Annotated in this window: 206 protein-coding genes, 4 tRNA genes, 3 rRNA genes and 2 pseudogenes (2 of these 215 cut by a window edge); 94 read left to right on the top strand and 121 right to left on the bottom strand. The window is 52.4% G+C overall.

The features are described 5' to 3' along the window. From IB214_RS19085 to prpB, 3 genes are all read right to left on the bottom strand, one after another. Positions 1 to 1,267, bottom strand: the 5' portion of a protein-coding gene (locus IB214_RS19085) for a bifunctional 2-methylcitrate dehydratase/aconitate hydratase (RefSeq protein ID WP_115259319.1). 185 nt of this gene lie to the left of the window's left edge; 1,267 of the gene's 1,452 nt are visible here — the first part of the coding sequence; it begins with the start codon at positions 1,265 to 1,267; the stop codon falls past the left edge of the window. Between the two features lie 39 nt (positions 1,268 to 1,306). Then, positions 1,307 to 2,476 (bottom strand): 2-methylcitrate synthase, encoded by a 1,170-nt coding sequence (gene prpC / locus IB214_RS19090; RefSeq protein WP_115259321.1) that lies wholly within the window; start codon positions 2,474 to 2,476, stop codon positions 1,307 to 1,309. A 118-nt stretch (positions 2,477 to 2,594) separates the two neighbouring features. Further along, positions 2,595 to 3,479: a methylisocitrate lyase gene (gene prpB, locus IB214_RS19095; RefSeq protein WP_115259323.1), complete on the bottom strand. Its 885-nt coding sequence runs from the start codon at positions 3,477 to 3,479 to the stop codon at positions 2,595 to 2,597. A gap of 251 nt (positions 3,480 to 3,730) precedes the next feature. Here prpB and prpR point away from each other — a divergent pair, with 251 nt between their 5' ends. Further along, positions 3,731 to 5,326: a propionate catabolism operon regulatory protein PrpR gene (gene prpR / locus IB214_RS19100; protein ID WP_117342075.1), complete on the top strand. Its 1,596-nt coding sequence runs from the start codon at positions 3,731 to 3,733 to the stop codon at positions 5,324 to 5,326. A gap of 48 nt (positions 5,327 to 5,374) precedes the next feature. On the opposite strand, the gene yahO is transcribed toward prpR, so the two are convergent. Further along, positions 5,375 to 5,650, bottom strand: coding sequence for a DUF1471 family periplasmic protein YahO (yahO, locus tag IB214_RS19105; protein ID WP_115259327.1), 276 nt, complete (start codon positions 5,648 to 5,650; stop codon positions 5,375 to 5,377). Positions 5,651 to 6,013: 363 nt separating this feature from the next. Between yahO and IB214_RS19110 the strand changes: the two genes are divergently transcribed. The 4 genes from IB214_RS19110 to IB214_RS19125 all read left to right on the top strand — a co-directional run bounded on the left by IB214_RS19110 (position 6,014) and on the right by IB214_RS19125 (position 10,138). Next, positions 6,014 to 6,646 (top strand): LysE family transporter, encoded by a 633-nt coding sequence (locus IB214_RS19110; protein ID WP_117342074.1) that lies wholly within the window; start codon positions 6,014 to 6,016, stop codon positions 6,644 to 6,646. Between the two features lie 91 nt (positions 6,647 to 6,737). After that, a complete protein-coding gene (locus IB214_RS19115) occupies positions 6,738 to 8,126 on the top strand; it encodes a diguanylate cyclase (protein WP_117342073.1) in 1,389 nt (462 codons plus the stop codon). Positions 8,127 to 8,343: 217 nt separating this feature from the next. Beyond that, a complete protein-coding gene (locus tag IB214_RS19120) occupies positions 8,344 to 9,435 on the top strand; it encodes a 4Fe-4S binding protein (protein WP_117342269.1) in 1,092 nt (363 codons plus the stop codon). A 193-nt stretch (positions 9,436 to 9,628) separates the two neighbouring features. Beyond that, entirely contained in the window at positions 9,629 to 10,138 is a 510-nt protein-coding gene (locus IB214_RS19125; protein WP_115259990.1) for a hypothetical protein, read from the top strand. 127 nt (positions 10,139 to 10,265) lie between these two features. Here the strand turns inward: IB214_RS19125 and foxA are convergent, their stop codons facing one another. The 3 genes from foxA to IB214_RS19140 form a co-directional block, all read right to left on the bottom strand. Then, positions 10,266 to 12,374, bottom strand: a complete 2,109-nt coding sequence (foxA, locus tag IB214_RS19130) for a ferrioxamine B receptor FoxA (RefSeq protein ID WP_117342072.1) — start codon at positions 12,372 to 12,374, stop codon at positions 10,266 to 10,268. A 121-nt stretch (positions 12,375 to 12,495) separates the two neighbouring features. After that, the gene (locus IB214_RS19135) at positions 12,496 to 13,479 is read right to left on the bottom strand and encodes an AraC family transcriptional regulator (protein WP_115259335.1); all 984 of its coding nucleotides are present in this window, start codon (positions 13,477 to 13,479) and stop codon (positions 12,496 to 12,498) included. 200 nt (positions 13,480 to 13,679) lie between these two features. Continuing rightward, positions 13,680 to 14,243 (bottom strand): DJ-1/PfpI family protein, encoded by a 564-nt coding sequence (locus IB214_RS19140; RefSeq protein WP_161959007.1) that lies wholly within the window; start codon positions 14,241 to 14,243, stop codon positions 13,680 to 13,682. A gap of 921 nt (positions 14,244 to 15,164) precedes the next feature. On the opposite strand from IB214_RS19140, the gene IB214_RS19145 reads away from it, so the two are divergent. The 12 genes from IB214_RS19145 (at position 15,165) to IB214_RS19200 (ending at position 32,088) form a co-directional block, all read left to right on the top strand. Then, positions 15,165 to 15,902: a glycine zipper domain-containing protein gene (locus IB214_RS19145; protein WP_117342071.1), complete on the top strand. Its 738-nt coding sequence runs from the start codon at positions 15,165 to 15,167 to the stop codon at positions 15,900 to 15,902. 89 nt (positions 15,903 to 15,991) lie between these two features. Then, positions 15,992 to 16,474 (top strand): hypothetical protein, encoded by a 483-nt coding sequence (locus IB214_RS19150; protein WP_117342070.1) that lies wholly within the window; start codon positions 15,992 to 15,994, stop codon positions 16,472 to 16,474. Between the two features lie 128 nt (positions 16,475 to 16,602). Further along, a complete protein-coding gene (locus IB214_RS19155) occupies positions 16,603 to 17,733 on the top strand; it encodes a tellurite resistance domain protein (protein WP_117342069.1) in 1,131 nt (376 codons plus the stop codon). A gap of 50 nt (positions 17,734 to 17,783) precedes the next feature. After that, positions 17,784 to 19,256, top strand: a complete 1,473-nt coding sequence (locus IB214_RS19160; protein WP_117342068.1) for an SrfA family protein — start codon at positions 17,784 to 17,786, stop codon at positions 19,254 to 19,256. Positions 19,257 to 19,273: 17 nt separating this feature from the next. Next, the gene (locus tag IB214_RS19165; protein ID WP_117342067.1) at positions 19,274 to 22,342 is read left to right on the top strand and encodes a virulence factor SrfB; all 3,069 of its coding nucleotides are present in this window, start codon (positions 19,274 to 19,276) and stop codon (positions 22,340 to 22,342) included. Further along, positions 22,342 to 25,056: a virulence factor SrfC family protein gene (locus IB214_RS19170; protein ID WP_117342066.1), complete on the top strand. Its 2,715-nt coding sequence runs from the start codon at positions 22,342 to 22,344 to the stop codon at positions 25,054 to 25,056. The genes IB214_RS19165 and IB214_RS19170 overlap by 1 nt, the downstream gene beginning before the upstream one ends. Continuing rightward, positions 25,050 to 26,057 carry a hypothetical protein gene (locus IB214_RS19175; protein ID WP_223240361.1) on the top strand — a complete coding sequence of 336 codons (1,008 nt, stop codon included), beginning with the start codon at positions 25,050 to 25,052 and terminating at the stop codon, positions 26,055 to 26,057. Before IB214_RS19170 ends, IB214_RS19175 begins: the two co-directional genes overlap by 7 nt. Beyond that, positions 26,054 to 28,015, top strand: coding sequence for a vWA domain-containing protein (locus IB214_RS19180; RefSeq protein ID WP_117342065.1), 1,962 nt, complete (start codon positions 26,054 to 26,056; stop codon positions 28,013 to 28,015). The genes IB214_RS19175 and IB214_RS19180 overlap by 4 nt, the downstream gene beginning before the upstream one ends. Further along, the gene (locus tag IB214_RS19185) at positions 28,015 to 28,740 is read left to right on the top strand and encodes an ABC transporter ATP-binding protein (RefSeq protein ID WP_117342064.1); all 726 of its coding nucleotides are present in this window, start codon (positions 28,015 to 28,017) and stop codon (positions 28,738 to 28,740) included. Before IB214_RS19180 ends, IB214_RS19185 begins: the two co-directional genes overlap by 1 nt. Before the next feature lie 28 nt (positions 28,741 to 28,768). After that, on the top strand, positions 28,769 to 29,944 hold the full coding sequence (locus IB214_RS19190; protein ID WP_181490542.1) for an ABC transporter permease: 1,176 nt from the start codon (positions 28,769 to 28,771) through the stop codon (positions 29,942 to 29,944). 28 nt (positions 29,945 to 29,972) lie between these two features. Then, positions 29,973 to 31,541: an SUMF1/EgtB/PvdO family nonheme iron enzyme gene (locus IB214_RS19195; RefSeq protein WP_117342062.1), complete on the top strand. Its 1,569-nt coding sequence runs from the start codon at positions 29,973 to 29,975 to the stop codon at positions 31,539 to 31,541. A 37-nt stretch (positions 31,542 to 31,578) separates the two neighbouring features. Then, a complete protein-coding gene (locus tag IB214_RS19200) occupies positions 31,579 to 32,088 on the top strand; it encodes a hypothetical protein (RefSeq protein WP_223240360.1) in 510 nt (169 codons plus the stop codon). A 134-nt stretch (positions 32,089 to 32,222) separates the two neighbouring features. Here the strand turns inward: IB214_RS19200 and IB214_RS19205 are convergent, their stop codons facing one another. Together IB214_RS19205 and IB214_RS19210 are read right to left on the bottom strand one after the other, a co-directional pair. Next, positions 32,223 to 33,611 carry an APC family permease gene (locus tag IB214_RS19205; RefSeq protein ID WP_117342060.1) on the bottom strand — a complete coding sequence of 463 codons (1,389 nt, stop codon included), beginning with the start codon at positions 33,609 to 33,611 and terminating at the stop codon, positions 32,223 to 32,225. Between the two features lie 390 nt (positions 33,612 to 34,001). Further along, complete coding sequence (locus IB214_RS19210) at positions 34,002 to 35,420, bottom strand: glutamine synthetase family protein (RefSeq protein ID WP_117342059.1); 1,419 nt, start codon at positions 35,418 to 35,420, stop codon at positions 34,002 to 34,004. A 211-nt stretch (positions 35,421 to 35,631) separates the two neighbouring features. Between IB214_RS19210 and puuD the strand changes: the two genes are divergently transcribed. The 5 genes from puuD (at position 35,632) to IB214_RS19235 (ending at position 40,626) form a co-directional block, all read left to right on the top strand. After that, positions 35,632 to 36,396 carry a gamma-glutamyl-gamma-aminobutyrate hydrolase gene (gene puuD / locus IB214_RS19215; RefSeq protein ID WP_117342058.1) on the top strand — a complete coding sequence of 255 codons (765 nt, stop codon included), beginning with the start codon at positions 35,632 to 35,634 and terminating at the stop codon, positions 36,394 to 36,396. 25 nt (positions 36,397 to 36,421) lie between these two features. Beyond that, a complete protein-coding gene (puuR, locus tag IB214_RS19220) occupies positions 36,422 to 36,979 on the top strand; it encodes an HTH-type transcriptional regulator PuuR (RefSeq protein WP_117342057.1) in 558 nt (185 codons plus the stop codon). A gap of 139 nt (positions 36,980 to 37,118) precedes the next feature. Further along, entirely contained in the window at positions 37,119 to 38,606 is a 1,488-nt protein-coding gene (gene puuC / locus IB214_RS19225; RefSeq protein ID WP_117342056.1) for an aldehyde dehydrogenase PuuC, read from the top strand. A gap of 2 nt (positions 38,607 to 38,608) precedes the next feature. After that, positions 38,609 to 39,889, top strand: coding sequence for an FAD-binding oxidoreductase (locus tag IB214_RS19230; RefSeq protein WP_117342055.1), 1,281 nt, complete (start codon positions 38,609 to 38,611; stop codon positions 39,887 to 39,889). A 200-nt stretch (positions 39,890 to 40,089) separates the two neighbouring features. Continuing rightward, complete coding sequence (locus IB214_RS19235) at positions 40,090 to 40,626, top strand: tetratricopeptide repeat protein (RefSeq protein ID WP_117342054.1); 537 nt, start codon at positions 40,090 to 40,092, stop codon at positions 40,624 to 40,626. Positions 40,627 to 40,837: 211 nt separating this feature from the next. Here the strand turns inward: IB214_RS19235 and IB214_RS19240 are convergent. From IB214_RS19240 to proB, 3 genes are all read right to left on the bottom strand, one after another. Next, positions 40,838 to 40,913, bottom strand: a tRNA-Thr gene (locus IB214_RS19240). A gap of 114 nt (positions 40,914 to 41,027) precedes the next feature. Next, positions 41,028 to 42,281, bottom strand: coding sequence for a glutamate-5-semialdehyde dehydrogenase (gene proA / locus IB214_RS19245; protein WP_096758187.1), 1,254 nt, complete (start codon positions 42,279 to 42,281; stop codon positions 41,028 to 41,030). Positions 42,282 to 42,292: 11 nt separating this feature from the next. Then, positions 42,293 to 43,396, bottom strand: a complete 1,104-nt coding sequence (gene proB, locus IB214_RS19250) for a glutamate 5-kinase (protein ID WP_096758188.1) — start codon at positions 43,394 to 43,396, stop codon at positions 42,293 to 42,295. Positions 43,397 to 43,684: 288 nt separating this feature from the next. On the opposite strand from proB, the gene phoE reads away from it, so the two are divergent. Next, positions 43,685 to 44,740, top strand: a complete 1,056-nt coding sequence (gene phoE / locus IB214_RS19255; RefSeq protein WP_117342053.1) for a phosphoporin PhoE — start codon at positions 43,685 to 43,687, stop codon at positions 44,738 to 44,740. A gap of 56 nt (positions 44,741 to 44,796) precedes the next feature. On the opposite strand, the gene crl is transcribed toward phoE, so the two are convergent. The 3 genes from crl to gpt all read right to left on the bottom strand — a co-directional run bounded on the left by crl (position 44,797) and on the right by gpt (position 47,058). Beyond that, on the bottom strand, positions 44,797 to 45,198 hold the full coding sequence (crl, locus tag IB214_RS19260; RefSeq protein ID WP_117342052.1) for a sigma factor-binding protein Crl: 402 nt from the start codon (positions 45,196 to 45,198) through the stop codon (positions 44,797 to 44,799). 57 nt (positions 45,199 to 45,255) lie between these two features. After that, positions 45,256 to 46,500, bottom strand: coding sequence for an esterase FrsA (gene frsA, locus IB214_RS19265; protein WP_115259348.1), 1,245 nt, complete (start codon positions 46,498 to 46,500; stop codon positions 45,256 to 45,258). Positions 46,501 to 46,599: 99 nt separating this feature from the next. After that, complete coding sequence (gene gpt / locus IB214_RS19270; protein ID WP_115259349.1) at positions 46,600 to 47,058, bottom strand: xanthine phosphoribosyltransferase; 459 nt, start codon at positions 47,056 to 47,058, stop codon at positions 46,600 to 46,602. 262 nt (positions 47,059 to 47,320) lie between these two features. Between gpt and pepD the strand changes: the two genes are divergently transcribed. Beyond that, positions 47,321 to 48,778 (top strand): cytosol nonspecific dipeptidase, encoded by a 1,458-nt coding sequence (gene pepD, locus IB214_RS19275; protein WP_117342051.1) that lies wholly within the window; start codon positions 47,321 to 47,323, stop codon positions 48,776 to 48,778. 103 nt (positions 48,779 to 48,881) lie between these two features. Here the strand turns inward: pepD and dinB are convergent, their stop codons facing one another. The 11 genes from dinB to lafA form a co-directional block, all read right to left on the bottom strand. Beyond that, a complete protein-coding gene (dinB, locus tag IB214_RS19280; RefSeq protein WP_117342050.1) occupies positions 48,882 to 49,937 on the bottom strand; it encodes a DNA polymerase IV in 1,056 nt (351 codons plus the stop codon). 64 nt (positions 49,938 to 50,001) lie between these two features. Next, positions 50,002 to 50,649: a DNA primase gene (locus IB214_RS19285; RefSeq protein ID WP_117342049.1), complete on the bottom strand. Its 648-nt coding sequence runs from the start codon at positions 50,647 to 50,649 to the stop codon at positions 50,002 to 50,004. A 57-nt stretch (positions 50,650 to 50,706) separates the two neighbouring features. Continuing rightward, a complete protein-coding gene (gene lafU, locus IB214_RS19290; protein WP_117342048.1) occupies positions 50,707 to 51,705 on the bottom strand; it encodes a putative lateral flagellar export/assembly protein LafU in 999 nt (332 codons plus the stop codon). Between the two features lie 2 nt (positions 51,706 to 51,707). Further along, positions 51,708 to 52,571, bottom strand: coding sequence for a flagellar motor stator protein MotA (motA, locus tag IB214_RS19295; RefSeq protein WP_117342047.1), 864 nt, complete (start codon positions 52,569 to 52,571; stop codon positions 51,708 to 51,710). 29 nt (positions 52,572 to 52,600) lie between these two features. Further along, the gene (locus IB214_RS19300) at positions 52,601 to 53,317 is read right to left on the bottom strand and encodes a FliA/WhiG family RNA polymerase sigma factor (RefSeq protein WP_117342046.1); all 717 of its coding nucleotides are present in this window, start codon (positions 53,315 to 53,317) and stop codon (positions 52,601 to 52,603) included. 20 nt (positions 53,318 to 53,337) lie between these two features. Then, positions 53,338 to 53,802 carry a flagellar basal body-associated FliL family protein gene (locus IB214_RS19305; protein WP_117342045.1) on the bottom strand — a complete coding sequence of 155 codons (465 nt, stop codon included), beginning with the start codon at positions 53,800 to 53,802 and terminating at the stop codon, positions 53,338 to 53,340. Between the two features lie 7 nt (positions 53,803 to 53,809). After that, positions 53,810 to 54,991: a flagellar hook-length control protein FliK gene (locus IB214_RS19310; RefSeq protein WP_117342044.1), complete on the bottom strand. Its 1,182-nt coding sequence runs from the start codon at positions 54,989 to 54,991 to the stop codon at positions 53,810 to 53,812. Continuing rightward, on the bottom strand, positions 54,988 to 55,305 hold the full coding sequence (locus IB214_RS19315) for a flagellar protein FliT (RefSeq protein ID WP_117342043.1): 318 nt from the start codon (positions 55,303 to 55,305) through the stop codon (positions 54,988 to 54,990). The genes IB214_RS19310 and IB214_RS19315 overlap by 4 nt, the downstream gene beginning before the upstream one ends. A 4-nt stretch (positions 55,306 to 55,309) precedes the next feature. Beyond that, complete coding sequence (gene fliS, locus IB214_RS19320) at positions 55,310 to 55,702, bottom strand: flagellar export chaperone FliS (protein ID WP_117342042.1); 393 nt, start codon at positions 55,700 to 55,702, stop codon at positions 55,310 to 55,312. A gap of 33 nt (positions 55,703 to 55,735) precedes the next feature. Beyond that, a complete protein-coding gene (fliD, locus tag IB214_RS19325; protein ID WP_117342041.1) occupies positions 55,736 to 57,070 on the bottom strand; it encodes a flagellar filament capping protein FliD in 1,335 nt (444 codons plus the stop codon). Positions 57,071 to 57,275: 205 nt separating this feature from the next. Beyond that, complete coding sequence (gene lafA / locus IB214_RS19330) at positions 57,276 to 58,190, bottom strand: lateral flagellin LafA (protein WP_117342040.1); 915 nt, start codon at positions 58,188 to 58,190, stop codon at positions 57,276 to 57,278. Positions 58,191 to 58,755: 565 nt separating this feature from the next. Between lafA and IB214_RS19335 the strand changes: the two genes are divergently transcribed. Beyond that, the gene (locus IB214_RS19335) at positions 58,756 to 59,706 is read left to right on the top strand and encodes a winged helix-turn-helix domain-containing protein (RefSeq protein ID WP_117342039.1); all 951 of its coding nucleotides are present in this window, start codon (positions 58,756 to 58,758) and stop codon (positions 59,704 to 59,706) included. Then, positions 59,684 to 60,163 carry a hypothetical protein gene (locus tag IB214_RS19340; RefSeq protein ID WP_117342038.1) on the top strand — a complete coding sequence of 160 codons (480 nt, stop codon included), beginning with the start codon at positions 59,684 to 59,686 and terminating at the stop codon, positions 60,161 to 60,163. Before IB214_RS19335 ends, IB214_RS19340 begins: the two co-directional genes overlap by 23 nt. On the opposite strand, the gene IB214_RS19345 is transcribed toward IB214_RS19340, so the two are convergent. From IB214_RS19345 to IB214_RS19400, 12 genes are all read right to left on the bottom strand, one after another. Then, complete coding sequence (locus tag IB214_RS19345) at positions 60,160 to 61,161, bottom strand: flagellar hook-associated protein (RefSeq protein ID WP_117342037.1); 1,002 nt, start codon at positions 61,159 to 61,161, stop codon at positions 60,160 to 60,162. The genes IB214_RS19340 and IB214_RS19345 overlap by 4 nt on opposite strands. A gap of 89 nt (positions 61,162 to 61,250) precedes the next feature. Next, entirely contained in the window at positions 61,251 to 62,180 is a 930-nt protein-coding gene (gene flgL / locus IB214_RS19350; RefSeq protein WP_117342036.1) for a flagellar hook-associated protein FlgL, read from the bottom strand. A 14-nt stretch (positions 62,181 to 62,194) separates the two neighbouring features. Continuing rightward, positions 62,195 to 63,571, bottom strand: coding sequence for a flagellar hook-associated protein FlgK (gene flgK / locus IB214_RS19355; protein WP_117342035.1), 1,377 nt, complete (start codon positions 63,569 to 63,571; stop codon positions 62,195 to 62,197). A gap of 97 nt (positions 63,572 to 63,668) precedes the next feature. Next, positions 63,669 to 63,971, bottom strand: a complete 303-nt coding sequence (locus IB214_RS19360; protein ID WP_117342267.1) for a rod-binding protein — start codon at positions 63,969 to 63,971, stop codon at positions 63,669 to 63,671. Positions 63,972 to 63,979: 8 nt separating this feature from the next. Then, on the bottom strand, positions 63,980 to 65,101 hold the full coding sequence (locus IB214_RS19365) for a flagellar basal body P-ring protein FlgI (protein ID WP_135953035.1): 1,122 nt from the start codon (positions 65,099 to 65,101) through the stop codon (positions 63,980 to 63,982). Positions 65,102 to 65,115: 14 nt separating this feature from the next. Continuing rightward, positions 65,116 to 65,781 carry a flagellar basal body L-ring protein FlgH gene (flgH, locus tag IB214_RS19370; RefSeq protein ID WP_117342266.1) on the bottom strand — a complete coding sequence of 222 codons (666 nt, stop codon included), beginning with the start codon at positions 65,779 to 65,781 and terminating at the stop codon, positions 65,116 to 65,118. 66 nt (positions 65,782 to 65,847) lie between these two features. Then, positions 65,848 to 66,633 carry a flagellar basal-body rod protein FlgG gene (flgG, locus tag IB214_RS19375; protein ID WP_117342033.1) on the bottom strand — a complete coding sequence of 262 codons (786 nt, stop codon included), beginning with the start codon at positions 66,631 to 66,633 and terminating at the stop codon, positions 65,848 to 65,850. Between the two features lie 30 nt (positions 66,634 to 66,663). Next, the gene (locus IB214_RS19380; protein WP_117342032.1) at positions 66,664 to 67,401 is read right to left on the bottom strand and encodes a flagellar basal body rod protein FlgF; all 738 of its coding nucleotides are present in this window, start codon (positions 67,399 to 67,401) and stop codon (positions 66,664 to 66,666) included. An 11-nt stretch (positions 67,402 to 67,412) separates the two neighbouring features. Beyond that, on the bottom strand, positions 67,413 to 68,615 hold the full coding sequence (flgE, locus tag IB214_RS19385; RefSeq protein ID WP_117342031.1) for a flagellar hook protein FlgE: 1,203 nt from the start codon (positions 68,613 to 68,615) through the stop codon (positions 67,413 to 67,415). Positions 68,616 to 68,637: 22 nt separating this feature from the next. Beyond that, a complete protein-coding gene (locus tag IB214_RS19390) occupies positions 68,638 to 69,510 on the bottom strand; it encodes a flagellar hook capping FlgD N-terminal domain-containing protein (protein ID WP_117342030.1) in 873 nt (290 codons plus the stop codon). Beyond that, complete coding sequence (flgC, locus tag IB214_RS19395) at positions 69,510 to 69,941, bottom strand: flagellar basal body rod protein FlgC (protein ID WP_117342029.1); 432 nt, start codon at positions 69,939 to 69,941, stop codon at positions 69,510 to 69,512. Before flgC ends, IB214_RS19390 begins: the two co-directional genes overlap by 1 nt. A gap of 2 nt (positions 69,942 to 69,943) precedes the next feature. Continuing rightward, a complete protein-coding gene (locus tag IB214_RS19400; RefSeq protein WP_117342265.1) occupies positions 69,944 to 70,291 on the bottom strand; it encodes a flagellar basal body protein in 348 nt (115 codons plus the stop codon). 82 nt (positions 70,292 to 70,373) lie between these two features. On the opposite strand from IB214_RS19400, the gene flgA reads away from it, so the two are divergent. From flgA to IB214_RS19450, 10 genes are all read left to right on the top strand, one after another. Next, positions 70,374 to 71,144 (top strand): flagellar basal body P-ring formation chaperone FlgA, encoded by a 771-nt coding sequence (gene flgA / locus IB214_RS19405; RefSeq protein WP_117342028.1) that lies wholly within the window; start codon positions 70,374 to 70,376, stop codon positions 71,142 to 71,144. An 82-nt stretch (positions 71,145 to 71,226) separates the two neighbouring features. Beyond that, entirely contained in the window at positions 71,227 to 71,517 is a 291-nt protein-coding gene (gene flgM / locus IB214_RS19410; protein WP_117342027.1) for a flagellar biosynthesis anti-sigma factor FlgM, read from the top strand. Positions 71,518 to 71,529: 12 nt separating this feature from the next. Further along, positions 71,530 to 71,958 (top strand): flagellar protein FlgN, encoded by a 429-nt coding sequence (locus IB214_RS19415; protein ID WP_117342026.1) that lies wholly within the window; start codon positions 71,530 to 71,532, stop codon positions 71,956 to 71,958. 137 nt (positions 71,959 to 72,095) lie between these two features. After that, positions 72,096 to 73,040 (top strand): lysine-N-methylase, encoded by a 945-nt coding sequence (locus IB214_RS19420; RefSeq protein ID WP_117342025.1) that lies wholly within the window; start codon positions 72,096 to 72,098, stop codon positions 73,038 to 73,040. 47 nt (positions 73,041 to 73,087) lie between these two features. Then, a complete protein-coding gene (locus IB214_RS19425; protein ID WP_117342024.1) occupies positions 73,088 to 75,649 on the top strand; it encodes a glycosyltransferase family 2 protein in 2,562 nt (853 codons plus the stop codon). A gap of 29 nt (positions 75,650 to 75,678) precedes the next feature. Next, the gene (locus tag IB214_RS19430) at positions 75,679 to 76,749 is read left to right on the top strand and encodes a glycosyltransferase family 2 protein (protein WP_117342023.1); all 1,071 of its coding nucleotides are present in this window, start codon (positions 75,679 to 75,681) and stop codon (positions 76,747 to 76,749) included. A gap of 2 nt (positions 76,750 to 76,751) precedes the next feature. Further along, positions 76,752 to 77,864, top strand: coding sequence for a DegT/DnrJ/EryC1/StrS family aminotransferase (locus IB214_RS19435; RefSeq protein WP_117342022.1), 1,113 nt, complete (start codon positions 76,752 to 76,754; stop codon positions 77,862 to 77,864). Then, positions 77,861 to 79,129 (top strand): ATP-grasp domain-containing protein, encoded by a 1,269-nt coding sequence (locus tag IB214_RS19440; RefSeq protein WP_117342021.1) that lies wholly within the window; start codon positions 77,861 to 77,863, stop codon positions 79,127 to 79,129. Before IB214_RS19435 ends, IB214_RS19440 begins: the two co-directional genes overlap by 4 nt. A gap of 3 nt (positions 79,130 to 79,132) precedes the next feature. Next, positions 79,133 to 80,326: a sulfatase-like hydrolase/transferase gene (locus IB214_RS19445; RefSeq protein ID WP_117342020.1), complete on the top strand. Its 1,194-nt coding sequence runs from the start codon at positions 79,133 to 79,135 to the stop codon at positions 80,324 to 80,326. A gap of 39 nt (positions 80,327 to 80,365) precedes the next feature. Continuing rightward, a complete protein-coding gene (locus tag IB214_RS19450; RefSeq protein ID WP_117342019.1) occupies positions 80,366 to 81,097 on the top strand; it encodes a class I SAM-dependent methyltransferase in 732 nt (243 codons plus the stop codon). A 50-nt stretch (positions 81,098 to 81,147) separates the two neighbouring features. Here the strand turns inward: IB214_RS19450 and IB214_RS19455 are convergent, their stop codons facing one another. From IB214_RS19455 to IB214_RS19490, 8 genes are read right to left on the bottom strand one after another with little or no spacing between them, the layout of a single operon-like run. Further along, complete coding sequence (locus tag IB214_RS19455; RefSeq protein WP_117342018.1) at positions 81,148 to 81,543, bottom strand: adenylyltransferase/cytidyltransferase family protein; 396 nt, start codon at positions 81,541 to 81,543, stop codon at positions 81,148 to 81,150. After that, the gene (fliJ, locus tag IB214_RS19460; protein WP_117342017.1) at positions 81,540 to 81,983 is read right to left on the bottom strand and encodes a flagellar export protein FliJ; all 444 of its coding nucleotides are present in this window, start codon (positions 81,981 to 81,983) and stop codon (positions 81,540 to 81,542) included. The genes IB214_RS19455 and fliJ overlap by 4 nt, the downstream gene beginning before the upstream one ends. Before the next feature lie 2 nt (positions 81,984 to 81,985). Beyond that, the gene (gene fliI, locus IB214_RS19465) at positions 81,986 to 83,329 is read right to left on the bottom strand and encodes a flagellar protein export ATPase FliI (protein WP_117342016.1); all 1,344 of its coding nucleotides are present in this window, start codon (positions 83,327 to 83,329) and stop codon (positions 81,986 to 81,988) included. Next, the gene (gene fliH / locus IB214_RS19470; protein WP_117342015.1) at positions 83,322 to 84,032 is read right to left on the bottom strand and encodes a flagellar assembly protein FliH; all 711 of its coding nucleotides are present in this window, start codon (positions 84,030 to 84,032) and stop codon (positions 83,322 to 83,324) included. Before fliH ends, fliI begins: the two co-directional genes overlap by 8 nt. A 3-nt stretch (positions 84,033 to 84,035) precedes the next feature. Next, positions 84,036 to 85,052 (bottom strand): flagellar motor switch protein FliG, encoded by a 1,017-nt coding sequence (locus IB214_RS19475; protein ID WP_117342014.1) that lies wholly within the window; start codon positions 85,050 to 85,052, stop codon positions 84,036 to 84,038. After that, a complete protein-coding gene (gene fliF, locus IB214_RS19480) occupies positions 85,030 to 86,700 on the bottom strand; it encodes a flagellar basal-body MS-ring/collar protein FliF (RefSeq protein ID WP_117342013.1) in 1,671 nt (556 codons plus the stop codon). The genes IB214_RS19475 and fliF overlap by 23 nt, the downstream gene beginning before the upstream one ends. Positions 86,701 to 86,704: 4 nt before the next feature. Beyond that, complete coding sequence (locus IB214_RS19485) at positions 86,705 to 87,067, bottom strand: flagellar hook-basal body complex protein FliE (RefSeq protein ID WP_117342012.1); 363 nt, start codon at positions 87,065 to 87,067, stop codon at positions 86,705 to 86,707. A 47-nt stretch (positions 87,068 to 87,114) separates the two neighbouring features. After that, a complete protein-coding gene (locus tag IB214_RS19490) occupies positions 87,115 to 88,101 on the bottom strand; it encodes a sigma-54 dependent transcriptional regulator (protein ID WP_117342011.1) in 987 nt (328 codons plus the stop codon). A 597-nt stretch (positions 88,102 to 88,698) separates the two neighbouring features. On the opposite strand from IB214_RS19490, the gene IB214_RS19495 reads away from it, so the two are divergent. The 7 genes from IB214_RS19495 to flhA are packed head-to-tail and all read left to right on the top strand — an operon-like array spanning position 88,699 to position 94,946. After that, the gene (locus IB214_RS19495) at positions 88,699 to 89,562 is read left to right on the top strand and encodes a FliM/FliN family flagellar motor switch protein (RefSeq protein WP_117342010.1); all 864 of its coding nucleotides are present in this window, start codon (positions 88,699 to 88,701) and stop codon (positions 89,560 to 89,562) included. Continuing rightward, positions 89,555 to 89,926 (top strand): FliM/FliN family flagellar motor switch protein, encoded by a 372-nt coding sequence (locus IB214_RS19500; RefSeq protein ID WP_117342009.1) that lies wholly within the window; start codon positions 89,555 to 89,557, stop codon positions 89,924 to 89,926. The genes IB214_RS19495 and IB214_RS19500 overlap by 8 nt, the downstream gene beginning before the upstream one ends. Then, positions 89,923 to 90,681 carry a flagellar type III secretion system pore protein FliP gene (fliP, locus tag IB214_RS19505; RefSeq protein ID WP_117342008.1) on the top strand — a complete coding sequence of 253 codons (759 nt, stop codon included), beginning with the start codon at positions 89,923 to 89,925 and terminating at the stop codon, positions 90,679 to 90,681. The genes IB214_RS19500 and fliP overlap by 4 nt, the downstream gene beginning before the upstream one ends. 2 nt (positions 90,682 to 90,683) lie before the next feature. Next, positions 90,684 to 90,956, top strand: a complete 273-nt coding sequence (locus tag IB214_RS19510; RefSeq protein WP_117342007.1) for a flagellar biosynthetic protein FliQ — start codon at positions 90,684 to 90,686, stop codon at positions 90,954 to 90,956. Between the two features lies 1 nt (position 90,957). Next, the gene (gene fliR / locus IB214_RS19515; RefSeq protein ID WP_117342006.1) at positions 90,958 to 91,740 is read left to right on the top strand and encodes a flagellar biosynthetic protein FliR; all 783 of its coding nucleotides are present in this window, start codon (positions 90,958 to 90,960) and stop codon (positions 91,738 to 91,740) included. After that, positions 91,730 to 92,869 carry a flagellar biosynthesis protein FlhB gene (flhB, locus tag IB214_RS19520; RefSeq protein ID WP_117342005.1) on the top strand — a complete coding sequence of 380 codons (1,140 nt, stop codon included), beginning with the start codon at positions 91,730 to 91,732 and terminating at the stop codon, positions 92,867 to 92,869. The genes fliR and flhB overlap by 11 nt, the downstream gene beginning before the upstream one ends. Continuing rightward, positions 92,853 to 94,946: a flagellar biosynthesis protein FlhA gene (flhA, locus tag IB214_RS19525; protein ID WP_117342004.1), complete on the top strand. Its 2,094-nt coding sequence runs from the start codon at positions 92,853 to 92,855 to the stop codon at positions 94,944 to 94,946. Before flhB ends, flhA begins: the two co-directional genes overlap by 17 nt. A 37-nt stretch (positions 94,947 to 94,983) precedes the next feature. On the opposite strand, the gene IB214_RS19530 is transcribed toward flhA, so the two are convergent. Continuing rightward, entirely contained in the window at positions 94,984 to 95,745 is a 762-nt protein-coding gene (locus IB214_RS19530) for a C40 family peptidase (protein ID WP_096758196.1), read from the bottom strand. Positions 95,746 to 96,093: 348 nt separating this feature from the next. Here IB214_RS19530 and dpaA point away from each other — a divergent pair, with 348 nt between their 5' ends. Then, a complete protein-coding gene (gene dpaA / locus IB214_RS19535) occupies positions 96,094 to 96,834 on the top strand; it encodes a peptidoglycan meso-diaminopimelic acid protein amidase (RefSeq protein ID WP_117342003.1) in 741 nt (246 codons plus the stop codon). Here dpaA and IB214_RS19540 read toward each other — a convergent pair. Then, on the bottom strand, positions 96,805 to 97,572 hold the full coding sequence (locus tag IB214_RS19540; RefSeq protein ID WP_115259356.1) for a class II glutamine amidotransferase: 768 nt from the start codon (positions 97,570 to 97,572) through the stop codon (positions 96,805 to 96,807). The genes dpaA and IB214_RS19540 overlap by 30 nt on opposite strands. Before the next feature lie 111 nt (positions 97,573 to 97,683). Continuing rightward, positions 97,684 to 98,262, bottom strand: a complete 579-nt coding sequence (gene lpcA, locus IB214_RS19545; protein WP_096758199.1) for a D-sedoheptulose 7-phosphate isomerase — start codon at positions 98,260 to 98,262, stop codon at positions 97,684 to 97,686. Between the two features lie 239 nt (positions 98,263 to 98,501). Between lpcA and fadE the strand changes: the two genes are divergently transcribed. The 3 genes from fadE to IB214_RS19560 all read left to right on the top strand — a co-directional run bounded on the left by fadE (position 98,502) and on the right by IB214_RS19560 (position 102,389). After that, the gene (fadE, locus tag IB214_RS19550) at positions 98,502 to 100,946 is read left to right on the top strand and encodes an acyl-CoA dehydrogenase FadE (protein WP_117342002.1); all 2,445 of its coding nucleotides are present in this window, start codon (positions 98,502 to 98,504) and stop codon (positions 100,944 to 100,946) included. 109 nt (positions 100,947 to 101,055) lie between these two features. Then, a complete protein-coding gene (locus IB214_RS19555; RefSeq protein WP_115259360.1) occupies positions 101,056 to 101,823 on the top strand; it encodes an amidohydrolase in 768 nt (255 codons plus the stop codon). 155 nt (positions 101,824 to 101,978) lie between these two features. Further along, positions 101,979 to 102,389 carry a hypothetical protein gene (locus IB214_RS19560; protein ID WP_096758202.1) on the top strand — a complete coding sequence of 137 codons (411 nt, stop codon included), beginning with the start codon at positions 101,979 to 101,981 and terminating at the stop codon, positions 102,387 to 102,389. 26 nt (positions 102,390 to 102,415) lie between these two features. Here the strand turns inward: IB214_RS19560 and IB214_RS19565 are convergent, their stop codons facing one another. The 9 genes from IB214_RS19565 to IB214_RS19605 all read right to left on the bottom strand — a co-directional run bounded on the left by IB214_RS19565 (position 102,416) and on the right by IB214_RS19605 (position 111,515). After that, a complete protein-coding gene (locus IB214_RS19565; protein ID WP_223240359.1) occupies positions 102,416 to 103,129 on the bottom strand; it encodes an EAL domain-containing protein in 714 nt (237 codons plus the stop codon). A gap of 1 nt (position 103,130) precedes the next feature. Beyond that, on the bottom strand, positions 103,131 to 104,798 hold the full coding sequence (locus IB214_RS19570; protein WP_117342000.1) for an O-antigen ligase family protein: 1,668 nt from the start codon (positions 104,796 to 104,798) through the stop codon (positions 103,131 to 103,133). 1 nt (position 104,799) lies between these two features. Beyond that, positions 104,800 to 105,342, bottom strand: coding sequence for a fimbrial protein (locus IB214_RS19575; protein WP_117341999.1), 543 nt, complete (start codon positions 105,340 to 105,342; stop codon positions 104,800 to 104,802). A gap of 9 nt (positions 105,343 to 105,351) precedes the next feature. After that, positions 105,352 to 106,416, bottom strand: coding sequence for a fimbrial protein (locus tag IB214_RS19580; RefSeq protein WP_117341998.1), 1,065 nt, complete (start codon positions 106,414 to 106,416; stop codon positions 105,352 to 105,354). Further along, a complete protein-coding gene (locus IB214_RS19585; RefSeq protein WP_117341997.1) occupies positions 106,413 to 107,018 on the bottom strand; it encodes a fimbrial protein in 606 nt (201 codons plus the stop codon). Before IB214_RS19585 ends, IB214_RS19580 begins: the two co-directional genes overlap by 4 nt. A gap of 13 nt (positions 107,019 to 107,031) precedes the next feature. Continuing rightward, positions 107,032 to 107,808: a molecular chaperone gene (locus IB214_RS19590; RefSeq protein ID WP_117341996.1), complete on the bottom strand. Its 777-nt coding sequence runs from the start codon at positions 107,806 to 107,808 to the stop codon at positions 107,032 to 107,034. A gap of 26 nt (positions 107,809 to 107,834) precedes the next feature. Continuing rightward, the gene (locus IB214_RS19595) at positions 107,835 to 110,306 is read right to left on the bottom strand and encodes a fimbria/pilus outer membrane usher protein (RefSeq protein WP_117341995.1); all 2,472 of its coding nucleotides are present in this window, start codon (positions 110,304 to 110,306) and stop codon (positions 107,835 to 107,837) included. 42 nt (positions 110,307 to 110,348) lie between these two features. After that, entirely contained in the window at positions 110,349 to 110,897 is a 549-nt protein-coding gene (locus tag IB214_RS19600) for a fimbrial protein (protein ID WP_117341994.1), read from the bottom strand. Positions 110,898 to 110,966: 69 nt separating this feature from the next. Next, positions 110,967 to 111,515 (bottom strand): fimbrial protein, encoded by a 549-nt coding sequence (locus IB214_RS19605; RefSeq protein ID WP_117341993.1) that lies wholly within the window; start codon positions 111,513 to 111,515, stop codon positions 110,967 to 110,969. Positions 111,516 to 112,164: 649 nt separating this feature from the next. On the opposite strand from IB214_RS19605, the gene IB214_RS19610 reads away from it, so the two are divergent. Together IB214_RS19610 and IB214_RS19615 are read left to right on the top strand one after the other, a co-directional pair. Continuing rightward, positions 112,165 to 112,953, top strand: a complete 789-nt coding sequence (locus IB214_RS19610; RefSeq protein WP_117341992.1) for a winged helix-turn-helix domain-containing protein — start codon at positions 112,165 to 112,167, stop codon at positions 112,951 to 112,953. A 1-nt stretch (position 112,954) separates the two neighbouring features. Beyond that, on the top strand, positions 112,955 to 113,473 hold the full coding sequence (locus IB214_RS19615) for a hypothetical protein (RefSeq protein WP_117341991.1): 519 nt from the start codon (positions 112,955 to 112,957) through the stop codon (positions 113,471 to 113,473). 155 nt (positions 113,474 to 113,628) lie between these two features. Here the strand turns inward: IB214_RS19615 and IB214_RS19620 are convergent. Together IB214_RS19620 and dnaQ are read right to left on the bottom strand one after the other, a co-directional pair. Continuing rightward, a tRNA-Asp gene (locus IB214_RS19620) sits at positions 113,629 to 113,705 on the bottom strand. Between the two features lie 133 nt (positions 113,706 to 113,838). Continuing rightward, positions 113,839 to 114,567 carry a DNA polymerase III subunit epsilon gene (dnaQ, locus tag IB214_RS19625; RefSeq protein WP_181883346.1) on the bottom strand — a complete coding sequence of 243 codons (729 nt, stop codon included), beginning with the start codon at positions 114,565 to 114,567 and terminating at the stop codon, positions 113,839 to 113,841. Between dnaQ and rnhA the strand changes: the two are divergent. Continuing rightward, positions 114,521 to 115,097, top strand: a pseudogene (gene rnhA, locus IB214_RS19630) (ribonuclease HI). The gene dnaQ and the pseudogene rnhA sit on opposite strands and share 47 nt — an antisense overlap. Here the strand turns inward: rnhA and IB214_RS19635 are convergent. Continuing rightward, positions 115,094 to 115,816 (bottom strand): class I SAM-dependent methyltransferase, encoded by a 723-nt coding sequence (locus tag IB214_RS19635; protein WP_115259365.1) that lies wholly within the window; start codon positions 115,814 to 115,816, stop codon positions 115,094 to 115,096. The pseudogene rnhA and the gene IB214_RS19635 sit on opposite strands and share 4 nt — an antisense overlap. Before the next feature lie 33 nt (positions 115,817 to 115,849). Between IB214_RS19635 and gloB the strand changes: the two genes are divergently transcribed. Together gloB and mltD are read left to right on the top strand one after the other, a co-directional pair. Further along, positions 115,850 to 116,605: a hydroxyacylglutathione hydrolase gene (gene gloB / locus IB214_RS19640; RefSeq protein ID WP_117341990.1), complete on the top strand. Its 756-nt coding sequence runs from the start codon at positions 115,850 to 115,852 to the stop codon at positions 116,603 to 116,605. 71 nt (positions 116,606 to 116,676) lie between these two features. Continuing rightward, positions 116,677 to 118,035, top strand: coding sequence for a murein transglycosylase D (gene mltD / locus IB214_RS19645; RefSeq protein WP_096758207.1), 1,359 nt, complete (start codon positions 116,677 to 116,679; stop codon positions 118,033 to 118,035). 49 nt (positions 118,036 to 118,084) lie between these two features. Here the strand turns inward: mltD and IB214_RS19650 are convergent, their stop codons facing one another. From IB214_RS19650 to IB214_RS19660, 3 genes are all read right to left on the bottom strand, one after another. Continuing rightward, positions 118,085 to 118,855, bottom strand: coding sequence for a class I SAM-dependent methyltransferase (locus IB214_RS19650; RefSeq protein WP_115259369.1), 771 nt, complete (start codon positions 118,853 to 118,855; stop codon positions 118,085 to 118,087). Positions 118,856 to 118,933: 78 nt separating this feature from the next. Continuing rightward, positions 118,934 to 119,734 carry an endonuclease/exonuclease/phosphatase family protein gene (locus IB214_RS19655; RefSeq protein ID WP_115259371.1) on the bottom strand — a complete coding sequence of 267 codons (801 nt, stop codon included), beginning with the start codon at positions 119,732 to 119,734 and terminating at the stop codon, positions 118,934 to 118,936. Between the two features lie 131 nt (positions 119,735 to 119,865). After that, positions 119,866 to 121,041, bottom strand: a complete 1,176-nt coding sequence (locus IB214_RS19660) for an MFS transporter (RefSeq protein WP_115259373.1) — start codon at positions 121,039 to 121,041, stop codon at positions 119,866 to 119,868. A gap of 105 nt (positions 121,042 to 121,146) precedes the next feature. Here IB214_RS19660 and yafC point away from each other — a divergent pair, with 105 nt between their 5' ends. Beyond that, entirely contained in the window at positions 121,147 to 122,061 is a 915-nt protein-coding gene (gene yafC, locus IB214_RS19665; protein WP_096758211.1) for a DNA-binding transcriptional regulator YafC, read from the top strand. Between the two features lie 29 nt (positions 122,062 to 122,090). Here yafC and dkgB read toward each other — a convergent pair whose 3' ends face one another. From dkgB to gmhB, 7 genes are all read right to left on the bottom strand, one after another. Next, positions 122,091 to 122,894 carry a 2,5-didehydrogluconate reductase DkgB gene (gene dkgB, locus IB214_RS19670; protein WP_117341989.1) on the bottom strand — a complete coding sequence of 268 codons (804 nt, stop codon included), beginning with the start codon at positions 122,892 to 122,894 and terminating at the stop codon, positions 122,091 to 122,093. Positions 122,895 to 123,057: 163 nt separating this feature from the next. Beyond that, positions 123,058 to 123,134: transfer RNA gene (locus IB214_RS19675), tRNA-Asp, on the bottom strand. A gap of 55 nt (positions 123,135 to 123,189) precedes the next feature. After that, a 5S ribosomal RNA gene (gene rrf, locus IB214_RS19680) occupies positions 123,190 to 123,305 on the bottom strand. Positions 123,306 to 123,400: 95 nt separating this feature from the next. After that, a 23S ribosomal RNA gene (locus IB214_RS19685) occupies positions 123,401 to 126,310 on the bottom strand. A 217-nt stretch (positions 126,311 to 126,527) separates the two neighbouring features. Beyond that, positions 126,528 to 126,602, bottom strand: a tRNA-Glu gene (locus IB214_RS19690). Positions 126,603 to 126,690: 88 nt separating this feature from the next. Further along, positions 126,691 to 128,232, bottom strand: a 16S ribosomal RNA gene (locus tag IB214_RS19695). Together the 16S, 23S and 5S rRNA genes with 2 tRNA genes alongside form the textbook arrangement of a ribosomal RNA operon. Positions 128,233 to 128,598: 366 nt before the next feature. Continuing rightward, positions 128,599 to 129,165 carry a D-glycero-beta-D-manno-heptose 1,7-bisphosphate 7-phosphatase gene (gene gmhB, locus IB214_RS19700; RefSeq protein WP_115259377.1) on the bottom strand — a complete coding sequence of 189 codons (567 nt, stop codon included), beginning with the start codon at positions 129,163 to 129,165 and terminating at the stop codon, positions 128,599 to 128,601. 189 nt (positions 129,166 to 129,354) lie between these two features. Here gmhB and metN point away from each other — a divergent pair, with 189 nt between their 5' ends. From metN to proS, 6 genes are all read left to right on the top strand, one after another. Then, positions 129,355 to 130,386, top strand: a complete 1,032-nt coding sequence (metN, locus tag IB214_RS19705; protein ID WP_096758214.1) for a methionine ABC transporter ATP-binding protein MetN — start codon at positions 129,355 to 129,357, stop codon at positions 130,384 to 130,386. Further along, a complete protein-coding gene (locus IB214_RS19710) occupies positions 130,379 to 131,032 on the top strand; it encodes a methionine ABC transporter permease MetI (protein WP_003018471.1) in 654 nt (217 codons plus the stop codon). Before metN ends, IB214_RS19710 begins: the two co-directional genes overlap by 8 nt. 45 nt (positions 131,033 to 131,077) lie before the next feature. Beyond that, on the top strand, positions 131,078 to 131,893 hold the full coding sequence (gene metQ, locus IB214_RS19715) for a methionine ABC transporter substrate-binding lipoprotein MetQ (protein WP_096758215.1): 816 nt from the start codon (positions 131,078 to 131,080) through the stop codon (positions 131,891 to 131,893). 116 nt (positions 131,894 to 132,009) lie between these two features. Next, on the top strand, positions 132,010 to 132,414 hold the full coding sequence (rcsF, locus tag IB214_RS19720) for an Rcs stress response system protein RcsF (protein ID WP_096758216.1): 405 nt from the start codon (positions 132,010 to 132,012) through the stop codon (positions 132,412 to 132,414). Continuing rightward, positions 132,411 to 133,118: a tRNA (N6-threonylcarbamoyladenosine(37)-N6)-methyltransferase TrmO gene (gene tsaA, locus IB214_RS19725; protein ID WP_117342277.1), complete on the top strand. Its 708-nt coding sequence runs from the start codon at positions 132,411 to 132,413 to the stop codon at positions 133,116 to 133,118. The genes rcsF and tsaA overlap by 4 nt, the downstream gene beginning before the upstream one ends. A gap of 110 nt (positions 133,119 to 133,228) precedes the next feature. After that, positions 133,229 to 134,947, top strand: a complete 1,719-nt coding sequence (gene proS, locus IB214_RS19730; protein WP_117342278.1) for a proline--tRNA ligase — start codon at positions 133,229 to 133,231, stop codon at positions 134,945 to 134,947. 42 nt (positions 134,948 to 134,989) lie between these two features. On the opposite strand, the gene nlpE is transcribed toward proS, so the two are convergent. From nlpE to IB214_RS19745, 3 genes are read right to left on the bottom strand one after another with little or no spacing between them, the layout of a single operon-like run. Next, positions 134,990 to 135,688 carry an envelope stress response activation lipoprotein NlpE gene (gene nlpE, locus IB214_RS19735; RefSeq protein ID WP_117342279.1) on the bottom strand — a complete coding sequence of 233 codons (699 nt, stop codon included), beginning with the start codon at positions 135,686 to 135,688 and terminating at the stop codon, positions 134,990 to 134,992. Between the two features lie 31 nt (positions 135,689 to 135,719). Then, the gene (gene arfB / locus IB214_RS19740; RefSeq protein WP_096758220.1) at positions 135,720 to 136,142 is read right to left on the bottom strand and encodes an alternative ribosome rescue aminoacyl-tRNA hydrolase ArfB; all 423 of its coding nucleotides are present in this window, start codon (positions 136,140 to 136,142) and stop codon (positions 135,720 to 135,722) included. Next, a complete protein-coding gene (locus IB214_RS19745) occupies positions 136,142 to 136,684 on the bottom strand; it encodes a YaeQ family protein (RefSeq protein ID WP_117342280.1) in 543 nt (180 codons plus the stop codon). Before IB214_RS19745 ends, arfB begins: the two co-directional genes overlap by 1 nt. A 188-nt stretch (positions 136,685 to 136,872) precedes the next feature. Here IB214_RS19745 and IB214_RS19750 point away from each other — a divergent pair, with 188 nt between their 5' ends. Further along, on the top strand, positions 136,873 to 137,073 hold the full coding sequence (locus tag IB214_RS19750) for a YaeP family protein (RefSeq protein WP_096758222.1): 201 nt from the start codon (positions 136,873 to 136,875) through the stop codon (positions 137,071 to 137,073). Continuing rightward, on the top strand, positions 137,060 to 137,320 hold the full coding sequence (gene rof, locus IB214_RS19755) for a Rho-binding antiterminator (RefSeq protein WP_096758223.1): 261 nt from the start codon (positions 137,060 to 137,062) through the stop codon (positions 137,318 to 137,320). Before IB214_RS19750 ends, rof begins: the two co-directional genes overlap by 14 nt. An 83-nt stretch (positions 137,321 to 137,403) precedes the next feature. On the opposite strand, the gene tilS is transcribed toward rof, so the two are convergent. The 20 genes from tilS to rpsB all read right to left on the bottom strand — a co-directional run bounded on the left by tilS (position 137,404) and on the right by rpsB (position 160,881). Continuing rightward, positions 137,404 to 138,696, bottom strand: a complete 1,293-nt coding sequence (tilS, locus tag IB214_RS19760; protein ID WP_117342281.1) for a tRNA lysidine(34) synthetase TilS — start codon at positions 138,694 to 138,696, stop codon at positions 137,404 to 137,406. Between the two features lie 61 nt (positions 138,697 to 138,757). Further along, the gene (locus IB214_RS19765) at positions 138,758 to 139,147 is read right to left on the bottom strand and encodes a VOC family protein (RefSeq protein WP_096758225.1); all 390 of its coding nucleotides are present in this window, start codon (positions 139,145 to 139,147) and stop codon (positions 138,758 to 138,760) included. A 53-nt stretch (positions 139,148 to 139,200) separates the two neighbouring features. After that, positions 139,201 to 141,351, bottom strand: coding sequence for a lysine decarboxylase LdcC (gene ldcC, locus IB214_RS19770; protein ID WP_117342282.1), 2,151 nt, complete (start codon positions 141,349 to 141,351; stop codon positions 139,201 to 139,203). Positions 141,352 to 141,450: 99 nt separating this feature from the next. Then, complete coding sequence (accA, locus tag IB214_RS19775) at positions 141,451 to 142,410, bottom strand: acetyl-CoA carboxylase carboxyl transferase subunit alpha (RefSeq protein ID WP_096758227.1); 960 nt, start codon at positions 142,408 to 142,410, stop codon at positions 141,451 to 141,453. Between the two features lie 12 nt (positions 142,411 to 142,422). Further along, entirely contained in the window at positions 142,423 to 145,905 is a 3,483-nt protein-coding gene (gene dnaE, locus IB214_RS19780; protein ID WP_096758228.1) for a DNA polymerase III subunit alpha, read from the bottom strand. Between the two features lie 36 nt (positions 145,906 to 145,941). Next, entirely contained in the window at positions 145,942 to 146,538 is a 597-nt protein-coding gene (gene rnhB, locus IB214_RS19785) for a ribonuclease HII (RefSeq protein ID WP_115259391.1), read from the bottom strand. Further along, positions 146,535 to 147,683: a lipid-A-disaccharide synthase gene (lpxB, locus tag IB214_RS19790; protein ID WP_096758230.1), complete on the bottom strand. Its 1,149-nt coding sequence runs from the start codon at positions 147,681 to 147,683 to the stop codon at positions 146,535 to 146,537. The genes rnhB and lpxB overlap by 4 nt, the downstream gene beginning before the upstream one ends. Then, the gene (gene lpxA / locus IB214_RS19795; protein ID WP_096758231.1) at positions 147,683 to 148,471 is read right to left on the bottom strand and encodes an acyl-ACP--UDP-N-acetylglucosamine O-acyltransferase; all 789 of its coding nucleotides are present in this window, start codon (positions 148,469 to 148,471) and stop codon (positions 147,683 to 147,685) included. Before lpxA ends, lpxB begins: the two co-directional genes overlap by 1 nt. Before the next feature lie 3 nt (positions 148,472 to 148,474). Next, on the bottom strand, positions 148,475 to 148,930 hold the full coding sequence (gene fabZ, locus IB214_RS19800; protein WP_000210739.1) for a 3-hydroxyacyl-ACP dehydratase FabZ: 456 nt from the start codon (positions 148,928 to 148,930) through the stop codon (positions 148,475 to 148,477). 103 nt (positions 148,931 to 149,033) lie between these two features. Further along, entirely contained in the window at positions 149,034 to 150,059 is a 1,026-nt protein-coding gene (gene lpxD, locus IB214_RS19805) for a UDP-3-O-(3-hydroxymyristoyl)glucosamine N-acyltransferase (protein ID WP_115259393.1), read from the bottom strand. A 3-nt stretch (positions 150,060 to 150,062) separates the two neighbouring features. Further along, on the bottom strand, positions 150,063 to 150,548 hold the full coding sequence (gene skp / locus IB214_RS19810) for a molecular chaperone Skp (protein ID WP_115259395.1): 486 nt from the start codon (positions 150,546 to 150,548) through the stop codon (positions 150,063 to 150,065). A gap of 122 nt (positions 150,549 to 150,670) precedes the next feature. Continuing rightward, on the bottom strand, positions 150,671 to 153,085 hold the full coding sequence (bamA, locus tag IB214_RS19815) for an outer membrane protein assembly factor BamA (protein WP_117342283.1): 2,415 nt from the start codon (positions 153,083 to 153,085) through the stop codon (positions 150,671 to 150,673). Positions 153,086 to 153,114: 29 nt separating this feature from the next. Next, positions 153,115 to 154,467 (bottom strand): sigma E protease regulator RseP, encoded by a 1,353-nt coding sequence (gene rseP / locus IB214_RS19820; protein ID WP_096758235.1) that lies wholly within the window; start codon positions 154,465 to 154,467, stop codon positions 153,115 to 153,117. 11 nt (positions 154,468 to 154,478) lie between these two features. Further along, entirely contained in the window at positions 154,479 to 155,336 is an 858-nt protein-coding gene (cdsA, locus tag IB214_RS19825; protein WP_115259400.1) for a phosphatidate cytidylyltransferase, read from the bottom strand. Between the two features lie 12 nt (positions 155,337 to 155,348). Further along, positions 155,349 to 156,107 carry a (2E,6E)-farnesyl-diphosphate-specific ditrans,polycis-undecaprenyl-diphosphate synthase gene (gene ispU, locus IB214_RS19830; RefSeq protein WP_115259402.1) on the bottom strand — a complete coding sequence of 253 codons (759 nt, stop codon included), beginning with the start codon at positions 156,105 to 156,107 and terminating at the stop codon, positions 155,349 to 155,351. A 188-nt stretch (positions 156,108 to 156,295) separates the two neighbouring features. After that, a complete protein-coding gene (gene ispC, locus IB214_RS19835) occupies positions 156,296 to 157,492 on the bottom strand; it encodes a 1-deoxy-D-xylulose-5-phosphate reductoisomerase (RefSeq protein WP_117342284.1) in 1,197 nt (398 codons plus the stop codon). A gap of 108 nt (positions 157,493 to 157,600) precedes the next feature. Next, on the bottom strand, positions 157,601 to 158,158 hold the full coding sequence (gene frr / locus IB214_RS19840) for a ribosome recycling factor (protein WP_115259405.1): 558 nt from the start codon (positions 158,156 to 158,158) through the stop codon (positions 157,601 to 157,603). Positions 158,159 to 158,297: 139 nt separating this feature from the next. Beyond that, on the bottom strand, positions 158,298 to 159,023 hold the full coding sequence (gene pyrH / locus IB214_RS19845) for a UMP kinase (protein WP_096758240.1): 726 nt from the start codon (positions 159,021 to 159,023) through the stop codon (positions 158,298 to 158,300). 146 nt (positions 159,024 to 159,169) lie between these two features. Next, positions 159,170 to 160,021: a translation elongation factor Ts gene (gene tsf, locus IB214_RS19850; protein WP_096758241.1), complete on the bottom strand. Its 852-nt coding sequence runs from the start codon at positions 160,019 to 160,021 to the stop codon at positions 159,170 to 159,172. 134 nt (positions 160,022 to 160,155) lie between these two features. Continuing rightward, positions 160,156 to 160,881 (bottom strand): 30S ribosomal protein S2, encoded by a 726-nt coding sequence (rpsB, locus tag IB214_RS19855; RefSeq protein ID WP_016151758.1) that lies wholly within the window; start codon positions 160,879 to 160,881, stop codon positions 160,156 to 160,158. Between the two features lie 324 nt (positions 160,882 to 161,205). Between rpsB and map the strand changes: the two genes are divergently transcribed. From map to IB214_RS19875, 4 genes are all read left to right on the top strand, one after another. Beyond that, on the top strand, positions 161,206 to 162,000 hold the full coding sequence (map, locus tag IB214_RS19860; RefSeq protein ID WP_096758242.1) for a type I methionyl aminopeptidase: 795 nt from the start codon (positions 161,206 to 161,208) through the stop codon (positions 161,998 to 162,000). Between the two features lie 103 nt (positions 162,001 to 162,103). After that, complete coding sequence (glnD, locus tag IB214_RS19865; protein WP_117342285.1) at positions 162,104 to 164,776, top strand: bifunctional uridylyltransferase/uridylyl-removing protein GlnD; 2,673 nt, start codon at positions 162,104 to 162,106, stop codon at positions 164,774 to 164,776. 31 nt (positions 164,777 to 164,807) lie between these two features. Continuing rightward, complete coding sequence (gene dapD, locus IB214_RS19870; protein ID WP_115259408.1) at positions 164,808 to 165,632, top strand: 2,3,4,5-tetrahydropyridine-2,6-dicarboxylate N-succinyltransferase; 825 nt, start codon at positions 164,808 to 164,810, stop codon at positions 165,630 to 165,632. 109 nt (positions 165,633 to 165,741) lie between these two features. Then, on the top strand, positions 165,742 to 166,128 hold the full coding sequence (locus tag IB214_RS19875) for a DUF3461 family protein (protein WP_096758245.1): 387 nt from the start codon (positions 165,742 to 165,744) through the stop codon (positions 166,126 to 166,128). Positions 166,129 to 166,215: 87 nt separating this feature from the next. Here IB214_RS19875 and cdaR read toward each other — a convergent pair whose 3' ends face one another. The 3 genes from cdaR to dgt form a co-directional block, all read right to left on the bottom strand. Beyond that, positions 166,216 to 167,373 carry a DNA-binding transcriptional regulator CdaR gene (cdaR, locus tag IB214_RS19880; protein ID WP_117342286.1) on the bottom strand — a complete coding sequence of 386 codons (1,158 nt, stop codon included), beginning with the start codon at positions 167,371 to 167,373 and terminating at the stop codon, positions 166,216 to 166,218. A 150-nt stretch (positions 167,374 to 167,523) separates the two neighbouring features. After that, positions 167,524 to 168,957, bottom strand: coding sequence for a serine endoprotease DegP (gene degP / locus IB214_RS19885; RefSeq protein ID WP_115259410.1), 1,434 nt, complete (start codon positions 168,955 to 168,957; stop codon positions 167,524 to 167,526). Between the two features lie 129 nt (positions 168,958 to 169,086). After that, complete coding sequence (gene dgt / locus IB214_RS19890) at positions 169,087 to 170,604, bottom strand: dGTPase (protein WP_115259411.1); 1,518 nt, start codon at positions 170,602 to 170,604, stop codon at positions 169,087 to 169,089. A gap of 83 nt (positions 170,605 to 170,687) precedes the next feature. Between dgt and mtnN the strand changes: the two genes are divergently transcribed. From mtnN to IB214_RS19905, 3 genes are read left to right on the top strand one after another with little or no spacing between them, the layout of a single operon-like run. Next, positions 170,688 to 171,386, top strand: coding sequence for a 5'-methylthioadenosine/S-adenosylhomocysteine nucleosidase (gene mtnN, locus IB214_RS19895; protein WP_115259412.1), 699 nt, complete (start codon positions 170,688 to 170,690; stop codon positions 171,384 to 171,386). After that, positions 171,379 to 172,179, top strand: a complete 801-nt coding sequence (gene btuF, locus IB214_RS19900) for a vitamin B12 ABC transporter substrate-binding protein BtuF (RefSeq protein ID WP_117342287.1) — start codon at positions 171,379 to 171,381, stop codon at positions 172,177 to 172,179. Before mtnN ends, btuF begins: the two co-directional genes overlap by 8 nt. Positions 172,180 to 172,217: 38 nt before the next feature. Continuing rightward, the gene (locus IB214_RS19905) at positions 172,218 to 172,841 is read left to right on the top strand and encodes a TRIC cation channel family protein (protein WP_117342288.1); all 624 of its coding nucleotides are present in this window, start codon (positions 172,218 to 172,220) and stop codon (positions 172,839 to 172,841) included. A gap of 119 nt (positions 172,842 to 172,960) precedes the next feature. Here IB214_RS19905 and erpA read toward each other — a convergent pair whose 3' ends face one another. From erpA to clcA, 3 genes and pseudogenes are all read right to left on the bottom strand, one after another. Further along, positions 172,961 to 173,305, bottom strand: a complete 345-nt coding sequence (gene erpA / locus IB214_RS19910) for an iron-sulfur cluster insertion protein ErpA (protein WP_003018581.1) — start codon at positions 173,303 to 173,305, stop codon at positions 172,961 to 172,963. Continuing rightward, a pseudogene (yadW, locus tag IB214_RS19915) lies at positions 173,298 to 173,363 on the bottom strand (small protein YadW). Before yadW ends, erpA begins: the two are co-directional and overlap by 8 nt. Positions 173,364 to 173,386: 23 nt before the next feature. Continuing rightward, positions 173,387 to 174,808, bottom strand: a complete 1,422-nt coding sequence (gene clcA, locus IB214_RS19920) for a H(+)/Cl(-) exchange transporter ClcA (protein ID WP_115259415.1) — start codon at positions 174,806 to 174,808, stop codon at positions 173,387 to 173,389. 168 nt (positions 174,809 to 174,976) lie between these two features. Between clcA and hemL the strand changes: the two genes are divergently transcribed. Then, positions 174,977 to 176,257, top strand: a complete 1,281-nt coding sequence (gene hemL / locus IB214_RS19925; protein WP_096758253.1) for a glutamate-1-semialdehyde 2,1-aminomutase — start codon at positions 174,977 to 174,979, stop codon at positions 176,255 to 176,257. Between the two features lie 136 nt (positions 176,258 to 176,393). Here hemL and fhuB read toward each other — a convergent pair whose 3' ends face one another. From fhuB to hrpB, 6 genes are all read right to left on the bottom strand, one after another. Continuing rightward, entirely contained in the window at positions 176,394 to 178,433 is a 2,040-nt protein-coding gene (fhuB, locus tag IB214_RS19930; RefSeq protein WP_117342289.1) for a Fe(3+)-hydroxamate ABC transporter permease FhuB, read from the bottom strand. 14 nt (positions 178,434 to 178,447) lie between these two features. Beyond that, a complete protein-coding gene (gene fhuD, locus IB214_RS19935; RefSeq protein WP_117342290.1) occupies positions 178,448 to 179,338 on the bottom strand; it encodes a Fe(3+)-hydroxamate ABC transporter substrate-binding protein FhuD in 891 nt (296 codons plus the stop codon). Further along, positions 179,338 to 180,135: a Fe3+-hydroxamate ABC transporter ATP-binding protein FhuC gene (gene fhuC / locus IB214_RS19940; RefSeq protein ID WP_096758256.1), complete on the bottom strand. Its 798-nt coding sequence runs from the start codon at positions 180,133 to 180,135 to the stop codon at positions 179,338 to 179,340. Before fhuC ends, fhuD begins: the two co-directional genes overlap by 1 nt. A 47-nt stretch (positions 180,136 to 180,182) precedes the next feature. Next, on the bottom strand, positions 180,183 to 182,396 hold the full coding sequence (gene fhuA, locus IB214_RS19945; protein ID WP_115259418.1) for a ferrichrome porin FhuA: 2,214 nt from the start codon (positions 182,394 to 182,396) through the stop codon (positions 180,183 to 180,185). A gap of 232 nt (positions 182,397 to 182,628) precedes the next feature. Next, entirely contained in the window at positions 182,629 to 185,166 is a 2,538-nt protein-coding gene (mrcB, locus tag IB214_RS19950; RefSeq protein ID WP_115259419.1) for a bifunctional glycosyl transferase/transpeptidase, read from the bottom strand. 125 nt (positions 185,167 to 185,291) lie between these two features. Beyond that, the gene (hrpB, locus tag IB214_RS19955; protein ID WP_117342291.1) at positions 185,292 to 187,721 is read right to left on the bottom strand and encodes an ATP-dependent helicase HrpB; all 2,430 of its coding nucleotides are present in this window, start codon (positions 187,719 to 187,721) and stop codon (positions 185,292 to 185,294) included. 73 nt (positions 187,722 to 187,794) lie between these two features. On the opposite strand from hrpB, the gene thpR reads away from it, so the two are divergent. From thpR to IB214_RS20035, 16 genes are all read left to right on the top strand, one after another. Then, positions 187,795 to 188,328, top strand: coding sequence for an RNA 2',3'-cyclic phosphodiesterase (gene thpR / locus IB214_RS19960; RefSeq protein WP_117342292.1), 534 nt, complete (start codon positions 187,795 to 187,797; stop codon positions 188,326 to 188,328). A gap of 12 nt (positions 188,329 to 188,340) precedes the next feature. Continuing rightward, positions 188,341 to 189,045: a DNA/RNA nuclease SfsA gene (gene sfsA / locus IB214_RS19965; protein ID WP_117342293.1), complete on the top strand. Its 705-nt coding sequence runs from the start codon at positions 188,341 to 188,343 to the stop codon at positions 189,043 to 189,045. Positions 189,046 to 189,223: 178 nt separating this feature from the next. Then, positions 189,224 to 189,679 carry an RNA polymerase-binding protein DksA gene (dksA, locus tag IB214_RS19970; protein WP_003829221.1) on the top strand — a complete coding sequence of 152 codons (456 nt, stop codon included), beginning with the start codon at positions 189,224 to 189,226 and terminating at the stop codon, positions 189,677 to 189,679. A gap of 72 nt (positions 189,680 to 189,751) precedes the next feature. Beyond that, on the top strand, positions 189,752 to 190,648 hold the full coding sequence (gluQRS, locus tag IB214_RS19975; RefSeq protein WP_117342439.1) for a tRNA glutamyl-Q(34) synthetase GluQRS: 897 nt from the start codon (positions 189,752 to 189,754) through the stop codon (positions 190,646 to 190,648). Positions 190,649 to 190,719: 71 nt separating this feature from the next. Continuing rightward, positions 190,720 to 192,117 (top strand): polynucleotide adenylyltransferase PcnB, encoded by a 1,398-nt coding sequence (pcnB, locus tag IB214_RS19980; protein WP_207119307.1) that lies wholly within the window; start codon positions 190,720 to 190,722, stop codon positions 192,115 to 192,117. A gap of 110 nt (positions 192,118 to 192,227) precedes the next feature. Beyond that, on the top strand, positions 192,228 to 192,719 hold the full coding sequence (gene folK, locus IB214_RS19985) for a 2-amino-4-hydroxy-6-hydroxymethyldihydropteridine diphosphokinase (RefSeq protein WP_117342295.1): 492 nt from the start codon (positions 192,228 to 192,230) through the stop codon (positions 192,717 to 192,719). A 120-nt stretch (positions 192,720 to 192,839) separates the two neighbouring features. Further along, complete coding sequence (gene panB / locus IB214_RS19990; protein WP_117342296.1) at positions 192,840 to 193,631, top strand: 3-methyl-2-oxobutanoate hydroxymethyltransferase; 792 nt, start codon at positions 192,840 to 192,842, stop codon at positions 193,629 to 193,631. A gap of 11 nt (positions 193,632 to 193,642) precedes the next feature. Then, positions 193,643 to 194,497, top strand: a complete 855-nt coding sequence (panC, locus tag IB214_RS19995; protein ID WP_115259425.1) for a pantoate--beta-alanine ligase — start codon at positions 193,643 to 193,645, stop codon at positions 194,495 to 194,497. Positions 194,498 to 194,592: 95 nt separating this feature from the next. After that, positions 194,593 to 194,973, top strand: a complete 381-nt coding sequence (gene panD / locus IB214_RS20000; protein ID WP_023178331.1) for an aspartate 1-decarboxylase — start codon at positions 194,593 to 194,595, stop codon at positions 194,971 to 194,973. A 291-nt stretch (positions 194,974 to 195,264) separates the two neighbouring features. Then, positions 195,265 to 195,849, top strand: coding sequence for a fimbrial protein (locus IB214_RS20005; RefSeq protein ID WP_117342297.1), 585 nt, complete (start codon positions 195,265 to 195,267; stop codon positions 195,847 to 195,849). Positions 195,850 to 195,908: 59 nt separating this feature from the next. After that, positions 195,909 to 196,631 (top strand): fimbrial chaperone, encoded by a 723-nt coding sequence (locus IB214_RS20010; RefSeq protein WP_117342298.1) that lies wholly within the window; start codon positions 195,909 to 195,911, stop codon positions 196,629 to 196,631. A gap of 45 nt (positions 196,632 to 196,676) precedes the next feature. Next, entirely contained in the window at positions 196,677 to 199,232 is a 2,556-nt protein-coding gene (locus IB214_RS20015) for an outer membrane usher protein (RefSeq protein ID WP_115259428.1), read from the top strand. Between the two features lie 22 nt (positions 199,233 to 199,254). Further along, positions 199,255 to 199,836, top strand: coding sequence for a fimbrial protein (locus IB214_RS20020; RefSeq protein ID WP_117342299.1), 582 nt, complete (start codon positions 199,255 to 199,257; stop codon positions 199,834 to 199,836). A 22-nt stretch (positions 199,837 to 199,858) separates the two neighbouring features. Continuing rightward, positions 199,859 to 200,416 (top strand): fimbrial protein, encoded by a 558-nt coding sequence (locus IB214_RS20025; RefSeq protein WP_117342300.1) that lies wholly within the window; start codon positions 199,859 to 199,861, stop codon positions 200,414 to 200,416. A gap of 21 nt (positions 200,417 to 200,437) precedes the next feature. Beyond that, positions 200,438 to 201,055, top strand: coding sequence for a fimbrial-like protein (locus IB214_RS20030; protein WP_223240162.1), 618 nt, complete (start codon positions 200,438 to 200,440; stop codon positions 201,053 to 201,055). Between the two features lie 14 nt (positions 201,056 to 201,069). Further along, entirely contained in the window at positions 201,070 to 202,155 is a 1,086-nt protein-coding gene (locus tag IB214_RS20035; protein WP_117342302.1) for a fimbrial protein, read from the top strand. Here the strand turns inward: IB214_RS20035 and IB214_RS20040 are convergent, their stop codons facing one another. The 4 genes from IB214_RS20040 to IB214_RS20055 all read right to left on the bottom strand — a co-directional run bounded on the left by IB214_RS20040 (position 202,156) and on the right by IB214_RS20055 (position 205,684). After that, positions 202,156 to 203,385 (bottom strand): polysaccharide deacetylase family protein, encoded by a 1,230-nt coding sequence (locus tag IB214_RS20040; protein ID WP_117342303.1) that lies wholly within the window; start codon positions 203,383 to 203,385, stop codon positions 202,156 to 202,158. Between the two features lie 61 nt (positions 203,386 to 203,446). After that, positions 203,447 to 203,887 carry a PTS sugar transporter subunit IIA gene (locus IB214_RS20045; protein WP_117342304.1) on the bottom strand — a complete coding sequence of 147 codons (441 nt, stop codon included), beginning with the start codon at positions 203,885 to 203,887 and terminating at the stop codon, positions 203,447 to 203,449. 103 nt (positions 203,888 to 203,990) lie between these two features. Then, entirely contained in the window at positions 203,991 to 204,761 is a 771-nt protein-coding gene (locus IB214_RS20050; protein ID WP_096758268.1) for an ABC transporter permease, read from the bottom strand. After that, entirely contained in the window at positions 204,758 to 205,684 is a 927-nt protein-coding gene (locus IB214_RS20055) for an ABC transporter ATP-binding protein (RefSeq protein ID WP_096758269.1), read from the bottom strand. The genes IB214_RS20050 and IB214_RS20055 overlap by 4 nt, the downstream gene beginning before the upstream one ends. A 101-nt stretch (positions 205,685 to 205,785) precedes the next feature. Here IB214_RS20055 and can point away from each other — a divergent pair, with 101 nt between their 5' ends. Then, the gene (gene can / locus IB214_RS20060) at positions 205,786 to 206,448 is read left to right on the top strand and encodes a carbonate dehydratase (protein WP_096758270.1); all 663 of its coding nucleotides are present in this window, start codon (positions 205,786 to 205,788) and stop codon (positions 206,446 to 206,448) included. Between the two features lie 72 nt (positions 206,449 to 206,520). Here can and hpt read toward each other — a convergent pair whose 3' ends face one another. The 3 genes from hpt to cueO all read right to left on the bottom strand — a co-directional run bounded on the left by hpt (position 206,521) and on the right by cueO (position 209,565). After that, positions 206,521 to 207,057 (bottom strand): hypoxanthine phosphoribosyltransferase, encoded by a 537-nt coding sequence (gene hpt, locus IB214_RS20065; RefSeq protein ID WP_003018658.1) that lies wholly within the window; start codon positions 207,055 to 207,057, stop codon positions 206,521 to 206,523. 247 nt (positions 207,058 to 207,304) lie between these two features. Then, positions 207,305 to 207,829: a hypothetical protein gene (locus IB214_RS20070; RefSeq protein WP_096758271.1), complete on the bottom strand. Its 525-nt coding sequence runs from the start codon at positions 207,827 to 207,829 to the stop codon at positions 207,305 to 207,307. Positions 207,830 to 207,954: 125 nt separating this feature from the next. Then, the gene (gene cueO, locus IB214_RS20075) at positions 207,955 to 209,565 is read right to left on the bottom strand and encodes a multicopper oxidase CueO (RefSeq protein WP_117342305.1); all 1,611 of its coding nucleotides are present in this window, start codon (positions 209,563 to 209,565) and stop codon (positions 207,955 to 207,957) included. Between the two features lie 153 nt (positions 209,566 to 209,718). On the opposite strand from cueO, the gene IB214_RS20080 reads away from it, so the two are divergent. Next, a complete protein-coding gene (locus IB214_RS20080; protein WP_096758273.1) occupies positions 209,719 to 210,066 on the top strand; it encodes a YacC family pilotin-like protein in 348 nt (115 codons plus the stop codon). Between the two features lie 59 nt (positions 210,067 to 210,125). Here the strand turns inward: IB214_RS20080 and yacL are convergent, their stop codons facing one another. Together yacL and acnB are read right to left on the bottom strand one after the other, a co-directional pair. Then, a complete protein-coding gene (gene yacL / locus IB214_RS20085) occupies positions 210,126 to 210,488 on the bottom strand; it encodes a protein YacL (protein WP_096758276.1) in 363 nt (120 codons plus the stop codon). A gap of 174 nt (positions 210,489 to 210,662) precedes the next feature. Continuing rightward, positions 210,663 to 213,260 (bottom strand): bifunctional aconitate hydratase 2/2-methylisocitrate dehydratase, encoded by a 2,598-nt coding sequence (gene acnB / locus IB214_RS20090; protein WP_096758277.1) that lies wholly within the window; start codon positions 213,258 to 213,260, stop codon positions 210,663 to 210,665. A 433-nt stretch (positions 213,261 to 213,693) separates the two neighbouring features. Between acnB and IB214_RS20095 the strand changes: the two genes are divergently transcribed. Together IB214_RS20095 and IB214_RS20100 are read left to right on the top strand one after the other, a co-directional pair. Continuing rightward, a complete protein-coding gene (locus tag IB214_RS20095) occupies positions 213,694 to 215,298 on the top strand; it encodes a DUF3300 domain-containing protein (RefSeq protein ID WP_115259439.1) in 1,605 nt (534 codons plus the stop codon). A 10-nt stretch (positions 215,299 to 215,308) separates the two neighbouring features. Further along, entirely contained in the window at positions 215,309 to 216,103 is a 795-nt protein-coding gene (locus tag IB214_RS20100; RefSeq protein WP_096758279.1) for a DUF2950 family protein, read from the top strand. A gap of 120 nt (positions 216,104 to 216,223) precedes the next feature. Here IB214_RS20100 and lpdA read toward each other — a convergent pair whose 3' ends face one another. From lpdA to pdhR, 4 genes are all read right to left on the bottom strand, one after another. Continuing rightward, positions 216,224 to 217,648: a dihydrolipoyl dehydrogenase gene (gene lpdA / locus IB214_RS20105; protein ID WP_096758280.1), complete on the bottom strand. Its 1,425-nt coding sequence runs from the start codon at positions 217,646 to 217,648 to the stop codon at positions 216,224 to 216,226. A gap of 175 nt (positions 217,649 to 217,823) precedes the next feature. Next, positions 217,824 to 219,713 carry a pyruvate dehydrogenase complex dihydrolipoyllysine-residue acetyltransferase gene (gene aceF, locus IB214_RS20110; protein ID WP_117342306.1) on the bottom strand — a complete coding sequence of 630 codons (1,890 nt, stop codon included), beginning with the start codon at positions 219,711 to 219,713 and terminating at the stop codon, positions 217,824 to 217,826. Between the two features lie 14 nt (positions 219,714 to 219,727). Beyond that, complete coding sequence (gene aceE, locus IB214_RS20115) at positions 219,728 to 222,391, bottom strand: pyruvate dehydrogenase (acetyl-transferring), homodimeric type (protein ID WP_096758282.1); 2,664 nt, start codon at positions 222,389 to 222,391, stop codon at positions 219,728 to 219,730. A gap of 163 nt (positions 222,392 to 222,554) precedes the next feature. Then, positions 222,555 to 223,319, bottom strand: a complete 765-nt coding sequence (gene pdhR, locus IB214_RS20120) for a pyruvate dehydrogenase complex transcriptional repressor PdhR (protein ID WP_096758283.1) — start codon at positions 223,317 to 223,319, stop codon at positions 222,555 to 222,557. 564 nt (positions 223,320 to 223,883) lie between these two features. On the opposite strand from pdhR, the gene aroP reads away from it, so the two are divergent. The 3 genes from aroP (at position 223,884) to IB214_RS20135 (ending at position 227,769) form a co-directional block, all read left to right on the top strand. Then, on the top strand, positions 223,884 to 225,257 hold the full coding sequence (aroP, locus tag IB214_RS20125) for an aromatic amino acid transporter AroP (protein WP_115259442.1): 1,374 nt from the start codon (positions 223,884 to 223,886) through the stop codon (positions 225,255 to 225,257). A 155-nt stretch (positions 225,258 to 225,412) separates the two neighbouring features. Then, a complete protein-coding gene (locus IB214_RS20130) occupies positions 225,413 to 226,819 on the top strand; it encodes an MFS transporter (protein WP_117342307.1) in 1,407 nt (468 codons plus the stop codon). Beyond that, positions 226,819 to 227,769: a family 43 glycosylhydrolase gene (locus IB214_RS20135; protein ID WP_115259444.1), complete on the top strand. Its 951-nt coding sequence runs from the start codon at positions 226,819 to 226,821 to the stop codon at positions 227,767 to 227,769. The genes IB214_RS20130 and IB214_RS20135 overlap by 1 nt, the downstream gene beginning before the upstream one ends. Positions 227,770 to 227,850: 81 nt before the next feature. Here IB214_RS20135 and ampE read toward each other — a convergent pair whose 3' ends face one another. Together ampE and ampD are read right to left on the bottom strand one after the other, a co-directional pair. Then, the gene (ampE, locus tag IB214_RS20140) at positions 227,851 to 228,705 is read right to left on the bottom strand and encodes a beta-lactamase regulator AmpE (protein WP_096758287.1); all 855 of its coding nucleotides are present in this window, start codon (positions 228,703 to 228,705) and stop codon (positions 227,851 to 227,853) included. Next, the gene (gene ampD / locus IB214_RS20145; RefSeq protein ID WP_096758288.1) at positions 228,702 to 229,265 is read right to left on the bottom strand and encodes a 1,6-anhydro-N-acetylmuramyl-L-alanine amidase AmpD; all 564 of its coding nucleotides are present in this window, start codon (positions 229,263 to 229,265) and stop codon (positions 228,702 to 228,704) included. The genes ampE and ampD overlap by 4 nt, the downstream gene beginning before the upstream one ends. 87 nt (positions 229,266 to 229,352) lie before the next feature. Here ampD and nadC point away from each other — a divergent pair, with 87 nt between their 5' ends. Both nadC and ppdD read left to right on the top strand, forming a co-directional pair. Beyond that, the gene (gene nadC / locus IB214_RS20150; protein ID WP_115259996.1) at positions 229,353 to 230,246 is read left to right on the top strand and encodes a carboxylating nicotinate-nucleotide diphosphorylase; all 894 of its coding nucleotides are present in this window, start codon (positions 229,353 to 229,355) and stop codon (positions 230,244 to 230,246) included. A 231-nt stretch (positions 230,247 to 230,477) separates the two neighbouring features. Beyond that, on the top strand, positions 230,478 to 230,686 hold the beginning of the coding sequence (gene ppdD / locus IB214_RS20155) for a prepilin peptidase-dependent pilin (RefSeq protein WP_115259446.1). 229 nt of this gene lie beyond the right edge of the window; 209 of the gene's 438 nt are visible here — the first part of the coding sequence; it begins with the start codon at positions 230,478 to 230,480; its stop codon lies off the right edge, out of view.

Raw genomic sequence — 230,686 nt, forward strand, 5'->3', positions numbered from 1 at the left:
CCACCACCTCTTCGTCAAAACGGGAGCCGTCGGTAAACTCCAGGGTGATAGCGTTGGCGATGGCGCGTTTTTCCGGGTTGTGATAATCGGCGGTAAAGGCCGGATCTTCGAAGCAGTTAATCTTCTCTCGCAGCGCGTCGATGCGTTTATCCTGCGCCACACCGTCTTCATAATCAGCCGCCGTCAGGCGTCCGAACAGCAGCGGGACCGCCACCATGTACTGGATGCAGTGGTCGCGATCCGCCGGGTTATCCAGCGGGCCTTTTTTGTCGATGATGCGAATGCAGGCTTCGTGTGTACGAATCGTCACTTTTTCGATATCGGCGGCCGTCTTACCAGCAGCCAGCAGTTTTTCATGCAGCGTCATGGCGGCTTCTACCGCGGTCTGGGAGTGGAACTCAGCCGGGAAGGAGATTTTAAACAGCACGTTTTCCATCACGTAAGAGCCGTACGGACGCTGGAAGCGGAACGCTTCTCCTTTGAAGGAGACATCATAGAAGCCCCAGGTTTTCGCCGTCAGCGCAGACGGATACCCCATCTCGCCGGTTTTGGCCATCAGCGCCAGACGTACCGCCCGGGATGTGGCATCCCCCGCCGCCCAGGATTTACGCGTACCGGTATTCGGCGCATGACGATAGGTTCGCAGCGACTGTCCGTCGACCCACGCCAGCGAAACCGCGTTGAGGATCTCATCGCGGGTCAGTCCCAGCATCTCGGCGACTACGGCGGTCGAGGCCACTTTCACCAGCAGAACGTGGTCCAGGCCGACGCGGTTAAAGGAGTTTTCCAGCGCGATACAGCCCTGAATTTCATGGGCCTTGATCATACCGGTCAGCACGGTTTTCATAGTCAGCGGCGCTTTACCCGCTGCTACCGCATTGCGCGACAGCCAGTCAGCGGTGGCCAGAATCCCGCCAAGGTTATCGGAAGGATGGCCCCATTCCGCGGCAAGCCAGGTGTCGTTGAAGTCCAGCCAGCGGATCATCGCGCCAATGTTAAACGCCGCCTGCACCGGGTCGAGCTGAAACTGGGTGCCCGGCACGCGAACACCGTTCGGCACCACCGTCCCCGGGACAATCGGCCCCAGCAGTTTTTTACAGGCCGGATATTCCAGCGCTTCCAGCCCGCAGCCGAGGGTGTCGAGCAGACAATAATGCGCGGTGTCATACGCCACCGTCGAGGTGATGGCGTAATTCATCACGTAATCAACGATATCAACGATTTCACGGTCAAATTCAGGGCGAACATTCGAAATATGAGCGGACATAGGGTACGTTTCCTGTTTTTTATCTTTAGAGGTTTTGCATTAGCAACGCTTTTCAATAGCGACAAATACGCGATCTTCCGGGCCGGTGTAGTTGGCGGAAGGCCGGATGATTTTATTATCCTGGCGCTGTTCAATGATGTGCGCCGCCCAGCCGGTGACGCGGGCGATGACAAACAGCGGGGTGAACATTTCGGTCGGGACGCCCATCATGTTGTAGGAAACCGCCGAGAACCAGTCGAGGTTCGGGAACATCTTTTTGGTATCCCACATTACCTCTTCCAGACGGTCGGCGATGTTGTACATTTTCAGCGAACCGCCTTCCTGGGAAAGCTGCTTCGCCACGCGCTTGATCACCTGATGCCGCGGGTCAGCAAGGGTGTAGACCGGGTGACCAAAGCCAATCACCACCTCTTTGTTTTCTACACGTTTACGGATATCAGCTTCGGCTTCATCCGGCGTTTCGTAGCGCTGCTGAATTTCCAGCGACACTTCGTTGGCCCCGCCGTGTTTCGGACCTCGCAGCGCGCCAATGGCGCCGATAATCGCGGAATACATATCCGAGCCGGTTCCCGCAATCACCCGTCCGGTAAAGGTCGAGGCATTGAATTCGTGTTCGGCATACAGCACCAGCGAGATGTGCATCGCTTTTTCCCAACTGGCCGACGGTTTTTCGCCGTGCAGCAGGTGTAGGAAATGACCGCCAATGGAATCGTCATCGGTTTCCGGCTGGATACGCTCACCGTTGTGGCTGTAGTGATACCAGTACAGCAGGATCGAGCTGAGCGAGGCCAACAGCTTATCGGCAATGTCGCGCGCGCCGGAGACGGTATGCCCCTCTTTTTCCGGCAGCGTGCAGCCCAGCGCAGAAACGCCGGTACGCATCACGTCCATCGGGTGTGAAGCGGCAGGCAACGCTTCCAGAACGGTACGCACGTTTGCCGGGAGGCCACGCAGCGCTTTTAATTTAACCTTGTAGGCGTTGAGTTCATCGCGGGTGGGTAATTTTCCGTGGATCAGCAGGTGCGCCACTTCTTCAAATTCGCACTGTTGCGCGAGGTCGAGAATATCGTAGCCACGATAGTGTAAATCGTTACCGCTTTTACCAACGGTGCACAGGGCGGTATTGCCGGCGGTCACACCGGACAGCGCGACCGATTTTTTCGGCTTAATAACATTCGTACTATTTTGCAGGATCGTTGTGTCGCTCATGTTGTCCTCGTTATTTTTATATATAGGGTATTGAGGGTATGCATCGCGTCGTACGTTGTAGGCCGGATAAACGTAGTGCCATCCGGCATTGCCTGATGGCGGCTGCGCCTTATCAGGCCTACGGCTTCGTGGCGTACAACGCGTCGAGTTTCTCTTCGAACTGGTAGTAGTTGATGCTTTCGTACAGCTCGTTGCGCGTCTGCATGATGTCGATAACGTTCTTCTGCGTGCCTTCCTGGCGCAGCACGTTGTACACCTGCTCGGCGGCGCGGTTCATGGCGCGAAATGCCGACAGCGGATACAGCGCCATTGCCACGTTCGCACTGCGCAACTCATCGGTGGTGAACAGCGGCGTTGCGCCAAATTCAGTAATGTTGGCAAGGATCGGTACCTGCACGGCATCGGCAAATTGGCGGTACATTGCCAGCTCCGTAATGGCTTCCGGGAATAGCATGTCAGCGCCCGCTTCGACATACGCCTGCGCACGATCGATAGCGGCGTCTAACCCTTCCACCGCCAGCGCATCGGTACGCGCCATGACAACAAAGTTCGGATCGGTACGCGCATCCACCGCCGCACGGATCCTGTCGACCATCTCTTCTTTCGATACGATCGCCTTGTTCGGACGATGCCCACAGCGCTTGGCGCCGATCTGATCTTCAATGTGCAGCGCAGCGGCCCCGGCTTTGATCATCGATTTCACAGTGCGTGCCACGTTAAACGCGGATGATCCGAACCCAATATCGGCATCCACCAGCAGCGGCAGCGGGCAGACATCGGTGATACGGCGGATATCGGTCAGTACATCATCGAGGGTAGAGATACCGAGATCCGGTAACCCTAACGACCCGGCAGCCACGCCGCCGCCAGAGAGATAAATCGCCTGATACCCAGCGCGCTGGGCCAGCAGAGCGTGGTTTGCATTGATGGTGCCAACAATTTGTAATGGATTTTCTTTAGTGAGCGCGGCGCGAAACGCCAGCCCTGGAGAGTGCAGAGACATATCCCATCCTCTTGTTATCAACTTGTTATCGTTCGTTGATTAACCTAAAGCAAGGGGTATGCCAACGCCTTTATTGAGTGCGTTATTTTTACTTACCTCTTTTAAAACAATTAATTACAATTTTACTCTGCGTTTTTGTCGCACAAAAGCGTGTCAGCACGCGTTTCATGAAACCGGCCTGAACGTTTCATTGCAACATTTATGAAACACAACTAAACCCAATATTCGGTTCTTTAATTTTGGGGTTAGCGATGGCTGAGACACATCTTCCACCACGCATGAATGACGACAAACCGGTTATCTGGACGGTCTCCGTCACGCGCCTGTTCGACCTGTTTCGCGACATCAGCCTGGAGTTTGATCACCTCGCAACCATTACCCCAATTCAGTTGGGTTTTGAAAAAGCGGTGGCCTATATCCGCAAGAAGCTCGCCAGCGAACGTTGCGATGCCATCATCGCCGCGGGTTCCAACGGCGCGTATCTGAAAAGCCGCCTGTCGATTCCGGTGATCCTGATAAAACCCAGCGGATTCGACGTGCTACAGGCGCTGGCGAAAGCCGGTAAGCTAACCCCGTCGATTGGCGTCGTCACCTATCAGGAAACACTGCCCGCATTAACCGCCTTTCAAAAGACGTTCAATTTGCGCCTGGAGCAGCGCAGCTATATCACCGAAGAGGATGCGCGCGGGCAGATCAACGAGCTGAAAGCCGGCGGAACGCAAGCGGTGGTTGGCGCGGGCTTGATTACCGATCTGGCGGAAGAAGCGGGGATGACCGGGATCTTTATCTATTCGGCGGCCACCGTACGTCAGGCCTTTAGCGATGCGCTGGATATGACCCGCCTGACGCTCCGACGCAACGGGCAATACGCCAGCGGCGATACGCTACGCACCCGCTATACGCTGGGTGATATGCGCGGTCATTCGCCGCAGATGGAGCAGGTTCGCCACACCATCATGCTGTACGCCCGCTCGCGCGCACCGGTGCTGATTCAGGGTGAAACCGGGACGGGGAAAGAGCTGGCGGCGCAGGCGATTCATCGAGAATATTTCACTCGTCAGGACTCTCGACGTGGCAAGCCCTCAGCGCCATTTGTCGCCGTTAACTGCGGGGCTATTACCGAATCATTGTTGGAAGCGGAGCTGTTTGGCTATGAAGATGGCGCGTTTACCGGCTCTCGTCGGGGCGGTCGCGCGGGCCTGTTTGAAATTGCCCACGGCGGGACGCTGTTTCTCGACGAGATCGGTGAAATGCCGCTGCCGTTACAAACCCGACTGCTGCGCGTGCTGGAAGAAAAAGAGGTCACTCGGGTGGGCGGGCATCAGCCGATCCCGGTCGATGTGCGGGTGATCAGCGCCACCCACTGTCATCTCGAGCAGGAGATGAAACAGGGCCAGTTTCGAACCGATCTGTTTTATCGCCTGAGCATTCTGCGCCTCACACTGCCGCCACTGCGCGAGCGCCTGCCCGATATCCTGCCGCTGGCAGAGGGATTTTTAAAACAGTCGCTGGCGGAACTCGACGCGCCGTTTTCTGATACGGTGCGTAAGGGACTCGGGCTGAGCCAGCAGACGCTGCTCAATTATGGCTGGCCGGGGAATATTCGCGAGCTGCGTAATATGATGGAGCGTCTGGCGCTGTTTTTGAGCGTGGAACCGCAACCTGAACTGAACATCCATTTTTTGCAGCAGTTGTTACCGGAGTTAGCCGTTACCTCCGAAGCTCCTCAGGTTTCATCATCACTGACACCGCAGCAGGTGCTGGCGCAATGTAATGGCGATAAAACCGCAGCCGCGCGGTATTTAGGTATCAGTAGAACCACATTCTGGCGGCGATTAAAACAATAACCCGCCGGTCCGATGACCAGCGGGTTGTTTGTCTTTCAGTTCAGCGCGTTATTTTTTCTTGTAAATATTAGCCGTGCCATGGATTTTATTGTCCGTTTGACCGGAGGTTAATACCAGGACGTCTGCGCCTTTCTCATCGGCTTTCTTAATCAGGTCTGCTTTAGCATCTGCGGCAGACATTTCATTGCTGGTAGAAATCGTGCCAATCTTGGTGTACTGAGACTCAACCTTATCAAAATCGACCTTCATCATCAGTTCCGCGGCATAGGCGTTGGAAACGACAAAAGCTAACGCACCAATTAATACCTTATATCCAGTTTTCATATAAAAGCTCCAATTTTTATGTTTTTACGCCATCATCGACCCCTGAACATCGATAGTGCGAGTCAAGGATGATTAATAAGTAGTTCAGCTTGTTCAAAAAATCCAGAGCTAACGGAAATATAAAGAGATTTTGCGAAACGGAGATAACCGACGATCCTACGCCGTTGCGTTCCCCGCCGCACCTGGCCGCGAATAATCGCCTGACATACCCGCTTGCAACAGCACTATTGTTTCATAATACAGTGTGAGTAAATCCTCAGAAAAATGTACGTTGAAAACGTAGAGTAGCTGACGACGCAGAATAGTCTTAATCCAGACTGCGCATCACATACCCCTCTATTCTCACTGATGGAATCGTTGTTTATGGAACCTCTACACGCCGTCGTACTGACCGTCAGTTTGTTCGTGTTAACCTTTTTTAATCCCGGTGCAAATTTGTTCGTGGTGGTTCAAACCAGTCTGGCATCGGGACGCCGGGCGGGCGTGATGACCGGTCTGGGGGTGGCGCTAGGCGATGCGTTCTATTCTGGCCTCGGGTTGTTTGGCATGGCGACACTTATCACCCAGTGTGAAGGCGTATTCTCACTGATTAAAATTGTCGGCGGCGCGTATTTACTGTGGTTCGCGTGGAACAGCATTCGACATCAGGCGACACCACAAATACCAACGTTACAGCAGCCGATTTCCGCGCCCTGGTACGTCTTCTTCCGGCGCGGGCTGTTAACGGATTTATCCAATCCACAAACCGTGCTGTTTTTTATTAGTATTTTCTCGGTCACGCTGAGTGCAGACACGCCGACATGGGCAAGGATGATGGCGTGGGCGGGGATTGTATTGTCTTCCGTTATCTGGCGTATTTTTCTCAGTCAGGCGTTTTCTTTACCTGCAGTTCGCCGCGCATATGGGCGGATCCACCGGATTGCCAGTCGGGTGATTGGTGCCATTATCGGAGCCTTCGCCCTGAGGCTGATTTACGAAGGCATCACCCATCGTTAACGCACCTGAAACACAGTTTCGCTTGACCATCGTGACGTAATTGTCCGTAATACCGCCTGGATTTTTAAACGTATTTTTGAGTGGCTGTGAGATGGAACAGGTTGCCCCCGCAAACGACACATTACTACTGACTGAATGGCAGGCGCTGCTGCGCCAGACGTCTCCTGACGTCCATACGATCCTGACTTCGTTAAGCGATGAGGAGATCCACCATTTAGTGACCGTGTTTTATGACTACATGCTCTCCCATGCCGAGAGCGCATTGTTCCTGAATACCGAACAAGTCAGTACGCGGCTTAGCGGCAGCATGTTTAACTGGCTGCGCAGCGTGCTGGGTAGCGCGCAGGAAGACCTCTCACAGTTGCTGCTCAAACAACGCGAAATCGGCGTGGTCCATGCGCGTATCGGCCTGCCCATCGATCTGGTCAATCGCGGCGCGCGCAAGCTGAAAGATGAGTTGTATCGGGTGCTGAAAAAGAAAGCAGACTACCCGCCTCACCTGTTGAGTGACGCTATCTGCTTTAGCAGCCTGGCAATGGATACCGCACTGGAGGCGATGACCGTCTCCTATTCGCCAAGCTATCAAAACTCCCTGAACACGCAAGAACAGTATCGCCTGCAAACGATTTATGACGACGTCAACGTCGAGCGCGAGCGGCAAATCCGCTCGTTTACCGACTGGGAAAATCAGTTTATCTACAACATTGCCACCGGATTACCCGTTGGGGAACTGGTCTTTCTGGCGAACTCCGATTTTGGTATGTGGTTCTCCCATAAGGGAAAACATATATTCGGTAACAGCAATCTGCTTGCCGAAATGGAATCTGTGATTGCAGAAATTGATAACCGTCTGACCCAGACACTGTTGAATCTACAGCAACCTGCAGAAGCCGTACGGATGAGTTTATTGCAGGATGTCCGCCAGCTGTCGGCAAAAATCCATTACCTTCTGGCCTCGATGTTTGAAGCGCTGGTCAAACAGGAAAACGGTAAAGACTCGCTGACCCAGCTGCTTAACCGCCGCTTTATTCCGACCATTATGCGGCGCGAAATTTCGCTGGCATTACATGCGCGCAAGCCGTTCACCCTGGCCATGTTAGACATTGATTACTTCAAACAAATCAACGACAGCTATGGGCATAACACCGGCGACATGGCGCTGAAAAGCGTGGCGGCGGTGATTTATGAGCATATCCGCAGCAGCGACTACGTTTTCCGCTACGGCGGTGAAGAGTTTATGATCCTGCTGGTCGAGTCAGAGGTTTCACAGGCCAGTATTATTCTGGAAACCCTGCGTAAAAAGATTGCCGACCTGCGCATGGCGGCCTCGGCGACGGAATCCTTCTCGATTACCGTCAGTATCGGTATCGCCGAATATGACTACCATCCGGACTACAAACAGTTGGTGGATAAAGCCGACCGCGCACTGTATCTGGCAAAAAGCCGTGGCCGTAACCGCGTCGAAACCTATCAGGAATAACTTTTCCCTTTCCGCAGAAATAAATACCCCCTTCAGGGTATTTATCTGACCCGTGTTAATACTCGTGCTGTTATTTTTAATAGGGCTTTTGCCTGGCGCAAAATAACAGCCGCTGAATAAGATGCAAATCAAATACATGATATCTTTATCGCGTTAGCATATCCCGGTGATGCGTCCTCCTGAATGCGGGAAGGAAACGATGAGGGATAATAAAATCATGAACGGGAATAAGAGAACACGCTGGCAGCGCCGTCCAGGCACCACCGGAGGAAAACTGCCATGGAATGACTGGCGGAATGCCAGCACCTGGCGAAGAGCCACCCAGTTTCTTCTGCTGGCGATTAATATCTATATTGGTGTGACCTTTTATTACTGGGTCCGCTATTTTGAGACCGGCGGCACCAGCGTGTATATTCCCAGACCGGGTGGGATTGAAGGGTGGCTGCCTATCGCCGGGCTGATGAACATCAGGTATACGCTGGAAACCGGATACCTTCCGCCGATCCACGCCGCCTCCATGCTGCTGCTCGTCGCGTTTATACTGATAAGCCTGCTGTTAAAAAAATCATTCTGCTCGTGGCTCTGTCCGGTGGGGACGCTGTCAGAGTTGATTGGCAATCTGGGTAAAAAACTCGTTGGCCGCCATTTCACACTGCCGCGCTGGCTGGATCTGCCGCTGCTGAGCCTGAAATATCTGCTGCTGAGCTTCTTTCTGTATATTGCCCTGTCGATGCCCGCGCAGGGGATCCAGTACTTTTTGATGTCGGCCTACGGCATGATTATCGACGTCAAGATGCTCGATTTCTTCCGCCACATTGGCACGGCAACGCTGGTTTTCGTGGTGATTATCAGCATCATGAGCCTGTTTATTCGTAACGCCTGGTGTCGCTATTTATGCCCGTATGGTGCCCTGCTCGGCCTCTTCTCCCTGCTCTCTCCATTTAAAATCCGGCGTAATGCAGACAGCTGCATCGACTGCGGAAAATGCGCGAAGAACTGCCCGTCAAACATTCCGGTGGACAAGCTTATTCGGGTTCGCACCGTTGAATGTACCGGCTGCATGACCTGCGTTGAATCATGCCCGGTCGCCTCAACGCTGACGTTTTCACTGCAGAGACCGACCGGCAACGCCGCACCCAAACCGTGGTGGCAACGCGTCGCTTTACCTGGATGGGGAATGACGCTACTGCTGCTCGGTATTCTATTTGCCGTCATTGGCTATGCGATGTATGCCAACGTCTGGCAGACGCCGGTACCGGAGCATATGTATTTCCAACTGATACCGAAAGCCAGAATGATCGGGCATTAACGTTTACCGCCTTGCAGACCATCAAACACCCTGCCAATTCTGGCAGGGTTTCCGCCTTTTTCGACCATTTTAAGATTAATGAACTTGTGCCATCGGCGTCCCGTTTATACAACCTTAAATAGCCTCTGGAATAATTCTATTTTTATTTCATGTTCGGCAATAAGGGACCTCAATAATGCGCGGGAATAAAACCATGACTAAAATGAAACTGGCACTGTTATTACCTCTTTTTCTGGCTGGCTGTTCAATGAGCGACGGGGAGTTAAGAAACGCCTACGCTCAGCATTATCAGCAGCCGACGGCTTATGTTGAGGTCTATAAGCAAAAAATAGCCAGTATGGACATTAATGCACTGGCGCAATATGCCGCCACAGAAGATAAGAAGAAAATGCGCGGACAGCCGCGGCTGAAAATAGACAACTTCATTACCATTGAGAACGTACAGGCGAAGGGAAATCGGGTGGTATACGATTACTCGTTGTCAGAAAGCTGGCAGGCGTTACCCGCCGATAAGCAGCGCGAGAAGCAGACTAATATGAACAGGGATTTGATTTATCGTACCTGCTCGCTGGAAACAGTGCGTCTGGCACAGGCGAAAGGGCTGGAAGAGGAGCATAACTACTACAGCCAGTACCCGGACAAGCTCGCCTTTACCCTGAGAACCAGCGCCCAGATTTGTATCCAGAACGGCTTTACGCAATAACCGGTCTGGTCATCAACGGGCCATCAATGCCTGATGGCGCTTCGCTTATCAGGCCTATATGAGTGTGCACCCCGTAGGCCGGATAAGGCGCCAGCGCCGCCATCCGGCTAAAAACCGATGGTTAACATCAGAATTTCCACGACACGCTGCCAACGATACTGCGCTCCGCACCGAAGTAGCAATACGAGAGCGAGTTACAGGCCGCCACGTAGCGTTTATCGGTCAGGTTGTTGACGTTCAGTTGCGCACTCAAACCCTTAATCCCAATATTCGTTAAGTCGTAGCCTACCGCCATATCCACCAACGTGTACGACGGCAGAGTATGGGTATTCAGGCGATCGCTGGTGATCCCGTTGACGTAGCGCACGCCAGATCCCAGCGTCAGGCCGTCCAGCGGACCACTTTTCACATCGTAGCTCAACCAGGTGCTGGCCTGATTACGCGGGGCGTACACCGCACGCTTACCCTGCTCCTCCGGACTGCTCTTCTTGTAGCGAATGTCGGTATAGGTGTATGCCGCCTGCAGGCGGAAGCTCTCCGTCAGTTGGCTGATCGCCTCCAGCTCGACCCCTTGCGATTCAATTTCGCCAATTGAGCGGTACGGGTCGGTCGGTTCTTCTTTGGTGGCGATATTGGTCTGATTGATACGGAATACCGATGCGCTAAACTGGCTGTTCAGCCCCTCCGGCTCATACTTCAACCCGGCTTCCCACTGCTTGCCTTTCATTGGCTCCAACAGGTTGCCGTTTTCGTCGGCAAAGCTGGTCGGTGTGAACGCGGTGGAGTAACTGATGTACGGCGCAAAACCGTTATCGAACAGATAGAGCAGCGCGGCACGAGTGCTGAAGTTGTTTTTATCCAGATCGCTGCGGGTATCGTTTATCTTATCAATGTTCGACACGCTGACCTGATCGTAACGGCCACCGAGCGTAATGCGCCAGCGATCCCATGACATCTGATCCTGCAAATAGTAGCCCGTCTGGCGCAGCTTGTGTTTTTCACGCGCGTACATGTTGATGTAATCCGGCTTCGCGCCGTACACCGGGTTAAAGGCGTCAATCGGCGGGAAAGCACCGTAATAGCCGGTGGTGTTGTTGCTGCGACTCTGATAGTCAATGCCCACCAGCAGGCGGTGGTTCACCTGCCAGGTATCCACGCTGCCGTCGAGTTGGTTATCCAGCGTAATGGCCGACATATTCTCATCGGAGCCGGAATAGCCGCGGTTGAGTTCAGTGTCATTCAGCCAGCCAGCCGCATACACCTGATTAAGTTCAACATCGGTATGCAGATAGCGCAGCTTTTGTCGTACCGACCAACCGTTGTCGAACATGTGCTCGATGTTGTAGCCCACCATGTTCTCGCGACGATCGTATTTGTCGTAGTCATCCTCACCTTCAAAGAAGGTATTGGAAATCTTTTGCCCGTCGTGCGGCACCACGGTGCCATCATATGGCAGACCCGAGTGGCTGCCACCTTCCGGATCGCGGTGCAGGTAGGCCATCAGGTCGAGACGCGTCTGGTCGGTGATACGCCAGGTCAGGCTGGGCATCAGCGCGTAGCGTTCTTCCTTCAGCGGACCAAACTGCGAGTCCGCATAGCGCGTCATCCCGCTCAGACGCGCCGCCACGCGATCGTTATCATCCAGTGCGCCGGTGACGTCAAAGGCGGCGCCACGCTGGTTGTTATTGCCGGCAAACAGCTTCACTTCACCACCCGCATCAAACGACGGTTTACGTGAGGTCAGCGCCACAATGCCACCCGGTGAAGAACGACCATACAGCACCGAAGCCGGACCGCGCACCACTTCAATATTGTCGAGGAACCACGGATCGACCACCAGTGAGCTGTGCGAGTTGGTATCACCCATCATCTTCAGGCCATCGAGATAGACGTTATCGAGGCTACCGTCGGAGAAACCGCGCAGCACAATATAGTCAAAGCGGTTAGAGGCACCAATCTGATTGCTGTACACCCCTGGCGTGTAGCTGACGGCCTGGCGCACGCTGGTGGCTCCCTGCTCTTCAAACTGTTCACGAGTAATGATGGACACCGACTGCGGGGTTTCAATATCCGGCGTGGCAAGCTTGGTGGCGCCGCTCTGCATTTGCGAGGTGACCACCACCGTATCGTTTTTTGTTGTTTCCTGCGCCAGCAGAGGAAAAGCCACGCTGCCGGTCACCCATCCCACCAGCAGCGCCAACCGAGTCTTCGCGAACATGAACATCTCCCAAGGCATTTCTAATTGTAAATGAGAATTATTGCGCTTTTTATGCCAGAGATAGCTATGCCGGATGCCAGGTTACGTATGCGCAGCGCCAAAATGCGATTCAGACGCGCGCATAAAACGGAGAAATGGATTAGCAAGGTTTGAGGATATCGCCAGGCGAGAAACCGTAGCGGCGACGAAAGGCGGTCGAAAAGTTGGTGGCGTGCTGGTAGCCCGACATCCATGCCGCCTGCTGTACGCTGTACCCTTCTAATAAATACCCCCGCGCCCGTTCCAGACGGCAGTCGCGCAGGTAGTCAAATACGGAGCAGCCATACGCCGCACGAAACTTGCTGCGCAGGCTGCTGGGGCTCATCGCCGCACGCTGGGCCAGTTCGCTGAGGGTGTAGTCATTTTCCGGCGTCTGTTCCAGCAAACGACGCACAATCTCGAGGCGTTGCTGTTCGCCGCTGGCAGCCTGGCGTCTGCTGCTCTCCACCTGACAGACGCTGAGACCGTGGCCGAACAGTTGCAAAATAAGCCCTTCCAGCATCAGCTGGCGGGATACATTACTGAGCGTGCTCTGCTGGGCGTACTGTAATCCACTGAGCAAAAAGCCCGGCACTTGCCAGATAAGCGTTGGCGTCTGGCATCTTTCCCATTCAACCATTAACGACTCCAGCAACCCCGTGCGCCACGCGCCGTCCGGATACAGTCCCAACGATAACGTTCGCAGCTTGCAGTCCGCAGGGTGACGGGCGCTCATGGTCTGATGTTCGCTGAGGCGAGAACTAAACGCCATGCCGGAACGCACCACATGCTGCTGCCCATTGAGAGTCAATGTCACACAACCTTCGAGCACCACCAGCATATACAGGGGAGTGCTGTGGCGGGAGGTAGTTTCGTAGGGTTGCAGCACCTGCACATCGGAGTGGGTAACACACATCCCGCAGGGCAGCGTCATTTCTTCGACTTTGCCCTGTAGCACGGGGCTGGCATGGGGGAAATCCAGCTGTTGCGAAAGCTGCGGAAAGCGGTAATCAATGCCGTAACGCTCACCAAAATCCATAAACTCACTGACGGAGAAGGTTCGTGCCAGCCGTGCGGCTGTATTTTGGCCGGTGGTGTTGTTCATGCGGTTTTCTGCACTGGGAATGGGGTTCGCTATTTCGGGTTGGTGGCAACATTACCATTACCTACAGAATGCAACAATAATAATGAGAATTATTATCAATAATAATCTTAAAGATAAGGCTGAGAGATACCGCTAAGGTTGACCGCCCTACCGTCGGTATAGCCGAAGCGGTTATACCGACGTGCAGATTTACCAGTCAGTTACTTCATTAATACATCAACAAATTTGGCCAGCCATTCAGGATGTGCAGGCCATGCCGGTGCGGTGACCAGATTGCCGTCAACGTGAGCCTGGTCAATGCCGATATCCGCGTAATGCCCGCCACTCAGGCGAATTTCAGGCGCGCAGGCTGGATAGGCGCTACAGGTGCGGTTTTCTAACACGCCGGCCGCGGCTAACAGCTGTGGACCATGACAGACGGCGGCGATCGGTTTGCCCGCCGAGTTGAAGTCCTGAACCAGTTGAATAACATCCGGGTTCAGTCGGAGATACTCCGGGGCGCGTCCACCGGGGATCAGCAGCGCGTCATAATCGGCCGCCCGCGCGTCAGCAAAATTCGCATTCAGGGTAAAACGATGTCCGGGTTTTTCGCTGTAGGTCTGCGCCCCGTCAAAATCATGAATGGCGGTCTGAACATAGTCCCCTTCACGTTTATCCGGGCAGACGGCGTCCACGCGGTGACCTAACATTTTCAGCGCCTGAAAAGGCACCATCGTTTCATAATCTTCGACATAATCTCCGACCAGCATCAGTATTTTTTTCATCAATGTCCCCGCCCATAGCGATTAAGTGCAGAAATAACGGCCCTTTTTACTATAGTTCACGCGCTATACGTTTTCGGGATATCTTACGCGTCACGACGAACTCAGCCAGCTGATGCACGGCAAACTTACCCCTAAATATTTAACCATGACGCTATTTTCCATTCTGGTTAACACCAACGAATAGCTGGGGAATAATCATAAAAAAGCGCAGTTAAAGTATACTTTCATTATTCGAAAGAGATACTAACGAAAAATGAAAGCTGACAATATTTGGCGAAAAAAATGATAATTAAAAGCTACTCAGAGCAGAACCACGAATAAATCCATAATTAATATGAGTTAAGTAAAGATAATCGTTAAGTTCAGACTAACGACCATAGCTTAAAAGGTGAAAAAAAAACCTGCGGATGCAGTTATAGCAACTACCAATCTTAAGGGCTATTTTGTTATTGACTAAAATCAATCTTCGTGATCAATAACTTAGTGCCATCTACCCCCGTCACATCGCGTTAAGTTGAATTCACATCACGAATAAATAAGGTATAATCGAGCCACGCATTTTATGCTTCGTAAGCAGAAATCGTGTTCTGTCGACCTTACCGCTGGGCATTTTATGACGATTTATGCCGTATGTGTCGTCAACAAAACACGTTACAAGCACATAGCAAAATGATATAAAAAACGAATAACTCGCATTATAAGAAAAAAATAATTCACATACGTAACCGTTACTTCCCCGCTAATAGTAACAGCGCGGAATTAATCCATTACTTATTATTTTGCAGACCAGCCAGGTAACTGTTATTCACTTTATAAAAATGCAGAAATCCACTCTGCCCATATAAAAACATTTCTTATACGAAATTTATTTACCACACAGCCTTTTATCGTTGCTTAATTCTTGTTTTAAGGAAAAAAATAGTGAACGCATTTAACCGAAATACTGCATGCCTTCTGGTCTCCGCAACCTTGCTGCTCAGCGGCTGCGCCAATACGGGAAGCTCTTTGTTGTCAGGGACAAAACCGGATCCCCGCCTGACAACCACTGAACAATCCAAGTTCTTTAGCGCATCCGGTGCACAGGGTTGTGGTGTTGGTGCAGTATCCGGTGCTGCTCTCGGTGCCCTGGTGGGTGCCCTCGCAGGTGATACTAAGCAAGCGCTTGCAGGCGCTGCGATCGGGGGCGCTGCAGGATGTGCAGCCGGTATGACTGCAAACTACTATCTTGATGGTCTGAAAAAAGATTATGCCTCAACCTCCGATCGTCTGCAGGCCATGGATACGGACATCAGCAAAGACACTGCGGCAGTAGAAAAATCGACTCTCGCCATGAAACAAGTTATCAGCGAAAACCAGGCGACCTTAACCAAAATTAGCATTCAAAAAGATAAAGCAGGGTTTGATAAAGCGGGTGCTAAAACCCAGCTCGCGCAAATCGATGCCAACATCAGCAAGATGAAAGACACGATGAAAGGCATGAAGGAAAAAGACGCTGCCTACAAAGTTGCTCTGCAGGGACAAACAACCACAACCCCTGCCGATAAAAATAAACTGGCGACGTTGAATAAAGAATATTCTGGTTTAAACAGCAAGATCAATGACCTGGAAAAAGAAACAAACGAGCTGTACGAACAGCGTCAGGCTATTTCTCTGGGCTAACAACTTTAGGCCGATAACCTTATCGGCCTTTTTTAAGACGGCTTTACTGTGTAAGCCGTCGTTACTTGACTCTATTTATGGACTCTTCGATGAGAAAATACCTACTTCTCGCCTCTCTCGTCCTAACCGGTTGTGCCACATCACCGCAGGACTGCGACTTACATGCACAGGATCCGAGTTTTATAACCAAACTGAGCTGCGCCACCTCTGGTGGTTATCGCCAGCAGGTTGATCAGAAAGAACAGCAAGTTCGGCTCAGCCAATATGAAAATGAATCGGCGAAGCAGCAGCAGGCTTATACCCAAAACAGACAGCAAAACGTCAATAAAACGTTAGCAGATGAACAAGCAAGGTTGGACGCTGTTCGTTCAGACCTGTCGCAGACCCTCGCACAACTGAAATCAAGCAAACTGAAGAGCAGTGAAAGCCAGAAAGAAATACGACAACTTCAGGATCTACAGCGACAATCTCAGCACGCCAGCAGCGCCAGCGAAATTGCAGAAATTGAAAAGAAAGTCGCAGAAGCCAAGCAGAAAATCAAAATCCTTGAGGAAGCAAACACGCTTCGCTAAAGGTGCGATAAAAGTGGCACCTGTTACGTGGCCACTTTTTCTGCCCGCTGACGATAACAGCCCTGGCGTGCTGATATGCGATTGTTCGCATAACACGCAAATAATCCACAATAACAATGATTTTGGTTATGCAACGATTAACAACTGCTGCGCCTATTGATGAAGCGACTCTGAAAATTTATGAGGAGACGGTTGCTATCATACACCGTCACCTGCCTCCGTCTTTGGCACTACTCTATGCCACCGCTCGCCGTAGCTCAGATGGCTACCTCGAATGGTGGACTGAGCGCCAGGGGCTGGCAAAACCTTTTTCAGCACTGAGTGAGACGGAACAACTCTCCGTTCAGGGTAAACGTCAACAGTACCAGGATATCCTGAAGAGTTTAATCGACCAACTGGTTACCCGCGGTGAAGAACACTCAGCGCAGGCGTTGCAAACGCTGTTAACGCATTCACACGACCTCGACTGTTACAGCGTGGGCGGTGAACCCGTGTTAATCAACTGGGCCATTGTCAATAATGTGGCTCCGGTTCCCATCGTGGTTGTTCCCTGGTGGCGACGCTTTCTTCCGTGGCTTTTACTTTTGCTGGTACTGTTGCTGATTGCCTTAGCCTGGTGGTGGTCTAAAAAGATCCCTGCCGAGCCACCTCTCCCCGCCCACCACGAGGCCGCCGTTGCCACGCCAGTCAGTACGGAATTAACCCAGGCTAACCCCAGTATTAACCTGGAAAAACGTCAAGATTTCGGGCGTATCAAAATTAACCTGACCTGGCAACAAGGTAATCACAAAGAGCCAATCGATCTCGATATCGCCGCCTTTATCCGTTTTAAAAACGGCAAGATAAGTGGTGCCGAAGCCCTGAGTAAATTCCTCGGGGATTATGACAAACCCCCTTATCTGTTACTGCAAAAAGATCTGCGCGAAGGTAACGACCAGGATGGTGAGTGGCTCTTCATTAACGGTAGCCACTGGCAGGAGATTGATGAAGTCCTGGTTTATAGCTTCATTTATGGCGGTGCTGATAACTGGCAAGGAACGAATGCCACTATCACTATCTATGTCCCCAATCAGCCACCGATTAAATCCACGCTAACGGATAGCAATCAGATCAATAACGTTGCGGCAATCGCCAGACTTAAAAACGTCGATGGCAATATCAAAGTTGAACGGCTTGACCGTTTCTATCCCGACCGGAAGTCGCTGGATAAGCACTATGGCTGGGGTTTTGAATGGACGCCTGGCGCAAGCAAAAATTAGCCTGCATCACAGTGGCTCTTGTTAAATCACAGCCTTAAAAGGTTTAGATAATGCGAAATTCGATTCAGGGACCACTGCTGCGTTCCGGGCATAACTCCTCATTTAAGGCGCTGGGTGAAACCGGCTACCCGGTTTTCAAGATGGCCTTCCAGTTACGCGAAGCTATCTATCGCCTTGATGCCGGACGCGATCTGGCCCGACATTTGGCGATTCCACAAAACGATCAGGGTGGAGACCGAACCGACTGGTACAGCAGCTTCCCTGGCGATGTTATTCCATGGAGCGGTGCAAGCGAGGCAGAGCGAGAATCAGCACGCCAACAGTTTACTGCGTTTCAGATGGCGGTGCAGTCACTCAGCGAACAGTTGCTTAACGCAGAGCAAAGTGGAACCGGCGGCGACCGCCGCGTCTTTGCCCAACTTCTGAAATCCGTGGTGAATTTCCCCGATTACGATTTTGTTTATCTCGTTAATGGGATCCTCGTGATCACCTTTTGGGGATTTGTTCACTCTGAAGGTGAACAGCGCAATCCGATGCATTGGCTGAGCCCGTCATCAGTACCTGCAACATCCCTCGCGGCCACAACGCCACTGGCGCAAGCTGACACTATCGTGACTCCGGCGATCGCGCCTGTTGTCGAAACCGTAGGTCGAACCCGACGCTGGAGTTGGCGTTGGCTACTATGGTTGCTGCTGGCGTTACTGTTGTTAGCGCTGTTATTAGGGTTGCTGCGCGGATGCGTACCTTCTCTTTCGCTCCCCGGCCTCCCCACTTTTTCCTCGGATAAAACTGCCGTCGTGACGGATCCTGTTGCCGAACGGCCATCGGTAAATACCTCAGGCGTAGTCACTCAGGTTTCCCGGGCAACGACAGATACCGTCGTCGGAACGCGTGCCGTCCCCGGCGTCACGGAAAGGGCTGCTGTAGGTGAGCATCAAACTCTGGAATCAACTCCATCAACCCGCCCGTCAGACATACCAACTACAGAGGTAGGCAGTGACGCCAAGCTCCCGCAGCCTGTCGCCAACGACACAGCCGTTGGCCAGCCATCAGCTCAGGTTCCTCCTGCCGTACCCGACGCGGTAGATGCCCAAACGCTGCCTGCTGTTGAACCCGTCACCACACCACCGGCTATTCCAGCACAGGGTGAACCGTTGACGCTCCCTGCCACCCTCCCCAATGGTCCGGCACAGTTTCTCAACGGTGAATGGCGCGTGAACGGTGGTATTCAGGACAAACTTTCCGGGCGTCCTCTGCAGTTGCAATACAACTTTGCCCAAGGCAATGGCACTGTCAGCGTCCGCCAATCTAACGGAGTAACCTGCAGCGGCCCGGCCAGCGGCAATGTGCAACAGGGCGCCCTTAGCATTACCAATCCAGAGCAAATGAAATGTAGCGACGGTTCAAACTTTATTGTGCCGACAATCGAGTGCAAATCCCCGGCAGCTGGCCACGCCGATTGTCTTGGCAGCAATAATGGGGAAAAAACGTTCCCTATTCGCATGCTTCAACCTAATTCCTGAACAGGGACGAGATAACTATGTTACCTGAGATTGTATCTTTCGATCGTCAAATTACCCTGGTGGGCGACTCCGGGATCCAGTTTATGGATTTTGGTTTATCCCTTGGTCGCTTACCTGCTGGCGAGTTTGTCAAACTCGCGAACGGTGTCCTGACCCGTTTAATCTATAACGAACAGCGCGACTATTATTTCTATCAGCCGACCCCCGAGAATATTGAAAAGGCGAAAAGCCAGTATGATATTCCCGTGGAGCAAAGCCTTAAGTTGTTTGACGGTGTCTGGCTACCGCTTCCCCTGCTTCGTTTTAGCCCGCCCAATGTGTACCAGGAAGGGCCTCTGAACTGGGCGCGTTTTCGTCTAGTCAAACTGGCTGAGCCGGATATGGATGGGCATAGTCATCGCATGACATTGGCTATCGACACGCGCGTAATGGCTAAACAGCAAGCTGCCGCCGATCTTAGCCCAAACCAGGAAGATGTGAATGCAGGGGCGACCTTTGCCGTCGCAACGGCCACCTATGCCCTCAACTGGTACCTCACACAGGAGTGGATAGCAGATTGGCTCAAGGAAGTGTTTAAAGAGGCAAGCAAAGGCCGGGACATTGATGAGCGTGAACAAGAGCTTGCGCAACAATATCCCTTGGCGCATTACCTCAACCTTCTTTCTTTGATGGCTATTCCGGTAGAAGGTCTGCAAAGCCAGACCGCTCCAGTCATTGAATTGCCGCAGTTCAGGGTGATTGCCAATCGGGAAACCAACGCCATCAAGCCTATTGCGGTCGATCTGATTCTGGACGTCGGCAATTCACGTACCTGCGGTATTCTTATTGAGGACCATGGCCAATCTGGTTCAGGCATGAGGCAAAACTATGTCCTCAAACTCCGCGATCTCAGCGCGCCGGAGCATGTATATATTGATCCCTTTGAAAGTAGGGTCGAATTTTCACAAGCCTTCTTTGGCAAAGATCACTGCTCAGTGCGCAGTGGTCGCCACGACGCATTTCAATGGCCGACTATTGCCCGTATTGGCGGCGAAGCCAGTCGCTTAGCTGCGCGTCGGAAAGGTAGCGAAGGATCAACCGGATTATCCAGCCCTAAACGTTATCTTTGGGATGAGAAATTTTATGGTCAGGGCTGGCGTTTTAATGGCAGCTACGTGCAGGACAGCAACCCCTTAGCGACTGCTGCGCCATTTGCCAACCTCATCGATGAAAGAGGCGAGGCGCTGCACACTATTGAAGATGAGATGGATCGCATCCCTGTCTTTACGCCGCGCTACTCACGTAGCTCGCTGATGACCTTCATGCTCGCCGAAGTATTAACCCAGGCTATCAGCCAGATCAACAGCCCAGAGCAGCGGATCCGTCAGGGGCATGCGGGGATCCCACGCCAGCTACGTCATATTATTCTCACTGTGCCACCCGGTATGCCAATGGCTGAACGCTGTGTGCTTGATGAGCGGATGCGTCAGGCGGTTGGCCTGGTCTGGAAATCACTGCGCTGGCACAACGGAGAGAACGATCCGTATGAGGACGAGCAAGAGGAACACAGTCAGAGCAATATCAAGATCCCTCTGCCCAAAATCAGGGTTGAATGGGATGAAGCTTCCTGCGCTCAACTGGTGTATCTCTATACCGAGATTAATCAGAATTTTGCCGGTCATCCGGAAGAATTTTTCGATGCCATTGGCCGGCCTGACCGCACCGATCGTGAAAGCATAACCATTGCCTCTATCGATATTGGCGGCGGTACCACAGACCTGGTAATCACCGATTACCATCTCGATCGTAATGGCCTTTCCGGTGGCGGCGCCAACGCGCATATCATCCCCCACCAACGTTTCCGCGACAGCTTTAAGATCGCCGGCGATGACATTCTGCTGGATGTGATTCAGTCTTATGTCCTCCCTGCGTTTGAACAGACGCTACGGGAAGCGGGTGTGATGTCCGTTGAAACACTGATGTCTCAACTGTGTGGTTCCCAGAATATTAGCGCTGCTGAAGCTGTTCTTCGCCAGCAACTCAGCTTGCAACTGTTCGTCCCACTCGCGCTGCATATCCTGGGTGAATACGAGCAATACGATCCGCTGGATGAACAAACACACACCCTGATTAATCAGCGTGTCGGCGAGCTGCTACCGGCTGGCTGTATTCGAGATGAAGTTGAGGGGTTTGTCCGCCGTGAAGTCCAAAAAGCCGGGGGGCCAACCGATTTCAAATTGGCGGATATTTTGCTTAATCTTCCGCTGACCAAACTGCACAGCGATCTCTGCTCCGGTAAATTCAACATCGATAAAGTGCTTACCGCATTATGTGAAGTACTGTCTTGTTATCATTGCGATCTACTGCTGCTGACCGGTCGCCCTTCTCAGCTACCGGGGATTCAGGCGATAATTCGCCGCAATCTTCCGCTCCCCCCAGGACGTATTTTACCGTTACATGGTTATCAGACCGGAACCTGGTATCCGTTCCATAAAAACGGTCATATTGACGATCCAAAAAGTACAGCTTCCGTCGGTGCTATGCTGACGCAGTTGTGCGCAAACCACAGTATCCCGAACTTCCATTTCCGAACCTCGGCGCTGAAACCCTACTCCACCATTCGTCATATCGGCACAATTGATATGGACAACCTGATCCGTGACGCCGATATCGTTTACCGCCACATAGAATCGGAGAATGGGCAGATCAAACTCCCGGCAATCACCGATGAAAACGGCGAGAAAACCACGCAAAGTATCATTATGCGCGGCGATCTGCGTCTGGGTTATCGCCAACTGGATGCCGAACGCTGGGCGGCGGCACCACTCTACACCCTCCGTTTTAGCGAAGAGGGGCGTAAGAAATTCTCCGCGGCAACCTCTACGGACAGCGGCTCTCCGTACCTTAAAGTCAGATTGACTATCGACAAGGGAAACCGGGCGCGCCAGCTCGGTTTGATTAGCGATCGCCTGACGATCGCCGATGTCAGCAGCAACACCGATAAGTCCTTTAGCAAACGTGATTTAGACCTGGAACTCAATACCATGCCGGATACCGGGCTTATTGATAGCCGACACTGGCTCGATAGCGGGAGTGTTAAAAAATAATGAATAGCGAGCAAAAATCTCTCACCCAGGGTTGGGCAGCTATCGCTCAAGGTTGTCTTGACGCGCTCGGTTGGGTCGATAACGTACGCCCCGGCTCACGTCGTCTGGACAACGAAGCCGACAAACTCAGTCTGGCTTTACTGCGCACACGTAATCTGGCAAATAGTCTGACTCAAGTTGCCAGAACGCCGATGACCGTTGGTTTTTTCGGTATTTCTCAAGCCGGAAAATCGTATCTCATTTCAGCGTTGGCTGCGGGCAGTAACGGTTCGCTGGAAGCAATGTACGGCGAGCAGCGCGTCGATTTTATCAAAGAGGTTAACCCGGTAGGCGGCGGTAAGGAGGCCACCGGGTTAGTCACTCGCTTTACCCGTCAGGCTCCGGCCGCCCCCGCCGGTTACCCGGTGCCGCTGCGCTTGTTCAGTGAAATTGACCTGGCTAAGATTCTGGCAAATGCCTGGTTCAACGATTTTAACCATGAACAATTGAGCTATCAGCTCGATCAAAGTCGGATTGAAGAGCGCCTGCGCCCTTTCCTTCAGCGTACCGTACAAAACCAAGGGTATAACGGCGTTAGCCAGGAAGATGTCGTTGCCCTGTGGGACTACCTTAACGCCTCGTTTAAAAAGTCGGTTGAGAAACTTGAACACGCTTATTGGCCGCAGGTACTGAAAATCGCCCCAGCATTAAGCCCAACTGAACGTGCGGAGCTTTTTTCCCTGCTGTGGGGAGAGCAACCAGCCCTCACTGAAACCTATCGTTCATTAGCCAACGTGCTGGCAAAGCTAAATCATGCCCGGATGGTGTTTGCCCCTCTGGAAACGCTTACCGACCACAGCAGTGGCAGCATCATGAATGTAGACAGCCTTAACCGGCTGGGTTCCAGTCAGGATCGTAACGTCGAGATCCGTTACTGGAAAGAAGATCAACAAATCGGCAGTGCCAGCTTATCTCAGGCTGAGCTGGCGGCATTAACCACCGAGCTTATTTTTCCCTTAGCGGAAGTCGAGGACAACAGCGTCGTGGAACAAGTCGATCTGCTCGACTTTCCTGGCTATCGCGGTCGTCTCAAGATTACTGCCCTCGAACAAGCCGGTAGAGACGGACTTAACGCGATTTCACAGCTACTGCTTCGCGGAAAAGTGGCCTACTTATTTGAGCGTTACACCGATAACCAAGAGATGAATGCCCTTGTGGTATGCGCCAGCTCAGCCAAACAGAGTGACGTTGCCGATGTTGGGCCAGTATTGAACCGATGGGTAGAAAAAACACAGGGTAAGAGCGCCGAAGAACGCGGGCTCAGCAAACCAGGACTCTTCTGGGCAATCACCATGTGCGATATGCGTATCAACAACAGTCTGCAACATACGGAAAATCAGTTAAAAGAAGGCTGGGAAGGCATGCTGCATATGACCCTGCTGGAGCGTTTTTCGCAATACGAATGGCTTCAACAGTGGGCGCCGAATCAGCCATTCAATAACTGCTTTCTGGTACGCAAACCTGGACTCGATAACCCCTTCCTGAAACTGGAAGGTGAAGCTGGTCAGGAACGGCTCAACGAAGTGGAAATTGCCGATCGCTATCGTAGCGTGCTTGATACCATGGGCAATACTTTCGTCTGCGGTAAAAACGTGAATACCCACGTTGCTGAGCCAAGAACAGCCTGGCAAGCCATGCTCGAACTCAACGATGGCGGAATGTCGCGTTTGACGAAGGCGCTGCGAGGGGTCGCTCATCTTGACTTCAAACTAAAGCGTTTACAGCAACAACTTCTGCAGTGCCGTCTGGAAACCGGCGATCGGCACCTCGGCCGCTGGTACGAAAAAGATGGTGACGGGCAGATCGTGAAAAAACAGGCTATTGCTAAAGAATTATGGCAAGGGCTGTCTGCATGTTCCCACAGCATGGGGGAGATGATCGATCGATTGGATCTGCCCACCCGCGAACTCAATAACATATACCTGAGTATTCGTGAGCACGATCAGGAGCCACTAACAGACGGCGAAAACCAGGCTTCAAACGCCTTCGCTGCGAATCCATTTGGCGGTAACCCGTTTGCCGATAATCCTTTTGCCAGCGATCCTTTCGCGACCACCCCGGTTGAAGCGACAGCTGTCGAAGCCCCTTCCTCCTCATCGCCAGAACGAGTCGGTCAGGATGATGATTTCGCTCATCAGATCTTTAAAGCCTGGGTTGCACACCTGAGAGAACTGTCTCAACAGACATCACCGTGGCGTCAACTCGGCATGAGCACTGAACTGATTAATCAACTCAGTGAAGAACTGATCACCGCCGCCACGCGTTTGGATCTTGAAGGCTCATTGAAGCGTGCCCTTGCAGGACAAGAGCAGGCGGGGACTCGTCGTGAACATCTGATGGCACGCCAGGTTTTACGCGCCCATCTGACAATACGGGATTTTATCGCCTGGTTTGGCTATCTCACTTTACCGCCAGAAAAAGTTCCCAACAGCTATGTTGGTGAGAAAAACAAAGTGTTTTTACGCCAGGCACCGCTCGCTAACGATGAGTTGCCTCAGCTCTCCGCCGTCGCGCCACAGCCAGGCGTCTCCTATCTGGGAGACTGGCTTTCCGCATTAATGAGCGTCGTGCTGGACAACGCAGGTCATAGCGCCACGCGGGATATTTCCTTCGAACATAATCGACAACTTGGCCAGATTATCAGCCAATTGAAACAAGAGAACATGCCATGCTAGCCAAAATCATCGCCTGCCAACCCGCAGAGCCAGGCGCTGCACAATTGATGGTCCGCCTGCGCGGCGATAATGCACTACTCGCTAATTTGACCTTTATTCTTTGCAATAATGAGCAGAACTATCTGCAGCCCGATGGCAGCTGGAGTCCGGCACAGCATTGGTTTACCGTAAACGGCGGTTACCCACTGGCTAACGGCAGCGGTTTTCGTATTGGCTCAACCTTGCTTGACCCGCTGCTGGCAACCGCAAGCCAGGTGCAAATTCAGATCAAACTGGCATCTGGGGAAACACGTAACACTACGCTGCAGTTGGTGCGTGATGAACTCCTCTCCTCAGAAGCACGAGGTGAGACGGGGAGCTACAGCGGCAGCAGCTTGCTGGCTACCCCAGAAGCGCCCGCCGCGCCGGTCGCGGTGGCAGAAACCGTGGCTGAATCAGTACCGGAACCCGTTGCGCCGATAATGCATGCCGAGGAGAGGCCGCAGCAGAAATCGACCTCATCACGCCTTCCCTTAATTGGCGCAGCAGCGCTGGCCCTGGTGGTCATTGCTGGCGCACTTTGGTGGTTCTTAGGGCGGGATAAAGCGCCGGACGTTGTTCCTGCTGTTCAGGCGCAGCAAGAAACGCCTGCCGCCGCACCGCAGACGCCTGCACATAACGGTTGCTCAGAGGAAAGCTTAAACACCCTTAACGAGCTTGATTTTGTTCAAAGCTGCGTACAGGAAAAACTCGACAGCGACAAACTACTGGCCATTATTCAGACGGCAAAAGAGGCGAAGAAATGTGGGGTTGCGCAACGCCTGTACGCGAACCGTGCACAAGGGGGAGACACCAAAATCGCACTCGCCTATGCCAGTGAATACGATCCTAAAGGCCACCAACCAAGTGAATGCTTCAAAGAAGCGGATAAAGATACCGCGGCCTATTGGTACGAAACCGTATTGCAAACAGAACCTAACAACCAAACGGCCAAGCAACGCCTTGAGGAGTTAGGAAAATGACCTGGAATACCCTTAGCCGTCTGGCCCTGCCTTTATGTGGTCTGGTACTCAGCGGGCATGTTTTTGCCGCTGATGCCGAGAAACCGCTGCTTCAGGAAGGGAAAAAAACGTTGTATCAGCGTGTTCTCACCACACCAGGCTGTAAACTCGCGAAAACTGCAGGTGATGATAAAGGACAGATACAACCCGCCTTTAGCAGCCTGTACGTTTATAAAAAGGAAGATGCGAAGGGTCAAAGTTGGCTCAAAGTCGGACCTGACAGCTACGGTAAAACCATCGGCTGGTTACCAACGTCATGCACCGTCGACTGGAAAATGCAGCTAACGCTGGCATTCACCAACCCAGCGAACCGCGATCGTTTACTCTTTTTCAAAGAGAAAAAAAGTCTCGATGATATTCTCTCGGCCCCCGACCCGGTCTCATTGGTCGCCCCACTGCGTGCCAAATTGAAACGGGACGGCCATGCTGACGGCATTCAGGCGCAAGAACCTGAATATTTTGTCGATCTGCAAAAGCAGTTCTATCTGCTGCCTATCCTGAGCGGTGAAGAGGTCATGACCGAAGATGGCTTCTACACACGTCTGCTTAACGTCGCCTCTGTTAGCAAAGTCGACGCAGAACCAAAACAAGAAGATAGCGTCAACCAACTGAAAGGCTTTAACGCCTCGGTGGTCTTCGTCATTGACTCAACCATTTCAATGGGGCCTTACATCGAACGCACCAAAGAAGCGGTTAATAAGATCTATGACAAGATCAAACAAGAACACCTTGATGGTCAGGTCAAGTTTGGTCTGGTCTCATATCGTTCGAACACCAAAGCCGTACCGGGACTTGAGTACCGTACAAAAATTTACGCTGATCCTAACCATGTCAAAGATGGCGCAGATTTCCTGAAAAAGGTAGCCGATCTTAAAGAGGCAAAGGTTTCCAGTTCCTTGTACGACGAGGATGCCTATTCCGGCGTACTGTCAGCCATTGATGATATTGACTGGAGCCCATTCGGCGCACGTTACATGGTTCTGATTACCGATGCAGGTGCCATTGACGGCAGCAATAAGCTTTCAGGTTCTGGCCTTGATGCCAGCCAGCTTCGTCTTGAGGCCGGTAACCGCGGTATCGCTATTTACACCTTGCACCTGAAAACATCGGGCGGTAAAGATAACCATGCCAAAGCGGAGAGCCAATATCGCGATCTCTCCAACTTTGATAGCACCCATTCCAATCTTTACCAGGCCGTCAATGCCGGTGATATCAAGACATTCGGTCAACAAGTTGACGCCCTTGCTTCCGCCATTACTGAGCAGGTTAAGTCGGCTTATATGGGGGATGCTGCAATTGGTAGCGCCCTGTATGCGAAGGAAGATGGAAAGAAACTGACGCCGGAACAAAAGCTACTTCAGGACACCGCGTTGATTGGGCATGCCATGCAATTAGCCTATCTCGGTAAACGCAACAGCACCCAAGCACCGTTAGTTTTCCAGGCCTGGATCAGCGATCGCGATCTGATTAAACAAAATATTCCCACCACCGATGTGCGTGTTCTTCTGACCAAGGGGCAGCTTAGCGATTTAAGCGATGCTGTCGGCCAGATCCTAAAAGCGGCAAATGAGGGGATGATCTCGCCGACCAAGATGTTTGAACAACTGCGTACCGTTGCTGCAACGATGGGTACAGATCCAAATCAACTGAAGCAGCAGGATAATGCCCGCATTGGCGATCTTGGCGTACTCGGAGAATACCTGACCGACCTTCCTTACAAGAGCGATGTCCTGAATCTCGACGAAGAGACATGGAAAAGCTGGGATGGACTGTCGCAGGAGAAGTTTATCCGCACACTGTCGTCCAAACTACGCCATTACCAAAAATACAATGCCGACGTTGATCGCTGGGTCGAACTGGCGAAAGGAAGCGATCCGCGCGATCGTGTTTATCCTATCCCGTTGGAAATGATGCCCTGATGCTGCACATTGAAGAGCTGTGCGTTATTCGAGGTCAGGGAAGCCAGGCACATCGGGTTTATCTGCCGCAGCTCACGCTGCAGCCAGGTCAGGTGGTCGCGGTAACCGGGGAAAGTGGATGTGGAAAAAGTACCTTACTGGAATCCATTGGGTTACTGTTGCAGCCCAGCCATATTGGCCGCTTCGAGCTTACCGACAACGCGCAGAAATGTGATATTGCAACGCTACTGAACGGCGAACGACATAGCGAGCTAGCGGACATTCGTGCCCGCCAGCTCGGTTTTGTACTGCAAAATGGCGGTCTTCTTCCCTATCTGAGCGTTAAAGATAACATTCTCCTGCCCTGCCAGTTATTGGATATCACACCTGATAAATCCATGCTGAACAGGGTGCTTGACGCACTAAAACTCTCGCCGTTGTTAGCTAAATATCCAACCCAACTCTCATTTGGTGAAAGACAGAGAACGGCATTTGCTCGCGCCATATTACACCGCCCTGGACTGGTACTTGCCGATGAACCAACTGCGGCACTCGACCCTCACAATGCACAGAATCTGTTTAGTCTGTTTATTGAATTAGTCCGCCAGGAAAGCATGATGGCGCTGGTTGTTTGCCATGACTGGCCGCTGGTGCAACATTTCGATTTACCCTGTTTAACCGCCCAGTCAGAACCTTTAACAGCATCGTCGACACATGAGCAGGGAGGAACCTACTTTGTCTTTTAACCGAGCCAGACTAGTAGGCCGCCTGGCCATGCAAGATCTGTGGCACGATCGCATCATCTCATTTTGCATCGTTTCTTCTCTTGTCGCCGTCATTGCGCCTTTACTCCTCCTTTTTGGCCTACGTTTTGGGATTGTGGACCAGTTACAAGAAGATCTCACCCGTGACCCTCGCAACCTTGAGATTCGTATGCTGAGTAGCGGTAGCTATGATCAGAACTGGATTACACAGCTGCAACAACGTCCCGATGTAGGCTTCGCTATCGGACAAACACGATCGCTGAACACACTCGCCGATTTGCAAACTGATATATCTCACTTTATTGAAAATGCTGAAGTTATTCCCACATCCGTAGGTGATCCTTTACTGGGTAAGTTGGAGATTCATCAGGAAAATGACGTGATCGTTACCCAGGAAGCCGCGCGAAAGTTGGCAGCGAGGGTGGGCGATACCATCAATATACGGGTGAGTCGGTTGCTTGACGAACGCCGGGAATGGGGTCGTAAAAGCGTCACTATCGTGGGCATTTTACCTGCGACCTATTTCAACCGCGCCGCCATCTTTACTCAGCCTTCATTATTGCTAGCTATTGAACATTTCCGCGATGGTTATGCGGTAACTGAACTCGGAAGCACAAGTGGTGCTCAACTCAATAGCAAACCGCCGCGCTATGCCCGCGCCAGATTGTATGCCCATGATATTGACCAGGTGGCTAGCCTGGAACGCGATCTCAGGGCACAGCGTATCGAGACAACCAGTCGCTTGGCGGATATTGAAAATGTCAAAAGCATCAACCGGGTATTGGGCATTATTTTTAATACCATCGCCGCTACTGCACTGGTTGGCTGTATAACCTCGCTTGTCGGCTCATTTATCGCGAATGTCGATCGTAAGCGTAAGCATATTGCCGTACTCCGTCTGCTTGGTTTCACTCGCCCGGCAGTGGGTGGCTATGTCATTGTCCAGGGCTGTCTACTCAGCCTGATGGCTTATGTCGGCGGCTTTGGCCTTTATCTGTTAGCCAGCCAGGTATTTAACCAGGCGTTAGCAGGGGGACAAGCAACAGATCAGATGCTTTGCAAGATCACACCATTACACGGCCTCGTGGCCCTGTTACTGACTCTTGTTGTAGCCATACTGGTCGCCAGCATCGGCGCTTATCGCGCCATCAATATTGAGCCTGCGCAAAGCCTGCGCGAGGTATAACCCTATTTATCATTTGCGGAGATCGTTCATGGCCCTTACCCCTTCCACATTATCTCGCTGGCTGGCGCTTGCCCTGCTTGTGAAGATGTCACCCGTGCTGGCAGAGCCGTGGGCGGATAAAACCTATAATCCTAAACCCGACAGCGAAGACATTATTTTACCAATGCCCTGCGAAGGTTCGATGGTATTCCGCCGGGTCGAGATCCCGGTATCAGGCCCTCTTGATGATATTCCTGTTACTTTAGGGGAAGATGGCGGGGAATGGGGCTTTGTCGAACACAGTTATCCAACCTTTATTGCCGGTAGCTTTACTGAATCAAAAAAAAGTAAGGGTCGTTACTATTTGATGGCCAAATATGAATTGACGGCGTTGCAATATCAAGCATTAACCAGCAGTAACTGCCCGACCCCATCACGCAAGCTGAGCATCGCGCAAACCAATATCAGTTGGTTTGATGCAGTAAACCTCGCCGATAAATATAACCAATGGCTACGCAGTAATGCTCTCGACAAGCTGCCGAAGGAAGAGAGTAATCCAGGATTTTTGCGTCTGCCCACAGAAGTCGAATGGGAATTTGCGGCACGTGGCGGCCTGAAAGTGAATAGTGCAGAGTTCCGCGACTCTCACTATCCGATGGATGATATGAAAAATTACGAGTGGTATTCCGGCTCACAGTCCTCGAATAGCAAAGTACAGCTGGTTGGCCTGTTAAACCCTAACCCCCTCGGCCTGTATGATATGTTGGGTAACGTTTCTGAGATGATGTTTACTCCATTTTATCTCAATAAGATCAACCGGCTGCACGGCCAGGCGGGTGGTTTTGTCGTGCGTGGAGGCAGCGTGATGTCAAATGAGTCTGATATCCGTAGCGCCACCCGTAAAGAAATTAACTACTACGATGATGCCCATCCTTTCACCAGCAAAACGACTGGCCTGCGACTGGTCATGGTGTCCCCGGTCGTTACATCGACAGACCGCGTGAAGTTGCTGGAGAAAAACTGGGCCGCACTCGGTGAAGAAAAGCCGGGAGTAAATAAGAAAAATGACGAATCAAAAGACACCGCGAAAGCACTGGGAAGCCTGGCATCCGGCGTTGAAGATACTGAGCTCAAAAAGAAACTTAAGGATCTGGAAAACCAGCTTCGCGCCAGCAATCAACAGCAGCAAGAAGAGCGTGCACAATCAATTCGTGCCAGCCTTAATTTAGGCTCCTTCCTGTGCACAAAGTTGCAGGATGATGGCCGCTTCCTGGACTTCCTGAACCATAACTATGAATTGCTGTGCAAGGACAAAGACAGTAGTGACAAAAACTGTGCAATCCGAAAAACCAAACTCGGTGAACAAACTGACCGCTTACAGCAATTAACCAGTTACTACGCTAGCAGTCTGGTTGACTCCGCCACGCTTTATGGCCAAGAGGGTCTAAAACAGGAAGTGACCGTTTTCGATCAAATGCTCACCCTGAATAAACGCCTCTCTGGGCTTAAGCCCTTCCTCGCCGCACATTGGCAGAATCAGCAAAAATACCTGGCAAACGGAAAAATTGATACCGCGGGTTGGCTGGAAACCTGCAAACAAATTAAAAGTGGTAACTAATTCACACCGGTGATTAAACACACATGTTTATTAAGGAATGAAGAACGTGAAATTAAGCTTAAAAATAGCGGCAATTACCTTATGCTATCTTGCCACCGCCCAGAATGTTTCTGCAGAATCTTATACTGCAGAAGATCAGGAACAATTAACACTTGAATGCTTATTAACCAATAATAAATTCGCCAGCGCTTTTATTGCCCAGGATGCTGCAGGATACGCGTTGGGAACCAACGCATCCCCTACGGCGGAACTCAATCTTGTGACTAATCAGCCTGGGGTCACAGCCTATTACAGCGCAGGAATGATCGCCGGAGGTTCTTTATACTGGATTCGAATCGTAAAAGGAGCATACGAATATATTGTCTATAACAAGGAACAACACGGTGACATGTCTGGCGTTGTCGTCACAAAAAATGGCAAAAAAGTATTCCACAAAGACTGTAAAGAACCGATTAAGGTAGGCACGCAAAGTGATAGCAGTATTTTCAGTCGGGTGTCACAAGAAGATACCGATGGCGATCGCATTATCGACTTAATCAACAAGTAACACGACCAATCCTACCTGCCAGGTGTTCTGTCCGACAACAGAAATGCAGCAACAGGGGCGCATCTTCACGACGCGCCCCTGTTATAACAAGTGCATGTTACAACGCTGTCCGTTGGTCCCCATCAGAGGGAACATCACTCCCAGGCACGTTCGGTTTTCGCGGCGTCGAACTGCGGCGGCGGCTTACGAAAGCGCCGGGTCAAGTACGCGAGATACACCAGCCCTAACCCTGCCCACACCAGCCCCAACGTCAGCGACGTCGCCTCCAGGTTTATCCACAGCACGGCAACCGTCGCGGCGCCAACCATGGGCAATACCAAATAATGCAGTTTTTCCTGCCAGGTGTGCTTACGCCCTTCACGCCGCCAAAAGTGGTTGTACACCGACAGATTGACGAAGGTAAATGCCACCAGCGCACCAAAGTTAATCAGCGCCGTGGCGGTCACCAGGTCAAAAAACAACGCCGACAGCGCCACAATCCCGACCATAATGACGTTCAGCGCAGGCGTGCGCCATTTCGGATGCACGTAGCCGAAATATTTCTCCGGGAAGACGTTATCGCGCCCCATCACATACAGCAGACGAGAGACGCTGGCGTGCGACGCCAGGCCTGACGCCAGCGTATTCACAAAGGTCGTACACAGAAAAATAGACTGGAACAGCTTACCGCCGACGTACAGCGCAATCTCCGGCAGCGCCGCGTCAGGGTCTTTAAAACGGCTAATATCCGGGAAGAACAGCTGCATAAAGAACGAGGCCGAAATAAAGATCAGCCCACCGTACAGGGCGGTGAGGAAAATGGCTTTCGGGATGGTACGTGCAGCATCCGGTGTCTCTTCAGACAGCGTGGTCACCGCATCAAACCCGAGAAACGAGAAACAGACAATGGTCGCCCCGGTGATAATCGGGATCAGATGCGCATTCTGGCTGATAAACGGTTGCAGCGACCAGACGGTCCCTACCCCTTCGCCTTTATGTAGCCCCTGTACCACCAGGAAAATAAACACCGCAATAATCGCCACCTGCACCAGCACGAACAGCGCGTTGAAGTTCGCCACCAGGTTAACGCTTTTTAAGTTGGCCGCGGTGAGGATAACAACGAACATCACCACCCAAATCCAGGGGGCGACCTCCGGAAACAAGGCGGACAGGTAAATTTTGGCCAGCAGGACGTTAATCATCGGCAGGAAAAGGTAGTCAAGTAGCGACGACCAGCCGACCATAAACCCGACATGCGGGTTAATCGCCTTTTGCGCGTAAGTATAGGCCGAACCGGCCTGCGGAAACTGGCGCACCAGCTTGCCGTAACTGATCGCGGTAAACAATACCCCCGCCAGCGCCAGCAGATAAGAGGCTGGAACATGGCCATCGCTGATGCCCGACACAATACCAAAGGTATCAAACACCGTCATTGGCGTGAGATAGGCCAGCCCCATCACCACAACTTGCCACAGCTTGAGGGATTTACGCAGCTGTGTTTTGCCCGTCTGAGCAGAAAGATTCTCGGCGGAATTAGTCGTCATGACGATCCTCCCCGACACGGGCCCAGGTCTGCGTTCGGAACGTCGGTACAGCAAACCTGGGGCGCGTCGGGGTGGATCCCATCAAGAAAGGTGTCAATACGGCGGCACGGCACAACTGCGGTCCGTACTGACTGCGGGAGCCTTGGATGCTCGCGCCGGGCTGATGTGTAAACATTGGCATCATCTCATTTCCTCGTCACAAACTCTGTCGGTTATCTGAAGACCCGTTGTCGCAATCCGCTCCATTACGCGACAGCCGGGAAATGGCAGTATTCCTGCAATATGTACGGGCTGGCTCCGCGCAGACCGCATGATGCGACATCTATTTTTTAATCACGCACGATTGCTGCAGGCCCGGACAACATAGTCCCCCGGGCAGTAGCAACATCATCAGGCGTTTTTCAACATCCACTCAATTTCGGTGTCAGTGATCAGACGTTCAAACTGGATAAGCTCATCGTTTTTACAGGCGTGATAAACATGGCTAAAACGCTCACCGAGTAATTCACGCAAAGGGTCGTTTTGCATAAACTCCCACAGGGCATCGCTTTGGCGGATCGGGAACGGCACGCCGTCCTGCTCCAGCCCGTTGCCTTCCACTTCTTCCTGTAACGGCAGCTCGTTATCCAGACCGTGGAGGATCCCGGCAAGAATGGTCGACATAACCAGATACGGATTGGCGTCCGCCCCGGCCACACGATACTCAACCCGGTGGCTGTCACGATCGCCACACGGAATGCGCAACGCCACCGTACGATTGTTATGCCCCCAGGAGGCTTGGGTCGGCACATACATGCCCGGCTGGAAACGGCGATACGAGTTCATATTCGGTGCCAGTAACGCCATCGACGCGGGCATCAGATCGATCATCCCGGCCAGCACACGCTTTAATAACGCGGAATCTTCGCCGTCCGCCTCGGCCAGCACGTTCTCGCCTTTATTATTCAGGATACTGATGTGGATATGCATCCCGCTGCCGGCATGCTCTTCATAAGGTTTGGCCATAAAGGTGGCGTGCATCTTATGCTTCTCTGCTACCAGTCGCACCAGGCGTTTTAGCGCCAGCGCATCGTCGCAGGCGTCAAGAACGTTATCAGTGTGGTAGAGGTTGATTTCAAACTGTCCAGGAGAGGCCTCGGCCACCGCGCCGTCGGCCGGGATCAGCTGCAGTTTGGCGAGTTCATCAATATCATTCAGTACATCGGCAAAGTGGTTGAGGTTATCTACGGAGTAAACCTGGCTTTGGGTGTTGCGATCGCCAGTGCCCGGCGCACAGGGCGGCTGAAGATAGCCTTCGGAATCACGCTGACGATCGAGTAAATAGAACTCCAGCTCTACCGCTACGACGGGGAACAGGCCGCGCTGGCGAAGTTTCTGCCAGAGTCGGTTCAGCACGTTCCGCGGCTCAACGTCAAAGGGAGCGCCATCTTCATCCAGCATCGTCAGCATCATCTGCCCGATATATTCCGGATCGGCAGCCGATGGGGTTAACGTACCGGGCACCGGCACACACGTGCGATCCGGCTCCCCCAGTTCCTGCCCTAATCCTGCTTCTTCTACTACATTGCCCAGAATATCCATCGCAAACACGGATGCCGGGAAATAACAGCCCTTCTCCAGCTTATGCAAGCCCGATACCGGGATACGTTTACCGCGAAAGCTGCCGTTCAGGTCAGTTAACAGCACATCGACAAATTGCGTGTTGGGATAACGCTCCAGATACTGCTTCACTTCACGCGCAAACGCGCTACTTCGTCTCTCTTCAGAATGCTGCACAAAATTCTCAACTTCTACGATATTGGTTTCCATGATTCACCGCCGTTGCTATGGATGCTGATCTGCGTTTTGACTGTTAAATATAATGTCCACTCTTCGACTCTGGATGCAAAGGATTTGTTTGTCAAATGTTAAATTAAGTTTGCTAGAAGGTTATTCCGCTGCTAGATTGAGAAAATATTGAACGAAATTGCACAACAAGGAACCGTTTGGCAATAATTTATTCCAAAACGTGAGGTCGATCATGGGCAATATATTTGACAAGCCAGTTATTGGTGTCGTGATGTGTAGGAACAGGCTTAAGGGTCATGAGACCCAGACTCTGCAAGAAAAGTACCTGAATGCGGTATTGAATGCCGGTGGATTACCGATTGCCCTGCCGCATGCACTGGCGGAGCCAGAGTTACTGAATGCTTTATTACCGAAACTGGACGGTATTTTTCTGCCAGGGAGCCCGAGCAATATGCAGCCGCACCTGTATGGTGAAAATGGCGATGAGCCTGACGCCGATCCTGGGCGTGATCTTCTGAGCATGGCGCTAATTACCGCCGGACTCGAAAGGCGCATTCCCATTTTCGCCATCTGCCGGGGCTTACAGGAATTAGTTGTCGCCACCGGCGGGACTCTGTATCGTCGCCTGTGCGATCACGCACAGTTCCTGGAGCATCGTGAAGACGCGGAACTCCCGGTGGAGCAGCAATATGCGCCATCTCATGAAGTCCAGGTTCAGCAGGGAGGATTGCTGTCTCAGTTAATACCAGGTTGCAACACGTTTTGGGTTAACTCCTTACATGGCCAGGGCGCAAAAACCCTTGGTCCGCAGCTACGTATAGAAGCACGATCGCAGGATGGACTGGTCGAAGCCGTTAGCGCTCACGACCATCCTTTCGCGCTCGGCGTGCAGTGGCACCCGGAATGGAACAGTAGCGAATACGCCCTGTCGCGTTTGTTGCTTGAAGGTTTTATCACCGCATGTCAGAACCATCTCGCTGAAAAACAGCGTCTCTGACCACTACTGTTAAGGAAATGCAATTATGAGCGATGACGGCCTGGCGCCGGGTAAACGTCTGTCAGAGATCCGCCAGCAATTGGGTCTTTCGCAGCGTCGTGCCGCCGAACTGTCTGGATTAACGCATAGCGCCATCAGCACCATAGAGCAGGATAAAGTCAGTCCTGCTATCAGTACGCTGCAAAAGCTATTGAAAGTCTATGGGCTGTCGCTCTCCGAGTTCTTCGCGGACCCGGAAAAACCTGACGAACCGCAGGTGGTTATCAATCAGGATGATCTGATTGAGATCGGCAGTCAGGGGGTATCCATGAAACTGATTCACAACGGCAATCCTAATCGTACGCTGGCGATGATTTTTGAAACCTATCAGCCAGGCACGACGACCGGGGAGAGAATTAAACACCAGGGTGAAGAGATTGGGACAATACTGGAAGGTGAAGTGATACTGACCATCAACGGTCAAACGTATCATCTTGTTGAAGGACAAAGTTATGCCATTAACACCGGCATACCCCACAGCTTCAGCAACACCTCGGCGGGGATCTGCCGCATTATCAGTGCCCACACGCCCACCACGTTCTAAAAGAGTTACGGCCTGAGTTTCTCAGGCCTTCTTAAATAACGCGTATTAACAGGGTTAATCCCTGGGGCATCGTGCAGCCTGATTTTGCCTGAAAAAGATCAGCAACGAACTTTATCTTATTGAAATAAAAGGAGTAGCTATGAACTTTCAGAATTTAAAATATTGGCGTGAGAAAGCCAGCCATTATTCACCGGAAACCCGTTTATTTATTAACGGTGAATATTGCGCTGCTGCCGATAACGAAACCTTTATTACGCTTGATCCGGCAGGACAGCGCCCGCTTGCCAAAGTCGCCCGCGGTAAACACGCGGATGTGGAGCGCGCCGTCACCGCCGCTCGCACGGTATTTGAACGCGGCGACTGGTCACAGGCATCGCCTGCTCAGCGCAAAGCGGTACTGAACACGCTCGCGGATTTAATGGAGCAGCATCACGAGGAGCTGGCGCTACTGGAAACACTTGATACCGGTAAGCCTATTCGCCATAGCCTGCGTGATGATATTCCCGGTGCGGCACGCGCCATCCGCTGGTACGCCGAAGCTATTGATAAAGTGTATGGCGAAGTGGCCGCCACCTCGGTGAACGATCTGGCGCTGATCGTGCGCGAGCCGGTAGGAGTGATTGCCGCCATCGTGCCATGGAATTTCCCCCTGCTGCTGGCCTGCTGGAAACTCGGCCCGGCGCTGGCAGCGGGGAACAGCGTGATTCTGAAACCTTCGGAGAAATCACCGCTGACTGCTATTCGCCTTGCCGCGCTGGCAAAAAAAGCGGGCTTACCCGATGGCGTCCTCAACGTCATTAGCGGGTACGGCCATGAAGCAGGCCAGGCGCTGTCGCAACATCCGGATGTCGATGTACTTACGTTTACCGGTTCCACCCGCACCGGCAAGCAACTACTTAAAGACGCTGGCGACAGCAACATGAAACGCGTCTGGCTGGAAGCCGGCGGCAAAAGCGCCAACATCGTATTTGCTGACTGCCCGGATCTGGCGAAAGCCGCCGCCACCACGGCAGCAGGTATCTTCTATAACCAGGGCCAGGTGTGTATCGCCGGTACGCGTCTGCTGCTGGAGGAAAGTATTGCCGACGCGTTCATTGCACTGCTAAAAGAGCAGGCAAAAAACTGGCAGCCAGGCAACCCGCTTGATCCCGATACCACGATGGGAACGCTTATCGACAATGCACATGCCGATACCGTGCACAATTTTATTCGTGACGGTGAAACGCAGGGAACGCTTGCACTGGATGGCCGCAGTCACGTTCATCCTGCGGCTATTGGCCCAACCATTTTTATCGACACCCCAGCACAGGCCCATGTCAGCCGCGATGAGATCTTCGGTCCGGTGCTGGTCATCACCCGTTTCAAGACCGAAGCCGAAGCTCTGGCGCTGGCCAACGATAGCGACTACGGCCTTGGCGCGGCGGTCTGGACCCGGGATCTGTCGCGCGCGCACCGCATGAGTCGTCGCCTGAAAGCCGGCTCCGTATTCGTCAACAACTACAACGACGGTGATATGACCGTGCCGTTTGGTGGCTACAAGCAAAGCGGCAACGGGCGCGATAAATCCCTGCATGCACTGGAAAAATTTAGCGAACTGAAAACTATTTGGATCTCCCTGGAGCCTTAATCATGACTGAACATACTCGCAGTTATTACGCCGCAAGCGCCAATCAATACGAACCATTTCCTACCCTCACCGAGTCGGTCAGCTGTGATGTTTGTGTCGTGGGAGGCGGTTATACCGGGCTCTCTTCTGCCCTACATTTAGCCGAGATGGGCTATGACGTGGTGCTGCTGGAGTCCGCGCGGATTGGTTTCGGTGCCAGCGGGCGCAACGGCGGCCAATTGGTGAACTCCTACAGTCGCGATATCGACGTCATCGAACGTACCTACGGCCCGGACACCGCCAAAATGCTCGGCAGCATGATGTTTGAAGGCGGTAACATCATTCGCGAACGGATCAAACGCTATCAGATCGACTGCGACTACCGTCCCGGTGGGCTGTTTGTAGCGCTAAACCACAAGCAGATGGAGACGCTGGAGGAGCAGAAGTCTAACTGGGAGCGCTACGGCAATACGCAACTCGAGTTGCTGGACAGCAGCGAAATTCGTCGTGAGGTTAACAGCGATTGTTATGTCGGCGCGCTGCTCGACCACAGCGGCGGCCACATTCATCCGCTGAACCTGGCGATTGGTGAAGCCGACGCCATCCGCTTAAACGGTGGACGCGTCTTCGAGCTGTCACCGGTTACCCGTATTCAGCACACCAGCCCGGCGGTGGTCAGCACAGAGCAAGGTCAGGTCACGGCACGCTATGTAATTGTTGCCGGCAACGCCTATCTGGGTGACAAACTGGAACCGACGCTTGCCAAAAGCAGTATGCCGTGCGGCACGCAGGTATTAACCACCGAACCGCTGTCCGCCGAGATGGCGCGCTCGCTGATCCCGAAAAACTACTGCGTGGAAGACTGTAACTACCTGCTGGATTACTACCGTCTGACCGGCGATAACCGCCTGCTGTACGGCGGCGGCGTGGTCTACGGCGCACGCGATCCGGACGATATTGAACGCCTGCTAATGCCGAAGCTGCTGAAGACCTTCCCGCAATTGAAAGGGGTGAAAATTGATTATCGCTGGACCGGGAATTTCTTGTTGACGCTATCGCGCATGCCGCAGTTCGGCCGCCTCGATAACAATATTTATTATATGCAGGGCTACAGCGGTCACGGCGTGACCTGTACCCATCTGGCAGGACGCCTGATTTCCGAACTGCTGCGCGGCGATGCCGAGCGTTTTGACGCATTCGCCAGACTGCCCCACTACCCGTTCCCGGGCGGACGCAGCCTGCGTATTCCGTTTACCGCCATGGGGGCGGCGTATTACAGCTTACGCGATCGCCTTGGGGTTTAAGTTCTTGGGCTGTAAACCCGACGCACAGGGCGATCCCCCTGTGCGTTTTTTTATTTCTGGAACACGGTGATGGGCAACGTTCGTGAAGTACTACAAAAATAAACGGCAGGTCATTTTTTGGCATCAATAATCAATAAAAGCATGCCCTGTACTGTTCCGGCATGCCGGAATCTCCCTTCACACACGCACAGGACGGGATCATGAAAATGCAATTCGCTCCAAAATATCTGCCGCTGATTTGTCTGGTCTCAAGCGGGCTGCTCTATTCAGCTTCGGTAAACGCCATGGGAAATGACGATACCACGACGCCAACCTGCCCGAAGGGCCAGGTTTACGACAACAAAACCAAAAACTGTTTGCCCGAAAAAAGCAGTATGATCGACGATCAGGATAAAACACAGTATGCGTATCACCTGGCGAAAACCGGTCACTATCAGGACGCTATCAATTTACTCGATACCTTACAGCAACCCAATACGCGTGAGGCCTGGAACTATCGGGGTTATGCCACCCGCAAACTGGGTCGTACGGATGAAGGGATTGGCTATTATCAACGCTCGATTGCCCTTGATCCGCATTATGCCAAAGTACGCGAATACCTCGGTGAGGCATGGATGGTTAAGGGTCGCCCCGATCTGGCAAAAGCGGAACTGGCCACCATTAAAACCCTCTGCGGCACTCAATGCGAAGAATATCGCGACCTTAAAGCCGCGATCGACGGGCACCCTGAGTCATAGGCCAGAGAGGAACGAGAAATAGCGGCAATGGCGTGCGTTTAGCTTCATTGGGGGCATCTTTCTGAACCGAACACAGAATGCCCCCATTGATGCCACCAACAGGAACGTGATGTCGGCTGAGGCCGATTAACGCTGGAGTTTTAGAAACATGTCAGAAGCGGAAAAACACGGGCTTTAAGTTGATTTCGGTAGACCTGGGAAGAGTTTGAAATGGTGCCGATAATAGGAGTCGAACCTACGACCTTCGCATTACGAATGCGCTGCTCTACCAACTGAGCTATATCGGCACTGATAAAGACATGCCCACGATTGTGAACACGGGGTAGAAGGTTAAAACTAACCGGGCGACGCGTCAATGGCCTTGCGAATCAAACGCCTATTTTTGCATCACCCGGTTTCAATTACGCACGAATCGTGTCGTCACCGAAGCCGATCCACTTGTATGTGGTCAGTGCTTCCAGCCCCATCGGTCCGCGTGCGTGTAATTTCTGCGTACTGACTGCCACTTCCGCACCCAGTCCAAACTGGCCGCCGTCAGTAAAACGGGTGGAGGCGTTAACGTACACCGCAGACGAATCCACCTCGTTAACGAAGCGGTTGGCGTTGTGCATATCGCGCGTCAGGATCGCGTCGGAATGCTGGGTGCCATGTTCGCGAATATGGCCGATGGCCTCATCCAGGTCGCTGACAATTTTTACGTTCAGATCCAGCGACAGAAACTCATCGTCGTACTCTTGTGCTTTTACCGCCACCACGTTGGCCGGACCGGCCTGCAATTGAGTCAGCGCGGCCTCATCAGCATGCAGCGTGACGCCGCTTTGCGCCATCTGCTGGCTCAGCACGGGCAGGAAGCGTCCGGCGATATTCTGGTGCACCAGCAGCGTCTCGACGGTATTACAGGTGCTCGGGCGTTGGGTTTTGGCGTTAACGATAATCCGGAGTGCGGCGATGATATCTGCGCTTTCATCCACATAGATATGACAAACGCCAATACCGCCGGTGATCACCGGAATAGTCGACTGTTCGCGACACAGTTTGTGCAGGCCAGCGCCGCCGCGCGGGATCAGCATATCGATGTACTTATCCATGCGCAGCATTTCGCTGACCAGCGCGCGGTCCGGATTATCAATCGACTGCACGGCGGCCGCCGGTAAACCACAGGCCTCCAGCGCCTGCTGAATCACTGCCACGGTTGCCGCATTTGTCCGGTACGTCTCTTTGCCCCCGCGCAGGATCGCCGCATTGCCGGTTTTCAGGCACAGGGAGGCGACATCAACGGTGACGTTAGGACGCGCTTCATAAATCACGCCAATCACGCCCAGCGGGACGCGACGACGCTCCAGACGCAGGCCGCTATCCAGCAGACCGCCGTCAATCACCTGCCCGACCGGGTCGGCGAGGTTGCACACCTGACGTACGTCGTCGGCGATGGCTTTCAAACGTGCCGGGGTCAGCGCCAGACGGTCAAGCATTGCTTCACTCAGACCGTTTTCCCGTGCCTGCTCAACGTCTTGTGCGTTAGCGCTGAGGATGCTTTCGGTTTGTGCTTCCAGTTCATCGGCAATCTTTTCCAGCACGCGGTTTTTTTCGCGGCTGGAGAGTAGCGCCAGCTTATACGACGCTGCTTTGGCAGCAATGCCCATTTGTTCCAGCATATGCCTGCTCCTTAACGGGTGATCATGTCATCGCGATGGACGGCAACCGGGCCATATTCATAGCCGAGGATCGCGTCAATCTGTTGAGAGTGGTGTCCGGCAATACGGCGCAGCGCGTCGCTGTTATAGCGAGTGACGCCGTGGGCAATATCGCGCCCTTCAAGATTGCAGATACGAATCACTTCACCACGAGAGAAGTTGCCTGTCACGCTTTTAATGCCTTTGGGCAATAACGAACTGCCGCGTTCCAGAATGGCGGAGGTCGCCCCTTCATCGACGGTGATTTCCCCGGCGGGCGGTGCGCCGAAGATCCAACGTTTGCGGTTCTCCAACGGAGAAGCCTGAGCATGAAAACGCGTCCCCACGGACACGCCTTCCATTACATCGCCAATCACGCCAGGCTTGCTGCCTGCGGCAATAATGGTGTCGATACCGGCGCGGCAGGCCACGTCTGCCGCCTGCAGTTTGGTGCCCATACCACCGGTGCCGAGGCCAGAGACGCTGTCTCCGGCGATAGACCGCAGTGCGTCATCAATCCCGTAGACATCTTTAATCAGCTCAGCCTGCGGATTGGTACGCGGGTCAGCGGTGAACAGGCCCTGCTGATCGGTGAGCAGCAGCAGCTTATCGGCCCCGGCCAGAATCGCCGCCAGCGCCGACAGGTTATCGTTATCACCGACTTTGATTTCGGCGGTTGCCACCGCGTCGTTCTCATTGATGACAGGAACGATGTTGTTATCCAGCAGCGCACGTAACGTGTCGCGAGCGTTAAGGAAACGTTCTCTGTCTTCCATATCCGCACGCGTCAGCAGCATCTGCCCGACATGAATGCCATAAATGGAGAACAGTTGTTCCCAGAGTTGAATCAATCGGCTCTGCCCTACTGCCGCCAGCAGCTGTTTAGAGGCGATCGTTGCCGGGAGTTCAGGGTAACCAAGATGCTCACGCCCGGCGGCAATCGCGCCCGAGGTAACAATAACAATGCGATGCCCTGCGGCATGGAGCTGCGCGCACTGGCGGACCAGTTCTACGATGTGGGCACGGTTCAGGCGGCGCGATCCGCCCGTTAGCACACTGGTGCCAAGTTTTACCACCAGCGTCTGGCTGTCACTCATGATTCTCTGCCATTCAAGATTGGGGAAATGATATCAAACGAACGTTTTAGCAGGACTGGCCCCGGTTGCCAACAGCCAGCGCACAAAGCATGAAATTTTATTGCGCAGGATCAGCAAGCGTAGCGGCAAGTTTTGACGTTTTTATGACAGAAACAAATAAACATTCTTTTTTAAAAATATTCTTACTTTGTCATAAAACGTTCATTGCCAGACGTTAAAAACCCTCCTGTCTTTGAACGGGGAACACACCCAGTAAATATTCGCGCGTACTTTAAATCAGGAATGAAAATGAAAAAGAGCACTCTGGCATTAGTGGTGATGGGTATTATGGCATCGGCATCCGTACAGGCAGCGGAAGTGTATAATAAGAACGGAAATAAACTGGATGTGTACGGCAAAGTTAAAGCCATGCACTACATGACCGATAATGACAGCAAAGACGGCGACCAAAGCTATATCCGTTTTGGTTTTAAAGGCGAAACTCAAATTAATGATCAGCTGACCGGTTATGGTCGTTGGGAAGCAGAGTTCGCAGGCAATAAAGCCGAAAGCGATTCTAACCAGCAAAAAACACGTCTGGCCTTCGCGGGTCTGAAATTGAAAAACCTCGGTTCCTTCGACTATGGTCGTAACCTGGGTGCGCTATACGACGTTGAAGCGTGGACCGATATGTTCCCGGAGTTCGGCGGGGACTCTTCCGCGCAGACCGATAACTTCATGACCAAACGCGCCAGCGGTCTGGCGACGTACCGTAACACCGACTTCTTCGGCGTCGTTGATGGCCTGGATCTCACCTTGCAATACCAGGGTAAAAACGAAGACCGCGATGTGAAAAAACAGAATGGCGACGGTTTTGGTACGTCGGTGACCTATGACTTTGGCGGCAGCGATTTCGCCATCAGCGGCGCCTATACCAATTCCGATCGTACCAATCAGCAGAATCTGCAAAACCGTGGCGCGGGCGATAAAGCCGAAGCCTGGGCAACCGGTTTAAAATACGATGCCAACGATATTTATATTGCCACGATGTACTCTGAAACGCGCAAAATGACGCCTATATCCGGTGGCTTCGCCAATAAAACACAGAACGTCGAAGCAGTGGTTCAGTACCAGTTTGATTTTGGTCTGCGTCCGTCCCTGGGATATGTGCTGTCGAAAGGCAAAGATATTGAAGGTATCGGTAATGAAGATCTGGTGAATTATATCGACGTTGGCGCGACCTATTATTTCAACAAGAATATGTCAGCATTTGTTGATTATAAAATCAACCAGCTGGATAGCGATAATAAGTTGGCCATCAACAATGATGATATCGTCGCAGTGGGGATGACCTACCAGTTCTGATCTAACATAAAAAATGCCGGATGGGGTTGCGCCGCCATCCGGCATTTTGCTGTTCACTATGCCGTTAATTTAACCGGCTGATCTTTAAAGTCGTCCGCAGGTTCCAGCGCCAGATTCAGCGACGTTAGCAACCCACGTAATTTTTCATGGAACTCACGTAAGGTGTACTCCAGTCGATCTACCACTTCAGTCTCTTTGATGGACACGGCGGTCCAGTTGCCGTCTTGATCAAACAAACCAAACTGGTAGCTGTACGTGAAGCGTTTTTCCTGTGCTTCTAACTCCATCCACCAGCCCCAGAATTCACGCTTCTCCGGCGCGGGTTTCACGTTGACGCAAACAGCCAGACAATCGAAAAAAAATCGATTATCTTCGCACTGCCCTTCCCGGATGTAAGGGCCAAGCGCGGTGAATTTCTTGATCAATCTGCTTTTCGGGTGTCCACTCGGTAACGTCATTGCGATCTCCTTAGGTGAAGCAACTGTTTTACCAAATCAATAAAATTTAGCAATCTATTAACACAATCTCTGATTGATCCATCCGGTTATTTCTTGCAGCGCTTTATCAAAATTGCGATACACCGGGTTGAACGGGATCTCCATCAGCTTACCGTCAGAAGATGACGATGTGATTAAGCGAGACTCCTCTTCCGGACTAAACGGATCGTTTTTCCAGAAGCCCGACAGCATCGGCGTTGGACAACGTCGGCCCAGCAGGCCTTGTACCTTTAATGAATAGCGATTGAGCTCGACACGCAGCGCGTCATCGGAGGCGTCGTGCATACCCAGACGGCTGGCCAGTACATCAAGATACATTTCCGGGACGCTTGCCTGCCGCTGCGGGTCGCTGAGCAGCGCATGCACTACCGGCCCCAGACACGCCACCGCTTTCAGGCGCGAAGATTCGAGATACGCCAACCGTACCGCCACGTTGGCGCCAAAGCGAAAACCAAATGCCGCCACGCGGGTGTGATCGACCCAGGGAATGTTGGGCAGTGCTTTTAATACGTGCTGATGCAGCAGGCTGGAATCCTGGGTCAGTTTCCATTTCGACGAAAACCCGACCGAGGGCATGTCCAGCGTCAGCATGGCAATACCACGCGGGGCAAAATAGCGTTCATACAGGGTGTAGTAATCCGTTTGCATGGAATCCAGCCCCCCGCACATCAGCACCGTCGGGAACGGGCCGTCACCTTTTGGCATATGCAAAAAACCGGTGATCGGCGCACCGCCGGGAACCGTGAATTCCAGTTCGCGCAGCTTACCGGGCAAGCGCTGAGCCGCCTCTTCATACGCGCGATTCGCCAGGGCCTGCGCCTGTTCAGCCAGCTCGTCGCCTTTCAGATGCGGATACGCCGCAATGTTGTACAGCGTAGAGGCGTGCAGCCAGTGGCGTCCGCTAATTTGTGGGTCCTGTTCTGCCATGGCCTTCTGTTGCCAGTCCATCGCCTGCTTCGCCCACTCGTAGATCCAGTTCCCGCCACGATAGCCAATGACCGTGTCATAGAGCTCTTTATCCGTGCGCTCTGCTTCGCTCATGACGATACGCGCCTGCACCTCAAGGATTTCGCGCGGATCGACGCCGCGCCAGATCCACATCAGGCGATTCACCATGCGGTACCAGTGCGGGATGGTTGTGCCATCCAGGGCAGATTGCACAGACGGCTGCGCGCCGTGATTAAATCGACGAACCAGCGTTGACGTTTCAGGGTGTTTGAAGCGGGGTTTAAACAGGACTTCGCTGAGGTTAGCCTGTGACATAATTACGGCCTCCATGAGTACTCACTAAGGCATAGTGTAACCTGACACGGCACAAAAAGAACAACGCCCGGCATAGCCAGGCGTTGAAAACGATTTAGATTAGCGGCCTGAAATCGGCGGGACGAACACGACGCCCATATCCCACGGCTGCTCGATCCAGGTATCCTGAGGGATATCAACAACATAATCATTCACCAGCGGACGGCCTGCCGGTTTAGCGAAGATGGTGACGAAATGCGCTTTAGGGTACATTTCGCGAATCGCAACCGCGGTACCACCGGTGTCAACCAGGTCATCGATTACGATGAAACCTTCACCGTCACCTTCGGCACGTTTCAGAACGGTCAGTTCGCGCTGATTGTCGTGATCGTAGCTGGAGATGCATACGGTATCGACATGACGAATACCCAATTCACGCGCCAGCAGCGCGCCTGGCACCAGACCACCACGGCTAACGGCAATGATGCCTTTCCATTGTTCAGAAGGCATCAAGCGGCTTGCCAGTTTACGTGCATGGATCTGCAACATGTCCCAGGTGACGACGTATTTTTCGCTCATGTGAAGTTGTCCCAGCCTGTTTATCTACGGCTTAAAAAGTGTTCGAGGGGGAAATAGGTTGCGCGAGATTATAGAGATCTGACGCGCTAAAAACCAGTGTTAAGCGGAATCCAGGCCTCTTTTTGCATGCTTTTTGCTAGCCGTGAGCAGAGAAAGTGGTATTCTCAATTGCATCGCGCAAGCCTGACTTGTGGTGTTTTTAATTCTGCTAACCCCGTGGCCTGTAAGTCAATTTTGCAGGGCATCGCCAAGGAGACTCAACGTGTCTGAACTGTCTCAATTATCCCCGCAGCCGCTGTGGGATATTTTTGCCAAAATCTGTTCTATTCCTCATCCGTCCTACCATGAAGAGCAACTCGCTGAACATATTCTGAGTTGGGCCCAAGAGAAAGGTTTCCACGTCGAGCGCGATCAGGTGGGTAATATCCTGATTCGCAAACCCGCTACCGCAGGAATGGAAAACCGCAAGCCGGTTGTTCTGCAGGCGCACCTGGATATGGTGCCGCAAAAAAACAACGATACCGTTCACGACTTCACCAAAGATCCGATCCAGCCTTATATTGACGGCGAATGGGTGAAAGCCCGTGGCACCACGCTGGGTGCGGATAACGGTATCGGTATGGCCTCTGCGCTGGCCGTTCTGGCGGATGACAGCGTGGTTCACGGCCCGCTGGAAGTTCTGCTGACCATGACCGAAGAAGCGGGCATGGACGGTGCGTTTGGTCTGCAGGCTAACTGGCTGCAGGCAGATATTCTGATCAACACCGACTCCGAAGAAGAAGGTGAGATCTACATGGGTTGCGCGGGGGGGATCGACTTCACCGCCAATCTGCCGCTGTCTCGTGAAGCCATTCCTGCAGGTTTCCAGACCTTTAAGCTGACGCTGAAAGGCCTGAAAGGCGGTCACTCCGGCGGCGAAATCCATGTTGGCCTCGGTAATGCCAACAAGCTGCTGGTACGCTTCCTGGCTGGCCACGCTGAAGAACTGGATCTGCGTCTGGTTGATTTCAACGGTGGTACGCTGCGTAACGCGATCCCACGTGAAGCCTTTGCTACCCTTGCTGTTGCCGCAGATAAAGTCGATGCGTTAAAAGCGCTGGTCAGCACTTATCAGGAAATCCTGAAAAACGAGCTGGCAGCAAAAGAGAAAAATCTGGCACTGCTGCTGGATACCGTCTCTAACGACAAAGCCGCACTGACCGCTCAGTCCCGCGATACCTTTGTTCGTCTGCTGAACGCGACACCAAACGGCGTGATCCGCAATTCAGACGTGGCAAAAGGCGTGGTGGAAACCTCCCTGAACGTCGGTGTTGTCACCATGACTGACGACAACGTGCAGATTCACTGCCTGGTTCGCTCGCTGATCGACAGCGGTAAAGACTATGTGGTGAGCATGCTGGATTCTCTGGGCAAGCTGGCAGGCGCTAAAACCGAAGCCAAAGGCGCGTATCCGGGCTGGCAGCCGGACGCGAACTCGCCGGTCATGCACCTGGTGCGCGAAACCTATCAGCGTTTGTTCAACAAGACGCCAAACATCCAGATTATCCACGCGGGTCTGGAATGCGGTCTGTTTAAGAAGCCGTATCCGGAAATGGACATGGTTTCCATCGGGCCAACCATCACGGGTCCGCACTCCCCGGATGAGCAGGTTCATATCGAAAGCGTTGGCCATTACTGGACGCTGCTGACTGAACTGCTGAAGTCTATTCCGGCGAAGTAAGTCCCAGCAATAAATGCCGGATGGCGCTGCTGCTTATCCGGCCTACGATCGCGTAGGTAAGCCGGATAAGGTATTTATGCCGCTATCCGGCAATACATCCAACTCAAAGCCCCAGTACCAACTGCCTTTCCAGCTGTGGATCCAGCAGCGTGACGTGCAATCCTACCAGCCTGACCCCACGACCTCCCCGACGCTCATCCCAGGTTTTTCGCGCCGTGGTAATCAAATCGTCTTTACTTAAGCGCGGCCAGACGTGCTCCTGAGTGGTCTGCTGAAAGTCATTAAACTTTAATTTAATGCCCTGGCGAGCAATACATAAATCCGGTTTTACCTTTGCCAGACGCCGCTCCAGCTCCGGATAAAGCCGCTCGATAATCGCCTCACATTCTGACCACTCATGAATATCCTCTGCCAGCGTGCGTTCAACACCGACGGATTTGCGCATTCTGTCGTTATTCACATCCCGCTCGTCAATACCCTGGCTGCGCTCCCACAGCACGCGACCAAATTTACCAAAACGCTTAAGCAATATCGCCAGGTCGCACTGTTGTACATCTTCACAGGTACGTAATCCCATGGATTCCAGCTTAGCGGCGGAAACTTTGCCGACGCCGGGAATTTTCCCCAGTGGGAGCGTTCTGATAAATTCCGGCACATCATCCGGTGTGATCACATATTGCCCGTTGGGCTTATTGAGATCGGAGGCGATCTTGGCCAGAAACTTGGCCGGTGCAATCCCCGCGGAGGCGGTGAGCTGTAGCTCGTCAAAAATCGTCTGGCGAATTTGCTGGGCAATCAGTGTGGCCGATCCGTGACAGTGCGTGCTGTCGGTGACGTCCAGATAGGCTTCATCCAGCGAAAGGGGTTCGATAAGCGAGGTGTAGCGTGCGAAGATCGCCTGAATCTGGCGAGACGCTTCTTTATACGCCTCATAACGACCGGGTAATAAGGTGAGATGCGGGCACAGTTTTAGCGCCATCCCCGTGGGCATCGCGCTGCGTACGCCAAATTTCCGCGCCGGGTAATTGGCGGTGCTGATCACCCCCCGGCGTTCACGGCTGCCACCGATAGCGATCGGGATATCACGCAGCGCGGGGTTATCACGCATTTCCACCGCCGCGAAAAAGCAGTCCATATCGACATGTATAATTTTACGCATCGCCCCTCCCACAACACTGTTTAAGTATACAGTATCTTTATGTAATGAGAAGTCTGAACACGTATTACGGTACTGCGGGTCCATTCATAACGAAACGGGCATCACACAGATAACGCACAACCTCTTTTGACGCATGCTCTGCAGGGTTACCCGCCGTACTGACAAACAGCTTATTCACTTTTCGCACATTCGCCTTAAGCAGATTTTCAATGGTCATCCGGCGAAAGGCATCATTTTCAACGCAGAAAAGTTCATAGTCTCCCAAACGCTCGCCGCAAATTTCACAATGGTTCATCCAGTAGCGTAGTCCGGTGGTTTTACTCTTATCCAGGTAGTAATTGCTGGCCTTGATGTTCTTCATTATTTCTTCTGGCAGCGCATTAATATGGAACAGAAACGTATTCCGCCTGACGGACAGCCAGCCTTCACCATCCTGTATTTTTTTAATATAACGGGTAAACATAACCCCATGGATTCGGGTGATTTGATGGCAGTTCCAGCAGTGCATCTTTGAGGTAATGACCAGATAGTAGGGCGCGATGATGTTGTAACTATCCATAGTGTAGGCATAGTCCAAAAGCCCCTCCTTTAGCCCATCAGGCTCGGTGTACCAGATCCCTGATACATTATCGAAATGCGCGCCCTGACAGGCCACATCTGTAACATTATCTGATTGAATATTCAGTGGAATAATTTGAGTTACAGCTATCACATTACCTTCCTTAGCAATAATATGCCCCCACGTTGCGTGGGGGACGAGAGAACAGAATTAATGAGGCACAACAACGGGGGGTTGACGTAAGGAAGTCACCTGCTTTTGTTTATCCAGCTTATCCACCAACGGCTGCACGACCTTCTCGCCGTGCTGGCCAAAGTATTGATACAGCGTGTCGGACGCACTTTGCGTCAACACCATAATCTCAATGCGGCGGTTACCCGCGCTCTCTGGATTTTTCGCATCCAGCAGCATCTGGTCCGCCATGGCGCTGACCTGCATGACTTTATCCTGCGGCATCCCCGCTTCTTCCAGCACACGTCGGGCGGAGAGCGCCCTGTCACCAGACAGATTCCAGTTGTTATAAATATTATTTTTATAGCCCATCGCATCCGTGTGACCGGTGATGATGATCTTATTGTCCAGCGAGTCAAAAACCGGTGCCAGTTCAACCAGTAACGATCGGAAGAATGGCATGATCCGCGCGCTACCGCGTTCAAACATATTGCGGTTCTGGTCATCTTTAATCAGCACGCGTAACCCCTGAGGGACGATCTCCATCTCCAGGTTAGTTTCCATATGCGCATTGCGGGCGATGGTGTTGATGTTAGTCGCCAGCTCTCCCAGTTCAGTCGCGGACTTTTTCTTCAGCAACGCCGTCTTCTCATTCACATCCATGACTTTTTTGGCCGTTTCTTCCGTCACTTTAGCCGTTTCCTGCGGTAGCGCTTGTTTATCTGACTTGCTGCGAGTGACATTTTTACTGCTGGCCCCCGGTGCAATCGGCTGTTTGCCAATTTTATTTAACGGTGCGAGCCCTCCCCCGTTGAAGATGGACTGGCCGTGCAGCGCCGCAACGATATTTTCGCGATCGGATTTACTGACGCTGTTGACAATCCACAGCGTCATAAACAGCGCCATCATCGCCAGCGTAAAGTCGGCAAATGCCACCTTCCACGCACCGCCATGATGACCTGCATGATTCTTTTTAATTTGTCGCCGAATAATGGTGGTCTTCGCACCACGGTCGCGACGATTTGGCGCCTTCCTCATGCTTATTCCTGCTCCAGCATCGCATTCACCCACGCGTCCAGATTGGCAAACGTTGGTTTAGATGCCAGATGCAGAAGTTTACGTCCTGCATCCACCGCCAGCAGCGTTGGCTTACCGCCAGCATGCGCCACCAGCACAGTACGCACACATTCCAGCAGAGAATGTTCCGCACGCGCCTGTTGCTCCATCGAGTTCGCCAGCGGATCCATCAGGCAGTAGCAGATAAATACCCCCAGGAAGGTCCCTACCAGCGCCGCTGCTACTTTCAGGCCGATCAGTGCAATGGAGCCATCAATAGATTGCATGGTAATAATGATGCCAAGTACCGCGGCGCAAATACCGAATCCCGGCATAGCTTCAGCCGTACGCTGTAATGAACGAGACGGTGTCAACAGCTCTTCTTCTACGGTATCCAGTTCCTGATCGAGGATCCCTTCCAGTTCGTGGGCGTCAATTTTGCCCATTGCCATCAGGCGGAAGTTATCAGCGATAAAGGTCACCAGTCGCTCTTGAGTCAGCACCAGCGGGTACTTTTGGAAAATGGTACTTTCAGCCGGTTTTTCAATGTGCTGATCCAACATGCGTAAGCCGCCGTTTTGTACCAGCTCCAGCAGTTCAAACAGGCACATTAATAGTTGGCGCTGAAACTCTGGCCCCAGCTGTTTCTTGCTGAGGACACCTTTCAACTGATGGCCGATCTCTTTCAGCACGTGCTTCGGGTTGCCGATAATCATGGCACCAAATCCGGCGCCGAGAATAATAACAATTTCAGCAGGCTGCCAGATGGCAATTAATTGTCCACCCGCTTCAAAATAGCCGCCAAAAACACAGCCAATAACCACCAACAAACCTAAAATCTTTTGCATTCACTTCTCCGCATTTCAATTCGAAATTGTTAATCTTGATATAAACAATCACGAATTTTGTGCGTGATTTTTTTATTCATTTGACAAATTCTGGCTTCAGTTACGCCTAACACCAGCGCAATCTCTTTTAAATTCATATCGTGTTGGTAATACATGGAGAGCACGAGGCCCTCTTTTTCACTGAGTTGACCGAGGGCATAGCTCAGCATCTCTTGCGTCACAAATTGTTCTTCCAGCCCCCGCCCTTCAAGCGGTGCAATTGGCAGGTCGCCATTCAGTAACTCATCCAGGCTGGCCAGCGTTTCGGCCCCTTCCAGCTGTTGAAATTCCAGGTAATCCTCAGACGATAGCCCCCATTGCGAAAGCTCCTCCCTGGTGGGTTCGTGTCCGAGTTTTGTGCGCGCTTCACGAATCACATCCTTAATTTGATGATATTTCTGCCGTAACTGGCGCGGCCGCCAGTCAAGACTGCGCAATTCATCCAGAATAGCCCCGCGAATGCGGTGTACGGCGTACCCCGCAAAGCCTTCATCGGGCTGGCCGTAGCGGCGAATCGCATTCAGCAATCCCATCAGCGCCGTTTGCTCCATGTCCTGCCGGTCCATCACGCAGGTACATTGCGGCGCGAGTTGGCGCACGACTTTGCGCACCAACGGAAGATAAGCCTGTAAATAATGACTCTCTTGCTGTGGGGTGAGCACCGGTGTCGCGCTGAATTCCTCTGACTCGTAAGCGTCTTGCATCATTTAAATTCCTGACTCATCGCTTACTGGAACACGACTTTTTTCACCAATATATCTTTATACGGTGCGGCTATTTTTCGATTCTTTAATTCTTCCTTCAACGATTCAGCGATTAACGCCCTTATTTGCGATATTTTCATCGCGCGAACTTCTTCATATTTCATTTCAGACAGTCGCTCAACGGCAATGCTCTGATACAGCGGCTCTTGCTGTTTTATTTTCTCCGATTCTTTTTCAGTGGCGACAACCAGCACTAATTCCGCTGACATATAGTGATCGGCACCTTCATTATCGTGCAGGGTGACAATCGTCTCCTGCAACGAAACAAACAGGCTGTTACTTTCATCCATTGATTCCACGGCATCAGTATGCGCGGCTGCCGCAGGTTTTCCATTTCCGACGAAATGGTACATCCCCCATCCAGCCCCGCCACCCACGACGAGGGCCAGGACAGAGCTAATTACACTCGCTATCACGATTTTCTTCATTTGGCTTTTACACTTTGATCAGAACGGATTCATTCCGTTGAAATTGAGGCTCGTCATTAAGCATTAATGCCGATGTCACCTCGTCCTGTTGATGACCAGACTGCTGTTGTTGTTGCTGCTGCGATTGCCCCTCGGAGGAGACCTGAACATTGACCTCCATGAAGTTCTGCGCCGTCAGATGCTGGCGTAAGTTCTCGCTAAATTGCTGCAGCGAACGGCAAACATCGCTTTGGTTTGCGCCGATGTGCACCATGAGTTTTCCCGCATCCAGCTGTACGGCAATTTCCAGTTTGCCAAGCGAAGGTGGGTCAAGACGGATGGTAGACACTTGCTGCTGCTGGCCGAGCTGGAATTGGATCCGGTCTTTCAGTAGCGCCGTCAGTTTTTCACCGAGTTCATCAGGCGACATCTCCACCGGCTGCGCGGTGTGCGTGGTGATTGCGCTCGTATCCGCTATCGCACTAACCGACTGATTACCTTGTACCGCCACGTTGACCAGGTTTTGTGCTACTGCCGGCTGGGTCACGTTAAGGGCGGCGTTCTTTTTCACCACCTGCGGGCGCGGGGCAACGTGACTTTCAGTCTCTTTCACTCGCGCGGTAATTTGCTGAGAAGTCGACAGCGTCGGCTGCTGGGGTGCAATGGCGCGTAAATCCTGCGCCGAAAAGGTCGCCAGTTTCGCCTGTTGCTCAGGTGTGGCCGGTTGCCCTGCCGTCGCCTGCTGCGTCAATGCCGTCAGCGCACTCTGTAATTTTGCCGGTAGCGACGACAAGTCTGCCGCATCCAACTGGGCTGGCGTCGTGCCATTGGCCTTCTGTTCTACCGCGCTCGACAACTGACGCAGGGCCGGTGACCCTGGGTTTGCGGACCGTGCCGCGATCAGCGCTTTCAACGCATCACCATCCGGTTGTTTTTGCAAACCAGCAGACACCGCTGACTGCACCGGTTGGGCCAGAAAAAGCGCCATCAACGCCTGCATCGCCGCCGGATCGTTATCGTGCTTTTGTGCCGCTGATGATTGCTGCTGGTTGGTTTTCGCACTATGGATACGTTCAGCCACCGCGTTTAGCGCCATTTGTGGCAAGGTAAACGCCCCACCGCTTTCGGCTGCCACCGGTGCTGAAATCGTGGCGTTTTCCGGCGTGGCATCGGTCAACGCACTGGCCGTGGCCAGCAATACAGGGTTCATGCCTTCTCCGAAATAATATTAACCATTGAATACGCCAGCACGCCTTCCTGATTTCGCTGATGCGTATCCATACGCGCTTTCAAGATTTCTGCACGCCGGGTCCGCCGTTCAATGAGGGCGGCAAACCCGGTGCGCAATGTCGCTTTTACCTTCCGCAACTCTTCTGCTGACGTCTCTGCGACTTCATATTCATGAAATAAACGCATCAACTGCTGATGCTGCGCGGGCAATCGTCGCCAGCGCTGCTGATCCAGAGATTCGTTCATCGCGTCGATCAGGGCGAAAAGCTGTTGCTGCTGGCCGTGTCTGTCCATTGACTTACCCGAGCTTGGCTGACAGGCCATCCCAGCCTTCACGCAAATTCGTCAGAATGACAATCACCTCATCGATCTTCTCAATCGATAATTCCCCGCTGGCTTCATACAGGCGGTAGACACAGTGGTCGTAAAGACGTGACAGATTCACCACCAGCTCGCCGCCGGTTTCAAACTCCAGCGAGCTGGTTAAGGCATTGAGAATATCGATGCATTTGTTGATGCTTTGCGCCTTCTTCTCAAAGCGCTTGTTTTCGATATGGCTTTTGGCGCGTTCCAGCTCGTCCATCAGGCCAGAAAACAGCACCAGCACCAGTTCAAGAGGCGAGGCCGCCGCCGTGCGGGCGGCGAGATCGATCTCTTTATATTGCGAATAGCCATCCTGTGTTTCGTACATATTTACAGTAAATCCTTGAGTGAACTCGGTCGGTTACGAGAATGCAGCCATGCTCATTTTCATGGTGTACACCTCAATAATGGTGTTGGTGTACTCCGTCACATAGCGGTCGTAGTTGGTGTTGTAGGTCTCGGTCAGCTGGTCACTTCTGTCATCAATGCGGGTCTGATCGTCATCCAGACCTTGTTGACGTTGGGCGATGATGCCGTTGCTGGAATCGAGATAGCTGTCCATCAGGTTATCGAGTTGGGCGACCATGCTGTCATCACCCACAAAGATTGAGGTCAGACCGTCCGGATTTTCTTCCATGGCGTCATCGAAGGTGTCAGCGTCGATCTGCAAATGGCCGTCGCTGTCCAGCGTGATGCCGTAATCCACAATCGAGGAGCCGTCGTAGTAAGAGTGAACAATGTCATCCATCTGACTGGTGAGCGATTTGAGACCAGCATCACCAGCGAATACACCTGCCGAGGTATCGTCGTCCCCGTAGGTGGTCAGCGAGTCAATGGTATCGACCAGCGAGTTATAGGCGTCGACAAAGGTCTGGACCTTGGCTTCAGAGGCAGAAGAATCTTCAGCAACCGTAAAGGTGGTGAGATCCGTCGGATCATCCAGATCGCTGACTTCACTGAACGTCATCGTGACGCCCGGGATGACATCATCAAATGTATTTGTGCTGTTAGTAATCGTCGGCCCCGTTGAACTTCCCAGATGAATAATCGCATCCTGCGATTCGGTCAGGGTGTCCAGCGTGGGTACCGTCGTACTGGTGTCATTGGTCGGATCGTGATCGATAACCGACACCGAAAAAGCGCTCTGCTCGCCGGTAGTGTCAGAGGTAAGCATGATGGTCGTCGTACCGTCCGTTTTCACCAGCGCGGCCGACACGCCGGGGTTATCGTCGGAATCATTAATCGCGCTGACCAACTCGCTGGCATCGATAAACCCATCACCATCGCCATTGGCATCTGCTGACGCCAGGTCGATGTCCATGGTGCTGTCACCCATCGTCAGTTCAAACGTCCCCGTCGCGGAATAGGTGTCATCAGTCATATCAAAAGTCGACTGCTGCGCTTGCGCTAACTGCTCAACGAAAAAAGAATAGGTTCCCGGCTGGGCCTCTGAGTTGGCAGAAACGGTTGCCGAGTCATTATTGCTCGTTGCAGAAAACACCACCGGCCCGTCGGTGTCGCTATTGAGCGCATCCACCGCAGACTGAAAATTCGTCAGCGCCGTGCTGAGCGAATCAAGCCCATTGCTTTCCGCAGTCAGATCGCTCTGCTGCTCTTGCAGGCTCGCGACCTGATTCGAGATGTCGGCATATGCCATTTTCTGCGCCATTGCTTGAACAGCACTTGTGTAACCCATGATGATTGACTCCGTGCAACGTTATTGAGGTAACAGCAAAACTCATGCCAACATTTTATATATTTATAAATCAGTTAGTTATAAATGTGATGGAAGCTAAACTTCCGTTTATCAGGAAGGTTTGCCAAAAAATATCGCGCCGCTGAAAGCACAACACCGCCAGCAGGCGGTGTTGTGTATACGTGGCTTCACCACTAAACAGAGATTACTGCAGCAGGCTGGAAACCATGCTGGACATGCTGTTGGACTGCTTAAGCATGGTGATGCCGGTCTGCGACAGAACCTGCTGTTTAGTCATGTTGGACGCTTCCGTCGCGTAGTCGGTATCCATAATGTTACCGATAGCCACTTCCGTGTTGTCCTGCATGCTGGTCAGGTTGTTGGCGGTGTCGTTCAGACGGTTGATAGACGCACCCAGCTTGGACTGGATCTTCGACACGTCGTCCATCGCAGTAGAAATGCTGTCAATCATGGTGTTCGCGGAGCCAGAAGCGGTCAGCTCAGTACCGCCAGAAACACCTGCGGTGCCGGTGGTATCAGCCTGGTCAGCAGAGAAAGAGGCACTGATGCCTTTCAGATCGGCGGTCAGATTACCCAACTGGCTGGAGATATCGACGGTCATGGTATCAGAAGATTCTGCGCCGACCTGGAAGGTGACAGAGCCCTGGAACAGGCCATCTTCACCGGTGTTGCTGGTGCCGGAGGTACCAAACAGGTTGGTGCCGCCGTAGGTGGTGTTTTGCAGCATGTCAGACATCTGCTGACCCAGTTCGTCGTATTCGTCCTGCATCGCCTGCAGGTCGTCGTCGTTGTAGGTTCCGTTCGCTGCCTGCGTGGCCAGGTCGCTCATGCGGCCCAGTACGTCGGTCATTTCATCAAAGGTGCTGTCAGCAGTTTGCAGCATGGCGGTCGCATCATCGATGTTGCTCAGCGCAACGCCCATACCGCTGGACTGTGCAGTCAGACGGTTAGCAATCTGTTTGCCCGCAGCATCGTCAGAAGAAGAGTTGATGCGGTTACCTGTCGCCAGACGTTCCATTGAGGTGGACAGAGAATCCATGCTGGTGTTGATGGCGTTAACGGCGGCCATTGAGGCGCTACTGGTATTAATAGATAACATGATACTGCTCCTTGGGATTAATCGTCTTTGTTTCGATACTCTGTAAAAACGACCATCCGTTTGGAAAACTTAACGCACCCTAAAAAATTTTTTTACTCCTCCCCCTCTCTTTATTGCCTCCATATAAAATCACTTACCCGCATTAATTTAGCTTTGCGTGCTCATCTCCTTCATTAACCCACCACTACAGTAAGATCTCAATCAAGTTTTAATTAAAAGATTATTAGAAATATCTAATAATGCTTTAACAACCCGCCCCACAAAGGGTTTAAGATTATGAATCAAATGAGATTATCCTTAATCCGACACATTCTAAATTCATCATTTAATCCGTTATTTTACATTTGGTTGCAAATGCCATCGGCCTTGTATGTTGTGAGTTTCAGGCTCTTTCGCTACATTTTAAATCCGATTTCGGACTGCAAAAAAAACAATACTGATTATGCTGTCACTTCCTCATCCGAACAGCCAGAAAGACATCGCAGTTCATTTATGATTCTAATACGTTGATTTTTAACAGCGTGACGCAAAGGATCTAAAAAACCTTGCATGGGCAAATAACACTATGAGTATTGTTGTCAACCACTGGCGGATGGATTCTTCGCTTAATGCATTAATCCATTGTGAGACAGGTGAAACCCGTCGTCTCGGCGAGTACCATTTTATTCTGTTAGAAACATTAGCTAAAAATGCCGATACCGTTTTAGCGCGTTCGTTTTTAATGACCGAAGTTTGGAAAAACCGCATCGTCGGGGGAAATAGTCTTCCCACTGCTATTCATGCTTTGCGGGTCGCTATCGATGATGATGGTAAACAACAGGAAATCATTAAAACCATTCCCAAGAAAGGCTATTTATTTAATAAAAATTACCTCACTGAAACTGTTAACAACAATAAGTGCAATGTTAATAATGACAACATTGAAGCGGTGGCAGAGCACGCAGCACTCCCCGAGAGCACAACAGAGGATAAGCAGCAAAATGGCAATCAGGTGCTGATGTCCCCGGCATTAGACACCGCTACAGACACACTAAAAACGCCACGCACTGCGGTTAAAAAACGCCCTTATCAGGCAGCTATGATGGTAGGTTCGGTTATCGCCATTGCCTTATTTTTGTTCACATTTATGTATTACTTTAACGCACAGCCAAAAATGACAACCGCTGAAACACCACAATTAATAAAAGAAAACCTGAATAACGCTAAACGTATTACCGTTTACCACCTTTACGATCCTGATACCCAACCGGCCGCCGTTACGCCATTTTCGCAGCATATGTCACCGGGTATTCAAGGGATTAATCAGTTGCTGGACACGCATAATGCGTCAATGGAACTGTATTACCGGGTATCGCTGAATAAATTTGTTTTGGATATAGTGCTGAGTAACCAATGCAATGACAGTTGGCAGTTAGCGTTGAGCTTTGAACGCTGGCAAAACAAAGATAATGAAATGAATAATGTTATGTATAAAGAAGTGGAGAAAGTGTTGAATGAAATGCCAAAATGCAAATAATTACTTTTTCTATGCCCTTCCTGTTATTGCAGCATTCACCATCTTTACCGCAAGTGCGCGTATTGAGAATACGATTATTGCGAACTATGACCTCGAGGAGGGAACCAGCGCACATTATGAAATGATGGTCAGCCCACCGGGCAAAAACACCACCGTGACCTTGATTCCTCTCGATACCAATAAAAAAACGCCGTCCATTTTTAAAATCTCGGCCTGCGTTAACCGCTACTCTGGAGCTGTTAAACAGGGGGAGTTTCGTTTCAGTGGTGCTGAAACCGACCAGAATGATTTGCGTTTATCAAATTTAGGTTCATTCGTTAATGAACACAATCTGCGAACGTGGTGGATTCATTTAAATAAACAACAAAATTTACTGTTTAATCAAGATGTCGGTGGCCTGATTGTTTCAGACCCTTCCTCATTTTCCTTCACCGCAAAAGCCTGCCAGCCTGACTAACGTAATAAACTACGGACGGTTTGGCTGGACAGTCGAGCCTGGCCGTTAACTGCTTGCGCTAACACCTGATAATTATGATTGGCGTGATCCAACACCCCGCCAAGTGTTTCTGACGCTTTGACCGCGCTTTCGGCCTGCGGGAAACGCGCCATCCCGTCAATCAGCTGCCGGGCCTTCTCCTGCTGCGCCGCCATTTGTGAGCGCTGTTCACCAATGGTGTCCAGCGCCTGCTGAATCCCCTCCAGGCTACGGGAACTCCCCTGCTGCAAGGTTTGCAACAGCGCATCCGTACGTGAAGGATCGGCGAAAGTTTTCAGCGGGGTAAAGGTGGAGGGTTTATCACCCTCTTCATGCACGCTCAGCGTCTGTGCCAACTGCGCCCATTGTGTTTCGGTGGTGGAGAAGGTGATAGCCCCCTGATTCTCATGCGTTTGCACACCAACACGGCGTAGCGCGTTGCCGATCATCATTTTATATTGCCCAGAATCAGCATCCTCCCCAACAACCACGGCAGAGAGCTGCGTCTGACGACCGTCTGACACACTGAACATTTTCGCCCCGGTTGAACGCTGCTGGAACATTTTCTCCAGTTCGGGCGACTGGAACGTCACCCGCGCATCTCCCTGCAATACCGATTTCAGTTGCCGATCGACGGCGCCTCCTGACAAGGTTGAACGCTTATCCAGCCACTGCACCACATCGGCCCTTTTCTGCTGCTGCGCCTGGCCGCCGCGTCGTGAGGCATGACGGTAATCCAGCAACTGCTGCTCAAGCTGCCCCAGATAGTGGTCAGCCTGTTGCAGCGTGGTGAGCTGATCGTTTAGCTGAACGCTGTAACGCTGTGGGCGTGTAGTGATCAGCGGCGAAGCCGGATAATCACTCGCCGTTGCGGGTAACTTTTGACGAACCGGGGCGTTCTGCGCAACAGCATGCTGCTGCACCGAAGGATTGAGCGCTCCGCTACCGGAGAGGGATGTTGTATTTAAACCGACCTGCATAGTATTCCTGAACTGCTGTTGACTATTGTTGCCGGATGACGGCGCACACGCCTTATCCGGCCTACAAACTCATCGGGTATTTAAGAGACTTAAAGCTGACTAAAGAGGTTTAACTCACTCACCTGCGAGTACGTTTTTAAGGTGGCTTCCATTGCCATCTCCAGACCGGTAAAGGTAATGGATGCCGGACCGTAATCGAGATCGCTCAGCGAGCTCATTAACTGCTCGTTAGAGGTGGAAATATCCGTCTGCGCGTCACTCATCATCGTCATCGTGTTCTGCGACTCGCCCAGTGATGCGATAGAAGCGTTCAGTGAATCCGACGCGTCGTCAACCACGTCAATGGCACTGGAGATGTCGCTTTGCACCTGCGGATCAGCCGGGTCGACTGACGGATCCTGCAACTCCTGCGACAACGAGGTCAGCGTGTTAAGCACATCCAGATTGTTGCCAAAGAAATCGCTCACTGCCACGTTGGTATCCACCTCAACACCATTCGACACGGTGGTCTCGCGATGATCGCTGTTGCCCTGATAGCTGTAGCTGTCGGTGACGCCGTCGCCATCATCGTCCACCGCCACAATAGGCGGCTGGTCATTTACCGTCCCACCGAAGACATAGTGGCCGTCTTCATCCTGGTAATTTAACGCCGCGACCATCGATTCTGTCAGGGATTGAATATCCTGACCGAGGCTGGACAGCGAGTCAGCGGTATTGGTGCCGTTAGCCGCCTGCAGCAGATCGTCACGCACAGCCAGCAAACTGTCATTGACGCCATCGAGGATCGACTCCTGCTGGCTCATCCCCGCCGAGGCGGAATCGATATTCGTCTGATACTGTTCAATCGCTGACTGCTGGCGATCCAGCTGCGTCATGCGGGTATAAGCAATCGGATCGTCCGAGGGCAGCAGAATGCTTTTTCCCGTCGCCATCTGGGTGACAACGTGCGCCAGGTCGGTGGAAAGCTTATCAAAACTCTGATTCATGGATGTATAAGATTGTTGCGCAGTCACTCGCATGATAACTCTCCAGGTTAGCTACACATTTCCAGTACGGAATCGAAAATATCCGCACCGGCGGAAATCACTTTCAGGTTGGCCTCATAAATTTGCTGATAGGTAATGAGGTTCACCGCTTCTTCGTCCATGCTAACGCCGCTGACGCTGCTTTGCTGATTCTGCGCTTCGGAATAGACGTTGGCTGCCGCTTCCGCCTCGGTCTGGTTTTGCTGGCTATAGATACCGATATTGCTGATGATCGACGAACACGCTTCCCCTACCGTCACGCTTCCCAGTCCGTCAATCTCCAGCGGTTCGGTGGAGATGTTGATCAACGCCTGCAGGTTATCGCTGTTGCCGCTTTCGTCCGGTGAGCTGGAAAATGCCAGTTCATCGGCGGTGATATCCGGGTTGACCTCCAGCGGGCCATCGGCTGAATTTTCATCATAAATAAACAGCGGCTCCCCGGGATTACCGTTCAGATCGTAACCCTGGGCCAGTTGGGTGTTGACGGCATCGGCAAACTGCGACGCCATGCTGTTGATGGTATCCGTCAGCGGAGTCAGCACGTCATTTTGATAATCAAACAGCGCCCCCATTGATCCACCGGTATCGGTATTCATGGTAGAGGTGGTGCCGGCGAAGGTCAGCGACATCGTTTGTGAGCCGTCGGCATTGGTTTCGAGCGCAATGGTCGAGCTCTCCTGCCCGCTAACTAACGGCTGACCGTTTTTCAGCGTTACGTCGTAGTTACCCTGATCGTCAGTGTTGACCTGTACGTCCATGATGCCGCTGAGCTGTTCGACCATCTGATCACGGGCGTCATACAGCGCGGAAGCGTTATCGCCGTTGGCTTCTGCCTCAGCGATTTGCTGGTTGTAGCTGGCAATCCCACTGGTCAGGGTGTTGACCTGCGCCACCATCGCTTGCTCCTGGCTGACGATTTCACTGCTTTGCGAGTCAATATAATCCAGCGTGTTATTGACACGCAGCGCCAGCGCGCCGGATTCGCTGATCACCTGCTCGCGCAGGGCGGAGTCATCGGGGCTGGAGGTCGCGGCATTGAGCGCGGCAAAAAAATCATCAAAACCGCCGCTCAGGCTGGTGTTGTCGTCGCTGAGCACCGTTTCCAGCTGGGTTAAATATTCCTGCTGGGTGCTGTAGTAGCCGTTATCGCTGGCGGCGTACCATACCTGGCTGACCTGATACTGGTTGGACACACGGCGAATGCTGTCGACCTGCACCCCGTTACCCGCGCTGTTTGACGAACCCGAGCTGGCGCCAATGCTGCTGATCATCGCCACCTGGCGGGTATAGCCATCCGTCATCGCGTTAGCGGTGTTTTGCGCCGTTACGTTCAGCTCTACCTGCGCCGTACTGGCGCCGCTGTAGCCGATACTAATCATATCCATCAAAAAATCCTCGCCGGCCTGCTGCCCGGTGTCTCGTTAACAACCTTGCTGATAAAGAGCGGCGAAAACCTGACGGTTCTTAAGTCGCCGCCGGGCTTTACCCTTTGTGATGGGGCGACAGCTGCTTCACAATCATCGCCGCAATCCCGATACCGTGCTGCTGCGACAGCGAGTTACACAGTTGGTCATCATAAAAACCCTGCATCATGCGTACCGAGTCACTGTTGAGCGGGTTATCTTTTGAATCAAAGATTTCGTTGGTTTTACGCATCTCTTTCAACATATTGCGTAAGAAAATCGCCTCAAACTGCTGTGCGGCTTTCTGCAAATCGTTGCTTTTGATTTTGGGACCCATTAAGGCATCGCTGCCATCCGTGCCGCCGCTGCGATTCACTTTGATATCTGTCATTAAATAACCTCCAGATCGGCATCCAGCGCACCCGCTTCATGCAACGCCTGCAAAATAGACATAATGTCGTCCGGCGTGGCCCCGAGGCTATTTAGCGCATTAACCAACGTTTTCAGGCTGCTGGATTCGGGCAGAGAGATGATGCCAGGGCGCGCGTGGTTAACCGAAATGTTGCTTTGCGGCGTGACGGCAGTACGTCCTCCCGCCAGTGCGTTCGGCTGACTGACGTTGCTGGATTCATTGATCGATACCGTCAGGCTGCCGTGAGATACCGCCGCCGCATGCAGCGCGATCCCCTCACCCATCACCACGGTGCCGGTACGCGAATTGAACACCACACGAGCGCGGACTTTCTCAGCCTGCACCTGCACATCATCCAGCTGCGACATAAACGCCACGCGCGCACCGGGACTGGTCGGGGCGGTGACGACGACGTTGGTCGAGCTTTGCGCGGTAGCAATGCCGCCAAACGCCGCATTGATCGCCCCGGCAATATTATTGGCGTCTTTAAAAGAAGGGCGTTTCAGGTTTAGGGTGATAGTGTTGCCCAACTGGAAGTCGCTGGGAATTTCACGTTCCACCGACGCCCCATTGGGGATAAGTCCGGCGGTAGGCGTATTCACCGTCACGCTGGAGCCACTGGCGCCGGTCGCATTCATCCCGCCAACCACCACACTTCCCTGCGCTAGCGCATAAACTTCACCATCTGCACCATGCAGTTGGGTTAACAATAAGGTGCCGCCACGCAGGCTTTTAGCATCACCAATAGACGAGACGGTGACATCAATGGTCTGCCCGCGTGAGTACATCGGCGGCAGCACGGCGCTCACCGCCACCGCCGCGACGTTTTTCACCTTCGGATCGATCTTGCTCGGCAACTGCACGCCAAATTGACGCAGCATGTTGGTAATGGTCTGGTTAGTGAACTTCACCTGGTTTTTATCACCGGTTCCGTCCAGCCCGACCACCAGGCTGTAACCCACCAGTTGGTTGGTCCTGACGCCCTGCACATTGACCAGCGATTCAAGAGATTGCGCCTGCGACGTGCCCGGTACCACCAGACACAGAGCGATCACGACGGCGTTTAACGCTTTCATCCAGCGCCCGCGTAAGTGTTGCATAGTAAAATCCTGCATTAGATCGGGAACAGTGGATGGTTAAACAGACGCGTCAGCCACCCCGCCGCGTTGGCATCGCTTAATGCCCCGCGTCCGGCGTAGGAGATGCGCGCATCCGCAATCCGTTGTGATGACACCGAGTTGTCGTTCTGAATATCGTCAGCGCGTACCAGGCCACTCAGTCGAATGTATTCATCCCCCTGGTTAAGGGTGAGCCACTTCTCGCCGCGAATTTCCAGAATGCCGTTCGGCTGCACAGAATGGACTGACACCGTAATCTCGCCGCGTAAGCTGTTCTGTTGCTGCGAGGTGGCGCTGCCGTCAAAGTCACGGTTGGCATCTATCGAGCCGGACAGCTTGTCTTTGGTATGCCCAAAGATGGTCGGCGCGCCGATGTCGACGGTATTGCTCTTACCGAAGTTGGTTTTCGCCTGCTTGCTGGACTGGGTAGATTCCTCCAGGATGACGGTCAGGATATCGCCCACCCGATAGGCGCGTCGGTCCGCCGTCAACGACCAGTTATAGCCCGTTTCAAACACACCGCCCGCACGACCATCCGCCGGAGCCGGGGCCTCTGTTTTGGGGGGCGCAAAGAATTCGTCATTTTTTTTGACCAGGATAGCCTGCGATTCACACCCACTGAGCAGGGGAAGCAGCACCATCAGCCAGAGATAATTTTTCACGTTCTGCCTATTTCGTTTAAACCTTGCCGGATGGCGCTGTGCCATCCGGCATTTCACGTTGTTGCGTTACAGCGTCTGACTAATAAACTGCAGCATGTCATCTGCCGCAGAGACCATTTTGGCGTTCATCTCATAAGCACGTTGCACCGTGATCATCGCCACCATTTCGTTGACGATATCCACATTGGAGCCTTCCAGTGCCCCTGACTGCAGCGTGCCGAGCCCATCTTCACCAGGTACCCCTTCCGTTGGCTGGCCGCTGGCGGCAGTCTCCAGATACAGGTTGTCCCCTTCGGCAGAAAGCCCGGCAGGGTTAGCGAAGTTCACCAGCGTCAGCTGGCCCAGTTCAGTGGTGTCAGTATCGCCAGGTAAGATGGCCGTCACCGTGCCATCCTCACCAATTGACACGCTGGTCGCGCCGGACGGCACGTCGATTTCCGGCTGCAACGGCAAGCCCTGGGAGTTGGTCATTACCCCATCAGCATTGACCTGTAGGTCGCCGTCGCGGGTGTAGGCAATATCGCCGTTGGCCTTCTGCACCTGCAAAAAACCCTGTCCCATAATGGCAACATCCATCGAGTTCTCGGTCGTTTCCACATTGCCTTCACTGAAGGTTTTCTGGGTTCCGACAATTCGCACACCGCTGCCGAACTGCATGCCGGTCGGCATGATATTGTTTTGATCGAGCATCGAGCCCGGCGCTTCCTGAGTCTGATAGAACAGATCCTGGAACATCACGCGGTCACGCTTAAAGCCTGTGGTGTTGACGTTGGCGATGTTGTTGGCAATCGCACTCATCTCAGCATCCTGTGCCGACAGGCCGGTCTTACTGATCCATAACGCTGCATTCATAATGCTTTATTCCTGATGGGTCACGGCGGCTCAGGAGCCGGTTAACAAACGGTTGCCCGAATCACTGATCTCTTCGGCGGTTTTCATCATCTTGATTTGCGCTTCAAACTGGCGGTTCATCGCAATGGAGGACATCATTTCACTCACCGCCGACACGTTGCTGCTCTCAAGAAAGCCCCCGCTCACTTTGATGTTTTCATCGCGCTGGGCTGGAACGCCATCGGCGGTGATCAGCATGCCCTGCGCGTTTTTCGCCAGATTGTTCACTGGTATATTCACCAGCTTCAGGCGGTCAATGTCCATGGTAGCGGTGACATCACCGTCGTCTGGCGTCACCGAGAGCGTGCCGTCGCTGCCAAAAGACGCAATGGCATTCGGCGGCAGGATGATTGGGCCGTTATCGCCTAACACCACGTTACCGTTGATGGTGAGCTGCCCCTGATCGTCCTGCTGGATATTGCCGTTGCGGGTATAGACTTCGTTACCGTCTTTATCCTCAACCGCGATATAGCCAGTGCCCTGCAAGGCCACGTCGAGTGGACGCTCCGTTTTCTCCGCGATGCCGGTGCTGTCGTTCACCCCGCTTGGACTCTCCTTCGCCATATAGCGCGTATCGAATCCGCCGCCTTTCACTTTGTCATTACTCGCCATCGCCATATCCGCGCGAAACCCCGTGGTGTTGACGTTAGCGAGGTTGTTGGCGCTGATTTGCTGCTCTTGCAGCGTCTGGGTGGCCCCGCTCAGGGCGGTATATATCAAGCGATCCATTTATCCGCGCCTTACATTGCCTGGAACAGCGCATCATCAAGCTGCGTACTGGTGGAGATCACTTTTGTGTTCGCCTGGTAGTTACGCTGGGCCGTCATCAGGTCAACCAGTTCAGTGGTGATATCAACGTTGGAGCTTTCGAGCATGCCGGAGGAGAGCGTGCCGCAAGAACCGGAACCCGGTGTACCAATCAGCGGCGTGCCGGATTCCCCCGTTTGCACCCAGGCGGTGCCGCTCACCGCTTCCAGCCCATTTTCGTCGGGGAAGGTCGCCAGCACGACCTGACCTTGCAGCATGCGTTCGCCGTTGCTGTAGGTGGCGTAAACTTTTCCGTCGTCATCAACCTGCACGCCGTTTTGGGTTGCAGACGCATAACCATTGGCGGAGTTGGTGGTGACGGAGAAATCGGAACCGTACTGGGTGCAACTGGAGTAATCGACGGTCAACTCAATCGGCGCGGCCGCATCGGTAGTGAATTCAACGGTCTGCGGCGTGGTCGGTGAGGTCAACTTGCCGGTGTTCGGATCGAACGTTAAGGTGGTTGGTGCTGCGCCGTCCTGAGCAGCACCATCAAAGGTATAATCAACTTCCCAAGTGTTATCCGAGGTTTTAGTAAAGTACTGGCAAACCGAGTGCTCGTTACCCAGTGAGTCATAAACTGTGGTGGTATAGCTGTCGGAATAAGACGCGCTGTTGGTGGGATCAAACGCGACCGTGGAACGATCAATGGTGGCATCACTGGCGTCAAAGTTAGCCGTAAAGGACAAGCTGTCTGACGCTTCTGCCGGAATGTTACCGGTCTGAATTTGGATATCGGACACCGTCCCGGTTTGCAGCGTACCGCTGTCATCAACCGGATAGCCCTGCAGGTAATCGCCGGACGCATTGACGATATAGCCATTTTTGTCCGTTACGAAGGAACCGGCGCGGGTATAGGAGATGTTCCCGGCGCTGTCGCACATCACGAAAAAGCCATCGTCGTTAATGGCCAGATCCAGCGCATTGCCCGTTGAGACCATAGAACCACCGGTGGAGATACTTTGCGCTGAACCCGCCACGCTCACGCCCATGGCCTGCGTCCCGGCATACATCGCAGAGAATTGGGTGGTCATCGATTTGTAACCCACCGTACCGGAGTTAGCGATGTTGTTACTGATCCCATCCAGTTGTTCGTTAACGGCGTTTAACCCCGTCGCTGCAATTTCATAACTCATTATTTATTCCTGTAATGTAAAATCAGATAACGTTATCGCTGTCAGAATTATCACTGCCACCGTCGGTATCAGGTGGCGTGGTGTCATCGGAACCGCCGCTGCCATCAGTGCTATCCGGCACGCCGAACTGGGTGATCATGGTGAAAGGCACTTCCCCGACGCCGTCCACGTTAAGAACCGGTGTGCTGCCATCGAGCGGAATACGCACATCCTCAACCTCACCGGTAACTTCAATAGGTACTTCCGCTTCCCCGGTGTTGGTCACCACCGACACGTTGTAATCACCCGCCGGAATACCGTAATCAGCGGGATTAATATCGAAATCCACCTGTCCAGGTCCGACGGAGGTTTCCCCTTCCGGGATCAGCGATACGGTGTAGTCATCACCGGCGGCGTCAGTGAAATGCAGATCCACATCGGTACAGCTGTCGTCCAGCGTGACGCGCCCCTGAATCTCTTTGGTGTTGTCGGCAATATCCAGCGTGGTGGTTTGCACCATAATGTCGTCACCCACCAGATTCCCTAACGCCATGACCTGAATGTTGCTCATCAGCACGGCGTTGGTATTGGCCTGAACGCTCATCTCTTCCATCATCGCCACCTGCGCCATTGAGGCGAGCTGGTCGATATAGTCTGTCGGGTCCGCTGGATCGGTGGGATCCTGATTCTCAATCTCCGCCACAAACAACGTCAGGAACGTGTCCACGCCAGAGGAATCCGTGGAGGTGGTTGTGGTTGTCGTAGTGGATGACGTGTCGCTGGTATCCGTGGTGGACGACGTGCTGCTGCTATCACCCAGGTTACTCGTGGAACCGACATTGTTCTCCGCCACCGCTGTCGGCTCTTGGGAAGAAGCCAGCGACTGCGATTGGGCATACAGAGCCAGGGCGTTCATTATGCTTCTCCTAATTTGAGTAAACTTTGCTGCATACTTTTGACGTTATTCAGCACATCAACATCCGTTTCAAAGTCACGGGACGCAGACATCATGTCAGCCATTTGCTCAACCACGTTGACGTCCGGGTACCAGACAAAACCATCCCGGTCTGCCATGGGATGGTGAGGCTCATAACGCTTCACCGCCCCGCCGCTTTGCATGACGTCCTGCACCTGAACGCTGGCGCCATCAATCGCGTGGCGGTTATGCGCACCAATCAGGCTATTGTGGTAAACGGCGGCAAAGACTGGACTACGCGCTTTGTAAGCCTGCGCCTCGCTGCTGGCGGGCGCTTCGGCGTTCGCCATGTTACTGGCGACGGTATTCAGGCGAATGGTTTGCGCCGTCATCGCCGAACCTGAAATCTGATAAATATCAGTAAACGACATGGTTATTTCCCTTCAATGGCCTCGTTGATACCGCTAAGTTGCAGGTTCAAGAAGGTCAGACTGCTTTGATAATCCATACTGTTTTGTGAGAACCGAGCCTGCTCGGTATTCAGCTCTACGGTATTGCCGTCCTCTGAGGGCTGCATCGGCACGCGGTACTTCACATCAACCTCTGGCATTACATTTGTTCGACTTGCCCGTTGCATCTCAGCGGCAAAATCAATATCTTTAGCTTTGAAATTTGGCGTATCGACGTTTGCCAGATTCGCAGTCAGTAACTCGGTCCTCTCAAGACGTAATTTCACTGCCTGCGGATGTACTCCCAACGCTTGCTGAAAACTGATTCCCATTTCTCGCATCACTCCTGCATCAATATCGCTGTTATAAGCAATATGCATGCCAACTTTTAAGTGATTGATGAGAAATGATTTTATGAAACTATCGCCCCGCATCAGGAAGCCTTCCTTCCCCTTTGTCGCAATAACCCTGCTGGCATTAAGCATTGCCTTACCACTGCATGCCGCCGTCCATCCCGTTCAGCACAGCGCCCGGGAGCAGATCAACGCGCAGGTCCTCACTGCAGCAAGTCAGCAGATCGACGCCCTGGCACAAAAACAGCAGTGGCATGACTACCGCTATACCTTCAATGTCTACATCCCTTCGATGGTTGCGACCGCCCCACTCTGTCCTTCTGAGCCGCACATTAGCGCGTCATCTCCCGCCGAAACGGCCTTAAGCCGGATGAATTTTGAAGTGAGCTGTCCAGGCCACACAGGCTGGAAGGTCAGCGTGGCGGTGCGCCCGGATGTGTTTGTGCCAGTAGTGATGCCGAAATCGTTGATTGAGCGCGACACCGTGCTGACGGTGGATGATTTACAGTTGAAGAAATATCACATCAGCGGGCAGAGAAATGAGCTGTTGATGCAACTGGACGATGCCGTCGGGCTCACCAGCAAACGCACCCTGCAGCCAGGTAAACCGCTGACTCGCGCTGAATTAGTACAACCCATTCTGGTTAAGCGCGACCAACCGGTAACTATCGTGTCGCATATGGCGGGGATCACCGCATCAATGCCCGGCGTAGCGTTGAAAAACGGCCGTAAAGGAGAAGTGATTAAAATCCGTAACACCAGCAGTCAGCGGGTGATTAGCGGCGTGGTGGATGATACGGGCATCGTCAGCACGCTAACGGCAACGCAGTAACGGGATTTTTTGTGATGGAATTAAAGTTTTCTCCTTCACGGTCGCTTTTAGCAAGTAACAGAAGAATACGCACGAGGTTGCTATGAAAATAACCCCAACGCTGTCCGGTAACCGCCCTACTCCAACGACGTCCGGGAGCAGTGCTGCCGACAAAAGCACAACGAAATCCAGCACCGTCAGCACCACGTCACTAACGGCTGATGATGTGACTCAGGCCGGGCTGCAGTCCGCTCAGCAGACGTTGAATGAAGACACGCAGGGCGATGTTGATTACGACAAAGTCGCACAAATGCAGGCTGCGCTGGCCAATGGCGATCTGCAGGTTGATACCGATCGGCTGGCAGGTGACATGCTCAGTTTTTTCCAGAAATAAGAGGTCAGAACCGTGAGTACTAAGCTGCAACAGGTGAAATTGTTGCTTCAGGGCATTCGGGAAGACGAAACGCTGTATGACACACTGCGAACTCAGTTGGAACAGCAGCGTTTGTGTATGATTCGTCGAGCCAGTGACGAGCTGTTGAGCGTCAATGAAGTCATCCAACAGCATTATGAACAGTTAAATAGCAGTAGCCTGCAGCGCCGCGCGATCCTGCAACAGCTGGGCGTGAGCGTCAATCGTCGCGGTCTGGAACAGGTATTTAGCTGGTTGCCCGGCCCACAAAAAAACGCCGCGCAAAGCTGGTGGCAGCGTCTGGAACAAAAAGCGGAACGCTGCAAATCCTATAACGAAAAGAATGGCGATCTGCTGATTCGCCAGTGCGAGTTCATTCAGTCGTTTTTGGGCACCGAGCCTGATTTTATTTACCAGCCTTAATCCTGCTACCTTCCGTTTTTAACGGAAGGCGCCTTTCCCCTGCAAATCTAACCCATTGATATATTAATTAAAAAAACAGGCACGCAAATTGCAATACAGTGCCCAGATTTGAATATTGGAATTTCTGAGAACACGTTATGAGTACGATTAATTGCTACGAGCCTGACTTTGTCCGTGCATTTTTAGCCCACAACCCGGACTCTCCCTTGCATGTCCAGATGACGTGGCAACATGAAATCCGCCAGAGCCTGGCGTTAACAGACATCGCCAGTTGCACAGCCGCCCTTGGCGATGCCAATGCTTTTGTATTGCATGTCACCCAGAGTGATTGCAACTCACAGAGCGCCCTGTTATCACCACGCGATCGGGCGCTGAATCAGGCCGCACTCAATGCCGTAACGATTGCCGGTTTAACGCCAGACCTGCGTCTGTACGCGCTGGGCATTATGCTTTCGTGGTCCGAAAAGCTGCCGGGCGACGACGCCGACACGCTGGCAAAAATTGCCTCACAGCCCAACGTCCTTGCTGACTATGCCGCAACGGGAAAATTGCAGAATCAATTTTCACGTCTACCGGCCCTGCCACAATTGCAATGCCATTTGCTGTCTCTGATGGGCGGCTTGACCTTCGACTGGGAGATCCTGCCCGAAAGCCCGCGCAAAATGACGCTGCCGCTGCAGTTGAGTTTGCTCATGATGCAGGATGCCAACAGCGAAGCTTTGCTGCTCCAGCAATTACAGAAACAGTGGCATAAAGCCCATCAGCAGTACTTTGCCGAGGAAGCCTGGATTTTCAGTAACTATCTGATCTATCGCCTCTACCATGACACCTTCCCGCAGCATGAGAGCGCCAGCATCACCCAACGTCTGTTTGAGCTGGTCACCGATTTTTACCTGATCCGTACCCTACTGAGCCTGTGGACGCTGGACGGCTCGCCGCTGAGCCAGGCTGACATTTTCGCGCTGTTTACATTGCTTGAGCGCTGGCGCCACAGCGAGGAATCAGCCTCAGTGCGCCAGCAGGTGCAGGCCATACTGCCAGCGGATTATCTGCTGTCTGCTTTTTCACTGCTTATTTGTTAGCGCCCCTTGGCCGGGAATCTACCGGCCCTTTTTTCCGTGAAGTCATCATGTCCAAATCCGCTAAAACTCGCACTATTTTGCCTGGCGTCGTTAAGACTCTGGATACCGGTCGTGAAAAACCGTTTGTCAGCGTCGTTACGCCGACCTGGAACCGTGCCGCTTTCTTGCCCTGGCTACTGTATATGTTCCGCTATCAGGATTATCCGGCGGATCGCAGAGAGCTGGTGATCCTCGATGATTCACCGCAAAGCCACCTGCCGCTTATTGAGCAACTGACGCAAGGCAAACCTGGCGCATTTAATATCCGTTATATCCACCATCCGGAAAGGCTGGCGCTGGGTAAAAAACGCAATATGCTCAATGAACTGGCGCAGGGTGAATATATTCTGTGTATGGACGATGATGACTTTTATCCGGCGGATAAAATCACCTATACCCTTGCGATGATGCAGCGCCATCGGGCGCTGATTTCCGGTTCAGACCAGATCCCTATCTGGTACAGCCACATCAATCGCATTTTTAAAACCCACCGTTTTGGCCCACAAAATATTCTCAACGGGACCTTCTGCTATCACCGTAACTATCTGAAAAAACACCGTTATGATGATGAGTGCAACCTAAGTGAAGAGGCGGGGTTCACCCATAATTTCACCGTTAACCCGCTGCAACTCCCTGGAGAACGCACCATTCTGTGTATCTCACACAGCCAGAATACGTTTGATAAAGATTTTGTACTGGGAGCCAGTGAACCGTTGCAGACCAGCCTCGAGCAGGCAATCCCCGATCCGATGCTGAAAAACTGGTATCAGAGCCTGCATAACGCCACCCACCATCAGCCGATCCACTGGGATGCCATCGATCAGGTGGTGATCGTCAACCTTGATGCGCGCGCGGATCGTCTGGGACAGATCCAACAGGAACTTGCCCGGCTGCGTGTCCCGGCGGAAAAAATCACCCGCCTGGCCGCCTGCGAAGACGTAAATGGTCAGTTGGGCCGTCGCCAGTCTCATTTGCAGGCCTTGCATCTGGCACAACAGCAGGGCTGGAAAAACTACCTGTTACTGGAAGACGATACCGTTATTCTGAAGCAAGAGAAGCACATCAGCGTGCTGAATGCGCTGCTCAGCGCCCTGCCGAAATTACCCTGGGAAGTGATCCTGCTCGGCGGTGAAATCAAACAGGGCACGGTTTTGAAAAGCCTCAACGGGATGATCCATGCCCGCGATTGCCGGAAAGTGTGCGCCTACCTGGTTAACGACCATTATTACGCCTCGCTTGCAAGGCAGATGGCGCAGGATCCGTCCGAGTCGCTGGAAGCACAATGGCAGCCCCTGCTGCGCGACGGAAAATGGCTGGCCTGCTATCCGAGCATTGCCTACCAACGCGCGGGCTATAGCGACATCGAAAAGCAGGAAACAGATAATATTCGCTTTTATTTCAATAAAATAAATAAAGCCCCCGCTAACTTTCAACCGGTAACTAGCGCACCATCTCAGCCCGTTAACGCGGTAGATAATACGATCGCCTTCTTTATGGAGACCTCGTTTCATTATGCCGTCTATCAGCCAATCATTGCCGCACTGCAAGCAATGGGGCATCCATGCTCGTTGCTGGTAAACGATCGCATTCACAAGCCTTTCCTTGATGAAATGGCGGCAACCATTAACGCTATCAACGACCCAACATTGGGTGGCGCACGTATTTCTGAAGTTATTCAGCAACGTAAACGCTTCAAATGTCTGGTCAGCCCCTACTACACTCCGGCTCTGAAAGATTTGGCCGATATTCACGTTCGCGCCATGTACGGGCTGGCAAAAGAAGAGTGGAATCATGCCTGGTGGAATACGTTCTACCACCGTATTTTGTGTTACAGCCATTACAGCAAACAAGCGCTGGATATTAACGGCAGCGCGAAGGTGGTCGGAAATCCCCGCTTTGATCGCTGGCATCAAGGACACGTTGAGACATCTCTCCCGGCATCGCTGAAATTTGATGCCAAAAAACCGACGCTACTGTATGCCCCAACCTACGGCGCATTAAGCTCACTACCGCACTGGGCGGAAAAGCTGAGCCATTTAAGCCATGACTTCAATATCATCTGCAAATTGCACCACGGTACCTGCTCTCGACCGGAAGAGGCCGCTTCGCTGACGTTGGCGCGCAAGTGTTTTAAAAACCGAACAGATGCACCGGATCACGTCCTTCCGCTGCTCGCGAAGGCCGATTACGTCCTCACCGATAACAGCGGATTTATCTTCGATGCCCTTCATGCCAACAAGCGCGTCATCCTCCTCGACTGGCCGGGTATGCAGGCGTTACTGGATGGGCAGAAAAGTTACTCCAGCCCCCGCAGTGCCGACCAGCAGATCCGAGCGATTTTGCCGGTCGCCAGCGATATGGTGGAACTCAGAAACCTGCTGTCCAGCTCAAACGACTGGAACGCGTTACAGGCGCCATTGGACGAGATCCGCCAACATTATTGCGACGCGTTTATGGATGGTAAGGCGGGGAAGAGAGCGGCCAGTGAGATTGCAGAGGTGCTGGAAAACAGCTCTCTGGTGTCAATGAATACGCTACTGCTCAGTCTGCAGAAAAAATTATTCCCATGATGCTTCCAGACTTCACAGGATAGAGATAAATGACCAGCCCATTAGTGAGTATTATCGTCACCAGTTATAACCACGCTCAATATCTTGAAGAGGCACTGGAAAGTGTTTACAAACAAACATGGAAAAATATTGAGGTTATTATTGTTGATGATGCCTCTACCGACAACTCTCAAAAAATCATCAAGAAATACCAAAAAAAACACCAGTGTAAAACGATTCTGAGAGAAGAAAATTATTACTCCCAACACATTAAAAAAGGTGAAAAACCAATAATACAAGCAATGAATCTTGCACAAGGAAAGTACATTGCTGTCGTCGACTCAGATGATCTAATCATGCCCACAAAAATCTCGCATCAGGTAAACATGATGGAGAAAAACACCAACTGTTCAATGTGTTACAGTGCTGTGCAAGTTATCATGCCCGATGGCTCGATCTTTCCATACAATAATATATTCCTCAATGGCGATGTGTTCGAACATATGCTCATCACGGGTAATTTAAGCCTCTATATTGGCTCACTTATCCGCCGGGATGCTTATTTAAGAATTGAACGTTCCCCTCCTGATTTAGTACAGGAGGACTGGGACATGTTTTTAAAGCTTGCGAAACAAGGGGAGTTTATATCTTCTGAGCGAGTCGTGGCCAAGTATCGTCGCCATAATAATAACACATGGTTCAGAAGAGATAATAGCAAGTTAATGTACCGTAACAGAATGATGATCCTCAACCAATGGAAGCATGAACCTGCATGGGTAAAAGCAATAGATGGCCGTTGGAAACAATATGCGCATCCAGATCATACATTGTTAAATAAAGACATTGATGACTTACTTATTGACGATCCGACTGATGCTCTTTTACATTACCAAGGGTATTTAGTTGCCTTAAATCATAATAACGTTAACAAAATAACATATCACATCGTACAGGCAATTATCCATTGCGATTCACGCTTACAGATCTTGCCAGAACTTTATCGCATAGCGCTTCGTCATATTGATGACCAGAAAATCAGAGAACTCATTATTTTAAGTATCAAGTCGAGATTACCTGACTCTTATCAAACAATAATCAATAACTTATCTCAGGAACATTAATAATGAAATCTTTGCAGCAGAATCCCATTACGGTTACAAAACCCTTTATGCCTCCGCTTGAAGAGTTTTTACCTTATTTAGAGGATATTTGGTCATCACGACAATTAACTAACAATGGCAGCATGCATCAGCGACTTGAGGAGCAATTAGCCGCTTATTTGAACGTCCCATATATTTCATTATTTTGTAACGCCACAATCGCACTCATTGTGGCGATGCAAGCACTAAGAATTAAAGGTGAAGTCATTACCACCCCTTACTCATTTGTTGCAACTACCCATAGTATACTCTGGAATCAATTAACACCGGTATTTGTTGATATTGATCCTGAGACTCTTAACATTAATTCCAGGCTCATTGAATCCGCAATCACCAAAAACACCGGATTAATAATGCCTGTTCATGTTTATGGGCAGAGCTGCAAAACTGAAGAAATAGAAGAAATATCAAGCAATTATGGCATTCCTACCCTCTACGATGCTGCGCATGCTTTTGCGATCGAAGATGTTGGTGGCAGCATCCTGCGTCATGGCGATCTTTCAGTACTCAGTTTTCATGCAACAAAAGTGTTCAACACGTTTGAAGGCGGCGCAATCGTTAGTTACGATAAAAAGACAAAGACACGAATTGATTACCTTAAAAACTTTGGTATCGCCGACGAAGTCACTATTGTGGCTCCCGGTATCAATGGAAAAATGAATGAGATACAGGCTGCATTCGGTTTATTACAATTGAATTATGTAGATGATGCTATCGCTAAACGTAAAAAAATCGATCAGCTATATCGTCAAAACCTGGTCGGTATCAAAGGAATAAGAATACTGAATAATACCAATTATAAAAGCAACTACAGCTACTTTCCGGTATTCATCGAATCAGACTATAAAATATCCAGAGACGAACTTTACACACGCTTAAAGAACAATAATATCCTGACCCGACGATATTTTTATCCACTACTGTCTAATTTGATGATGTATCAAAAAATGCCCGGAGCACAAAAAGAAAATCTACCGGTAGCAAACTATGCTTCGGAACACATCCTGTGTCTACCAATCTACCCGGATATGACATCTGAGGAGATTAATACAATTATCGAGTTTATTGCAGCATGACTAATATACTTATATTTCCGGCAGGGACAGAAATTGGTAAGGAAATCTATTACGCCTTACGCCATGATAAGCACATCAATATTACACTGGCCGGGTCTGATTACGACAGCCACGCCCGTCACTGTGCTTGCGCATATCATGTCATTCCAGACATAGCGCAACCGAATTGGCTGGATGCCTTGCAGCAACTACTCCAGTTAGAAAAGATCGATTATATTTTTCCGGCACATGACGATGCTCTACTTGCACTCTCTGAAAAAAGAGATGCTCTTTCAGCAACGGTGTTGTGTCCCCCCCATGAAACCTGCCACACCACCCGTTATAAAAGCAAAACATATCAGTCTCTTAGAAAAATATTACCTGTTCCTGCGGTGTATACTGACAGTAACAAAATTACGCAGTGGCCGGTTTTTGTGAAACCCGATCGTGGACAGGGAGCGCAAGGCGCCAGCTGTATTGAAACGCCAGAAGCCTTAGCGTCGCTTCTTGCCCAACAAAGTGATCTGATCGTTTGCGAATACCTTAGCGGGGATGAATATACCGTTGATTGCTTTTCCGACCGCGACCGGGGATTGCTGTTTTGCCAGCCGCGCACCCGCTCACGGATTCGTGCTGGAATTGCGATGACGTCGAGGCTGGTCACGCTTGAACACGTCGAGGAATATGCTCGTGCTATTTCAGATCGATTTCACATGCGTGGAGCCTGGTTTTTTCAGCTAAAACGCGCCGCGACAGGTGAGTTGACATTATTGGAAGTCGCTCCACGTATTGCCGGTACAATGGCGCTAAATCGCGTGAATGGCATCAATTTTCCTCTACTTACTGTCTATGAAGCAATGCGGAAAAAGATTGCTTTGCTCCCCGTCTGTAAAGAACTGCAGATTACCCGTAGTCTGTCTAATCAATACAAGCACAGCATACAATTTCAGCATGTTTATATCGATTATGATGATACCGTTATTATTAATGACAAACTCTGCCTGCTTGTCATTACCTTTTTATATCAATGTATTAATCACGGAATATCAATCCACTTAATCACTCGTCATGCTGGAGATATCCATCTAGAACTTAACACACGTCGTATTAACATGCTTTTTGATTCAATAATACATTTAGATAAAGATGCAAAGAAAAGTGACTGGATTAAACAGCAAAACTCTATTTTTATCGATGATAGTTTTTCAGAACGGATGGAAGTCTTTAACGCTAAAGAAATTCCAACCTTTGATATAAACATGCTTGAACTCTTAATTCGTGATTAAAAAATGAATAAAAACATCATATTTCTACATCTTGAAAGTCTCAATCAGACGATTTTTAGCCACAGGGAATGGTTTCCATTCCTTAGCAAAATAAATTCGCAATCCATTAGGTTTAACAACTTCATATCCAGCGCGACATCTTCACTTATGGCCTTTAGCGACCTGTTACATGGCGAAGACAATACGCTTGAGCATAATACTCACCTCGAGACAAATATTACCCTTAAGCGTCGCTGCCCACCACTTTTTGATACCCTGAAACAACATGGTTATCGTACCGCAGGAATGGGATATCCTAAAAACTGGGCCAATGTTGATTCAATATGGAGCGAAACAGACTCATTCAACTGGTACGACACATCGGCGACCATGCTCGCTGAAATGCGCCAGGTCGTGTCACAGACTGAGCCTTTTGCTTTATATTTATGGAACTTAAGCAGCCATCTTTGTTACCACGATGAGATAAAAAAAGGCGGTAAAAATAGTCTCGACAGATGGCAACGCGGATACCAAAGTATGGATATAATGATTGGCCAAACGATTAAAATACTACTCGATGCAGGAAAACTGGACAATACTATTATTGTCGGGTTCGGCGACCATGGTGATGATTTCTGGGGGCATGGATTTAATGGTGGATACGCCCATGGAATAGAGCCATACACTTCATTAGTGCACACCCCCGCGTTTATTTTCTGTCCGGGAATGAAATCTTGCGATATAAATCACATGGTTAGCATGGTTGATCTGCATAACACTGCTTTAAATTTACTGACGATTCCTACAACACCTTGTGAAGATAATCAATTTTTCGCCTTAACGCCCAAACGTAAGGTCTGTTTTAGTCGTAATCTCTTTTCCCAACAAAAAAGTCTGCACAATGGTAGCCCATTAAAGAAGGGGTATGCTGCCACTAATGAGTATTTCCATTTATTGAAGGTGGATAAAAAATATCAGATGTTTTTATGGAAAACTGACCCAACAAACCAGCTTGATATTTTAAGCTTATTAAAATATAACAAATCTGCAATCCCTTTTATCGATCTTGAAAAAGCAAACCGACAGCGAGTGGGAGGAGCACACCCACATATCACACATTTTTTCTCTCCCGATATGGCACAGGTTATCGCTGATAACTTTCATGATTTGCAGCAACAACTTGAATTATGGATTGGTGGAAAGAAAGTCCTGCGATAACAAATATCAATCATTAACCTATTTTTTATTAAGAAAATAATGAAATTACATACTACTTCATCACCACATTGCAAAATTTGCGATACTGAAGCTGATATTTATGGCGTAACTGACTTTAATGTTTCTTGCTATGGAAACAACGTTCACCGATATAACTATCCGCTAAGCGGCCATGCCGTCTATTATTATAAATGCAAGAACTGTGGATTGATATACAGCCACGCCTTTGATAAATGGTCTGATGCAGATTACTCCAGATACATTTACAATGACGAATATATAAAACATGATCCTAATTTTATTTGCAAAAGATCTCTTCACAACTTCAACTTACTTCGCAATGCATTCAAAAATCTACAAAATTTCCGTATGCTAGATTTTGGTTGCGGTGACGGACAGTTGGTACAGTTATTACAAGAATATGGCACAGATGTGGTTGGTTGGGACCCCTTCAATAATTCAGCACCCATACCAAATGAAAAGTATGAGTTTATAACGTCATTTGAAGTCATGGAGCATACACCAACGCCAGTAAAAACTATGGAGATGATAGACTCTCTTTTAGACCAAAATAATGGTAAATATTTCTTTTCAACACTGACTAACGATTTTCACCTAAATAAGCTGATGAATTTTTGGTATATAGCGCCACGTAATGGACATATCACCATCTACTCTAACAAATCCCTCGATATACTTTTTTCCAAATTCGGAATGAAAGTAAAGCATATTTCAGAGCTTTATCACTTGGCTTACAAGCATAGTGAATAAATAGAAAATCATTGTATTCCATAGCAGAACAATGCCTTGGCACATATGTCCTACTTATATGTCTTGACCACCTCAATAATCGTGGTGGTCGAAATGGCCGGTGTCCGAGGGAAATAAACGACGTCACAAAGATACGAGAAGCTATCAAAGCGGCCGGCCCAGTCATCCCCCATAACTAACATGTCGGCATTGAACTGGCGGATATAATCGGCTTTTAGTTCCAGCGACTCTTCGAGAAACACGCGATCCACGCATTTTAACCCCGCCACAATTCCCATCCGGTCAGACTGGCTGTACACCGGTGTCCGGCCTTTCTTAGCGATATTGAGCGCATCAGAGGAGACCCCTACCACCAGTTGCCCGCCTAACTGCTTCGCCCGTTGCAGGATATTGAGATGACCAACGTGAAATACATCAAAGGTGCCAAACGTGATGATTGTTTTCATTCTTGCCGAAAGACCTTATTACGTAACCAACACTGCGTGGCAATCTCATCCACGATCTTCTGTTCCTTGATAGCGACTTCGTCCTGCAGATCTTGCCGTTTTTCATCCAGCGTCATGGCAACGATTTTTTCCTGGCAGGCTGCTGCGATCAGGTTTTTCTGGATACGCACTTCTTTAATTTTCGCCAGCGTCTTTTCCTGCTCTTGCCAGGCAATCACCTTGCGCAGCGTGCTTTTATAGCCGGACACATTTTTGAGAGATTCAATGCCTGGAGCATCAACGCCGGGACCGGTTTTTTGCACCAGGTAGCCTAGCGCTTTGATGTTGTTTTCATAGCCAGAGCACAACTGTTGTTGTTTCGCCAACTGCACCGTGATGTCTTTTACTGATTTATCCCGCAGGCGCTGGAGTTGCGCCAGGGTATCAAGAATCTGTCGCACGGTTATTTACCTTCTGCTTTCGATTTGGCAACCGGGAAAAGGGCTTGCAGACGATTTTGTACCAGCTCCAAAGAGGCGGGTTCGCTCACCTCCTGACGCAGAAAACGCTCAATCGCCGGGAAAATTTTGACCGCTTTGTCAACGCCGGGGTCAGCGCCTGCGACATAGCCACCGAGCGGAATCAACGGTTTGATTTCCATGTAGGCGGCGTAGTTCTGTTTTAGCGCCCGGGCGGCCTGCTGGTGCTCCGGGCGGGTGACCTGGGTCATGCAGCGACTGATCGACTGGGCAATATCGATAGCGGGGTAATGCCCGCCTTCCGCCAGCTTGCGGGTCAATACGATGTGCCCATCCAGCACCGCGCGCGCGCAGTCAACGATCGGATCCTGCTGATCGTCCCCTTCCGCCAGCACCGTATAAATAGCGGTCATCGATCCTGTGCTTTCGCTGTTGCCCGCGCTTTCAACCAGCTTTGGGATCATGCCAAATGCCGACGGCGGATAGCCTTTGGTCGCCGGGGGTTCCCCCAGAGAAAGCGCTATTTCACGCTGCGCCATGGCGTAACGGGTGAGCGAATCCACCAGCAGTAAAACGTGGTGGCCGCGGTCACGAAACCACGCGGCTATAGAGTGGCACAGCTCGGTGGCTTTTAAGCGCATGAGGGGGGATTCATCCGCCGGGGCGGCGACGATAATCGATTTTGCCAGTCCTTCTGCCCCCAGCGAGTGATCGATAAATTCTTTTACTTCACGGCCGCGCTCGCCGATAAGCCCAACCACCACGATATCAGCCTTGGTCTGCCGGGTGATCATCCCCAGCAGCACGCTTTTGCCGACGCCACTCCCCGCCATTAGCCCAACTCGCTGGCCCTTACCGATGGTTAGTAATCCATTGATGGCCTTCACACCGACATCCAGCGGTTGATTGACCGACTGGCGGGTAAGCGGGTTGATTGACGGGGCTTGAGATGGCAGTACGTCATTGCCGGTCAGACGCCCTTTGGCATCCAGCGGTTCGCCGAGGCCGTTGACCACCCGACCCAGCCAGCTTTCGCTAATCAAAATTTCCTGGGCTTTTTCTTCGGGGAACACCCGTGCACCTGCCATCAGCCCGACTGGATGTTTGAAGGGCATCAGGTAGGTAATGTCACGGTTAAACCCCACTGCCTGCGCATCAATTAACGTGTGGTTGGCACTTTCAACGCGGCACAGTTGGCCGGTCATCAGCGGGCATCCCACGCTCTCGAGCAAAATACCGTTCACCCGCACCAGTCGGCCGGCAACCCGGGCAAGCGGAATCGACTCAATAGCGCGCAACGCGTTGTCAAAGAATGAAGGGTCACTCACCCTGCGGCTCCGGCAGCAACGTCTCTTTCAGTGCCGACATGCATTGATCGAGCCGGTGTTCGCAGCCGATATCCAGCTCGGACTTATCGGTAATGACCCGGCATTCGCCCGCCTGCAAATCGGCTGAAGGCGTCAGCCCCCATTCATTCACCTTTTCCGGCGCAGCATCTTTGATGCGATTAAACTCGTCGTTACTCAGCAGCACCTGTAACGACTCGGGCAGGGTCGGAAAGGCCGAGATCGCCTCTTCGACCAGTGAGAGGAGTTGCGTCGGTTGCAGCGCCAGTTCACAGCGAATCACCTGACGGGTCACCTTTTCAACCAGTTGCAGCAGGTCTTCTCGTTGTTTACGCTGAATGTGCGCCAGATAGTCATTCACCCGGCCAGAAATACCGTCCAGCGGTTGTGCCGCGAGGGCAAATTGTTTGCGCCCTTCCTGCTGCCCGGCGAGGCTGCCTTCGGTATACCCCTGACGAGAGCCCTCTTCCTGGCCCTTTTGATGCCCTTCCTGAAAGCCCTGTTCATGACCTTCAGTCATTCCCTGTTCAAAGCCTTTTTGCAGCCCTTCCTGGAAACCGTCCATTAACTGGCGTTGATAATCCGCCGGGGTAATCCCCGGCGTGAGCTGCTCTGTTTGCAAATGGCGCTGACGCGGAGGAAAGCGGTGCAGTCGGTAACGACCACGAATGGTTTCAATCGCCATGGTTTACTCCGCCGTCTGTTCAGCAAACAGCTGTAGCTGAATTTCACCCGCTTCTTCAAGTTCACGGGCAATCCCCATGATTTCACGGCGGATTTGTTCAATGCGACTCACCGGCACCGGGCCAAGACGCGAGGTGATCGCTTCCAGTTGCTGCGCCTGACGCTTCGGCATAACCGCATAAATAGAACGACGTAGCAGCGTCTCGGTGCCTTTCAGCGCCACCGCCCAGTCTTCCATCGGCACTTCGTCGAGCAAGCGACGACGTACCTCATCAGTTTGACGGCTCAGAATAAAGAAGTCGTACATCTCATCCTGTAGCTGTTCCAGCACATCTTCATCGCGTTCACGCAGCTGGTCGAGGATCACCTGCTGGTTGCCCTGGAAGCGGTTGACGATGTCGGCCGCCTGTTTGATACCTTTCACTTTCGAGCCATGTTCGGACAGCACCGATAAACCACGTTCAATCAGACGATCCAACTCATCGACGACGTCCCGATTCACGTCATTCAGTTTCGCCACCCGATAGAGGATCTCATTCTGCACCGACTCGTTCATATACGAGAGCACCGTGGCCGAAATTTCCGGTGTCAAAAAAGCGAGAAATACCGCCTGCAATTGCAGGTGTTCTTCCGAGATCAAGATCGCCAACTGACGCGGCTCGACCCACTGCAAACGCGCCATACGTGAGCGGATCTCATCGCCATAGATCCCATTGATTACGCTACTGGCGATTTCAGTGCCCAGCGCTTTATTTAAAATACCTTGCAGCATCGAGCGCGATGCACCATTGATGCCACTCTGCTCGCGGAACTCATCAAAGAAATTATTGATGACCTTTCTCGCCATGCTGGTTTTCACCCCGGACAGACGCGCCATATTTTCACTCAGGCGAACCACCTCTTCACGGCTGAGCTTTTGCATCACCGTCGCTGCCGCTTCCTCTCCCAGACACAACAATAGAATTGCGGCCTGTTCCAGGTAGCTGTTGGTACTGCCGTTACTTGTTGTCAATTCGCTCATTGCTGGTAATCCATTGTCTGAGAACTTCAGCTACGCGATCGGTGTCGCTCATCGCCAGTTTTTGCAGGAACTCCAGCTTCACTTCCAGACCGGAACTCTGCGAAGGCAGGCTGTCGTCGCCAGGGAAAGAAGGCAGTTCAATATTTTTGCGTTCATCATCCGCAGCGGTAAGTTGCGCTGCCGGGACAGGCAGTACATCCACGTCCATCACAGGCTCATGAGGACGCGGTTTTTGCCGTATCGCCGTCAGACGCTTCATCACCGGGCGCACCACGAACAACAGGAGCAGCAGCGCTAGCAGACCGCAGCCGATCATGCGTACCCAGGCCAGAATGCTGTCATCCTTCCAGAACGGGATAACCGGTTCTACCGGGACCGCCTGCGGCACAAAGTTAAGCAGGGACAGAGACAGATTATCGCCGCGCTGGGCGTCGATACCCGCCGCATTGTTCAGCAACGCGGTCAACTGCGCGGTTTGCTCAGGCTTCCAGCCTTTCAGCGCCGGTGCGCTCTGATTAAGCACTACCGCCACATTCAAGCGGTTAACTGTAAATCCAGGACGCTGGATGTGCTGCACGCTGCGGTCATAGGAGTAATCGCGCTTGCTTTCGCTGTGTTTTGACAGCGCGGCAGGATCGCGTGAGTCGGCAGTGGTATCAGTCGCTCCAGTCGCAACCTGATTGGGGGCCAGCGGCGGACGATTGCTGAGTGAACCCGGGATCCCCATCGCGATTTGGTTGGTATCGCTATCCAGAACATTCTCTTCGCGGTTGAGTTTCGGATCGTTGCCGTAATGCTCTTTTGTTTCGTCAATATTGCTCAGATCGAGATCGGGCATCACGCTCACCCGGTAATTACCTGCCCCCACCAGCGAATCGAGCACGTTCGCCAGGCTGGCACGCGTTTTATCCTGAATGTCTTTGAGGATCTGATCGTGTTTGCGGGTCGCGGCTGAAACGGCCTCGCCCGAGGCGATCCCGTCAGTCAGCAGATTACCGGCCTGATCGACGACGCTAACTTTCGACGCATTCAGACCCGGAATACTCCCGGAAACCAGATGCACAATGGCATTGACCTGATCCATATTCAGCTTCGCGCCATAGTGCAGTCGCACCACCACCGAGGCGCTGTTTTGCGGCTCATCGCTGACGACAAACGAACTTTCTTCATTCAGTGCCAGATGCACGCGCGCGCTTTCGACAGAATCCAGCGTCATGACGCTTTGCGCCAGTTCACCTTCAAGGCTGCGCTTATAGCGGATGTTCTGCACAAATTGGCTGCTGCCCAGCACTTCGTCTTTGTCCATCAGCTCGTAGCCGCTGGGCAACATCGCCTGCACACCTTTGGCGGCAAGGGTCATTCGCGTTTTGGACAGCGCATCGTCAGGAACCAGAATCTGCCCACTTTGCGGATCGATACGGTATTCCAGCTTTTCGCCATCCAGTACGGTGACTATCTGGGATACCGGCAGGTTTTCCTGTCGACCGTACAGCGAAACGTAGCCGTGATTCCCATTCCACAGCACGCTGACAATTATCGCCGTAGCCGCAATGGCCGCTGCTGCCAGTAACGCCCAGCGCTTATTGCCGTCCAGTTTGAACGACACGGCCGGGAAGGATTGCGTTATTTTTTTTATTAATTCATTCATAGCGTTAGACTGACATGCTCATCAGGTCATTGAATCCAGAAGCAACTTTATTTCTGACCTGAACCAGCGCGGAGAACGACAGCGATGCCTGTTGGCTGGCGATCATTGCCCCCGCCAGATCATCGCTTTTGCCCATCTCAACGGCCGTTTGTTGTTGCTCGGCGACCTGCTGATATTGATCAACATGATTCAGCGCCCCTTGCATAATCTGGCCAAAGGAGACCTGAGATGATGCCGACTGCGCACCAACACGGTTAATCTGCATCGGCGAGAGGATGGGCGACTGCGCGACCTCCTTCATCTGCTGCATGTCCTGCATCATTTGCGTCTGCATCGTACTGGCTGGGGCTAGGATATTTATGCTCATGACCTACTCTTAAAATGAAAAAAGTGCTCGCTGCACGACCAACGGATTCAGGAGAAGATTTCGATTCCCTGTTTTCTCATTGACGCCAGACGATAACGAAGCGCACGTGGGGTAATGCCTAGTAAATCCGCAATTTTGGTTTTATTGCCCTGATATTTGCGCATCAAGTCAGCGATATACTGATATTGCGCGCTGCGGCCATGCTGGCCCAAATTATCGCCTTCGCTTATTTGCGGACTGGGCTTAGGTTGCCATTCAGGCTCGCTCCAGGAATCGGATCCCACAGACGGAAGCCCCAAGGTATCGGGATAAATTACGCCATCTCGATTCAAAATCATGCCACGTTGAATGGCATTTTCGAGCTGGCGTACATTGCCCGGCCAGGCGTAGCTGAGTAATGCTCGCCGCGATGATTCCGAGAGCTTGATATTCTTCGCCAGTACCGTGGAGTATTTTTTGATAAAGGATTCAGCCAGAGGAATAATGTCTTCCATCCGCTCGCGCAGCGGCGGCATCGTCACCGGGATAACCGACATGCGATAATAGAGATCTTCTCTGAAACGTCCTGCGGCAACTTCGGCTTCAAGATTTTTATTGGTGCAGGCAATAAGGCGGAAGTTAAGTTTAATTAAACGATTACTGCCCAGGCGTTCAACCTGTTGTTCCTGCAAAACACGCAAAATCTTCGCCTGTAGTGCTAACGGCATGTCGCCGATTTCGTCGAGCAGCAAAGTGCCATTATTGGCTAATTCCATTTTTCCCGGTACGGTCGCGACGGCCCCGGTAAATGCACCTTTGTCATAACCAAATAACGTAGCTTCGAGCATATTTTCAGGAATAGCAGCACAGTTAACGCCGATATAAGGCGCCTGAGAGTCCTGTGCAAATGCAATAGAATGTATAAATTTCGCAACACATTCTTTACCTGTCCCCGTTTCACCATGAACAAGGACAGGAACATTAAAAGCAGCAATACGCTTAGCTAGTGCAAATGCATTGATGCTGGAGGTTGCTTCGGCAATAAGTTCAAACATGATTATTTTACACTTAGAAGTAAAGTTAACATCCATAACGAGAAATATACAAATTATTCCAAAGCGAGCACATTATCGAATAATAGATATCGCCCGTGCCATGTTTTTCATTCAGTCCCTGTTCATGTTTTACTGCCCTTCCACATGGCAGCCCCTTCGAAGACTATTTTCAAATAGGTTTTTTCCTAAAAAAAGATTACCACTGGTGCTGTTAACAATCTTAAATTAAAAGATAATAAAAATATTATTCATTTAAAAACAATGAGTTACAATGATTTGCGTGTAGAAATTAAGCATGAGAAAGGCATTTATAGCGCTGCCGCTAACTGGTGAGAATGTCACAGTTATATGATTAATAATTTTTTAATTATAGAACCACATCATTAATAACTTGCAGAAGAGAGGGGCAGAATATTTAATATCCAGCCCGAGATTATCGATGTTCCCATGCACCTCATTTTATAGGTCATGGTCCCCAACAAAAGAGAATAGCGTCAAGGATGCTCAAAAAATTAAATGGATTTGTATTTTCTTTGATAACGTCGGGATGTGATATTTATTCATCCACCAACAAAATTACGGCTGAGAACGTGTACCATGCTGAAATATAGTCAAACACCCGGAATCTTTAAGCTTGAAGGAAACCGGCTTGGGCGTCCATATCATCGTCTGCCGACTATGTTTACGGGTAATTTTGATACAATTGAATCACATCTCGGAAACTATTTCCTGAAGAAACACCGCACAAATATAACACTCAAGAAGATACACTGCGAGATGGATGTTATTAACAAGAGTGCTGAGTTATTAATTTCGCAAGTTGGCCATTTGGCATTTGATATTGACCGCACATTATTGCTAATGCTGCTAGGTAACTTCTATGGTCTGACGTCATCAATGATTGACGAAAAGTCATCAGAAGATTTACCTACCAAAACCGAAACCCGGTTGAAAAGTCGGCTGGCACTTGATACCTGTAATATCATTTTTAATAAAAACATATCCGGTATCCCACTCACGCTTAAGCCCGACAGCAGCACAGTCCAGACCCACTGGGCTTATCAACTGATATTTATACTAGGCGATGATGAGAACGCCAGTTTCAGGATCTTACTCGATGATTCACATACTGATTATATTTTGAATTTGATTCGTCGTAGTGAACACGGTGATAAAAAAAAGCTGGTTGATAAACCCCACGCCCAAGCGCGTAAAAAAACGCTGATCAAAGAGATTATTAATACGCTGCCGCTGACCATGAACGTGAAGATAGCCGAGATCCCGCTCAATGTTGCCGACCTGACGACCATTAAGCCGGGAGATATTTTACCCATTGCGATGCCAGATACGTTCCCGGTTTATATCGGGAAGTCCGAATTATTTAACGCCCTGATCGTCGAAGATAAAGACAAACTGTTTTTGTCCGAGTTAACGAGTAAGACTGAGAAATCCTATGAGTAAGCAACAAGATATTTTAGAGCAAGGCTTCGAGTTAACCCCGGAAGCCACCACAGCGTCTGCGGTGTCGGTCACCGAAACACTGGTGACGCGGTTAGAAGATCGTTTTTCCGAATCCATGACCCTACTCAAGCGTATTCCGGTAACGTTAACGCTGGAAGTCTCCTCGGTAGAGATCATGCTGTCTGACCTGCTGAACATTGATGATGACACCGTCATTGAGATGGACAAACTCGCAGGGGAGCCGCTGGATATTAAAGTGAATAATATCCTGCTGGGTAAGGCCGAAGTGGTGGTAGTGAATGAAAAATATGGCCTGCGGGTCCTTGAATTCAACACGCATGAAATCAACGATCTGGCCCCATGAAACGCGCACCTACCTTCACTCTGGTACTGGGTATCTCGTTGCTCATCCTTTCTCCCTTTGCCTGTGCGCAAGGGGGAGATATCCCGTTGCTGAATGTGATTTCACACGGTAATAGCCAGGAATACAGCGTCAAGATTCAGGTTCTGCTACTGATGACGCTGGTGGGCATTCTGCCTACGCTGGTGCTGATGATGACCTGTTTTACCCGTTTTATTATTGTCCTCTCGTTGCTACGTCAGGCGCTGGGGCTGCAGCAAACGCCGCCCAACCGCATCCTGATTGGCATCGCACTGTCGTTAACCATGCTGGTAATGCGGCCCATCTGGATCAACATCTACGATCATGCCGTGGTGCCTTTTGAAAACGACCAGATTACGCTTTCTGACGCGCTAAGCACCGCCGCCTCACCGCTAAAACGCTTTATGTTGGCGCAGACCAACAAAAAAGCCATTGCGCAGATCATGACCATCGCCAATGCGCACGGTAACGCGGCAGATCAGGATCTCTCCATTGTGGTTCCCGCCTATGTCCTGAGCGAGCTGAAAACGGCCTTTCAGATAGGCTTCATGATTTACATTCCGTTCCTGGTGATCGACCTGATCGTCGCCAGCGTGTTGATGGCAATGGGCATGATGATGTTGTCACCGTTGATCGTTTCACTCCCCTTTAAGCTGATGCTCTTCGTGCTGATCGATGGCTGGGCGCTGACCGTTGGGACGCTCACCTCCAGTATTCGCGGCCTGGGGCTGGGATAATTATGTTAACGATTGATGTAGCAGCCGATATTGTCGCCAGCGGCATAAAAGTCGTGATTATCCTGGTCTGCGTGCTGGTCGTGCCCAGCCTGTTGGTCGGCCTGTTGGTCAGCATTTTCCAGGCGGTGACGCAGATTAACGAACAGACCCTCAGCTTTTTACCCAGGCTGATTGTCACGCTGGCAGTATTGGGGATTGCCGGGAAATGGATGATCGTCCAGTTGAGCGATCTCTGCGTGCATCTGTTCACTCAGGCCGCCATTCTGGTGCACTGACATGCGCGAAACCGATATCACACAGCTAAGCAGCCTGATCCTGGGCATGTGGTTTCCCTTCGTGCGCATTATGGCGTTTATACACTATGCGCCGGTGCTGGATAACGCCGCGCTGACGGTCCGCATACGTATCGTGCTGTCACTGGCGCTGGCATTCATCATTACGCCGTTGATCCCCCACCCCGTCCCCAGCAGCCTGCTGTCAATAAACAGCATCATCCTGACCGCAGAACAGTTTCTGTGGGGTATGTTGTTTGGCCTGATGCTGCAGTTTCTGTTTTTAGCACTCCAGTTAGCCGGGCAGATCCTCTCGTTTAACATGGGGATGAGTATGGCGGTGATGAACGATCCCAGCAGCGGCGCATCGACGACGGTGCTGGCGGAAATGATCAACATTTACGCGGTAATTCTGTTCTTCGCGATGGATGGGCATCTGCTGCTGGTGAGTATTTTATTCAAAAGCTTTACCTACTGGCCGATTGGCAATGCGCTGCATCCGCAATCTCTGCGCACTATTTCCCTGGCGCTGGGCTGGGTATTTGCAGCCGCCACGCTGCTGGCGCTACCAACCACGTTTATCATGCTGGTTGTTCAGGGCTGCTTTGGTCTGCTGAACCGTATTGCGCCCCCACTCAACCTTTATTCCCTGGGCTTTCCTATCAATATGCTGGCGGGTCTGGTCTGTTTCGCCACCCTGTTGTACAACCTGCCCGACCACTATCTGCACCTGGCGAATTTCGTCCTGCAGCAGCTCGACGCGCTAAAGGGACACTATGGCGGATAGCAGCAGCGAAGAAAAAACAGAAAAACCCTCGGCGCAAAAACTTCGCAAAGCCAGAGAGGATGGGCAGATCCCGCGTTCAAAAGACATGGGGCTTGCCGCCAGCTTGTTTGCCGCGTTTATGGTGATCTACAGCAGCTTCCCCTGGTATGAAGATTTCGTGCGCGAAAGCTTCATCAGCGTGCATCAGTACGCACAGAATATTAATGACCCGGACATCATCGGACAGTTCCTCGAACATCATCTGCTGATTCTGGCGAAATTTATTCTGACGCTGTTGCCGATGCCCGTAGCCGCCCTGTTTGCCTCGCTGGTGCCGGGTGGATGGCTGTTCCTGCCGAAGAAAATTTTACCGGACTTCAGCAAGTTAAGTCCGATTAAGGGCATAGGGCGTCTGTTCTCCACAGAGCATCTGGTGGAAACCGGAAAAATGACGCTGAAGGCTATCGTGCTTTTAATCATGCTGTGGATAACCCTGCGCAATAACTTTGCCTCGTTTCTCGGGTTACAAGAGCTGTTTTTTAAACAGGCGATTAGCGATGGTCTATCACTCTACAGCAGCGTGATGCGCAACTTTGTCATCTTGTTTATCTTTTTTGCTCTCGTGGACGTTCCTCTGGCGAAAAAAATGTTCACCAAAGGGCTGAAGATGACCAAGCAGGAAATAAAAGAAGAATATAAAAACCAGGAAGGTAAACCAGAGGTTAAAGCGAGGATCCGGCGTTTGCAACGGCAAATGGCGATGGGCCAAATTCGCAAAGTGGTACCGAAGGCCAACGTAGTGATCGTCAACCCAACGCACTACGCCGTCGCCTTACAGTATGACCATGCTCGCGCCGCCGCGCCGTTCGTTGTCGCCAAAGGCACGGATGAAATTGCACTGTATATCCGCCAGGTCGCTGCAGAGAACAACATTGAAGTCGTTGAGTTTCCCAAGCTGGCACGCTCTGTTTATTACACCACCCAGGTGAATCAGCAAATTCCGTTTCAACTTTATCGGGCGATTGCCCACGTCCTGACCTACGTCCTGCAAATGAAACACTGGCGTGACGGAGCACAAGCACGCCCTTCACTGAACAGACATATTTCCATTCCAAAAGAGGTTCTTAAACTGGATGCCGAAAATAACTAAACAATTCATGGCGCTGCTGCGTAACGGCAATATCGGCGTGCCGCTGGTGATCCTGTGTATTCTGGCGATGGTGATCCTGCCGTTACCACCTGCACTTTTGGATATTCTGTTCACCTTTAACATCGTGCTGGCGGTGATGGTGCTATTGGTGGCCGTTTCCGCAAAACGACCGCTCGAATTCAGCCTGTTCCCGACCATTTTGCTGATTACCACCCTGATGCGACTGACGCTAAACGTGGCGTCAACGCGCGTGGTGTTACTGCATGGCCATATGGGTGCCGGTGCCGCCGGTAAAGTGATCGAGTCCTTCGGTCAGGTGGTGATCGGCGGTAACTTCGTGGTCGGCTTTGTGGTGTTTATCATCCTGATGATCATCAACTTTATCGTGGTCACTAAAGGTGCTGAACGTATCTCCGAGGTGTCCGCCCGCTTTACGCTGGACGCGATGCCCGGTAAACAGATGGCGATTGATGCCGATCTGAATGCCGGGTTGATCAACCAGGCGCAGGCGCAAACACGACGCAAAGACGTGGCGGGTGAGGCAGATTTCTACGGTGCGATGGATGGTGCTTCAAAGTTCGTGCGTGGGGACGCCATCGCCGGGATGATGATCCTGGCCATCAACCTGATCGGCGGCGTCTGTATTGGGATCTTTAAATACGATTTAAGCGCTGAGGCCGCGTTCCAGCAATACGTGCTGATGACCATCGGTGACGGCCTGGTCGCACAAATCCCGTCTTTGCTGCTGTCGACGGCGGCGGCGATTATCGTCACGCGCGTCAGCGACAGCGGCGATATTGCCACCGACGTACGTAGCCAGCTGCTGGCCAGCCCTTCTGTGCTCTATACCGCCACCAGCATTATGTTCGTGCTGGCCGTTGTGCCGGGCATGCCACATTTCCCGTTCCTGGCTTTTACGGCGCTGTTAGGGTTCACCGCCTGGCGCATGAGCAAGCGTCCGAAAGTCGCCGAGACTGAAGAGAAAAATCTCGAAACGCTGACCAAAACCATCACCGAAACCACCGAGCAGCAGGTCAGTTGGGAAACCATTCCGTTAATTGAGCCCATTAGCCTGAGTCTGGGCTATAAGCTGGTGGCGCTGGTCGATAAATCGAAAGGTAATCCGCTGACCCAGCGTATTCGTGGCGTGCGGCAGGTGATTTCTGACGGCAACGGCGTGTTGCTGCCTGAAATTCGTATCCGCGAAAACTTCAGACTGAAACCCACGCAGTACGCCATTTTCATCAATGGGATTAAAGCGGATGAGGCGGATATCCCCTCAGATAAGCTGATGGCGCTACCCTCCAGCGAAACTTACGGCGAAATAGATGGCGTGTTAGGGAACGACCCGGCCTACGGGATGCCCGTTACCTGGATTGTGCCGGCGCAAAAAGCCAAGGCATTAAATATGGGGTATCAGGTTATTGACAGCGCCAGCGTCATTGCCACGCACGTGAATAAGATTATTCGTCGCTATATTCCCGATCTGTTTAATTACGATGATATTACGCAGTTACATAACCGCCTGTCGTCCATGGCACCGCGTCTGGCGGAAGATCTCAGTGCAGCGCTGAATTACAGCCAGTTATTGAAGGTTTACCGGACGCTGCTTATCGAAGGCGTTTCATTACGCGATATCGTTACCATTGCCACCGTGCTGGTTGCCAGCAGCGCGACCACCAAAGATCCCATTCTGCTGACGGCAGATGTCCGTCTTGCGCTGCGTCGCAGTATTACTCACCCGTTTGTACGCAAAGATGAGCTGGCGGTCTACACGCTCAATAGTGAACTGGAGAATTTACTGGCAAACGTGGTCAATCAGGCACAGCAAAGTGGCAAAGTGATGCTCGACAGCGTACCGGTCGATCCGAATATGCTTAATCAGTTCCAGACCAATATGCCGCAGATAAAAGAACAAATGAAAGCCGCGGGGAAAGAACCGATATTGTTGGTCGCTCCACAGTTACGTCCGCTGCTCGCTCGCTATGCTCGTCTGTTCGCGCCGGGGCTACAGGTGCTGTCTTATAATGAAGTGCCGGATGAGCTGGAATTAAAAATTATGGGCGCGTTGAGCTAACGCGTGATGAGGCGGTGCTGAAAGTACCGCCTGACTATTACAGAATTGTATTTTCCGTCAGAATTCGTCGGGCACCGAGATAATGATCCTGCCAGAAAGGTTCGGACAAGGTGCTGACCCGGATCGTTTCGCCGGTACGTGGCGACTCAATAAATTGCCCCTGCCCCAAATAGACCCCCATATGATCGGCAATATCCCGGCTGTGAATATGGAAAAACAGTAAATCACCACGACGTAAATCGCGATTAGAGACAATTGTCGCCCGCCGATAGTGATACATTTCATTGGCAGTACGGGGCAGTTTCGCCGCCAGAATTTTATTGTAGGCATAGAAAACGAGCCCGCTGCAGTCAAAGCCTTCATCCGGACGGGTTCCCCCCCACAGATACGGTTTACCTAACTGTTGCTCAAGGCGATGAATCGCCACTTCGGTGATGTTGTGCAGGTGATCGCTACTGAGAAAATGAGGATTTTCGGCGAGTTCCTGCCAGCGATGATCGCTGGCTTTAAGCGGACCTGGGAACCACTCCGGGTGCTGTTTAATCTGCACGCGATTCTGCTGGCGCAATGCCTTTTTACTTTCCGCATTACCTTCTACCACGTAGCTGGCCTGCTTTTTTACCTGCACATGATACTGCTTTAGTAACCGGGCACGATTACGCATACGCAACTGCGCCGCATAGTTTAAGGGGGTATTTGATAAGACAGGCTGAACTTTGGCGATACACGGTAATGACAACACGACACACAAAGACAGCAGTCCCGGCAAAAGGCGTCGGGGTGCAGTGGCAAAAGACATGAAAAAAGAATACCTGGTCAAACACGTTCGGCGCAGTGTACTGCTATTGGCGGGATATCTTTTTTAATATTTGATTATTAATAGATTAATTTTTTAAATTCAATAGATTAGAAAGTCAGTATTAATCTTATGCAATGGACGGATAGCAGCGACAAATTACGCCGCTGTCTGACTGCCTTTAAGTCCAATTTTGCGTATAAAGAGAAACTAAAGTGTAAACGCAGCACGAGAGACTTGCGAAAAACTTTCTTGGTGCTAATGTGAGCGCTCCAAATCCAGATTTATCCGATTTGGCGACTCTATTTGCCGTCCTGGCGTGTGTAACCGTTTTATCAAGGAATAAGCAGTATGCGTAAAATCGCATTTTTTCTTGCGATGCTTTTATTACCGTGCGTTTCATTTGCCGGTTTGCTGAGCAGTAGCAGTCCAACTGCACCTGTCAGCAAAGAATATAAGCAGCAATTGATGGGATCTCCTGTCTATATTCAGATCTTTAAAGAAGAACGCACGCTGGATCTGTACGTCAAGATGGGCGAACAGTATCAATTGCTCGACAGCTACAAGATCTGTAACTATTCCGGCGGGTTAGGACCCAAGCAACGTCAGGGCGATTTTAAAAGCCCGGAAGGGTTTTACAGCGTACAACGCGGTCAGCTCAAACCGGATAGCCGCTTCTATAAAGCGATTAATATTGGCTTTCCCAACGCCTATGACCGCGCGCACGGGTACGAAGGTAAATACCTGATGATCCACGGCGCCTGCGTTTCTGTCGGCTGCTATGCCATGACCGACAACGGCATTGATGAGATTTTCCAGTTTGTCACTGGGGCGTTAGTATTTGGCCAGTCCAGCGTGCAGGTCAGCATTTACCCGTTCCGCATGACCGATGCCAACATGAAGCGCCACCAGAACTCGTATTACAAAGAGTTCTGGTCACAGCTAAAACCGGGATACGACTATTTTGAACAGACGCGTAAGCCACCGACTGTTTCCGTGGTCGATGGTCGTTACGTCGTTAGCAAACCGTTGAGCCATGAAGTGATTCAGCCACAGCTGGCGTCAAACTACACGCTCCCCGAGACAAAATAGCGCCCATTCACCTGGCATAATCTTTTGCCAGGTTTCATTGCCCGTCAGCGGCTGCGTAGCGATCACGGTGACCACATCATTGGGTGTGGTCTCGGAGCTAAAGTCGATTTCTACATCCTGATCCAATAACGTCGCCACGCCGAAAGGTGCGCGGCGGGTGATCCAGAACAGATTGGTCGAACAGAACGCCATCACGTAGCGCCCGTCGGACAACAACATGTTGAAGACGCCCTTCTCACGCAGTTCCCCGGCCAGGACGGCAATATATTTAAACACCGCAGTCATGTTGCCCGGCGTACGCGGATAACGTTCAACCAGCTTATGTAGCAGCCAGCAGAACGCTTTTTCGCTGTCGGTTTCTCCGACCGGACGAAAATTACCGGTTTCCAGCGATTTATAACCGCTTAGCTGTCCGTTATGGGCATAGGTCCAGTTGCGCCCCCACAGTTCACGCGTGAACGGATGGGTATTTTCCAGCGCCACTTCTCCCCGATTCGCCTGACGAATATGAGCAATCACGGAACAGGATTTGATGGGATAGTCTTGTACCAGTTTGGCGATAGGCGAATTAAAGCTGGGTTGCGGATCTTTAAATGTACGGCAACCCTTACCTTCATAAAACGTAATCCCCCAGCCGTCTTTGTGCGGCCCGGTACCTCCCCCGCGCTGAACCAGCCCGGTGAAGCTAAAGCAAATATCGGTTGGCACATTGGCGCTCATCCCGAGCAGTTCGCACATATATCACCTACCTTAAAACGCTGAACTGCCTGATGGCGTTACACTTATCAGGCCTACGCAAAACGCAAGTAGGCCGGATAAGGCTTCAGCCGCCATCCGGCAATAGCCTTCTTACTTAACCATCTCTTTTTCGATCAACTGAATCAGAATATGAATCACTTTAATGTGAATTTCCTGAATACGGTCAGCATAGCCAAAGTGCGGGACGCGAATTTCAATGTCGGCGCTGCCGGCCATTTTGCCGCCATCTTTCCCGGTCAGGGTGATGACTTTCATTCCTTTCTCACGCGCAGCGGCAATGGCTTTAATCACGTTTGCCGAGTTACCGGAGGTCGAAATGCCTAACAGGACATCCCCTTCACGCCCTACCGCTTCAACATAGCGAGAGAAAATATAATCGTAACCGAAATCATTGCTGACGCAGGAGATATGGCTGACATCAGAGATAGCGATCGCCGGATAGCCCGGACGGTTTTCACGGTAGCGCCCGGTCAGCTCTTCAGCAAAGTGCATTGCGTCGCAATGGGAGCCGCCGTTACCGCAGGAAAGTACCTTGCCACCCGCTTTAAAACTGTCTGCCAGCAGGACCGCCGCGCGCTGAATAGCGTGAATATTGGCGTCATCTTTTAAAAAATTAGCCAGCGTTTCCGCCGCTTCGCTCAGTTCGTTACGAATAAGATCCTGGTACATGAGGATATCCTTCAGCATGAATGTAAATGACAAGATGCAGTGTACCGGATAGCACTACAGGCGAGAAGCATAAGCCACAGGAATGGCTGTGGCTTTTGATTTTTTGTGCCGGTGAAAACAACAACAATGTGAGCTTTGTTGTAATTATTTTGTAAACACATTGCTAAAAGAATTTACATCCACTACAACCATATCATCACAAGTGGTCAGACCTCCTACAAGCAAGGGAGCTTTTCGATATGATGATTTTGAGTATTCTCGCAACGATTGTTCTGCTCGGCGTATTGTTTTATCACCGCGTGAGCTTGTTTCTCAGCAGCGTAATTTTGCTCGCATGGACGGCTGCGCTCGGCGTAGCTGGCCTGTGGTCGGTCTGGCTGCTGGTTCCTCTGGCCATTATTCTGGTGCCGTTTAACTTTACGCCGATGCGTAAATCCATGATCTCTGCGCCAGTGTTCCGCGGCTTCCGTAAGGTTATGCCGCCGATGTCGCGCACCGAGAAAGAAGCGATTGATGCCGGTACCACCTGGTGGGAAGGCGATCTGTTCCAGGGCAAACCGGACTGGAAGAAATTGCACAGCTATCCGCAGCCACGCCTGACGGCAGAAGAGCAGGCCTTTATTGACGGTCCGGTCGAAGAAGCGTGCCGCATGGCAAATGACTTCCAGATCACCCATGAATTAGCGGATCTGCCGCCAGAACTGTGGGCGTATCTGAAAGAGCACCGCTTCTTTGCGATGATCATCAAGAAAGAGTACGGCGGTCTGGAATTCTCTGCTTATGCACAGGCTCGCGTACTGCAAAAACTCTCCGGCGTCTCCGGGATCCTGGCGATCACCGTTGGCGTACCTAACTCATTAGGCCCGGGTGAACTGCTGCAACATTACGGCACCGAAGAACAGAAAAACCATTATTTGCCGCGTCTGGCGCGTGGTCAGGAAATCCCTTGCTTTGCGCTGACCAGCCCGGAAGCGGGCTCCGATGCAGGGGCGATTCCGGATACCGGCGTAGTTTGCATGGGTGAATGGCAGGGTCAGCAGGTGCTGGGTATGCGCCTGACCTGGAACAAACGCTATATCACGCTGGCCCCTATCGCCACCGTGCTGGGCCTGGCGTTTAAACTCTCCGACCCGGAAAAACTGCTGGGCGGCGAGGAAGATCTGGGCATTACCTGCGCGCTGATCCCCACCTCAACACCGGGCGTAGAAATTGGTCGTCGCCACTTCCCGCTGAACGTCCCGTTCCAGAACGGTCCGACGCTGGGTAAAGATGTTTTTGTACCGATTGATTACATTATCGGTGGCCCGAAGATGGCCGGTCAGGGCTGGCGTATGCTGGTGGAATGTCTGTCTGTGGGGCGCGGCATTACGCTGCCATCTAACTCGACAGGTGGCGTGAAATCGGTTGCCATGGCAACAGGTGCCTATGCGCATATTCGTCGCCAGTTCAAAATCTCTATCGGCAAGATGGAAGGTATTGAAGAACCGCTGGCGCGTATTGCCGGTAACGCCTACGTGATGGACGCCGCGGCGTCGCTGATTACCTACGGTATTATGCTCGGCGAAAAACCAGCGGTACTTTCCGCCATCGTGAAATATCACTGTACCCACCGCGGGCAGCAGTCAATCATCGATGCGATGGATATCACTGGCGGTAAAGGCATTATGCTGGGCGAAAGCAACTTCCTGGCGCGTGCTTACCAGGGCGCCCCGATCGCCATCACCGTTGAAGGTGCCAATATTCTGACCCGTAGCATGATGATCTTCGGCCAGGGGGCAATTCGTTGCCATCCGTACGTGTTGGAAGAGATGGCGGCGGCGCAGAACAACGATGTGAATGCGTTCGATAAGCTGCTGTTTAAGCACATTGGTCACGTCGGCAGCAATAAGGTACGCAGTTTCTGGCTCGGTCTGACGCGCGGGCTTACCAGCAGCACGCCAACCGGTGATGCCACCAAACGTTACTACCAGCACCTGAACCGTCTGAGCGCCAACCTGGCATTACTCTCAGATGTCTCCATGGCCGTGCTGGGCGGTAGTCTGAAGCGTCGCGAGCGTATCTCCGCGCGTCTGGGCGATGTGTTAAGTCAGCTGTATCTGGCCTCCGCCGTTCTGAAGCGTTATGACGACGAAGGCCGCCATGAAGCCGACCTGCCGCTGGTTCACTGGGGCGTACAGGATGCGTTGTATAAAGCGGAACAGGCGATGGACGATCTGCTGCAAAACTTCCCGAACCGTTTCGTTGCCGGGCTGCTGAATGTGGTTATCTTCCCGACCGGTCGCCACTACCATGCGCCTTCTGACAAACTGGATCATAAAGTTGCCAAGATTTTGCAGGTGCCGAGCGCAACCCGTTCACGCATCGGTCGCGGTCAGTATCTGACGCCAAGCCAATACAATCCGGTCGGCTTGTTGGAAGAAGCGTTGCTGGACGTGATTGCCGCCGACCCTATCCACCAGCGTATCTGCAAAGAGCTGGGTAAAAACCTGCCGTTTACCCGCCTGGATGAACTGGCGCGTAACGCGCTGGCAAAAGGGTTGATTGATAAAGACGAAGCCGCGATTCTGGTGAAAGCGGAAGAGAGCCGTCTGCGCAGCATCAACGTGGATGATTTTGACCCTGAGGAGCTGGCGACCCAACCGGTAAAGTTGCCAGAGAAAGTGCGTAAAGTCGAAGCGGCATAGCGATCGCGCACGACTTCCAGCCCCGCTTAACGCGGGGCTTTTTATTGCCACATTTTCGGTAATGCTCATGCTACAGTGTCAAAATGCTGTTCAACGAGGAGCCTCGATTGTGCCTGGTTTGAAAATTACCCTACTGCAACAACCACTGATCTGGATGGATGGCCCGGCTAACCTGCGCCATTTCGACCGACAGCTTGAAACCATCACCGGACGAGACGTCATTGTATTGCCCGAGATGTTTACCAGCGGCTTTGCGATGGAAGCGGCCAGCACGTCGCTTACGCAGGAAGAGGTTGTTCGCTGGATGCACGCCAAAGCGCAGCAGACAAATGCGCTAATCGCCGGCAGCGCCGCGTTACAGTCAGAACGTGGCCCGGTAAATCGTTTTTTACTGGTAGAACCCGAAGGATGCGTTCATTTTTATGATAAACGCCACCTGTTCCGCATGGCGAACGAGCACCAGTATTATCAGGCTGGAGAAGAACGCGTCATTGTTCAATGGCGCGGCTGGCGTATTTTACCGCTGGTCTGTTATGACCTGCGGTTTCCGGTATGGTCACGCAATCGCGAGGATTATGACCTGGCATTATATGTCGCAAACTGGCCTGCACCACGCTCACTGCACTGGCAGGCACTGCTGGTCGCCCGGGCAATTGAGAACCAGGCTTATGTAGCAGGATGTAACCGGGTTGGTAGCGATGGCAATGGCCATCATTATCGCGGGGACAGCCGGGTAATTAACCCGCAAGGGGAAATTATTGCCACCGCCGAGGCGCACCAGGCCACGCGGATTGATGCTGAGCTGTCGCTTACAGCATTGCGGGAGTATCGCGAGAAGTTTCCAGCCTGGCAGGATGCCGACCCGTTTACGCTATAGAGATATATCTTCTCTCCCGTTACGGAACGGTTTCCCCGTGGCGGGATTGTTTCACTCCGTAACTAACCGCAAAACAAATTCGCGTGGCGACATGCCTCAGGCAACGTATTCTGAAAATGATAATCACACGTAAATTCCCTTATCAGGATATCAAAATGAAGAAATTTGTACGCATGACTTTGCTGGCTGCTACCCTGGCGGGTGCCTCCTTTAGCACACTTGCAGCAAACGTATCCAACGTTCCGGCCCCGGCCCAGGATCCAGTGGTACAGCACCTGAAACTGAGCAATGACCAGGTGGCGCAGATTAAAAAGCTGCACCAACAGCTGGAAACCAATGTCAGCCAGATTTCGGTGAACGACGTTAAAGACGGCGTGCTGATTGACGTGATCAAGTCCGGAAAATGGGATGATGCCGCTGTTAAGAAACAGCTTGCCGCGTTCAGCAACATCGAACAGCAGGCACGTTACTACCGCGTGAAATACTACTTTGACCTGAGCAAAGTCCTCACACCAGAGCAGCGTAAGCTGGTGCAAAAAGATATTGCACAGACGCTGGGCGAGTAATGGCATAAGCCTGAACCAGCAATGGTTCAGGCTGTCAGCTCAGGCATTATTTCTTGCGCAAACAGAAATCCCTGCACGGCATCGGCACCGCTTACGCGACAGATGGCATAATCCTCCGGCGTTTCCACCCCCTCGATCACCACCCGCTCGCCCAGCCCGCGAAACTGGTTAATGAGAACTCTCAGCTGCCACTCCGATTCTCTGAACTGATGAAACATTCCGCTTTCAATTTTGATGGCATCGAACCGAACCCCAGACAGTCGCCAGACAAAAAATAGCTCGGGCGATACATCATCCAGCCAGACGCGGAACCCGTGGCGCACCAGGGATCTTATCGCAATACACACCGCCTGCTGTTCTGACTTTTCCAGACGCATCATGGTGCCTGGGTCCTGAATTTCGATCACAATACGCCCTTGATGCGCCCGTTTAATCAATCGTGTCACCCACGACATGCAGGTCAGCATCCGGACAGACACATTCAGGGAGTAGCTTCCCGGCAGCGCCAGTACCCGCTGCATTTGCCAAAGAAAGAGTTGCTGCTTCGCGGTTGTGGAAAGGTGCTTGAAAAAAAGATCCAGCGGTAACGACGTCCGAACCTGACTCAACACCTCACGGACATCCAGCGAGGCGTCATCAAAAAAATGAATGCGCTGTAAACGGATCCCGGTTATCCGCAGCAGCTCGGCATTGCGGGGACGTGCGGGTAGATATTGAGCCTGTTCGTTTGGTCTGTTCATGTCATTCCATTTTTTGATTAAAAGGGCGTCGGGCATCCTGCAGCCAGGGGATACGGCGATCGTTCGGATATTCACGATAAAAGCGTGCCGCCAGACGACGTGCTGCGGGCATGTCGCGCTGCTTGAGCGCCAGCAAGATTTGGATGTAGGAGACGTTCGGGTCAGGATGAACACGTACATAGTCAGGCGCCCAGCGTTGAACGTGCGCCAGCCAGCGGGTATCCCGGGTTCGCTGATAACGTTGCACATCGCCCATTGCAACATCAAACCGGTAGCGACTGACCAGCAACCAGCCCCCTACCGGGATCGATTTGGCCAGTCGCCACTGCTCTGCCCGCCGCTCCACCATCGTCAACTGCTGCTGCGTTTGTAGCGTGAGGAGCAATACCGGTGTTAAAAGCAAAAATGTAATAAACGCGGTCACGCACATCCCTTTCGTCACCGACAGCGCCAGCCGATACGCGTTTTCCGTGCGATCCGCACAACGTAGCAGCAAGATCAGCAGCAGCCAGTGAGGCGTCGACTGCCTGACGGGATATTCAGTCAGCATATGAATCGCCACCGGCAGCGCCGCCACCATGCAGGCGCGGTGCCAGCGATCGCCACGCCGCCAGAGCCAGAACCCTCCGGCAATAAAACAGAGCGTGCCCGCCAGTCCGACTATGCCGCCTTCGACCATCCATAGCACCAGCTCGTTGTGCGGGTGCGACATGCTGCTCAGTCCCAGATGGCCCGCGCGGTCAAGAAACAGAGCGGGAAAGCTGCCGATGCCCCAGCCCGTCCACGGTCGCGCCATAAACAGGGCCAGCGACGTTTTCAATACCGTCCAGCGCACCTGCGATGACGTCAAGTGCTCGACCGTCGCAACGGACATAACATGGCGCGCGGCCGCTCCTGCTAGCATTCCGACCACCAGCGGCAGCACAAGAAGCAGTAACGTCCGCCGCCGGGCGGGGAAAATCACCAGCAGCAGCGCTTCACCGACGACCAGTGACAAATACCCGGTTTGCGACTGTGATTCATGCAGCACAAACCCCATCACACCAAGGGCAAACACCATGGCGATTATCTTTCTGCCGCGTAGTCGCAGGGCCAACACTACCGACAGCAGGGTGCCGCAGGCGGTGAAGCTGGCCATCAGGTTAACCTGCTGAAAAATGCCGTAGGGCCGCGTACTGCGCCACCAGGCAAACTCCCAGTAGCCCACGCCCGGTAGATGCCAATACTGATAGACGAAGACGAGGCACTCGATAAGGCTGGCTCCCCATAACAGCGCCAGTAATGTCGTCAGGGTGTTCGCCGCCAGCGGAATTTGCAGCACCACCAGATAAACCAGCACACCGCCCAACAGCGCCCCAGCCACCAACAGTGACTCAGGTTGCCAGACTGCGGGCGTCATCAGACAGAGCAACGTCAGAATGAGTGAGCCTGCGATAAACCCGACGGCAGGCAAGGTGATGCGCCAGACCTGGCGAGGGGGTCGTACGGATACGCAGCCGGCTAATACAACTGCGTAGATCCAGGCCAAAATATTGAGCGGTAACGACAGGCCGCTGCCACCATTATTCGGCCAGTAAAGGTGCATTGCCCCGCACCAGTAAAACAGGCTGAGCCCGAGAAATACTCTCTGCGCAGGCAGCGGGGCAAGGCGATTCAGTGTATTTTTCATACTATTGATAGTTCAGCGTCCAGGTCCCACTGGCGCTAAAAGGACCGTACTCAAGGGACTGATTTTTCAACGCTGTCGGCTGGGCCTCGACCCACGCCAGAAAATTCAGCGTCATCGATCCTTTGGTAATGTCTGTCACTGACGTACTCTCATCAAGCCGGATTGCCGCGCCGTCTTCTTCGCTCATCCCTATGCCGATCCCTGATGCGCCCCCCTGCTCGTGACTATCCAGTGCCAGATGATCGGGCAGTTCCGCATCTTCAGTGCCGCCGAAGGTCACGGAGATCCCACGAAAGACATCAGGATCGCAATCACGGAGCTGAATACTGAATTTTTCCGGCTTACCGCGCCCGGCAAGATAAAGATCCTGGGTCGCGATTTGCCCGAAATCGACCTCGATTTTGTCGCCACCCGGCGCAATACTACAGGCCAGCGCCCTGATGGTGCCGTGGAAGTGCATATCGCCGCCGACCAGTTTGGTGTCGGCCTGCACCGTACCGCCGATCAGCAGCGCGCTGAGCGTGATTAACGTCCTGAATATCATGGCATTACCTTACTGAAACTGCGCAACAACGGTGGCCGAAGCTTCAAACTCCCCCACCTTAACGCTACCCACGCCTGGCTTCGCTACCGGCGCGGCGGTGAGGTTCCAGTCGCCCTGATTCTGGTAAAAGCCCTTGACGTTATAGAACTGATTCGGCACCACAATGCTTCCACTCTCATCCTTCAGGACAATACCGAGGTCGTCGCGTTTTTCTCCGCTGCTGAGGGTGCCGAGGAAATGATCGTTAAACCCCGCCGTGCCTGAAGCCGTGGTGGTTTGTACGCCCAAATTGATGTTCAGCGCCCCTTGATCAAAACTGCCGCCTTCGCAGGACACATGAATCGGGATCGACTTGCTGAAATTGGAACCATTGAGCCGGGCGGCAGAACCGGGCAAATCGCCAAATTCGATACTGATTTTATCGCCCCGGTTAAAGGTGCATTTATCCGGCACGGTAATCAGCCCGGATTTAATCACCACGCGGGAAATCGCCGTTGTGGGTGTGGGTCCACCGCTTCCCATGCGCCCGGCGACCTCCAGCAACGACTGAGAAGTGATACTGATACCGTTAATAATGGGTTTGGTGACAATAAACGTCACTTTCCCTTTCGAACCACTTTCAACATTACTGGCGCGCACGTAGCCCTTTCGCTTTTTGCAGGTGTTGCTGTTGTTGCGGTTTGAAACATTGGTAAAGGGAGCCTGGACATATTTCTTATAGCCCCCGGCGACCCATACCTGAACATCGACATCCAGATACTCATTGAGTCGGAAACGGTTCGCCCCCTGACTTGAAGGTGGCATCGTGGTGGTGGTGGTGTAGTAAATAGGTTCTCGTGAGATATCGGCCTGCTGGCAATAAAAATTCACTACATACCAGCTCCCCAGATTCCATGGAAACGGCTCCGTTCGACCACCAACGTGGTTTTTGCTGACATCCAGCGAACTCAGTTCAATATCGTACTGATGCGGTGCCCCGCCCTCTGGTTCACCCTCTCCCTGGCTAAATGCGTGCGCCGTCAGCGGACAGCAAGCCAGCGCTGTCCAGAACAACGTTTTATGCCAAACGCTCATAGATACTCCAGCTTAAGTCTCACCAGACCGCGAAATTCACCAGCGCTGACCTCGCGCCCGATAGACTCCAGCGCGGCAAGAAAGTGAATAGCGTTATCTCCAGGTTTGAGGATCCACATGCGCTGCGGTTGGCTTAGATGGATCGGTTGCTGACGTTCGGTCATCAGCCGAATGCCTGCTCCTCGCACATTGCCATGGATCCGGGCCAGATCGCTGTTTCCCGGAGAACTGTCGGCCATCAGCGTCAGCGAGACGCCACGCTCCACCGTGCTGTGCGCCAGCTTAGGCATTTCGCTGGCCTGCCCGGGAAAATCCTGCAGGGCATGACCTGAGCCCTTTAAGCAGTCGTTCAGATACAGCGTGACCAACACCGAATCGCTACGATCGCCTCCCTGGTGAAACCGGCGGGCAGAAATATCGCCAAGGTTGATGGTTTGATCGCGCGATGCCATATCCAGCACGCACGGTGAGACATAAACACGACCGTGAAAGCGAACGTTGCCATACTCGCCGGACACATGGCTCATATCCTGACGGCCGCTTTTGGCCTGAACCATCCCGGCCACTCCCAGCATCAGCAGGGCGCAAAGCATTTTTTTCATTTACCGAGTCCTGTTACCGGGGCTGTTGCTCCATCGGCAATGCCTGACACACATTGTCTGTACAGCGGTATTTCAGTTCGGGATGGCCGCCAAAATCGTTCACGTACATCATGCTGAACTGGCTGACATCGCCCTCTTTCACGCTGAAATCGAGAGACGACTTAGGCGAGATCATTATTCCGGGGAAGTCAGTCAGCCTGCCACCGCCCTGCGCTTCCGGCTTGCGGCTCAAGCCAATTAAGGTCACGAAGTAAGGCGTCGGGTTATTCACGGTCCAGCGGGCGCCCTGCTTGTGGAACACCAGCTGGTTTTGCCATACCGCTCCGGGTGTTTCAGGCACAATTGCCGACGGACGGTAAAACAGTTTGATGCGTGACTGCATCGCCAGTTGCAGCACGTTTGGCTTATCTGGCTTAGGTGGAATCTCACGAACATTCAGATAGAACAGGCTTTCGCGATCCTGCGGCAATGCGTTAATGCCGCCGGTTTTTGTTACCCGGGCAATGCCCTTTTGCCCGCCATTAATGCGCTGCAACGGCGGCAAAACCATCAGCGGCGAGGTGATTTTTGTCCCGCTCGCGTCCTCCACCCATGACTGCGCGAGGAATGGAATGCTCGGGCTCGTATTGCTTAAGTTCGCACTAACAGAGCGCGCATCACCGGTGATGATCAGCCGGGTACGGTCAAGCGCAATGCCCGCCCACGCGGAATGGATGTCCGCGGCAAACAGCAAACCGCAGGCGACCGGCTTCAGCCAGCGCTGCACGGAGTAAATAGCTTGGTTATTCATGGTTCGCTTCATTCAGGTAGTTAATATTATTCACAAGGCAACAGGACGTTACCTTCCGGGTTAGGTTGCAAAGGCACCGCCAGATAGCACTGCGCGCGCCCTCCCCAGGCAACGGAAAGGCGTTCGGCAGGTTTCACACCAGCAATCCAGGCCTCACCGTTTTCCATCACCATGGCGACACTCACGCCGTTGGCGTTAAACACCTCGGCGCCAAACGGTGGTACCGAGCCATCTTTCATACGCAGTTGGGCCATCATTTTTAGCCCCTGTGCGACGGCAAAGCGCTGATAGCCAATCGCTCCTTCGGTCAGGGTGTTGGTGACGATGGCTTTGGCTGCGGAAATATCCTCATCCATTGTGTCCACGTCGATACGGGTATCAAAGCTGTGGTAACTCACGACATCCGGTACCACGGCAATGCCAAAGCGGTTCGAGTGTGCCTGTTCGCCGTTCAGCGGCACGTTAGCGACGCCGTCGGTGTCAACCATTACGCGGGCGGTATTCATCGATGCCTGGCTATTGTGGAGCGCCGCGCCGTGACGGGTTGCAGTAAAACCACCACGCAAGGTGCCGCCCACGGAGAAGTAGCGTGACTGCTGCCAGCTGACATTAGATTCCAGCTCGGCCATCATGCTCCGGTGCTGGTAGTAGCCGTCAAAGGCGGTATGGCCTTCGCCGGAGAGTCCGGCGCGCAGGCGCCACGGATTATTTCGGTCACGGTTATCGGAATACGAAACCATCTGGCTGGTTTGGTTGCCGTTGTTCTGCAGCTCATAGTCCATTGAGCGGCTATCGCTCCACGGAATAGACAGCGAGAGCGAGAGGCTGTCATCCCGTTTTCCCTGGTACTCGGAGCGATATGCGGCAAGGTTGGTGCTGATCCCCTGAATGCCTGCAAATGAAAAGCTATGACCCACCGACAGCCCATAGCGATCCTGCGAACGGCGATCCCAGTAGTTCTGGTGGGTATAGGTCAGATACAGCGTCGTGGAGAGGCGCGGATCGTCTGCAAAGAAGGTCTTATTACCGGTGATGGTGTACATCTCTTTCTCGTTCCCGGCGCTGTTATTATTTTTATATTGCTCATCGAGAAACTGCGAGAAAGAACGGAAGCTACGCTGTGAAAAACGATAACCGGCAAAAGTGATGGCGCTGTTGTATTCATCGAAGGTTTTGGCATAGCTCAGCTTAAAGGACATGCCTTTTTGTTCGTCCTGATGCTTCACCCGGCTGACGGATTGCGTCGCATCAGCCGACAACGCACCCAGCCAGCTCAGATCCCGCCCGATGCCCATCGACCAAGCGTTGTAGCGTTCACCTGTTAGCAGTGCCCCGCCGTACAGGGACCAGGCATTACTCACTCCCCATGAAAAATCACCGCTGTAAAATGCCGGCCCCTGGACATCATGGTTATAGAGTGAAGGCTTACCGACGGCGGTGTTGTAGCGAACATAGCCCGGACGTGTCAGGTAAGGAATATCAGCGGTATTGACCTGAAAAGTTTGCACGCTGCCATCTTGCTCTTCTACCCGCACATCCAGCGTGCCGCGTACCGAAGCATGCAGATCCTGAATATTAAACGGCCCCGCAGGAACGGTCGTTTGGTAGATCACGCGCTTCTGCTGGCTGACGGTCACTTTGGCGTTACTGCGGGCAATGCCGTGAACTTCAGGCGCGTAGCCTTGCAAATTTGGCGGTAGCATACGCTCGTCGCTGGCGAGGTTAACCCCGGTAAAGCGAACAGAATCAAAGACCTGAGAATTCAGATAGATTTCACCCACCGTCAGCTTCGCAGCCTGCATGGGCAATGGACGATAGGCGTAGATCTGATCCCAGTTAATCTGCCCGTGCTGATTATCAGAAGAGTAATCGGCCTGATACTGCCCGCGAAAACGCCAGCCACCAAGGTTGAACCCCGTTTGCCCATAGCCCGACAGCGAGCGGTAATGACCTCCGCCTTGTTCGTAGTGGGTGGCCTGACCCGACACGCTGTAATCAAAAATCAGCCCCGCGACGCCATTATCCCAACGTTCCGGCGGCGTCCAGTCAGGATCGGTATATTTCATCCATGCCTGCGGCACGGTAATGTCCAGAAGTCCGGCACTGTTATTCAACACCACGCCCGGCAGGCGGGATATGTCATGACAGGTCGCGGTAATCGGATGAATATACGCCAATGCGTCTTCTTTGAGCGCAAGTAATTCGAGCTGTAGTGGTGACAGGCACGCCAGAGATTTATGTTTATTGTCAGGATCGGTGATATAGCGAATCGACTGCTGTGGGATCTCCTGCCCGTTAATACGAACATCCAGCAAATATTCCCCGGGGGTGACAAAATTGCCTTCAGAAAAGCGCTGCAAATCTACGTTTTGCCTGTCGCTGGCATCCAGGACGTCGGTATTAAATTCAATAGCCTCATCAGCCTCAGCCCATGAAGCGCTGCAGACCAGAGCAATAATAAGCGCCAGACGTTTTTTATCTGTTTTCAGCGTAATCATTTTCGTTCGCAAACCTTCAGATACCCAAATTGCCGGAGCAGCTCAGAGATAATTCACAACAAAATGCGTAACCGCAGTAAATTCGCCGGATGTCATTCGTCCGTCGCGGGAGATTAAATAAGCTGTAAAATTGAGCGTATTTTTTCCAGGGTTTAGGACATAATCCGGAGAAGGCTCCCCCAGATGAATTTGCTGTCCGGTGCTATCAAATATTTCTATCGCTAAATCTTCAGTCGTCGACTGCACGCTCAGATAATCAGGGTTGTCGCGATCGGGCATGCCGGAAAAAGTGATATTTGCGCGCTGAAACACATTCTCTGAATGTCGAGAATCCCCTAATGAACATCCCAGCAAATGAATACTGAAACCATGCGCAGAGACTTTTTCTGGTCTCCCGGATATATCCCGAGCGGAGATATCATTAAATTCAACCAACAACGAACGATCGCGCGGATCGACATAGCAAGCAGCCTCAATAATATGTCCCCGCATGCGCATTTTGCCGGGCGTGCTGGCGACAGGCGCAGTGCCAGCCATGACCCACGCAGGCGAGATAAAGATAAAAAGCAGTAACGTTCGCCATTCAGGCATAACCGCATTTCCTTTCATTTATTCGCGGGAAGGCGTAAGCAGGCGCATTAATGCGCCTGCTGCAGACCATTACTGGTAGTCAATCTGGAAATTAACGGTAGATTCAAAATCACCCGGTGTGACCGCTGCGGAGGCATTATTTGCCTGCAGGTAAGCCACAAAATCGATGTCACTTTCACCATCGGTAATATTAACCTGAGAGGCAGCTTCACCCCATTTTACATCCTGGTTGCCGCTATCAATCATACCGATGCCCGCACCCTGTGCAGTACCTGAAGTAAATGCAGCCAGCGCGCTATTGTCCTGGTCAATTGTTGCTGGGGTATATGTTACGGTTGCGGTTTTGGCGACAGTGGTATCACAGCCCTGCAGAACGATTTTGGCGTGTTTAACACCAGCACGCTGGTTGTCTTTTAACTGAGACGTTGGGATTTCACCAAAGTTTACCTGTACCGGGCTGGATTCCGGTGCCAGGCCACATGCTGAATTCACCAGTGAACCGGTGAAATGAATTTTACCGTTGGTCGGCTCTACACTTTTTGCAGCGAAAGCAGAAGAGGCAGTAAAAGTCATTCCTGCCATCAGTGCACAGACGACGGCCACATTTTTCATTTTCATATTACTTCTAAACCTTATTTCTGTTCTGGTTATTTTGACGTGCTATTTCCACAGGCTACTTTTCCTGGGAAATATGGGTCTTCAGGTGGTAGACGCGCATTACCTTGCAAACATTCCTTCTCGAACCACCCTTGATTTTGAACGTTACTGGCATTTCATCCGAAATACCCTCCGCAGCCGTTCACGCTGTTTCGGGGCTTATATTAAATCGGCAATAAAATGAGACAACGAAAAATCGTGCTTTCAATCAAACTCAGGGAATCATGTTGCCTCCCCGCTATCACACCGATCTATCGCGCAATAACCGCCTAAAATCGCAAGAAAACCAGTGTTAATACCTATCATTTATATCTTTTATAGTGTTTTTATCTATTGGATATTTTTTTATTTAGCTTAAAAAGGAGGAGCAATGTATTTATGAAAGTTTTGTAAAAATGCCAATGGATATCAAAAACGAGGAATGACAATAAGATAGGAGAAATGGGAAAGGATAATAGCGCACGTTCAGATAAACATTGAAATATTGTTATAAAAACATTAATAAAACGTTCAATAACACAGTCATTTTTCATAAATAAATTATGTTATGCTATTGCTTCAACCACTCGACTGTGAGATTCCATGCTTTGTTGCATCAAAGGAGATATCCGTGATTTCTCATATACCAATAAATAAGATTAAATCCGTAATTATTGGTGATGGATTAGTATTTAAACCACATAAAAATACGCTAAAAGATATCTCATCTGGTGAGATAGCCACATTGAATAATGTAGCAGTACAATTACTGATGTATTTGTTGCAAAATGGTAAAGATATCTCCACGCGCGACGAGATTCTACTCAATGTATTCCAGCATAATGGCGCTAGAGCGACAGATGCTAATCTCAATCAGCACATTTCATTTCTGCGCAAAGCAATAACGTCGACGGGGCACCCGGCAGAATACATCGTAACGATTCCGCGTACGGGATTTCGAATGGGTGACGTCAATATCAATATTCAGCAGCAAGAAGAAAAAAAGCCCCTCACCAGTACCGCTTCTTTTACATCGGTACGAAAGACAAAAAAACAAAACCGATGGCCTATAGCAATCACCGCATTAATTACCGGCATCGCCGTACTGGCAACAGCCTGGTTAACGTGGATACCAAATGAAATTGCCATGACCGATGCCTCTATTTTGCGTACCATCGATTACGAGCAATGCCGGGTACATATATTAGGGAATGCCCTCACAGACACCATTACTGAAAAGAAGGCGCTGGATATTTTTAAATCCGTCGGCATTAACCCGAACTGTTCAACCCCAAAAGAGCTGTATCTCAATACCTGGTCGAGCAACCATAATCTGGTTGACTGGTCGTTTGCGGCAGAATGCGGACTCAACCTCGGCTACTACCATTGCATCAGCCAGTATCGCCATCATGAGGAATAATATGAAACAGGAAAGCGATCGCTCTCCATTATTGTGGTCCGTCATGATTGCCATTTGCGGACTGGCGGCTATCGCTTTTCTCGTCGTCGCCGGAGATGCTAAGAAAAAGGAAATCAGTTTTTCCTGTTCCTCGGAATTCACGTCGATACTCGACATTCATAATACAAAAAAGGAGCTAAATGGGATCCTGCTGATAACCAGCTACAATTCCGGGCATCTCTCATTGTCCGTACAAGGGAAATTAAAAAGTGATGAAGGCGAGTTCAGCGTTAACCGCAAACTGTTCTTCCGTTACGCACGGCCGCTCGGCCATACCGCGGGGGTCTTCATGCTAACGCCCGAGGGACGTGAGAAATCGCCTGATGATAACGCAACGGATGCTGTGGATTATCTCTTCTTCGATGCCTACGAACGTACTGACAAACTGTATATGTTGAAGCACCTGAATAAAGAGACGGTTCTGATTGGCGATAATTTTTCACCCCGCTTTGCCTGCGTAATGAATCGCTTCTCCAGTTAAGCACACTGCGCTATTCATCAGGTTAAGGATGACCTGATGTGCTGCCGGGATCGACAGGACAGGGAGATTGATAGCCAGCCAGGGGGGGATGGGTATTTTGGGCGGATTAAAACGACGAAAGCCTGAATCATTGCTGATTCAGGCTTTCTGAATAGTGGCGGAATGGACGGGACTCGAACCCGCGACCCCCTGCGTGACAGGCAGGTATTCTAACCAACTGAACTACCACTCCGCGTTGTGTTCCGCTTGGGAACGAAGCGAATATTACGGATTGCCTCGCCCCTCGTCAACGCTTTTTCTCACGTTTTTAATCGTTTGCTGCAAAAATCACCCGAATAGCCATTTCTGCACGGTAAACGCGCAAACTATGCCCGCCAGAGGCAACTTCCGCCCTTCTTCTGAACCAGGTCAAGGCGCGACTCATGGGCCGCTAACTCTTCATCAGTGGCGAAAACAACACGTAACTTGCCGGACTGACGCATAATCCGTTGGATCCCGGTATCATTCTGCTGCTGGCTGTCACCTTCCATGGAAAATGCCATCGTGGTCTGCCCACCGGTCATCATCAGATAAACGTCGGCCAGAATCTGGGCATCGAGCAATGCGCCGTGCAAGGTACGCTTGCTGTTGTCTATCTCATAACGCGAGCATAGTGCATCAAGGCTGTTACGCTTGCCAGGAAACATCTTCCTCGCCAGCGCCAGGCTATCGGTCACTTTACAGAAGGTGTTCGTTTTCGGGATATCGCGATGGAGCTTTGCAAACTCATAATCCATAAAGCCGATATCAAACGATGCGTTATGGATGACCAGCTCCGCACCGCGGATGTAGTCAAGAAACTCATCAGCAACATCAGCAAAAGTGGGCTTATCGAGCAGGAATTCATCCGCGATGCCGTGTACGCCAAACGCTTCCGGGTCCACCAGTCGATCGGGCTTCAGGTAAACGTGAAAGTTATTGCCGGTCAGGCGTCGGTTCACCACTTCAACCGCACCGATCTCAATAATCTTGTGGCCTTCGTAGTGGGCACCGATCTGGTTCATACCGGTGGTTTCGGTATCGAGGACGATCTGCCGTGTAATTCCAGTGCTCATAGCGGTCATTTATGTCAGACTTATCGTTTATATCGATCTCTAAAACAGGAAGTCTACCAGAGATGCTTAAACAGGTAGAAATTTTCACCGACGGTTCTTGCCTGGGAAATCCAGGGCCAGGCGGCTACGGGGCAATTTTACGCTTTCGCGGGCGAGAAAAAACCTTTAGCGAAGGATACAACCTCACCACCAATAATCGCATGGAGCTAATGGCGGCCATCGTCGCGCTGGAAGCACTTAAAGAACAATGTGAAGTGGTGCTCAGTACCGACAGCCAGTATGTGCGCCAGGGTATTACCCAGTGGATCCACAACTGGAAAAAACGCGGCTGGAAAACCGCAGACAAAAAACCGGTCAAGAATGTCGATCTCTGGAAACGCCTGGATGCGGCGCTGGGTCAGCACCAAATCAAGTGGGAATGGGTCAAAGGCCACGCGGGCCACCCGGAAAACGAACGCTGCGACGAGCTTGCCCGCGCCGCGGCGATGAGTCCTACACAGGATGATGTTGGGTATCAACCCGAAGCTTAAGCGTCCGGTTTACGGTATTGCCGGGTTGCACCAACGGCCTGGCGGATACGCGCTTTGCTTTTGTTTTGTTTCATTGGGTTAAGCGTAAGCGGGATAGTTCGCTTGCGCGCGACCACCAGTTGCATACATCCCAACGCCGGAATATGCGCACTTAACATTTTTCCCCCGTGCTTCTTCCAGGGCAAAACGTGAAAACGGCTGACGTGCAGCACTTCGAAATTCAGCAACGAAAGCCAGTCCAGCTGGCGCATCAGCGTAAACATCCGGCTGTTGTAAGGTGATGTTTTACGTAATACCGGTACCAGCTTGCGCAGGCCCATCAGGCTGACCGGGTTGAATCCGCTCAGTATTAACCAGCCGTCATCGATAAGCACACGATCGGCCTCACGCAGTAAGCGATGCGGGTCGGAGCACCACGGCAGCGTATGCGCCAGCAGGCACACATCAACAGATTTATCGGCAAAGGGAAGATGCAGAGGATCCGCCAGCACCTGCATCGGCGAGCCTTGCGAAGAAACATTGACCTGATGAGAAACCGCGCACGCTTCGGAATTGATTTCTGCGCTTAAATTACCAATCTTAAGCAGATGAAAACCGTACATTTTCGCAAACCACGGGTTAAGCTGATACTCCAGCGCCTCACGATAGTGTTCGCCCCAGGGTAAATCATCCCAGCTCACGGGCGCTACGACAGTTTGAGGGAGCCTTGCCGGTTTCATCACAACCTTCCGTTTCGCATTGAGAGGTAATTTATGAATCTTAACAGTATTCCCGCCTTTGATGACAATTACATCTGGGTCCTGACCAATAATGAGAATCATTGCCTGATTGTCGATCCTGGCGAGGCGGCTCCGGTGCTACAAGCCATTGCTGAGCACAACTGGGTGCCAGAGGCTATTTTACTTACCCACCACCATCATGATCACGTTGGCGGCGTGAAAGAACTTGTGCAGCGCTTTCCACAAATAGTGGTCTATGGACCTGCTGAAACACAAGATAAGGGAACCACACGTGTAGTCGAAGAGGGTGATATCGCACTCGTTTTAGGGCATGAATTTAGCGTATTTGCCACGCCGGGTCACACTTTAGGACATATCTGTTACTTCAGCCACCCTTATCTGTTTTGCGGCGACACGCTGTTTTCCGGCGGCTGCGGCCGGCTTTTTGAAGGCACAGCATTACAAATGTATCAATCACTTAAAAAAATAAGTGCCCTTCCGGATGATACGTTAATTTGTTGCGCACATGAGTACACTTTAGCAAATATGAAGTTTGCCTTAAGCATCCTCCCGCACGATCCGTCTATAAATGATTATTATCGTAAAGTTAATGAGTTACGCGTAAAAAACCAAATGACACTACCCGTAATTCTGAAAAATGAGCGCAGAAATAATATTTTTTTAAGAACGGAAGATATTGATTTAATTAATGAAATCAACAAAGAAACAATATTGCAACAACCTGAAGCGCGTTTTGCGTGGTTAAGGTCAAAGAAAGATACGTTCTGACAATTCCGGGTTGCCTTTTGAAAACTTCGCCGTTATGATCGGTCGTCTTTTAAGCAACTATTGACACACACATGAAGGCAAAAGCGATATTACTCGCCTCTGTCCTGCTTGTTGGGTGCCAGAATACTGGTAACGTCCAACAACACGCACAGAGCCTTTCTGCAGCTGGTCAAGGGGAAGCAGGAAAGTTTACAAGCCAGGCGCGCTGGATGGACGATGGGACATCTATCGCCGCCGATCAGGATTTGTGGGCTTTCATTGGTGACGAGCTAAAGATGGGAATTCCGGAAAACAACCGGATTCGCGAACAGAAACAGAAGTATTTACGCAATAAGAGCTATCTCCACGATGTAACGTTACGGGCAGAGCCGTATATGTACTGGATAGCCGGGCAAGTTAAGAAACGTAACATGCCGATGGAGCTGGTACTCCTACCCATAGTGGAGAGCGCTTTTGATCCTCACGCAACGTCTGGCGCCAATGCCGCAGGCATTTGGCAGATCATTCCGAGCACGGGGCGCAATTATGGTTTAAAGCAGACCCGCAATTATGATGCACGTCGCGACATTGTGGCTTCCACCACTGCCGCGTTGGACATGATGCAGCGTCTGAACAAGATGTTTGATGGCGACTGGCTGCTGACCGTTGCTGCTTATAATAGCGGTGAAGGTCGCGTGATGAAGGCAATGAAAGCGAACAAATCTCGTGGCAAGCCCACCGATTTTTGGTCACTCCCTCTGCCTCAGGAAACGAAGCAGTATGTACCCAAAATGCTGGCATTGAGTGATATACTCAAGAACAGCAAGCGTTATGGCGTGCGTCTGCCAACCACAGACGAAAGCCGCGCGTTGGCACGTGTTCGCTTGAACAGTCCGGTTGAGATGGCTCAGGTTGCCGATATGGCGGGTATTTCCGTCAGCAAGCTGAAGACCTTCAATGCTGGCGTGAAAGGCTCCACGTTGGGTGTCAGCGGCCCGCAATATGTGATGGTGCCAAAGAAGCACGCGGAGAAACTGCGTGAGTCCCTGGCGTCAGGCGAAATTGCAGCCGTACAGTCAACGCTGGTCGCGGATAACACGCCGCTGAACAGCCGTAGCTACAAGGTTCGCTCAGGCGATACGCTTTCCGGCATCGCTTCACGTCTTGGCGTGAATGCGAATGAGCTAAAGCAGTGGAATAATCTGCGTAGTTCGACTCTGAAAGTGGGCCAAAGCTTGACCGTAGGTGCAGGCACCAGCGCGCAGCGACTGGCTAAAAACAGCGATAGCATTACCTATCGTGTACGTAAGGGCGATTCGCTTTCGAGCATTGCTAAACGTCACGGGGTCAACATCAAGGATGTGATGCGCTGGAATAACGATACCGACAATCTGCAGCCGGGCGATCAGCTGACGTTGTTTGTGAAAAACAACGGTATGCCGGACTCCTGATAGCAGTATAAACATTAAGGCACTGGTTTCCCCCCAGTGCCTTTTTTATTTATGCCGCTTTATGCGCCTCAACCATAATCGTGTCACTGGTGAACGACCCGTCCTGCTGTAACGCGAAGTAGGCCTGCACTTCGGCAGACGCACTCTGCTGGTATAAACGAACCGCGTCAATCAACACCTGCGGGGTACGCATCCGCGCGACCCATGAGCTAAACGCCAGCGGCAGGCGGTCCGTCAACACCGTATCGGCAATCAGATTGGCATCATTCATCAATGACAGCCACTCACCGCTGGAATAGTTGCGCACATGTGAGGTATCGCGTAACGCTTCAACGGTTTGCAGCCAGATGTCCCGCACCGGGTGCCCAGGTGACATGACATCCATCACAATCACCACACCGCCAGGTTTCAATACACGATTCACTTCTCGCAGCGCGCGTCCGACATCATGCCAGTGATGAGCAGAATAGCGGCTAATCACCACATCAAAAGAGCCATCCTCAAACGGCAGGCTTTCGGCATATCCTTGCCGGGTAGCGATATTGTCTAATCCCTTCTCTTTTGCCGCCTGCGCGACCACGTCGAGCATCTGCGCCGATAAATCATACGCCACGACCTGTTTTACCTGATGTGCCGCCGCAAAGCTGGCGTGTCCCGCACCGCATCCCATGTCGAGAACGCTGGCCTGTGGAAATGCCGACAGCCTTTCCGCCAGCCGTTGTAAATCACGGCCAGAGGCGTGTACCGTGCTGGTTAAATAGGCATTCGCTTGCGAGCCAAACTGCTTTTCGACGTTGTCATGATGAGAGCGTGTAGTCATTGTGTTGTCCTTCGGTTGTGGTGAAAGATAAAGGACAGCACCCTAACAGGCCTGCCCCACGGCAGACCTGACACACCTTTATTGTTCAGGCTTGCCGGGACTAAATTCAACGAGTAGTGGATTGTGATCGGATGCGCGCGTCACCAGCACAGAGGCTTCACTGACGTTCAAACCACGATAGAACACAAAATCGAGCGGGCGACCAAACGCGCGTCGGCGCTGATCGTCGGTAAAGCGCACCTGGCGTAGCGACATTTCACGGGCGAAACGGTACAACGCATTCATCCGTCGACGGCTCCAGGCGTTGAAATCACCGGCCATAATCACCGGGCCGCTGTGATGAGCAATCTGATCGCCAATGGGAAGTAACTGCTTACTATAGACATCCACCCCGAGGCTGAAGTTAACCGCGTGGATGTTCACCACCATCAATAAACGTGAGTCTGGCAGGGGATATACCGTCACCAGCGCCGACTTTGCCAGCCGTAAAATAGGCTCACGTTCGCGTAGAGGGCAGCAGTAAACAGGATGTGCCGCCGACAGCGTCATGACGCCAGAGGGGTGCTGAGGCAGCACAAAGGCGGGAACCTGATCGGCAGCAAGATAGTTAGCGGTCGCAAACTGCACCAGTTCCGGCGTGGTTTGGGCTTCCTGCAATAACACCAGATGCGCGTCTTTGCCAAAGTTCTTCAGCACCGACAACCATTCTGCCCGCTGCTGTTTAAAAATATTCCACACCAGCACGCGAATACGGTCTTCACTGCTTAAGGGAACGCCGGCGGGTAATGCCTGACCAATATGCGCAAACGACCGTGGCGGTAAGATCCGCTCAACGGGTTGTCCGGCAACATAGCGCATAGCATAGGTGTTTTTTCGCACTGTAGACTTTCAAACCTCTGTAACGTCAACCAGTCCGCAGCCGGACTGGTTCTTCAGTTATAGGGACTTTAAGGCTTACTTTCAACGAGCAATTGCAGTTTGTTTTGTAAGTGGGTACTTACATCAATGAGTTATCCCAGCGTGATCCGCGCAGGTTTATCAAGACGACCGCTGATGCCCATCAGTAAGAAAGCAGCCAGTACGATAAGCGCGCCAATCCACGGCGTCTGCGCTAAGCCATAATGCTCTACCGTTTGCCCGCCAATCACCGAACCCAGTGCAATACCGACGTTAAACGCTGCAATGTTCAGTCCGGAGGCGACATCAACTGCATTGGGGGTAAATTGTTCCGCTTTCTGCACAACATAAACCTGTAATCCCGGTACGTTACCGAAGGCAAAGATCCCCATCACTAATATCGTTGCCAGCGCCGCGTACTGCGTGGATGCCGTTAACTGGAATAGCATCAGCAGAACAAACAGTGCAGCAAAAATGAACTTCAATGCAGGGACTGCACCATGTTTATCCGCCAGTTTACCGCCCCAGATATTACCGATAGCCACAGAGACGCCGTATCCCAATAAGATCCAACTTACCGCTGTCGGGGAGAATCCGGCCAGATCCTGCATCATCGGTGCAAGGAAGGTAAACGCCGTAAAGACGCCACCATAGCCCAGCGCCGTAACCGCATAAATCAACAGCAGACGAGGATGGGTTAAGACTTTCACCTGATCGCGGATGCTGGCGGCAGCCCGACCTGGAATATTCGCCGGGATCAGCAACTGGCTGCTAATTAGCGCAATGACGCCAAGCATTGAGACTGCGAGGAAGGTTTCACGCCAACCAAAATGCTGACCGATAAATGTGCCCAGCGGGACGCCCGTCACCAGGGCCACCGTTAAACCGCCAAACATAATGGCGATGGCCGAAGCCGCTTTCTCTTTAGGCACCAGACTTGTTGCAATGGTTGAACCAATCGAGAAGAACACGCCGTGTGCAAGACCGGTCAACAGACGGGCGACAATTAAGGTCATATAGCCCGGAGCCTGCCAAGCCAGCAAATTACCGGCAGTAAACAGCACCATCAGCGCAACCAGCAGCTGTTTACGCGGCAGGCTCCCTGTCAGAGCGGTCAGCACTGGTGCGCCAATCGCCACCCCCAGCGCATAAATTGAAACCAGCATCCCCGCAGAAGGCAAAGAGATGGCCAGTTGTTCAGCAATAGTCGGTACCAGGCCGACAATCACAAATTCGGTCGTGCCAATGGCGAAGGCACTTATAGTCAGTGCGAATAAAGCGAGTGGCATAAATAAACTCCATATCATCAGTAATCAGATGACATGCAGTATGCCGGGATGCTTTAATAACAAAAATATTCAAAATCTCAATATAATTTTGCTTCAGGTGCAAAAATGAAAGCAACCTCAGAAGAACTGGCGATTTTTGTGGCTGTTGTGGAAAGCGGTAGCTTTAGCCGCGCCGCAGAGCAGTTGGGACAGGCCAATTCTGCCGTCAGTCGGGCCGTAAAAAAACTGGAGATGAAACTGGGCGTCAGCTTGCTCAATCGGACCACCCGGCAGCTAAGCCTGACCGAGGAAGGTGAACGTTACTTCAGGCGCGTACAGCTAATCTTGCAGGAAATGGCCGCCGCAGAGACGGAAATTATGGAGTCTCGCAATACGCCGCGTGGCTTGCTGCGCATTGACGCCGCTACGCCGGTTATGCTGCATTTCCTGATTCCGCTCATCAAGCCCTTCCGCGAACGCTATCCTGAGATGACGCTGTCGCTGGTCTCTTCAGAAACGTTCATCAATCTTATTGAACGAAAAGTGGATGTAGCTATACGTGCAGGCACGCTGACTGACTCGAGCCTACGCGCACGTCCATTGTTTACCAGCTATCGTAAGATTATTGCTTCGCCTGACTATATTGCGAAATTTGGTGTTCCAGAGAGCGTCGAAGCGCTTAAGCAGCACCTGTGTCTCGGCTTTTCTGAACCGGTTTCACTCAATACCTGGCCGATTGCCTGCAGCGATGGGCAGCTTCATGAGGCTGAATGCGGACTATCTTCTAACAGCGGCGAAACGCTAAAACAACTTTGTCTGAGCGGAAACGGTATTGCCTGTCTTTCAGATTATATGATTGATAAGGAGATCGCACGAGGTGAACTGGTCGAATTGTTGGCGGATAAACGCCTGCCAGTAGAGATGCCGTTCAGCGCTGTTTACTACAGCGATCGGGCAGTAAGCACTCGCATTCGGGCATTTATCGACTTTTTGAGTGAACATATAAGAACAGCTCCCGCAGGAGCTGTGAAAGAGGGTTAAAGGGCACAGAGGGTCGCTGGGTCAGGTTATTAGTCCCACTCGGGTGCCAGACCTTCCGGGCTAACCAGACGATCGTTGCAGTCCAGCGCCGCGATCGCCGCGTTGTCTTCAGCATCCAGACGCAGATCCAGCGCCAGCAGGTTACTGGCCAGGTTTTCTCGCTTGGTCGAAGAAGGGATCACCGAGTATCCCTCACCCATCGCCCATGCCAGAATCACCTGAGCCGGTGTCGCATTATGTTTCGCGGCAATACCGGCAATGACTTCATCTTTCAGTGCCTTACCGTATGCCAGCGTCATGTAAGACGTGATGTGAATACCGTGCGCTTTGGCCCAGTCAACCACCTGACGGCTTTGCAGATACGGGGACAGCTCAATCTGGTTGGTCACGATGTTCTCTACGCCCACTGCAGCAATGGCTCTTTCCATTAGCGGAATGGTAAAGTTAGAGATACCAATTTCGCGAGTCAGGCCCTGTGCTTTAGCTTCCAGTAATGCCTGCATAAATTCTTCAACAGAAACCGCATCGTTTGGTGAAGGCCAATGGATCAGCGTCAGATCAACGTAATTGGTACGCAGTTTCTTCAAACTCTCTTTCAGGCTCGGGATCAGTTTTTCTTCGCTGAGATTCTCAATCCAAATCTTGGTGGTGATATACAACTCACTGCGCGGCACACCACTTTCAGCAATCGCCTGACCAACCGCGGCTTCGTTATCATAGATTTGTGCGGTATCGACGGCACGATAGCCCAGTTCCAGAGCTGTTTTAACAGAAGCGATAACGACGTCGTCTTTCAGGCGAAAAGTACCTAAACCGAATGCAGGGATAGTCATAAATTTCCTCTTTTTAATCACAGTCTTCGTTAGTCGGAGGAGTATGGCCTTCTAACGTGTAGATAAAAAGAGCGTATAACGCAGAGGATTTTTGCAGATTTAGCAATAATTGAATGACAGCAAAAGAAAAAGCCCTGAGCGTTAACTCAGGGCTTTCAATAAGTGGCGGAACGGACGGGACTCGAACCCGCGACCCCCTGCGTGACAGGCAGGTATTCTAACCAACTGAACTACCGCTCCACCGAATTTCTTTGTCACTACCCGGATTTTTCATCCCGGTTTACTGCAATTTGATGCCTGGCAGTTCCCTACTCTCGCATGGGGAGACCCCACACTACCATCGGCGCTACGGCGTTTCACTTCTGAGTTCGGCATGGGGTCAGGTGGGACCACCGCGCTACAGCCGCCAGGCAAATTCTGTTTATCAGACCGCTTCTGCGTTCTGATTTTATCTGTATCAAGCTGAATTTGATGTCTTTCTTTCGCCAAAACATCTTTGGCGTTGTAAGGTTAAGCCTCACGGTTCATTAGTATCGGTTAGCTCAATGTATCGCTACACTTACACACCCGACCTATCAACGTCGTAGTCTTCAACGTTCCTTCAGGACTCTCAAGGAGTCAGGGAGAACTCATCTCGGGGCAAGTTTCGTGCTTAGATGCTTTCAGCACTTATCTCTTCCGCATTTAGCTACCGGGCAATGCCATTGGCATGACAACCCGAACACCAGTGATGCGTCCACTCCGGTCCTCTCGTACTAGGAGCAGCCCCCCTCAATTCTCCAGCGCCCACGGCAGATAGGGACCGAACTGTCTCACGACGTTCTAAACCCAGCTCGCGTACCACTTTAAATGGCGAACAGCCATACCCTTGGGACCTACTTCAGCCCCAGGATGTGATGAGCCGACATCGAGGTGCCAAACACCGCCGTCGATATGAACTCTTGGGCGGTATCAGCCTGTTATCCCCGGAGTACCTTTTATCCGTTGAGCGATGGCCCTTCCATTCAGAACCACCGGATCACTAAGACCTGCTTTCGCACCTGCTCGAGCCGTCACTCTCGCAGTCAAGCTAGCTTATGCCTTTGCACTAACCTCCTGATGTCCGACCAGGATTAGCTAACCTTCGTGCTCCTCCGTTACTCTTTAGGAGGAGACCGCCCCAGTCAAACTACCCACCAGACACTGTCCGCAACCCGGATCACGGGTCTACGTTAGAACACCAGCCATTAAAGGGTGGTATTTCAAGGTTGGCTCCATGCAGACTGGCGTCCACACTTCAAAGCCTCCCACCTATCCTACACATCAAGGACCAGTGTTCAGTGTCAAGCTATAGTAAAGGTTCACGGGGTCTTTCCGTCTTGCCGCGGGTACACTGCATCTTCACAGCGAGTTCAATTTCACTGAGTCTCGGGTGGAGACAGCCTGGCCATCATTACGCCATTCGTGCAGGTCGGAACTTACCCGACAAGGAATTTCGCTACCTTAGGACCGTTATAGTTACGGCCGCCGTTTACCGGGGCTTCGATCAAGAGCTTCTCCTTACGGATAACCCCATCAATTAACCTTCCGGCACCGGGCAGGCGTCACACCGTATACGTCCACTTTCGTGTTTGCACAGTGCTGTGTTTTTAATAAACAGTTGCAGCCAGCTGGTATCTTCGACTGATTTCAGCTCCACGAGCAAGTCGCTTCACCTACCATCAGCGTGCCTTCTCCCGAAGTTACGGCACCATTTTGCCTAGTTCCTTCACCCGAGTTCTCTCAAGCGCCTTGGTATTCTCTACCTGACCACCTGTGTCGGTTTGGGGTACGATTTCGTGTTACCTGATGCTTAGAGGCTTTTCCTGGAAGCAGGGCATTTGTTACTTCAGCACCGTAGTGCCTCGTCATCACACCTCAGCGTTATACAGAAGTCCGGATTTACCTAAACTTCCCGCCTACATGCTTAAACCGGGACAACCGTCGCCCGGCTAACATAGCCTTCTCCGTCCCCCCTTCGCAGTAACACCAAGTACAGGAATATTAACCTGTTTCCCATCGACTACGCCTTTCGGCCTCGCCTTAGGGGTCGACTCACCCTGCCCCGATTAACGTTGGACAGGAACCCTTGGTCTTCCGGCGTGCGGGTTTTTCACCCGCATTATCGTTACTTATGTCAGCATTCGCACTTCTGATACCTCCAGCACCCCTCACAGGACACCTTCAACGGCTTACAGAACGCTCCCCTACCCAACAACACATAGTGTCGCTGCCGCAGCTTCGGTGCACAGTTTAGCCCCGTTACATCTTCCGCGCAGGCCGACTCGACCAGTGAGCTATTACGCTTTCTTTAAATGATGGCTGCTTCTAAGCCAACATCCTGGCTGTCTGTGCCTTCCCACATCGTTTCCCACTTAACTGTGACTTTGGGACCTTAGCTGGCGGTCTGGGTTGTTTCCCTCTTCACGACGGACGTTAGCACCCGCCGTGTGTCTCCCGTGATAACATTCTTCGGTATTCGTAGTTTGCATCGGGTTGGTAAGTCGGGATGACCCCCTAGCCGAAACAGTGCTCTACCCCCGAAGATGAGTTCACGAGGCGCTACCTAAATAGCTTTCGGGGAGAACCAGCTATCTCCCGGTTTGATTGGCCTTTCACCCCCAGCCACAAGTCATCCGCTAATTTTTCAACATTAGTCGGTTCGGTCCTCCAGTTAGTGTTACCCAACCTTCAACCTGCCCATGGCTAGATCACCGGGTTTCGGGTCTATACCCTGCAACTTAACGCCCAGTTAAGACTCGGTTTCCCTTCGGCTCCCCTATACGGTTAACCTTGCTACAGAATATAAGTCGCTGACCCATTATACAAAAGGTACGCAGTCACCCTGATAAATCAAGGCTCCCACTGCTTGTACGTACACGGTTTCAGGTTCTTTTTCACTCCCCTCGCCGGGGTTCTTTTCGCCTTTCCCTCACGGTACTGGTTCACTATCGGTCAGTCAGGAGTATTTAGCCTTGGAGGATGGTCCCCCCATATTCAGACAGGATACCACGTGTCCCGCCCTACTCTTCGAGTTCACAACACATGCGATTTTGTGTACGGGACTATCACCCTGTACCGTCGGACTTTCCAGACCGTTCCACTACCACACATGCTGATTCAGACTCTGGGCTGCTCCCCGTTCGCTCGCCGCTACTGGGGGAATCTCGGTTGATTTCTTTTCCTCGGGGTACTTAGATGTTTCAGTTCCCCCGGTTCGCTTCATTACGCTATGTATTCACGTAATGATAGTGTGTCGAAACACACTGGGTTTCCCCATTCGGAAATCGCCGGCTATAACGGTTCATATCACCTTACCGACGCTTATCGCAGATTAGCACGTCCTTCATCGCCTCTGACTGCCAGGGCATCCACCGTGTACGCTTAGTCGCTTAACCTCACAACCCGAAGATGTTTCGTAAAACACATCGTGTTGCGAAAATTTGAGAGACTCGAACACACCGCTTATCTGTTCTTATTACGGAGAACAGACACAGTGTGTCGTTTCAATTTTCAGCTTGATCCAGATTTTTAAAGAGCAAATATCTCAAACGTAACTCACTGAGTTAGTTTTGAGATATCGATGGGTTGTGCCTTTCACTCACGACCAGCAAGTGGCGTCCCCTAGGGGATTCGAACCCCTGTTGCCGCCGTGAAAGGGCGGAGTCCTAACCGCTAGACGAAGGGGACACGGAGTGTCACGACTTCGCAGCCGTCTTGCTTCTTTACTTTTCATCAGACAATCTGTGTGAGCACTACAAAGAACGTTTCTTTAAGGTAAGGAGGTGATCCAACCGCAGGTTCCCCTACGGTTACCTTGTTACGACTTCACCCCAGTCATGAATCACAAAGTGGTAAGCGCCCTCCCGAAGGTTAAGCTACCTACTTCTTTTGCAACCCACTCCCATGGTGTGACGGGCGGTGTGTACAAGGCCCGGGAACGTATTCACCGTAGCATTCTGATCTACGATTACTAGCGATTCCGACTTCATGGAGTCGAGTTGCAGACTCCAATCCGGACTACGACATACTTTATGAGGTCCGCTTGCTCTCGCGAGGTCGCTTCTCTTTGTATATGCCATTGTAGCACGTGTGTAGCCCTACTCGTAAGGGCCATGATGACTTGACGTCATCCCCACCTTCCTCCAGTTTATCACTGGCAGTCTCCTTTGAGTTCCCGGCCGAACCGCTGGCAACAAAGGATAAGGGTTGCGCTCGTTGCGGGACTTAACCCAACATTTCACAACACGAGCTGACGACAGCCATGCAGCACCTGTCTCAGAGTTCCCGAAGGCACCAAAGCATCTCTGCTAAGTTCTCTGGATGTCAAGAGTAGGTAAGGTTCTTCGCGTTGCATCGAATTAAACCACATGCTCCACCGCTTGTGCGGGCCCCCGTCAATTCATTTGAGTTTTAACCTTGCGGCCGTACTCCCCAGGCGGTCGACTTAACGCGTTAGCTCCGGAAGCCACTCCTCAAGGGAACAACCTCCAAGTCGACATCGTTTACGGCGTGGACTACCAGGGTATCTAATCCTGTTTGCTCCCCACGCTTTCGCACCTGAGCGTCAGTCTTTGTCCAGGGGGCCGCCTTCGCCACCGGTATTCCTCCAGATCTCTACGCATTTCACCGCTACACCTGGAATTCTACCCCCCTCTACAAGACTCTAGCCTGCCAGTTTCGGATGCAGTTCCCAGGTTGAGCCCGGGGATTTCACATCCGACTTGACAGACCGCCTGCGTGCGCTTTACGCCCAGTAATTCCGATTAACGCTTGCACCCTCCGTATTACCGCGGCTGCTGGCACGGAGTTAGCCGGTGCTTCTTCTGCGAGTAACGTCAATGAATGCGGTTATTAACCACATCCCCTTCCTCCTCGCTGAAAGTACTTTACAACCCGAAGGCCTTCTTCATACACGCGGCATGGCTGCATCAGGCTTGCGCCCATTGTGCAATATTCCCCACTGCTGCCTCCCGTAGGAGTCTGGACCGTGTCTCAGTTCCAGTGTGGCTGGTCATCCTCTCAGACCAGCTAGGGATCGTCGCCTAGGTGAGCCGTTACCCCACCTACTAGCTAATCCCATCTGGGCACATCCGATGGCAAGAGGCCCGAAGGTCCCCCTCTTTGGTCTTGCGACATTATGCGGTATTAGCTACCGTTTCCAGTAGTTATCCCCCTCCATCGGGCAGTTTCCCAGACATTACTCACCCGTCCGCCACTCGTCACCCAAGGAGCAAGCTCCTCTGTGCTACCGTTCGACTTGCATGTGTTAGGCCTGCCGCCAGCGTTCAATCTGAGCCATGATCAAACTCTTCAATTTAAGTTTGATGCTCGTGAATTAAACTTCGTAATGAATTACGTATGTTCACTCAGAGACTTGGTATTCATTTTTCGTCTTGCGACGTTAAGAATCCGTATCTTCGAGTGCCCACACAGATTGTCTGATAAATTGTTAAAGAGCAGTGCAACACGGCTTTCGCTCACTGTTGCGAGGTGGCGTATATTACGCTTTCCTCTTTCAGAGTCAACCGTTTATTTTCAGGTTTTCTCTTCAACCGAACCGGCTGTTTGTGTGAAGTGATTCACATCCGCCGTGTCGATGGAGGCGCATTATAGGGAGTCGACTCAGGAAGACAAGCGGAAAAATGCATTTTTGTTTCAACCGCTCACCTTTTATCCATAACGCTTACTTTTGCTGCTTTTTTATCGCCAATGGCAGGTCAGCCAGGCTATTTATCACTAAATCAGCCGCATTTTCTGCTTCTGGCGTGACAGGCTTACCCGTGCGCACCAATACTTTGGTCCCAACGTTAGCGGCTGCTGCTGCCTGCATATCTTCTATTTTGTCGCCCACCATATAGGAAGCCGCCATATCTATGTGCAGGAACTCTTGCGCAGAGAGAAGCATTCCTGGATGCGGTTTACGACAGTCGCAAACCTGGCGGTACTCTTCTACCGTTCCCTGCGGGTGGTGAGGACAATAGTAGATGCCATCCAGATCAACATCACGATCGGCCAGCGACCAGTCCATCCACTCCGTCAGCGTTTCAAACTGCGCTTCAGTAAATTTACCGCGGGCAATACCCGACTGGTTAGTCACGACGATAAGTGCATAGCCCATCTGTTTAAGTTCACGCATGGCATCAATAACGCCGTCGATAAACTCGAACTCGTCGATCTCATGTACGTAACCGTGGTCCACATTAATGGTGCCGTCACGGTCGAGAAAAATTGCAGGTACAGACTTTGCCACCTTTTATAGCTCCTGAATAAGGCATGTTGCTCTAGTATCGCATGTTTCGGCAGGCAAGAAAGTGCTCATCGTGCAAAGCCAGATTGATTTAGACGTCTGGATGCCTTAACATCCATCTTATTAACGACGTCGACCGTACCAGACAGACGAAAATGCCACGGCTAACTTAATTACGATAATAAATAACCCATGATTAAACTTTCGAATATCACCAAAGTGTTCCAGCAGGGGACGCGCACCATTCAGGCACTGAACAATGTCAGCCTGCATGTTCCTGCCGGACAGATTTATGGCGTTATTGGCGCCTCAGGTGCCGGTAAAAGTACGCTCATCCGCTGCGTTAACTTACTTGAACGCCCAACGGAGGGCAGTGTACAGGTCGGCGGTCAGGAGCTCACTACGCTTTCTGAATCCGAGCTGACCAAAGCTCGCCGTCAAATCGGCATGATTTTCCAGCACTTTAACCTGCTGTCTTCCCGCACGGTATTTGGTAACGTCGCGCTTCCACTGGAGCTGGACAACACCCCAAAAGAAGAGATCAAACGTCGCGTTACCGAGCTACTGGATTTAGTGGGCCTTGGCGATAAGCACGACAGCTATGCCGCCAACCTTTCAGGCGGCCAGAAACAGCGTGTCGCCATTGCCCGTGCTCTGGCAAGCCAACCGAAGGTATTGCTGTGCGATGAGGCCACCAGCGCACTCGATCCGGCAACGACCCGTTCGATTCTGGAATTACTGAAAGACATTAACCGCCGTCTTGGGTTAACCATCCTGCTGATTACCCATGAGATGGACGTCGTAAAACGTATTTGTGACTGCGTGGCGGTTATCAGTAACGGTGAACTGATCGAGCAGGACACGGTGAGTGAAGTGTTTTCACATCCGAAAACGCCGCTGGCGCAGAAATTCATTCAATCCACGCTGCATCTGGATATTCCAGAAGATTATCAGGAACGCTTAAAAGCAGAACCAGAAGCCGATAGCGTCCCGATGCTGCGTATGGAGTTTACCGGCCACTCTGTCGATGCCCCACTGCTTTCCGAAATTGCTCGCCGCTTTAATGTGAACAACAACATTATCAGTGCGCAGATGGATTACGCCGGTGGCGTCAAGTTCGGCATCATGCTGACTGAAATGCACGGCGCACAAGAAGATACACAAGCGGCCATCAACTGGCTGCAGGAACACCATGTAAAAGTAGAGGTACTGGGTTATGTCTGAGCCAATGATGTGGCTGCTAGTTCGCGGCGTATGGGAAACGCTGGCAATGACCTTTGTGTCCGGTTTTTTTGGCTTTGTGATTGGCCTGCCCGTCGGCGTACTGCTGTACGTCACGCGTCCGGGGCAAATCATCGAGAACGCGAAGCTCTATCGTACGCTGTCAGCGCTGGTCAATATTTTCCGCTCCATCCCATTCATTATACTGCTGGTATGGATGATTCCATTTACCCGCATGATTGTCGGCACCTCGATCGGTTTACAGGCCGCTATCGTCCCGCTGACCGTGGGTGCCGCACCGTTTATTGCCCGAATGGTAGAAAATGCGCTGCTGGAAATCCCGACCGGGCTGATTGAAGCCTCAAGAGCGATGGGCGCTACGCCGTTACAGATCGTGCGTAAAGTGTTACTACCAGAAGCGTTGCCAGGCCTGGTGAATGCGGCAACGATCACGCTGATTACCTTGGTCGGTTACTCAGCAATGGGCGGGGCCGTCGGTGCGGGCGGTCTTGGGCAGATTGGCTATCAATACGGTTACATTGGATACAACGCTACCGTGATGAATACAGTACTGGTATTACTTGTCGTTCTGGTTTATTTAATTCAGTTATCCGGCGATCGCATCGTCCGGGCGGTCACGCACAAGTAACGTTACACACAACACAGAAAAACTCATTAAGAAAAGGAAATAAGCATGGCGTTCAAATTCAAAACCTTTGCGGCAGTTGGAGCCCTGATCGGTTCTCTGGCACTTGTGGGTTGCGGTCAGGATGAAAAAGATCCAAACCACATCAAAGTGGGCGTTATTGTTGGCGCAGAGCAGCAGGTTGCCGAAGTCGCACAGAAAGTGGCGAAAGAAAAATACGGTCTGGACGTTGAACTGGTCACGTTCAACGATTACGTCCTGCCTAACGAAGCGCTGAGCAAAGGCGATATCGATGCCAATGCCTTCCAGCACAAACCATACCTAGATCAGCAGATCAAAGATCGCGGTTACAAACTGGTTGCTGCAGGCAATACGTTCGTCTACCCAATTGCTGGCTATTCCAAAAAAATCAAATCACTGGATGAACTGCAGGACGGTTCTCAGGTAGCGATTCCAAACGACCCGACTAACCTCGGTCGTTCCCTGCTGCTGCTGCAGAAAGTGGGCCTGATCAAACTGAAAGACGGCGTTGGCCTGCTGCCAACCGCGCTGGATGTGGTTGAAAACCCGAAAAACCTGAAGCTGGTAGAGCTGGAAGCACCACAGCTGCCGCGTTCACTGGACGACGCACAGATCGCGCTGGCGGTTATCAATACCACCTACGCCAGCCAGATCGGCCTGACCCCGGCAAAAGACGGTATCTTTGTTGAAGATAAAGACTCCCCGTACGTAAACCTGATCGTAACTCGCGAAGACAATAAAGATGCTGAGAACGTGAAGAAATTCGTTGAGGCGTATCAGTCTGACGAAGTTTACGAAGCGGCAAACAAAGTCTTCAATGGCGGCGCTGTTAAGGGCTGGTAATTTTAGGCTGTTTCCAAAATCTGTAATATCATCAGGACGGGCGCTTGCCCGTCTTGTCATTTATGCAAGCACCTGATTCAATATCTGACGTTTAGATCATTCATTGAGGAAATATTATGCGTGCTTTACCGATCTGTTTAGTAGCACTCATGTTGAGCGGCTGTTCTATGTTAAGCAGATCCCCTGTTGAACCCGTTCAAAGCACTACGACCCCGCCGAAAGTGGAGCCAGAAAAACCAAAAGCACCGCGTGCCACACCGGTAAGAATTATCACCAACGCTGAAGATCTGGTCGGTAAACCATTCCGCGATCTGGGTGAAGTCAGCGGTGAATCCTGCCAGGCATCAAACCAGGATTCTCCTCCAAGCATTCCAACCGCACGCAAACGCATGCAGATAAATGCCTCTAAAATGAAAGCGAATGCGGTATTGCTGCACAGCTGCGAAGTGACCAGCGGAACACCGGGTTGCTACCGTCAGGCGGTTTGCATTGGTTCTGCACTGAATATTTCGACGAAATGAGCCACTTTCAGTTCGAGCAAATAGGCGTTATCCGCTCTCCCTATAAAGAAAAATTCGCCGTTCCACGCCAGCCAGGTCTGGTGAAAAGTGCTAACGGCGAACTGCATTTGCTCGCACCGTATAACCAGGCCGATGCCGTTCGCGGCCTGGAAGCGTTCAGCCATTTGTGGGTGATTTTTGTTTTTCACCAGACAATGGAAGGTGGATGGCGGCCAACCGTACGCCCGCCCCGACTTGGCGGCAACGCCAGAATGGGCGTCTTTGCCACACGTTCGACCTTTCGCCCTAACCCTGTCGGCATGTCGCTGGTCGAACTAAAAGGTATTGTCTGCCAGAAAGATAACGTTGTCCTACAACTGGGCAGTCTGGATCTGGTCGACGGAACTCCGGTGGTCGATATCAAGCCCTACCTGCCGTTTGCTGAAGCACTACCCGATGCCACCGCCAGCTATGCACAGCATGCGCCAGTCGCGGAAATGGCGGTCGGTTTCACCCCTGAGGTTGAGCAACAACTTCTGATGCTGGAAAAACGTTATCCGCTGCTAAAAACATTTATTGGTGAAGTGCTGGCACAGGACCCGCGTCCTGCGTATCGTAAGGGTGAAGAGACAGGCAAAACGTACGCCGTCTGGCTACACGATTTCAACGTGCGCTGGCGCGTGACGGCAGAGGGTTTCGAAGTCTTTGCGCTCGAACCCCGGTAATTTCGCGCCCTTCTCTTTTGACATCCCTTTCTCGCTGGTAAACTAAACCACTTTTTTTGTGTCAGGCTCGCGTTGAGCCTGTTCGATCGTTCAACTGGAACCGTAACAACATGCGTACTAGCCAATATCTGCTCTCCACTCTGAAGGAGACACCTGCCGACGCCGAGGTTATCAGCCACCAGCTGATGCTGCGCGCCGGGATGATTCGCAAGCTGGCCTCCGGGTTATATACCTGGCTGCCGACCGGCGTGCGCGTCCTGAAAAAAGTCGAAAACATCGTGCGTGAAGAGATGAACAACGCCGGTGCTATCGAGGTGTTAATGCCGGTAGTTCAGCCTTCTGAACTGTGGGAAGAGAGCGGCCGTTGGGAACAGTACGGCCCGGAACTGCTGCGTATTGCTGACCGCGGCGATCGTCCATTCGTACTCGGCCCAACGCATGAAGAAGTGATCACCGACCTGATCCGTAACGAGCTTAGCTCCTACAAACAGCTGCCGCTGAACTTCTACCAGATCCAGACTAAATTCCGTGACGAAGTGCGTCCGCGTTTCGGCGTCATGCGCTCCCGTGAATTCCTGATGAAAGATGCGTACTCTTTCCATACGACTCAGGAATCTTTGCAAGAAACCTACGACGCAATGTATGCCGCGTACAGCAAGATCTTCAGCCGTATGGGTCTGGATTTCCGTGCGGTACAGGCTGACACCGGTTCTATCGGCGGTAGCGCTTCTCACGAATTCCAGGTTCTGGCGCAGAGCGGCGAAGATGACGTGGTGTTCTCTGACAGCTCCGACTTTGCTGCCAACATCGAATTTGCAGAAGCCGTAGCGCCAAAAGAACCGCGCGGTGCCGCCACGCAGGAAATGACGCTGGTCGATACGCCAAACGCGAAAACCATCGCTGAGCTGGTTGAGCAGTTCAATCTGCCGATCGAAAAAACCGTTAAAACTCTGCTGGTGAAAGCGGTCGAAGGCAGCAGCTACCCGCTGGTTGCGCTGCTGGTTCGTGGCGATCACGAACTGAACGAAGTCAAAGCAGAAAAACTGCCGCAGGTTGCCAGCCCACTGACCTTCGCCACCGAAGAAGAAATTCGTGCCGTAGTCAAAGCAGGTCCTGGCTCGCTCGGTCCAGTGAACATGCCGATCCCGGTAGTTATCGATCGTACCGTTGCGGTCATGAGCGACTTCGCAGCAGGTGCTAACATCGACGGTAAACACTATTTCGGTATTAACTGGGATCGTGATGTCGCCACGCCAGAAGTGGCTGACATCCGTAACGCCGTTGCCGGCGACCCGAGCCCGGACGGCAAAGGCACACTACTGATTAAACGCGGTATCGAAGTCGGTCACATCTTCCAGCTGGGTACCAAGTACTCTGAAGCAATGAAAGCTTCCGTTCAGGGCGAAGATGGTCGTAACCAGATTCTGACCATGGGCTGCTACGGTATCGGGGTGACTCGCGTTGTTGCTGCCGCTATTGAACAGAACTTTGACGATCGCGGCATTGTATGGCCAGATGCTATCGCGCCGTTCCAGGTGGCGATTCTGCCGATGAACATGCACAAATCCTACCGCGTGCAGGAACTGGCTGAGAAGCTTTACGCAGAGCTGCGTGCGCAGGGTATCGAAGTGCTGATGGACGATCGTAAAGAACGTCCAGGCGTGATGTTTGCCGATATGGAACTGATCGGTATTCCGCACACCATCGTGCTGGGCGACCGTAACCTCGATAACGATGATATCGAATACAAATACCGTCGTCACGGCGAGAAACAGCTGATTAAAACCGGCGACATCGTCGACTATCTGATTAAAGCCATTAAAGGCTAATACAGCAAAAGGCCCTGATCATCAGGGCCTTTTTTTCAGAGATTAATTACACCCTTTACCGGGTATAAACTTCGCGTCTTTATCCGCCATCAGCGTTTTCACCTTCTCGCCCGTATCCGGGTTCGCCTCCTGCGTGAAATGCCCTTCAAGGGTCAACAAGACCGATTGGCCAGTTTCCGTGCGAGCAGCTAAATAGCCGCGTTCAAGCTGGGCATTATTTGCTACCGGCATACGCTTGCCCGTCGCACAGTCGGTAAAGACAGCCGCATCCGCCATGTAGAAATACATCCCACGCATCGGCATTGGCGTGACGGGCAAACTGGCTGACACCGGCTCAAGGGTATAGTTGAACTGCGATTCGATCGGATTACCTTCACGATCGAGCATTTCCAGCGCCTCGCCTTTTGCCTGGTAGTAAGACTTCTCACCTTTGCTGTCGGTCAACACCAGCTTATCCGCCGTGCGTGCCCAGGTGCCATAGGAGGCAAAGGAAGACGGTTCATCCCGTACGCCCTGATACCGTTCGTTCATCACCCAGGTCCCGTCTTTTTCCAGGAACAGCGAGGTTTCAATCCCTTCGCAGTCGGCGCAGGGCAAGATGCCACGCCAACTTTGCTGCATCGGTTTTAATTCTGCCGCCCGCGTCGACTGCAATGCTTCGACGTCAGTACGATTATTACAGCCGATCAAGGAAAAGAGTGTGCATACAGCGACCACTGACAATATTGCTGTTTTCACTATAAAATCCTTATGATTTTTTTATTCCTGTTCGTCAGTCCTGCGAACGACGAACTTTCCCGCGCAGCGCCTTCACGGTGGATTTTTGCGCCTTCGATGACAACCGGCGCTCTTTCGAAGCGCGCGTAGGACGCGTTGCCTGGCGGCTTTTTTGCACTGCGGTTAATTCTTTAATCAACGCCACCAGCCTGGCCAGAGCCGCTTCCCGGTTGAGTTCCTGACTGCGATATTCCTGCGCCTTAATGATGATGACGCCATCGGCAGTGATCAGATGATGACTGGCCGCCAGCAAGCGTTCCTTGTAATACTCTGGCAGGCCAGAGGCCCGAATGTCAAAGCGCAAATGGATGGCGGTCGAGGTCTTATTAACGTGCTGCCCACCCGCACCCTGTGCCCGGATAGCCGTGATTTCCAGCTCATTATCAGGGATAGAGACGTTTCGGGAGAGAACGATCATCAACGCTGCTGCCACGCGGTCAGATGAACTTCCAGATTGTTCTGAGAGTCTGACAACCAGATAGCCCCATCTTGGATGGTCGCCTGCAACGTCATAGTACGCCCGGCAAAGTCGCTCAGCTGCGCCAGCTGTTCGTCATCCAGATACCAGACAGTCAAATTTTTAAACTGTGCGCACTTATTCTGGTTTTGCTGCCACCAGATTTGCGCCGCCCGACTGTTATAGGTAAACAGAGCAACTTCCCCAGACTGAGTACAGGCCTTCTTAATCCGACGCTCATCCGGCAGGCCGAGTTCAATCCATAAATCAATGCCCAGATGATCGTTACGCAGCCATGCTTCTGGCTCATCTTCTGCGCTCAAGCCCCGCGTAAACTGTAACCGCTCATTGGCATATTTAATCCATGCCAACAGGCGCAGCATCATGCGTTCCTGGGTTTCAGAAGGGTGACGCGCCAGCGTCAATGCCGCGTCAAGAAACTGGTTGCGGTCAAGATCCGCCACGTTGACAACGGCTTTATAAATTGTCGCTTTAAGCGCCATGAGAGAACTCCTTTCGAATCAGGCGCACATTGTAGCGAAAACTACGCCAAAAGGCTGCTAGCAGCTCTTCTATCAAGGCGCTGATATTGCTTGAATGAGTATGGTATAGTCACCTTGCTAAACAGAGTTTATCTTCGTAGGCTTAGACTTGCATCCACGGTTAAGTCAGAGTACTGACAGGAGGGCATGTGGAAAAATATTGTGAGTTAATACGCAAGCGGTACGCGGAAATCGCCAGCGGAGACTTAGGGTATGTCCCGGATGCGCTGGGTTGCGTATTGAAAGTGCTGAATGAAGTGGCGGAAGACAGCGCCCTTTCAGAGTCGGTCAGAGAAAAAGCGGCCTATGCTGCCGCGAACTTACTGGTGAGCGATTATGTCAATGAATGAAACGTATCAACCCATTAACTGTGATGATTACGACAATCTTGAGCTCGCCTGCCAGCACCATTTATTACTGACGCTGGCGCTGAAAGATGGCGAAGTGCTGCAGGCGAAAGCCAATGACCTGGTTTCACGCAAAAATGTGGAATATCTGGTTGCAGACGTCTCTGGAGAATCACGTGAGCTTCGTCTCGACAAGATTGCCAGCTTCAGCCACCCGGAAATCGGTACCGTGGTGGTTAGCGAATCCTGATTATTTTGTTGCCGGATGGCGGTGCAAGCACCTTATCCGGCCTACTTTCCATGCGATACGTAGGCCTGATAAGCGCAGCGCCATCAGGCATGCCATACCAGATTCACGCCTTCTTCCCCTTCCGCCAGTCCTTCCCGCGTAACAAAGACACCGGCTGCCGCAATCAGCATTTCGCCGTAAAACAGTAACGGCGTGGTATCGCGTCGCCAGGGCGGAATTCCCTGCTCCTGCCATATTTTTTTGAGCTTACGCCCACCGTTACGCCCGACAATGTGTAATAACCCGGGCGCTTTAAAGCGAATACTGACCGGTTCACCCACGTGCGGCATACGTAATTTTCCCGTTGGGAGTAACTGTACGTCTCCCAGCCCGGCAGGCAGCGTCAGCGGTGTTTGCCAGCATGACCACGGGATGACAGTTTCACTTTGCCCGGTAACGGATTTCACCCACCACAGCTGTGACTGATAGCGGCGGATTTCATATTCGCCTACGCACAAGCACGGCGCAGCATCTTCCCGCGCCAGCACCACTTCCTGCCAGATTCGCGCCAGCGCATCCCGGGATGGCATCGGTGCATTCAGCCCTGCCAGCCAGCGACGAAGCAGCGCTGCACGTCGTACATCGCTCATCGTCATTAATGGCTCAACTAAAAGGGTGTCCTGCTCGGTGACACACTCCGCTAAATCATTGGCAAGTAACTCATCCAACAAACGTTCCTGCTCGGCACACAGCACCGCACTGCGGGCCGCCGCTTCAGCAAAGTGCGGCCAGCGCTGTTGCAGTTGCGGGATTATACGTAGCCGCAGAAAATTGCGATCGTAGGCATCATCCTGATTACTTTCATCTTCAATCCAGCGTAGTCCATGCTCCAACGCCCAGCGTTCAAGCGCGTCACGCGTTTGCGCCAATAGCGGGCGAATAAGCTGGGTCCCAGCAAACGGTGAACTTTCCCCCATTGCAGAAAGTCCGGCCGGGCCGCTGCCGCGTTTGAGCGCCAGCAAAAAGGTTTCACACTGGTCATCAAGATGCTGGGCGGTCATCAGCACTTCACCCGGCAGCAGCGTCCGGGCAAAAGCCTGATAGCGCGCCCGCCGGGCCTGCGCCTCTATCCCCAGCCCGTCATCCTGAAGATGCACCCGTTCAACCACCAGCGGCACCTGCCATTGTGCACAAACCGATTCGCAGTGCGTCACCCATTCGTCTGCGTGCGGACTCAATCCATGGTGGATATGGATAGCGCGTAGTACGACGTCGGGGTGTTGTTTTCGCCACAGCACCAGTTGGTGCAACAGCACGGTCGAGTCGAGGCCACCGCTAAAGGCCACCAGGATATGGGGAGATGTCAGAAGTGAAGTGTTTAGTGTGAGTGTCGTCATGATGAGTACTTACTAGGGTATTGCCCGGCACGTTACCGGGCTACCGTTACAATGACAAGCCTTACTGCTCGTATAATTCAAGCGGTAATCCATCCGGATCGTTGAAAAAAGTAAAACGTTTGCCGGTAAAGGGGTCGACACGTACTGCCTCACATTTCACATTATGATTTTCCAGATGGGCTATCGCCTTTTCCACATCATCCACGCTGAACGCCAGATGGCGTAACCCGCAGGCTTCCGGTCGACTGGGACGGCAAGGTGGAAATGGAAAAGAAAAAAGCTCAATCACGTACTGCCCGTTCAGCGCCAGATCGCCTTTCCAGGAGTCGCGCTCTTCCCGGTAGACCTCGCTCATCAGCGTAAAGCCCAGCACGTCGCAGTAAAATGCCTTACTCACCGCGTAGTCCGTCGCAATAATGGCAATATGGTGAACCTGTTTTAATCCCAGCATAGCGTCTTAGCCTCTTTAGTTTTCTTTTCGCACGTTACTCGTCCGCGGTCGGTTCAGGCAAGCTGCGATGCCATTTTTAGGACTCTCACACGGTACACGCCGTCCTCACCCAGTTTAGCGCCATGAATATCCGTGTCGAATCCGGGATAATGATGGCCGACAGAACACAGCATCAACAGGAAATCGAGCACCGCCCGGCTGTCTTCGGTGATCATTTCCCCCGGCATCAGCAACGGTACGCCGGGAGGATAAGGCAGGATCATATTTGCAGAAATGCGCCCCACCAGTTGGTCAAGCGTCACCGTCTCCACCTCGCCTTTGATCTGCCGCTGCCAGGCCTGATGTGGCGTCATTTTCATTTCCGGTAGGGTGTCAAATGCCCGTAGCATTAGCCCGGAGAGATCGTGTTGGCGGATCAGATTGTGGATCCCCTGTGCCAGATCCTGAATACGCATATTGCGATAGAAATCCGGATCTTCAGCATACAAATCTGGCAGCATATTCTTCACACGCAAATTCAGATCGTACGAACGTTTGAACTCTGTCAGCCCACGCAGCAACCCCATCGCCCGGGTTTTATCAATGCCAATGCTGAACAAAAATAACAGATTATACGGGCCCGTTTTCTCCACCACGACACCGCGTTCGTCGAGGAATTTCGCCACCAGCGCCGCCGGGATCCCTTCGTCACTCATGTTTCCCTGTTCATCCATCCCCGGTGTCAGAATAGTCACTTTCACCGGGTCGAGGAACATGTGGTCGGCGTCGGCATCGGTAAACCCATGCCAGTCTTCACCCGGCGCTACGGGCCAGCATTCCGCTTCATCCACCTTTTCCGGCTGCCAGATATCAAAGAACCAGCCGTCCGATTCTTCCCGCAGTCGCTGTACTTCTTTGCGAAAATGCAGCGCACGCTCAACGGAGCGATTGATTAAGCGCTTGCCTGAGTTGCCGCGCAGCATTGCCGCCGCCGTTTCTATTGACGCGACAATCGGGTAGCTCGGCGACGTCGAGGTATGCATCATAAAGGCTTCATTAAAGGTCTCTTCATCGTAGTCACCTTTAATGTGGATCAGAGAGGCCTGCGACAGCGCCGCCAGCATCTTGTGGGTCGACTGGGTTTCAAAGATAACCTTACCAGGTACTCGTTCGCCGCTCATGCCGCTTTTCCCCTGATAGATCGGGTGAAAATGAGTGTATGGCACCCTGGCCGAGTCAAAATGAATAGACGGCACGTCCAACGTCTGTTTGATCCAGTTGGTGTTATACAGCAGACCGTCGTAGGTAGAGTTGGTGATCACCGCATGTACTGGCCACTGGGCCTGGACGGTCTCTCCGACTTTGCGCTCAATACTCTCACGGGTAAATTCACGTTTAGGTATGCCGCCAAGAATACCCAGCGCATTACGCGTGGGCTTCAGCCAGATGGGTACCACGTCGCTCATCATCAGCAAATGCGCCAGTGATTTATGACAGTTACGATCGATCAGTAACGTACTTCCGGTCGGGGCTGCATACATACCGACAATTTTATTCGACGTCGAGGTGCCATTCGTCACCATATAGCTCTGCTCTGCCCCAAAGGTGCGGGCGATATATTCTTCGGCCTCCAGGTGCGGGCCAGTATGGTCCAGCAGCGACCCCAGTTCGGTCACGGAAATGGAGACGTCGGCCTTGAGCGTATTGCCGCCAAAAAAGTCATAGAACAGGCAGCCCACTGGACTCTTTTGGTATGCCGTCCCCGCCATGTGCCCCGGCGTACAGAAGGTATACTTCCCTTCTTTCACGTAGGTGAACAACGCCTTGGTAAACGGCGGAGTGATGTTATCGAGGTATTCATTGGTGTACTGGCGAATACGGGTGGCAATATCGTCAGACTGGCCTAGAGCATACTCGAAAAACCACAGCGCCATGCGCAGGTCGTGTGCGCTGACATCCATCGTCGAATGGGTATTGATAAAGGCGTAAAGCGGCAGATATTCGTTAAGCTGGTTGATATCGCTACACAGCTCCAGGCTGTACTCATCCCAGTCAAAAATGACGCCGCAAATTCGCGGGTTGTGCTCAATAAATTTCAGCAGGTCGACGCTATTCTGCGGCCAGATAATCTGGAATCCCTGCTGCAGTAGTGCACGTTCAAGTTCCTTGATGGGCTCATCTTTATAAAAGACGCCATGCGGTCCCATGATGGCAATGATATTCATGCGTTCCTCCTGGAAAAACCTTAGTTAATCATAGCCTGGTCAAACCGCAGGTAAAAAAAAGGGCCACAGCGTTGTGGCCCTTTTCAGAATATATGTAGTTTACGCGTAACCGTAGCTCATCAGACGCTGGTAACGGCGATTTTTCAGCTCTTCCGTACTTAACACATCGAGATCGGCCAGATCGGCCAGCAGCTGTGCTTTCAGCGACGCAGCCATGACTTCTGGATTACGATGCGCCCCGCCCAGCGGTTCCGGTACGATAGAATCGATCAGCTTCAGCTCTTTCAGACGCGGGGCAATAATGCCCATCGCTTCTGCCGCCAACGGCGCTTTGTCTGCGCTTTTCCACAGAATGGATGCACAGCCTTCCGGGGAGATAACAGAATAGGTGCTGTATTGCAGCATATTCACTTTATCGCCCACGCCGATCGCCAACGCGCCACCGGAGCCACCTTCGCCGATAACGGTGCAGATAACCGGTACGCTCAGACGTGACATTTCACGCAGGTTACGCGCAATCGCTTCAGACTGACCGCGTTCTTCCGCGCCCACGCCCGGATAAGCCCCAGGGGTGTCAATGAAGGTAATGATCGGCATCTTGAAACGTTCGGCCATTTCCATCAGGCGCAGCGCTTTGCGATAGCCTTCCGGTGCTGGCATGCCGAAGTTACGACGAATTTTTTCTTTAGTCTCGCGGCCTTTCTGATGACCAATGATCATCACTGGACGACCATCAAGACGCGCGATGCCGCCGACGATAGCTTTATCATCCGCATAGGCACGATCGCCCGCCAGCTCATCAAATTCATCAAACGCCAGGCGGACGTAATCCAGGGTGTACGGACGCTGTGGATGGCGAGCCAGCTGGGCTACCTGCCATGCGCCAAGATCGGCAAAGATTTTGCGCGTCAGTTCTACGCTTTTTTCACGCAGGCGATGCACTTCTTCATCGATGTTAATATCCAGTTTCTCATCCTGACGGCTCACCGCAGTCAGAGAATCGATTTTTGCTTCCAGCTCTGCAATCGGCTGTTCAAAATCAAGGAAATTCAGACTCATAGTATTCCTGTATTAGTCAAACTCCAGTTCCACCTGCTCCGAACCAATAAGGCCACGGAGATCGTTCAGTAAACGATCGCTCGGAGAGACACGCCACGTTGCGCCAAAACGCAACCGCGCACGTGCATCCGCCCTCTGATAGTAGAGATGTACTGGAATTGTCCCCGAGCGGTGGGGTTCCAGAGACTGACGGAGTCGGTTTAAAAGCTGGTCATCAATTTGCCTGTCCGTCAGCGAGATAGCAAGCCCGCGAGCGTATTTTTCCCGGGCTTCGTCAATATCCATGACTTCACGGGCCATCATTTTAAGCCCACCGCTGAAGTCATCAAAGCTGACCTGTCCGCTGACGATAAGTATGCGGTCTTTTTCCAGCAAATGCTGGTATTTATCCAGGGCATCGGTAAATAACATCACTTCCAGACGCCCAGAACGGTCATCCAGCGTGCAGATGCCGATACGATTGCCGCGCTTGGTGACCATTACCCGCGCAGCAATGACGAGCCCCGCAGCCGTGGTAACTTTACCACGTTCTGTCGGATGCATGTCTTTCAGCCTGTGGCCTCCGACATAGCGCTCAATTTCTTTTAAATACTGGTTGATGGGGTGTCCCGTCAGGTAAAGCCCTAACGTTTCACGCTCACCATCTAATACCACCTGCTCCGGCCACGGCGTGCAGTTGGCATAGGATTGTTCAATTTGTTCCGGCTCTTCGGCCAGAACGCCAAACATATCGGCCTGACCGATGGCTTCGGCTTTTGCGTGCTGATCGGCGGCTTTAAGCGCGTCGTTCAGCGAATTCATCAGTGCGGCGCGATGCGGGCCAAGGCGGTCAAACGCCCCGGACATGATCAGTTTTTCCAGCACCCGGCGGTTTAGCTTTTTGATATCCGTACGGGCACAGAGATCGAACAGCTCGCGGAAATAGCCACCTTTGTTACGCGCTTCAATAATAGCTTCAATGGGGCCTTCACCCACGCCTTTTATCGCGCCGATGCCATACACAATCTCGCCATCATCATTTACGTGGAAATGATACAGCCCGGAGTTGATATCCGGCGGCAGGATTTTCAGTCCCATACGCCAGCATTCATCCACCAGCCCGACCACTTTCTCAGTGTTATCCATATCAGCGGTCATTACCGCGGCCATAAACTCGGCGGGGTAATGCGTTTTCAACCATAGCGTCTGGTAAGACACCAGCGCATAGGCTGCGGAGTGCGATTTGTTAAACCCGTACCCGGCGAATTTCTCCACCAGGTCAAAGATTTTGATCGCCAGCTCACCGTCTACGCCGCGCTTTCTCGCCCCTTCTTCAAAGGTGCCGCGCTGCTTGGCCATTTCTTCCGGCTTTTTCTTACCCATCGCACGGCGCAGCATATCCGCGCCGCCAAGAGTATAACCAGACAGCTCCTGGGCAATCTGCATGACCTGTTCCTGATACAGGATAATGCCGTACGTCGGCTCCAGAACAGGTTTCAGGCACTCATGCTGCCATTGTACATCCGGGTAGGATATTTCTTCTCGCCCGTGCTTACGGTCGATAAAGTTATCTACCATTCCCGACTGCAGTGGGCCTGGGCGGAACAACGCCACCAGGGCTATCATATCTTCGAAGCAGTCAGGCTGCAGGCGTTTGATCAGATCCTTCATGCCGCGAGATTCAAGCTGGAAGACGGCGGTTGTCTCCGAGCGCTGCAGCATATCAAAACATTTTTTATCGTCGAGCGGGATGGCGGCGATGTCAATCGGCTCCAGTCCCTGCTTTGCCCGACGCGGGTTGATCATTTTCAGCGCCCAGTCAATGATCGTCAGCGTACGCAGACCCAGGAAGTCAAACTTAACCAACCCGGCGTATTCCACGTCGTTTTTATCAAACTGAGTGACCGGATGAAGACCTTCTTCATCACAATAGAGCGGTGCAAAGTCGGTAATTTTAGTGGGCGCAATAACCACGCCGCCCGCATGCTTACCGGCATTACGCGTGACGCCTTCCAGCTTACGCGCCATGTCGATCAGCGCCCTGACCTCTTCGTCCGCTTCGTAGATCTCTGGCAGCTGCGGCTCTGCCTCAAAGGCTTTTGCCAGCGTCATCCCCGGATCGGGTGGCACCAGTTTAGAAATCCTGTCGACAAACCCGTACGGATGCCCCAGTACGCGGCCCACGTCGCGGATAACCGCTTTTGCGGCCATCGTACCAAAGGTAATAATCTGTGATACCGCGTCACGACCATACATTTCCGCCACATGTTCAATCACCTGGTCGCGTTTCTCCATACAGAAGTCAACGTCGAAGTCAGGCATCGAGACACGTTCCGGGTTAAGGAAACGTTCGAACAGCAGGTCAAATTCCAGCGGATCGAGATCGGTAATTTTTAGCGCATAGGCCACCAGTGAGCCGGCACCGGAACCACGGCCAGGTCCGACCGGCACGCCGTTGTCTTTCGACCACTGGATAAACTCCATGACGATCAGGAAGTAGCCCGGGAACCCCATCTGGTTGATAACCTGAAGTTCAATGTCCAGGCGTTCGTCGTAAGGTGGGCGCTTCTCTTTGCGTTCGGCTTCATCCGGGAACAAAAACGCCAGACGCTCTTCCAGACCTTCTTTCGATTTTTTAACCAGATAGTCTTCGGTGGTCATATCTCCGGTCGGGAACTGCGGCAGGAAGTATTCACCCAGACGCACCGTCACGTTACAGCGCTTGGCTATCTCGACGGTATTTTGCAGCGCTTCCGGAATGTCGGAAAACAGCTCGCACATCTCTTCTTCGCTGCGCATATACTGCTGCGGCGAATAGTTGCGCGGACGTTTCGGATCATCGAGTGTGAAACCATCATGGATCGCCACGCGGATCTCATGCGCGTCAAAATCTCCGGTTTCAAGGAAGCGAACATCGTTGGTCGCCACCACCGGCAGACCCCGCGTTTCGGCCAGCGCCACTGCGGCATGCAAATAATTCTCTTCGTCCTGCCTGCCGGTACGGATCAGTTCCAGAAAATAACAATCGGGGAAATGTTCTTCATAAAACGTGACGCACTCATCAACCAGCGCGCTGTTACCGCGTAGCAAGCTCCGTCCGACGTCGCCCATGCGACCACCGGAAAGTAAAATTAAGCCTTCTTTTAAATCAAGCAACCAGTCTCTGTCGATGACCGGTCCTTCGGATCCATAGCCACGTTGATAGGCTTTTGATATCAACAACGTCAAATTCTGGTAGCCCGTATTATTGGCCGCCAGCACCGTTAGTTGCGTCAACTCGTCGCCAAACTGCTCGCTACGGACATGAAAATCAGCACCAACAATCGGTTTAATGCCAGCACCGTGACCCGCCCCGTAAAACTTCACCAGACCACACAGGTTGGTAAAATCGGTGATCGCCAGTGCAGGCATGCCCAACGCGGCCGCCTTTTTCACCAGCGGCCCCGTTTTTGCCAACCCATCAATCATGGAGTAGTCGCTGTGCACCCGCAGGTGGACGAAACGTGGTTCAGACATCTTCAGATTCCGGTTTACTTATTCTTGCCACAAGAATCAGGACGTGAGTCCCAGTGCGCGTTTAACAGGGCCAAAGCTGCGACGGTGGTGTTCTGTCGCGCCATGCTCTATAAGCGCCGCCAGATGAAAAGCTGTTGGGTAGCCTTTGTGCTGCGCAAAGCCGTACTGCGGGAAAACCGTATCCAGCGTCGCCATCTCCGCATCGCGGGTGACTTTCGCCAAAATAGACGCTGCGCTGATTTCCGCCACGCGGCTGTCCCCTTTCACCACCGCCATCGACGGCATCGGCAATACCGGGCAACGATTACCGTCAATCAGCACGTATTCAGGCGTAATGTGCAAACCGGCCACCGCGCGCTGCATGGCCAGCATGGTGGCATGCAGAATATTCAGCTCGTCGATTTCATGCGGTTCCGCCCGTCCCAGGCTCCAGCTTAACGCTTTTTCTTTGATTTCATCGTAAAGCGCCAGACGACGCTTTTCAGAGAGTTTTTTGGAGTCGTTCAGACCGACTATCGGACGCGCTGGATCAAGAATAACAGCAGCTGTCACCACAGCCCCGACCAAAGGGCCTCGTCCTACTTCATCCACACCCGCCACTAAATGCGTATGTGGATAAACAAATTCAATCATTGTGCTAACTCCAGGACTGCATCCGCCGCCTGCTCATCAGCATTACAACGGATCTGCTGGTGCAGGTCGCGGAACGTATCGTGCATCGCATGGCTGGTTTTGCCATTCGCCAGCAACGGCTGCAGCGCTTTCGCCAACGCCTGCGGTTCGCATTCATCCTGCAACAGCTCTTTGACTAATTCTCTTCCCGCCAGCAGGTTCGGCAACGAAACATAATCGGTTTTCACCAGACGTTTCGCCAGCCAGAACGTGAAGGGTTTCATACGGTAGCCGACAACCATCGGGCACTTCGCCAGCATACACTCCAGCGCTGCCGTGCCTGAAGCCAGCAGCGCTGCATCGCTGGCAACCATCGCTTCGCGTCCCATCCCATCAAGCAGATGTACGGAAAGTTCCGGTGCTACCTCAGCTTTAATGCGCTCAAACTGTTCTCGTCGTTTGGCATTCACCAGCGGCACGACCACTTCGAGATCGGGATACTGCTGGCGTAGCAACTGTGCTGTTTTCAGAAAATCAGCGCTAAGCATCTCCACTTCAGCGCCCCGGCTTCCTGGCAATAGTGCCAGGCAGTGCGCATCATGGGGAATACCCAGCACGTCGCGAGCCGCGTTTTTATCCGGATCCAACGGCATGGCGTCCGCCATGGTGTGGCCGATAAAGCGGCACGGGACATTAAATTTGTCATAAAACGCTTTTTCGAAAGGCAGAAAGGCCAGCACCATATTGGTGGATCTGCCTATTTTGAAAACGCGTTTCTGTCGCCATGCCCACACGGAAGGGCTGACGTAATGAATGGTTTTAATGCCCTGTTTTTTCAAGTTCCCTTCAAGGGTAATATTAAAATCAGGTGCATCAATGCCAACGAAAACGTCCGGCTTGAGATCGGTAAAACGACGAGTCAGATCGGCGCGAATATGCAGTAAACGGCGCAGGCGTCCGAGCACTTCAACAATGCCCATTACCGCCAACTCTTCCATTTCGTACCAGGCTTCACAGCCTTCGGCCTGCATCAGCGGACCTGCCACGCCAACAAAACGGGCATTGGGTACACGCGCCTTGAGTGCGCGAATTAATCCGGCACCAAGAATATCGCCGGAGGTTTCTCCGGCGACGAGGGCAATCGTTAATGGACGCTGCTCAGTCATTAACGAATCAGGCCACGCGTTGAGCGTTCAAAGAAATCACTGAAAGCCTGAACATCCGGGTACTGCTTCGCCAGCTCGGCGATTTCCGGCTTCACTTCTTCCAGAGTTTTACCACTGCGATACAACGCTTTATAGGCGTTACGGATCGCGGTAATCGCTTCACGGGTGAACCCGCGACGCTTCAGACCTTCGATGTTGACGCCAAATGGCGTGGCATGATTACCTTGGGCGATAACGTACGGCGGAACGTCCTGAGCAACACCAGAACAACCACCAACCATCACATGTGCGCCGATGATGCAGAACTGATGCACCGCCGTCATCCCGCCGATGATAACGAAATCATCCAACGAAACGTGTCCGGCAAGCGTGGCGTTATTCGCCAGAATACAGCGATTACCAATCGTACAATCATGCGCAACGTGCGCGTTGATCATCAGTAAGTTATCGCTGCCCACCTTCGTCAACCCACCGCCTTGCACTGTGCCACGATGAATGGTGACGCTTTCGCGGATGCGGTTGCGATCGCCAATTTCCACGCGGGTCGGTTCGCCAGCATACTTCAGATCCTGGTTTACTTCGCCGATGGAGGCAAACTGATAGATCTCGTTATCGCGACCAATTTTAGTATGGCCATTCACGACAACGTGAGACTTCAGTACGGTACCCTCACCAATTTCAACGTGGGGTCCAACAATACAAAAAGGTCCAATGTGGGCATTGGCACCAATACTGGCGCCCTCTTCCACAATGGCGGTCGGGTGAATAAAGGCGGATTTATCAATCACGTATTAGGCCTCCCGGCTACGGGCACACATCATCGTTGCTTCGCACACAACTTTACCGTCAACCAGTGCAACCCCTTTAAAACGGGTCAGGCCACGGCGCGTTTTCTCGAAAGTGACTTCCATGATCATCTGATCGCCAGGTACGACAGGACGCTTGAAGCGTGCTTCATCGATACCAGCGAAATAATACAGCTCGCCTGGCTCCAGTTTTCCTACGCTTTTAAACGCCAGAATACCCGTTGCCTGGGCCATTGCTTCCAGAATCAGCACGCCAGGGAAAATCGGTTTACCCGGGAAGTGGCCCTGGAAGAAAGGCTCGTTAACGGATACATTTTTCACTGCGCGCAGAAAACGACCTTCTTCAAAATCCAGCACACGATCAACCAGCAAAAACGGAAAACGGTGCGGCAGAAGTTCTAAAATCTCTTCAATTTGCAGAGTATGAGTGTTAGTAGTCAAAATACTCTTCCTGTCAAAATATACTAAAAGGCAATAATAACACGGCCTGTCGCAATCGTATGAATGGGACAGGCCGAAAAGTCAGACGTGCAAAAAAGGTGCTTTAGTCTTGTTGATTAACCTTGCGCTCAATCGCTTTGAGGCGCTTGCTCATATCATCAATATTCATCACCAGTGCAGCTGTTTTACGCCATACCTTGTTGGGCTGTAGCGGAATGCCTGAGGAATAGACGCCTGGTTCGGTGATAGGACGCATCACCATACCCATACCAGTGACCGTGACTTTGTCGCATATTTCCATATGCCCATTGATCACACTGGCGCCGCCAATCATGCAGTAACGGCCAATCTTCAGGCTGCCCGCCATAATGACGCCACCGGCTACCGCCGTATTGTCGCCAATCACAACGTTATGCGCAATCTGGCACTGGTTATCAATGATAACACCATTGCCGATCACGGTATCGTCCAGAGCGCCACGATCGATGGTCGTGCAAGCGCCGATCTCGACACGATCGCCAATAATTACGCGACCAAGCTGTGGGATCTTCACCCAATTACCACGATCGTTCGCATAGCCAAAGCCGTCAGATCCGACAACGGTGCTGGACTGGATCAGGCAATGTTCACCGATCTGGATATCGTGATAAATCGTCACATTCGCCCACAAGCGTGAACCTGCGCCGATTTTTGTGTTTTTTCCGACGAAACAGCCTGCACCGATAACCACGTTATCGCCCAGTTCTACGCCAGACTCGATGACCGCATTTGCGCCAACAGAGACATTGCTACCCAGCTTTGCCGTCGCATCAATCACTGCACTGGGTGCAATGTTCTGTGCCGGCTGAGGCGTGGTATCTAAAATTTGCGCCATTCGTGCATAGGTCAGGTAGGGGTTCTTCACTACCAGCGCAGCACTCTTAGCAAAAGGAAGATCGTCCTGCGTCATCACAACGGCAGAAGCCTGGCACAGGCTTAAATGCTCACGGTACTTAGGATTCACCATGAACGTAATATTGCCAGTTTGCGCAGATTGCATGGACGCTACGCCGGTGATGACGATATCGCCATCACCGTGTAATTCTGCATCCAACTGCTCTGCTAAATCAGCCAGTCGAATTGAAGGCATTACTTATTTAACCTGTTTCAGTACGTCAGCGGTGATGTCTTTAACATCGCTGCTGTTGTAAGCAACGGTGTTTGCGTCAACGACCAGATCGATGCTCTGGCTGCTAGCGACAGATTTCACGGCTGTCTGGATACGCGTAACCAGTTTGCCACGTTCTTCGTTGGAACGACGTGCACGATCCTGCTCAAAAGCTTGCGCTTTCTGAGAGAAAGTCTGGCGCTGAGCCATAACGTCTTTTTCCAGCTTAGTACGATCGCTACCTGCTTTCATGGATTGCAGACGCTGCATTTTAGATTGCAGATCGGATTCCATGCGCTGCAGTTCGCTGGCGCGGCCTTTGAACTCGTTTTCCAGCGTATTAGAAACACCAGTCTTCTGTGCAACCTGTTGGAACAGGCTACCCATATTGACGATTGCAATTTTGTCAGCAGCCTGTGCGGACGTTGCCATCGCTAAACCGAGACCTGCAGCTAATAACCACTTTTTCACAATAAACTCCTTACCATCCCATTTGCACCCGAAGGTACAGTTCTTTGCGTGGCCAGGCGACCCCATTCAGGATCGCCTAAAGTCATCGCTACACTACCACTACATTCCTTTGCGCAGAACAATTACCAGGTTTTACCAATGTTAAACTGGAACTGTTCTGATTTGTCTCCATCGTACTTTTTGAACGGCTGGGCGTAGGAGAAGACCAACGGCCCTAATGGGGACATCCATTGTAACGCGATACCCGCAGACATACGGATATTGTTCGGATCGCTGTAGTCTGGATAGCCAGAATACTTCGCAGAATCCCAGTTGGTATCCCAGACGGTACCCATATCCCAGAAGAAGGAGGTACGGACCGAGTTAGCATACTTGTCGCTAATAAACGGCGTTGGGGTAATAAACTCCAGGCTGGCGACAGCCATGGCGTTACCGCCCACTGCATCGTCTGATTCACACGGTGACTTATTGGTGGTGTCACATTCGTTGTCATAATCGTCATCATCATTATAACGATTTGCCGGTAAATAGACGGCTTTTGGACCAATGGTGTTGGACTGGAAGCCACGCACGGTGCTGGAACCACCGGCATAGAAGTTCTCATAGAACGGCATTTCTTTGCCGCTTAATCCATCACCATAACCCCACTTGGTACGACCCAGAACAACCCATTTATGGTCGTCATCAATCGGTACGTAGGTCGCGGTATCCAACGTCGCTTTGTAGTATTCGTTATCAGAACCCGGAACGGTGACTTTACCGTTCAGGTTAATACGCGTACCTTCCGTTGGGAAATAGCCACGGTCCAGCTTGTTATACGTCCAACCGTAGTTGAAGGTGAAATCGTCTGATTTGAAGCTATCCGCATCAGGATCTTCACCCATGGAAACCAGATAACGTTGCATTGCAACCTGTGGATCCATGTTAGACAAGGAGTTATGCACGTAACCCAGGCCCGCACGCAACGTGTTGTATTCGTTGATCGGGAAGCCCAGCGTGACGTCTGTACCATAACTTTTGTTGGTGTAGTCAGACAGGTCTGCATCATCCGCTTCAAAGTCGTTATAGAAGACGCGGCCACCAAGGCTCACACCATCCACGGTGAAGTACGGGTTGGTCACAGACAATTCAGTATAGGTCTGGTAATCGTTTTTGGTGCCGTTAATGCCGACAGAATACCCGGTACCTAACCAGTTATCCTGCTGAACGCCCGCCTGGAAGCTCACGCCGCTTTCGGTACCGTACCCGACGCCGAAGTTAAAGCTACCGGTGTTACGTTCTTTCACCTTGTAGACCACATCAACCTGATCCGGACTGCCCGGAATACGCTGAGTATCGGTGTCGACTGTTTCGAAATAGCCCAGACGATTCAGACGCTCTTTACCTTGATCGACCAGATCGCTACCCAGCCAGGCACCTTCCATCTGGCGCATTTCACGACGCAGGACGGAATCTTTAGAGGTATCGTTACCTTCAAAGCGGATCTTACGCACATAGAAACGGTTACCCGCATCCACGTTTACGCGCAATTTAACCGTCTTATCGGCATCGTTGATTTCAGGCTGCGACTGTACGCGCGGGTAGGCATAACCGTAGCGACCCAGAAGCTTCTTGATATCATCTTCCATTTTGGTCACTTTGGTGCCGTTATAGAGTTCACCCGGTTCGATTTTCGTCAGGCTCTCAATTTCGGCAGAGTGTCCAGCCAGGTTACCGCTCACCTGTACCCCAGAAAGCTTGTACTGCTCGCCTTCTGTAATGTTGACGGTGATGTAGATACCTTTCTTATCCGGCGTCAGGCTGACCTGCGTGGAGTCGATATTGAAGCGAGCATAGCCGCGATCCAGATAGTAACTACGCAGGGTTTCAAGGTCGCCCGCCAGTTTCTGTTTCTGGTATTTACGATCGCCCACCACGTTCCACCACGGCACTTCATCGCGTAGTTGGAAGTGAGAGATCAATTCGTCGGTTGTAAAGGCATGGTTACCGACGATATTGATCTGTTGGATCTTCGCCGAGACACCTTCCTGGAACACCAGTTTGAGGTCAACGCGGTTACGCGGCAACGGCGTCACCACCGCTTTCACACTGGCGCTGTACTTACCGACGCTATAGTAAAAATCTTCCAGGCCTTTTTCGATATCGGCAAGCGTGGTGCGATCGAGAGACTCGCCAACACGCACGCCAGACGCCTCGAGGTTTTGCTTCAGCATGTCATCTTTAACCGATTTGTTACCGGAGAAAGTGATGCTGGCAATCGTCGGGCGTTCTTTTACCTGAACCAGAAGGGTATCACCATCGCGCAGGACGCGGACATCCTCAAAGTTACCGGTGGCGAACAGAGCACGAATGGTATTACTGATATCTTCATCATTAACCGTGTCGCCTGTGCGCACCGGCATACTGAGGAGAGCCGCACCAACGGCGACTCGCTGTAGGCCTTCGAAATGAATGTCCTTCACGACGAACCCTTCAGCACCGTATACGGTGGCGCTGCTAAACAGCAGCGACGCTATGAGCAACTTTTTCATCGCCATCGTTATTATGCGTTCTTCCTAACACTCTCTTACAACCGAGAGAAATCATTGAAAAGTGCAAGCCCCATTAACAACACCAGCAAAATCGAGCCAATGCGATAACTAAAGTCTTGAACCCGCTCGGATACCGGACCGCCCTTCAGCTTTTCAATCGCCAGGAACAGCAGATGCCCCCCGTCAAGAACGGGCAACGGAAACAGGTTAATTATCCCTAAGTTCACGCTGATAAGCGCAAGGAACATCAGGTAATAAATCCCCCCGAACTCCGCTGACATCCCAGCCCCCTGGGCGATAGAAATCGGCCCACTGAGGTTGTTCAGTTTCACATCACCGGTAATCAATTTTCCCAGCATACTGACCGTCAACTTCATCAACTGCCACGTTTTATCCGAGGCTTCGAGGATGGCGCCGAATGGTCCATACTGGCGTACAGTCTTATACTCATCAGGCAGAGGAATAATTTTAGGCACGACACCCGCAAATCCCTCTTCCTGACCGTTACCCGGTTTTGAGTCCGGAGTTAACGTCAAAGACAAGGAACTCCCCTGCCTTTCAATTTCTAGCGCTAACGGCTTATTCGGATTATCACGCACCAGCGTCACGAACGTCATCCATTGCGTGAGCGGCTGACCATTGACTTTAACGATCCTGTCGCCAGCTTGCAAACCCGCCTTACTTGCTGCGGAGTTAACCTGTACTTCTGACAGCACCGGTTCAATCTGCGGACCGCGTGGACGAATCCCTAAACTCGTAACGGGATCCTGTTTGTCTGGCTCAAATGCCCATTGGCGCAAATCCAGCGTTTTGTCCTGTCGCTGGTTGCTGCCAAACGGCGCCACGCTAAGAATGGTCTGCTCATCGCCAATTTTAGCGACCAGCTGCAATCTCACGGTATCCCAATCAGGGGTTTCGATACCATCAACCGCTTTTAGTTCCGTACCTGGCTGAATTTGCGCCTGTGCGGCAATCGAGTTGGGTGTTATTTCACCCACAACCGGACGAACACCAGGGACGCCGATGATAAACACCAGCCAGTAAGCAAAAATAGCGAAAAGGAAGTTTGCAATCGGACCTGCGGCAATAATGGCTGCACGCTGCCCAACCGTTTTGTTGTTGAACGCGTGGTGGCGCAGTTCCGGCACCACCGGTTCTGCACGCTCATCCAGCATTTTGACGTAGCCGCCGAGAGGGATCAGGGCGATGACGTATTCGGTACCCAATCTATCAGTGCGCCGCCACAGCGCCTTTCCAAAACCAATGGAAAAACGCTCAACGCGAACACCACAGCGCCGGGCAACCCAGAAATGACCAAATTCATGCACGGTGATAAGCACACCGAGTGCGACGATGAATGCAGCCAGATTCCAGAGAATACTCAGCATAAGACCATCCGTTAAAGCGTCCTGAAAACCAGTAACAGCAAGCAAGCAAAGACCGGTACCGCAGCCGTCAGACTATCAATACGATCCAGAATGCCGCCGTGCCCTGGGATTAAGTGACCACTGTCCTTAATACCTGCTTCACGCTTAAACATACTCTCAGTCAAGTCACCCAGCACCGAAGCCAGGACCGCAACAATAGAGCAAATGAGCAAGGTGACAGGCGCGACATCAAGATTCGCCCACATACCATAACCCCATGAGATCACAGCCGCAGTGGCGAGTCCGCCAATAAAACCTTGCCAGGTTTTACCCGGAGAAACCTTCGGCGCCAGTTTATGTTTACCAAATAACTTGCCAAACATATACGCACCGGAATCCGCTCCCCAGACGAGGATCATGACATACAGCAGCCATACTGCGCCACTATAATGATTCTCATCATAATGCCAGGCACGTAGCGCCAGCATTCCCCAAAAGAAAGGGATAATGGTTAAGATGCCGAAAATGATGCGTAATATCTTTGAGTTACGCCAGACAGTCGCCGAACCTGGGTAAAATAACACCAGCAATAGTGCAACGCCCCACCAGCCCAACGACGCCCAAAGCGACACTTCGACCAACGGCTGATGAATATTATGATGATATTCAGGCAGTAAAAACAGCATCAGTGCCAGCAAAAGCCCGCACAGAACCGCCAGCCAGACTCGCTGTGTGCGAGTGGTGAAACCGCTTAACTGTCCCCACTCCCACGCGGCCAACATACATACGACCAGCGTAACAATGGCGAACCCCACCGGCGGCAATAAAAACAGCGCCGCGATGACAACGGGTATTAAAACAAAAGCAGAAATCAGGCGATACTTCAGCAAAAGCGACCCCCATCAGGCTTTTTCATCACCGGGTTCGGTCCCGCCGAAACGACGCTCTCGATTAGCAAAGGCATGCAGCGCACCTTCAAAGTCTTGTTCATCGAAATCGGGCCAGAGAACATCCGTAAAGTAAAGTTCAGCATAGGCAATTTGCCACAGCAAAAAATTACTGATGCGATGCTCTCCCCCAGTCCTTATCACTAAATCCACAGGAGCCAGTTCATTCATACAAACTTGCTGACCAAGCATTTCTTCGTCAATTTGCTCAGGGCGCAGCAGACCATCTTGCACCTGTTGCGCCAGTTGCCTGACTCCCTGGACAATGTCCCAACGTCCGCCGTAATTCGCAGCAATATTCAGCGTTAACCCCGTATTCTGGGCTGTAAGCGCTTCCGACTTGCGAATCCGTTCTTGCAAACGTGAGTTAAATCGACTGATATCCCCGATAATACGCAGACGAACGTTATGGCGATGCAGGTTTTTCACTTCACTATCAAGCGCCCACACGAATAATTCCATTAACGCGCTCACTTCCTGCGCAGGTCGGTTCCAGTTCTCACTGCTAAAGGCATACAGCGTTAACGCATCAATACCGTTATTGGCAGCAAAAGAGACAGCCCGGCGGACGGATTTTGCTCCGGCCTTATGCCCAAAGGCGCGAATCTTCCCTTGCTTTTTCGCCCAGCGGCCATTGCCATCCATAATAATGGCTACATGGCGACAGCCATGTGCTGGCAAATTTTCGCTTAATGGTTGAGTTGCAGACAACATAACGCGTTTTTAGTCCCTGAAAGGATTTAACGGTACTCAGGAATACTGAAGCCTCTACACAAAAAAGCCGTGTCAAACCACGGCTTACCCGACCGAAAAAATGCCAATACCTGCGATCGGGTGGCGCAGACTATATCACTGAAGCCCAACGCTAACAAATAGCACGAATCTCTGTAGAGGGATTATCATCAGCTTGAGAGTCGCATCACTTGTTTTCTGGCGACGTCCCGCGCAACGGCATCAACCCTCAACACGTCATCAACGTTCTGGGGTTCCTGCAAATCCATCTTATCCAGTACGGATAAATTGAGCTCGGCAATATCGGTAAATCGAATTTGTTGCGCCAGAAATGCGGCAACGGTAATTTCATTCGCAGCGTTCAGCGCGGTAGTCGCCGCTTGCCCTTGCTCAAACGCATCCATCGCCAGTTTCAGGCACGGATAGCGTTGGTAATCCGGCGCGGAAAACGTCAACGCGCTCAGTTTGCAAAAGTCGACAGGCTTCACACCAGATGTGACGCGTTCCGGCCATGCCATAGTATGGGCAATAGGCGTGCGCATATCAGGCTCACCCAGTTGTGCCAGAACGCTACCATCCTGATACCGAACCATCGAATGAATCACCGACTGTGGATGAATCAGCACTTCCATCTGGCTTGCACTGGCATTAAACAACCAGCGCGCTTCAATGTATTCCAGACCTTTATTCATCATAGTGGCAGAGTCGACGGAGATTTTTCGTCCCATCGACCAGTTCGGGTGACGGCATGCTTGATCGGGGGTCATTGACACCAGATCGTGCAATGGCGTTTCACGGAAAGGGCCACCAGACCCGGTAAGCAGAATGGACATGACGCCATTTTGCTCAAGGTCAGCGTATCCCAGATTGTGCTGAATAGGTTGGGGTAAACTCTGAAAAATCGCGTTATGTTCGCTATCTACCGGCAAAAGCTGCGCTTTGTGGCGCTTCACGTCATCCATAAACAAACGACCGCAGGTCACCAGCGACTCTTTATTCGCCAGTAAAATGCTTTTGCCTGCACGGATTGCCGCCAGCGTAGGCAGCAGCCCCGCCGCGCCGACAATCGCGGCCATCACCTGATCGACATCATCCAGCGCAGCCATATCACAGGCCGCCTGTTGTCCGCTCATCACCTCGGTACGACTTCCCTGCTCCAGCAGAGCCGCTTTCACCTGCGCAGCGCTTGTTTCATCATCCATTACTGCATAGCGGGGAGAGAACTCCAGGCACTGCTCGACCATACGGGCAACATTTTTACCCGCGACCAGCGCAGTAACACGAAACGTTTCCGGGTTATGGCGTACGACATCCAGCGTACTGCAACCAATAGAGCCGGTTGAGCCGAGAATGGTTAATTGCTTCATCAGACATCCAGAAGAATTTTACCCTTTAGGGAATAGACAGAAAAAAGCAAAACGCCGCCATCCAGCCTTTGCAGACCTTCTGAGCGGCGTTTTAAGCGTACAGGCGAATCAGAACTGCATCAGTTCCGCTTCTTTCTCTGCCAGCGCCGCATCCACTTTCTTGATAGCGGCGTCAGTCATTTTCTGCACGTCGTCCTGAGAACGGCGATCGTCATCTTCGCTGATCTCTTTATCTTTCAACAGCGCTTTCACTTTGTCGTTAGCATCACGACGAACGTTACGCACGGCAACACGCGCGCCTTCTGCTTCGCCACGCACGATCTTGGTCAGATCTTTACGACGTTCTTCGGTCAGCGGCGGCAGCGGAACGCGGATGTCAGAACCCGCAGAGCTTGGGTTCAAACCGAGGTCAGAAGCCATAATCGCTTTCTCAACGGCCGGGCCCATAGAACGGTCAAACACGTTGATTTTCAGAGTACGGGAATCTTCAACCGTTACGCTTGCCAGCTGACGCAGCGGAGTTGGCGTGCCGTAATATTCCACGATAATGCCATCCAGCAGGCTGGGAGAAGCACGACCCGTGCGAATTTTGCTGATTTGATTTTTGAATGCTTCGACGCATTTGTCCATACGTACTTCAGCATCTTTTCTGATTTCGTTGATCACGTTACGAATCCTTGAAAGCTTGTTTCAGTCAGACCATATCCACCACGCAAGATGCGACAAGTATAGTCTTGATTAATTTTGAGGGACGTATCCCGCGACATTAAAGCAGAATATTACCTGCATTTAGCCGCAACGGGAATTATTCCGTGATTAACGTCCCTTCTTTTTCACCCATCACCACACGGCGCAGCGCACCCGGTTTGTTCATGTTGAAGACACGAATAGGCAATTTGTGGTCACGAGCCAGCGTGAACGCCGCCAGATCCATCACTTTCAGTTCTTTATCCAGAACTTCAGTATAGGTCAGTTGTTCGTACATGGTCGCGGTTGGATCTTGCGCCGGATCTGCGGTAAATACGCCGTCAACTTTGGTGGCTTTCAGCACTACATCAGCTTCAATTTCAATACCGCGCAGGCAGGCTGCAGAGTCTGTCGTGAAGAACGGGTTGCCGGTACCGGCCGCCAGGATAACAACACGGTTGTTGCGCAGCAGGCTGATAGCCTCCGCCCAGCTGTAGTTATCGCACACACCGTTCAAAGGAATTGCGGACATCAGGCGAGCGTTCACATAGGCGCGGTGAAGCGCATCGCGCATTGCCAGACCGTTCATTACGGTGGCCAACATGCCCATGTGGTCGCCCACAACGCGGTTCATTCCCGCTTTCGCCAGACCAGCACCACGGAACAGGTTACCGCCACCAATCACTACGCCAACCTGAATACCCAGCTCAACCAGTTCTTTGATTTCCTGAGCCATACGGTCAAGTATGCTTGCATCAATACCGAAGCCTTCTGAACCTTGCAGCGCTTCGCCACTTAACTTAAGCAGAATACGTTTGTAGACGGGTTTTGCATTGGTAGCCATGTTTCTTTCCTGAGACTGTCAACGAATGAGATGAGTTAATACCAGCGACATTGTATGTCGCTTTTCAACGTAGCCACTATAGCGGTTCGCTGAATTTACAAGCCAGACACAAAAAGAAGCCGCCCTCAGGCGGCTCCTTTAAAAAATTAAGACTGCTTGGACATCGCAGCAACTTCTGCTGCAAAGTCAGTCTCAACTTTCTCGATGCCTTCACCCACTTCAAAGCGGATGAAGCCTGTTACGTCAGCGTTGTGCTCTTTCAGCAGCTGAGCAACAGATTTGCTCGGATCCATAACGAAAGGCTGACCCGTCAGAGAAACTTCGCCGGTGAATTTCTTCATGCGGCCTTCAACCATTTTCTCTGCGATTTCTTTCGGCTTACCAGACTGCATCGCGATATCCAGCTGAACCTGGTATTCTTTCTCTACCACTTCAGCAGATACGTCTTCTGGCTTAACGAATTCAGGCTTGCTTGCAGCAATGTGCATTGCCAGCTGTTTAACCAGCTCTTCGTCTGCGCCTTTAGCCGCAACCAGAACACCGATACGCGCACCGTGCTGGTATGAACCCAGTACGTCGCCTTCGATGGAAGCAACACGACGGATGTTGATGTTCTCACCGATTTTAGCAACCAGCGCAACACGTTCTTCTTCGAACTGTGCTTTCAGAACGTCAACGTCAGTGATTTTGCCCGCGATTGCAGCATCCAGAACTTTGTCTGCAAATGCCTGGAAACCACCATCTTTAGCAACGAAGTCAGTCTGGCAGTTAACTTCCAGAATGATGCCGTAGTTGCCGTCGATTTTGGTTTTGATCACGCCGTCAGCAGCAACGTTGCCTGCTTTTTTCGCCGCTTTGATCGCACCAGATTTACGCATGTTTTCGATTGCCAGCTCGATGTCGCCATTAGCTTCAGTCAGTGCTTTTTTGCAATCCATCATGCCTGCGCCGGTACGCTCACGCAGCTCTTTTACCAGGGATGCGGTAATTTCAGCCATTCTAAAATCCTCGGAAGATTTGATCTGCCCGGCGTCAAACCGCACAGATTTAAAAGTGAAAAAGGGGCCTAAAGGGCCCCTAACCAAACGTGATACAACCTGGTTTATAAGGGGGCTCTAACGAGCGTGCCTTATTATTCAGCTTCTACGAAGCTTTCTTCCGCCTGGGAAGCCAGATCCTGAGAACGGCCTTCACGAACGGTAGTAGCTACAGCGCCCAGGTACAGGGTCACAGCACGGATTGCGTCGTCGTTACCCGGGATAACGAAGTCAACACCGTCCGGATCAGAGTTGGTATCAACGATTGCAAATACCGGGATACCCAGGTTGTTTGCTTCTTTGATAGCAATGTGCTCGTGGTCAGCATCGATTACGAACAGAGCGTCCGGCAGACCGCCCATGTCTTTGATACCGCCCAGGCTGTTTTCCAGTTTCTCAAGCTCACGGGTGCGCATCAGCGCTTCTTTCTTGGTCAGCTTTTCGAAAGTACCGTCCTGAGACTGAGTTTCCAGATCTTTCAGACGTTTGATGGACTGACGAACGGTTTTCCAGTTAGTCAGCATGCCGCCCAACCAGCGATGGTTCACGAAGAACTGGTCGCAGTTGTTAGCAGCTTCTTTCACCGCTTCGCTTGCAGCGCGTTTAGTACCAACGAAAAGGATTTTACCTTTACGAGCAGAGATCTTGTTCAGTTCAGCCAGAGCTTCGTTGAACATCGGTACAGTTTTCTCAAGGTTGATGATGTGAACTTTGTTACGCGCACCGAAGATGAAAGGCTTCATTTTCGGGTTCCAGTAACGGGTCTGGTGACCGAAGTGAACACCAGCCTTGAGCATGTCGCGCATGGAAACAGTTGCCATGATTAAAACCTCTATATATAAAAGTTGGGGTTAAGCCTCCACGTATCCCATATTACCGACCCAAAAGGGCACCCCGGAATATGTGTCGATACGTGTGTGTTGTTACACAAAGTGAGATTTGTCGCTCCCGTCCATCGTGTGTAGTCTTCGAATGGATCGGAAGTCCGGCGCGCTTTATACCACAAATACGCCATAGACACCAATAATAGTTGGCGGTCTGTGCTGTTAATGATTCTCAATTTGGCAGGGTACACCCCTGACTGATACCATTGGCAGCACTTACACAATTATTGTCGAAATCATCGACACTGATGGACAGAATTTATGGCTATCTCAATCAAGACCCCTGAAGAAATCGAAAAAATGCGCGTCGCTGGTCGTCTGGCCGCCGAAGTGCTGGAAATGATCGAACCGTTTATCAAACCGGGCGTCAGCACCGGCGAACTGGATCGTATCTGCAATGACTACATCGTGAACGAGCAGCAGGCGATCTCCGCGTGCCTGGGTTATCACGGTTATCCGAAATCCGTCTGCATCTCCATTAATGAAGTGGTATGCCACGGGATCCCGGACGACGCCAAGCACCTGAAAGACGGCGATATCGTCAACATCGACGTTACCGTGATTAAAGACGAGTTCCACGGTGACACCTCCAAAATGTTTATCGTCGGCAAGCCGACGATTCTGGGCGAGCGTCTGTGCCGCGTCACGCAGGAAAGCCTGTATCTGGCGCTGCGGATGATAAAACCGGGTATTCGTCTGCGCACACTAGGCGCAGCCATTCAGAAATACGCGGAAGGCGAAGGCTTCTCTGTGGTACGCGAATACTGCGGCCACGGCATCGGTCGCGGCTTCCATGAAGAACCTCAGGTTCTGCACTACGATGCAGACGATGGCGGCGTAGTGCTGCAACCGGGCATGACCTTCACCGTTGAACCGATGCTCAACGCCGGTGATTATCGTATCCGCACCATGAAAGACGGCTGGACGGTAAAAACCAAAGACCGTAGCTTGTCTGCACAGTACGAGCATACTATTGTGGTGACGGAAAACGGTTGTGAAATTCTGACGTTACGCAAGGATGACACTATCCCGGCGGTCATCACACACGGCGAATAATGTTTTGCCTGATGGCGCTGTCGCTTATCAGGCCTACAAATGGCACTCTCCCGTAGGCCGGATAAGCGTAAGCTTCATCCGGCTTTTTTATGGGTGGCGCACAATGAATACTCTTCCTGAACAACACGCAAATACTGCCCTCCCCACCCTGCCGGGCCAACCGCAAAACCCGGGAACCTGGCCTCAGCACGATCTCAACTGTAGCGGCATTAAAACGCATATCGATTCGTTTCAGAACTGGTTAGGTGAAGCCTTTGACAGTGGTATTTCCGCAGAGCAGTTGATCGAAGCGCGCACCGAGTTTATTGACCAACTGCTGCAACGCCTGTGGATTGAAGCCGGTTTCGGGCAAATTGCCGATCTGGCGCTGGTCGCCGTCGGCGGCTATGGGCGTGGCGAACTGCACCCGCTTTCCGATATCGACCTGCTGATTCTGAGTCGTAAAAAACTGCCTGATGCGCAGGCCGAGAAGGTCGGCGAACTGCTAACGCTGTTGTGGGATGTGAGACTGGAGGTGGGGCACAGCGTGCGTACGCTGGAAGAGTGTCTGCTGGAAGGCCTGTCCGATTTAACCGTCGCCACTAACCTGATTGAAACACGCCTGCTGATTGGCGACGTGGCGCTGTTTCTTGAGCTACAAAAACATATTTTTAGCGAAGGCTTCTGGCCCTCCGATAAATTTTACGCCGCCAAAGTGGAAGAGCAGAACCTGCGCCACCAGCGCTATCACGGCACCAGCTACAATCTGGAACCGGATATCAAAAGTAGCCCCGGCGGCCTGCGCGATATCCACACCCTCCAGTGGGTAGCCCGCCGCCACTTTGGCGCCACGTCGCTGGATGAGATGGTTGGATTCGGCTTCTTGACGCTGGCGGAACGTGCTGAACTGAATGAGTGTCTGCACATCCTCTGGCGCATTCGCTTCGCACTGCATCTGGAAGTCACGCGTTACGATAACCGTCTACTGTTTGACCGTCAGCTTAGCGTCGCGCAACGGCTACACTACGGCGGTGAAGGCAACGAGCCTATCGAACGGATGATGAAAGACTATTTTCGCGTTACGCGCAGGGTCAGTGAGCTGAACCACATGCTGCTACAGCTGTTTGATGAGGCCATCCTCGCTCTATCCGCAGATGAAAAGCCGCGCCCGATCGATGACGACTTTCAGCTACGCGGCACGTTAATTGATTTGCGTAACGACGATCTGTTTATCCGCGAACCGGAAGCCATTCTGCGGATGTTTTACACCATGGTGCGCAATAGCGCGATCACCGGGATTTACTCCACTACGCTGCGCCATTTGCGCCATGCCCGCCGCCATCTGACACAACCGCTGTGCTACATCCCGGAGGCGCGTTCGCTGTTTCTCAGCATGTTACGCCATCCGGGGGCGGTGAGCCGTGGCCTGCTGCCGATGCATCGTCACAGTGTGCTGTGGGCCTATATGCCGCAGTGGTCGCACATTGTCGGCCAAATGCAGTTTGACCTGTTTCATGCCTATACGGTAGATGAACACACGATTCGCGTGATGCTAAAGCTGGAAAGCTTTGCCAAAGAAGAGACCCGTCAGCGTCACCCGCTGTGTGTCGATCTCTGGCCACGTCTGCGCCAGCCGGAGCTGATTCTGATTGCCGCGCTGTTCCACGATATCGCCAAAGGTCGCGGCGGCGACCACTCGGTTCTCGGTGCTCAGGATGTCCTCAAGTTTGCCGAACTGCACGGGCTGAATTCCCGCGAAACACAGCTGGTCGCCTGGCTGGTCCGCCAGCATCTGCTGATGTCGGTTACCGCCCAGCGCCGCGATATTCAGGACCCCGAAGTCATCAAGCAGTTCGCCGAAGAAGTGCAAACGGAACACCGCCTGCGCTTCCTGGTGTGCCTGACGGTGGCGGACATTTGCGCCACCAACGAAACGCTGTGGAACAGCTGGAAACAAAGCCTGTTGCGCGAGCTGTACTTCGCTACCGAAAAACAGCTACGTCGCGGCATGCAAAACACACCGGATATGCGCGAACGCGTTCGTCATCACCAGCTGCAGGCGCTGGCGCTACTGCGCATGGACAACATTGATGAAGAAGCGCTACACCATATCTGGTCGCGCTGCCGCGCCAACTATTTCGTGCGCCACAGCCCAAACCAGCTGGCCTGGCATGCGCGCCATCTACTGCAGCACGACATGAGCAAGCCGCTAATCTTACTCAGCCCACAGGCCACGCGCGGCGGAACGGAGATTTTCATCTGGAGTCCGGACCGTCCCTATCTGTTTGCCGCGGTTTGTGCTGAACTGGATCGGCGAAACCTTAGCGTCCACGATGCGCAGATTTTTACCACCCGCGACAACATGGCGATGGATACATTTATCGTGCTGGAGCCGGACGGCAGTCCGCTGTCGTCAGACCGCCACGACGCCATCCGTTCAGGGCTGGAGCAGGCGATCACCCAACGCAGTTGGCAGCCACCACAACCGCGCCGCCAACCAGCAAAACTACGTCACTTTACCGTCGAGACCGAGGTGACTTTTCTACCGACCCATACAGACCGAAAATCATTCCTCGAGCTTATCGCGCTCGACCAGCCCGGCCTACTGGCGCGGGTCGGACAGATTTTTGCCGATCTGGGAATTTCGCTGCATGGCGCCCGAATTACAACCATTGGCGAGCGAGTAGAAGATTTATTCATAATCGCAACGGCCGACCGGCGCGCCCTTAATAATGCGCTGCAGCAGGAAGTACATCAACGGTTGACAGAGGCCCTCAATCCAAACGATAAAGGGTGATGTGTTTATTTATTATGGAAAGAGTTTAACAATGCAGCAGTTACAGAACGTTATTGAGTCCGCTTTCGAGCGCCGCGCCGAAATTACTCCGGCAAATGTAGATACCGTAACCCGTGAAGCGGTAAATCAGGTTATTTCTCTGCTGGATTCCGGTGCGCTGCGTGTTGCAGAAAAGATTGAGGGTCAGTGGGTCACACATCAGTGGCTGAAGAAAGCGGTACTGCTCTCTTTTCGTATTAACGACAACCAGGTTATCGATGGCGCAGAAAGCCGCTATTTCGATAAAGTCCCGATGAAATTCGCCAACTACGACGAAGCGCGCTTCCAGAAAGAAGGCTTCCGCGTAGTTCCCCCTGCTGCCGTGCGCCAGGGTGCCTATATCGCACGTAACACCGTCCTGATGCCGTCTTACGTCAACATCGGTGCTTACGTTGATGAAGGCTCCATGGTGGATACCTGGGCAACCGTCGGCTCATGTGCGCAAATCGGTAAAAACGTTCACCTGTCCGGTGGCGTTGGCATCGGTGGCGTGCTGGAACCGTTACAGGCGAACCCAACCATCATCGAAGACAACTGCTTCATTGGTGCGCGTTCTGAAGTGGTAGAAGGCGTGATCGTCGAAGAAGGCTCCGTTATCTCCATGGGCGTATACCTGGGCCAGAGCACCAAAATCTACGACCGCGAAACCGGCGAAGTTTTCTATGGCCGCGTTCCGGCGGGTTCGGTTGTGGTATCGGGAAATCTGCCGTCGAAAGACGGTAAGTACAGCCTGTACTGCGCGGTAATCGTCAAGAAAGTCGACGCCAAAACGCGTGGCAAAGTCGGAATTAACGAGCTATTGCGTACCATCGACTAACGGCAATTTGAAAAAGCGGGCTTAGCCCGCTTTTTTTACATCTGCGAGTGGCATAAACAAGGCTTTTCGTTAATTATTCAATGGTTATAGTGAGCTTAAGGGTACCGCTATGTATGACAATCTGAAAAGTCTGGGCATTACCAATCCTGAAGAGATCGATCGTTACAGCCTGCGGCAAGAAGCCAACAACGATATCCTGAAAATCTATTTCCAGAAGGATAAAGGCGAGTTTTTTGCCAAGAGCGTTAAGTTTAAGTATCCCCGTCAGCGTAAAACCGTGGTTGCCGATGGTATCGGCCAGGGTTACAAAGAGGTGCAGGAGATCAGCCCGAACCTGCGCTATGTGATTGATGAACTAGATCAGATCTGCCAGCGCGATCGCAGTGAAGTCGATCTCAAACGCAAGATCCTCGATGACTTACGACATCTGGAAAGCGTCGTCACCAACAAGATCAGCGAAATTGAATCCGATCTGGAAAAACTGACGCGTAAATAACCGTGGGTGGATGTATTCGTAGGCCGGGTAAGGCGAAGCCGCCACCCGGCATTATGCCTGATAAGCGTAGCGCCATCAGGCAATCAATCAATGCTGTACATCCAGCTGTAACGCCACATACAGCAATAACCTGTCGTCGAAATTTCCCAAATCCAACCCGGTAAGCTCAGAGATACGATTCAGACGATATTCCAGCGTATTGCGGTGGATAAACAACGCTTTTGACGTCGCCAGCGGCTGCACGTTATGGCGAAACCATGCCGCTAACGTCCGACGTAGTAACCCATTGTTATCCATTGCTTTTAGCCGTACCAGCGGACGCGCCAGCTCGTTGGCCTGCCAGCCGCCGCGCAGGCTGTCCAGTAACACCGGCAGCATCAAATCCTGATAGAAATAGCTGCGGTTTTCCGGCATACGCTGCTTACCGACCATCATCGTCGTCCGCGCCGTGCGGTAAGAACGGGCAATGCTGCCTGGTCCAGTAAAGAAGTTACCCAGCGACACGCGAAAACGCAGCTGTCCGTTCTCTTTCATGCGAGCGATAAGCTGCTCTACGCGCTTGCGGTGATCTTCCGCGTCCCAACGGCCAAACTGATTAAGAGCGGGTTTCAGCACCACCATCTCGGTCAGTGACACAATCGCAATCAGGTTGTTACGCTCTGGCGTGGTCAATGCATTCTGTAGCTGCTGCAGTTCTGCCATCGCGCTGTCAACGCCCAGTTGGCCGCTATCGACTTCCAGCACCGCTACCACGCGCGGCTGATTCAAATCAATGCCTAAACGCTGTGCCCATTCCATCAGCGCGGGCGTATTTTCCTCCGCCTGAATCAGGTTCATGACCAGCTCTTCACGCAGACGGCTGTCCTGCGCCAGCAGGTGCATCAGACGCGACTGCTCCAGCATCATTTCGGCGGTCATACACACCAGCTCGCCGTATTTGCGCAGATGCTCCGGCTCGCCGGTTAAGCCAATGACGCCAACAATTTCACCTTCGAGTCGTAGCGGCAGGTTTATCCCCTGTCGTACACCGTGCAAATGCTTCGCGACTGCATCGTCAATGTCTACCACCCGGCCCTGTGAAAGCACCAGCAGTGCACCTTCGTGCAATTCACCAATACGCTCGCGATCGCCGCTACCAATGATCCGCCCACGGGCATCCATTACGTTGATATTGGTATCGATGATGCGCATCGTGCGCGCCACAATATCCTGCGCCATTTTGGTATCAAGATGCCAGCCAGCCATAAACCCCTCCTGTGAGCAATGCTCAGCATAAGGAAGATAATAATCGGCAGCATTGTGCAGATGCACAAACTGAAGGAGAGAAGTATGGAGTTGTGGGAGGGTTCACAAAAAGAAACCCCTCCCCGCTGCCGGGAAGGGGTTTAGAGAGGCTTACTGCATCAACAGATAGATGGAGCTGTCACCACGCTGAATATTCAGCGCCAGAACAGCCGGTTTGCTGTCGAGGATTTTGCGCAGTTCGGCAATGTTTTTCACCGGCTGCTGGTTAGCTCCGATAATTACATCCCCTTTCTTCAGGCCAATCATCGCTGCCGGCGTTTTTGGTTTTACATCGCTGACCACGACACCTTTGTCCTGGCCTTTGTTGCTCATATCCGCCCCTTCAATACCTTTGAAGATGGAGCTGGAATCAACCTGAGTCTGGCTGCTCTGCTGCAGTTCCAGATTCACCGTCACAGGTTTACCGTCACGCAGCAGGCCAAGGCTGATTTTGCTGCCTACCGGCATCGTACCCACCTGCGCACGCAGCGCGGCGAAGCTGCTGATCGGCTTACCGTTCAGCGAGGTAATCACGTCACCGGCTTTAATACCCGCCTTCGCTGCGGAAGAGTTCGGCATCACCTGGCTGACGAATGCCCCACGCTGGGCATCCACTTTCATCGCTTTCGCCAGCTCAGAGCTCAGCTCTGTCCCCATAATTCCCAGCTCACCGCGTTTCACCTGACCGAACTCAACCATCTGCGAGGTCAGGTTTTTCACCATGTTGCTTGGGATAGCAAAACCGATACCGATATTGCCACCGTCCGGCGCGAGGATCGCGGTGTTAATACCGATCAGTTCACCGTTCAGGTTGACCAGTGCGCCACCGGAGTTACCACGGTTGATCGCCGCATCGGTCTGGATAAAGTTTTCATAGTTTTCTGCGTTCAGGCCGCTACGACCCAGTGCAGAAACAATACCGGAGGTCACCGTTTCACCGAGTCCAAACGGGTTACCAATCGCCACGGTATAATCACCCACGCGCAGCGCATCGGAGTCTGCCAACTTGATTGCAGTCAGGTTCTTCGGATCCTGAATCTGAATCAGCGCAATGTCAGAACGCGGGTCTTTGCCGACCATCTTCGCGTCAAATTTACGTCCGTCGCTCAGTTGGACTTTAATCACTGTGGCGTTATCCACCACGTGGTTGTTAGTCACAACATAACCTTTTGCAGCATCGATAATCACGCCGGAACCCAGCGCCATAAATTTCTGCTGCTGACCGCCGCCATTACCCGCGCCCGGTGCGCCTTCCTGACAGAATGGGGAACTCTGGAACGGAGAACCGTCCTGGCAGAACGGGGAGTTATCCCCAAAGAACTGCTGGAAATTACGCGGCATACGCGGCGTATTCACCGTCGTGCTCCCCTCGACATTAATACTCACCACCGATGGCATCACTTTTTCGAGCATCGGGGCCAGACTTGGCATCTGTTGAGCCGTGGTTGCTGAAGACGCAGTCTCAGCCGCCGTTGCAGACAGAGGGGACAACGCCAAACCTAAACTCAGAGCCAGTGCACTCATTGCTAATGTGGTTTTTTTCATGTGTTTCATTCTCGATTAACTGATAACGCAAAATTGCTGTATACGTCAGAGTCGTTTTATCGCGCTAAGTTCCAGAATAAACTTTAAGGAAAAAGTAAAATTTTATTGTCCGTCTTTACAAATGGATGTTTATTGTTCTACCGCCATCAACCGTCGATATTCATCCCAGGCATACAAATCGGTCATCCCGCTGATATAATCCTGGATCAGGCGGCAGCGATAATAATATTCCAGTACCGGGTACTCGGCAGACGTCGGAGATATTTTACTGACCACTTCGACATAAGCAAGTCGATGGCGCGTAGAGAGCTTTTGAAATAATCGTGACTCAATGGGGAACTGTTTTAATCTTTCGTTTTGAACAAGTGTAGAAAAATCGGCAAGCGCCATCTTTAATAACGGCTGATAAATCTCCAGCAGGCCACTGATCACCCGATACCCCTGTAATTCCAGTTGCTCGACATCAGGATGGCTAAATACATGTTTCATCGCCACATTTTTATAGACTCCCAGCAATTGGCTGAAGCTGCTGGCGTCTTCTAACAGGGCGTGATTAAAGCTACCCTCAAAAATCTGCGGCAAATTATCAATAAAACGCTGCGCGGCGTAGGGCACAAGTTTATTTAGCGTGTTGACCCGCAAATACATAAAGAACTGATCTTCTGTACTACGACTTAATGTATTTGAGCGCGATTTTTCCCACGCGTTCTCCACGACCTGACTAAACAGGGAGCCTTTTTCATGTTGTCCCCAGGCCTCATACAGATGATGATACAGTTGCTCGACACTGAAGATTCTTTTCTCCACGGCATCTTCAAGATCGGCCACGCAATAAGAGATATCGTCAGCGGCTTCCATAATCCAGGTTAATGGAAAACGACTGTAAGGTGCTAATGATAACTCTTTACGTAACCGCTCAATATACGGTTCCTCGGAAAGGTAATAGCCCGGTTTCTTCATTAAATAGTTATGCGTTGCTGGCGTCTCTCCACGCCACCACGCCGGACGAGTATATTTTAAAATACCGCCGACCTGCGCCCACGTCAGATTCATTCGCATCAAAGTGTGCACAAGACGAATACCCTGCGCATTTCCTTCAAAATGGCACAGATCCTGACGCACCTTGCGGCGAATGTCATTGAGCGACTCTTCACCTTCACGCAAACGTAGCGCCGCGATCAGGCAGCGATCGTCGCTGAGAGGCTGGCTTTCCGCATCCGCGGGGAAAAGGCGCTGGCGAAACCAGTCGTTAATCGCCGCTTCACCAAAGTGACCAAACGGTGGATTGCCGATGTCATGCATCAGGCAGGACATTTCGACCACGCTTTCAAAAGGACCGGTTAATTCATCCAGGCCGTACTGCTCTAACAGTTTTAGCTCTTTCAGTCGGCTGAGGATCTCTTTGGCGATGTAGCGCCCTACCTGCTGAACTTCCATCGAGTGCGTCAGACGTGTCCGCACTGCGGCGTTGCGCTCCAGCGGAAAGACCTGGGTTTTTTGCTGCAGTCGGCGGATAGCCGGAGAATTGATAATACGTCCACGATCGCTTTCGAAAATTCGCAGGATCTCATGCTCAGATTTTGCGCCCTGCGGCGAACGGTAACGACGATGCCAGTTTATTTTTTTTCGAAAATCGATCTGTGCCATGTCCTCTCCCGCCTGAGAAATGCGCTACCCCTTAAGCGCATGATAGACTATGCCCTCAAATCTGGCTTATCGCGAGTAAATCTATGAAAATCGGCATCATTGGTGCAATGGAAGAAGAAGTTACGCTGCTGCGTGACAAAATCGAAAACCGTCAGACTATCACCCTTGGCGGTTGTGAAATTTACACCGGCCAACTGAACGGGACTGAGGTTGCGCTACTGAAATCGGGCATCGGTAAAGTGGCTGCGGCACTGGGCGCCACGCTGCTGCTGGAACGCTGCAAACCGGATGCCATCATTAATACGGGCTCTGCGGGCGGCCTGGCTTCTACGCTGAAAGTCGGCGATATCGTAGTCTCTGACGAAGCGCGTTATCACGACGCCGACGTCACTGCATTTGGCTATGAATTCGGTCAGTTACCGGGCTGCCCGGCAGGTTTTAAAGCCGACCCTGCGCTTATCGCCGCGGCGGAATCCTGCATTGCAGAACTGAACCTTAACGCCGTTCGTGGTCTTATCGTTAGCGGCGACGCCTTCATTAACGGCTCTGTTGGCCTGGCAAAAATTCAGCATAACTTCCCGCAGGCGATTGCCGTAGAAATGGAAGCCACCGCGATTGCACATGTTTGCCATAACTTTAACGTTCCGTTCGTGGTGGTTCGTGCCATCTCCGACGTTGCCGATCAGCAGTCCCACCTGAGCTTTGACGAATTCCTGGTGGTTGCCGCGAAGCAGTCAAGCCTGATGGTCGAAGCGCTGGTACAGAAACTGGCGCATGGCTAAATTCATCTCCAGGGCGCTGGTCGCCCTGCTTTTTACGCTTCCGGCGTGGCTTTATGCCGCTCCGCGTGTGGTTTCCCTCTCCCCTGCTAACACCGAACTTGCCTTTGCCGCCGGCATTACGCCCGTTGGCGTCAGCAGCTACTCAAATTATCCGCCCGAGGCCGAAAATATTGAAGAGGTCTCCACCTGGCAAGGCATGAATCTGGAACGCATCGTGGCGCTCAAACCGGATCTGGTCATCGCCTGGCGCGGAGGCAATGCCGAGCGGCAGGTGAATCAGCTAACCGCATTGGGGATTAAGGTTATCTGGGTGGATGCCGTCACCATCGAGCAAGTTGCCGACGCACTGCGCCAGTTGGCACCGTGGAGCCCCAAGCCTGAGCAAGCAAAACAGGCCGCGCAAACATTGCTTGATGAGTATGCTTTACTAAAATCTCAGTATGCCAATAAACCGAAAAAACGGGTGTTTCTCCAGTTTGGTGCAAATCCTCTGTTTACCAGTGGAAAAGGCTCCCTTCAACACCAGGTTCTTGAGGTATGCGGGGGAGAAAACATCTTTGCTGGCAGCCGGGTTCCCTGGCCACAGGTCAGCCGTGAACAAGTACTGGCAAGAGCCCCCCAGGCAATCGTCGCCACCGGTGGTTCGGGCGAAAATCTTAAAATTGAGCAATACTGGGGAGAACAGTTAAAAATCCCGGTTATTATCCTTAATAGTGACTGGTTTGAACGCGCGAGCCCGCGTATTATCCTCGCCGCAAAACAACTCTGTAATGCGCTTTCACAGATAAATTAGCGTCGGCCCCCCACCAGGTGTGTTGTGAGGATTTAAGCATGCTCGTCTATTGGCTGGATATTGTCGGTACCGCGGTATTTGCTATCTCTGGCGTATTACTGGCCGGGAAATTACGTATGGATCCGTTCGGCGTTCTGGTCCTCGGGGTGGTTACCGCAGTCGGTGGCGGCACGATCCGCGATATGGCCCTGGATCATGGGCCGGTATTCTGGGTTAAAGATCCTACCGATCTGGTGGTTGCCATGATCACCAGTATGCTAACGATCGTATTGGTACGCCAGCCCAGACGTTTGCCTAAATGGATCCTTCCGGTGCTGGACGCCGTGGGTCTGGCGGTGTTCGTCGGCATTGGCGTCAATAAGGCGTTTCTCGCCGAAACCGGTCCGCTAGTGGCGATTTGTATGGGGGTCATTACCGGCGTCGGCGGTGGGATCATACGCGACGTGTTGGCCCGTGAAGTGCCGATGATATTACGTACAGAAATTTATGCCACGGCCTGCATTATCGGCGGCATTGTTCACGCAACCGCGTTTTATACTTTCGCAATACCGCTGGAAAACGCCAGTATGATGGGGATGGTTGTCACGCTGGTTATTCGACTGGCCGCTATTCGCTGGCACTTAAAGCTACCGACATTTGCGCTGGATGATAACGGACGTTGATGTAACGATGCAGAACATGTAGGCCGGATAAGGCGTTTACGCCGCCATCCGGCACATTGCCCGGTAGCGCTACGCTTACCGGGCCTACACCATCAGACCATCGGTATTGCAGACAGCAATCAGATGCTGAAAGAAGAACCACACCCGCAGGTGCTTTTGGCGTTAGGGTTAGTCACCACGAAGCGGGAACCTTCCAGACCTTCGGTATAGTCAACCGCGCCGCCCACCAGATACTGCAGGCTCATCGGGTCAACCACCAGGCCAACGCCCTGTTTCTCAATAGTCATATCGCCATCATTCACCTGATCATCAAAGGTGAAACCATACTGGAAACCGCTGCAACCACCGCCGGTGATATATACGCGCAATTTCAGATTCGGGTTATCTTCGTCAGCGATCAGGCTTTTTACTTTATTGGCTGCTGCTTCAGTAAATTGCAGTGGCAGCGCTACATCATCACTCATATTTTGCTCCAAACGACATTGGCAATTGGGCAAATTATAACCCAATAGTTAAGGCCATTATCTAATACCCTGGTATTTCGTTCAAGTATTCTCGCCAGCGGCTGTACTCTGGCTTTTCGCCGCCTGCTCCGCTTCCTGTTTTGCCAGCGTACGGGCAAGGATAGTCGAGTATAGCGGCTTTCCGCCCATAAATTGGGCTAATAGTGTTGCGCCAAGACAGGTAATAATCATTGGCAAAATGAGCTGATAGTTATCGGTCATCTCCAGCACCAGCACGATGCCGGTGAGTGGCGCACGTACCGACGCCGCCAACAACGCCCCCATTCCGGCAATGGCAAACGTCCCAGCCTCCAGATGATACTGCGGAAATGAGGCCGCGGCCGCCATGCCGAACGCGGTACCGAGCAGTGTCCCCAGCGCCAGCATCGGGGCAAAAATCCCGCCCGGCGCACCGGATGAGAAGCACAGCAGCGTGGTGATAACCCGGGCAATAAAAATAAACAGCAGGATACCGACGCTGAAATTGCCCGCGGCGGCGATTGGGATCAGGTTGAACCCACCGCCTGCGGCTTCCGGTTTAATTAAGCCCAGGATCCCACACAGGCCGCCGATCGCCCCGCCCATCAGCACCCATTTTTTAATGTCACCACCGTGGAACCGCTGAAACATATCCTGAGTGCGTAACACCAGGGTATTGAACAACGGTCCGACACAGCCAAAAATAATCCCAAGGATCAGATACAGCCACAGGGTATTCACCGGCGCATTGGAGAGCTTTCCAACTTCAATAATCGGGGCCTCGCCGTTGAAAATACGAAACACAATGCTCGACATGATAACGCCGGTAAACACGGCTTTGATCGACACAAGGTTATAGCGAAACTGCGGACGCATCTCTTCCAGAATGAACAGGATGCCGGCCAGCGGCGCATTAAACGCCGCCGAAAGACCGGCAGCCGCACCGGTTGCCAGCAGGGTATGCCGCGCTTCAGCGCTGCGCATACGAAAGACATCCAGCACCATGCGCCCGATGTTACCGCCAATTTGCACCGTCGGCCCTTCACGACCGAGCACCATACCGGCCCCCAACGTCCCCATGCCGCCGACAAATTTTACCGGCAATACACGCCACCAGCGCACCGGGCGCAGCTCTTCCAGTGCGCCTTCAATTTCAGGGATCCCCGAACCACCGGCCTCGGGTGCAAATTTACGCACCAGAAAATAGCCCACCATGGCCAGCAGCGCCGAGAGAATAAAGGCCAGCGGCCATACCAGAATGGCATGATCGGCAACCTGTACCAGTGCGCCAATGCGCAGGTTCTGTACCCAGGTGACAGATTTCTCAAACGCCACGCCCACCAGCCCGGTCACGGTGCCAACCACGGCCGCCATAAAGAGGATCGCGAGCGGTGTCTTGTCCCGATCAAGGAGTCGACGGATCTGATCCCTGCGCCGTAAACGCACAATTTGCTGTGCTTCAAAAGAGGGAGAGTCTGTTTTCATCGGATGATCATTAATTGGTAATACAAATACGGAGTCGGCATTCTACTCGCTCATTTTGTGAAAATCCCCTGCAAATCGTATTGTTTCCAATGCACAAAACTTTCATAACCTTCACTGAATAACTAGAATAGCCCGCATTCACTTTTTCTACGAACCAGGACCCCATCCATGAGTAAGTCTGAGAACCTCTACAGCGCAGCACGCGAACTGATCCCCGGCGGCGTTAACTCCCCTGTTCGCGCCTTTACCGGCGTGGGTGGTACTCCGCTGTTTATCGAAAAAGCAGACGGCGCGTATCTGTATGACGTCGATGGTAAAGCCTACATCGATTACGTCGGATCCTGGGGCCCGATGGTGCTGGGTCATAACCACCCGGCGATCCGCAATGCAGTGATCGAAGCCGCCGAGCGCGGTCTGAGCTTTGGTGCACCGACTGAGATGGAAGTCAAAATGGCGGCGCTGGTTACCGAGCTTGTGCCCACCATGGACATGGTGCGTATGGTCAACTCCGGTACCGAAGCAACGATGAGCGCCATCCGTCTGGCGCGTGGCTTCACCGGGCGCGATAAAATCATCAAATTTGAAGGCTGCTATCACGGTCATGCTGACTGCTTGCTGGTAAAAGCAGGTTCCGGTGCGCTGACGCTGGGCCAGCCGAACTCACCGGGCGTTCCGGCAGATTTTGCCAAGCACACCCTGACCTGTACCTATAACGATCTGTCCTCGGTGCGGGCGGCATTCGAGCAGTATCCGCAGGACATTGCCTGTATTATCGTTGAACCGGTCGCGGGCAACATGAACTGCATCCCACCGCTGCCGGAATTCCTGCCTGGCCTGCGCGCTCTGTGCGACGAGTTCGGTGCGCTGTTTATCATCGACGAAGTGATGACCGGTTTCCGCGTCGCGCTGGCTGGCGCGCAGGATTACTACGGCGTAGTGCCTGACCTGACCTGTCTGGGCAAAATCATCGGTGGTGGCATGCCTGTTGGTGCATTCGGCGGGCGTCGTGATGTGATGGACGCACTGGCGCCAACCGGCCCGGTTTACCAGGCGGGAACGCTGTCCGGTAACCCGATAGCCATGGCAGCAGGATTCGCCTGTCTGAACGAAGTTGCTCAGCCGGGAATTCATGAGACCTTAGATGACCTCACCACGCGTCTGGCAGAAGGTCTGCTGGAAGCCGCTCAGGAAGCCAATATTCCGCTGGTGGTGAACCATGTGGGCGGGATGTTCGGGATTTTCTTCACCGATGCCGAAACCGTGACCTGCTATCAGGACGTGATGGCATGTGACGTTGAGCGCTTCAAGCGCTTCTTCCACATGATGCTGGATGAAGGTGTTTATCTGGCACCGTCCGCGTTTGAAGCGGGCTTTATGTCCGTGGCGCACAGCATGGAAGATATCAATAACACTGTCGACGCCGCGCGCCGGGTGTTTGCGAAGCTGTAAAAGAGAACGTCCAGAAACAACGTAGGCCGGGTAAGGCGAAGCCGCCACCCGGCTTTTTTATTGCCGGATGGCGACGCAAAGCGTCTTATCCGGCCTACATGAAAGGGGTCCGTCCATAGGCCGCCATCCGGCAAACTCAGCGACTCTGCTTTCTCAACAAATAGATAAAGTACGGCGCACCAATAAACGTCGACAGTAATCCCGCCGGGATCTGATACGGAAACAGCACCATTCGCCCGCACCAGTCGGCAAACACCAGCAACACGCCTCCCGCCAGCGCCGAGATGACCATATGCGGCATCGTGCGCCGGAAACCTAACATCCGCGCAATATGCGGCGCCATAAGCCCAACAAAGCTCAGCGGCCCGATGGTCATGGTGGCTGTCGCCGTCAGACCCGCAGCCAACATCAGTAACGCCACGCGCGACGGCGTCAATGCGATACCCACCGCCCGCGCAGTTTCTCCGCCCAGCGGTAAAATCGTTAACCAGCGACGGCACAGCGGCGTAACCGCCAGCAGAATCACCATCACGATCCCGGTCCGTAGCACCTGTTCGCCAGTGGCGTTGTAGGTCGAGCCGGAGATCCAGGTCAGCACGCTTGCCATCCGCGGATCGCCGCTGGCCTGCAACATCATCAGCAGCATCGTGAACGCGGTGCTGAGCGCCATCCCCGCCAGCAGCATGCGTTGCGGCGAGAAGCCGCCGCGCCCGGCGGCAATCATAATAATCAGCAGCGTTACCGCCGCCCCGAGACTTCCGGCGGGCAGCAGCCAGCCAAACGCATCACCCGGTACGAGGAACAGCATCAACACCACGCCAAACGCGGCACCGGAGCTAATCCCAAGGACTTCCGGACTGGCCATCGGGTTACCGGTCAGGCGCTGAATAATACAGCCCGCCACCGCCAGCATCACCCCGGCAATCATCGCCGCCAGAATACGCGGCCAGCGCCAAGGCATCAGTTCATCCAGCATTGCGCCGCTGGCCCAGGTCCAACCGTGGGCATCACGACCAAACGAGAGCGCCACGACGGCAGTCAGTAGCAATATCGCCCCACCCGCCAGCGCGAACATCAGCACGTTCTGACGTTCTGCTGCCACATGGTTATTGGCATTCATATCCGGCGCGCTCATGCTGCGCAGGCGCGGCAGCAGCCACAGCAGCAGCGGCGCACCAATCAACGCGGTCACCGAACCGGTGGAGACTTCCATCCACACGCGGGTCAACCACAGAATAATTTGATCGGAAAGCCAGAGGATCAGGGCCCCAATCAGCGGGGCCAGCATCAGGCGCGCCAGCAAACGCCGTGCGCCGAGCATTTTCGCCAGCAGCGGGGCAAACAGGCCGATAAAGCCGATAATCCCCACCGCGTTAACCAGCAAGGCACTGAGCACAATCGCCAGCGTTAACGCCGCCAAACGCGCCAGCGACAGCGCCAGCCCGAGATTACGCGCTACCCCGTCATCCAGTCCCATCAGCGTCATTGGACGCAGTAACAGCAGGGTCAGCATCACGCCACCCAGCAGCTGTGGCCACAGACGCTGCACGCCGTTCCAGTCGGTTTGGGTGAGCGTCCCGCTGCTCCACATAAACATGCTTTGCAGCTGATCGTGATGGAAGAGGACCATCAGCTGGTTAATCGCACCGCAGTACAGGCTGACCACCAGACCAGCAAGGATCAGCGTCACAGGTGACAAACGCTTGCCCCAGGCAACGCCAAACACCAGCGCCCCGACGATACACGCTCCGGCCAGCGCCGCGAATTGCGTGGTCAACGCGCCGGGAATGGCCCACAGCGTGGTGACCGTAATGCCCAGTTGCGCACCGGTTGCCACACCCAGCGTGGTCGGCTCCGCCAGCGGGTTACGTAACACCTGCTGAAACAGCACGCCAACCAGGCCCAATCCGGCACCGACCAGTAACGCAATCGCCAGTCGTGGCAGCAGGCTGTAATGGAAAACCATCTGTTCGATGGCGTCGATATTCGGTGACCAGATAGCCTGCTGCCACTGGTCACGCGGCAGGGCAATGGAGAAATTAATCCAGGTCAGCCAGATCGCAACAATAAACAGCGCCACCAGCAGCAACGCCGGATGGCGGCTTCGTCTTATCCAGCCAACAACGCGCCCGAACCGTAGGCCGGATAAGGCGCTTTTAGCGTCGCCATCCGGCATTTCAAGTTTCCTGCTCACGCTTTGCCTCCCAGCGCAGTGTCTAGAATGCGGGCAAAATGCATCGCCGACAGCGTGGCGCCATAAAACCAGACCGCGGGTACCCGCTGAAAGCGACCGGCGCGAACAAACGGCATCGCCTGCCACAGCGGCGTGGACATCAGCGCGTCCATTTCTTTATCGTTACCATGATCGAAGCACAGCACATCAACATCTTTATACGCGGCAAGCCGGTCAATCCCCACGGCAGTGCTGCCCCAGAAGTTGGTTTCTCCCTGCCAGGCGTTAGGGATCCCGTATTCGTCCAGCACGTCCTGGAACAAACTGTTCGGGCCAAATACCAGCATATGCCGCGAATCAAGCAGGGATGCCAGGAGCACGGGACGCGCGCCGCGGTGAATAAAGCGCGGTTTCAGGCTGGCAATCACGGTATCGTATTGCGCCAGATGACGTTCAGCAGCCGTTTGCAGATTCAGCAGTTGCGCCATCTCCTGCAACGACTGGCGAGCGACCGCCAGCGGTTTTTTGCCGTCGCTGAAGCTAAATCCGCGACCCGGCGCAATGCGCGCCAGTTTTTCTGGCGCGGGGCCATAGCCTGCCGACCAGACCATAAACGAGGGTTTCATTTCGGTCAGCAGTTCGAGATTGGGTTCTGTGCGTAACCCGACGTCAATCACCGAGTCCGGCAACGGGGGTTGATTGACCCACAGCCTGTAGTTAGGAACATCGGCTACGCCATAGGGAGTGATTCCCAGCGCCAGCAACAGTTCTACCGGCAACCATTCCAGTGCCACAATACGTTTTGGATCAACCGCCGCCGCATGCGCCGAATTCATCTGCCAGAGCAGCGGTGACAACGCCATCGCCGTTAATAAACGTCGACGGGTGATATGATGTAATCCTACCATTAATAGACAAAACTCACGGGTGCGGCACCGCCCGGATGCGGCAAAATGCCCATCGGGATGCCATAAATCAGTTCCAGGGTTTCACTGCGCATCAGCTCCGCGGGCGTTCCCTGAGCAATCATTTCGCCACCGCGTAGCGCCACCAGATAATCGCAGTAACGGGCCGCCATATTGATATCATGCAGTACGGCGATCACCGTCAGTCCGCGCTGCTGGCTTAAGCGGTGCACCAGCGCCAGTACATCAACCTGATGCGCGATATCCAGCGCCGAAGTCGGTTCGTCAAGCAGCAGGCAGCGACTGTCCTGCGCCACCAGCATGGCGATCCACGCGCGCTGACGCTCGCCGCCTGACAGGCTATCAACCAGTCGATGCGCCAGCGGCTTTAACCCCACAAGCGTGATCGCCTCTTCCACTTTTTCTCTGTCAGCCACGCCAAAGCGTCCCAACGCGCCGTGCCACGGATAGCGACCAATCGCCACCAGTTCACGCACCGTCATCCCTTCCGCCTGCGGCAACTGTTGCGGTAAATAGGCGACCTTACGGGCAAATGCTTTACTGTTCCAGCTCTCCAGCGGTTGCTCGTCGAGCAGAATTTCGCCGTCTGAAGGCGGCTGATGACGTCCGAGCATTTTCAATAAGGTTGATTTACCGGAGCCGTTATGACCGATAAGACCGGTCACTTTTCCCACGGGAAACGTTAACGAGAGGGGATGTAAAAGCGTGCGGCCAGGCACACGAAAGGAGACGTTACTTAACGCAAAAGTGGTGTCGGGATGGGATCTGTTTTCCTGCATAGCGGCCAACTTGTAAAACGGGCACGCAAAGCGTGCCCAAAGAGAAATTAGAAACGGAAGGTTGCAGTTGCAACGACCTGACGTTCCGCGCCCCAGTAGCACGCGTATTCGCTATAGCAACTGGAAACGTATTCACGATTAAACAGGTTATTGACGTTAACCGCAACGCTGGACCCCGCCATGCCGAAACGGGCCAGATCGTATTTGACCATGGCATCAGCAACGGTATAACCACCGACGTTAAACGCGTCATTTTTCTTCGCTGCGTCGTTTTTATAGTAGCTCACCGTTGAACCGGTGTAACGCACACCTGCGCCAACGGTCAGACCGCTCAGGGCAGTGTCATAGAACGTGTAGTCGGTCCACAACGATGCCTGATTACGCGGAACTTCTGCCGGGCGTTTACCTTTGAAGATAGTGTCCTCAGTATATTCCGCATCCGTGTAGCTATATGCCGCCGTGACGTTGATATTGGCATTGACTGCTGCTTTGGCTTCCAGCTCAATACCGCGTGAGCGAATTTCACCACTCTGAACGCTATACAACCCGGTTGGATCGTTCGGATCTGATGTCAGGTTTTTATTTTTCGTCAGTTGATACACCGCTGCCGTCAGCACGACCGGCATATCCTTCGGTACATACTTCACACCGGCTTCGTACTGCTTACCGCGTGAAGGATCGAACGGTTTCCCTTCTTTCGTTGCACCGGAGGTCGGCTCGAAAGATTCGCTGTAACTGAAATACGGTGAAATACCGTTGTCAAACAGGTAGTTAATGCCACCACGCCAAGTAAACTGCTGATCGTTCACTTCTGCCAGAGAATTACTGGAGCGGGTCAACGTAGAGGTTTTCGCAAAATCGTAGCGACCACCGAGCGTCAGCACCCACTTATCCCATTCCATCTGGTCCTGGGCATAAAGTCCGGTCTGCTCCATGCGGTTGAGCACAGCGTATTTCGCATACGGCCCACTCACATCGATATTCGGATTGCCATACTGTGGATCCTGCATATCCAGCGGATCGGCAGAACCATACAGAGCATTCACATCGTTACGCATACGTGAGTAATCAACGCCTGTCAGCAGGGTATGATCAACATCACCGGTCGCAAAAGCAGACTGCAATTGGGTATCAACGGTGAACGCGTTGAGATCTTCGTCAGAACGCACGTATTGGCGGTTAATCTTGCCCGGTGCACTGTAACCGTAGCCATAAACAGAACGATAAAGCGTTTTCACCTGGTCATAACGCAGATTCTGGCGCACGGTGAAGGTATCGTTGAACGCATGCGAGAAGTTATAGCCCACCATCTGCTGGCGGCGCGCCATCTTGTTATCTTCTTCACCTTCGTTGAAATCGGTCGGCAGTTTGTGCGGATTGCCATTCGCGTCGTAATACGGAACGAGTGTACCTTCACGCGGCAGCCAGCCATAGTATCCTGCGTACGGATCGTTCTGGAAGTTGCTCAGGAAAGTGAAATCGGTTTTGTCATCAGGACGCCAGCTAAACGCAGGTGCAATCGCGTAACGCGTTGATTTTGACATCTCTTGCTGAGAGTCCTGACTATTCCCTAACCCCGTCAGGCGGTATGACCACACGCCGTCATCATCGATAGCATCGCTAAAGTCGAACCCGGTTTGCCAGAGGTTGTTAGTCCCCATCTTAAACTGAACTTCTTTCAGTGGCTCTGTGGTCGGACGCTTGCTCACCATGCTGACAATACCGCCAGGGTTGCTATTACCGTACAGCACTGATGTTGGCCCGCGCATCACTTCTACGCGTTCCAGGAAATATGGGTCCATCGACACTTCAGAATAGTTATTGCCCTGAAGTTTCATACCATCCAGATATTGGTTGGTATTGACGGTGGTAGGCGCGGTGAAACCACGAATCGTCACCACATCATAGGTGGTGGAACTACCACGCGTAGCAAAAACGCCGGGGGTGTAAGCAATCGCTTGTTTCACGGAAGCCGGCTGTTTGGTATCCATCTCTTCACGCGTCACGACCGAAACAGACTGTGGGGTCTTTTCGATAGGCGTATCAGTCTTGGTTGCCGTGGCGGAACGCTTGGCAGCGATGGTTGGAGCAGGTCCCCATGCGCTTTCTTGTGCGGCGGGTGCTGCGGTGACAGTGATGGTTTCTTCTTTTGGTTCAACCGCCGCCTGTGCATAGACAGACATGCCGCTAACCGCTGTGGCTACCAGCACTGCCATTTTACGCAGCGAGGAATTTGGCTGAGCAGTTTTATAACGCGCCATTGGTATATCTCTGATGAAAGTGAATGATAACGTAAACGAGAATTATTATTATAACGGCAGCATAATATTCGAAACGCTGGCGAGATAGCAAGCGATACACATCCCTACTAAAACTGAGGGGTCAAGAAATAACCAGATGAAAAGAAAGGGTTAATGAATTACGCTGAAATGTTGTTTGGTCGGGGTCTGAGATGAGAAAAGAAAAACCCGCCGAAGCGGGTTTTGGGAGAGATTAGTTACTGCCAAACATATCTTTGATCCAGCCTGCGACACCGTCGCCGTCTTTCTTCTCTTGCTGCGGCGGTTGTTGCTGTTGCTGCTGTTGAGGCTGCTGCGGCGGCGTTGACTGATCAAACGGATTGCCAGACTGTTGCAGCATCTCACCTTGCTGACACAGCGAATCCGGATCGCTGGTCCACACCGGGAGCGTACGCATCCCGCCGCTGCACACGAAGTTGCCGTCGTAATCCACGCCCATGTCGACAATATCTTCCGGCGGCGTCAGCGTTAACGGCGTTGGCGTCTGGTTTGCCAGATAGCGCTGGTAAATCGACATCGCCCCGCTCGCACCGTACAACTTGGTAGGCTGGTTGTTATCGCGACCCACCCAGGTAATGGTCACCTGACTGCCGTCAATACCGGCGAACCAGGTATCAACGTTGTTGTTGGTGGTCCCGGTTTTCCCCGCCAGATGCAGCCCCGGATACTTCGCGCCAAGCTGACGGCCGGTACCGCGTTGCACCACCTGCTGCATGGTCCACAGCGTCATGTACGCGGCCTGTGCTGGCACAGCGCGTTCGGCCTGCGGGAAGCTTTGATACAACACCGTACCGTCTTCGGCAATTACCGAGCGCAACGCTGATAACGGCGCGCGGTTACCGCCGCTGGCGATGGTCTGGAACGCCTGCGCCACTTCAATTGGCGTCAGGTTCAATGCCCCCAGCAGCATAGCTGGCACCGGGTGCAGCTGATCTTTCGGCGCGCCCAGTTTTTCCCAGGTCTCGGTGACCGCTGGCAGCCCCAGCGCCATGCCCAGATTGACGGTCGGCACGTTCATGGAACGGGTTAACGCATCCACCAGCATCACTTTACCGCTTTCGCTGTAGCGACGGTCATCGTTCTGCGGGGACCACACCTGACCGTTTGGCTGACGCAGCGCAATCGGCGCATCGGCAATCCAGGTATTGAGGCGGTACAGCTTCGGCTGGCTCAGGGCGGTCAGATAGGTCGCGGGCTTCGCCAGAGAACCAATTGAACGACGCGCCTGCATAGCACGGTTGTAGCCTGCGAACTGCGGCTCCGACCCACCGACCATGGCGCGAACCTCACCACTAAAGCGGTCCACTACCACAATCGCCGTTTCCAGATCGCTTAGCTTACGCTGTTTCTTCAGCACCGGAATGCCTTCCACCGCCGCTTTTTCTGCGGCGTCCTGCGCCACGGAATCAAAGGTGGTGAAAATCTTCACGCCGGAAAGATCTTTAACTTTGTCGCCCAGCTTCGCCTGTAGCTCCTGACGCACCATCTGCATAAACGCGGGCTGTGGAGAGATCACCCCACCGCGCGGCTGCACGCCTAGCGGACGCGCGCTCAGCATTTCATACAGTTCCTGGTCGATAATCTGCTGCTGTTGCAGAAGACGCAGCACCAGGTTACGTCGCTCCAGCGCCAGTTTCGGGTTACGCCACGGGTTGTAGATCGACGCCCCTTTCACCATCCCCACCAACAGCGCCTGCTGATCGAGGCTCAACTCTTCAACCGGACGGCCAAAGTAATACAGGCTCGCCAGCGGGAAGCCGCGGATCTCGTTGTCGCCGCTCTGGCCGAGATAGACTTCGTTCATGTACAGCTCAAGGATCCTGTCCTTACTGTAACGGGCATCCATCAACACGGCCATGTACGCTTCGTTGGCTTTACGCCAGTAAGAACGTTCGCTGGAGAGGAACAGGTTTTTCACCAGCTGCTGGGTCAGCGTACTGGCGCCCTGCACCGTGCGACCTGCCGTCAGGTTCGCCAGCACCGCACGACCAATGGAATACAGGCTAATGCCGTCATGCTCGTAGAAATGACGATCTTCGGTTGCCAGCAGCGTGTCCACCAGCAGATCCGGGAAACCGCTACGCGCCACGAACAGACGCTGCTCGCCATTTGCCGAAGAGAGCATGGTGATCAGGCGTGGATCGAGACGGAAGAAACCGAACTGACGGTTGTTATCCAGATTCTCGATGGTGTCCAGATGATCGCCGTCAAAGGTCAGACGCGCACGCACCTGCCCTTCTTTACTGTCCGGGAAGTCAAACGGACGACGGATCATCTCAATGCTGTTCGCCTGCACGGTAAACTCACCGGGCCGCGTCATCTTCGAGACCTGACGATACTGCGTAGCCTCCAGCAGCTTCACCATCTCTTTTTTGCCGATGGGCATTTCTGGCTCGAGGTTAACCATCCGGCCATACACGGCCGCAGGCAGCTGCCAGACTTTGCCATCAATACGGCTACGGATTTTTTGATCCAGATAGACGCCGTAAATGGCAATCAGCACCAAAAAGACAATCGACAGTTTTACCAGCAGCCAGAACCAGCCGCGTTTACCACGAGGCTTACGCCCTTTGCCTTTACCTTTACGCGGCATCGGTTCTTCATCCTCATAGTCATCATCATAATCGTCGTCATACTCATCATCTCTGAGCTGACGACGGCTCACCTTTTGTTTCGCCGGACGCGTCGGTTTCCCTTTACGTCCAATTGGCTCGCGGTCATTCCCCGCCATGCTTTTTCTCCGCAACATTCAGGCGCAAAGACCTGATTCTCTGTTCTTCCGTCAAGCGACAGAAGAAGAAATCTCTCAATTTTTTTGCCTGATGGCGCTTCGCTTATCAGGCCTACCACTACAACTCATGAATACTTTTTGGTGCGCCGCGTCGGCGCGGTATTCGCCGGGTCGTCTGGCCAGACATGTTTGGGATAACGCCCTTTCATCTCTTTTTGCACCTCACGGTACGCCCCCTGCCAGAACGCGCTCAAATCACGGGTGATTTGCAGCGGTCGCTGCGCCGGGGAGAGCAGTTCCAGCACCAGCGGGACGCGCCCCTGTGCGAGGGTCGGCGTATTGGCCTCGCCAAACATTTCCTGCATCCTGACCGCCAGCGCCGGTGGGTTATCCTCGTGATAGCGAATGGCTATCCGGCTTCCCGTCGGCACAGTGTAATGTGTGGGCAATTCACTATCCAGACGTTGCAGCATTGACCAGTCCAGTAATCCGCGCAATGCCTGGCCCACATTTACTGCTTTAAGCGCGCGTAAAGCGTGCACTCCGCTCATATGCGGCAGCAGCCAACTCTCCAGCGTCGCCAGCAACGACGCGTCGTCCATGGCAGGCCAGTCGTATTCCGGTAGCCATTTTGCCGCACATTGCAGACGCAGTCGGAACTGCTCTGCTTCCGGCGTCCAGTTGAGCACACTTAGCCCTTTATCGCGAATACCATTCAGCATCGCCTGATGCAGTTCCTCTTCCGAGGGTTTGGCCAGCGGCTGCACTTTTAGCGTCAACTGACCTACCTGCGTGCGGCGCAATGCCTTTAGTGTCCCCTGATTTTCATCCCATTCGATAGTGTCGGACTGCTGCAGCAACTCAGGAGATGATTGTATCAGCGCATCGATATCCAGCGGCAGGGCCAGCAAAATACGCGCATCCGGCGAGGCGCTGCCTTGCAGCAATAAAGGCGCAATAATCCATTCATGACGCCCTGATGCGTCGTCGGCATCCAGCATCGCCCCCATCCCGTTAGCCAGCTGATACCGCCCCTCCTGACCACGACGTCGGGCAATGCGATCGGCGAAAGCCGAAGCCAGTAACGGGGCGATCAGCGCGCTATCAGACTGCCCACCTCGAATGTTCAGGCGCTTCAGCAATTGCTGGCTACGCTGCTGCCAATTCGGCTGATTGTGTGAAAACGCCACCGTCAGATCGGTACTGCCACCGCGCGGGGGCTCTTCGAGAATCGCCGCCAGTTTTGCTGCCGTTGCCGCTTCGTTGTCATCTGTGGCACGGACCAGCATCGCCGCCAGACGCGGATCGTTGCCGAGCGCCGCCATTTTCTGCCCCGCCGCACTGAGCCTGTCGCCCTCAAGTGCGCCCAGCATGTGCAGCAGCCGTTTTGCCGCCTGCAAATTGACCGTCGGCGGCCTATCCAGCCAGCTTAACTGCGCTGGGTCAGTGCATCCCCATTGCAGCAACTCCATTAGCAAGCCGGACAAGTCGCTTTGCAGCATCTCCGGCTCGCCCTGCGCCGCCGCTCTTTCGGCCTGCTCTTTCGCCAGCAGATGCAGGCAAATACCGGGTTCCAGACGGCCTGCTCGCCCGGCTCGCTGGGTCATCGACGCCTGGCTAATACGCTGGGTAATCAGGCGCGTCAAACCGGTGCGCGGGTCGTAACGCGCCACGCGCTCCTGCGCACAGTCCACCACCAGCCGGATACCTTCGATAGTTAAACTGGTCTCGGCAATATTGGTGGACAGCACCACTTTGCGCGAGCCTGGCGGCGCGGGCAAAATCGCCTGACGCTGTTCGGTAAGCGATAACGCACCGTATAGCGGGCAAAGCAGAACATCATTACCTACGCGCGAGGTCAGCTGTTCCTGCACTCGCTGAATCTCCCCCACGCCCGGTAAAAAAAGCAGCAACGAGCCGCTTTCCTGGCGTAATAGCTCCGCCGTTGCCACCGCCACGGCTTCATCAAAGCGCTGATGCGCCGCCAGCGGCTGATAGCGTCGTTCTACGGGAAAGGCGCGGCCTTCAGAGACAATCGTCGGCGCATCGGGCAACAGCTGCTGCAAACGCCCGTTATCCAACGTTGCCGACATGATCAGCAGTTTTAAATCATCCCGCAGCCCTTGCTGTACATCCAGCAATAGCGCCAGCGCCAGGTCAGCCTGCAAGCTGCGCTCATGAAATTCGTCGAGGATCACAAGGCTAACGCCGTTTAGCTCGGGATCGCGTTGGATCATGCGCGTGAGCACACCTTCTGTTACCACTTCGAGCCGGGTATGCGGTCCAACGCAGTGTTGAGCACGCATGCGGTAGCCCACGGTCTCACCGGGTTTTTCGTTCAGCAACTCGGCCAGACGCTGCGCCACGTTGCGGGCCGCCAGACGACGCGGCTCCAGCAGAATAATCCGCCCCTGAATGCCATTGTGCGCAAGAAGCTGCAACGGCAGCCAGGTCGATTTCCCGGCGCCGGTCGGTGCGGTCAGCAGAACCTGCGGTGAGGTATCAAGGGCGGTAAGCAGTTCAGGCACTACGGCGGCAACGGGCAACGTCGTCACAAATGGCTCCAGAGGGTTAACATTCTTCGCGCTGCATTGTAGCATCGCGTTAATTCATAACCGAGTATCCATCATGTCTGAGCCAAAAAGGCTGTTCTTTGCCATTGAATTGCCAGCCGAGGTTCGGGAGCAGCTTATCCACTGGCGAGCCGCACAGTTCCCGCCTGAAGCGGGTCGCCCCGTCGCGACTGACAATCTGCACCTGACACTGGCCTTTTTAGGCGAGGTCAGCGCTGAGAAGCAGCAGGCGCTGTCACAACTTGCCGGGCGTATTCGCCAGCCGGGTTTTACGCTAACACTGGATGACGCCGGACAATGGCTGCGCTCACGCGTGGTCTGGCTAGGAATGCGCCAGCCACCACGCGGGCTGTTGCAATTGGCGAGTATTCTGCGGGCGCAGGCCGCGCGCAGCGGGTGTTACCAAAGCCCACAGCCGTTTCATCCGCATATCACACTGTTGCGCGATGCCGGCCATGCGGTCACGATCCCGCCGCCGGGTTTTTGCTGGTCATTTCCGGTCACCGAGTTTGCGCTTTACGCCTCTTCATTTGCACGCGGTCGCACACGCTACACGCCACTACAGCGCTGGACGCTTGGCGAAAAATAAAAGGACATTTCCATGGAATTTTCTCCGCCACTTCAGCGCGCGACTTTAATTCAGCGCTACAAGCGTTTTTTAGCGGATGTGATCACACCCGACGGTACAACCTTAACGCTACACTGCCCGAATACCGGCGCGATGACCGGATGCGCTACACCGGGTGACACCGTCTGGTATTCAACATCAGAAAATACTAAACGGAAATACCCGCATACCTGGGAATTAACGCAAACCCAATCCGGTGCGTTTATTTGTGTTAACACCCTGTGGGCTAACAGATTAACGAAAGAAGCTATTCAGAATGCGTTAATTTCAGAACTTTCGAACTACAGCATATTGAAAAGTGAAGTAAAATACGGCGCCGAAGGCAGCCGCATTGATTTTTTGTTACAGGCGGATTCCCGCCCTGACTGCTATATTGAAGTGAAATCAGTCACGTTGGCGGAAAAAAATCAGGGTTATTTTCCCGATGCCATCACTGAACGAGGTCAGAAACATCTTCGGGAATTGATGAGCGTAGCGGCCGAAGGCAAGCGAGCGGTGATATTTTTCGCAGTGCTGCATTCAGCCATTACACATTTTTCACCCGCGCGCCATATCGATGCAAAATATGCGCAATTATTAGTCGAAGCACGGCTTAAGGGGGTAGAAATTCTGGTATATAAAGCGGAACTTTCTGCCCACGGAATGACTCTTAAAGAGCCATTAGCCATTACGTTGTAATGGCATATACAAACGGGTTAATTAGTATTCTGGCCGCGTGCGCAAATACGCTTTTCCTCACAGGGTTGTCAAGTGTAACGTTTAGATAATTGCTATCCGGAAAAGCATCTGCTATTTATAGCGACCTGATTTTTCCCCCGAACATGGGGATCGATAGTGCGTGTTAAGGAGAAGCAACATGCAAGAAGGGCAAAACCGTAAAACATCGTCCCTGAGTATTCTCGCCATCGCTGGGGTGGAGCCGTACCAGGAGAAACCGGGCGAAGAGTATATGAACGAAGCCCAGCTGTCGCACTTCAGGCGTATTCTTGAAGCATGGCGTAATCAACTCAGGGATGAAGTCGATCGCACTGTGACTCATATGCAGGATGAAGCAGCTAACTTCCCCGATCCGGTTGACCGTGCCGCACAGGAAGAAGAGTTCAGCCTTGAGCTGCGTAACCGTGACCGTGAGCGCAAACTGATCAAAAAGATCGAGAAGACGCTGAAGAAAGTAGAAGACGAAGATTTCGGCTACTGCGAATCATGCGGCGTAGAAATTGGTATTCGCCGTCTGGAAGCGCGTCCGACAGCCGATCTGTGCATCGACTGCAAAACGCTGGCTGAGATTCGCGAAAAACAGATGGCAGGTTAATCCTGTCATTTGTACCACGTTGACTACAGGCGGGAGTTTCTCCCGCCTTCTTCTTTTATGCTATCCACCGACATGACTGACAAACGCTATATTGGCCGTTTCGCCCCATCCCCTTCCGGCGAACTGCATTTTGGTTCATTGATTGCCGCTCTCGGCAGCTACCTACAGGCTCGCGCACAGCACGGGATCTGGTGGGTGCGCATTGAAGATATCGATCCCCCTCGTGAAGTTCCCGGTGCTGCAGATACGATTCTGCGTCAGCTGGAACATTACGGACTGCACTGGGATGGCGAGGTACTGTGGCAATCTCAGCGCCATGACGCGTACCGTGAAGCGCTGGCCTGGTTACAAGAGCAGGATCTGAGCTATTACTGCACCTGCACCCGTGCCCGTATTCAGAGTATTGGCGGCATTTACGACGGTCACTGTCGCACATTACGCCACGGACCGGACCACGCGGCGGTGCGTATCAAGCAACGCCACCCGGTCATGCAGTTTAACGACCGACTGCGCGGCGAGATTCAGGCCAACCCTCAGCTTGCTCGGGAAGATTTTGTCATCCACCGACGCGATGGGCTGTTTGCCTATAACCTGGCGGTGGTGGTTGATGACCATTTTCAGGGCGTGACGGAAATCGTGCGTGGCGCGGATCTTATCGAGCCCACAGTGCGCCAAATTTCGCTGTATCAGCAGTTTGGCTGGCCGGTACCGGACTATATTCATCTCCCGCTGGCGCTCAATGAACACGGGGCTAAACTTTCTAAGCAGAATCATGCGCCTGCCCTGCCGCAAGGCGATCCGCGCCCTGTTCTCATCGACGCGTTGCGCTTCCTCGGACAAGACATAGCAATACCGTGGCAAGCGCTAAGCGTGGAAGAATTACTGCAAACTGCGGTGCAAAATTGGGTGCTTACGACGGTGCCGGGTTCAGTGAATGTAAATCCGGCATTCTCAAATGCCTCTTGCTGAGCTATGATTAGCCGCTATTTTTACACAGCAACACTTGTTCTGACTGAAGTTTGACACTACCGAGGTGTACTATTTTTACCCGAGTCGCTAATTTTTGCCGCAAGGTGCTAAGCCGCGAGGAGCGCGAGGCCGAGCTTGCCGTCGCCCGTCCACATATGACGGTAATCCCGCGTGAGCAGCACTCTATCTCCCGCAAAGATATCAGTGAAAATGCCCTGAAGGTAATGTACAGGCTTAATAAGGCTGGATACGAGGCATGGCTGGTCGGCGGGGGCGTACGCGATCTTTTGCTGGGCAAAAAGCCGAAAGACTTTGATGTCACGACCAACGCGACCCCCGATCAGGTTCGGAAACTGTTCCGTAACTGCCGTCTGGTAGGACGTCGTTTCCGTCTGGCCCATGTGATGTTTGGCCCGGAAATTATCGAAGTGGCAACCTTTCGAGGACACCATGAAGGCAGCGAAGCCGACCGTGCAACCTCACAGCGCGGTCAAAATGGTATGCTGCTGCGTGACAACATCTTCGGTTCCATCGAAGAAGATGCGCAACGCCGCGATTTCACCATTAACAGCCTTTACTATAGCGTAGCGGATTTTACCGTTCGCGATTACGTCGGCGGGATGCAGGATCTGGAAGACGGCGTCATTCGCCTGATCGGTAATCCTGAAACTCGCTATCGTGAAGATCCCGTGCGTATGCTACGCGCCGTCCGCTTTGCAGCAAAACTCGACATGCGTATCAGCCCGGAAACCGCCGAGCCGATCCCGCGTCTGGCAACCTTGCTGAACGATATTCCGCCGGCACGCCTGTTTGAAGAAGCTCTCAAACTGTTACAGGCGGGCTACGGCTACGAAACTTATAAGAAACTGCGTGAGTACAGCCTGTTCCAGCCGCTGTTCCCGACCATTACCCGCTATTTCACCGAAGAAGGTGACAGCGCAATGGAACGCATTATTGCCCAGGTACTGAAGAACACCGATACCCGTATCCACAACGATATGCGTGTCAATCCGGCGTTCCTGTTTGCCGCCATGTTCTGGTACCCGCTGCTGGAAGCCGCGCAGAAAATTGCTCAGGAAAGCGGTCTGGCCTACTACGATGCTTTCGCTCTGGCGATGAACGACGTGCTGGACGAAGCGTGCCGCTCGCTGGCGATTCCTAAACGCCTGACATCGCTCACCCGCGATATCTGGCAGCTTCAGTTACGCATGTCCCGTCGTCAGGGAAAACGCGCCTGGAAGCTGATGGAGCATCCGAAATTCCGCGCAGCCTACGATTTACTGGCGCTGCGTGCCGAAGTGGAAAACAACGCCGAACTGCAGCGTCTGGCGCAGTGGTGGGGCGAATTCCAGGTTTCCGCGCCACCAGAGCAAAAAGGCATGCTGAACGAGCTGGATGAAGAGCCAGACGCACGCCGTCGCCATCGTCGTCCGCGTAAACGTGCGCCGCGCCGCGAGGGAAGTGCGTGACCCATCGCGTATACCCAACGGATTTCGGGTTGCATCAAGACGGTGACACAGCGAATGCCCAGGAGCGTACATCAGTACGTGACAGGGATGAGCGAGGAAAGCCAACACAGATGCAGCCAGAAAGACGACGGGTGTATATCGCACTCGGCAGCAATTTAGCCTCTCCGCTGGAACAGGTTAATGCTGCCGTACAGGCACTGGGAGAAATCCCGGACAGCCGGATCGTCGCCGTATCCTCCTTCTACCGCACGCCACCATTGGGTCCTCAGGATCAACCTGATTACCTGAACGCTGCCGTTGCGCTGGAAACCACGCTCGCGCCTGAAGAGTTGCTCAACCACACGCAGCGTATCGAGTTGCAGCAAGGGCGAGTACGGAAAGCCGAACGCTGGGGTCCGCGCACGTTGGATCTCGACATCATGTTGTTTGGCAACGACGTGATTAATACCGACCGTCTGACCGTTCCGCATTACGATATGAAAAACCGGGGCTTTATGCTGTGGCCGCTGTTTGAAATCGAGCCGGAACTGACTTTCCCGGACGGTACCCGTCTGCATCAGCACCTCACCCTCCTTGGCGCAGAAAAACCTGCCCACTGGTAAATTTTCCCCTCCCCTTTAGCGTTTACTGCTTTCGCGCCAAACGGTTGCTTAAAACCATTGCCCCCCTGAATGTGACTGCTAGAATGCCGGTAAATATGACTTTCACACTTAGGAAATGTTATGAAACCGACGACCATTTCCTTGCTGCAAAAATGCAAGCAAGAGAAAAAGCGCTTCGCGACGATTACGGCCTACGACTACAGCTTCGCTAAACTCTTTGCCGACGAAGGCATCAATGTGATGCTGGTCGGCGACTCACTGGGAATGACAATACAAGGGCACGATTCCACCCTACCGGTCACCGTTGAAGACATCGCCTATCATACCCGGGCAGTACGTCACGGTGCGCCAAACTGCCTGCTGCTTGCCGATCTACCGTTCATGGCCTACGCCACGCCGGAGCAAGCCTTTGCTAACGCGGCGGTGGTGATGCGCGCTGGCGCAAACATGGTCAAGATTGAAGGCGGCGCGTGGCTGGTTGATACGGTGAAAATGCTGACCGAACGTGCGGTCCCGGTGTGCGGTCATCTGGGCTTAACACCCCAGTCGGTGAATATCTTTGGCGGTTATAAAGTGCAGGGCCGTGGCGATGCTGGCCAAACGCTGCTCGACGATGCCCTGGCATTAGAAGCCGCAGGTGCGCAGTTGCTGGTGCTGGAGTGTGTTCCGGTTGAGCTGGCAAAACGCGTGACCGAAGCGCTGTCCATCCCGGTCATCGGCATCGGCGCAGGCAATGTCACCGACGGTCAGATCCTGGTGATGCATGATGCGTTTGGTATTACCGGCGGTCATATTCCGAAATTTGCCAAAAATTTCCTCAATGAAGCGGGCGACATGCGCGCCGCGGTGCGGCAGTATATTACCGAGGTTGAATCCGGCGTTTACCCGGGTGAAGAACACAGTTTCCATTAAGGAGTCAAGGTGTGCTAATTATTGAAACCCTACCGCTGCTGCGCCAGCACGTTCGTCGTCTGCGTCAGGAAGGTAAGCGCGTCGCGTTAGTTCCCACCATGGGCAACCTGCACGATGGTCATATGAAGCTGGTCGATGAAGCCCGGGCTCGAGCGGATGTAGTGATCGCCAGTATTTTCGTTAACCCGATGCAGTTTGACCGCCCGGACGATCTGGTGCGCTACCCGCGTACGCTGCAAGAAGATTGCGAAAAGCTGAACAAACGTAAAGTCGATTACGTCTTTGCTCCAGCCGTAGAAGAAATCTACCCTCAGGGTCTGGAAGGCCACACTTTCGTTGATGTTCCCGGCCTCTCCACCATGCTGGAAGGTGCAAGTCGTCCAGGTCACTTCCGCGGTGTTGCCACCATCGTTAGCAAGCTGTTCAACCTGATCCAGCCTGATATCGCCTGCTTTGGCGAGAAAGACTTTCAGCAGCTGGCGCTAATTCGCAAAATGGTGGCCGATCTGGGTTACGACATTGAAATCGTCGGTGTGCCGATTATTCGCGCCAAAGACGGTTTGGCCCTCAGCTCACGCAACGGCTACCTGACGGCTGAGCAGCGTAAAATCGCCCCAGGCTTGTACAAAGTGATGAGCCGCATTGGGGAAAAATTACAGGCCGGTGAGCGCGATCAGGAAGAGATCATTGCCATTGCCGAGCAGGAGCTGAACGAAAAAGGCTTCCGTGCCGATGACATTCAGATTCGCGATGCCGATACTTTGCTGGCGCTAAGCGAAACCAGTAAGCGAGCAGTAATTCTGGTCGCTGCATGGCTGGGCCAGGCGCGTCTCATCGACAATCAAAGCGTTACATTAGCCCAGTAGACAGGGGCTAAAAATCGGGCAATACTGCCTGAAAATTTCTCAAAGCAGGTCGTTTGTGCCTGCTTTGCCAAGGTAAACGACAGGGTATAGACGTTATGATTCGCACCATGCTGCAAGGCAAGCTTCACCGCGTGAAGGTCACGCAGGCGGACCTGCATTACGAAGGCTCCTGCGCTATTGACCAGGACTTCCTCGATGCTTCCGGTATTCTGGAAAACGAAGCGATTGATATCTGGAACGTGACCAACGGTAAACGTTTCTCTACGTATGCCATTGCGGCTGAACGCGGCTCGAAGATCATCTCCGTGAACGGTGCTGCGGCGCATTGCGCTGAAGTTGGCGACATCGTGATTATCGCCAGCTTCGTGACGATGTCTGATGAAGAAGCGCGAACCTGGCGCCCGAAAGTTGCCTACTTCGAAGGCGATAACGAAATGAAACGTACTGCGAAAGCGATTCCGGTACAGGTTGCCTGATAATATAATAGCCTTGAAATATTTTTCAGGGCTATTATTCATAAAACATATAAAAAGCGCAGAATAATAAATATCACAAAATATATTATATTTTATTAATTAATCCTGTAAAACTTATTTTCGATTTTAACATATTCACCTAAGCCATTCAAACGCTCAATTCTACATTCATTATCAACAATTCTTAATTCCCCCTACCGTCCTTTCAAGAATAAAATGCCCAAACCTAAAATTCTTTAGGCTCCCTCCATTTATTGCCGGGAATATTTAATTTTATATGGATGTTAACAAATGAATAAGTTGAGCATTGCTGCGGCAGCAATTGTTTGCGCACTGGGTTCAGCATCTGCATTCGCAGATGATGTAGGTCTGATCACTTTTGATGGTGCCGTTACTGACACCACCTGCACTATCACCACTAACAACGGTGTTGACGCCAACAACGTCACCATCACCATGCCAGTGGTAAAAGTCAGCGAAGTTGAAGGGGCGACCACTGACACTGGCGGCGTTGGTTCCAAAGAATTCGAACTGCATCTGAGCGGTTGCCCGACAACGCTGACCAAAGCGTCAGCCACCTTCACCTCTCAGCAGTTCGCTGAACTGTCTAACGGTACCCTGAAAACCGATCCGAGCGTTGCTGGACATGCCGATAACGTAAGCCTGGCGCTGTATAACAACGGTTCCAGCAACACTGACCGCATCGAGGTTGGCCTGCCGGCGAACAACACTCAGACAGCAACGCTGGACGAAGGTGTTGGCGTACTGGCTTACCGCGTGGCTTACGTTCCAAGCGCAGACTGGGTGAAAGGGACGACTGATATCACCGCCGGTAAAGTCAGCAGCAACGCTACCTTTACTATGTCCTACGAGTAATCACGCCGTAGTTGGATTATGCGCCTGCCTTTTCCGCAGGCGCATCGCAGGGAGCATATATGCATCGTTACACCCAATTTACCCTCGCTGCTCTGGTATGCGCCAGCGCTGCGTTAAGCACATTTAGCGCCAGTGCGGACATCGTTATCTCCGGCACTCGCGTTGTGTATCCACAGTCATCCAAAGACGTTACCGTCAAGATGGAAAACCGTGGCAACAAACCGCTGCTGGTGCAGTCCTGGCTGGACGACGGTCGTGATACGGTTAATCCACAAGAGCTGAAATTACCGTTTATCGTCACGCCACCGGTCTCGCGCGTTGATCCGTCAAAAGGCCAGACCGTCCGTATTACGTGGACCGGGCAGGCCCTGCCTCAGGATCGGGAATCTCTGTTCTGGTTTAACGTGCTGGAAGTTCCACCAAAGGCAAAAGACGCCAATGCCCAAAACGTCCTGCAGCTCGCGTTCCGCACTCGTATTAAGATGTTTTTTCGCCCGGACGGTTTACAGGGCGATCCGGCCACCGCGGCGGGAAATCTGAAATGGTCACAGCAGGGCGGAACACTGGTTGCCAATAATAGCAGTCCTTATTACGTATCGATGGCAAGCGCCACTATTACGGCAAGCGGTAAGAAAATAAATGTCGATTCCCATACGATCTCACCGCTATCAAGTGAAGTTATTCCGCTAAAAAACACGCCTAATATATCAGGTGGAAAAATAGAATATGCCGCAATTAATGATTTCGGTGGGATAGAGAAGCACCAGGCCAGCATTAATTAATTACCGCGCTGAAGGATATCAGCATCCAGAAGAGATAAGGGAACTATGCTTTTTCGTCGATCATTATTGTGTACAGCTATTTATATTGCACTCCAGTCTCCAGTAATGGCAGAAGAAGCATCTCCAGTTTTAGCGGATGATGTTGAATTTAACGATCAATTTCTCTTCAATACTGGCTCAAACATCGACGTAAGTCGTTATTCAAAAGGCAACCCAGTCCCACCGGGTACCTATAAAACGCAGATCCTGCTGAATGGTCAGCGTAAATTGCTGGGCGATTTTACCTTCAACGATAATGGCACGCCACGCGCTACGCCCTGCTTCACTAGCAAGTTATTGACGCAAATTGGCGTCAAAACAGCAGGGATGGATCTCGAGTCTGCTGAATGTGTCGATCTTGCCAAACAGTTCCCGCAGTCCTCATGGAATTATGATATCGGCACTCAGGAACTGTCACTCTCCATGCCGCAGATTTACGTCCTCAAAAACCCTAACGGATACGTCGATCCTTCGTTATGGCAGGATGGTATTCCGGTGGCAATGTTTTCTTATGATCTCAACAGCTGGCATTCGGAAAACAGCGGTAGCAGCTCTGACTCGGCCTATGCCGGATTAAAATACGGTGCCAATTTTGGCGCATGGCATCTGCGTGCCAGAGGTAACGCGAACTGGGACAAAGACAACGGCAGCGAATACTCTAGCCAGGATATTTATCTACAGCGTGATATCACGGCATTGCGCTCGCAGTTTCTGGTTGGCGACTCCTTTACCCGCGGTGATGCCTTTGATTCCTTCAGCCTGCGCGGCGTTCGCTTTTATAACGATGACCGAATGCTCCCCGGCGGGGCGTCAACCTTCGCCCCGGAAATTCGCGGCGTGGCAAAAAGCAACGCCAAGGTCACGATTAAGCAAAGCGGCAGTAAAATTTATGAAACCACGGTGCCGCCCGGCCCCTTCGCTATCAACGATCTCAGTACCACCGGCTATGGCAGCAATCTGGATGTTTCTATTGAAGAAGCCGACGGCAGCGTGCGCACCTTCTCGGTGCCCTACTCCTCCGTCACACAGATGCTGCGTCCTGGCTATGGTCGCTGGGACGTTGGCGCAGGCGAACTGCACGACAATGGCTTAAAAGAGAAGCCTCGACTGGGCTACGCCAGCGGCTACTACGGCCTGAATAATACCTTCACCGTTTACACCGGTGCTCAGTACATGGACGTCGGCTATTACGCTGGCTTGCTGGGTATCGCCACCAATACGCCAGTGGGTGCCTTCGCTTTTGACGTTACGCACTCAAATACATCGGTCGACGATCTGGACACCCTCACCGGGCAGAGCTATCGCATCACCTGGAGTAAGCTGATTGAAGATTCGCAAACGTCTTTCAACATTGCCGCCTACCGTTTCTCGACTGAAAACTACATGTCGCTGCGCGATGCCGCCACGCTAAACGATAACGTGAAGCACAACGGATCGGATGCAAACAATGAGTTCAGCAATTTCCAGCGCATGAAAAACCAGTTCCAAATCAATATCAGCCAGCCGGTCTCTCTGTGGGATTCCAGCAGCGGGAACCTGTATGTGAACGGGAGTTGGGAGGACTACTGGAACAAGTCGTCATCGACCTCGCAATACAGCATCGGCTACAGCGATTCCTTCTCGTGGGCCAGCTACAGCCTTTCCGTTCAGCGCACCTATAACGAATACGGTGATAAAGACGACAGCGTTTACTTAAGTCTAAGTATTCCGCTGGAAAACCTGTTCGGTCGTAACAAAAGGCCGCTCGGTTTTTCCACCGTCAACATGAGCGTCAACAGTGATCTGAAGTCGAACAATAACTTCGCCACCAGCGCCAACGGTAACACTGACGACTATCGCTTTAACTATAGCGTTAACACCAGCGCCAGCCGTAGTGACAGCGGCTCAATTAACCAGGTTGGCGGCTACGGTAGCTACAACAGTTCACTGGGGCCACTCAGCGTGTCGGCTTCCGCATCCGACGATAACAGCCGTCAATATTCATTAAGTTACAGCGGCGGCATGTTGCTGCACTCCGGCGGCCTGACGCTGGCGCCGAACAGCATCGGCGATACCGACACGCTGGCACTGGTTCACGCTTCGGGTGCCAAAGGCGCACGCTTAACCAATGGCGACGGCGAAATTAACCGCTTTGGCTATGCCATCCAGCCTTATCTGTCCGCTTACCGGGAAAATAATGTAGGCATCAATATCGACAAAATGGAACACGACGTCGAGGTGAAAAACACCAGCTCCGTGGTAATTCCGCGCAGCGGCGCCGTGGTACGGGTGGATTTCGAAACCGATGAAGGACGTTCACTGCTGCTGGAGTTGCAACGTACCGATAACGGCTTTATCCCGCTCGGCGCGGACGTGCAAAACGAGAAGGGTGAATCTATCGGGACCGTCGGGCAGGCCGGTATGGCGTACGTTCGCGGTGTCGTTGATAGCGGCAAACTGCTTGTCATCTGGGGCAGCGGCAGCGACGGACGCTGCACCGTCAACTATCAGCTCGATAGCGAGAAAGCTGAACAGAAAGTTGGCCTTACCCGTCTACTGAGTAACCAACGTTGCCAGATGTAATGGCATTATTTTTACAGGGATTATGAAGATAATGAGACTGAAAAAACTCTACCTACTGGGCTGTAGCGGACTGCTGTTCGCAACCGCATACCCAACCCAGGCGACATCGCTGGATGTCACCTTTACCGCAACGCTACGCGAAACCACCTGTGATATGGCTATCGAAGGCGGCAGTGGTAATGGTCAAAATAACACCATTCCCATTGGCTCGGGCGGAACCGTCAGCCTCGATAAGATTGCCAACGGCGACAGTTCGGCCCAGGCGACTTTTAAGCTGAAAATCACCGAATGCCCGGACAGCTTACAAGGGCTAAAAACCACCATCACGGGTACGCCGTCTAGCTATGCTAACTACATTATTGTCAACGGTTCGGGGGAGGCGGATGCCGCAAGCTTCCTCGGTCTCACTATCGCCAGGGTTTCTGCAACCGATGCGCCTTTCACCATTAACGCCACTGCCGATACAGGCCGGATCATATGGAGCAGCGCGGAAATCAGTGCGAAAGAGGTGCCGTTAGTCGCCACATTAGCGGAAACCCGCACGGGTCAAGGTACCACCGGTGACTTTAGCGCCGTGGCGACCTTCAACTTCACCTACGAATAATCATCAGAAAAGGGATCTCTTGATGAAAAAATTATCATTTCTGGGCGGCGTTGCCGGTGCAATGCTTTTCTCCGCTCACTCTTTTGCCGCAATAACCGGTACCAGCAGCGTTTCGGCAACCTTTACCACGACCATCTCAGCAGGTACCTGTACGGCACAAATTCAGAACACCGGCGGCCAGGCTATCAGTAAGCTGGATTTCGGCGAGGTCTTTAAGTCAGATCTGGTCGCACAAAGCCGCAGCGAGCCGTTCAAAGTGGCCTTTACCGACTGCGCGGGCGTCAAAACCGCCAGCTATCAGGTCGTCTCCGGTACCGGGGGCGGGTGTTCAGGGCCAAGCACTAATGGAGACTCATTCTCTGCTGGTAACGCCACCGGTTTTGAAGTCTGGCAAGGCATAGCCGGAACAGGAACGCTGCTAAGCTGCAATACCAAACCCGCGCAAAAGCTCACCATAAGCGGCAGTACGCTCGATGTTGCTTTCGCCTCCCGTATTGTTATCGCCAAGGATAGAACGATTTCTAACGTCACGACAGGCAGCGTCAGCGCGCCGGTCACGTTTGTTGTCACCTATCAGTAAACCTAGAGGAGTAGAGCCGTCATGCCATTAAACATCCAAATACTCTCTCCACTAGGGAGAGCACTACTGATAATGGGAGTGACTGGCGGACTCTACACTGCCCCCTGCTTTGCGGATGAGGACGCGGGAGGTCTGGACGTCACCCTCACGGCTAACGTCGTGGAGAACACTTGCCAGATCTCCCTCTCCGATAACGGATTGGTACATTTACCTATCGTTTCAAGGAGTTGGTTTTACAACGGCGACGGCACAACACGCCTGCAGCCGGGCGATGCCGACAGCGGCACGCAGTTTAGCGTCAACGTCGAAAGCTGCGCTGATGATACGACAACGGTTAACGCAATGGTGTTCCGCTTTCAGCCGCAAAACGGCACCTGGCCTGCCGAGAGCCAGCAGGTATTTATCAACGACACCCCCGCGGCCACTGGCGGAGCGGAAAACGTCGGTATCGTGATTTTCTCCAGCAGCGATAACCGTAACGTCGTCAATAGCGACGGCAGTTCATCCGTCGCCATTGACGTTTCAACATCAGCCAACTATCTGACCCGTTACGACTTTTACGCCCGCTACCAGAATACCGGCATCGTGAGCGCCGGAAAGATCACCAGCCATGTGCTGGTTGATGCTATTTATCAATAATCAAGGAAGATGACATGATTAAATATCTACTACTCCCGGTAACGCTATTGGCCCTGAATTTTAATGCCAGCGCAAGCACAGAATGCCGCCTCTCACAGAGTGGCAAAAGTGGCACTATGGCGCTGAATGGCGGAGGGACAAACCCAATTTCATTTCACTATGTGAGCGACGACATCTCAGGCTCCATCTATGAACTCACCTATTTTGATCCCTCGCTTGACCGTGATCTCTGGACCTATTGCAATAACGGAAAGGACGGCGTGGCATTTTATATGAATACCACCGAAGCCTCGAGGGTCAATATGACCGATGGCAGAGCGCTTTATCCTACCAATGTCGACGGTATTTACTATGCGGTAAAAATGTATAGCACCGGCGGAGGCGGCGGTTATTTTCCGTCGTCTAGTGGAGGCTCGTGGGTCATGGTCGACAGCGGCAGCATAAGCTACTGGGACAGCAAGCAAATGAAAGCTACCGTAACGCTATATCAGGGTAGCGGGTTTGCTGGAAATGTTAACAACGTCAGCGCGATTACACCAAAAGATTCACGCACGCTGGGGCAAATTCGCATCGGCACCGCAGATTCTGATGATAACAACCCGTGGACCATCAACGTTACGCCGACCAGCTTTAGCGTGCCGGTTTACGCAGCAACCTGCACCGCGGTATCGGCTAATAACGGCACCAACAACGTTGATTTTGGCGAGATCATGATGTCATCACTCAGAGATCTCTACTGGCCTTCTCAGAACTTTACGTTACAGATGAAGTACTGTACCAACACCGTGTGGATGCGTTTTAAACTGACTTCAACGGCCAGTACCACCACTGATATGGGCTATATGCTCCTCAAAAATACGCTGAGTGGCAGCACTGCGGCGAAAGGGATTGGCGTTTACGTGCAAACCAATGCACTAACTCGCGACGGTGAAAATACCTTTAAACCTGGCGCTGAAATCTGGAGCCCAATGACGAGCGTCGCGAATAACGCCTCCTACAACCTGCCCTTTTACGCTAGTATTTACCCACTCAATGACGGTAGCACAATAACCACTGGCGAATTTAAAGCCATCGGCACCTTCACCATCGACTACTTTTGATTACCCCTGCGGCTGGTTACTGATCAGCCGCGACATCGTCTCTAGCGAATCCGTTCTTAAAATATAAAGCCTTTTCAATAAGAACGGATTATCCCCCGGTTTCACCTTCCCTTTCACCGTCGTCACCGCTAAGTGAAACCCCGCCTCTCCTGCCGCTGTCACCGCCGTAGCGTTATAACTGCCAAAGGGGTATGAGAGGTACAGCACATGCGGATTAAACTGCGCCAGCGCGCGCCGCGAACGGGCAAAATCAAACAGGATATTATGGTGGCTACGACTCAGCAGGATCGGCCGACGGTAACCATCTACCCGATGTAAAAAATGGGTATGTGACTGAAAGTCAAACACATCCCTGATGCCATTCAATTCAGAGACGCTCATAAACTGCAGCGATTTTGGATCCCACTTTTGCGGATGCCGCTTAATACGCGACGAGATAATAAACGCCGTTGCTTTCATGCCGTATTGTTTCAACACCGGATACGCATAGCGGCTGACCGACTTCAGGCCATCGTCAAAGGTTACCACCACCGCGCGCGCGGGCAGATTACCGCGGTTACGCACGTAGTCTTCTAACTGGTACATCGTCAGCGTGGTGTAGCCCATATCACGCAGCCAGGTCATCTGGTTACTGAAAGCACGTACGGAAGTGGTCGTCGAGGTATGGCGAAAACGGGTGTTCTCTTCATCACGCAGAATGTGATGGTAAGTCAGCACCGGGATCCCATTATCGGTCTGAGCATCTAAGGCGCTGATATAAGCCAGCCGGTCGCCAATACGGATTTGAAACCACGTCTGGTTCAGCCTGTCTTTCAGCTTGTTTATTATGGGATAGCGCAGATTGTCCGCCAGCACGCCAAACGGCGCACTCCCGGCGTCGGGGGCGTTATAAACCGGCGTATCTTTCCAGGTGATCAGGTTCTGATTACTCAGGGGCTTATTGAGATCGCCCAGTCCATCTTCGACCTTCTGTCGCCCCTGAACGCGCTCCAGATGGCCTTTATCGATAAATCCCTTACCGAAGCCAAAGGTAAACGCGTAATAGTCTTCGCCACCGGGAATGACCGAAAGGATCTGGCCCGCACGAATATTCCCTACCGTCACCATTTTATTGCCAACCTGTGCCCAGACAGCAGCATCTTCAGTGGTTTGCATATAGCGCGCAGGCAACGCCGCAACCGCAAAACCAGAAAACAGGAACATCAGAATAAGCAGAGCACGCATAACCATATGGGATAACCGAGGCGAAAAACCTCGGTTATTGTAGCAAAAGCATTATCAATACCAATGCTTAATACTCATACAAATCATGCTTCAACACAAAGGGGGGATTTTTCTGTTGCTGATGCCACAGGCTGGTGACATCAGGACCGCCGAGGGAAACAATTTGATTGCGAAACGCCGCGCTGCTCATCGATTCTCGCGACAAAAGCATTCGCTCAAGCAATGGATACGTCACGCCTGAGATCACTTCACACTGGGAATGTTTATGGCTCATCAATGCCGCCGCGCGATAAGGCGCAGCACCTGGAATATCCGTCAGGAATATCACACCCTCGCCGGAATCGGTGTCATGCAGGGCATCGCACATCATCCGACTTAACATATTTGAACTCAGTCCACGCCAAAACCCTACCGCCCGACATTGCGCCTGCGGGCCGAACTTTTTTTCCAGACGATGCAGCATATCCTGTGCCGTATCGTCATGACAGGTAATCACCCAACCTAACATTGCCTACCTCCTTAGCAGACAAGTAGTTTATCAGGGTGATAAATACATAACGGTGATAAACATCAAAAGTCTTCCTCTCCCGGTCTGGGAGAGGAAGAAAGAATCAGCTACGTAACCCACGTCCGCGTTGAATCAGATACCAGCAGAGTAAATAAAAGGCGGCAATAAACACCACCAGCACGCCAAAGGTCGTGACCAGCGGTACATCATGAATGCCGAGGAAACCGTAGCGGAAACCACTGATCATGTAGACAATCGGGTTCAGGTGCGACAGTCCCTGCCAGAACGGCGGCAGCAGCGTTAGCGAGTAGAACACGCCGCCCAGATAGGTCAGCGGTGTCAGCACAAAGGTCGGGATCAGGCTGATATCGTCAAAGGTTTTGGCAAAAACCGCATTCAGCAATCCGGCCAGCGAGAACAGGACCGCCGTCAGCACCAGCGTAAGCGCCACAAAGACCCACGAATGTACCTGAAACGGCACAAAGAACAGGGAGATAGCGGTCACCAGAATACCTACGCACAGCCCGCGCGCCACGCCACCACCGACAAAACCGGTAATAATGACGTGCGTCGGTACCGGCGCGACCAGCAGTTCTTCAATGTTGCGTTGAAACTTGGCGCTGAAAAATGACGACGCGACGTTGGCGTACGAATTGGTAATGACCGCCATCATAATCAGCCCCGGTACGATGAACTGCATATAGCTAAAGCCGTGCATTTCGCCGATGCGTGAGCCAATCAAATTACCGAAGATAATAAAATACAGCGTCATGGTAATGACCGGTGGGACCAGCGTCTGGATCCAGATCCGCATAAAACGGTGGATCTCTTTCGCCCAGATGCTTTTCAGTGCGACCCAGTAAAGCTGCATCATGTGCGATCTCCTTGTTTGTCATGCACCAGAGAAACAAACAGCTCCTCCAGTCGGTTCGCCTTGTTACGCATACTCAATACCTGAACGCCCTGGGCGCTCAGCTGGGAAAACACGCTGTTTACCCCCTGCTCTCTCAGCACTTCGACTTCCAGCGTGGAAGTATCAACCAGACGGTATTGATAGCCCTCCAGTTTGGGCAACGGGCTTTTCGCTGCTAAATCGAGAATAAAGGTCTCGGATTTCAGTTTGGAAAGCAGGTTTTTCATCGACGTATTCTCCACCAGCTCACCATGCTGAATAATACCGATATTACGGCACAGCATTTCCGCCTCTTCGAGGTAGTGGGTGGTCAGAATAATCGTCGTGCCTTTGTCGTTTAAATCTTTTAAAAATCCCCACATTGAACGACGCAGTTCGATATCAACGCCCGCCGTCGGTTCATCGAGGATCAGCAGCTTCGGCTCATGCATCAAGGCACGGGCGATCATCAAACGTCGCTTCATACCGCCGGACAGCATACGCGCCCGTTCGTTACGCTTTTCCCACAGATCGAGCTGTTTTAGATAAATTTCGCTGCGTTTTACCGCCTCTTTATACTCAACGCCGTAATAGCCCGCCTGGTTCACCACGATCTGCTGCACGGTTTCAAACGGGTTAAAGTTAAACTCCTGCGGCACGAGCCCAAGCTGGCGTTTAGCGTTAACCGTATCTTTTTCAAGATCGTAGCCAAAGACGCTCACCCGCCCTGAGGATTTGTTCACCAGCGAGCTGATAATCCCGATGGTGGTGGACTTTCCTGCGCCGTTAGGACCTAAAAGCGCATAAAAATCACCCGCTTCGACTTGCAAATCTATGCCGCGTAGCGCCTGAACGCCACCGGGATAAGTCTTTTTAAGTTGTTGAAGTTCCAGAGCAATGGTCATGGTTTTTTACTTACCTTACATTCTAATACTTGATATTTGGTTTTAATAAATCAGGAGTTACCCTATATTAGCGCAACGCAATTTACTGGGTTACAGCCTCCATGAAAGACATAGATACACTTATCAGCAACAATGCACTATGGTCAAAGATGCTGATAGAAGAGGACCCCGGATTTTTTGAAACGCTGACGCATGCGCAGAATCCGCGCTTTCTATGGATTGGATGCTCCGATAGCCGCGTTCCCGCGGAACGTTTAACCGGTCTTGAACCGGGCGAATTATTTGTTCACCGTAATGTCGCCAATCTGGTAATTCATACCGATCTGAACTGCCTCTCAGTGGTTCAGTATGCGGTTGATGTGCTGGAAGTGGAACACATTATTATTTGTGGGCACTACGGTTGCGGTGGCGTACAGGCCGCCATTGAAAATACAGAATTGGGACTGATTGATAACTGGTTGCTGCATATCCGCGATATCTGGTTTAAACACAGCTCACTGCTCGGGGAAATGCCGCCGGAGCGTCGTATTGATACACTGTGCGAGCTGAATGTCATGGAGCAGGTCTACAACCTGGGCCACTCCACCATCATGCGTTCAGCCTGGAAGCGTGGTCAGAAGGTCACTATTCACGGATGGGCCTACGGTATTCATGATGGCCTACTTCGCGATCTGGACGTGACCGCCACCAGCCGTGAATCCCTGGAACAGCGCTACCGACAGGGGCTGTCAAACCTCAGCCAAAAGCACAGTAACCATAAGTAACGCAACATTGCCGGGGGGCGGCTACGCCTTACCCGGCCTACAAAACGCTCACCATCAGGCACGTTCGCAGTTTTACTCGTCCAGCAGTACCACTTTGCCAACATACGGCAGATGGCGATAACGCTGGGCGTAGTCAATGCCATAACCGACAACAAACTCATCCGGAATGGAAAAGCCGATAAATTCGACTGGAACATTCACTTCACGACGGGAGGGTTTGTCCAGCAGCGTACAAATAGCCAGAGATTTCGGCTCGCGCAGGCTGAGGATTTCACGCACTTTTGACAGCGTGTTACCGGAGTCGATGATATCTTCGACAATCAGTACATCTTTACCACGAATGTCTTCATCCAGGTCTTTGAGGATTTTAACATCACGGGTAGTCGACATGCCGCTGCCGTAGCTTGAGGCAGTCATGAAGTCGACTTCGTGGGAGACATGCACTTCACGGCACAGGTCTGCCATAAACATAAATGAGCCGCGTAACAGACCAACCAGCACCATGTCACTGCCGCTGTCCTTGTAACGTTCGTTAATCTGACGCCCGAGTTCAGCAATGCGCGCTTTGATCTCCGCTTCCGGGATCATGACTTCTACAGTATGTTTCATATCTCTAACCATATGATTTAAAAACAAATCACTCAATGCTCACTCTTAATAAGACAGCATCTAAGCGCAAGGTACGAAGTATACCAGTAAAAGCCTTTATTCGCGGCATCTGTTGTCCTATGACGGTATCTTTACCCCACATCAGAACAGAGAACATGGGTCTTCCCTGGCCGCCCTGGGCAAGACTCAATAAAAATACCCGCTATTTACTGCGGGTATTTTATTGCTCTCAGATTTTTGACAACAATCACTTATCAAATTTAAGAGACATTAACGATGCTTTCGCCACATCCTGATATTGTTCAACCAAATCTTTGGTCATATTAAAAGCGACCTGCACGGCTTTATCTTTTTCCGACGTTACCAGCATCATATTCAGGATTTCGGTATCCGGCGCCTGGGAGCGGAAGGTAATCAGCCAGGCTTTATGCCCATCCACGGTCACGGCTTCCGCCTGCGGTTTGAAGTTAGTCAGCATTTTTAGCATCGCATCTTTCGCTTGATCCAACTGTGATGCGGGCAACGCGCTGCGCCCGGCGGTCATCCCTAAAGAGGCCTTGCCACGCTCGTCGCCATAAATAACCTGCGGACGATTTTCCGAAGGGTATTTAATTTTCGCCATTTCGTCGGACATTGGCGTCAGCGTTTGCGGAATTTCGATACTCAAATTGAGCTGCGGGATATTCTGGCGTTGCATTTTCATTTCGGCATGCGCTGAAATTGCCACCATCATGACAAAAGATGCGGTGAGTACCTTGCGGAAAAGATCCATTCTAACCTCATGATTTATTATTAATCATATCAGTATATCCGCCGCGCTAATGAATGAAACGGTAAATGCCCATTTTAAGAACATCCTGTTTTACCGGATGGCAAAAATACCATCCGGCCATTTTGTTACACGGTAAAGCCGAGCATCATGCCGGTATCTTCATGTTCTAACAGATGGCAGTGCGCCATATAGGCATGCTCTTTCGGTGCGTCGTGATCAAACTTCACTAACACTTCGCTGACGCCGCCTTCAACACGAACAGTATCCTTCCAGCCCGCACGGTGCGCGGCCGGTGCTTTACCGTTCTCAGACAGAATGCGGAATTGGGTGCCGTGAATATGGAACGGATGCAGCATCATGTCGCCCTGCCCGGAAATCACCCAGCGTTCGTGCTGACCTTTCGTCGCGGCAAACATCGGTTTATTCATATCAAATGCCTGGCCATTAATGCGGTTGGCATTATGGAAATCGAACGTCCCGCCGTGGTCCATGCTGCCCATATTGCCGTGATTCATATTACCGTGATTCATGTTGCCATGATTCATTTTACCGTGGCCCATCTCGCCATTATTCATATGCCCCATCATCTGCCCATGCCCCATGCCTGCCATGGCCTGGTCGCCATATTTCTGCATCAGCATTTGCATGCCCATCATGTCGAGCATCGGGTCCATAGACAGCTGCAGCCTGCGCACCGTCAGTCCTTCCAGTGAAGGCAAGGCTGGCAGGGTGGTCAACGTGTCCGGCAGCGTACCGGAAGCGGTGATACGCAATGGCTGGATGCGCATCACCGGATGCGGCTTATCAAAGGGCGCAATCGCCATCCCCATCTGACTCACCGGCAGCGTGACCAGATCAAAAGCTTTGCCATCGCTGATATCCACCAGCACTTCAAACCGTTCGCCCATCAGCATGGGCAGCTCGGAGACTTTCACCGGCTCTGCCAACAGTCCGCCGTCGCTGGCAATGACGTACAGTGGACGGTTGTCGCTGGCCGCCACGTTTAGTGAGCGGGCGTTACAGCCATTCAGCAAACGCAGACGCAGCCAACCGCGCGGCGCGGCATGCTGCGGATACATCGCCCCGTTAGTCAGCAGCGTATCGCCAAACCACCCGACGGCGGCGGTCATCATATCCAGCTGATAGTTAATTTGTCCGTCTGCGGAGAACTGTTTGTCCTGAATAATCACCGGAACATCATCAATGCCCCACTGTTTCGGCAACAGCAGTTTGTGGATGTCCTCATCTTCAATCAGCACCAGTCCGGCCAGCCCCATCGCCACCTGACGACCGGTTTTGCCGTGCTGATGTGGGTGGAACCAGCAGGTCGCTGCCCGTTGTTCGGGCGTGAAGGTCACAGAACGTTTCCCGCCCGCCTGAATAACCCCTTGCGGTCCGCCATCGACGTCGCCGGGAATTTCCAGGCCGTGCCAGTGCAGCGTCGTCTCTTCGGCCAGCTGATTATGGATATCAACGGTGACCGCTTTACCTTTCTGCAGTTTCAGCGCCGGTCCCAGTAAATTACCGTTATATCCCCAGGTGGTCGCGGTTTTACCTGCAAAGGTCGACTGCCCGGCTTGAACGATCAACTGTATACGATCGGCAGCATCTGTCGTTAACAGATCAGGGATAGGTAAAGCAGGACGCTCAGCAGCGAAAACCGAACGGCTCCAGAGAGGTAACGCTGACGCGACGCCCAGCGCCACGGAGTACTTTAAAAAGTCACGACGTTGCATAATCACTTCCTTATATTCAGCAGCTTAAGCAGGCTATCTTTTAAGCATAAGCCTTCCCCTTACGGGAAGGTCAAGTGAACCGCTGATAATAAAGGTCGTCGCTTCGCTCGCAGTGTGCTAACGTTTAAATTCCGTGATGCAGTGGTAGAAGCAATGAAGACGTTTTTCAGAACAATTTTGTTCGGCAGCCTGATGGCCGTATGCGCAAATAGCTACGCGCTCAGCGAGTCCGAAGCCGAAGATATGGCCGATTTAACGGCAGTGTTTGTCTTTCTGAAAAATGACTGTGGATACCAGAATTTGCCCAATGGGCAGATCCGTCGCGCACTGGTCTTTTTTGCCCAGCAGAACCAGTGGGACCTCAGTAATTACGACACCTTCGACATGAAATCACTCGGTGAAGACAGCTATCGCGATTTAAGCGGTATCGGGATCCCGGTTGCCAAAAAGTGCAAAGCGCTAGCGCGTGACTCCCTGAGCCTGTTGGCCTACGTTAAATAATGTGATGCCGGATGGCGCTTGCGCTTATCCGGCCTACAAAATACATCCGACGGCAATCATTATTTCTGCTGAACAAACTCGCGGTATGCCGCCACTACCTGAAGGAAATCTTCGACGCCGCACAGAGACAAACTCTCTTCGTCGTAGTAGTTCATCCCTTCTTCCATTTCGTCGCCCGTAAACTCCAGTTGATTGGCACGCACCATCACTTCTTCGCCATCCAGCCAGAGCGTGTACTCATGCCCTGCCCGCTGCCAGGAACGCTCACTGCCTTTTACCGCACGCGCTGCCTGTTCCACTTCATCCAGTAAGGCCAGGTTCTCTTTCACTTCTTCATTAAACCAGTGCCCTACCACTTCGTGGCCCATGGACATTCGCACTTTTACCACTCCGGTAATATCGCGCAGAAATTCGTAATCCATAATGTGTTCCTCTGCTCCCGGCAGTGCGCCAATACCGCACTGCACCTTGCTGTAATTATCGCAGCAGCGCGGCAGAAAAAAAGCGTAACGGGTATAAGGAATAGAAATAAAAATGCCCGAAGAAGGTGACCTCTCCGGGCATTGATGCGTTTTTGTGCAAAATCCGCTAGCGAATTATACCGCCGTCTGGAAAATCACGCTGTCCGCTTTCTCGGTGTACTGAGAGAGCTGGTCAAAGTTCAGATAACGGTAGGTATCCACGGCGGTTTTATCCACCTGGGCAACATAGGTCTGATACTCTTCCGCCGTTGGCAGCTTACCAATCAGCGCCGCCACGGCCGCCAGTTCCGCAGACGCCAGATAAACGTTCGCGCCGGTACCTAAACGGTTCGGGAAGTTACGCGTTGACGTTGACACCACGGTCGCACCGTCGGCCACACGCGCCTGGTTACCCATGCACAGTGAACAGCCCGGGATCTCAATACGCGCCCCGCTCTTACCAAAGACGCTGTAATAGCCCTCTTCGGTCAGCTGTGCGGCATCCATACGGGTTGGCGGTGCCACCCACAGACGGGTCGGCAGCTGGCCTTTATGCGCATCCAGCAGCTTACCTGCGGCACGGAAGTGACCAATGTTGGTCATGCAGGAACCGATGAACACTTCGTCGATCTTCTCACCCTGCACGTCAGACAGCAGACGCGCGTCGTCAGGATCGTTCGGCGCACACAGGATTGGCTCTTTGATATCCGCCAGATCGATGTCGATCACTGCCGCATAATCTGCGTCAGCGTCGGCTTCGAGCAGCTGTGGATCCGCCAGCCATTTTTCCATGCCCTGGATACGACGTTCCAGCGTACGACGGTCACCGTAACCTTCTGCGATCATCCACTTCAGCAGGACGATGTTAGATGTCAGGTACTCAACGATCGGCTCTTTGTTCAGCTTAATGGTACAGCCAGCAGCAGAACGCTCAGCGGACGCATCGGTCAGTTCAAATGCCTGCTCGACTTTCAGATCCGGCAGGCCTTCGATTTCCAGGATGCGGCCGGAGAAGATGTTTTTCTTACCTTTCTTCTCAACGGTCAGCAGGCCCTGCTTGATCGCGTACAGCGGGATCGCATGGACCAGATCGCGCAGGGTGATACCCGGCTGCATTTTGCCTTTGAAGCGCACCAGCACTGACTCCGGCATATCCAGCGGCATCACGCCGGTTGCAGCGGCAAACGCTACCAGACCAGAACCCGCCGGGAAGGAAATACCGATCGGGAAACGGGTATGCGAGTCACCACCGGTACCGACGGTATCCGGCAGCAGCATGCGGTTCAGCCACGAGTGAATAACACCATCGCCCGGACGCAGCGAGACGCCGCCACGGTTCATGATGAAGTCAGGCAGTGTGTGGTGCGTGGTCACGTCAACCGGCTTCGGATAGGCGGCGGTATGACAGAACGACTGCATCACCAGGTCTGCGGAGAAGCCCAGGCACGCCAGGTCTTTCAGTTCATCACGGGTCATTGGACCGGTGGTGTCCTGAGAACCTACAGAGGTCATTTTCGGTTCGCAGTAAGCACCCGGACGAATACCGGTAACACCGCAGGCACGCCCGACCATTTTCTGTGCCAGCGAGTAGCCGCGGTTGCTTTCCGCCACGTCTTTCGCCTGACGGAATACGTCGCTGTGCGGCAGACCCAGCGCTTCACGCGCTTTGGTGGTCAGGCCGCGACCGATGATCAGCGGAATACGGCCACCGGCGCGTACCTCGTCAATCAGCACATCGGTTTTCAGCTCAAAGGTCGCCAGCAGTTCATTGGTTTCATGGTTACGCACTTCACCTTTGAGTGGGTAAACGTCAATCACGTCGCCCATGTTCAGGTTGTTTACGTCCACTTCAATCGGCAGCGCGCCTGCATCTTCCATGGTGTTGAAGAAGATTGGCGCAATTTTACCACCGAGGCACAGACCACCGCCGCGCTTGTTCGGCACGTTCGGGATGTCATCGCCCATGAACCACAGTACGGAGTTGGTCGCAGATTTACGTGAAGAACCGGTGCCGACAACGTCGCCAACGTAGGCCAGTGGGTAGCCTTTCTTCTGCAGTTCTTCAATCTGTTTGATCGGACCAACGGCACCCGGTTGATCTGGCTCAATGCCTTCGCGGGCGTTTTTCAACATCGCCAGCGCGTGCAGCGGGATATCCGGACGCGACCATGCATCCGGAGCCGGAGACAGGTCGTCGGTATTGGTTTCGCCGGTCACTTTGAACACGGTAACGGTCATTTTCTCAGCGAGTGCTGGACGGTTCAGGAACCATTCGGCATCGGCCCAGGACTGCATTACCTGCTTCGCGTAGGCGTTGCCCGCTTTGGCTTTTTCTTCTACGTCATAGAAGTTATCGAACATCAGCAGCGTATGGGACAGTGCTTTAGCGGCAATCGGCGCCAGTTTCGCATCGTCCAGCGCGTCAATCAGCGGATGAATGTTGTATCCGCCTTGCATGGTGCCCAGCAGTTCAATGGCTTTCTCTGGTGTCACCAGCGGGGACATAGTGTCGCCTTTCGCGACGGCAGCAAGAAAACCCGCTTTAACATAAGCGGCTTCATCTACGCCAGGAGGAACGCGGTTGATCAACAGGTCTAACAGGAATTCTTCTTCGCCCACAGGCGGGGTCTTCAGCAGCTCGACAAGTGCGGCCATTTGGGTTGCGTCTAACGGTTTTGGCACAATCCCTAAGGCGGCACGCTCAGCTACGTGCTTACGGTATTCTTCTAGCACGACGGTATCTCCTCGCTCTCATTGTCATATGCGGTAGGCGATTCTCTTCACGCTCCTGTGAGACAGCAGTTTGTAGGGTAAATGCCCGGTACCGCATAAGGCACAATAACAGGATTTTCACTAAGTGTTAATCCGTTTACAAAAAAGCAACATAAAAAATTGGCTGAATCGTTAAGAATGGTATAGCAAGGAGGCGAGGCAAATTTGTGTCCCCTCCCACTCTCTTAAAGCGATTGATTTAAAACGGTGGCATCAGAATATTTCTACGCGTTTTCAGGCATCAGATATAATTGTGTAATAAATGTTCACACTCTTTTTCCGGACATACCGGGCGGTTACCCAATAAAAGTCAAAACTGTAAAACACGGGTGAATAATACTCGCGGCAACAGAAACGCCTTACGGCACAGCGCTTGTCTCGTTGGAGTCATTTTATGAAGTTGCCCTTTAAGCCACATCTGCTCGTCCTTCTGTGCAGTGCCGGGCTGTTTGCCGCCTCTGGCGTGATGTTCGTCAAAAGCCGCACAACGGAACCCGTTGCACCGGCCCCTGTCGCACAACAACCTTCAGCACCTGCTCCAGCGCCCGTAGCTGCACCTGCCGTGCAATCCGCGCCCGCTGTCGCACCAACATACACTGCCGCACAAATCGATCAGTGGGTTGCGCCAGTCGCGCTGTACCCGGATGCATTGCTGTCGCAAATTTTGATGGCGGCGACCTATCCGGCCAACGTTATCCAGGCCGCGCAGTGGTCTAAAGACAATCCTAAAATGCAGGGTGACGCCGCTATTCAGGCCGTTGCCGGGCAGCCCTGGGACCCTAGCGTAAAATCACTGGTCGCGTTTCCTCAGTTGATGTCACTGTTAGGTGAAAATCCGCCGTGGGTACAAAGCCTGGGTGATGCTTTCCTCGCGCAGCCACAGGACGTGATGGACTCCGTTCAACGCCTGCGCGCACTGGCGCAGCAAACCGGGGCATTACAATCAACGCCTCAGCAGACGGTTACCACCGTAACAAAGCCTGCACCGACGAAAACCGACACCAGTCAGTCGACAACCCATACCACGACCACCACCACAACAAGTCCAACGGTTATTAAAATTGAATCTGCCGATCCACAGGTGGTTTACGTTCCGACCTATAACCCGAATACGGTGTACGGCACCTGGCCAAATACCGCCTATCCTCCCACCTATCTGCCGCCATCGCCCGGTGAGCAATTTGGCAGCAGCTTCGTTAACGGTTTAGGCTTCAGTCTGGGGGTAGCGACAACCTATGCCATCTTCAGCAACATCGACTGGGATGACGACGACGACTGGGACCACCACCATAATAATGATGACTGGGATAATCATGGCGGTTATAACCGCAACGGCGATAACAACATCAATATCAACGTTGATAACTTCAATAAAATCAGTGGTCAACGGCTGACTGACGCCAACCGTACCTGGCAGCATAACCCGGCCTATCGTGAGGGTGTACCCTATGCGAATAACCAGCTCAATAACCGCTTCCACGCCACAAACACGGCAACCGGGCTCAGTGCGACCCAGCAAAACCCGCAAAGAGCAGTCAACCGCGATAGCCAGCGTCAGGCAGCCATGAGTCAGATGGAGAAATCGACGGGTAAAACGCTTTCTCAGACCGCGCGTCCGGGAACGAAAGATGCTCAGCGCCAGGCATCAAATCAACAGTTGAAGCAGATTTCTCAGCGCAACAACTACCGTGGCTATGACACAAAACCACAAACCGCGAAGCGGACAAGCACGCAACAACGAGAGACTCGCCAGACGACCGCGCAGAGACAGGAGAAACGGGTTTCGCAACCTGCACAGCAACGCAACGTGCAACAGCGGAATACTCAACAGCGCGCCAGTCAGCCGCGCGCCAATGCGCTGAGCGGTAACGATAGTCGCTCAGGCAGCTGGCAAGCACAGCAGCAGCGAGGCGCTCAGAGCAGGGAAATATCCCGCAACCAACCATCGCGCCAGGCATCCGGCGGGCGCGCTGAACACCGTGAACTCCGTCATCGTTAAGGGAACCGACATGAAAATGAAATTACTCAGTGGAATGGTGTTGTTCATGGTTTCGGCCACCGCGATGGCACAGCAATCTTTCAGTACACCAGACCAGGCAACCGACGCACTGGCCAGCGCGATAGGTGAACAAAATGAAAGTGCGATGAACAACCTGCTTGGAGAAGACTGGCGCGATTTTCTGCCGCCAGAAGGTGTCGATCCTGATGCCGTTGATCGCTTCCTGCGTGACTGGAAGGTCCATCATAATACCGTCGTCGAGGGCAATACCGCGCACCTTGTTGTCGGGGACAGCGGCTGGCAGTTGCCAATCCCGGTGATCAAAACCACATCCGGCTGGCAATTTGATATGCAGCAAGCCGCCGAAGAGATCCAGACTCGCGAAATTGGCCGCAACGAACTCGCCGCCATCGAGGCATTACACGCCTATGTGGATGCTCAGCAGAGCTATTTTGCGATGAACCAGAAGTATGCGCAGAAGGTTGTCAGCACGGAAGGGAAAAAGGATGGCCTGTACTGGCCCGTTGCACCAGGCGAAGCGCCAAGCCCTCTGGGACCGGCCTTCAGCCCGCAGGAGCCTGGCACGGGTTATCACGGTTATCGTTTCCGCATCCTTCCCGACAAAACCAGCGGCTTTGCGATGGTGGCCTGGCCCGTCAGCTACGGTCATACGGGCGTGATGAGCTTTATGATTAACGGCGATGACACCGTCTACCAGGCAGATCTTGGTGAAGCATCACAAGAAAAAGCGCAGGCGTTGACCACCTACGCCCCGGATAAAAGCTGGCATCCCGTCGCGCAGTAAAACGGGGGAAAACCGAAGGCCGGGTCAGCGCGAGTGCTACCCGGCAGGTTATCTGAGATTACAGGTCGTTACAGGCAAAAAAAACGCCTCCGAAGAGGCGTTTCTTACAAAGTCAGAAGATTACTTCTTCTTCGCTTTCGGGTTCGGCAGGTCGGTAATGCTACCTTCAAAGATTTCTGCCGCCAGGCCCACGGACTCGTGCAGAGTCGGGTGTGCGTGGATGGTCAGCGCGATGTCTTCCGCATCACAACCCATTTCGATCGCCAGACCGATTTCGCCCAGCAGCTCGCCGCCGTTGGTACCGACAATCGCACCACCGATAACACGGTGAGATTCTTTGTCGAAAATCAGTTTAGTCATACCGTCTGCACAGTCAGAAGCGATAGCACGGCCAGAAGCAGCCCACGGGAAGGTGGCGGTTTCGTAGCTGATGCCTTTTTCTTTCGCTTCTTTCTCGGTCAGACCGACCCAGGCAACTTCTGGTTCAGTGTAGGCAATGGACGGAATCACTTTCGGATCGAAGTAGTGTTTCTTACCAGCGATAACTTCAGCGGCAACGTGGCCTTCATGAACACCTTTGTGCGCCAGCATCGGCTGACCGACGATATCGCCGATAGCAAAGATGTGCGGTACGTTGGTACGCAGCTGTTTGTCAACGCGGATAAAGCCACGGTCATCAACTTCAACGCCCGCTTTTCCTGCATCGAGGTTTTTACCGTTCGGTACACGACCAATAGCAACCAGTACGGCGTCGTAACGCTGTGCTTCAGCAGGTGCTTTTTTGCCTTCCATGGAAACGTAAATACCGTCTTCTTTCGCTTCAACGGCAGTCACTTTGGTTTCCAGCATCAGGTTGAATTTCTTGCTGATACGTTTGGTGAAGACTTTTACCACGTCTTTATCGGCAGCAGGGATAACCTGGTCGAACATTTCAACCACGTCAATCTCTGAACCCAGCGCATGGTAAACGGTCCCCATTTCCAGACCGATGATACCGCCACCCATAACCAGCAGGCGTTTTGGTACGGTTTTCAGTTCCAGTGCGTCGGTGGAGTCCCACACACGCGGGTCTTCGTGCGGAATAAATGGCAGTTCAATCGGACGGGAACCCGCCGCGATGATAGCGTTGTCGAAGTTGATCACGGTTTTACCGTTTTCGCCTTCAACTTCCAGGGTGTTAGCCCCAGTAAATTTACCCAGACCGTTTACCACTTTCACTTTACGGCCTTTAGCCATACCAGCCAGACCGCCGGTCAGTTGAGTGATAACTTTTTCTTTCCAGGTACGAATCTTGTCGATATCGGTTTTCGGCTCACCGAAGACGATACCGTGATCGGCCAGTGCTTTCGCTTCTTCGATAACTTTTGCTACGTGCAACAGCGCTTTAGAAGGGATACAGCCGACGTTCAGACAAACACCACCAAGGGTGCTGTAACGTTCTACGATGACGGTCTCCAGACCTAAATCTGCGCAACGGAAGGCAGCAGAGTAACCTGCCGGGCCTGCCCCAAGTACCACGACTTGAGTTTTGATTTCAGTGCTCATCATGACCTCTTAATTTATACCCGTCGTCCACCGGGTCGTTCTATCCGCCGGTATTTTACAAAATTGTTAACAATTTTGAAACAACAAACGGCAACCGATTTGTCTTTCGCACAATAACCTCACTGACTTCATGAGATTACCAGAAAAAAGCCGGCCGTCGGGCCGGCTTTTTCGCTTACATCACCAGACGGCGAATGTCAGACAGCGTGTTGTTGATGATGGTAATGAAACGAGCACCATCAGCACCGTCAATCACGCGGTGGTCAAAGGAGAGAGAAATCGGCATCATCAGACGCGGAGTAAACTCTTTACCATTCCACACCGGTTCAATAGCCGACTTGGACACGCCAAGGATAGCCACTTCAGGCGCGTTCACAATCGGTGCGAAGTGGGTAGTCCCCAGGCCGCCGATGCTGGAGATAGTGAAGCAACCGCCCTGCATTTCGCCAGCCGTCAGCTTACCATCACGCGCTTTCTTAGAGATCACCGTCAGTTCACGAGACAGCTCGGTAATGCTCTTCTTGTTCACATCTTTAAAGACCGGAACAACCAGACCATTTGGCGTATCGACCGCAACACCGATGTTGATGTATTTCTTCAGCGTCAGCTTCTGACCATCTTCGGACAGGGAGCTGTTGAAGCGTGGCATCTGCTCAAGAGCCGCTGCGACCGCTTTCATGATGAAGACTACTGGGGTGAATTTCACATCCAGTTTACGCTTCTCAGCTTCGGCGTTCTGCTGTTTACGGAACGCTTCCAGATCGGTGATATCGGTTTTATCGAAGTGGGTAACGTGCGGGATCATCACCCAGTTACGGCTCAGGTTAGCGCCAGAGATTTTCTGGATGCGACCCAGTTCCACTTCTTCGATTTCACCAAACTTGCTGAAGTCCACTTTCGGCCAAGGCAGCATGCCCGGGATACCGCCGCCAGCCGCAGCTGCCGGTGCAGATTCAGCGCGTTTAACCGCGTCTTTCACGTAAGCCTGAACGTCTTCGCGCAGGATACGACCTTTACGGCCAGACCCTTTCACTTTCGCCAGGTTCACACCGAACTCGCGCGCCAGGCGACGAATCAGCGGCGTTGCATGGACGTAAGCGTCGTTTTCTGCGAAGTCAGATTTGCCTTCAGCTTTTGCTGCCGGAGCCGGAGCTGCGGCAGGTGCAGGTGCTGCGGCCTGAGCCGGAGCAGCCGCTTGCGCAGGGGCCGCAGCCGGTGCCGCGCCTTCAACTTCGAAGACCATAATCAGAGAACCGGTTTTCACTTTATCGCCGGTGCTGATTTTGATTTCTTTCACGGTACCCGCGAACGGTGCCGGCACTTCCATCGACGCTTTGTCACCTTCAACGGTGATCAGTGACTGCTCAGCGGCAATTTTATCGCCCACTTTGACCATCACTTCAGTGACTTCAACTTCGTCACCACCGATGTCCGGTACGTTAACTTCTTTAGAGCCAGACGCTGCCGGAGCCGCTGCGGCTGCCGGTGCAGCAGCCTGAGCTGGTGCCGCGGCTGGCGCGCTACCAGCGACTTCGAAGACCATAATCAGGGAGCCAGTAGACACTTTGTCGCCGGTGTTGATTTTGATCTCTTTCACGGTACCCGCGAACGGTGCCGGGACTTCCATAGAGGCTTTGTCGCCTTCTACGGTGATCAGCGACTGCTCAGCCGCAACGGTGTCGCCGACTTTGACCATAATCTCGGTGACTTCAACTTCGTCGCCGCCGATGTCCGGTACGTGTACGTCTTTCGCTGCTGCCGCAGCAGGTGCAGCTGCCGGAGCGGCTGCTTGCTTCTCTTCTGCCGGAGCAGGTGCAGCAGCTGCTGCACCGTCGGCGGAATCGAAAATCATGATCAGTTTGCCGGTCTCAGTTTTGTCGCCAACAGAGACTTTGATATCTTTAACGATACCCGCCTGAGGGGACGGAACTTCCATAGAGGCTTTATCGCCTTCTACGGTGATCAGCGACTGTTCAGCTTCAACTTTGTCGCCTACTTTGACCAGGATCTCGGTGATTTCAACTTCATCAGCCCCGATGTCCGGTACATTGATTTCGATAGCCATGTTTCTTTTACCTCTTACGCCAGACGCGGGTTAACTTTATCTGCATCGATATTGAATTTGGTGATAGCGTCAGCAACCACTTTCTTATCGATTTCGCCACGTTTAGCCAGTTCGCCCAGTGCCGCTACAACCACATAGGAAGCATCAACTTCGAAGTGGTGACGCAGGTTTTCACGGCTGTCAGAGCGACCGAAGCCGTCAGTACCCAGTACGCGATAATCATCAGCCGGTACATAAGTACGAACCTGTTCGGCAAACAGTTTCATATAGTCAGTAGATGCTACAGCCGGTGCGTCGTTCATCACCTGAGCGATGTACGGAACGCGCGGAGTTTCCAGCGGATGCAGCATGTTCCAGCGCTCACAATCCTGGCCATCACGCGCCAGTTCAGTGAAGGACGTGACGCTATACACGTCAGAACCTACGCCGTAGTCGTTCGCCAGGATCTGCGCTGCTTCACGGACGTGACGCAGGATAGAACCAGAGCCCAACAGCTGAACTTTACCTTTCTTACCTTCGAGGGTTTCGAGTTTGTAGATACCTTTACGGATACCTTCCTCAGCACCTTCCGGCATTGCCGGCATGTGGTAGTTTTCGTTCAGCGTGGTGATGTAGTAGTAAACGTTCTCTTGTTTCTCACCGTACATACGCTCCAGACCATCGTGCATGATGACCGCAACTTCGTACGCGTAAGACGGATCGTAAGAGATACAGTTCGGAATAGTCAGAGACTGAATATGGCTGTGACCATCTTCGTGCTGCAGACCCTCACCGTTCAGCGTCGTACGACCAGAAGTCCCGCCGATCAGGAAGCCGCGCGCCTGCTGGTCACCCGCCTGCCAGCACAGGTCACCGATACGCTGGAACCCGAACATGGAGTAGTAGATGTAGAACGGGATCATCGGCAGATCGTTGGTGCTGTAAGAGGTCGCAGCCGCCAGCCAGGATGCACCAGCACCCAGTTCGTTGATACCTTCCTGCAGGATCTGACCTTTTTCGTCTTCTTTGTAGTAAGCAACCTGCTCACGGTCCTGCGGGGTGTACTGCTGGCCGTTCGGGCTGTAGATACCAATCTGACGGAACAGACCTTCCATACCGAAAGTACGTGCTTCATCGGCGATGATCGGCACCAGACGATCTTTGATCGACTTGTTCTTCAGCATCACGTTCAGGGCACGAACGAAAGCGATAGTGGTGGAGATTTCTTTGTTCTGCTCTTCCAGCAGTGCACCGAAGTCTTCCAGCGCCGGCAGCTCCAGCTTCTCAGTGAAGTTAGGCTGACGAGCCGGCAGGTAGCCGTGCAGTTTCTGACGCTGAGCGTGCAGATAGGTATGCTCTTCAGAACCTTCCGGGAAGGTAATGTAAGACAGGTTTTCAACCTGCTCATCGGTAACTGGAACGTTGAAACGGTCGCGGATGTAACGCACGCCGTCCATGTTCATTTTTTTAACCTGGTGAGCGATGTTTTTACCTTCGGCGGTGTCACCCATGCCGTAACCTTTGATGGTATGGGCGAGGATTACAGTTGCTTTGCCTTTGGTTTCCTGCGCTTTTTTCAGTGCAGCGTAAACTTTCTTCGGATCGTGACCGCCACGGTTCAGCGCCCAAATCTGCTCGTCAGTCCAGTCAGCAACCAGTGCTGCGGTTTCCGGGTATTTACCGAAGAAGTGCTCACGAACATACGCGCCGTCTTTGGATTTGAAGGTCTGGTAGTCGCCGTCAACGGTTTCGTTCATCAGCTGGATCAGTTTACCGCTTGTGTCTTTACGCAGCAGCTCATCCCAACGACCGCCCCACATGACTTTGATAACGTTCCAGCCAGCACCTGCGAAGATGCCTTCCAGTTCGTTAACAATCTTGCCGTTACCGGTGACCGGGCCGTCAAGACGCTGCAGGTTACAGTTGATAACAAAGACCAGGTTGTCCAGTTTTTCACGGGTCGCGATGGTGATAGCGCCTTTAGATTCTGGCTCATCCATCTCGCCATCGCCCAGGAAGGCATAAACGGTCTGCTTAGAGGTATCTTTCAGGCCACGGTGTTCCAGATACTTCAGGAATTTAGCCTGGTAGATAGCACCGATTGGACCCAGACCCATGGATACGGTCGGGAACTGCCAGAATTCCGGCATCAGTTTCGGGTGCGGATAGGAAGACAGGCCTTTGCCATGAACTTCCTGACGGAAGTTGTTCATCTGCTCTTCAGTCAGACGACCTTCCAGGAATGCACGTGCATAGATGCCCGGAGAGATGTGGCCCTGGAAGTAAATCAGGTCGCCGCCATCCTGCTCGTTACGTGCACGGAAGAAATGGTTGAAGCACACATCATATACCGTTGCGGAGGACTGGAAGGATGCCATGTGGCCACCCAGCTCGAGGTCCTTTTTAGACGCACGCAGTACGGTCATGATGGCGTTCCAGCGGATAGCAGAACGAATACGACGTTCCAGCTCCAGATTGCCCGGGTATTCCGGCTCATCTTCAACGGCAATAGTGTTTACATAATTGCTGGCCCCTGTACCTGCCGCTACTTTCACGCCGCCTTTGCGGGCTTCTGAAAGCAGTTGGTCGATCAGATACTGAGCACGCTCAACACCTTCTTCACGGATGACCGATTCGATCGCCTGTAGCCAGTCGCGAGTTTCGATCGGATCCACGTCATTTGGGAAACGTTCTGACATGGGGGTATTCCTTATCTATCTAATACGTTGAGTTATCTGGAACCTGTCCCATTACGTTCTCGCCAGAGAGCGTAATAAGACAGGTTCTGCGTTTAGTTGCCGCGCACTTTAAATGGCGCTTGATTTACAACATCTTCTGGTTAACTTGCTGCCAGAAAAATCACTAATTCTTTCGTTGCTCCAGGCGGCGTAAGGCGCGTTCACGACGGCTTTCCTCACGGCTTCTGTCCAGGAGAATTTCTTCGATAAACGCCAGGTGACGGTGGGACGCTTCACGCGCCTCTTCCGGCTTCCCGGCGATAATCGCTTCAAAAATACGCGTACGGTGACTGCTTACTAACGGCAGCATATCCCGACGCGAATACAGCAATTCAAAGTTTTGACGAACGTTCTGGGCCAGCATCGGCTCCATACAACGGAGCAAATGGAGCAGTACCACATTGTGCGCCGCTTCGGTGACAGCAATTTGATACTGGAGAACGGCATCAGATTCGCCGTCAAGATCGCCGGACTGTTGAGCAAGCTCGATCGCATGGTGGAGTTCACGGATACGCGTTTTATCTTCATCCGTGCTGCGTAGTGCGGCGTAATAAGCAGCAATACCTTCCAGCGCATGGCGCGTCTCAAGCAGGTCAAACTGGGATTCAGGATGGTCGGAGAGCAACTCTACCAGTGGGTCGCTAAAGCTCTGCCACAGGCTGCTCTGAACAAAAGTGCCACCGCCCTGACGACGAAGCAGCAAACCCTTCGCTTCGAGACGTTGGATCGCCTCGCGCAAGGAGGGACGGGAGACGTCGAACTGTTTTGCCAGTTCACGTTCCGGTGGGAGTTTTTCTCCGGGGCGTAGTGTCCCCTCAAGAATTAAAAACTCCAGCTGCTGCTCAATCACATCGGAGAGTTTTGGTTGGCGGATTTTGCTGTAGGCCATGATTTCCTGTCTTAAGCCATTTGCCCGGAGTCAATTGGTCTTACCAATTTCATGTTCTTGACGCTAAAGTAACAAAGTATTCACCTTCTGTCCATACAGGTTTTGATTGAAATCAGTAAAGGAGGCATATTTTAACAACATTACAGAAATAACGTTTCAAACATGTAACTATGCACAAATGTTAAATTTACCCACCACGAGGTAGTTTTAACGTAATTGAAACGAAAAATTATCCCATCTGAACCGATTCACCTGCTTAAATATCGATTTAAAAAGCAAAATTAACGAATAAAAATTCAAAATGGAAATTTTGTGGTAGATAAACTCGCGCTTACAAATGGTTTCTTTTTATTCAACTCGTCATCCTCCCTTCATAAAGCAGGTGCATTCGCGCTCGCATAACATTATTCTGATCAAGACAAAAGTATTTAGGCAACATTTTACTAAGCATCACCGTAAACAAATTAATACAACAAACGGAATTGCAAACTTACACACGCGTCACTGCGTGGTTCAAAATATAAGTACTCAAAAGATGAAGAGTAAAACCACACACGAGGTTTCATGATGGAAAGTCAACAGCATGGCGATCAGCTAAAGCGCGGTCTTAAAAACCGCCATATACAGCTTATCGCGCTGGGTGGCGCGATAGGCACCGGGTTATTCCTCGGTAGCGCGTCCGTTATCCAGTCTGCAGGGCCAGGGATTATCCTGGGTTACGCTATCGCCGGTTTTATCGCCTTTTTAATTATGCGCCAGCTAGGTGAAATGGTGGTTGAAGAGCCGGTAGCCGGTTCCTTCAGCCACTTTGCCTATAAGTACTGGGGCGGTTTCGCTGGATTCTCCTCCGGCTGGAACTACTGGGTGCTGTACGTTCTGGTTGCCATGGCTGAGCTGACTGCCGTCGGAAAATACATCCAGTTCTGGTACCCGGAGATCCCTACCTGGGCCTCTGCCGCCGTCTTTTTCGTGGCCATCAACGCTATCAACCTGACCAACGTAAAAGTATTCGGTGAGATGGAGTTCTGGTTTGCCATTATTAAGGTTATTGCGGTCGTGGCGATGATCCTGTTCGGTGGCTGGCTGCTATTTAGCGGCAACGGTGGCCCACAGGCCAGCGTCAGCAACCTGTGGGATCAAGGTGGCTTCCTGCCACATGGCTTCACCGGTCTGGTGATGATGATGGCCATTATCATGTTCTCCTTCGGCGGGCTGGAGCTGGTCGGAATCACTGCGGCAGAAGCGGATAACCCGGAGCAAAGCATTCCGAAAGCGACCAACCAGGTTATTTACCGTATCCTGATTTTCTATGTAGGTTCACTGGCCGTCCTGCTCTCCCTGATGCCGTGGACGCGCGTAACGGCAGATACCAGCCCATTTGTCCTTATCTTCCACGAACTGGGCGACACGTTTGTGGCTAACGCACTGAACGTCGTGGTGCTGACCGCCGCCCTGTCTGTCTATAACAGCTGTGTGTATTGCAACAGTCGTATGCTGTTCGGTCTGGCTCAACAGGGCAACGCGCCAAAAGCGCTGATGAACGTGGATAAACGTGGCGTTCCGGTGAATACCATCCTCGTCTCCGCGCTGGTCACCGCCCTGTGCGTCCTGATCAACTACCTGGCACCGGAATCTGCCTTTGGCTTACTGATGGCACTGGTGGTCTCTGCGCTGGTGATCAACTGGGCGATGATCAGCCTTGCACACATCAAGTTCCGCAAAGCGAAACAACAGCAGGGCGTCGCCAGTCGTTTTCCGGCGCTATTCTATCCGCTGGGTAACTGGGTTTGCCTGATTTTCATGGCGGCAGTGCTGGTGATTATGCTGATGACGCCGGGCATGGCAATCTCCGTTTACCTGATCCCGGTGTGGATTGCTATTCTTGGCGTCGGTTATCTGTGTAAGCAGAAAACAGCCAGAGCGGTTAAAGCACATTAATTTTCACCCCCTGCCTGCAAAGGCAGGGGGTGTTACCTGCCTCACACTTTCCCACAGACGACTATTTCATCCATATCAGCGGCGCTATCCTGCAACGCAAAAACACGTTCACCAGACAATAATTCTCTCCATATCTTATTTATGGAGCGCAGTTGATGGAAACCAGTAAACTGTCGGTGAAAGAAAAAATCGGCTATGGTATGGGCGATGCCGGATGCAACATCATATTTGGCGCTATCATGCTGTTTGTTAACTATTTTTACACTGACATATTTGGCCTCGCCCCTGCATTGGTCGGCGTTTTATTACTCTCAGTTCGCGTTATTGATGCCGTAACTGACCCTATAATGGGCGCAATGGCCGATCGCACACGCAGTAAATATGGTCGGTTTCGTCCATGGCTTTTATGGATGGCTTTCCCCTACGCATTATTCAGCGTACTGATGTTTACCACCCCAGAGTGGACGTACAACAGCAAAGTTATCTATGCGTTTGTCACTTACTTCCTGCTGTCTATCACCTACACGGCGATCAATATTCCCTACTGCTCACTCGGCAGCGTCATCACCAACGACCCGAAAGAGCGTGTCGCCTGCCAATCTTATCGCTTTGTGCTGGTGGGCATTGCCACTCTGCTACTTTCTCTCACTTTGCTGCCGATGGCTGACTGGTTCGGTGGAGAAGACAAAGCGAAGGGCTATCAGATGGCGATGGCCGTGCTGGCCTTTATTGGCATGTGCATGTTCCTGTTTTGCTTTGCGACAGTACGCGAGCGCGTGCGTCCTGCCGTCCAGACCAACGACGATTTAAAAGCCGATCTGAAAGATGTCTGGAAGAACGATCAGTGGGTAAAAATCCTGTTGTTAACCCTGTGCAACGTCTGCCCGGGCTTTATTCGCATGGCTGCCACCATGTACTACGTCACCTGGGTTATGCAACAAAGCACGCACTTTGCCACCTTGTTTATTAGCCTCGGCGTTGTCGGCATGATGATCGGCAGTATCCTGGCGAAGGTGTTAACCGACCGCTGGTGCAAACTGAAAGTGTTCTTCTGGACCAATATCGTACTGGCGATTTTCTCTGGCGCGTTTTACTTCTTCGATCCAAAAGCTACCGTGATGATTATGGTGCTCTACTTCCTGCTCAACATCCTTCATCAGATCCCTTCTCCGCTGCACTGGTCGTTGATGGCCGATGTCGATGACTACGGCGAGTGGAAGACCGGAAAACGCATCACCGGTATCAGCTTCTCCGGCAACCTGTTCTTCCTGAAACTGGGTCTGGCGATTGCCGGGGCGATGGTCGGATTCCTGCTCTCCTGGTACGGTTACGACGCAGGTGCTAAAGCACAAAGCGAGTCCGCCATTAACGGTATCATGCTGCTGTTCACCCTTATTCCGGGCGTGGGCTATCTGATTACTGCTGGCGTAGTTCGTCTGCTGAAAGTTGACCGCGAGTTTATGCAGCAAATCCAGTCAGATCTGGAAAAGCGTCGCACCAACTACCGTGAATTGAATGAGTATTACGACATTAAATCTCCTGAAAATGCAAGGAAAGCCTGATGAATCAGTGGCCTAACCCCTTTATCGAACAGCGTGCCGATCCGTTTATTCTCCGTGACGGCAGCCACTATTATTTCATTGCTTCGGTACCGGAATACGATCGTCTGGAGATCCGGCGGGCTGACTCCCTGGAAGGGCTACGCACCGCCGCTGCGGTGGTTGTCTGGCGCAAACCAGACAGCGGCCCGATGAGCGAACTGATCTGGGCACCGGAGATCCATCATATTGCTGGCAAGTGGTACATCTATTTTGCCGCTACGCACACTCAGGCACTCGACAAGCTGGGAATGTTCCAGCACCGCATGTTCGCCCTCGAGTGTGCTGATGCCGACCCGCTAACCGGCACCTGGACAGAGAAAGGCCAGATTAAAACGCAGTTTGATACCTTCGCCCTGGACGCCACCACTTTTAACCACCAGGGAAAGCAGTGGTATCTGTGGGCGCAAAAATCCCCCGATATTGCCGGGAATTCCAATATTTATCTCGCAGAGCTGGAAAATCCGTGGACGATTAAAGGCGAGCCGGTAATGCTCAGTCATCCAGAGTACGACTGGGAGTGCCGTGGCTTTTGGGTCAACGAAGGCCCTGCCGTGATGGTGCACGGCGACAAACTGTTCATCAGCTATTCCGCCAGCGCCACCGACGAAAACTACTGCATGGGGTTACTGTGGATTGATCTCAGTGCCGATCCACTGAACCCGGATAACTGGCACAAATCTCCGCGTCCTGTCTTTACCACCAGCTACGAGAATCGTCAGTTCGGACCGGGACATAATAGCTTTACGCAAACGCCGGAAGGGGAAGATGTGCTGGTGTACCATGCGAGGAACTACACCGAGATTGAGGGCGACCCGCTATACGATCCCAACCGCCATACACGTTTGAAACTCGTACGCTGGGACGAAAACGGCATGCCGGATTTTGGCATCCCGCCTGCTGATACATTCTAAAACCATTGCCCGGTGGCGCTGCGCTTACCGGGCCTACATATGGTGTAGGCCGGATAAGCGTTAGCGCCATCCGGCATAACGCTATACTAATGTCCCATAAATGGTCAGTAACGCAATAATCACCACCACCACAAACGATGTCTTTTTCGCCAGCGCCACGGCGGCTTTTGGCGTTTCGACTTTATCGGTGTGCGGTTCGCGCGCCAACGAGAACTGCGCCAGACGTGTTAACACCTGATACTGCGAAGTATGCAAATCCGCCAGAGAAGCAAACCACGCAGGCAGCGCCTTCTCACCATGCCCCAACAGCGCATAAACCACACCCGCCAACCGCACGGGGATCCAGTCCAGCACATGCAGGATCGCATCAATTCCCGACTGCAAACGCTGATGCGGGGTCTGATAGCGTGCCAGCCAGGACTGCCATGCACGTAAAAAGGCATAACCGACCAGCGTCACCGGTCCCCACGCACCGCCGACAATCAGCCAGAATAGCGGTGCCAGATAAAAGCGAAAGTTATTCCACAACAGTGCATTTTGCAGCTCGCGTAAATACTCACGCTCATTGCACTCCGGCGGGACGCCATGGATCAGCGTTAACTCACTGGCCATCGCCTCACGAGCGTGGGCATCATTGCGCAACGCCGCATTCAGGTACGCATGATAATGCAGACGCACCTTACCCGCGCCGATGCACAGCACGCCAATTAAGATCCACACCACCAGCAGCGGAACGTTAAACAGCAGCCCGTACAGCGCACGCAGCAGCAGGAATGTCACCCCCATCGCTATCATTGTCATGCCAAGGGTTCGGGCCATAGAAAAATGCTTAATCCGGCGAAAAAAGGCTTCCGTTCGGTGATCGAGCTGCCAGTGTTCACCCAGCTTAAACAAGCGCTCAACGATCAGCACCAGTAATGTTGTAAACAGCGTCATGTCATCTCCTTGTGTGACGAGGGGGTGACCAGAGCGCGAAACCTTTCCCAGTCAAAAGACGCGCCAGGATCGGTCTTACGCTCGGGCGCAATATTGCAATGCCCGGTTATGTTATTGGCAATCGCCGGATAACGCTGAATCAGGACATGCGTTACAGCCGCCAACTGCTGGTACTGCGCATCGGTATAGGCCAGCGTATCCGTCCCTTCCAGCTCAATACCGATCGAAAAATCATTACAACGCTCACGTCCCTGATAGTTCGACACGCCCGCATGCCAGGCACGTTTATCAAAAGGGACATACTGGACGATTTCACCATCGCGGCGAATCAGACAATGGGCCGAAACGCGCAAATGGGCGATTTCAGCAAAAAAAGGATGGGCGTTAGGATCAATTGTTCCCGTGAATAACGCGTCGATCCACGGACCACCAAATTCACCCGGCGGCAGGCTGATATTATGCACTACCAGCAAAGAAGGGTTTTCGTCATCCGGGCGGCAATCATAATGAGGAGAAGGAACGCGTCGCGCCTCCGCCAGCCAACCCTTATCTAACAACATGCAGAATCTCCTTATTGGTGGTGCTCATATCGGGTTCAGGGTAGCATGTTTCTCTCTTATGATTCGTTAGCTATTTGGAGTTTTATCATGCCGCCTCGCCGCTATAACCCTGACTCCCGACGTGACGCGCTGTTGGAACGCATCAACCTGGATATCCCTGCCGCTGTCGCTCAGGCGCTGCGTGAAGATTTAGGCGGCGACGTTGATGCCAGGAACGATATCACTGCACAACTTTTGCCAGAGGATATGCGCTCCCACGCCACCGTGATTACCCGCGAAGAGGGCGTTTTTTGTGGAAAACGTTGGGTGGAAGAGGTCTTTATTCAACTTGCTGGCGATGATGTAAAAATCAGCTGGCACGTTGAAGATGGCGACAGCATTAAAGCGAATCAGCCATTGTTTGAACTGGACGGTCCCTCCCGCGTATTGCTGACCGGCGAACGCACCGCCCTTAACTTTGTGCAGACGTTGTCCGGCGTCGCCAGTGAAGTACGCCGCTACGTCGACCTGCTGACAGGGACAAAGACGCAGCTGCTGGATACGCGTAAAACTCTGCCGGGGCTACGTACCGCGCTAAAATATGCCGTGCTGTGCGGCGGTGGCGCGAATCACCGTCTGGGACTTTCTGACGCTTTCCTGATTAAAGAAAATCACATTATTGCCTCTGGCTCGGTGCGTCAGGCCGTAGAGAAAGCCTTCTGGCTGCATCCGGACGTTCCTGTTGAAGTGGAAGTGGAAAGTCTGGATGAACTGGACGACGCGCTGAAAGCCGGGGCGGACATCATCATGCTCGACAATTTCGAGACCGACCAAATGCGCGAAGCGGTAAAACGGACCAACGGCCAGGCGCGTCTGGAGGTTTCAGGAAACGTCACCTATGAAACGCTGCGTGAATTTGCCGAAACCGGCGTGGATTTCATCTCCGTCGGTGCTCTGACCAAGCATGTGCGCGCGCTCGATCTCTCCATGCGTTTTCGTTAATTGCTCATGGTAATGCCCGATGGCGCTTCGCTTATCGGGCCTACAACCCCAGCCGGATAAAGCATTTACGCTGCCATCCGGCAGTTTCTTCGCATTCCCTCGCAAATACGTTGTCTGCTTGTGTAATTTCGTAAAAACCCTCTGAACCTGCCTTCCCATTCTATTTTTTGCCCCTCGCCTAAGTACCTTCCGGTTTGCCACAGTAGCGTCAGCTAACTCAAGGAGTGAACTATGGACAAGCAACGAGGCTTCACGCTTATCGAACTGATGGTGGTCATTGGCATCATTGCCATTCTCAGCGCCATCGGTATTCCGGCTTATCAGAACTATCTACGCAAGGCGGCACTGACCGACATGCTGCAAACCTTTGTCCCCTATCGCACTGCTGTCGAGCTCTGCGCGCTGGAGCATGGTGGTACGGATACCTGTGATGCCGGGGC

It is taken from the genome of Citrobacter sp. C1, from assembly GCF_014596895.2.
Lineage (GTDB): Bacteria > Pseudomonadota > Gammaproteobacteria > Enterobacterales > Enterobacteriaceae > Citrobacter > Citrobacter gillenii.

What these genes read in the sequence shown, in the direction of transcription:
- proA (WP_096758187.1), bottom strand. Translation starts at nt 42,281, where the DNA reads ATGCTGGAACAAATGGGCATTGCTGCCAAAGCAGCGTCGTATAAGCTG.
- dnaE (WP_096758228.1), bottom strand. Translation starts at nt 145,905, where the DNA reads ATGTCTGAACCACGTTTCGTCCACCTGCGGGTGCACAGCGACTACTCC.
- gloB (WP_117341990.1), top strand. Translation starts at nt 115,850, where the DNA reads ATGAATCTTAACAGTATTCCCGCCTTTGATGACAATTACATCTGGGTC.
- yacL (WP_096758276.1), bottom strand. Translation starts at nt 210,488, where the DNA reads ATGGATTACGAATTTCTGCGCGATATTACCGGAGTGGTAAAAGTGCGA.
- panB (WP_117342296.1), top strand. Translation starts at nt 192,840, where the DNA reads ATGAAACCGACGACCATTTCCTTGCTGCAAAAATGCAAGCAAGAGAAA.
- lpdA (WP_096758280.1), bottom strand. Translation starts at nt 217,648, where the DNA reads ATGAGCACTGAAATCAAAACTCAAGTCGTGGTACTTGGGGCAGGCCCG.
- IB214_RS19450 (WP_117342019.1), top strand. Translation starts at nt 80,366, where the DNA reads ATGAAATTACATACTACTTCATCACCACATTGCAAAATTTGCGATACT.
- IB214_RS20100 (WP_096758279.1), top strand. Translation starts at nt 215,309, where the DNA reads ATGAAAATGAAATTACTCAGTGGAATGGTGTTGTTCATGGTTTCGGCC.
- motA (WP_117342047.1), bottom strand. Translation starts at nt 52,571, where the DNA reads ATGCAAAAGATTTTAGGTTTGTTGGTGGTTATTGGCTGTGTTTTTGGC.
- prpC (WP_115259321.1), bottom strand. Translation starts at nt 2,476, where the DNA reads ATGAGCGACACAACGATCCTGCAAAATAGTACGAATGTTATTAAGCCG.
- IB214_RS19635 (WP_115259365.1), bottom strand. Translation starts at nt 115,816, where the DNA reads ATGAAACCGGCAAGGCTCCCTCAAACTGTCGTAGCGCCCGTGAGCTGG.
- IB214_RS19710 (WP_003018471.1), top strand. Translation starts at nt 130,379, where the DNA reads ATGTCTGAGCCAATGATGTGGCTGCTAGTTCGCGGCGTATGGGAAACG.
- map (WP_096758242.1), top strand. Translation starts at nt 161,206, where the DNA reads ATGGCTATCTCAATCAAGACCCCTGAAGAAATCGAAAAAATGCGCGTC.
- hpt (WP_003018658.1), bottom strand. Translation starts at nt 207,057, where the DNA reads ATGAAACATACTGTAGAAGTCATGATCCCGGAAGCGGAGATCAAAGCG.
- fliS (WP_117342042.1), bottom strand. Translation starts at nt 55,702, where the DNA reads ATGTACGAAACACAGGATGGCTATTCGCAATATAAAGAGATCGATCTC.
- pdhR (WP_096758283.1), bottom strand. Translation starts at nt 223,319, where the DNA reads ATGGCCTACAGCAAAATCCGCCAACCAAAACTCTCCGATGTGATTGAG.
- IB214_RS20005 (WP_117342297.1), top strand. Translation starts at nt 195,265, where the DNA reads ATGAATAAGTTGAGCATTGCTGCGGCAGCAATTGTTTGCGCACTGGGT.
- yafC (WP_096758211.1), top strand. Translation starts at nt 121,147, where the DNA reads ATGAAAGCAACCTCAGAAGAACTGGCGATTTTTGTGGCTGTTGTGGAA.
- accA (WP_096758227.1), bottom strand. Translation starts at nt 142,410, where the DNA reads ATGAGTCTGAATTTCCTTGATTTTGAACAGCCGATTGCAGAGCTGGAA.
- flhA (WP_117342004.1), top strand. Translation starts at nt 92,853, where the DNA reads ATGCCGAAAATAACTAAACAATTCATGGCGCTGCTGCGTAACGGCAAT.
- IB214_RS20015 (WP_115259428.1), top strand. Translation starts at nt 196,677, where the DNA reads ATGCTTTTTCGTCGATCATTATTGTGTACAGCTATTTATATTGCACTC.
- IB214_RS19595 (WP_117341995.1), bottom strand. Translation starts at nt 110,306, where the DNA reads ATGATTACGCTGAAAACAGATAAAAAACGTCTGGCGCTTATTATTGCT.
- fadE (WP_117342002.1), top strand. Translation starts at nt 98,502, where the DNA reads ATGATGATTTTGAGTATTCTCGCAACGATTGTTCTGCTCGGCGTATTG.
- IB214_RS19200 (WP_223240360.1), top strand. Translation starts at nt 31,579, where the DNA reads ATGAAGAACGTGAAATTAAGCTTAAAAATAGCGGCAATTACCTTATGC.
- dpaA (WP_117342003.1), top strand. Translation starts at nt 96,094, where the DNA reads ATGCGTAAAATCGCATTTTTTCTTGCGATGCTTTTATTACCGTGCGTT.
- gpt (WP_115259349.1), bottom strand. Translation starts at nt 47,058, where the DNA reads ATGAGCGAAAAATACGTCGTCACCTGGGACATGTTGCAGATCCATGCA.
- can (WP_096758270.1), top strand. Translation starts at nt 205,786, where the DNA reads ATGAAAGACATAGATACACTTATCAGCAACAATGCACTATGGTCAAAG.
- IB214_RS19165 (WP_117342067.1), top strand. Translation starts at nt 19,274, where the DNA reads ATGTTACCTGAGATTGTATCTTTCGATCGTCAAATTACCCTGGTGGGC.
- dnaQ (WP_181883346.1), bottom strand. Translation starts at nt 114,567, where the DNA reads ATGAGCACTGGAATTACACGGCAGATCGTCCTCGATACCGAAACCACC.
- IB214_RS19335 (WP_117342039.1), top strand. Translation starts at nt 58,756, where the DNA reads ATGAGTATTGTTGTCAACCACTGGCGGATGGATTCTTCGCTTAATGCA.
- dkgB (WP_117341989.1), bottom strand. Translation starts at nt 122,894, where the DNA reads ATGACTATCCCTGCATTCGGTTTAGGTACTTTTCGCCTGAAAGACGAC.
- flgM (WP_117342027.1), top strand. Translation starts at nt 71,227, where the DNA reads ATGAAAATAACCCCAACGCTGTCCGGTAACCGCCCTACTCCAACGACG.
- dksA (WP_003829221.1), top strand. Translation starts at nt 189,224, where the DNA reads ATGCAAGAAGGGCAAAACCGTAAAACATCGTCCCTGAGTATTCTCGCC.
- ispU (WP_115259402.1), bottom strand. Translation starts at nt 156,107, where the DNA reads ATGTTGTCTGCAACTCAACCATTAAGCGAAAATTTGCCAGCACATGGC.
- IB214_RS20050 (WP_096758268.1), bottom strand. Translation starts at nt 204,761, where the DNA reads ATGATGCAGCTTTACTGGGTCGCACTGAAAAGCATCTGGGCGAAAGAG.
- fliR (WP_117342006.1), top strand. Translation starts at nt 90,958, where the DNA reads ATGCGCGAAACCGATATCACACAGCTAAGCAGCCTGATCCTGGGCATG.
- IB214_RS20045 (WP_117342304.1), bottom strand. Translation starts at nt 203,887, where the DNA reads ATGTTAGGTTGGGTGATTACCTGTCATGACGATACGGCACAGGATATG.
- metQ (WP_096758215.1), top strand. Translation starts at nt 131,078, where the DNA reads ATGGCGTTCAAATTCAAAACCTTTGCGGCAGTTGGAGCCCTGATCGGT.
- IB214_RS19400 (WP_117342265.1), bottom strand. Translation starts at nt 70,291, where the DNA reads ATGGGAATCAGTTTTCAGCAAGCGTTGGGAGTACATCCGCAGGCAGTG.
- IB214_RS19425 (WP_117342024.1), top strand. Translation starts at nt 73,088, where the DNA reads ATGTCCAAATCCGCTAAAACTCGCACTATTTTGCCTGGCGTCGTTAAG.
- IB214_RS19590 (WP_117341996.1), bottom strand. Translation starts at nt 107,808, where the DNA reads ATGAATAACCAAGCTATTTACTCCGTGCAGCGCTGGCTGAAGCCGGTC.
- IB214_RS19315 (WP_117342043.1), bottom strand. Translation starts at nt 55,305, where the DNA reads ATGGACAGACACGGCCAGCAGCAACAGCTTTTCGCCCTGATCGACGCG.
- aroP (WP_115259442.1), top strand. Translation starts at nt 223,884, where the DNA reads ATGATGGAAAGTCAACAGCATGGCGATCAGCTAAAGCGCGGTCTTAAA.
- degP (WP_115259410.1), bottom strand. Translation starts at nt 168,957, where the DNA reads ATGAAAAAAACCACATTAGCAATGAGTGCACTGGCTCTGAGTTTAGGT.
- proS (WP_117342278.1), top strand. Translation starts at nt 133,229, where the DNA reads ATGCGTACTAGCCAATATCTGCTCTCCACTCTGAAGGAGACACCTGCC.
- IB214_RS19430 (WP_117342023.1), top strand. Translation starts at nt 75,679, where the DNA reads ATGACCAGCCCATTAGTGAGTATTATCGTCACCAGTTATAACCACGCT.
- IB214_RS19575 (WP_117341999.1), bottom strand. Translation starts at nt 105,342, where the DNA reads ATGATATTCAGGACGTTAATCACGCTCAGCGCGCTGCTGATCGGCGGT.
- IB214_RS19180 (WP_117342065.1), top strand. Translation starts at nt 26,054, where the DNA reads ATGACCTGGAATACCCTTAGCCGTCTGGCCCTGCCTTTATGTGGTCTG.
- dapD (WP_115259408.1), top strand. Translation starts at nt 164,808, where the DNA reads ATGCAGCAGTTACAGAACGTTATTGAGTCCGCTTTCGAGCGCCGCGCC.
- fliF (WP_117342013.1), bottom strand. Translation starts at nt 86,700, where the DNA reads ATGAATGAATTAATAAAAAAAATAACGCAATCCTTCCCGGCCGTGTCG.
- IB214_RS19160 (WP_117342068.1), top strand. Translation starts at nt 17,784, where the DNA reads ATGCGAAATTCGATTCAGGGACCACTGCTGCGTTCCGGGCATAACTCC.
- IB214_RS19530 (WP_096758196.1), bottom strand. Translation starts at nt 95,745, where the DNA reads ATGTCTTTTGCCACTGCACCCCGACGCCTTTTGCCGGGACTGCTGTCT.
- IB214_RS20030 (WP_223240162.1), top strand. Translation starts at nt 200,438, where the DNA reads ATGCCATTAAACATCCAAATACTCTCTCCACTAGGGAGAGCACTACTG.
- IB214_RS19175 (WP_223240361.1), top strand. Translation starts at nt 25,050, where the DNA reads ATGCTAGCCAAAATCATCGCCTGCCAACCCGCAGAGCCAGGCGCTGCA.
- IB214_RS19390 (WP_117342030.1), bottom strand. Translation starts at nt 69,510, where the DNA reads ATGAACGCCCTGGCTCTGTATGCCCAATCGCAGTCGCTGGCTTCTTCC.
- flgA (WP_117342028.1), top strand. Translation starts at nt 70,374, where the DNA reads ATGAAACTATCGCCCCGCATCAGGAAGCCTTCCTTCCCCTTTGTCGCA.
- fhuA (WP_115259418.1), bottom strand. Translation starts at nt 182,396, where the DNA reads ATGGCGCGTTATAAAACTGCTCAGCCAAATTCCTCGCTGCGTAAAATG.
- sfsA (WP_117342293.1), top strand. Translation starts at nt 188,341, where the DNA reads ATGGAATTTTCTCCGCCACTTCAGCGCGCGACTTTAATTCAGCGCTAC.
- IB214_RS19540 (WP_115259356.1), bottom strand. Translation starts at nt 97,572, where the DNA reads ATGTGCGAACTGCTCGGGATGAGCGCCAATGTGCCAACCGATATTTGC.
- IB214_RS19905 (WP_117342288.1), top strand. Translation starts at nt 172,218, where the DNA reads ATGCTCGTCTATTGGCTGGATATTGTCGGTACCGCGGTATTTGCTATC.
- prpR (WP_117342075.1), top strand. Translation starts at nt 3,731, where the DNA reads ATGGCTGAGACACATCTTCCACCACGCATGAATGACGACAAACCGGTT.
- ispC (WP_117342284.1), bottom strand. Translation starts at nt 157,492, where the DNA reads ATGAAGCAATTAACCATTCTCGGCTCAACCGGCTCTATTGGTTGCAGT.
- lafA (WP_117342040.1), bottom strand. Translation starts at nt 58,190, where the DNA reads ATGTTATCTATTAATACCAGTAGCGCCTCAATGGCCGCCGTTAACGCC.
- IB214_RS19765 (WP_096758225.1), bottom strand. Translation starts at nt 139,147, where the DNA reads ATGCTGGGATTAAAACAGGTTCACCATATTGCCATTATTGCGACGGAC.
- IB214_RS20020 (WP_117342299.1), top strand. Translation starts at nt 199,255, where the DNA reads ATGAAGATAATGAGACTGAAAAAACTCTACCTACTGGGCTGTAGCGGA.
- IB214_RS19140 (WP_161959007.1), bottom strand. Translation starts at nt 14,243, where the DNA reads ATGAAAAAAATACTGATGCTGGTCGGAGATTATGTCGAAGATTATGAA.
- IB214_RS20095 (WP_115259439.1), top strand. Translation starts at nt 213,694, where the DNA reads ATGAAGTTGCCCTTTAAGCCACATCTGCTCGTCCTTCTGTGCAGTGCC.
- flgL (WP_117342036.1), bottom strand. Translation starts at nt 62,180, where the DNA reads ATGCGAGTGACTGCGCAACAATCTTATACATCCATGAATCAGAGTTTT.
- crl (WP_117342052.1), bottom strand. Translation starts at nt 45,198, where the DNA reads ATGACGTTACCGAGTGGACACCCGAAAAGCAGATTGATCAAGAAATTC.
- folK (WP_117342295.1), top strand. Translation starts at nt 192,228, where the DNA reads ATGCAGCCAGAAAGACGACGGGTGTATATCGCACTCGGCAGCAATTTA.
- IB214_RS19660 (WP_115259373.1), bottom strand. Translation starts at nt 121,041, where the DNA reads ATGCCACTCGCTTTATTCGCACTGACTATAAGTGCCTTCGCCATTGGC.
- IB214_RS20070 (WP_096758271.1), bottom strand. Translation starts at nt 207,829, where the DNA reads ATGGATCTTTTCCGCAAGGTACTCACCGCATCTTTTGTCATGATGGTG.
- IB214_RS19185 (WP_117342064.1), top strand. Translation starts at nt 28,015, where the DNA reads ATGCTGCACATTGAAGAGCTGTGCGTTATTCGAGGTCAGGGAAGCCAG.
- rpsB (WP_016151758.1), bottom strand. Translation starts at nt 160,881, where the DNA reads ATGGCAACTGTTTCCATGCGCGACATGCTCAAGGCTGGTGTTCACTTC.
- IB214_RS19495 (WP_117342010.1), top strand. Translation starts at nt 88,699, where the DNA reads ATGCTGAAATATAGTCAAACACCCGGAATCTTTAAGCTTGAAGGAAAC.
- IB214_RS19125 (WP_115259990.1), top strand. Translation starts at nt 9,629, where the DNA reads ATGACTAAAATGAAACTGGCACTGTTATTACCTCTTTTTCTGGCTGGC.
- IB214_RS20035 (WP_117342302.1), top strand. Translation starts at nt 201,070, where the DNA reads ATGATTAAATATCTACTACTCCCGGTAACGCTATTGGCCCTGAATTTT.
- IB214_RS19510 (WP_117342007.1), top strand. Translation starts at nt 90,684, where the DNA reads ATGTTAACGATTGATGTAGCAGCCGATATTGTCGCCAGCGGCATAAAA.
- proB (WP_096758188.1), bottom strand. Translation starts at nt 43,396, where the DNA reads ATGAGTGACAGCCAGACGCTGGTGGTAAAACTTGGCACCAGTGTGCTA.
- IB214_RS20025 (WP_117342300.1), top strand. Translation starts at nt 199,859, where the DNA reads ATGAAAAAATTATCATTTCTGGGCGGCGTTGCCGGTGCAATGCTTTTC.
- mtnN (WP_115259412.1), top strand. Translation starts at nt 170,688, where the DNA reads ATGAAAATCGGCATCATTGGTGCAATGGAAGAAGAAGTTACGCTGCTG.
- IB214_RS19875 (WP_096758245.1), top strand. Translation starts at nt 165,742, where the DNA reads ATGTATGACAATCTGAAAAGTCTGGGCATTACCAATCCTGAAGAGATC.
- aceE (WP_096758282.1), bottom strand. Translation starts at nt 222,391, where the DNA reads ATGTCAGAACGTTTCCCAAATGACGTGGATCCGATCGAAACTCGCGAC.
- IB214_RS19580 (WP_117341998.1), bottom strand. Translation starts at nt 106,416, where the DNA reads ATGAGCGTTTGGCATAAAACGTTGTTCTGGACAGCGCTGGCTTGCTGT.
- IB214_RS19600 (WP_117341994.1), bottom strand. Translation starts at nt 110,897, where the DNA reads ATGCCTGAATGGCGAACGTTACTGCTTTTTATCTTTATCTCGCCTGCG.
- IB214_RS19380 (WP_117342032.1), bottom strand. Translation starts at nt 67,401, where the DNA reads ATGGATCGCTTGATATATACCGCCCTGAGCGGGGCCACCCAGACGCTG.
- IB214_RS19420 (WP_117342025.1), top strand. Translation starts at nt 72,096, where the DNA reads ATGAGTACGATTAATTGCTACGAGCCTGACTTTGTCCGTGCATTTTTA.
- IB214_RS19310 (WP_117342044.1), bottom strand. Translation starts at nt 54,991, where the DNA reads ATGAACCCTGTATTGCTGGCCACGGCCAGTGCGTTGACCGATGCCACG.
- cdaR (WP_117342286.1), bottom strand. Translation starts at nt 167,373, where the DNA reads ATGGCTGGCTGGCATCTTGATACCAAAATGGCGCAGGATATTGTGGCG.
- IB214_RS19300 (WP_117342046.1), bottom strand. Translation starts at nt 53,317, where the DNA reads ATGATGCAAGACGCTTACGAGTCAGAGGAATTCAGCGCGACACCGGTG.
- lpxD (WP_115259393.1), bottom strand. Translation starts at nt 150,059, where the DNA reads ATGCCTTCAATTCGACTGGCTGATTTAGCAGAGCAGTTGGATGCAGAA.
- IB214_RS20040 (WP_117342303.1), bottom strand. Translation starts at nt 203,385, where the DNA reads ATGGTTATGCGTGCTCTGCTTATTCTGATGTTCCTGTTTTCTGGTTTT.
- IB214_RS19485 (WP_117342012.1), bottom strand. Translation starts at nt 87,067, where the DNA reads ATGAGCATAAATATCCTAGCCCCAGCCAGTACGATGCAGACGCAAATG.
- puuC (WP_117342056.1), top strand. Translation starts at nt 37,119, where the DNA reads ATGAACTTTCAGAATTTAAAATATTGGCGTGAGAAAGCCAGCCATTAT.
- glnD (WP_117342285.1), top strand. Translation starts at nt 162,104, where the DNA reads ATGAATACTCTTCCTGAACAACACGCAAATACTGCCCTCCCCACCCTG.
- bamA (WP_117342283.1), bottom strand. Translation starts at nt 153,085, where the DNA reads ATGGCGATGAAAAAGTTGCTCATAGCGTCGCTGCTGTTTAGCAGCGCC.
- IB214_RS19135 (WP_115259335.1), bottom strand. Translation starts at nt 13,479, where the DNA reads ATGAACAACACCACCGGCCAAAATACAGCCGCACGGCTGGCACGAACC.
- IB214_RS19365 (WP_135953035.1), bottom strand. Translation starts at nt 65,101, where the DNA reads ATGCAACACTTACGCGGGCGCTGGATGAAAGCGTTAAACGCCGTCGTG.
- rnhB (WP_115259391.1), bottom strand. Translation starts at nt 146,538, where the DNA reads ATGATTGAATTTGTTTATCCACATACGCATTTAGTGGCGGGTGTGGAT.
- aceF (WP_117342306.1), bottom strand. Translation starts at nt 219,713, where the DNA reads ATGGCTATCGAAATCAATGTACCGGACATCGGGGCTGATGAAGTTGAA.
- fhuB (WP_117342289.1), bottom strand. Translation starts at nt 178,433, where the DNA reads ATGCCGGATGGCGACGCTAAAAGCGCCTTATCCGGCCTACGGTTCGGG.
- clcA (WP_115259415.1), bottom strand. Translation starts at nt 174,808, where the DNA reads ATGAAAACAGACTCTCCCTCTTTTGAAGCACAGCAAATTGTGCGTTTA.
- IB214_RS19490 (WP_117342011.1), bottom strand. Translation starts at nt 88,101, where the DNA reads ATGTTTGAACTTATTGCCGAAGCAACCTCCAGCATCAATGCATTTGCA.
- IB214_RS19195 (WP_117342062.1), top strand. Translation starts at nt 29,973, where the DNA reads ATGGCCCTTACCCCTTCCACATTATCTCGCTGGCTGGCGCTTGCCCTG.
- yahO (WP_115259327.1), bottom strand. Translation starts at nt 5,650, where the DNA reads ATGAAAACTGGATATAAGGTATTAATTGGTGCGTTAGCTTTTGTCGTT.
- IB214_RS20055 (WP_096758269.1), bottom strand. Translation starts at nt 205,684, where the DNA reads ATGACCATTGCTCTGGAACTTCAACAACTTAAAAAGACTTATCCCGGT.
- IB214_RS19570 (WP_117342000.1), bottom strand. Translation starts at nt 104,798, where the DNA reads ATGAAAAATACACTGAATCGCCTTGCCCCGCTGCCTGCGCAGAGAGTA.
- fhuC (WP_096758256.1), bottom strand. Translation starts at nt 180,135, where the DNA reads ATGCAGGAAAACAGATCCCATCCCGACACCACTTTTGCGTTAAGTAAC.
- IB214_RS20135 (WP_115259444.1), top strand. Translation starts at nt 226,819, where the DNA reads ATGAATCAGTGGCCTAACCCCTTTATCGAACAGCGTGCCGATCCGTTT.
- puuD (WP_117342058.1), top strand. Translation starts at nt 35,632, where the DNA reads ATGGGCAATATATTTGACAAGCCAGTTATTGGTGTCGTGATGTGTAGG.
- IB214_RS19110 (WP_117342074.1), top strand. Translation starts at nt 6,014, where the DNA reads ATGGAACCTCTACACGCCGTCGTACTGACCGTCAGTTTGTTCGTGTTA.
- IB214_RS19605 (WP_117341993.1), bottom strand. Translation starts at nt 111,515, where the DNA reads ATGAAAATGAAAAATGTGGCCGTCGTCTGTGCACTGATGGCAGGAATG.
- panD (WP_023178331.1), top strand. Translation starts at nt 194,593, where the DNA reads ATGATTCGCACCATGCTGCAAGGCAAGCTTCACCGCGTGAAGGTCACG.
- flhB (WP_117342005.1), top strand. Translation starts at nt 91,730, where the DNA reads ATGGCGGATAGCAGCAGCGAAGAAAAAACAGAAAAACCCTCGGCGCAA.
- IB214_RS19445 (WP_117342020.1), top strand. Translation starts at nt 79,133, where the DNA reads ATGAATAAAAACATCATATTTCTACATCTTGAAAGTCTCAATCAGACG.
- puuR (WP_117342057.1), top strand. Translation starts at nt 36,422, where the DNA reads ATGAGCGATGACGGCCTGGCGCCGGGTAAACGTCTGTCAGAGATCCGC.
- hemL (WP_096758253.1), top strand. Translation starts at nt 174,977, where the DNA reads ATGAGTAAGTCTGAGAACCTCTACAGCGCAGCACGCGAACTGATCCCC.
- lpcA (WP_096758199.1), bottom strand. Translation starts at nt 98,262, where the DNA reads ATGTACCAGGATCTTATTCGTAACGAACTGAGCGAAGCGGCGGAAACG.
- IB214_RS19305 (WP_117342045.1), bottom strand. Translation starts at nt 53,802, where the DNA reads ATGAAGAAAATCGTGATAGCGAGTGTAATTAGCTCTGTCCTGGCCCTC.
- tsf (WP_096758241.1), bottom strand. Translation starts at nt 160,021, where the DNA reads ATGGCTGAAATTACCGCATCCCTGGTAAAAGAGCTGCGTGAGCGTACC.
- lpxB (WP_096758230.1), bottom strand. Translation starts at nt 147,683, where the DNA reads ATGACTGAGCAGCGTCCATTAACGATTGCCCTCGTCGCCGGAGAAACC.
- flgE (WP_117342031.1), bottom strand. Translation starts at nt 68,615, where the DNA reads ATGAGTTATGAAATTGCAGCGACGGGGTTAAACGCCGTTAACGAACAA.
- IB214_RS19210 (WP_117342059.1), bottom strand. Translation starts at nt 35,420, where the DNA reads ATGGAAACCAATATCGTAGAAGTTGAGAATTTTGTGCAGCATTCTGAA.
- IB214_RS20080 (WP_096758273.1), top strand. Translation starts at nt 209,719, where the DNA reads ATGAAGACGTTTTTCAGAACAATTTTGTTCGGCAGCCTGATGGCCGTA.
- IB214_RS19205 (WP_117342060.1), bottom strand. Translation starts at nt 33,611, where the DNA reads ATGACGACTAATTCCGCCGAGAATCTTTCTGCTCAGACGGGCAAAACA.
- erpA (WP_003018581.1), bottom strand. Translation starts at nt 173,305, where the DNA reads ATGAGTGATGATGTAGCGCTGCCACTGCAATTTACTGAAGCAGCAGCC.
- flgG (WP_117342033.1), bottom strand. Translation starts at nt 66,633, where the DNA reads ATGAATGCAGCGTTATGGATCAGTAAGACCGGCCTGTCGGCACAGGAT.
- IB214_RS19115 (WP_117342073.1), top strand. Translation starts at nt 6,738, where the DNA reads ATGGAACAGGTTGCCCCCGCAAACGACACATTACTACTGACTGAATGG.
- IB214_RS19585 (WP_117341997.1), bottom strand. Translation starts at nt 107,018, where the DNA reads ATGAAAAAAATGCTTTGCGCCCTGCTGATGCTGGGAGTGGCCGGGATG.
- nadC (WP_115259996.1), top strand. Translation starts at nt 229,353, where the DNA reads ATGCCGCCTCGCCGCTATAACCCTGACTCCCGACGTGACGCGCTGTTG.
- foxA (WP_117342072.1), bottom strand. Translation starts at nt 12,374, where the DNA reads ATGCCTTGGGAGATGTTCATGTTCGCGAAGACTCGGTTGGCGCTGCTG.
- IB214_RS19650 (WP_115259369.1), bottom strand. Translation starts at nt 118,855, where the DNA reads ATGACTACACGCTCTCATCATGACAACGTCGAAAAGCAGTTTGGCTCG.
- fliP (WP_117342008.1), top strand. Translation starts at nt 89,923, where the DNA reads ATGAAACGCGCACCTACCTTCACTCTGGTACTGGGTATCTCGTTGCTC.
- rof (WP_096758223.1), top strand. Translation starts at nt 137,060, where the DNA reads ATGTCAATGAATGAAACGTATCAACCCATTAACTGTGATGATTACGAC.
- mltD (WP_096758207.1), top strand. Translation starts at nt 116,677, where the DNA reads ATGAAGGCAAAAGCGATATTACTCGCCTCTGTCCTGCTTGTTGGGTGC.
- IB214_RS19440 (WP_117342021.1), top strand. Translation starts at nt 77,861, where the DNA reads ATGACTAATATACTTATATTTCCGGCAGGGACAGAAATTGGTAAGGAA.
- flgC (WP_117342029.1), bottom strand. Translation starts at nt 69,941, where the DNA reads ATGTCGTTTACTGATATTTATCAGATTTCAGGTTCGGCGATGACGGCG.
- IB214_RS19745 (WP_117342280.1), bottom strand. Translation starts at nt 136,684, where the DNA reads ATGGCGCTTAAAGCGACAATTTATAAAGCCGTTGTCAACGTGGCGGAT.
- ampD (WP_096758288.1), bottom strand. Translation starts at nt 229,265, where the DNA reads ATGTTGTTAGATAAGGGTTGGCTGGCGGAGGCGCGACGCGTTCCTTCT.
- IB214_RS19615 (WP_117341991.1), top strand. Translation starts at nt 112,955, where the DNA reads ATGAAACAGGAAAGCGATCGCTCTCCATTATTGTGGTCCGTCATGATT.
- phoE (WP_117342053.1), top strand. Translation starts at nt 43,685, where the DNA reads ATGAAAAAGAGCACTCTGGCATTAGTGGTGATGGGTATTATGGCATCG.
- IB214_RS19455 (WP_117342018.1), bottom strand. Translation starts at nt 81,543, where the DNA reads ATGAAAACAATCATCACGTTTGGCACCTTTGATGTATTTCACGTTGGT.
- dinB (WP_117342050.1), bottom strand. Translation starts at nt 49,937, where the DNA reads ATGCGTAAAATTATACATGTCGATATGGACTGCTTTTTCGCGGCGGTG.
- gluQRS (WP_117342439.1), top strand. Translation starts at nt 189,752, where the DNA reads ATGACTGACAAACGCTATATTGGCCGTTTCGCCCCATCCCCTTCCGGC.
- IB214_RS19190 (WP_181490542.1), top strand. Translation starts at nt 28,769, where the DNA reads ATGCAAGATCTGTGGCACGATCGCATCATCTCATTTTGCATCGTTTCT.
- IB214_RS19560 (WP_096758202.1), top strand. Translation starts at nt 101,979, where the DNA reads ATGAAGAAATTTGTACGCATGACTTTGCTGGCTGCTACCCTGGCGGGT.
- thpR (WP_117342292.1), top strand. Translation starts at nt 187,795, where the DNA reads ATGTCTGAGCCAAAAAGGCTGTTCTTTGCCATTGAATTGCCAGCCGAG.
- btuF (WP_117342287.1), top strand. Translation starts at nt 171,379, where the DNA reads ATGGCTAAATTCATCTCCAGGGCGCTGGTCGCCCTGCTTTTTACGCTT.
- IB214_RS19235 (WP_117342054.1), top strand. Translation starts at nt 40,090, where the DNA reads ATGAAAATGCAATTCGCTCCAAAATATCTGCCGCTGATTTGTCTGGTC.
- pyrH (WP_096758240.1), bottom strand. Translation starts at nt 159,023, where the DNA reads ATGGCTACCAATGCAAAACCCGTCTACAAACGTATTCTGCTTAAGTTA.
- rcsF (WP_096758216.1), top strand. Translation starts at nt 132,010, where the DNA reads ATGCGTGCTTTACCGATCTGTTTAGTAGCACTCATGTTGAGCGGCTGT.
- metN (WP_096758214.1), top strand. Translation starts at nt 129,355, where the DNA reads ATGATTAAACTTTCGAATATCACCAAAGTGTTCCAGCAGGGGACGCGC.
- IB214_RS19565 (WP_223240359.1), bottom strand. Translation starts at nt 103,129, where the DNA reads ATGAACAGACCAAACGAACAGGCTCAATATCTACCCGCACGTCCCCGC.
- IB214_RS19150 (WP_117342070.1), top strand. Translation starts at nt 15,992, where the DNA reads ATGAGAAAATACCTACTTCTCGCCTCTCTCGTCCTAACCGGTTGTGCC.
- arfB (WP_096758220.1), bottom strand. Translation starts at nt 136,142, where the DNA reads ATGATCGTTCTCTCCCGAAACGTCTCTATCCCTGATAATGAGCTGGAA.
- ldcC (WP_117342282.1), bottom strand. Translation starts at nt 141,351, where the DNA reads ATGAATATCATTGCCATCATGGGACCGCATGGCGTCTTTTATAAAGAT.
- fliH (WP_117342015.1), bottom strand. Translation starts at nt 84,032, where the DNA reads ATGGCGATTGAAACCATTCGTGGTCGTTACCGACTGCACCGCTTTCCT.
- prpB (WP_115259323.1), bottom strand. Translation starts at nt 3,479, where the DNA reads ATGTCTCTGCACTCTCCAGGGCTGGCGTTTCGCGCCGCGCTCACTAAA.
- IB214_RS19340 (WP_117342038.1), top strand. Translation starts at nt 59,684, where the DNA reads ATGAAATGCCAAAATGCAAATAATTACTTTTTCTATGCCCTTCCTGTT.
- fliD (WP_117342041.1), bottom strand. Translation starts at nt 57,070, where the DNA reads ATGGGTTACACAAGTGCTGTTCAAGCAATGGCGCAGAAAATGGCATAT.
- tsaA (WP_117342277.1), top strand. Translation starts at nt 132,411, where the DNA reads ATGAGCCACTTTCAGTTCGAGCAAATAGGCGTTATCCGCTCTCCCTAT.
- dgt (WP_115259411.1), bottom strand. Translation starts at nt 170,604, where the DNA reads ATGGCACAGATCGATTTTCGAAAAAAAATAAACTGGCATCGTCGTTAC.
- IB214_RS19475 (WP_117342014.1), bottom strand. Translation starts at nt 85,052, where the DNA reads ATGAGCGAATTGACAACAAGTAACGGCAGTACCAACAGCTACCTGGAA.
- cueO (WP_117342305.1), bottom strand. Translation starts at nt 209,565, where the DNA reads ATGCAACGTCGTGACTTTTTAAAGTACTCCGTGGCGCTGGGCGTCGCG.
- lafU (WP_117342048.1), bottom strand. Translation starts at nt 51,705, where the DNA reads ATGAGGAAGGCGCCAAATCGTCGCGACCGTGGTGCGAAGACCACCATT.
- IB214_RS19230 (WP_117342055.1), top strand. Translation starts at nt 38,609, where the DNA reads ATGACTGAACATACTCGCAGTTATTACGCCGCAAGCGCCAATCAATAC.
- IB214_RS19120 (WP_117342269.1), top strand. Translation starts at nt 8,344, where the DNA reads ATGAACGGGAATAAGAGAACACGCTGGCAGCGCCGTCCAGGCACCACC.
- frsA (WP_115259348.1), bottom strand. Translation starts at nt 46,500, where the DNA reads ATGTCACAGGCTAACCTCAGCGAAGTCCTGTTTAAACCCCGCTTCAAA.
- ampE (WP_096758287.1), bottom strand. Translation starts at nt 228,705, where the DNA reads ATGACGCTGTTTACAACATTACTGGTGCTGATCGTTGAGCGCTTGTTT.
- IB214_RS19170 (WP_117342066.1), top strand. Translation starts at nt 22,342, where the DNA reads ATGAATAGCGAGCAAAAATCTCTCACCCAGGGTTGGGCAGCTATCGCT.
- fhuD (WP_117342290.1), bottom strand. Translation starts at nt 179,338, where the DNA reads ATGGTAGGATTACATCATATCACCCGTCGACGTTTATTAACGGCGATG.
- rseP (WP_096758235.1), bottom strand. Translation starts at nt 154,467, where the DNA reads ATGCTGAGTATTCTCTGGAATCTGGCTGCATTCATCGTCGCACTCGGT.
- IB214_RS19155 (WP_117342069.1), top strand. Translation starts at nt 16,603, where the DNA reads ATGCAACGATTAACAACTGCTGCGCCTATTGATGAAGCGACTCTGAAA.
- tilS (WP_117342281.1), bottom strand. Translation starts at nt 138,696, where the DNA reads ATGACGACACTCACACTAAACACTTCACTTCTGACATCTCCCCATATC.
- IB214_RS19435 (WP_117342022.1), top strand. Translation starts at nt 76,752, where the DNA reads ATGAAATCTTTGCAGCAGAATCCCATTACGGTTACAAAACCCTTTATG.
- flgK (WP_117342035.1), bottom strand. Translation starts at nt 63,571, where the DNA reads ATGGATATGATTAGTATCGGCTACAGCGGCGCCAGTACGGCGCAGGTA.
- IB214_RS20130 (WP_117342307.1), top strand. Translation starts at nt 225,413, where the DNA reads ATGGAAACCAGTAAACTGTCGGTGAAAGAAAAAATCGGCTATGGTATG.
- mrcB (WP_115259419.1), bottom strand. Translation starts at nt 185,166, where the DNA reads ATGGCGGGGAATGACCGCGAGCCAATTGGACGTAAAGGGAAACCGACG.
- IB214_RS19500 (WP_117342009.1), top strand. Translation starts at nt 89,555, where the DNA reads ATGAGTAAGCAACAAGATATTTTAGAGCAAGGCTTCGAGTTAACCCCG.
- IB214_RS19345 (WP_117342037.1), bottom strand. Translation starts at nt 61,161, where the DNA reads ATGCAGGTCGGTTTAAATACAACATCCCTCTCCGGTAGCGGAGCGCTC.
- IB214_RS20010 (WP_117342298.1), top strand. Translation starts at nt 195,909, where the DNA reads ATGCATCGTTACACCCAATTTACCCTCGCTGCTCTGGTATGCGCCAGC.